The organism is Ligilactobacillus sp. MP3, from assembly GCF_024436335.1.
Lineage (GTDB): Bacteria > Bacillota > Bacilli > Lactobacillales > Lactobacillaceae > Ligilactobacillus > Ligilactobacillus salivarius.
On record NZ_JANFQI010000004.1, the window covers coordinates 1 to 171507 of the forward strand.

General features: G+C 32.8%; 179 protein-coding genes and 6 pseudogenes. 119 read left to right on the forward strand and 66 right to left on the reverse strand.

All coding sequences use genetic code 11. The annotated features are described in order from the left end of the window. Nucleotides 1-168: 168 nt before the first annotated feature. The 8 genes and pseudogenes from NOU10_RS03910 to NOU10_RS03945 form a co-directional block, all read right to left on the reverse strand. Entirely contained in the window at nt 169-873 is a 705-nt protein-coding gene (locus tag NOU10_RS03910; RefSeq protein WP_255906063.1) for a Crp/Fnr family transcriptional regulator, read from the reverse strand. 144 nt (nt 874-1017) lie between these two features. Continuing rightward, nucleotides 1018-1590 carry a Dps family protein gene (locus NOU10_RS03915; protein ID WP_255906064.1) on the reverse strand — a complete coding sequence of 191 codons (573 nt, stop codon included), beginning with the start codon at nt 1588-1590 and terminating at the stop codon, nt 1018-1020. A 164-nt stretch (nt 1591-1754) separates the two neighbouring features. Continuing rightward, a pseudogene (locus NOU10_RS03920) lies at nt 1755-2228 on the reverse strand (IS6-like element IS1216 family transposase); the annotation flags it as partial. A gap of 202 nt (nt 2229-2430) precedes the next feature. Then, nucleotides 2431-3126, reverse strand: a complete 696-nt coding sequence (locus tag NOU10_RS03925; RefSeq protein ID WP_255906065.1) for an FAD-dependent oxidoreductase — start codon at nt 3124-3126, stop codon at nt 2431-2433. A gap of 148 nt (nt 3127-3274) precedes the next feature. After that, nucleotides 3275-3610, reverse strand: coding sequence for a YjcQ family protein (locus NOU10_RS03930; RefSeq protein WP_167370873.1), 336 nt, complete (start codon nt 3608-3610; stop codon nt 3275-3277). Between the two features lie 53 nt (nt 3611-3663). Beyond that, nucleotides 3664-4476 (reverse strand): SPFH domain-containing protein, encoded by an 813-nt coding sequence (locus NOU10_RS03935; protein WP_003706971.1) that lies wholly within the window; start codon nt 4474-4476, stop codon nt 3664-3666. Between the two features lie 15 nt (nt 4477-4491). Next, on the reverse strand, nt 4492-4851 hold the full coding sequence (locus tag NOU10_RS03940; RefSeq protein WP_255906066.1) for a hypothetical protein: 360 nt from the start codon (nt 4849-4851) through the stop codon (nt 4492-4494). A gap of 128 nt (nt 4852-4979) precedes the next feature. After that, entirely contained in the window at nt 4980-9602 is a 4623-nt protein-coding gene (locus NOU10_RS03945; RefSeq protein WP_255906067.1) for a S8 family serine peptidase, read from the reverse strand. Nucleotides 9603-9873: 271 nt separating this feature from the next. Here NOU10_RS03945 and NOU10_RS03950 point away from each other — a divergent pair, with 271 nt between their 5' ends. After that, complete coding sequence (locus tag NOU10_RS03950; protein WP_003699254.1) at nt 9874-10149, forward strand: HU family DNA-binding protein; 276 nt, start codon at nt 9874-9876, stop codon at nt 10147-10149. A 63-nt stretch (nt 10150-10212) separates the two neighbouring features. Here NOU10_RS03950 and NOU10_RS03955 read toward each other — a convergent pair whose 3' ends face one another. The 3 genes from NOU10_RS03955 to NOU10_RS03965 form a co-directional block, all read right to left on the reverse strand. Next, nucleotides 10213-11166: a hypothetical protein gene (locus NOU10_RS03955; RefSeq protein ID WP_255906068.1), complete on the reverse strand. Its 954-nt coding sequence runs from the start codon at nt 11164-11166 to the stop codon at nt 10213-10215. 72 nt (nt 11167-11238) lie between these two features. Further along, nucleotides 11239-11673 (reverse strand): N-acetyltransferase, encoded by a 435-nt coding sequence (locus NOU10_RS03960; protein ID WP_087251419.1) that lies wholly within the window; start codon nt 11671-11673, stop codon nt 11239-11241. A gap of 187 nt (nt 11674-11860) precedes the next feature. Next, nucleotides 11861-12703 carry a DegV family protein gene (locus NOU10_RS03965; RefSeq protein WP_255906069.1) on the reverse strand — a complete coding sequence of 281 codons (843 nt, stop codon included), beginning with the start codon at nt 12701-12703 and terminating at the stop codon, nt 11861-11863. A gap of 148 nt (nt 12704-12851) precedes the next feature. Between NOU10_RS03965 and NOU10_RS03970 the strand changes: the two genes are divergently transcribed. The 4 genes from NOU10_RS03970 to NOU10_RS03985 all read left to right on the forward strand — a co-directional run bounded on the left by NOU10_RS03970 (nt 12852) and on the right by NOU10_RS03985 (nt 17150). Beyond that, nucleotides 12852-13361, forward strand: a complete 510-nt coding sequence (locus tag NOU10_RS03970; protein ID WP_255906070.1) for a DUF1836 domain-containing protein — start codon at nt 12852-12854, stop codon at nt 13359-13361. A gap of 95 nt (nt 13362-13456) precedes the next feature. Beyond that, nucleotides 13457-14224, forward strand: coding sequence for an epoxyqueuosine reductase QueH (locus NOU10_RS03975; protein ID WP_255906071.1), 768 nt, complete (start codon nt 13457-13459; stop codon nt 14222-14224). A gap of 388 nt (nt 14225-14612) precedes the next feature. Then, entirely contained in the window at nt 14613-15716 is a 1104-nt protein-coding gene (gene ald, locus NOU10_RS03980) for an alanine dehydrogenase (protein WP_255906072.1), read from the forward strand. A 39-nt stretch (nt 15717-15755) separates the two neighbouring features. Then, the gene (locus NOU10_RS03985) at nt 15756-17150 is read left to right on the forward strand and encodes an APC family permease (protein ID WP_255906073.1); all 1395 of its coding nucleotides are present in this window, start codon (nt 15756-15758) and stop codon (nt 17148-17150) included. 768 nt (nt 17151-17918) lie between these two features. Here NOU10_RS03985 and NOU10_RS03990 read toward each other — a convergent pair. Together NOU10_RS03990 and NOU10_RS03995 are read right to left on the reverse strand one after the other, a co-directional pair. Next, the gene (locus NOU10_RS03990; protein ID WP_017552090.1) at nt 17919-18449 is read right to left on the reverse strand and encodes a PadR family transcriptional regulator; all 531 of its coding nucleotides are present in this window, start codon (nt 18447-18449) and stop codon (nt 17919-17921) included. Between the two features lie 48 nt (nt 18450-18497). After that, a complete protein-coding gene (locus tag NOU10_RS03995) occupies nt 18498-19343 on the reverse strand; it encodes a sialate O-acetylesterase (RefSeq protein WP_370687295.1) in 846 nt (281 codons plus the stop codon). A gap of 747 nt (nt 19344-20090) precedes the next feature. Here NOU10_RS03995 and NOU10_RS04000 point away from each other — a divergent pair. Further along, nucleotides 20091-20306, forward strand: a complete 216-nt coding sequence (locus tag NOU10_RS04000) for a hypothetical protein (RefSeq protein ID WP_255906075.1) — start codon at nt 20091-20093, stop codon at nt 20304-20306. 49 nt (nt 20307-20355) lie between these two features. Next, nucleotides 20356-21204, forward strand: a pseudogene (locus NOU10_RS04005) (IS3 family transposase); the annotation flags it as partial. Between the two features lie 180 nt (nt 21205-21384). Here NOU10_RS04005 and NOU10_RS04010 read toward each other — a convergent pair. From NOU10_RS04010 to iolG (NOU10_RS04025), 4 genes are all read right to left on the reverse strand, one after another. Then, nucleotides 21385-22806, reverse strand: a complete 1422-nt coding sequence (locus tag NOU10_RS04010) for a sugar porter family MFS transporter (protein ID WP_255906076.1) — start codon at nt 22804-22806, stop codon at nt 21385-21387. 67 nt (nt 22807-22873) lie between these two features. Beyond that, entirely contained in the window at nt 22874-23908 is a 1035-nt protein-coding gene (locus tag NOU10_RS04015) for a Gfo/Idh/MocA family protein (RefSeq protein ID WP_095758929.1), read from the reverse strand. Between the two features lie 24 nt (nt 23909-23932). Next, nucleotides 23933-24826: a myo-inosose-2 dehydratase gene (gene iolE / locus NOU10_RS04020; RefSeq protein WP_255906077.1), complete on the reverse strand. Its 894-nt coding sequence runs from the start codon at nt 24824-24826 to the stop codon at nt 23933-23935. A 12-nt stretch (nt 24827-24838) separates the two neighbouring features. Continuing rightward, a complete protein-coding gene (gene iolG, locus NOU10_RS04025; RefSeq protein ID WP_255906078.1) occupies nt 24839-25858 on the reverse strand; it encodes an inositol 2-dehydrogenase in 1020 nt (339 codons plus the stop codon). 362 nt (nt 25859-26220) lie between these two features. Between iolG (NOU10_RS04025) and NOU10_RS04030 the strand changes: the two genes are divergently transcribed. The 4 genes from NOU10_RS04030 (at nt 26221) to NOU10_RS04045 (ending at nt 30183) form a co-directional block, all read left to right on the forward strand. Then, nucleotides 26221-27651 (forward strand): sugar porter family MFS transporter, encoded by a 1431-nt coding sequence (locus tag NOU10_RS04030; RefSeq protein ID WP_255906079.1) that lies wholly within the window; start codon nt 26221-26223, stop codon nt 27649-27651. Nucleotides 27652-27680: 29 nt separating this feature from the next. Continuing rightward, entirely contained in the window at nt 27681-28703 is a 1023-nt protein-coding gene (gene iolG, locus NOU10_RS04035) for an inositol 2-dehydrogenase (RefSeq protein WP_095758937.1), read from the forward strand. A 16-nt stretch (nt 28704-28719) separates the two neighbouring features. Further along, complete coding sequence (locus NOU10_RS04040; RefSeq protein ID WP_095758936.1) at nt 28720-29184, forward strand: heme-binding protein; 465 nt, start codon at nt 28720-28722, stop codon at nt 29182-29184. Nucleotides 29185-29334: 150 nt separating this feature from the next. Then, a complete protein-coding gene (locus NOU10_RS04045) occupies nt 29335-30183 on the forward strand; it encodes an aldo/keto reductase (protein ID WP_305119799.1) in 849 nt (282 codons plus the stop codon). A 129-nt stretch (nt 30184-30312) separates the two neighbouring features. Here NOU10_RS04045 and NOU10_RS04050 read toward each other — a convergent pair whose 3' ends face one another. From NOU10_RS04050 to NOU10_RS04060, 3 genes are all read right to left on the reverse strand, one after another. Then, nucleotides 30313-31626 carry a Cys-Gln thioester bond-forming surface protein gene (locus NOU10_RS04050; RefSeq protein WP_255906080.1) on the reverse strand — a complete coding sequence of 438 codons (1314 nt, stop codon included), beginning with the start codon at nt 31624-31626 and terminating at the stop codon, nt 30313-30315. 112 nt (nt 31627-31738) lie between these two features. Further along, nucleotides 31739-32476, reverse strand: a complete 738-nt coding sequence (locus NOU10_RS04055) for a LytTR family DNA-binding domain-containing protein (protein ID WP_003702855.1) — start codon at nt 32474-32476, stop codon at nt 31739-31741. Next, nucleotides 32473-33744: a GHKL domain-containing protein gene (locus NOU10_RS04060; RefSeq protein WP_255906081.1), complete on the reverse strand. Its 1272-nt coding sequence runs from the start codon at nt 33742-33744 to the stop codon at nt 32473-32475. Before NOU10_RS04060 ends, NOU10_RS04055 begins: the two co-directional genes overlap by 4 nt. A 257-nt stretch (nt 33745-34001) precedes the next feature. On the opposite strand from NOU10_RS04060, the gene NOU10_RS04065 reads away from it, so the two are divergent. Further along, nucleotides 34002-36536, forward strand: coding sequence for a M1 family metallopeptidase (locus NOU10_RS04065; protein WP_255906082.1), 2535 nt, complete (start codon nt 34002-34004; stop codon nt 36534-36536). 231 nt (nt 36537-36767) lie between these two features. Further along, entirely contained in the window at nt 36768-37478 is a 711-nt protein-coding gene (locus tag NOU10_RS04070; RefSeq protein ID WP_255906083.1) for a CPBP family intramembrane glutamic endopeptidase, read from the forward strand. Nucleotides 37479-37665: 187 nt separating this feature from the next. Here NOU10_RS04070 and NOU10_RS04075 read toward each other — a convergent pair whose 3' ends face one another. The 3 genes from NOU10_RS04075 to NOU10_RS04085 form a co-directional block, all read right to left on the reverse strand. Then, a complete protein-coding gene (locus NOU10_RS04075) occupies nt 37666-38007 on the reverse strand; it encodes a hypothetical protein (protein WP_241478740.1) in 342 nt (113 codons plus the stop codon). A 325-nt stretch (nt 38008-38332) separates the two neighbouring features. Continuing rightward, nucleotides 38333-38668, reverse strand: coding sequence for a DUF5388 domain-containing protein (locus tag NOU10_RS04080; RefSeq protein ID WP_003699335.1), 336 nt, complete (start codon nt 38666-38668; stop codon nt 38333-38335). Beyond that, complete coding sequence (locus NOU10_RS04085; RefSeq protein WP_003699336.1) at nt 38668-39480, reverse strand: ParA family protein; 813 nt, start codon at nt 39478-39480, stop codon at nt 38668-38670. Before NOU10_RS04085 ends, NOU10_RS04080 begins: the two co-directional genes overlap by 1 nt. Nucleotides 39481-39846: 366 nt before the next feature. On the opposite strand from NOU10_RS04085, the gene NOU10_RS04090 reads away from it, so the two are divergent. The 5 genes and pseudogenes from NOU10_RS04090 to NOU10_RS04110 all read left to right on the forward strand — a co-directional run bounded on the left by NOU10_RS04090 (nt 39847) and on the right by NOU10_RS04110 (nt 43225). Next, nucleotides 39847-39945 carry a CAT RNA binding domain-containing protein gene (locus NOU10_RS04090; RefSeq protein WP_255906085.1) on the forward strand — a complete coding sequence of 33 codons (99 nt, stop codon included), beginning with the start codon at nt 39847-39849 and terminating at the stop codon, nt 39943-39945. 132 nt (nt 39946-40077) lie between these two features. Further along, complete coding sequence (locus NOU10_RS09470) at nt 40078-40650, forward strand: PRD domain-containing protein (RefSeq protein WP_255906188.1); 573 nt, start codon at nt 40078-40080, stop codon at nt 40648-40650. Between the two features lie 83 nt (nt 40651-40733). Then, complete coding sequence (locus tag NOU10_RS04100; RefSeq protein WP_255906087.1) at nt 40734-41951, forward strand: transposase; 1218 nt, start codon at nt 40734-40736, stop codon at nt 41949-41951. Between the two features lie 214 nt (nt 41952-42165). Continuing rightward, nucleotides 42166-42303 (forward strand): hypothetical protein, encoded by a 138-nt coding sequence (locus NOU10_RS09410; RefSeq protein ID WP_242510491.1) that lies wholly within the window; start codon nt 42166-42168, stop codon nt 42301-42303. 43 nt (nt 42304-42346) lie between these two features. Next, a pseudogene (locus NOU10_RS04110) lies at nt 42347-43225 on the forward strand (family 1 glycosylhydrolase). Nucleotides 43226-43275: 50 nt separating this feature from the next. On the opposite strand, the gene NOU10_RS04115 reads toward NOU10_RS04110, so the two are convergent. The 4 genes from NOU10_RS04115 to NOU10_RS04130 all read right to left on the reverse strand — a co-directional run bounded on the left by NOU10_RS04115 (nt 43276) and on the right by NOU10_RS04130 (nt 48100). Next, nucleotides 43276-44268: a replication initiator protein A gene (locus NOU10_RS04115; RefSeq protein WP_255906088.1), complete on the reverse strand. Its 993-nt coding sequence runs from the start codon at nt 44266-44268 to the stop codon at nt 43276-43278. 285 nt (nt 44269-44553) lie between these two features. After that, the gene (locus NOU10_RS04120) at nt 44554-45318 is read right to left on the reverse strand and encodes a replication initiation protein (protein WP_255906089.1); all 765 of its coding nucleotides are present in this window, start codon (nt 45316-45318) and stop codon (nt 44554-44556) included. 1167 nt (nt 45319-46485) lie between these two features. After that, entirely contained in the window at nt 46486-47631 is a 1146-nt protein-coding gene (locus NOU10_RS04125) for a site-specific integrase (protein ID WP_255906090.1), read from the reverse strand. A 145-nt stretch (nt 47632-47776) separates the two neighbouring features. After that, complete coding sequence (locus tag NOU10_RS04130) at nt 47777-48100, reverse strand: hypothetical protein (RefSeq protein ID WP_255906091.1); 324 nt, start codon at nt 48098-48100, stop codon at nt 47777-47779. 91 nt (nt 48101-48191) lie between these two features. Between NOU10_RS04130 and NOU10_RS04135 the strand changes: the two genes are divergently transcribed. Next, nucleotides 48192-48368, forward strand: a complete 177-nt coding sequence (locus NOU10_RS04135; protein WP_158227577.1) for a hypothetical protein — start codon at nt 48192-48194, stop codon at nt 48366-48368. Here NOU10_RS04135 and NOU10_RS04140 read toward each other — a convergent pair. The 5 genes from NOU10_RS04140 to NOU10_RS04160 form a co-directional block, all read right to left on the reverse strand. Beyond that, complete coding sequence (locus NOU10_RS04140; protein WP_255906092.1) at nt 48365-49360, reverse strand: hypothetical protein; 996 nt, start codon at nt 49358-49360, stop codon at nt 48365-48367. The genes NOU10_RS04135 and NOU10_RS04140 overlap by 4 nt on opposite strands. Nucleotides 49361-49994: 634 nt before the next feature. Then, on the reverse strand, nt 49995-50747 hold the full coding sequence (locus NOU10_RS04145; RefSeq protein ID WP_255906093.1) for a DUF4393 domain-containing protein: 753 nt from the start codon (nt 50745-50747) through the stop codon (nt 49995-49997). 173 nt (nt 50748-50920) lie between these two features. Next, the gene (locus NOU10_RS04150) at nt 50921-51523 is read right to left on the reverse strand and encodes a hypothetical protein (RefSeq protein WP_255906094.1); all 603 of its coding nucleotides are present in this window, start codon (nt 51521-51523) and stop codon (nt 50921-50923) included. Between the two features lie 32 nt (nt 51524-51555). Continuing rightward, nucleotides 51556-51981, reverse strand: a complete 426-nt coding sequence (locus NOU10_RS04155; protein ID WP_255906095.1) for an ImmA/IrrE family metallo-endopeptidase — start codon at nt 51979-51981, stop codon at nt 51556-51558. An 11-nt stretch (nt 51982-51992) separates the two neighbouring features. Beyond that, nucleotides 51993-52388, reverse strand: a complete 396-nt coding sequence (locus tag NOU10_RS04160) for a helix-turn-helix domain-containing protein (protein WP_255906096.1) — start codon at nt 52386-52388, stop codon at nt 51993-51995. 270 nt (nt 52389-52658) lie between these two features. Here NOU10_RS04160 and NOU10_RS04165 point away from each other — a divergent pair, with 270 nt between their 5' ends. The 3 genes from NOU10_RS04165 (at nt 52659) to NOU10_RS04175 (ending at nt 53544) form a co-directional block, all read left to right on the forward strand. Beyond that, nucleotides 52659-52850 carry a hypothetical protein gene (locus tag NOU10_RS04165; protein ID WP_034983028.1) on the forward strand — a complete coding sequence of 64 codons (192 nt, stop codon included), beginning with the start codon at nt 52659-52661 and terminating at the stop codon, nt 52848-52850. Between the two features lie 9 nt (nt 52851-52859). Next, on the forward strand, nt 52860-53126 hold the full coding sequence (locus NOU10_RS04170) for an AlpA family transcriptional regulator (RefSeq protein ID WP_255906097.1): 267 nt from the start codon (nt 52860-52862) through the stop codon (nt 53124-53126). 238 nt (nt 53127-53364) lie between these two features. Further along, entirely contained in the window at nt 53365-53544 is a 180-nt protein-coding gene (locus NOU10_RS04175; RefSeq protein WP_255906098.1) for a hypothetical protein, read from the forward strand. A gap of 37 nt (nt 53545-53581) precedes the next feature. Here NOU10_RS04175 and NOU10_RS04180 read toward each other — a convergent pair whose 3' ends face one another. Then, nucleotides 53582-54253: a hypothetical protein gene (locus tag NOU10_RS04180; RefSeq protein ID WP_081540625.1), complete on the reverse strand. Its 672-nt coding sequence runs from the start codon at nt 54251-54253 to the stop codon at nt 53582-53584. Between the two features lie 106 nt (nt 54254-54359). Here NOU10_RS04180 and NOU10_RS04185 point away from each other — a divergent pair, with 106 nt between their 5' ends. From NOU10_RS04185 to NOU10_RS04290, 22 genes are all read left to right on the forward strand, one after another. Continuing rightward, nucleotides 54360-54551 (forward strand): helix-turn-helix transcriptional regulator, encoded by a 192-nt coding sequence (locus tag NOU10_RS04185; protein ID WP_324249132.1) that lies wholly within the window; start codon nt 54360-54362, stop codon nt 54549-54551. Between the two features lie 128 nt (nt 54552-54679). Further along, complete coding sequence (locus NOU10_RS04190) at nt 54680-54844, forward strand: hydrogenase maturation nickel metallochaperone HypA (protein ID WP_255906099.1); 165 nt, start codon at nt 54680-54682, stop codon at nt 54842-54844. Between the two features lie 13 nt (nt 54845-54857). Beyond that, nucleotides 54858-55079, forward strand: a complete 222-nt coding sequence (locus NOU10_RS04195) for a hypothetical protein (protein ID WP_255906100.1) — start codon at nt 54858-54860, stop codon at nt 55077-55079. Further along, the gene (locus NOU10_RS04200) at nt 55079-55558 is read left to right on the forward strand and encodes a siphovirus Gp157 family protein (RefSeq protein WP_255906101.1); all 480 of its coding nucleotides are present in this window, start codon (nt 55079-55081) and stop codon (nt 55556-55558) included. Before NOU10_RS04195 ends, NOU10_RS04200 begins: the two co-directional genes overlap by 1 nt. Beyond that, nucleotides 55558-56925, forward strand: coding sequence for a DEAD/DEAH box helicase family protein (locus NOU10_RS04205; RefSeq protein WP_255906102.1), 1368 nt, complete (start codon nt 55558-55560; stop codon nt 56923-56925). Before NOU10_RS04200 ends, NOU10_RS04205 begins: the two co-directional genes overlap by 1 nt. Beyond that, nucleotides 56922-57704, forward strand: coding sequence for an AAA family ATPase (locus NOU10_RS04210; RefSeq protein ID WP_255906103.1), 783 nt, complete (start codon nt 56922-56924; stop codon nt 57702-57704). Before NOU10_RS04205 ends, NOU10_RS04210 begins: the two co-directional genes overlap by 4 nt. After that, nucleotides 57704-58207 carry a DUF669 domain-containing protein gene (locus NOU10_RS04215; protein WP_118272613.1) on the forward strand — a complete coding sequence of 168 codons (504 nt, stop codon included), beginning with the start codon at nt 57704-57706 and terminating at the stop codon, nt 58205-58207. The genes NOU10_RS04210 and NOU10_RS04215 overlap by 1 nt, the downstream gene beginning before the upstream one ends. Before the next feature lie 65 nt (nt 58208-58272). Then, nucleotides 58273-59052, forward strand: coding sequence for a bifunctional DNA primase/polymerase (locus tag NOU10_RS04220; protein WP_255906104.1), 780 nt, complete (start codon nt 58273-58275; stop codon nt 59050-59052). A gap of 2 nt (nt 59053-59054) precedes the next feature. After that, a complete protein-coding gene (locus tag NOU10_RS04225; protein WP_255906105.1) occupies nt 59055-60311 on the forward strand; it encodes a VapE domain-containing protein in 1257 nt (418 codons plus the stop codon). A gap of 394 nt (nt 60312-60705) precedes the next feature. Next, entirely contained in the window at nt 60706-61020 is a 315-nt protein-coding gene (locus NOU10_RS04230) for a VRR-NUC domain-containing protein (RefSeq protein WP_255906106.1), read from the forward strand. Nucleotides 61021-61060: 40 nt separating this feature from the next. Next, complete coding sequence (locus NOU10_RS04235) at nt 61061-61366, forward strand: hypothetical protein (protein ID WP_255906107.1); 306 nt, start codon at nt 61061-61063, stop codon at nt 61364-61366. Between the two features lie 357 nt (nt 61367-61723). Continuing rightward, a complete protein-coding gene (locus NOU10_RS04240) occupies nt 61724-61858 on the forward strand; it encodes a hypothetical protein (protein ID WP_117641846.1) in 135 nt (44 codons plus the stop codon). A gap of 10 nt (nt 61859-61868) precedes the next feature. Beyond that, nucleotides 61869-62129, forward strand: coding sequence for a hypothetical protein (locus NOU10_RS04245; RefSeq protein ID WP_255906108.1), 261 nt, complete (start codon nt 61869-61871; stop codon nt 62127-62129). Nucleotides 62130-62195: 66 nt separating this feature from the next. Then, nucleotides 62196-62645, forward strand: coding sequence for a transcriptional regulator (locus NOU10_RS04250; protein WP_255906109.1), 450 nt, complete (start codon nt 62196-62198; stop codon nt 62643-62645). A gap of 224 nt (nt 62646-62869) precedes the next feature. Further along, nucleotides 62870-63868: a hypothetical protein gene (locus NOU10_RS04255; protein ID WP_255906110.1), complete on the forward strand. Its 999-nt coding sequence runs from the start codon at nt 62870-62872 to the stop codon at nt 63866-63868. A gap of 2 nt (nt 63869-63870) precedes the next feature. After that, nucleotides 63871-64425, forward strand: coding sequence for a hypothetical protein (locus NOU10_RS04260; protein WP_160944205.1), 555 nt, complete (start codon nt 63871-63873; stop codon nt 64423-64425). 202 nt (nt 64426-64627) lie between these two features. Continuing rightward, nucleotides 64628-65197 carry a terminase small subunit gene (locus tag NOU10_RS04265; protein ID WP_255906111.1) on the forward strand — a complete coding sequence of 190 codons (570 nt, stop codon included), beginning with the start codon at nt 64628-64630 and terminating at the stop codon, nt 65195-65197. Next, entirely contained in the window at nt 65178-66476 is a 1299-nt protein-coding gene (locus tag NOU10_RS04270) for a PBSX family phage terminase large subunit (protein ID WP_255906112.1), read from the forward strand. Before NOU10_RS04265 ends, NOU10_RS04270 begins: the two co-directional genes overlap by 20 nt. Nucleotides 66477-66478: 2 nt before the next feature. Next, complete coding sequence (locus NOU10_RS04275) at nt 66479-67900, forward strand: phage portal protein (protein WP_255906113.1); 1422 nt, start codon at nt 66479-66481, stop codon at nt 67898-67900. After that, complete coding sequence (locus tag NOU10_RS04280) at nt 67866-69440, forward strand: DUF6883 domain-containing protein (RefSeq protein ID WP_255906115.1); 1575 nt, start codon at nt 67866-67868, stop codon at nt 69438-69440. The genes NOU10_RS04275 and NOU10_RS04280 overlap by 35 nt, the downstream gene beginning before the upstream one ends. Then, nucleotides 69412-69609, forward strand: coding sequence for a hypothetical protein (locus NOU10_RS04285; RefSeq protein ID WP_081540643.1), 198 nt, complete (start codon nt 69412-69414; stop codon nt 69607-69609). Before NOU10_RS04280 ends, NOU10_RS04285 begins: the two co-directional genes overlap by 29 nt. 63 nt (nt 69610-69672) lie before the next feature. Then, nucleotides 69673-69903 carry a hypothetical protein gene (locus NOU10_RS04290; protein ID WP_081540644.1) on the forward strand — a complete coding sequence of 77 codons (231 nt, stop codon included), beginning with the start codon at nt 69673-69675 and terminating at the stop codon, nt 69901-69903. Here NOU10_RS04290 and NOU10_RS04295 read toward each other — a convergent pair. After that, the gene (locus NOU10_RS04295) at nt 69859-70413 is read right to left on the reverse strand and encodes a hypothetical protein (RefSeq protein ID WP_081540645.1); all 555 of its coding nucleotides are present in this window, start codon (nt 70411-70413) and stop codon (nt 69859-69861) included. The two genes, NOU10_RS04290 and NOU10_RS04295, sit on opposite strands and share 45 nt — an antisense overlap. 208 nt (nt 70414-70621) lie before the next feature. Here NOU10_RS04295 and NOU10_RS04300 point away from each other — a divergent pair, with 208 nt between their 5' ends. From NOU10_RS04300 to NOU10_RS04405, 22 genes are all read left to right on the forward strand, one after another. Continuing rightward, nucleotides 70622-71230 (forward strand): DUF4355 domain-containing protein, encoded by a 609-nt coding sequence (locus NOU10_RS04300; RefSeq protein WP_081540646.1) that lies wholly within the window; start codon nt 70622-70624, stop codon nt 71228-71230. A 12-nt stretch (nt 71231-71242) separates the two neighbouring features. Further along, the gene (locus NOU10_RS04305) at nt 71243-72196 is read left to right on the forward strand and encodes a N4-gp56 family major capsid protein (protein WP_255906116.1); all 954 of its coding nucleotides are present in this window, start codon (nt 71243-71245) and stop codon (nt 72194-72196) included. A gap of 3 nt (nt 72197-72199) precedes the next feature. After that, on the forward strand, nt 72200-72394 hold the full coding sequence (locus tag NOU10_RS04310; RefSeq protein ID WP_081540647.1) for a hypothetical protein: 195 nt from the start codon (nt 72200-72202) through the stop codon (nt 72392-72394). After that, nucleotides 72387-72902 carry a hypothetical protein gene (locus NOU10_RS04315; RefSeq protein ID WP_178847191.1) on the forward strand — a complete coding sequence of 172 codons (516 nt, stop codon included), beginning with the start codon at nt 72387-72389 and terminating at the stop codon, nt 72900-72902. Before NOU10_RS04310 ends, NOU10_RS04315 begins: the two co-directional genes overlap by 8 nt. Then, complete coding sequence (locus NOU10_RS04320; protein WP_178847195.1) at nt 72892-73239, forward strand: hypothetical protein; 348 nt, start codon at nt 72892-72894, stop codon at nt 73237-73239. The genes NOU10_RS04315 and NOU10_RS04320 overlap by 11 nt, the downstream gene beginning before the upstream one ends. Nucleotides 73240-73250: 11 nt before the next feature. Then, complete coding sequence (locus NOU10_RS04325; RefSeq protein WP_178847198.1) at nt 73251-73688, forward strand: hypothetical protein; 438 nt, start codon at nt 73251-73253, stop codon at nt 73686-73688. After that, entirely contained in the window at nt 73685-74059 is a 375-nt protein-coding gene (locus NOU10_RS04330) for a hypothetical protein (RefSeq protein ID WP_255906117.1), read from the forward strand. The genes NOU10_RS04325 and NOU10_RS04330 overlap by 4 nt, the downstream gene beginning before the upstream one ends. Next, nucleotides 74046-74510: a hypothetical protein gene (locus tag NOU10_RS04335; protein WP_255906118.1), complete on the forward strand. Its 465-nt coding sequence runs from the start codon at nt 74046-74048 to the stop codon at nt 74508-74510. The genes NOU10_RS04330 and NOU10_RS04335 overlap by 14 nt, the downstream gene beginning before the upstream one ends. A 3-nt stretch (nt 74511-74513) precedes the next feature. After that, entirely contained in the window at nt 74514-75545 is a 1032-nt protein-coding gene (locus tag NOU10_RS04340) for a DUF3383 family protein (protein WP_255906119.1), read from the forward strand. A gap of 13 nt (nt 75546-75558) precedes the next feature. Then, nucleotides 75559-75960 (forward strand): hypothetical protein, encoded by a 402-nt coding sequence (locus NOU10_RS04345; protein ID WP_003708090.1) that lies wholly within the window; start codon nt 75559-75561, stop codon nt 75958-75960. Nucleotides 75961-76028: 68 nt separating this feature from the next. After that, nucleotides 76029-76358, forward strand: a complete 330-nt coding sequence (locus tag NOU10_RS04350) for a hypothetical protein (protein ID WP_255906120.1) — start codon at nt 76029-76031, stop codon at nt 76356-76358. A 176-nt stretch (nt 76359-76534) separates the two neighbouring features. After that, a complete protein-coding gene (locus NOU10_RS04355; RefSeq protein ID WP_255906122.1) occupies nt 76535-81361 on the forward strand; it encodes a hypothetical protein in 4827 nt (1608 codons plus the stop codon). Between the two features lie 17 nt (nt 81362-81378). Continuing rightward, on the forward strand, nt 81379-81945 hold the full coding sequence (locus NOU10_RS04360; protein ID WP_081540655.1) for a LysM peptidoglycan-binding domain-containing protein: 567 nt from the start codon (nt 81379-81381) through the stop codon (nt 81943-81945). Then, complete coding sequence (locus tag NOU10_RS04365; protein ID WP_081540656.1) at nt 81945-82271, forward strand: hypothetical protein; 327 nt, start codon at nt 81945-81947, stop codon at nt 82269-82271. The genes NOU10_RS04360 and NOU10_RS04365 overlap by 1 nt, the downstream gene beginning before the upstream one ends. A gap of 2 nt (nt 82272-82273) precedes the next feature. Beyond that, a complete protein-coding gene (locus NOU10_RS04370) occupies nt 82274-83137 on the forward strand; it encodes a hypothetical protein (RefSeq protein ID WP_081540657.1) in 864 nt (287 codons plus the stop codon). Continuing rightward, complete coding sequence (locus NOU10_RS04375) at nt 83137-83484, forward strand: hypothetical protein (protein ID WP_034998111.1); 348 nt, start codon at nt 83137-83139, stop codon at nt 83482-83484. The genes NOU10_RS04370 and NOU10_RS04375 overlap by 1 nt, the downstream gene beginning before the upstream one ends. Beyond that, nucleotides 83481-83825, forward strand: a complete 345-nt coding sequence (locus NOU10_RS04380; RefSeq protein WP_081540658.1) for a hypothetical protein — start codon at nt 83481-83483, stop codon at nt 83823-83825. The genes NOU10_RS04375 and NOU10_RS04380 overlap by 4 nt, the downstream gene beginning before the upstream one ends. Beyond that, a complete protein-coding gene (locus NOU10_RS04385) occupies nt 83822-84952 on the forward strand; it encodes a baseplate J/gp47 family protein (protein WP_255906124.1) in 1131 nt (376 codons plus the stop codon). Before NOU10_RS04380 ends, NOU10_RS04385 begins: the two co-directional genes overlap by 4 nt. Then, nucleotides 84952-85521, forward strand: a complete 570-nt coding sequence (locus NOU10_RS04390) for a hypothetical protein (RefSeq protein WP_255906125.1) — start codon at nt 84952-84954, stop codon at nt 85519-85521. The genes NOU10_RS04385 and NOU10_RS04390 overlap by 1 nt, the downstream gene beginning before the upstream one ends. Further along, nucleotides 85514-87529 (forward strand): hypothetical protein, encoded by a 2016-nt coding sequence (locus NOU10_RS04395; RefSeq protein ID WP_255906126.1) that lies wholly within the window; start codon nt 85514-85516, stop codon nt 87527-87529. Before NOU10_RS04390 ends, NOU10_RS04395 begins: the two co-directional genes overlap by 8 nt. A gap of 18 nt (nt 87530-87547) precedes the next feature. Further along, nucleotides 87548-87958, forward strand: a complete 411-nt coding sequence (locus tag NOU10_RS04400) for a phage holin family protein (protein WP_225355847.1) — start codon at nt 87548-87550, stop codon at nt 87956-87958. Between the two features lie 2 nt (nt 87959-87960). Then, entirely contained in the window at nt 87961-88890 is a 930-nt protein-coding gene (locus tag NOU10_RS04405; protein WP_255906127.1) for a GH25 family lysozyme, read from the forward strand. Nucleotides 88891-89856: 966 nt separating this feature from the next. On the opposite strand, the gene NOU10_RS04410 is transcribed toward NOU10_RS04405, so the two are convergent. The 4 genes from NOU10_RS04410 to NOU10_RS04425 all read right to left on the reverse strand — a co-directional run bounded on the left by NOU10_RS04410 (nt 89857) and on the right by NOU10_RS04425 (nt 94781). Next, nucleotides 89857-90024, reverse strand: a complete 168-nt coding sequence (locus NOU10_RS04410) for a hypothetical protein (protein ID WP_253005814.1) — start codon at nt 90022-90024, stop codon at nt 89857-89859. 739 nt (nt 90025-90763) lie between these two features. Further along, nucleotides 90764-91054 (reverse strand): transposase, encoded by a 291-nt coding sequence (locus NOU10_RS04415; RefSeq protein WP_253005815.1) that lies wholly within the window; start codon nt 91052-91054, stop codon nt 90764-90766. Between the two features lie 114 nt (nt 91055-91168). Then, nucleotides 91169-92131 (reverse strand): DUF805 domain-containing protein, encoded by a 963-nt coding sequence (locus NOU10_RS04420; RefSeq protein ID WP_253005816.1) that lies wholly within the window; start codon nt 92129-92131, stop codon nt 91169-91171. A 715-nt stretch (nt 92132-92846) separates the two neighbouring features. Beyond that, entirely contained in the window at nt 92847-94781 is a 1935-nt protein-coding gene (locus tag NOU10_RS04425; RefSeq protein WP_255906128.1) for a translation factor GTPase family protein, read from the reverse strand. Nucleotides 94782-94967: 186 nt separating this feature from the next. Here NOU10_RS04425 and rpsN point away from each other — a divergent pair, with 186 nt between their 5' ends. Together rpsN and NOU10_RS04435 are read left to right on the forward strand one after the other, a co-directional pair. Next, nucleotides 94968-95237 (forward strand): 30S ribosomal protein S14, encoded by a 270-nt coding sequence (gene rpsN / locus NOU10_RS04430; RefSeq protein ID WP_011476677.1) that lies wholly within the window; start codon nt 94968-94970, stop codon nt 95235-95237. A gap of 19 nt (nt 95238-95256) precedes the next feature. Next, on the forward strand, nt 95257-95364 hold the full coding sequence (locus tag NOU10_RS04435; protein WP_255906129.1) for a putative metal homeostasis protein: 108 nt from the start codon (nt 95257-95259) through the stop codon (nt 95362-95364). 54 nt (nt 95365-95418) lie between these two features. Here the strand turns inward: NOU10_RS04435 and yjeM are convergent, their stop codons facing one another. The 5 genes from yjeM to NOU10_RS04460 all read right to left on the reverse strand — a co-directional run bounded on the left by yjeM (nt 95419) and on the right by NOU10_RS04460 (nt 100199). Continuing rightward, on the reverse strand, nt 95419-96906 hold the full coding sequence (gene yjeM / locus NOU10_RS04440; protein ID WP_255906130.1) for a glutamate/gamma-aminobutyrate family transporter YjeM: 1488 nt from the start codon (nt 96904-96906) through the stop codon (nt 95419-95421). Between the two features lie 172 nt (nt 96907-97078). Next, nucleotides 97079-97696, reverse strand: a complete 618-nt coding sequence (locus tag NOU10_RS04445; RefSeq protein ID WP_255906131.1) for an NAD-dependent epimerase/dehydratase family protein — start codon at nt 97694-97696, stop codon at nt 97079-97081. Between the two features lie 51 nt (nt 97697-97747). Beyond that, complete coding sequence (locus NOU10_RS04450) at nt 97748-98572, reverse strand: MurR/RpiR family transcriptional regulator (RefSeq protein WP_081537300.1); 825 nt, start codon at nt 98570-98572, stop codon at nt 97748-97750. 45 nt (nt 98573-98617) lie between these two features. After that, nucleotides 98618-99307, reverse strand: coding sequence for an N-acetylmannosamine-6-phosphate 2-epimerase (locus NOU10_RS04455; protein WP_255906189.1), 690 nt, complete (start codon nt 99305-99307; stop codon nt 98618-98620). 19 nt (nt 99308-99326) lie between these two features. Continuing rightward, complete coding sequence (locus tag NOU10_RS04460) at nt 99327-100199, reverse strand: N-acetylneuraminate lyase (protein ID WP_305119801.1); 873 nt, start codon at nt 100197-100199, stop codon at nt 99327-99329. 229 nt (nt 100200-100428) lie between these two features. Between NOU10_RS04460 and NOU10_RS04465 the strand changes: the two genes are divergently transcribed. Continuing rightward, nucleotides 100429-101292 carry an ROK family protein gene (locus NOU10_RS04465; RefSeq protein ID WP_255906132.1) on the forward strand — a complete coding sequence of 288 codons (864 nt, stop codon included), beginning with the start codon at nt 100429-100431 and terminating at the stop codon, nt 101290-101292. Between the two features lie 84 nt (nt 101293-101376). Next, on the forward strand, nt 101377-101814 hold the full coding sequence (gene ndk, locus NOU10_RS04470; RefSeq protein WP_255906134.1) for a nucleoside-diphosphate kinase: 438 nt from the start codon (nt 101377-101379) through the stop codon (nt 101812-101814). 72 nt (nt 101815-101886) lie between these two features. Here the strand turns inward: ndk and NOU10_RS04475 are convergent, their stop codons facing one another. Continuing rightward, entirely contained in the window at nt 101887-102336 is a 450-nt protein-coding gene (locus NOU10_RS04475) for a YhcH/YjgK/YiaL family protein (protein WP_003707012.1), read from the reverse strand. 390 nt (nt 102337-102726) lie between these two features. Between NOU10_RS04475 and NOU10_RS04480 the strand changes: the two genes are divergently transcribed. From NOU10_RS04480 to NOU10_RS04535, 12 genes are all read left to right on the forward strand, one after another. Continuing rightward, the gene (locus NOU10_RS04480) at nt 102727-103842 is read left to right on the forward strand and encodes a Gfo/Idh/MocA family protein (protein WP_011476671.1); all 1116 of its coding nucleotides are present in this window, start codon (nt 102727-102729) and stop codon (nt 103840-103842) included. A 91-nt stretch (nt 103843-103933) separates the two neighbouring features. Beyond that, nucleotides 103934-105370, forward strand: a complete 1437-nt coding sequence (locus NOU10_RS04485; protein ID WP_255906136.1) for an MFS transporter — start codon at nt 103934-103936, stop codon at nt 105368-105370. A 149-nt stretch (nt 105371-105519) separates the two neighbouring features. Continuing rightward, nucleotides 105520-105765: a sialidase family protein gene (locus NOU10_RS04490; RefSeq protein ID WP_255906137.1), complete on the forward strand. Its 246-nt coding sequence runs from the start codon at nt 105520-105522 to the stop codon at nt 105763-105765. Nucleotides 105766-105822: 57 nt separating this feature from the next. Continuing rightward, nucleotides 105823-106068, forward strand: coding sequence for a hypothetical protein (locus NOU10_RS04495; RefSeq protein ID WP_255906138.1), 246 nt, complete (start codon nt 105823-105825; stop codon nt 106066-106068). A 413-nt stretch (nt 106069-106481) separates the two neighbouring features. Beyond that, nucleotides 106482-107147: an L-serine ammonia-lyase, iron-sulfur-dependent subunit beta gene (gene sdaAB, locus NOU10_RS04500; protein ID WP_255906139.1), complete on the forward strand. Its 666-nt coding sequence runs from the start codon at nt 106482-106484 to the stop codon at nt 107145-107147. Nucleotides 107148-107159: 12 nt separating this feature from the next. Continuing rightward, nucleotides 107160-108041 (forward strand): L-serine ammonia-lyase, iron-sulfur-dependent, subunit alpha, encoded by an 882-nt coding sequence (gene sdaAA, locus NOU10_RS04505; RefSeq protein ID WP_003703459.1) that lies wholly within the window; start codon nt 107160-107162, stop codon nt 108039-108041. A 16-nt stretch (nt 108042-108057) separates the two neighbouring features. Further along, complete coding sequence (locus tag NOU10_RS04510) at nt 108058-108372, forward strand: metal-sulfur cluster assembly factor (RefSeq protein WP_255906140.1); 315 nt, start codon at nt 108058-108060, stop codon at nt 108370-108372. Nucleotides 108373-108398: 26 nt separating this feature from the next. After that, a complete protein-coding gene (locus tag NOU10_RS04515) occupies nt 108399-108890 on the forward strand; it encodes a DUF1440 domain-containing protein (RefSeq protein WP_003707023.1) in 492 nt (163 codons plus the stop codon). A gap of 116 nt (nt 108891-109006) precedes the next feature. Beyond that, the gene (locus NOU10_RS04520) at nt 109007-109792 is read left to right on the forward strand and encodes a carbon-nitrogen family hydrolase (RefSeq protein ID WP_255906141.1); all 786 of its coding nucleotides are present in this window, start codon (nt 109007-109009) and stop codon (nt 109790-109792) included. A 17-nt stretch (nt 109793-109809) separates the two neighbouring features. Continuing rightward, nucleotides 109810-110988 (forward strand): pyridoxal phosphate-dependent aminotransferase, encoded by a 1179-nt coding sequence (locus NOU10_RS04525; protein WP_250201113.1) that lies wholly within the window; start codon nt 109810-109812, stop codon nt 110986-110988. Nucleotides 110989-111154: 166 nt separating this feature from the next. Further along, nucleotides 111155-111421 carry a hypothetical protein gene (locus NOU10_RS04530; protein ID WP_255906143.1) on the forward strand — a complete coding sequence of 89 codons (267 nt, stop codon included), beginning with the start codon at nt 111155-111157 and terminating at the stop codon, nt 111419-111421. A 20-nt stretch (nt 111422-111441) separates the two neighbouring features. After that, the gene (locus tag NOU10_RS04535) at nt 111442-111783 is read left to right on the forward strand and encodes a hypothetical protein (protein ID WP_161017666.1); all 342 of its coding nucleotides are present in this window, start codon (nt 111442-111444) and stop codon (nt 111781-111783) included. A gap of 182 nt (nt 111784-111965) precedes the next feature. On the opposite strand, the gene NOU10_RS04540 is transcribed toward NOU10_RS04535, so the two are convergent. Together NOU10_RS04540 and NOU10_RS04545 are read right to left on the reverse strand one after the other, a co-directional pair. Next, nucleotides 111966-112634 carry a hypothetical protein gene (locus NOU10_RS04540; RefSeq protein WP_255906144.1) on the reverse strand — a complete coding sequence of 223 codons (669 nt, stop codon included), beginning with the start codon at nt 112632-112634 and terminating at the stop codon, nt 111966-111968. A 364-nt stretch (nt 112635-112998) separates the two neighbouring features. Continuing rightward, a complete protein-coding gene (locus tag NOU10_RS04545) occupies nt 112999-113823 on the reverse strand; it encodes a site-specific integrase (RefSeq protein WP_160996537.1) in 825 nt (274 codons plus the stop codon). A gap of 344 nt (nt 113824-114167) precedes the next feature. Between NOU10_RS04545 and NOU10_RS04550 the strand changes: the two genes are divergently transcribed. Then, nucleotides 114168-116138: a fructose-1,6-bisphosphatase gene (locus tag NOU10_RS04550; protein WP_081535606.1), complete on the forward strand. Its 1971-nt coding sequence runs from the start codon at nt 114168-114170 to the stop codon at nt 116136-116138. 125 nt (nt 116139-116263) lie between these two features. On the opposite strand, the gene NOU10_RS04555 is transcribed toward NOU10_RS04550, so the two are convergent. Both NOU10_RS04555 and NOU10_RS04560 read right to left on the reverse strand, forming a co-directional pair. Continuing rightward, entirely contained in the window at nt 116264-117169 is a 906-nt protein-coding gene (locus NOU10_RS04555; RefSeq protein WP_255906145.1) for an LPXTG cell wall anchor domain-containing protein, read from the reverse strand. A 238-nt stretch (nt 117170-117407) separates the two neighbouring features. Beyond that, on the reverse strand, nt 117408-117866 hold the full coding sequence (locus tag NOU10_RS04560) for a YSIRK-type signal peptide-containing protein (RefSeq protein WP_255906146.1): 459 nt from the start codon (nt 117864-117866) through the stop codon (nt 117408-117410). Between the two features lie 791 nt (nt 117867-118657). Here NOU10_RS04560 and adhE point away from each other — a divergent pair. From adhE to NOU10_RS04640, 15 genes and pseudogenes are all read left to right on the forward strand, one after another. Then, entirely contained in the window at nt 118658-121315 is a 2658-nt protein-coding gene (adhE, locus tag NOU10_RS04565; protein WP_255906147.1) for a bifunctional acetaldehyde-CoA/alcohol dehydrogenase, read from the forward strand. A 104-nt stretch (nt 121316-121419) separates the two neighbouring features. Beyond that, nucleotides 121420-122316, forward strand: a complete 897-nt coding sequence (locus NOU10_RS04570) for a nitronate monooxygenase family protein (RefSeq protein ID WP_081537285.1) — start codon at nt 121420-121422, stop codon at nt 122314-122316. A gap of 100 nt (nt 122317-122416) precedes the next feature. Further along, nucleotides 122417-122901: pseudogene (locus NOU10_RS09475) on the forward strand (phage minor capsid protein). A gap of 129 nt (nt 122902-123030) precedes the next feature. After that, nucleotides 123031-123336, forward strand: a complete 306-nt coding sequence (locus NOU10_RS04585; protein ID WP_255906150.1) for a hypothetical protein — start codon at nt 123031-123033, stop codon at nt 123334-123336. Continuing rightward, nucleotides 123336-123587 carry a hypothetical protein gene (locus NOU10_RS04590; protein WP_255906152.1) on the forward strand — a complete coding sequence of 84 codons (252 nt, stop codon included), beginning with the start codon at nt 123336-123338 and terminating at the stop codon, nt 123585-123587. Before NOU10_RS04585 ends, NOU10_RS04590 begins: the two co-directional genes overlap by 1 nt. Beyond that, nucleotides 123577-123825, forward strand: coding sequence for a hypothetical protein (locus NOU10_RS04595; RefSeq protein ID WP_255906153.1), 249 nt, complete (start codon nt 123577-123579; stop codon nt 123823-123825). The genes NOU10_RS04590 and NOU10_RS04595 overlap by 11 nt, the downstream gene beginning before the upstream one ends. Before the next feature lie 184 nt (nt 123826-124009). After that, a pseudogene (locus NOU10_RS04600) lies at nt 124010-124162 on the forward strand (phage scaffolding protein); the annotation flags it as partial. A 427-nt stretch (nt 124163-124589) separates the two neighbouring features. Next, complete coding sequence (locus tag NOU10_RS04605) at nt 124590-124952, forward strand: transglycosylase (RefSeq protein WP_255906154.1); 363 nt, start codon at nt 124590-124592, stop codon at nt 124950-124952. Nucleotides 124953-125253: 301 nt separating this feature from the next. After that, nucleotides 125254-126057 carry an SDR family oxidoreductase gene (locus tag NOU10_RS04610; RefSeq protein ID WP_255906156.1) on the forward strand — a complete coding sequence of 268 codons (804 nt, stop codon included), beginning with the start codon at nt 125254-125256 and terminating at the stop codon, nt 126055-126057. A 15-nt stretch (nt 126058-126072) separates the two neighbouring features. Beyond that, on the forward strand, nt 126073-127932 hold the full coding sequence (locus tag NOU10_RS04615; protein ID WP_255906158.1) for an HTH domain-containing protein: 1860 nt from the start codon (nt 126073-126075) through the stop codon (nt 127930-127932). Beyond that, the gene (locus NOU10_RS04620) at nt 127933-128430 is read left to right on the forward strand and encodes a transcriptional regulator GutM (protein WP_255906159.1); all 498 of its coding nucleotides are present in this window, start codon (nt 127933-127935) and stop codon (nt 128428-128430) included. It begins immediately after the preceding gene. Nucleotides 128431-128441: 11 nt separating this feature from the next. Beyond that, nucleotides 128442-128984 carry a PTS glucitol/sorbitol transporter subunit IIC gene (locus tag NOU10_RS04625; protein WP_003699442.1) on the forward strand — a complete coding sequence of 181 codons (543 nt, stop codon included), beginning with the start codon at nt 128442-128444 and terminating at the stop codon, nt 128982-128984. A gap of 16 nt (nt 128985-129000) precedes the next feature. Then, nucleotides 129001-130026, forward strand: a complete 1026-nt coding sequence (locus tag NOU10_RS04630) for a PTS glucitol/sorbitol transporter subunit IIB (RefSeq protein ID WP_003699444.1) — start codon at nt 129001-129003, stop codon at nt 130024-130026. Nucleotides 130027-130063: 37 nt separating this feature from the next. Further along, nucleotides 130064-130444: a PTS glucitol/sorbitol transporter subunit IIA gene (locus tag NOU10_RS04635; RefSeq protein WP_003699445.1), complete on the forward strand. Its 381-nt coding sequence runs from the start codon at nt 130064-130066 to the stop codon at nt 130442-130444. Between the two features lie 66 nt (nt 130445-130510). Then, nucleotides 130511-131191, forward strand: a complete 681-nt coding sequence (locus tag NOU10_RS04640) for a fructose-6-phosphate aldolase (protein ID WP_255906161.1) — start codon at nt 130511-130513, stop codon at nt 131189-131191. 60 nt (nt 131192-131251) lie between these two features. On the opposite strand, the gene NOU10_RS04645 is transcribed toward NOU10_RS04640, so the two are convergent. Beyond that, complete coding sequence (locus NOU10_RS04645) at nt 131252-132247, reverse strand: D-2-hydroxyacid dehydrogenase (RefSeq protein ID WP_081537282.1); 996 nt, start codon at nt 132245-132247, stop codon at nt 131252-131254. A 205-nt stretch (nt 132248-132452) separates the two neighbouring features. On the opposite strand from NOU10_RS04645, the gene NOU10_RS04650 reads away from it, so the two are divergent. From NOU10_RS04650 to pflA, 12 genes are all read left to right on the forward strand, one after another. Beyond that, nucleotides 132453-133502 carry a PTS sugar transporter subunit IIC gene (locus NOU10_RS04650; RefSeq protein ID WP_014573619.1) on the forward strand — a complete coding sequence of 350 codons (1050 nt, stop codon included), beginning with the start codon at nt 132453-132455 and terminating at the stop codon, nt 133500-133502. Nucleotides 133503-134341: 839 nt separating this feature from the next. Then, nucleotides 134342-134614 (forward strand): helix-turn-helix transcriptional regulator, encoded by a 273-nt coding sequence (locus tag NOU10_RS04655; RefSeq protein WP_250201101.1) that lies wholly within the window; start codon nt 134342-134344, stop codon nt 134612-134614. A 194-nt stretch (nt 134615-134808) separates the two neighbouring features. Continuing rightward, entirely contained in the window at nt 134809-135966 is a 1158-nt protein-coding gene (locus NOU10_RS04660; protein ID WP_255906191.1) for a chloride channel protein, read from the forward strand. Between the two features lie 457 nt (nt 135967-136423). Further along, nucleotides 136424-138058 (forward strand): peptide ABC transporter substrate-binding protein, encoded by a 1635-nt coding sequence (locus tag NOU10_RS04665; protein ID WP_255906163.1) that lies wholly within the window; start codon nt 136424-136426, stop codon nt 138056-138058. A 261-nt stretch (nt 138059-138319) separates the two neighbouring features. Continuing rightward, nucleotides 138320-139099 (forward strand): Fe-S cluster assembly ATPase SufC, encoded by a 780-nt coding sequence (gene sufC / locus NOU10_RS04670; RefSeq protein ID WP_003702968.1) that lies wholly within the window; start codon nt 138320-138322, stop codon nt 139097-139099. A 12-nt stretch (nt 139100-139111) separates the two neighbouring features. Beyond that, nucleotides 139112-140362 (forward strand): Fe-S cluster assembly protein SufD, encoded by a 1251-nt coding sequence (gene sufD / locus NOU10_RS04675; RefSeq protein WP_255906164.1) that lies wholly within the window; start codon nt 139112-139114, stop codon nt 140360-140362. Continuing rightward, nucleotides 140349-141575, forward strand: a complete 1227-nt coding sequence (locus NOU10_RS04680; RefSeq protein WP_255906192.1) for an aminotransferase class V-fold PLP-dependent enzyme — start codon at nt 140349-140351, stop codon at nt 141573-141575. Before sufD ends, NOU10_RS04680 begins: the two co-directional genes overlap by 14 nt. Next, a complete protein-coding gene (gene sufU, locus NOU10_RS04685; protein ID WP_255906165.1) occupies nt 141572-142021 on the forward strand; it encodes a Fe-S cluster assembly sulfur transfer protein SufU in 450 nt (149 codons plus the stop codon). Before NOU10_RS04680 ends, sufU begins: the two co-directional genes overlap by 4 nt. Beyond that, nucleotides 142014-143417: a Fe-S cluster assembly protein SufB gene (gene sufB, locus NOU10_RS04690; RefSeq protein WP_003702990.1), complete on the forward strand. Its 1404-nt coding sequence runs from the start codon at nt 142014-142016 to the stop codon at nt 143415-143417. The genes sufU and sufB overlap by 8 nt, the downstream gene beginning before the upstream one ends. A 192-nt stretch (nt 143418-143609) precedes the next feature. After that, nucleotides 143610-144194, forward strand: coding sequence for a VIT1/CCC1 transporter family protein (locus NOU10_RS04695; protein WP_255906166.1), 585 nt, complete (start codon nt 143610-143612; stop codon nt 144192-144194). Between the two features lie 318 nt (nt 144195-144512). Further along, nucleotides 144513-146780, forward strand: coding sequence for a formate C-acetyltransferase (gene pflB / locus NOU10_RS04700; protein ID WP_255906167.1), 2268 nt, complete (start codon nt 144513-144515; stop codon nt 146778-146780). Nucleotides 146781-146806: 26 nt separating this feature from the next. Continuing rightward, nucleotides 146807-147643, forward strand: coding sequence for a pyruvate formate-lyase-activating protein (gene pflA / locus NOU10_RS04705; protein WP_003703006.1), 837 nt, complete (start codon nt 146807-146809; stop codon nt 147641-147643). A gap of 91 nt (nt 147644-147734) precedes the next feature. Here pflA and NOU10_RS04710 read toward each other — a convergent pair whose 3' ends face one another. From NOU10_RS04710 to rpiA, 5 genes are all read right to left on the reverse strand, one after another. Then, entirely contained in the window at nt 147735-148613 is an 879-nt protein-coding gene (locus tag NOU10_RS04710; RefSeq protein WP_255906168.1) for a patatin family protein, read from the reverse strand. 258 nt (nt 148614-148871) lie between these two features. Continuing rightward, complete coding sequence (locus NOU10_RS04715; RefSeq protein ID WP_003699490.1) at nt 148872-149174, reverse strand: hypothetical protein; 303 nt, start codon at nt 149172-149174, stop codon at nt 148872-148874. Between the two features lie 517 nt (nt 149175-149691). Beyond that, entirely contained in the window at nt 149692-150216 is a 525-nt protein-coding gene (locus NOU10_RS04720) for a hypothetical protein (protein ID WP_255906169.1), read from the reverse strand. Between the two features lie 69 nt (nt 150217-150285). Beyond that, nucleotides 150286-150933 carry a ribulose-phosphate 3-epimerase gene (gene rpe / locus NOU10_RS04725; protein ID WP_255906170.1) on the reverse strand — a complete coding sequence of 216 codons (648 nt, stop codon included), beginning with the start codon at nt 150931-150933 and terminating at the stop codon, nt 150286-150288. 16 nt (nt 150934-150949) lie between these two features. After that, nucleotides 150950-151633, reverse strand: a complete 684-nt coding sequence (rpiA, locus tag NOU10_RS04730) for a ribose-5-phosphate isomerase RpiA (protein ID WP_003706781.1) — start codon at nt 151631-151633, stop codon at nt 150950-150952. 236 nt (nt 151634-151869) lie between these two features. On the opposite strand from rpiA, the gene NOU10_RS04735 reads away from it, so the two are divergent. The 5 genes from NOU10_RS04735 (at nt 151870) to NOU10_RS04755 (ending at nt 156084) form a co-directional block, all read left to right on the forward strand. Then, nucleotides 151870-152745, forward strand: coding sequence for an ABC transporter ATP-binding protein (locus tag NOU10_RS04735; protein ID WP_250201197.1), 876 nt, complete (start codon nt 151870-151872; stop codon nt 152743-152745). Nucleotides 152746-152747: 2 nt separating this feature from the next. Then, a complete protein-coding gene (locus tag NOU10_RS04740) occupies nt 152748-153488 on the forward strand; it encodes an ABC transporter permease (RefSeq protein WP_255906171.1) in 741 nt (246 codons plus the stop codon). A gap of 8 nt (nt 153489-153496) precedes the next feature. Further along, nucleotides 153497-154606, forward strand: coding sequence for a sensor histidine kinase (locus tag NOU10_RS04745; RefSeq protein ID WP_204770826.1), 1110 nt, complete (start codon nt 153497-153499; stop codon nt 154604-154606). Between the two features lie 2 nt (nt 154607-154608). Continuing rightward, nucleotides 154609-155214, forward strand: a complete 606-nt coding sequence (locus tag NOU10_RS04750) for a response regulator transcription factor (RefSeq protein ID WP_223657178.1) — start codon at nt 154609-154611, stop codon at nt 155212-155214. A gap of 72 nt (nt 155215-155286) precedes the next feature. Then, nucleotides 155287-156084 (forward strand): tyrosine-protein phosphatase, encoded by a 798-nt coding sequence (locus tag NOU10_RS04755; RefSeq protein WP_255906173.1) that lies wholly within the window; start codon nt 155287-155289, stop codon nt 156082-156084. A 121-nt stretch (nt 156085-156205) separates the two neighbouring features. Here NOU10_RS04755 and bsh read toward each other — a convergent pair whose 3' ends face one another. The 4 genes from bsh to NOU10_RS04775 all read right to left on the reverse strand — a co-directional run bounded on the left by bsh (nt 156206) and on the right by NOU10_RS04775 (nt 158083). Then, nucleotides 156206-157180: a choloylglycine hydrolase gene (bsh, locus tag NOU10_RS04760; protein ID WP_255906174.1), complete on the reverse strand. Its 975-nt coding sequence runs from the start codon at nt 157178-157180 to the stop codon at nt 156206-156208. Nucleotides 157181-157272: 92 nt separating this feature from the next. After that, entirely contained in the window at nt 157273-157497 is a 225-nt protein-coding gene (locus NOU10_RS04765) for a hypothetical protein (RefSeq protein ID WP_003706766.1), read from the reverse strand. 45 nt (nt 157498-157542) lie between these two features. After that, on the reverse strand, nt 157543-157776 hold the full coding sequence (locus NOU10_RS04770) for a hypothetical protein (protein ID WP_255906175.1): 234 nt from the start codon (nt 157774-157776) through the stop codon (nt 157543-157545). A 49-nt stretch (nt 157777-157825) separates the two neighbouring features. Beyond that, nucleotides 157826-158083, reverse strand: a complete 258-nt coding sequence (locus NOU10_RS04775) for a hypothetical protein (protein WP_255906177.1) — start codon at nt 158081-158083, stop codon at nt 157826-157828. A gap of 380 nt (nt 158084-158463) precedes the next feature. On the opposite strand from NOU10_RS04775, the gene xerS reads away from it, so the two are divergent. Next, nucleotides 158464-159561, forward strand: coding sequence for a tyrosine recombinase XerS (xerS, locus tag NOU10_RS04780; protein ID WP_250201188.1), 1098 nt, complete (start codon nt 158464-158466; stop codon nt 159559-159561). A 49-nt stretch (nt 159562-159610) separates the two neighbouring features. Here xerS and aroD read toward each other — a convergent pair whose 3' ends face one another. The 5 genes from aroD to NOU10_RS04805 are packed head-to-tail and all read right to left on the reverse strand — an operon-like array spanning nt 159611 to nt 164704. Continuing rightward, nucleotides 159611-160369, reverse strand: a complete 759-nt coding sequence (gene aroD, locus NOU10_RS04785) for a type I 3-dehydroquinate dehydratase (RefSeq protein WP_255906178.1) — start codon at nt 160367-160369, stop codon at nt 159611-159613. A 12-nt stretch (nt 160370-160381) separates the two neighbouring features. After that, nucleotides 160382-161257: a shikimate dehydrogenase gene (locus NOU10_RS04790; RefSeq protein ID WP_255906179.1), complete on the reverse strand. Its 876-nt coding sequence runs from the start codon at nt 161255-161257 to the stop codon at nt 160382-160384. Between the two features lie 20 nt (nt 161258-161277). Next, complete coding sequence (locus NOU10_RS04795) at nt 161278-162993, reverse strand: FAD-dependent oxidoreductase (protein WP_255906180.1); 1716 nt, start codon at nt 162991-162993, stop codon at nt 161278-161280. 18 nt (nt 162994-163011) lie between these two features. After that, nucleotides 163012-163839 (reverse strand): SDR family NAD(P)-dependent oxidoreductase, encoded by an 828-nt coding sequence (locus NOU10_RS04800; protein ID WP_255906181.1) that lies wholly within the window; start codon nt 163837-163839, stop codon nt 163012-163014. Nucleotides 163840-163867: 28 nt separating this feature from the next. After that, a complete protein-coding gene (locus NOU10_RS04805) occupies nt 163868-164704 on the reverse strand; it encodes a sugar phosphate isomerase/epimerase (RefSeq protein ID WP_255906182.1) in 837 nt (278 codons plus the stop codon). Nucleotides 164705-164863: 159 nt separating this feature from the next. Here NOU10_RS04805 and NOU10_RS04810 point away from each other — a divergent pair, with 159 nt between their 5' ends. After that, on the forward strand, nt 164864-165760 hold the full coding sequence (locus NOU10_RS04810; protein WP_255906183.1) for a LysR family transcriptional regulator: 897 nt from the start codon (nt 164864-164866) through the stop codon (nt 165758-165760). Between the two features lie 51 nt (nt 165761-165811). Here the strand turns inward: NOU10_RS04810 and NOU10_RS04815 are convergent, their stop codons facing one another. Further along, nucleotides 165812-167032, reverse strand: a complete 1221-nt coding sequence (locus tag NOU10_RS04815; RefSeq protein ID WP_255906184.1) for an MFS transporter — start codon at nt 167030-167032, stop codon at nt 165812-165814. 313 nt (nt 167033-167345) lie between these two features. Here NOU10_RS04815 and NOU10_RS04820 point away from each other — a divergent pair, with 313 nt between their 5' ends. After that, nucleotides 167346-168545: an MFS transporter gene (locus NOU10_RS04820; protein ID WP_255906185.1), complete on the forward strand. Its 1200-nt coding sequence runs from the start codon at nt 167346-167348 to the stop codon at nt 168543-168545. Nucleotides 168546-168789: 244 nt separating this feature from the next. On the opposite strand, the gene NOU10_RS04825 is transcribed toward NOU10_RS04820, so the two are convergent. Beyond that, on the reverse strand, nt 168790-170694 hold the full coding sequence (locus NOU10_RS04825) for a heavy metal translocating P-type ATPase (protein WP_255906186.1): 1905 nt from the start codon (nt 170692-170694) through the stop codon (nt 168790-168792). A gap of 197 nt (nt 170695-170891) precedes the next feature. Then, nucleotides 170892-171125 (reverse strand): heavy-metal-associated domain-containing protein, encoded by a 234-nt coding sequence (locus tag NOU10_RS04830; RefSeq protein WP_003706757.1) that lies wholly within the window; start codon nt 171123-171125, stop codon nt 170892-170894. A 209-nt stretch (nt 171126-171334) separates the two neighbouring features. Here NOU10_RS04830 and NOU10_RS04835 point away from each other — a divergent pair. Beyond that, nucleotides 171335-171487: pseudogene (locus tag NOU10_RS04835) on the forward strand (IS6 family transposase); the annotation flags it as partial. Nucleotides 171488-171507 lie beyond the last annotated feature (20 nt).

Below are 171507 nucleotides of genomic sequence, written 5' to 3' on the forward strand. Positions count from 1 at the left end.
ACGAGTCCTAGGCTTAGGCTATCCATCCCCTCACTAAAGTAAGGTGATTTCCGCCAAATCGTCATTAAAAAAACTAAAAACGGACAGATGGAAGCAAAAGCACTGAGTTCTGTCCCGTTGTTAATGAAGAGCGACAGAATACCAACGTGTAGAAAAAAGTGTGTCCGATTATTCGCTGTAAAGCAATAAATCATCTAAATCCAGAATCTTGATCCTTTTCCCAGACAGCTGTTGAATCAATCCCTCGTCCTCCAATTCTCCAAATTTGCGACTGATGGTCTCAGGTGTCGTTCCTAAATAGGAAGCAATGTCCTTTTTTCCCATCGGCAGGGTGATGGTGGGAGAGTTGCCCATTTCAGGTTCCACATTTTCTGCCAAAAACAAAACTAAACGGGTAATGACACTCTCCAAGGCTACTTGTGTCGTTTGACGTTCTGAACTTTCTAACCGTTTAGACATTTCCGCCAATAGTTTTAAAGAAATAGCTGGGTATTGTTCCAAAAAATCTTGGACATCTTTTTGCTGAATCATACAGACAACGGTATCTCGGATTGCTTCGGCATATTCCTCGTGTACTGCATCCGGGTTGAACAAGGTCCATTCTCCGGTGAAATCACCAGGGTTCAAGATCCGCACTAGCTGCTCTTTGCCAGAGTCTGCTAATCGATAAATACGGATTTTCCCACGATTGATAATATATAAAGTATCCTCTTTTTCTTGTGAACGAAACAGAAACTCTCCTTTTTTATACTGTTTCGTGTGGGCTTTTTCAGCAATGTAATTCATCGCGCTATCCTCTAAGTGATTGAATATTGGAACCAAGCGGATACAGGCTGCGTGGTCGCCAATTTCATGATGGGTATGTTTAGTCAATTCATTCTCCCCCTTTATTTATTTTATTTATATTCGCTGCTTTTATTATATAAGTCTCTTACTACAAAAAAATTGATGTACATCAAAAAAATGGAAAAAGGACTGGAAAGAATTCCAATCCCTAAATCAGCTTCTACTTTTACCTTAATCTTCATCCTCATTAAGAGCGTCATCATCTTCTAATGCTTCTTTACCAATGAACGCTTGCAGCATCCAAATGTTCTTGTCTAAGTCATTTTTAAAAGCAATCAATGTATCTTCTAAAGCATCGTCACCCTCGTCTTGAGCTAAACGAATCGCGCGAATAGTTAGGTCACGAGTGCTTCTGAAGTCCTCGATAATATTTTCAACCATGTCTTCTGCTTTAGAGTATTTATTAACTGCATCTTCCGAAAGTATCGAATATTTTTCAAATTCAACCGTTGTCGAAGCAGGTTTATGCCCAGAAGTAATTAGACGCTCCGCAAGTTTGTCGAACCATTTTTCATTTTCGTTATACAACTCTTCAAATTTTTCATGCAACGTAAAGAAATTGGCTCCTTTTACATACCAGTGATATTGGTGCAGTTTCACATGTAATGTATGCATGTTGCCTAAAAGATGATCCGCAATGGCCGCTGCATTAATTTTCGTATGATGAACATGTTCCTTGTGTTCTTGTTCTTCTTGCAATCTTTCTTGGGGTGTTCTTTCTTGAGTAGCTTTATTTTCAGTCATGATTTGATTTATTCCTCCTATAATTTTGGTTTGTTTAAAATAGCTTTCTTTGATTCCTCCTTTTTCTTTACTGAATTTAGTATAGGATAGATTTCCGTTAAAAAAATTGACGCTCATCAAGAAAAGTATTTCTTAATAGAAGCCAGGCTTCTCTATTAAATTCAACTGTGATGTTCTGTCCCTTGATAAAAGCCGTATTCTTTTAGTTTCTTAAAGGCACTTGTAATAGAGGGGGCTTTATCTGTGACTACAACCTTCGGTTCATCAAACTGCTTCACTAACCGCTTAAGAAAAGCATAGGCTGCTTGTGTGTCCCGTTTTTTACGTAACCAAATATCCAAGGTTAAACCATCTGCATCGATGGCTCGATACAAATAATGCCATTTTCCTTTAATTTTGATGTACGTTTCATCCATTTTCCATGAATAAAAGGATTTTTTATTTTTCTTTTTCCAAATTTGATAGAGTAGTTTGCCATATTCTTGCACCCAACGATAAATCGTCGTATGAGAAACGTTAATGCCACGATCATATAAGATTTCTTGAACTTCACGATAGCTAAGGTTATAACGAAGATAGTAGCCCACGGCTACAATAATCACATCCTGCTGAAATTGCTTTCCTTTAAAATGATTCATCGTCATTCCTCCTGCTATCTTTTTCTATTATTCTACCTTATTTGATAGTAGATTTAAAACTTTGCAACAGAACCTTTCATTGTAATTTTGGTTGTTGCTATTTTTCCAATATTATTTAAATTACCAATTTCTAAAAAAATATAGAAAAAATCTCTAAGTATACACATTGTATATTTAGAGATTTTTGCGTATCTATATAATTTTAGTATCCGTATAAGATATCATGTTTAATATTTTCTTCATCAATTCCCTTGTCTTGTAAAGATTGACTTACTGCTTCAACAATCTTTTCTGAAGAAGATACATAATATAACGCATCATTAGCTAGTTCGCTTGTCAACTTTGTTAATTCTCTATCTACATCATTTTCATCGTGAACAAAAATAAATTCTGCATTTGGTAATGATTTCTTAAATTCAGCAAAGTCTTCTTTGTAGAAATAATAATCCAAAGATGAATATACAAATTTAATCGTACGTTCACTCTTGTCTTTAGCTAGTTTTTCAAGTAATGCTCTAATAGGTGTAACACCTACCCCACCAGCAAAAAACACTAATGCTTGGTTTTCATCTTCAGGAAGTGTAAATTGACCTAATGGCCCTTTAACTTCTACTTCTTCACCTGGTTGTACAGTTAAAAGATTTTGTTTAAAGTTACTGATTTCTTTACCTGTTCTTGTACCTAGCAAGATTACATCATCTTCAGGTAAGGAAGCAAATGATAATGCACGTAACTTTTTCTTTTCTGTAATTTCTTTAGTAGGTAAGCCTAGTCTCATGTATTGACCTGCCACCCAATTCATATCATTAGGTTTTTTAATCTTTATTTCATAGTAGTCTTTTTCCAAATTTTCGATTGAAATTAATTCTGTCTTGTAGCTTGGTAATTCTTCTGCCATGATATCATCTTCTTTCCATAGAGTTATGTACAACATTATTTTATTTAACTTTTAACATTTTATCAAATATATTGCCTCAATACTATTGATCTCATCGTTTTTCTCGTTCATAAAAAGAGCATACTATCGACTTGCTCAGGTTGATATATTATAATCCAGGAATATCACTAATAATAACAGCAATTCCCTTAACTGACTTCTTGACTTTATCAATAGTACTATTTTCATGTAAAAATGAAATTCCTTTAGGACTGATCATAATATCAGATTCTAAATGTTTTCCAAGCATATCTTCGTAATATGCTTTATTAAGAATTAATCCTTCATCATTTAAAGTATCAAAAATATACTCAAAGTATCTTTGATTAATATGAAGGTATTCAGGTGTTAGTTTTTGCATATCGACTACCTCATCTTGTCTTAAACAATTATACAAATACATTAAAACCCGATATACAATCACATAATAATCATTTTTCGCCATACTCTTTACCTTCCTTATATAATCCAATCTTATCTATACCATGGTGAATTATACTATTTTTTCATTTCTAACATTTTTTCAATCACAGGAATATTACCTAAATCAGAAATTTCTTCTTTTGACATAACTACTAAATTAGTATCTGATTGAGCTAGCTTAGTAAATGCTACAATACTCTGATCTTTAAAGTAATTATCTGATACTGACTCCAGTGCCTCCTGAATTTTTTTAATTCGGTAACTTTCAGCATCTGCACGTTTTTTTGTAGCTTCTGCTTCAGCTTGAGCAGTCTCAACTAATGCTTGATTCTTTGCATCTGTTGTTAATTTAATGTTTCTAGCCTCACCCTCAGCTTTCGCAATTACTGCTACTCTTTCCCTATCAGCTGTCAATTGTTTATCCATTGCTTTTTGTATTTCAACAGAAGGGGTCAACTCATCAATATTAACGCGATCTACGTTAATACCATAGATATTGGTCAAATCACCAATTGCACTAGCTAATTCGGCATTAATCTTTGAAGTAGATCCTAACGCTGCATTCAAATCCATTCGACCAATGATATCACGTAAATGTCCTCTAACTAATTGTGCCATTGACTCAACTGAATCAGTATTTTCATAAGTATACTTTTTTGCATCTGTCACATGATAATTTAAAGTTACACTAGCTTCAATCTCCGCATTATCTTGAGTTATTACTGAATATTTTTCTAATCTTAATGGATGCATTGCTAATTCTACTGATTGAATTCGTTGAATAAAAGGAATATAAAAGTGTAACCCAGCTTCAACACTTCGGCTATATTTTCCTAACGTTTCTACTAACCCTTGACAATTTTGTCGAACAATTTTTATTCCTAACATGATACTACCTCTTCTCTATGTTGTAAGCGGTCTTAAAGTTATTATATTGCCTACTGCTTCAATTACGATGTAGTCAATATTTTCATTTACTGATTGATTTCCTTCAATCAAATACCGATAATAAATACCTTTAATACTAACTAATCCATTGACTTGATCAATTTCTTGACCAGCTACTTTATGACCTAAAAAATTTCTTTGCTCAAGTGAACCCTGTTCTACTTGCTTAGATGGATCTTTTAAAGTTACCGATACAATTTCTTGCAAAGTTGCATTGACACTTTTATTTTCAAGCTGTGCTCTTTTTTCTAATTTTTGTTTCAAATCTTTTGATAACCTAAACAAAAATGAAGTCATTTTCTCATCTTGTGTCATTCCGCCACCTTCTTTCTTGATATCATTATGATATCACTTTTTATATCAATTAACCATAATTTCAACTCAAACCAAAAAAGTGCCATTGAGATTCACTCATATCTCAAATGACACTTTGTTATTACTTATTAATCTTTTTTAACACGTCTTAAGCCTAATGCACCTAAGAATCCTGCGATTGAGGCTAAGACTGCACCTAGAACAGAAGTAGATTTACTGTTATTTTCACCAGTTTGTGGTAATACTTTTACCGGTTCTGTAGCTTTTTTGCCCACTTTAGCTACAGATTTATTTGAAACAGTCTTAGTTACTACTGTTTGTTCTACTTTATTATTTGTAACTTCATTAACTCGTACTTTATTATTTGTAACTTCATTAACTTGTACTTTATTATTGTCTTGTTCTTTATCTGCAAGAACATTTAGTAGCAATACTACATTACCATATTCATTAACTACTCGATAATTCTTAGCAGCTTCAACTCCAGCAGTAGTATTTACCCAGTTACCAGTATTATCTTTTACTTGCAATGTATTAGTACTGTAATCCACTAGGACTTTTGTTGCCCCATCTTTATCAGTTGTTACAGTCTTGACTGCATCACTAGCTGGTTGATAGTGAACATAGAACTTCCTAGTTACAGTATTACCTGTCAAGTCAACTACACTCAATGTATATACGTGTGTTGTTTCGCCAGTTGCATCAGCTAAGTTAAATGTCTTGCTAAACTTATATGCTGGATATGGATTAGTTACTGTGCTTCCATCTTGATGTGCTTCAGTAACAAAGTTCACACCAGAATTGTGGAATTCACGATAATCATTATCTCCATTGAAGAAGAAACGATATCCGTCCAAATTATCAGTAGCTTCTCCAGATACACTAAAGTCTTTATTATTAGTGTAGACTTGGTAATCACCATTGCTATCTAATTGTAAATTAGCCACATTATTTAAGCTAAGTGTTGGAAGAACTGTATCTAAGATTAACTCCATTGTACCTCTAGTTGTTGAACCATCATCTTTTGTATAGATGTAAGCAACAGGTCTTTGTGAAGTTGGTGCTGTATGGAATTGGAAACTAAATGTTCCATCACTATTTAAGTTAACCTTATTTACAGGATCATCTTCATTGTAACTATCTCCCAATACCACCAATGATTTGACATTTGGATCAACCTTACCTGTTAAAGTAAATACTTGTGTTGATGGGTTATATACTCCATCTTTCACAGCTTGTGCGCCTACCCAGTTGTAATCATTATCTTTCAAGTAGTCAAAGTGAATATTAGGGTTGGCATCTGCACGTGTTGTTAGATCCTTTAGACTGTGTCCTGGCAAATCTCCTGGATTACCAATTGTAGCAGAATCAGCTTTTTCTTGAACAACATTTGTTCCTAGTTGTTCCACATTTGTAAAGGCTGGTGCTGGCGTAGGATTCTCTGGATCTGTATCAACACCCAAATAAACACCATTTGCAGAAGTTCTTTGAACATCATTAAATGTTGGTCCTGCAACTTCTGTCCATCCTAATAATACCGTTCTACCACTCTTGTTAGTTACTTTTACGTGGAAAGTTGCTAATCCATCTTTTACATCTGCTTTATATACTGCGCCTGTGAAGTAGTCGCGTGCATAAACTTCAACATTATCCCCCTTAGTAACCGCTGCTTGTACGACTACATTATCCTTGTTGTTGCTTACGACTGTATCTAAAACAATACCAAAGTTTTTCTTAACAGTATTATTTACTTGCCATGCAAAAACAGCCTTTGGAGTTGCTGTATTCAATTTATATACTACATTCTTACCAGCTGCATCTGATGTGAAGACAACCGCAGTATCACTTGTACTTACAGGAACCACAAAATTACCACTGTTATCAACTTGAACTAATGCACCATTGTAATAGAAATCAGATGTTGCATTCCCACGTAAGTTATAAGTTGAAGTTGCTGCTTGATAATCTGGAGAACTTTGATCGAGTTCTAATCCGTTAGTTGCATTCCAAACAGATACTTTAGTTGTTGCATCATTATTTCCATTTACCAGTAAGGTTACTGTTGAAGTATTATCAGCTACATCGCTAACTGCAACTGATAAAGCATTCTTAGCTGCAGTTAGTGCTGCTAAAGTATCACTATCTAATACGGCTTTAAATGTTCCTGATGTTTTAGCTGCATTTAAGAATTTCGAATTCTTGCCATCATTTAACTTATAGCCAAATGTTTTATCATTGACTTTAACTACTGCATAAGAATAATCTGTAAAGCCAGATCCTGTATCTTTATAATCAAAGCTTAAAGTATGTGTCGTAGCATCATACTTAACATTTGATAATACTGGAGCTGTTGTGTCGATAACTACTGGATAATCAGCTGTTTGAACCTTATTTGCACCATCATTATACAAAGTAGCAACATAACGATATGTATATTCACCATCTGCTGCATTTACCATTTCACCAGTCTTATCATCGTATACTTTTCCATCCCAAGCCAAAGTATTTGGATTATTACGCATTGAAACTGATAAAGTTACGTCTTTATTAACTCCACTTTCATAGTAAGACTTATCCAGACCTTGTTCATCTGCAACTACACGAACAACTTTTCCACTCTTATCTAATACTTCAACTTTAAGATCCTTTAGATTTTGTTTAACAAAGGCATATGGTTTTAATAAGTCACTCTTACCATCAGCATTTGGTGAGAATGCAACTTTTCCATCTTGGTATAATTTAGCAACTTGTTGCCAATTATAATTACCTTCAAGATTTACTAAAGCCTTTAAGGAATCTTCATCAGCTACCCCTCTTGGATAGTTATCTTCATTAACAAAGTAGTTACCACCATAGACTGTGCCTTCTTGATTAGCAGCTTTGTCAAATACATCTTCACTTGTCATATCACCATAATATGCAAGATATGGAACTACTAGTTGATTTTGACCATCATTTCCTACAAATCTCAACCAACCTTCAACTAATTGATTTTTTTTCAAACCTGTTAAAGATAATGTGAAATTATAAGTTGCGCTTTGTCCAGCTTTAACGGTTACTGTCTTATCTCCATAGACATGTGCTCCTGCTAGATAAACATCGTGGAAAGTTCCTGTATCAGCATCGCGCACTTCAGTTAATCCACCACCAAAATCATCAAAAGTATATGTTTGATCTTTATCGGATAAGTTCTTAAATGTTAGTGCAAATCGAGTTGAATCTCCAACTTTTCTCAAAGATACAGAACTTGTGCCGTCTGCTGCCACAACATATACTGGAGATTCTGTTGCAGCACCTGCATCAATTTCACCAGCACCTTGACGTCTAGGAGAAACTGGAGTGTCATATCCTTGTTGCGTCATTGGTTTAGCTGTATTCATGATTAAAGCTTTAGTAGCTTGAACTAAATCTGCTCCACTTAAGTTAGTAGTAGCTTTTAATCTTTGCATTACTAAAGCTGCAACCCCAGCATTAAATGGACCAGCCATAGAAGTTCCACTCATAGTATTATAACGATTATCGTTCCCTGTTGAAGTTACACTAACCCCAGGAGCTGATACATCTGGTTTTAAAGTGAAATCTTGTAATGGACCCCAAGAAGAGAAGCCTGCCATGTCATCACCAGCACCTACAACCGAGTTTTCAGCTGCAACTGTCATTGCATTGCGCGATGCACCTGGATTAGCTACCGTACTACTAGAGAATGGTTCAAAGTTTCCGTCTGCTCCACCTGGTTCATAAGGAACTTCTTCACCAGTAACACTTGCCGAATTACCATTGTTAGAAGCTGAAATGGAGACGAATACACCATGTTGAGTTGCATATTCAACTGCTTTTTGCTCTACATCATTCAAATTAGCAGCTGCGACGCCTTGACCTAAGGACATTTGAATTACATTAGCACCTAATTTAACTGCGTCATAAATTGCTTGAGCAATATCATCAGTATTTTCATCAGCAAATTGATCATTAAATACTCGCATCATCATTAACTGTGTTTCAGGTGCTACCCCTACTGCATAGCGTTCATTGCCATTTGGTTGGCCGTCAGCACCAATGATACCAGCAACGTGTTGACCGTGTTCTGATGCACCTGGGCCATCATCTTTAACCCAGTTGTTGTCACGACTCGCATAATTATATACGAATGGGAATTTCTCTGAAGCATATTTCCCGTAGCCTAGCTCGCTAATCTTCTTGTCAGCATCTTCCTTAGAAATTGCTGGAGATTCAGGAGCTTTAGAGAAATCTTTATGGTTTGTATCAGCACCAGAATCAATCACAGCAACTACCATACCTTGACCTTTATAACCATTATCCCATGCGGCTTGAACATTTCCTTTGACATGGTCTTGATAAGTCGTTGGTGGTACTGTTTCTTGATTTGTATCAGCAGTAGACTTTACTTGTTGAGCAGTCGTAGCTTGATTTTGACTAGCTACTGAGTCAACATTACTCGTTGCTACTTCTTTTACGGTATCAGTTTGAACATTAGAAACATTGTTAGAACTATTACTATTGGTTGTAACAGTTGTTTGAGCTGTCGCATTATCCTGTACACTCGAACCTGATGCCTGAGTAGCTTCTGTTTTTACACTTTCACTACCATTAACGGTATCGGCTTGAGCGTTAGAAACTGGACTTGTCACTAAAAATGTAACTCCAGAAATAGTAATAATCGCTGACACCACCCACTTAGATTTAGCTTTATAAAGCTTGTAGCGGCGTTTTTCACCTAGCAACTTTTCCATGCACTTCATCTCCTTCTTCTAAAAGTTGCTTTTATATTAACATGTTTTTAATCTTCAAACAATCATTTTTTAATAATTTATTCATGTATTTGTGATGAATATTTTGTATATTTTCTAATTAACAAGTTCTATTTAATTTTTCTTGTTTTAATGCTATAATTCTTTTAATTTTTTTATAAAGCCCTTGCAAAAACACATTTGAATATAGTACAATTGCAGAAGATTAAGGTTTTATAGCCCTAATACCTATATTTATTGGGAGTGATTATTAATGAACAAGAACGAATTAGTAGAAGCTATCGCAGAAAAGATGGGTACAACTAAGAAAGAAGCAGAAGCAGCTGTTTCAGCATTCACAGAAACAGTTAAAGAAGCTTTAGTAGATGGTAAGAAAGTACAAATCATCGGCTTTGGTAACTTCGAAGTACGTGAACGTGCAGCTCGCAAGGGTCGTAACCCACAAACAGGTAAGGAAATCGAAATTCCAGCATCTAAAGTTCCTGCATTTAAACCAGGTAAAGGCTTGAAAGATGCTGTTAACAAATAATTATTAACAGATTAAAAGACCCTAACTTGCAATTGAGTTAGGGTCTTCTTGTGTCTCTTTCTCTTATCTTTTGTACCAAACTTCAAGTAAATCTTTAGAAGTAAATTCTAAATGAGTATGATTTCCTTGTAACAACAAATCTTCAACTAATTTTTTATCAAAACTGATATAACCTTCCCATTGGCCTTTATCAGTTATTTCAACATAAATTTCCAATAATTTCTTATCAAAATCAGCATGATTCAATAACCAACTTAATGCACGACGTTTTCGATAACGTTCTTTAGCATTAATTAAGCGATGTTCATAACTTTCATAAGCATCTTTAACTTTTAGATAGCCCAAACTATTGTTATCATCCAGAATTTTCTTTGTCTCTCTGTCAATTATTACGTATTTTCTGTTTTCACTATCTGATAATTCTTCTGATCTTATGGCAACATACTTTTCTAATTTATTATCTAAAACATCTTCCACTTTTATATCTTGATAATTATCTATTGCCGGTATATCTTCCACAACAGTATCTAATTCATCTCCATTTTCTTCTCGCCATAACTTATATTGATCCAGATACCATTGTTCATTCTCATTATATTCTTGTTTTTTATTAGATAGTATATATCCTACCAATTGATTTTCGTTTTCAGGAATAGCTTGATATTGATATGTTTTATCCAGTCTTTGAAATTTCTTTGGCCATGTAATTAAAGATGCAATATCTCCATTATTTTTGTTTCCTAAAACGTTAATGTCTGGTCTTGCTTCAAAATTTAATTGCGTACCTGATGTTAGCCTTCCAAGTTTAGCCAGATTTTTCCCATATCCCAACCAATAATATTTAGCGATTAATTCTCCAGTATCCGCTAAACATACATTTTTTAACAATACAGTTGGATATATGTATTCTAAGCTACTTGATTTTCTTTCACGAACAGTTACATCTGCTTTAATAAAAGTTGCAGTAAAATTATATTGAGTTAAATTCTTTAATTTTTTCATATTTACTGTACTCATAATTTATCCCCCATTTTTCAGTGCTAATAATAATATACGCAATTCAAAAATTTTCTCGCTAAAATTTAGAATTTATTCGACTTTATTTTTATTCCAAATCATCGTAAATTCAATTTCCCCTGTATGTTCATCATTCTGCTTAGAAACAATAGTAAACCCATTTTCACGATAAAATCTTAATGCACGTTCATTCTTTTGATACACATTTAATGACAATGTACTGTGCAATTGTTTTACATATTCCAAAAGTTGCCTACCAATACCTTGAGAACGATACGCTTTATCAACAAAAATCCCTGCAATATATTCATCCATCAGTCCAATAAATCCCTTTATTTCTCCATTTAAATCATAAACAAAGATATCAGCTTTCAATAATTGTTTTTCCACTTCTTCAAAATTAGCTTTCCAATACTCTTTAGCAATGAAAGAATGGGCATCTTCATTTCCCGCAAGCCATAACTGCATAACTATCTGAGTGTCTGATATTTGAAATTCTCTTATCATTTTACTCTCTCCTATAAATAGCTTTCTTATTCATTTATTGTATCCAAAACTAAACGATAAAATTAATGTAGCATTACTCTTACGTATCCTTTTTTATAATATTATAGAAAAGCTTTATTTTACAGAATTTTCCAAATAAAAATCCCCACCCAAAAGGATGAGGAATTCTTATTAATAAATTTTATTTTTAACCATCATTCACAGCACAGCCAACCATTAAACCACCTTTTTCTGCATAAAAGCTACATAGTACTGTACAAATTCCAATTTCTATCTGACAATCAGGATACTTGGATTGGATTAAATCTTTCAAAGCTAATGCACCTTTTTCATTGTTTGCGTGATCAATTACCACTTTTTTACTATTAAGATTATGCTTAACTAATATATCTACCAAAGATTGATATGCTCGTTTAGCTCCACGTGCTTTTCCTAATTGTTCAATCTTTCCTTCTTCATTTGCCCAACCTAGCACATTAATTTTTAAGACTCCTGCAAGTTTCGCAACAGTTTTATTTATTCGACCATTATTTGCTAAATTCGTTAATGATTGTAAGCTAAAGAAGATCTTCAAATGATCGATATAACATTGAACTTGTGTTACTACTTCAAAAAAATCTACCCCTTCATTCAGTAATTCACTAGCTTTAACAGCTGCCATACGTTCTGCTGGACCTGCTGCTTTTGTATCAAAGACGTGTATTTTTCTATTTGGATCTTCCTCTAGAATCATTTTTTTAGCTGTTTGCGCAGTATTATACGAACCCGAAAGCGCACTTGAAATTGTAAAAATATATACTTCATCAGCATCCCCTATTGCTGCCAAGTAACTTTCAACACTAGGACAAGAAGATTTTATTTCTGTTGAACTGTTTTCGATAAACTTATCGAATTCTGCTTGATCAAAATCAGCACCATCTAAAAATACTTTATCCCCACAAACTAAAGTTAAACCTACGCTCTGATATTCAATATCATTCAATGTAGTTACGTTTAAATTTGCTGCTGAATCTGTAATTATTTTCTTCATACTTTATTACCTACTTAATTTATAGAATTCTCATTAAGCTTACAAAATATGAAAAACATTGTCAACGGTTTTTGAAAAACTGATGATAAGTTTTTTATTGATAAATTATATTTTTGCCTATATACTGAGGATAGCGAGGTATTAATTTATGAATAGAGAATTTAAAATAAGCCAAAGTATCCAAAATTTTAAACTACCACGATATGACGATTTACCTGAAGTTGAATTATATTTAGATCAAACTGCAGCGTACATCAGTGAAAGGCTTGAAATCTTAGGAGACGTAAAACTAACTAATTCAATGATTAGTAATTATGTTAAACACAAGTTAATTCGCCGTCCCGTTAAAAAGCGTTACGCAGCTGATCAAATTGCAGAATTATTCTTTATAGCTGTTGCTAAAAATGTAATGCAACTTAGCGATTTAAAAGCAGCAATCGAACTACAAAGACGAACATACTCAACTAAAGTTGCCTATAATTATTTTGTAGAAGAATTGGAAAATATTCTTCCGTATGTCTTTGGTTTGAAAACTGAATTAGATGAAATAGGCAATGAGCATACCGAATATCAGCGTATGTTACATAATATTATTATGGCTGTCAGTTATAAAGCTTACATTGATAAATACTATTCTGATTTGCGTCAAGAAAATTAGTCCAACTACCAAAATCACTTATTTTTAGGGTTTAAATATCGCTTATCGACTGGTATTATAGTATTTGAGTTCGTTATAGAATCGAGATGAGTCAATTGATAGATGTAGAAGAAATTCTTGCTAAAATGAATAAAAATCAAAAGATCAATTACGATAAGGTCATGCAAAAAATGGTTAAGAAATGGGAAGAAGCTGACACTCGCCCACGTATTCTTTTACACAGTTGTTGTGCACCATGTAGTACATACACGCTTGAGTACTTAACAAAATTTGCTGATGCTACTGTTTACTATGCTAATTCTAACATTCATCCACGTGCTGAATATCAACGTAGAAAATATGTTCAACAAAAATTCATTCATTATTTCAATGAAAACACTGGAAATAATGTTAAGTTCATATCTGCCCCTTATGAACCACAAGAATATTTTGAGAAAGTTCGTGGACTAGAAAAAGAAGTCGAAGGTGGCGCACGTTGTCGTGTATGTTATGACTATCGCCTAGATAAAGTGGCTCAAAAAGCTGTAGAGTTAGGTTTTGATTACTTTGGAAGTGCATTGACAATCAGTCCACACAAAAATTCCCAAGTTATTAACCAAGTTGGCTTAGAGGTACAAAGTTTATATACTACTCACTATCTACCTAGTGATTTCAAGAAAAATGGTGGTTATCAACGTTCAGTTGAAATGTGTCATGAATATGATGTTTATCGCCAATGCTACTGTGGTTGTGTCTTTGCTGCTAAAGCTCAGGGTGTTAATTTAAGTAAAATTAGACGTGAAGCACTAGAATTTTTAGAAGGTAAAGATGCAGATAAGGAATTTCCTGAAATAACTTTTAAAATTAATGGTGAAACTATTTAATTATTAAAAAGAACTGAGATTATTAAATTCAGTCCTTTTTTATTTTTCCCAATTTCAATAACCTAATATAAATTTTCTATAAATTACTTGATATATCTACTCTCACATCAACCAGTCTAATCATTTATTAATTATACACTTAATGTATAATTAATCATTTCTAACAATCGTTCTAATGTTGTTTTATAAATAACAATATAAGATCAACTTTGTGAAAAAACTCCCAAAAAACGCTAATTAAAGGGATATTAGATTTCACAAACTTTTGATTTTAGGGTTGATATTTATCTTTTTACGTGTTATTCTTGCATTAGGTTGAAAGCGCTGTCAACAAATTATTAGAAATTATTTGAATATTTATTCATTATTTGGAAAGGAGTATCTTATTATGTTAATCGGTGTACCTAAAGAAATCAAGAAGCAAGAAGAACGTGTTGGTGCTACTCCAAGTGCTGTAGCAAGCTTAATTCATGCAGGTCATTCTGTAATTGTTGAAAAAGGAGCTGGCGTTGGCTCTGGTTTCCCAGATGAAGAATATATCGCTGCTGGTGCAACAATGGGTTCAGCAGAAGAAGCATGGGATACAGAAATGGTCATCAAAGTTAAAGAACCTTTGGAAAGTGAATACCAATACTTCAAACCAGGTCAAATCATCTATACTTATCTTCATCTGGCCGCAGATAAACCATTAACAGAAGCCTTAATTAAAAAGAAGGTTACAGGGGTAGCATACGAAACAATGGTTGGTAGAGGTGGCGGTTTACCACTTCTCTTCCCTATGAGTGAAATTGCTGGTCGTATGTCAATTCAAGTTGGATCTCATTTCTTAGAACAAGTACATGGCGGTAAAGGCATTCTATTAAGTGGTGTTTCCGGTGTACATCGCGGTAAAGTTACTATAATCGGTGGTGGTACTGTAGGTTTCAACGCTGCTAAAATTGCTGTTGGTATGGGAGCACAAGTTACAATTCTTGATATTAACGCTCAACGTTTGGCTAAAATTGATAATATCTTTGATGGAAAGATTCAAACTTTAATGTCAAATACTGCTAACATCAAGAAAGCTGTTGAAGAAGCTGATTTAGTAATCGGTGCGGTTCTAATTCCTGGCGCTAAAGCACCAAAATTAGTTACAGAAGAAATGATTAAGAATATGAAACCAGGTTCTGTTATCGTTGATATTCCTATCGACCAAGGTGGTATCTTCGAAACAACAGTGAGAGCAACTACTCATGAAGATCCAATCTATGTAACACATGACGTTATTCATTATACAGTTGCTAATATGCCTGGTGCTGTTCCAAAGACAGCTACAGAAGCACTTTCTAGTGCAACAGTACGCTATGCTATTGAAATTGCTAATAAAGGTATTGATAAAGCTGCTGCTGACGATAACACAATATTTACAGGAATTAATACACATCAAGGTAACCTTACTTCTAAAGCTGTTGCAGATAGTTTAGACCTTCCATTCACACCTTATAAAGGTTAATATTTGCTCCTTTAGCTTGGAAAGGAGGCGACCTAATCTATGAAAAATAAAATTGACGTTAATAAAGTATTAAAAAACGCCAGCATTAAGTCGGAAGACGAACGTTCTTTAGGTCTTTTTGATCTTTCCATTCTGGGAATCGGTGCGATGATTGGAACTGGAATTTTGGTTTTAACTGGCATTGTAGCCGCTACTACTGCTGGTCCGGCAGTTATCTTTTCTTTCTTAGTAGCTGCTGTTGCTAGTGGTTTGATTGGGCTATGTTATTCTGAACTTTCAACTTCAATCCCTAACTCTGGAAGTGCCTACATTTATGCCTGGGTTACCATTGGGCAAGTTATGGCTTTCTTTGCTGGCTGGACACTATTAGGAGTTTATATTACTACAACAGCTACAGTTGCAAATGGATGGACAGGTTATGTCCACTCATTCTTAGCAGAATTTGGTGTACATCTACCTAAAGCTTTTCTAGCTGCACCATCAGCAGGTGGTATTATGAACTTACCAGCGATTATCATGATTCTATTCATCACCCTAGTGTTAACAAAAGGAACTAGTGAAAGTAAGCTACTTAATAACATTTTAGTTATTATTAAACTAACTGTAATTTTCCTATTCATTATTGTTAGTGTTAAACACATACGTCCAACTCACTGGCATCCTTTCTTCCCATATGGTGGTAGTGGTATCATGGTTGGAGCATCAACTGTTTTCTTCACCTTTCTTGGTTTTGATGCTCTCGCTACTTCTGCAGAAGATGCTAAAAATGTTCAACATAATCTGCCTCGTGCTATCATCATTTCACTTGTAGTTTCAACTGCCTTGTATGTAGCAGTTAGTCTAGTAATGACCGGGGTTGTTTCTTACAAGGAACTCAATGTTGCTGAAGCCATGGCTTTTGTACTTTTAGAAAAGGGCCACACTTTAACTGCCCAAATTGTTTCTGCCGGTGCTATTTTAGGCATCATGGCCGTAGTACTTGCCTTTGTTTATGCAGGAGCTAATATTACAATGTCCATGAGTCGTGGTGGTTTCTTACCTAAGCAGCTAGCTCACTTAAATTCTAAGAGTCACAGTCCTAACCGTGCGCTATGGTTAAATGGACTTTTAGCAGCTATTCTTGCTGGATTTATGGATATGAGAAACTTAGCTTTAATTGCTAATGTTGGTTCTCTGGCTGTCTTCAGTCTAATCTCTTTAATCGTAATTTTATTACGTAAACAACAGCCAGATTTACCACGACCATTTAAGGTTCCGTTTGGAAATAGCCTACCAATCCTATCAATCGTTGTGTGTGTTGTTTTAATGATAAACATCACCCTACCAGCTTGGATTAGTTACTTTATCTGGCTTGGAATAGGTTTACTCTTCTATCTTGGTTATTCCGTTCGTCATGTTGACGTTAATCAAGAGCATGCCGGAGAAGCTGAATAGGTTAATATAAAAAATCCGTTCAATGAACAAACATTCATTGGACGGATTTTATTTTACTAAATTATACTTTTCTTGGTTCTTTATCAAAAAAGATTGATTCTCATTTCTAAGAATCAGTCTTTAATCCATCTTATAACGACATTTGAATCAAACTAAATACCAATAAGCCTAAACTAAATAAACCCAAAATAATATAGAAGATACAGCCTACACATCCTACCAAATCTTTCATACTTACTAATCCCACCTATTGTCTAGTATCTTTTGAAATCTTAGTTATCGCTACATAAGCTAAAACAGCTTCAATGATGATAAAAGCTAGTAAAATTTTGTTGCAAAGTTTCAAACTGATTTAATTCCCATATTTCTACCGAAGCTTTCAGCCAGAATGCCGAGTAGCCTTTTTATTTCTCTGCAGTCCAAAAAAGAAGAAGATTTATTCTTTACATCCTAGGAAACATAGCAGTATACGATGGTTTTTTTAGAAGAGCGTCGTCCGTTGGAGCAGATCAATAAATATCATATAATATTCTTTTCGCTCTGATAAAAATCCGTTTTCTCGAATGGACGCTCTAATATCCTCATGACATCTTCCCTTTTGATATTTAAAAAAGCTATATACCAACTATCCCTTTTCCCTTCATTCTCTTTAGAAAGATAGATGCTGTCCATTTGCTTTCAATTTCTTTGATAACGATAGACCTCAGCAAAACAAATCCTCCTCAAGCTTCATAATATCTAGATGTCTTCTTTCTAGGGTGTGTTCGGTTATTTAGATGTGCTTTCACTAGTAGTATCCTTTAATAATTCTTCAAACCATTGCACGTTTACGACATGATGAGAACGGGAATTTTCCAACATCTTTTTAAAATAAGTAGGGATAGCTTCATTATGTTGAAGTGTTTGATCTAATAAAAAAATTTTCTTTTTCGTTTGTTCAATTTGTATTTTTATTAGCTTTATAAATTCCTCTTTTTTATATTCGTTAGCAAATAACATCGCTGCATAAAAAGAGAAATTGATATAATCGGTCTTAGATCCATACTTTACCATTAATCTTTCGAATTCTTTGTTTCCTCGTTCTGTAATGATATAATTATGCTTTTCTCTTGTGTCATCCAGTTGATCAATTTTTTTAATATATTGCTTTTCTTCTAATTGTTGCAGATTATAATAGAAGGATCCTTTTGTATAGTTTACGATATATTTATAGTGACGATCCTCCATTAAAGCTAATAATTCGTACCCATAGGAACCCGGTTTTTGCTTTAATAGACCTAAAATTAGTAGTGGAATCAAAAAAATGCCCTCCTCACACCTCGAACTCATATACTATTATGCTACACCTTACCCCTTAGAGATTTGTTTCAGATGTGTTTCAAATTGAGAATAGGAAATTTTGCCTAACGCCAATTCCAGACTTGCCATATATATCTTTTCCATTTGGGTATGTGGTCGTTCATTATGAAGCTTGGTCCATTCATTTTCATTATTTAATGGTTTTAATATATGCTGCCTATTAGAGAAAGCTGCAAAATATCGTAAGCCAAATTTTCTTTGTGAAATTGCATCGATATGAATACCATCAGGATTAGATGTTAAACCTTCTGCTGTGACAAAATAACAATTATCTTGTTCGAAAGCAAATTTTTGTAATTCTTGATTGATGAAATTATATTCTATACAATTTTTCCCGAACCCCTCTTTACCTAGAAAATCTCCTAAGCCACCAATAATAATCGGTATATTGGGGGCATTTAATTCCTCTCTAAAAGCCTTCATAATTGAAAGTAATTTTTGGTAATAGACTTTATACTTCCCATTCATACTATCGCTTTCTCCTTGGTGCCAAAGAATTCCTGTTAATTCACTATTCTCCATAGCAAATTTTGCTTCTGTTATAGCATGTCTAAAAAGAGCCTGATCTACATGCCACTCATCCAGCGTACTGCCACCTTCCGCACAAGGAATTAAGCCAATCGTCTCTTCTGGATTTTCATGACACCATGCATCTGCAAAGGAACCAGCTAGACTGATTCCAGAAACAGGGCGATCATAATTAATAGGTTCCGTCATCATTTGCCATCTTCCATTACGCAACATTTTAATTTTTTCATTATAAATGGGAGGTACATCCTGGATGAACCCTCGCCCTGCCATATTAGATTGTCCTATCATTAAAAATGATTTCATCATTTTCTTCATCCTTTCTTTCTATTGGCTATTTACGAAGAAATACTTCCAAGCTTCAATAAATATTGTGGAGATACTCAGTTAATTGACTGCTTCGTTCAATTTTCTTGAGTTATAAAAATGATCATAGTCTAATTAGACGAATATCATATAAACATTATAGTATAGTCTAATTAGATTTATTGTCAACAATATTTTTTGACGAGCTTTTTGCGATGTTAACAATTTTTCTTTCAATGCAAATAGAATACCACCAGAAATATAATATTGTCAGATAAATATATGTCCATTTTCACTATAAAATCAATTTTGCACGCTTAAAAAATGTACTGTTATCAGATAATTGTTGAAAAAATATAGAAATGTATCTAAAAAAGGGCGCACGAATCTGAAGTGCCTTACAATTGTTAGACAAAGTCTAGCGATTGTGAGGTGCTTTTTTCGTATGACTAAATATACTCAAAAATTCAAATTAGATCTTATTCAGGAATATCTAGATACTGACTGTTCACAACGATGGTTAGAAAATAAGTATTCTTTACCAAAGGATACCTAAAAAAAATGGTGGACTGTATACAACTTAAAAGGACCCGAAGGACTGAATTTACGACATTTCAAACGTAAATTTACTGTTGATTTTAAACTTCGTGTGATAAACTACTACCTAAATAATGATGTTTCAATGTCCAAAGTGGCGGCTTCCCATAATCTTTTGTGTTCACAGATATCATCTGGTTGAAGTTGTTTATGGAAGGTGGATCTGAGGCTTTGAAACCCAAGAAGAAAGGTAGGCCAAGTAAGATGTCAAAAATGACAAAGAAGGATGCACGTAAAATTTTAAAAAAGGAAAGTGATGAAATTGCGGCATTAAAGAGTGAATTACGTCAAGTCAAAATGGAGCGTGATATCTTAAAAAAATCGTTAACCCTGTTCGGATCCTCAAAGCCAAGGAAAAAACAATAATTGTGAATCAGATCAGGGTGGACCAACAAAACTTGCCAAAAAGGTAAGATATGGGATTGGTGAGCTTCTAAAAACTATTGACTTGAAGCGACCAACCTATTACGACGAACGCAAACGTATTATTAATAAAAATGATAAGTATGCTGATGTTAAGGTGGTAATCAAGGAAATAGCGGAAAAAGGTAAATGGAGAGGTTCTTACACATACGGCTATCGCCGTATAATACCACTTCTTGAGAAAGCTGGATATCACATGGCTGAAGCTACTTTACGTCGCTTAATGAACGAATTAGGTGTACAACCATCTATGTATAATCGCCGTAAAAATAATCACTATTCTTCTTATAAAGGTACAGTTGGTAAGGTAGCTGATAACTTGTTGAACCAAACATTTGATGCTACATCTCCTTTTACTGTTCTTCATACGGATATTTCACAAGTACGTTTAGGTGATTCGACCTGGGCTTACATGTCAGTCATTTTAGATCAAGCTACCAAAGAAGTTTTAGCCGCTTCTGTTAGCCAAAGCTCAAATAAACTGTTGATTATGGATACATTAAGTCAGCTTGGGGATAACCTCCCCAATAACTTTAATCCAATTATCCATTCTGACCAAGGATGGCACTACCAATTAGACTATTATCGTGAAAAGATTGATTCATTAGGTTTAATTCAAAGTATGTCCCGCAAGGGAAATTGCCTAGATAACGCTCCAATGGAAAGTTTTTTCCATCTTTTTAAAGTTGAATCACAGCCTGAAATAAAGAAGTGTAAGAATATTTCTCAGTTCACACAGTTCTTTAACAAGTATGTCAATTGGTACAATAATGACCGAATTTCCAATAAAACAAAAAACATGAGTCCGGTTGATTACCGAACCCATGTCTTAGCTGCTTAAAAATATTTTATTTTTGTCTAACTTTTTTGTTGCACTTCAAGACAACTCCTTTTTTGATGGGTTTGGTTATTTTTATCATAACAGGAGTTTATTTCCTTGACTATATAAAAATGGCTAACTCACTATTTTGTGAATTAGCCATTTTTTTATTTAGGACAGAGTTTTTTCCCATCCTCATTACTATTTAATCTTTGACTCTCCTTTAAATGAATGATCATACTTAGCTCTAAAATATGTTTCTATTTCTTCAAGTTCTACACCTTTAGTCTCTGGGACACGAACTGAAACAAACCAAGCACCAAACAAGCAGAATGCTGCAAACAAGTAGAATACATTTGCTAAGCCTATACTTGCTAATAATACTGGGAATAACAATCCAACGATGAAGTTAGCAAACCATAGTGTGAAAATTGTAATACCTGTACCTAATCCACGATATCTACTTGGGAAAATTTCTGAATTTATAAGCCAAGTAACAGGTCCAATTGTTCCTTGATCTATAACAATATAGATTAAAATTAATATCATAATTGTAACTGGCGTCCAGCTTGCATTTGCTGCAAATGTTTTGATAAGTCCTACCGCAATTAATGAAATTCCACAGAATATTAAACCTAATAATTCAAGTGGTTTTCTACCTAACTTATCAACTGTATACATACCTATAATCGCACCTAAACATGAGAATATACCATTTGCTACGTTCGCAATCAAAGCTGCATTAGCACCAAAACCACTTGATTGTAAAACTTGAGTTCCATAATACATAATTGAATTAATACCTGCAAATTGTTGAATTATGCCTAACATACCACCTGTAATAACAATCTGAATAATCCAGTCTTTCTTAAAATCCTTAAATGATGCTTGCTCTTCTGCTGCTGCTAAATCAATCTTTGCTTTTTTCTCTATTTCTTTTGCTTCAGCTTCAGCCTGAGCTTTAGTTCTAATTTTTTGTAAAACTTGTAAAACTTCACCAAACTTTCCTTTAGTTGCATACCATCTAGGACTTTCTGGCATGGCATACATTCCAAACCATAGTACTATACCAGGTATGGTTGCTAAAGAAACCATTACACGCCAAATTCCTGCATTAGATCCGAACAAGCTTCCTAAAATAGCATTTACTACGAATACTAAAAATTGACCAAAAACGATCAAAAATTGGTTCATACTTACCATTTTCCCACGTTCAGATGCTGGTGCAATTTCAGCTAAATAAACTGGAACTACAGCAGAGGCTGCACCTACAGCTAATCCTAAAATGAAACGACAAGCAATCAAAAAGCCTGTATTTGGAGCAAATCCACATCCTAAAGCAAATACTGTAAATAAGGTTCCTAACCATATCAACAATTTTTTCCTACCTATTTTATCACTTAAAGGACTTCCAAAAACAGCTCCAAATGCTGCGCCTAAAGTCAGCCCACTTGAAACAACCCCCTGAGCAAAAGGAGATAAATTTAATTGACTTGGCTTAGCCATAAAACCTAATGAACCGTTTACAACGGCTGTATTGTATCCGAATAACAAAGATCCCATACCTGTTATCCATGAAACTAATGTTAAATATTTACGATGACTATTATCTTTATTCTTCATATTAACTCCACTCCATTACATAAAAATGGTAACTCATTTACTCCATGCGAGTTACCATTTAATTTAATTAATCTTTATAGAATTCTGGACGTTCTGGGAAATCTAAATCTTGTTTTTCTCCATCATTTTCTAGAGATACTAAGGCTGCATCTGCAGTAACAGCAGCAATATATCCATCCCAAGCAGAAGGACCTTCTGGTGAATTTCCTTGCGATACATGATCTATGAAATCACGGAATTCAATATCATAAGCACTTTCAAAACGTGCTTTCCAATCTGTTAAAATCTTTGTACTGTATTGTGCATCTAATCGAGTAGCTACTTGAGGTACTGTTGGTAACTCTAAGACACCTTCTTCACCGATGACATCACACTTGATATCATATCCATATTGACAACGTACAAATACTTGAAGATAGATATTAATACCCTTTTTAGTTTCCATCATCACAATTTGTGGATCTTTAATATCTTTATTTTGTACATGACGCGTTTGTAGTGGTGAAAATACTCTAATGTTCTTATAATCATCACTTATTAACCAATGGTTTAGATCGATTTCATGAATTGCAGTTTCTATGATAGAACGTGTAGAATCATACTCTTCAGGTTGTGTTTGATTGTAATGACGTTCATCAATCATTAGTGGTTGGCCAATCACACCATCATCAATCATTTTCTTCATTTGAACATATTCAGGAGCATAATGACGCATAAATCCTACTTGTAACATACGTCTACCTTGCTTCTTTTCTTCCTCAATAATATCCATACATTGTTTAGCATCTAATGCAAGTGGTTTTTCACAAAATGTGAATTTTCCTTCCTTCAAAGCTGCCATTACGACTTCATAATGTGCTTCATTACTTGCTGTACATACGACTACATCTACATCTGGATCTTTTACTAAATCATGATAATCTGAGTAATCCTTTGCTTCTAATCCTAAATCATCTAATGCTTTTTGTGCTTTTCCTGGAACAATATCACATACAGCTGTTACATCTACATTTGCTATTGTCTTAGTTAAACGATGTAGATGATCTCTACCAATAAATCCTATACCTACAATACCTACTTTAGTAATCTTTGCTTCTGACATAATCAATAATCCTCCTAATATTAACTAATTTAATAAGTTTTCATCGATATATTTACGAGCCTTCAAAGCCATTTCCAAAGGATTAGCCTTATCTGGATCTTGTTCTGCTTCAATTACAATCCAACCTTTATATCCATTATCTACAAGTTTCTTATAAACAGGAACAAAATCTAAATCTCCATCTCCTGGAACAGTAAACATACCATTTAAAAATGCTCCTTGGAATGTTAAACCTTTTTCACGAGAATCACGTTCTTTATCTTTACGAACATCTTTAAAATGTACATGTACTATGCGGTCAATGTAGCTATCTAATAGATCCATATAGTCTCCATCTGAAACATAAATGTGGCCTGTATCATATAATAAGCCTACTAAATTAGGATCAGTGTTTGCCATCAATCTATCTACTTCTTCTTTCGTTTGAATACCTGTTCCCATATGATGGTGATATGCAACTTTGATATCATATTTAGTAGCAATCTCACCATAGTGATTTAATCCTTCACAAACCTTATCCCATTCAGCATCCGTAAAATGTGGTTTTTCTGTAAAAATATTCTTATCATCCATTTGTTGAATAGAATATGTTTGTTCTGATACAACAGCAACATGTGCTCCAACTGCTTTTAAGAATTGACAATGTTTTTCAAATGCTTCACTAGCTTTTTCAATCCCATCTCTTATAATAAAGCTACTGAACCATTGACCTGCTATATGAAGATTTCTTAATCTTAACTCATAATTTAACTTGTCAGGTCCTGGGAAAAATCCTCCTACTTCTGTACCTTCAAAACCAGCTACTACAATGTCACTCAATAATTGCTGTAAGTTATTATCTTTTCCTATGGATGGAATATCATCGTTTCTCCAACCAATTGGTGCTATTCCCCATGTAATACCATTTTTATCTGCCATAATAAATTCCTCCTATAAATCTTCTATTTTAACTGGCTTCTTATCTCTTAAAGATTTTGCTGCAGCTTCTGCTAACTTGATAGCTTTGATGCCATCCTCATACGATCCTAAAACTCTATCTCCTATTTCTTTTCCTTCTACCAACGATATAAATTGTTCGATTTCACTCTTATAAGCATCCATATATCTTTGTAAGAAAAAGAACATCGGCTTATCACTTTGAACATCTTCAGATGAATAGTACTCTGTTGTTGTATCGTTAACATTATTAGCCTTAGCCATGCCTTTAGAACCAAACAATTCTATACGTTGATCATACCCATAAACAGCTTGTCTACTGTTATCTATAACGCCTATCATTCCATTATCATACGTAAGTGTTACGATAGCTGTATCGATATCACCAACATCTGCTATAGCAGGATCTATCAAATTAGCACCAGTTGCATATACTTCTGTAATTTCATGATCAGGAATGAATCTAGCCATATCAAAGTCATGAATCATCATATCCATGAATAATCCGCCTGAATGCTTGACATAATCTATAGATGGTGGTTCAGGATCTCGTGAAGTTATCTTAAGTACTTGTGGTTCACCAATATTTCCTAGCTGACGATGTTCAACAATTCTATAAAAATTTTTGTCAAACCGTCTATTAAAACCTACGCCCATAATAATATTAGACTTTTTCACATCTTCATATGAATTCAATATTTCATTCATATCAAAGCCTAGTGGTTTTTCACAGAAAATATTTTTTCCAGCTTTAGCAGCCGCAGAAACCATAGCCGGATGTAAATCAGTAGGTGTACAAATCAATACAGCGTCAACTGAACTATCACTTAATACTTCCTCATAATCAGTAATGACTGTATATCCTTCATACTTTTTTTTCCAAGAATCATCAGCAGCTATATCACATAGGTACTTTATGTTTACGCTATCATTAGACTTTAAATTCTTGAAGTGTATACTTCCGATTCTCCCTACTCCGATAATCGCTACATTAATTTTTTTATCCAAACTCATTCCCACCTCTCAAACTAAAATTAAATATGGCCATACTTGTGCAAGTGTTAACAAAACTTTTAAAATATATAAAAACGAAAATAGTTAACATTTTCACAATGAGTTGCAAACGCTTTACACCTAATATGATATTCTTATATCCAAAAATGTCAACACTTTTCGAAATATATTTTCAAAAAAAAAAAAAAACTAAATTAACTTGATTTAATTTGTTAACAGTGTAATAATCTAGTTGTCATTTTGATTATTACATCAAGGTAGTGACAAATTAAAGTTTGTGAAAATGATAATTATTTTCATAAAAATATATACCTAATTTAATTATTGGTATGTCTTTTTTATGGAATGGGAGGTTGTTTGTAATGATTGCACAAGGAAAGGACCGACATAAATCTGTTGAATATCTCGAAAGTCATAAAATTAACAGTAATCTTAATCGTATAGGTTTCATTTCCTCAATTGGGGGATTGTTGTTCGGTATTGATACGGGTGTCATTAATGGATCTCTTTCTTATATGAGTGCTCCTAGCCAATTAAATCTTTCTTCCTCTGAAGAAGGTTTAGTTACTAGTGGTATAACTTTAGGCGCTGCTGTTGGTGCACTAATTATTGGAAAGTTGTCAGACAGATATGGTAGAAAAAAGATGCTGTTTTGGCTATCATTTGTTTTTTTCTTCTGTACTCTATTTTGTTCTATTGCACCTAATGCTATTTTCCTAATTATTTTTCGTTTTCTATTAGGACTAGCTGTCGGTGGTGCTTCTGTTCTAGTACCTACTTTTCTGTCAGAGATTTCTCCTGCCGAGACTAGAGGAAGAATGGTTACAAGAAATGAATTGATGATCGTAAGTGGACAATTAATAGCTTTTATTTTTAATGCGATCCTTGGCGCTTCCTTCGACAATGTTGGGCATATTTGGCGTTACATGTTAGGTTTTGGTATGGTACCAGCTGCTTTCTTATTCTTAGGAATGATGGCGGTTCCAGAGTCACCACGTTGGCTAATTATGCATCATCGAAATGATGAAGCATTGTCTGTGTTACGTAGTGTTAGAGATTCAGATAGTAAATGTCAAACTGAATTTAGGGAAATAGAGACATCTATTGAGAAAAACAATAATATTAAAAAAATGTCTTTCAAAGATTTGAATATTCCTTGGGTTCGTAAGTTAGTTCTAATAGGTATTGGTGTTGGTGTTATGCAACAAATAATAGGAATTAACATAATGATGTACTACGGAACTTCAATATTGATGGTTGCAGGGTTTGGCCATGAAGCAGCTCTTGTAGCTAATATTGGCAACGGTGTCATTTCTGTATTAGCAACAATTGTAGGTATGAAATTGATGATTCATAACGGTCGCCGTAAACTATTATTGTCTGGAATTACTGGTACTTCTATTTCATTAATTTTAATGTCTTTAGTTACTAAGTATATGATTGGTTCTAGTTTAATGCCTTATACTGTTATATTACTTACAATGACTTTTTTAGGCTTCTTCCAAGGATGTATTTCCCCTATTGTCTGGTTACTTCTCTCTGAGATTTTTCCACAAGAGCTACGTGGAATGGCAATGGGATTTGCAACATTTTTCTTATGGGGTTCTAACTTTTTGGTAGGTTACTTCTTCCCAATTCTCGTAGATAAGTTAGGTATTTCATCTACTTTTGCTATTTTCGTTATTTGTAATATTATTTCTTTTGTTTTTGCTTATAAATTTGCTCCCGAGACCATGAATAAATCACTTGAAGAGATTCAAGAAAGTTTTAAAAATGGTAAAGAGAGCAAATAAAAAATTATTATTTTAAAGGATGTGTTTTTATGAAACGTGTTAATGCTGGTATTATAGGGTTAGGTAGAGCTGGATTTATGCATTTGCAAAATCTTCTGACAATTCCAGAAATAAATATTTTACAAGTATCTGATGTATTTATCGATAATATTTCCGATAAACTTAATGATTTAGGTATAACTAATCAAACTAAAGATTATCATGATTTACTTAATAACCCAGATATAGATACAATCTTCGTTTTCACTTCAACTGATACTCACGAAGAAATTGTTACCGCTTGCGCCAATGCTGGAAAGAATATTTTCTGTGAAAAACCTCTTAGTATGAGCTTAGATGAAGAAGCTAGTTTAGACGTATTACGAGCAGTTAAAAAAGCTAATGTTAAATTACAAGTTGGTTTTAATCGTAGAATGGATCCTCAATTTAGAAATATTTACGAAAATGTTAGGAATGGTGCTATTGGTGATCCGCAAGTTGTTAAAATCACTTCTCGTGATCCCGATTTATTGCCACATGATTTAATTAAGCGTATTGGTGGATTATTATTTGATTTCACTATGCATGATTTTGACATGGCAAGGTATATGATGAATAGTAACATTACTGAAGTCTATGCTAAAGGTGGTACATTAATCGATCCTACATTAAAAGAAATTAACGATATCGATACATTAGCCTTGGTATTACAATTCGAAAATGGGGCATATGGCTTAATTGATAATAGTAGACGAGCCGTATATGGTTACGATCAACGTGTAGAAGTTTTTGGATCCGAAGGTATGTTAAAGGCTGAAAATGTCAATAACAGCACCGTAGAATTATATAATAAAAATCACGAATCTTTGAAGAAACCTCTACCTATGTTTGTTCAAAGATATCATGATGCTTACATTAATGAAATGAAAATGTTTGTAGATTCTCTTTTAAACGATAAGCCTGTTGTTGCTTCCGGAAAAGATGTAATTATGGCTCAACGTGCAGCTATTGCAGCACAAAAATCCATTGAAACAGGATTACCTCAAAAAGTAGATACTAATTTTTCACTTTAGTTTAGGAGGTCCTCGTATGTTATCTGAATCTGAGGTTTTATCACAAGAAATTGAGTCCACCCTACCATACTTTAATCTATCTTTAGTAGATAAACTTGTCAATGAAATTAAAAAAAGTACATCTTCTGAAAATTTTGAAAATATTTGTATATTAATCTCATTAAATAGAAGAAAAGTTTATTTTAGATCTGGAAAAAATACATCTTCTGAAAATAATATGTGGATTAATAAGAAATTAAATACAGTAGAAGCTTTTGATCACTCTACTTTTTATAAAAAGGCTGTGTATGCAGGTAATGAAGCCAAATTTTATCAAGATACTGGGTTTTCTCCTAAAGAATTTACTATTGGCGGTGGTGGTTTTCCAATTTTCGTTAAGGATGTTGGTATCGTTGGTTCACTAATTATTTCAGGATTAACTGATTTTGAAGATCATCAACTAGCTTACGATTCTCTTATATCTCTAAAAAAAGAACTTTGATTTATTAATATCATAAAACATCTTATAAGCACTGGTTTTCCCTACTAGTATTTGTAAGGTGTTTTTCTTTCCCCTCAAAGCATATCATTTGATACTTACTAATAGTAAGGTATATAATAAAAGCGATTACTTATTTATGGAGGTATTAAAATGGCATTAACAGACACATATAAATTAAATAATGGTGTAGAGATCCCTGTTGTCGGTTTCGGTACATGGCAAACTCCAGATGGCGAGGTTACTCGTGAATCTGTAAAAACTGCACTTGAAGTTGGTTATCGTCATATTGACACAGCGGCAGCTTATGGCAATGAGGTCAGCGTTGGTCAAGGCATCAAAGAAAGTGGCATTAACCGTCATGATATTTTCTTGACAACTAAACTTTGGAATGATTCTCACGGTTATGAAGCTACTAAAAAAGCCATTGATTTAAGTTTACAAAAATTAGATACTGATTATTTAGATCTATACTTAATTCATTGGCCAAACCCAGTAGCAGTTCGTGAACATTGGGCAGAGTTAAATGCTGAAAGTTGGCAAGCTATGGAAGAAGCAGTCAAAGCTGGCAAAATTCGTGCAATTGGTATTTCCAATTTCCGTAGACATCACCTAGAGGAATTATTGAAGACTGCTAATATCGTTCCTGCAGTTAACCAAAACTACTTAAATCCTAGTGATCTCCAACCAGATGTACTAGCTGCTAATAAAGAACACGATATTTTAAATGAAGCTTATAGTCCTTTAGGTACTGGTGATTTATTGCGTAATGAATTAGTTGCTGAAATTGCTGCAGCTCACAATCATAGCGTACCTCAAGTTCTGCTTCGCTGGTCATTGCAACATGGTTTCCTTCCTCTTCCAAAATCTGTTCATGCTGAATATATTAAATCTAATACTGACATTTTTGATTTTGAATTAACTGATGATGAAATGAAGAAATTAGATGGATTACGTGGAGTTACTCATTTAGCAACTGATCCAGATACTGCAACATTCTAATAATTAACTTATGCCGATTAGTTCATATAGTTCTAATCGGTATTTTTTATCAAAAAAAGTTTGAGACTTTTACATCTCAAACTTTCGTATGAATAAATTATATATTTTATTTTTTTGAAACTATTAGCTTTATTTGTATTTTCTTTCAAATATCCCAAGCGAACCAGCAAGAACTATACACCCTAGTATGCTTAGCCATAAGACTTCGTTATGTTTCTCACCTGTCTGCGGTAAATCTTTTTTCTTATCTACTTTGACCGATGAATTAACTTTCTTACTTACTAATTCTTTCTTTGATGAACTTGAACTTGTCTCAACAGGAATCACCTTTTCACTATTAGTAGAACTCGAACTACTTGTAGATGTCGCAACAGATGGTACACTACTAATTTCTGAAGAAGATGAGCTGCTTTGTTCGCTTGAGACTTTGGAGGTTTGCTCACTACTTGAGCTACTACTTACACTAGAAGTTGAACTTACATTAGAACTTTCCACAGAACTTGAGCTACTTGAACTTGGAATACTAGACGAGGAACTTGATTCTTGTTGTTCACTTGAGCTACTTGCACTGGATGAAGTACTTTCAGCTTTTGTTACTGAGCTTGAACTACTTGAGCTAACAGTTGAAGTTTCAGTCTGGGGTACACTACTAGAAACCGAACTGCTTGAACTTACTGAAGAAGAACTCGAAGTACTTTCAGCCTTAGTTACTGAACTTGAAGAACTTGAGCTCGAAGAACTAGATACACTTGAACTTGAAGATTCAATGCTTGATGAGGAACTAGAACTTAAAGGTTTCGAACTCGAGCTACTTGAAATTGAACTACTTGAACTAAATTGTGGGTGTTCAGGTAATTGACCAAAACTTGTCCCTAGCAAGTCTTGATATGTACTGTCATCTTTTACATATATATTTAAGTTTAGATTTACTGGTACTGGATTGACGCTTTGTATCAATTCGTTATATACCATTCTTTCTTCTTGTGTTAATTCATTTTCATTTACATTATATGAATCACTATAATGCCAAATTGCAAGTTGAGTAAGTCTTCTGAAAGCACCGTCGGATAGTTTTCCTTGCAACTTAGTAGCATTCAATGGATAACCATTGTATATGATTCTTTTAATAATATCTGGTAACTGCTCCCTATCTACCAGTGGATTATCTAATGCCATCAATCGTTCCGGCGTTGCATCAAATCTGTTATATACTGCTGAGTAAGGTAACTTCTTTGATTCATTTATACAATAAGCAACATCAACTTTTCCTGTACTTAAATTTTGTACATAAATTGGCATTCCGTACGAATCCTGTGATTGCCCCACATAAGCGATATAGCGATCAATATTATCAGCCGAAACATTGCTATTTCCAAAATGAAAATTAATTACAAAACCTAATAAAAATACTAAACTAACAACAATTTTCCGCATAACCTTCATTATAAAAACATATCCTCCTTTCCTTAAAAACTGTTGTTAGTATAGCCAAAATATTATGATTTTTTAGAAATTTGCACTGAATGGTACTAAATTTACACCAAATGGTAATTTTTTACATTTCCACAAATCCTTCTTTAAGTATATTTTTTAATGGAACTACATTTTTTCGAGAAACTAAACAATAAGTCTTTTCGCTAAAATATAGTTTCTTTTCCTTACTATCAAATCTCTTGATATTATTTACATTTGCGACAAATGATCTATGTACTCTCATAAAACTATCGCTCTTAGTTTCTATGCTTTTTAAATTTCCTTTAACTACAAAATGTTGAGATTTTGTATAAACTGAAAGTTTCCTTTTTGTTAAGTCAGTGATTGTTTCAAAAAAATATATATCAGATACCGGTATTCTAAAAATTTCAGAATTACTTTCTAATTCAATAAATTCAGTTTCTTCATTTAAGTTTTGTCTTTCTTTTATCAATTGAAAATCTGTAACCAAACTCTGTTTAATTTCATCATTTGTTTGGATTTTATCAATAAAGTCTAGCGCCGCTACTCTGTACTCATATGTTTTTCTCATAAATTCTGAATGCGTAGTAATAAAAATAATTGTACCTAAATTATCAACTTCTCTAATTCTTTGAGAAGCTTCAAAACCACCATATCTAGAATTTTTTAATTCAATATCCAGCAAATAAATATTATTTTCATCTGGCTGAGTAATATGTTGCAATAATTTATCTGATTCTTTAAAAGTTTGAATCACTAAGTTTGGTTGAATACTCTCTAAAATCAACTTTAAGCGTAAAATTTGAAGTGAATCATCCTCTAAAATAAATATTTTCATCTTTTTTCTTCCTTATTTAAAACTAACTCCTGAGTAAATGTATAGTCACTACTACTTGTTTTTAAGGATACATTGGGATAATGACCGATCAACCTTTTAACAGTCGCTAATCCTTGCCCTCTATTTCCACTCTTAGTTGTATAATTTTCTTTGAACAGTGGGGCTATCTCTACTCTTTCTACTTTAGTACTATTCTCAATAATTACTCTTTCAATATCAGCATCTTTAATATATGCCACTAATAATCGTGGTTCCTTACTTTCCAACGCCGCTTCAATTGCATTATCCAACAATATAGATAGTATTCTAACTGCATCTAGCAATCTTGTGTATTGAACCGTAACATCATCATTTATTTCAATTTCCAATTCAATTCCTTCATGAGCTGCATAACTAAATTTATTATAAAGAATACTTTTAATTGCTGAAGTTTTTACATGTTTCAGTTTACCCAAATCATAGTAAGCTGCGTTAATCTTTTCTTTACTTGGTTCCATAATTTTAGTATATGTTTCTTCTATCAACTCTAAATTTCCACTTTTTATTGCTTGATCCATACTAAGTAAAATATTCAAATAATCATGTCTGAATCTTCTAAGACCTTGATACATTTCTTCAATCTTGTTCGCATAATTTTCAATATTCTGTAATTCAAAATCTTTTAGTTCATCAAGTTCTCGTTTAGTTTCCAATAAGGCAATCGCTCTTATATATCCCCAAAATAAAATCAATCCTATCACATAAACGCTTATCCACCAACTATTGTAATTATCATTAAATGTTGATCCATAAATTAAATAGATTGCTAAAAATGCAATAGCCACTAATTCCATTTTTCTCTTTTTACTTGAATCCGACATTGATAAAATTTCCAAACTATCTTTAAACCAATAGATAATTCCTATCTGCATTAAAAAAATTATACTTTGACAAACCAAAGTTCCTAAAAAATTATCATAATTGAACCAATTATACATCCTACTTCCATAAAAATTCAGAACTACTTGTAAAATCCATGTCGTGACAAACGAATACATCACAAAAATTATGTATCTTAACCAACTGTCTCTTCCATTATCTTGATGATAGGTAATTAATACTCCTCCAATAATCATAATTAAATTGCTAATTTTAATCGGTATACAAATAACCATTAACAAAATAAATACTACTATATGCAAAAAATCAAACTTCACTTTACTCGAATAAGATAATGTGATTACTTCTATTATCAAAGTTGAAAGCATTCCAAAAACATAAATTCCCATATAAATCACCTTGTATAAATATTAATTGGCTATTATATTTTAAGCAAAATTTTAAAAATTTACAAATCACTATATTAGCTACTTTGTGTTAATACATATATATAATGTCAAATTCATAATGTTTATACATTATATATTATGTATAATGCTAAATGTACAATATATTAACATTATATGTTTTTTTAATTGTATTAATAGATTTTTCTCATTTAAAAGCGTATGATTAACTTATCTAATAAATGAAAGGTGGTCAAGCAATGGGACAAGTATCACATTTGTATGATTTATTCCAACCAAAGCATTATCAAATTTATCTAGATATCAATCGTGAAAAGAAAACATTTACGGGAGTTACTAAGATTTCTGGGAATGCTTCTCAAAAAGAAATTGCTTTACATCAAAAATTCCTCAATATTCTTGATGTAAAGGTTAATGGTAATTCTACCGATTTTAAATTCGATGATAATTCTGAAACCGTCTCTTTTAATGTTCCTAATACTGGAGATCTTGATTTAGAAGTATCATATTCTGCTAAGCTTACTGATTCTATGATGGGAATCTATCCTTCTTACTATGAAGTTGATGGTGTAAAAAAACAACTTATCGGTACGCAATTTGAAACTACATTTGCGCGTCAAGCATTTCCTTCTATTGACGAACCAGTTGCTAAAGCTACTTTCGATCTTGCTATAAAGTTTGACGAGCATGAAGGTGAAACTGTCCTTAGCAACATGCCAGAAGTTAAGACAGAAAATGGTGTTCATTACTTTGACACTACTGTGAGAATGTCAACTTACCTTGTAGCCTTTGCCTTTGGTGAATTACAAAGCAAACTTACTGAAACTAAATCTGGTGTTAAAATCGGTGTATTTTCAACTAAGGCTCATGCCAAAAAAGAACTAGATTTTGCTTTAGATATTGCTAAACGTTCAATTGAATTTTACGAAGATTATTATCAAACTCCATATCCACTCCCTCACTCCTGGCAACTAGCCTTACCTGACTTTTCAGCCGGAGCCATGGAAAATTGGGGCTTGGTAACTTATCGTGAAGCTTATCTATTATTAAATCCTGATAACACATCTTTAGATACAAAGCGTATTGTTGCAACTGTTATTGCTCATGAACTTGCTCATCAATGGTTCGGTGATTTAGTAACTATGAAATGGTGGGATGATCTATGGTTAAATGAAAGTTTCGCCAATATGATGGAATATGTTGCTATCGATGCACTACAACCTGACTGGAATATCTGGGAATTATTCCAAACATCTGAAGCACCTCAAGCTTTACAACGTGATGCAACTGATGGCGTTCAATCCGTTCACGTTGAAGTTAGGGATCCTGCTGAAATCGATTCTCTATTTGATCCAGCTATTGTTTATGCAAAAGGTTCTCGTTTATTAGTAATGGTTCGTGCTTTAATTGGCGATGAAGCTTTACGTTCTGGACTAAAAGCTTACTTTAAGTCACACAAATACAATAATGCTGTTGGTTCTGACTTATGGAAAGCACTTGGTAAAGCTTCAAATCTTGATATTGGCTCTATTATGAACTCATGGCTAGAACAACCTGGTTATCCAGTTCTTAATGTCAATGTTAAAAATGGTCATTTAGTAGTTAAACAAAATCAATTCTTTATTGGTGAAGGTAAAGATGTAGATCGTTTATGGCAAGTTCCTCTACATGCAGACTTTGCTCAAGCTCCTAAGCTACTTACGCAAAAGGAATTAGACTTAGGTGACTATCAAGAATTGAGAAAAGCAGCCGATAAACCTCTACGTTTCAATGTAGGAAATACTTCTCATGTTGTAGTTAATTACGCTCCTGAACTATTAGAAGATATTTTAGTTAACTCACAAAATCTAACACATATTGATAAATTACAATTATTGCAAGATTTACGTCTCCTTGCTGATAGTGGTTTAGCTTCTTATTCTAAGGTTATTCCATTATTAAAAGAATTTTCAAATAGTGATTCAGCTATTGTTAATGAGACTTTATATAGCATTGTTAATAATTTGAAATTCTTTGTTACTCCAGATTCCACTGATGAAGCAAACTTAAAGAAATTTGTTAATACTTTAAGTGCTGACCAAGTTCAACGTTTATCTTGGTTACCAAAGGATACTGATAGCAATGACGATCAACTAGTTCGTCCTCTTGTTTTGAGTGCCGCTTTATATGCCGAAAATTCTTCTGTAGAATCTAAAGCCCATGAAATCTTTACTCAAAATCAAGATAATTTATTAAGCTTATCTTCTGATATTCGTGCTCTTGTATTACAAAATGAAGTTAAAAATTACAACTCTCCTCAATTATTTGCATCTTTACTCGAAGATTACCGTAAAACTAGTGATAGTTCATATAAAAAAGACATTTTGTTTGCATTGACCTCAACAAAAGATACTAACCAAGTTCAACAAATTGTATCTCATTTCGAAGATGCAGATACTATCAAACCTCAAGATTTACGTACTTGGTACTTTAGAACTCTTTCAAACAATCTAGGCGAACAAGTTGCTTGGGATTGGATTCGTAACGACTGGAAATGGCTTGAAGATACAGTCGGTGGCGATATGGAATTTACATCTTATATCACAGTTACTGCACGTGCATTGCATACAGAACAACGATTAGCTGAATTTAAAGAATTCTTTGAACCTAAACTCAATACTCCAGGATTAACACGTGAAATCATCATGGATACTAAAGTTATAGAAAGTCGTGTTGCTATGATTGAACGTGATAAAAGTAGTGTAAATGACGCCATTTCAACTATTATTAAATAGCAATATCTCTTAAAAGAATTAAAATCAGCAAATTAAGCTGATTTTAATTCTTTTTTATTGTTTGTGTTAATGTTAAAAATATAATGTAATAACATTATTTATATTCATAATGTTATTATTTAATATATAATTTACCACAACTTACTGTTGTATAATTAGATAATACTAGACTTTATAAGAAAAATATGTTTTCCTATTATTAAATATATTGTTAAGGGAATGTATAGGGATATGAGTTTAAAAACATTTAAGGTACCAGTTGTACTGGTATTACTTTATGGTATTTTAATAGTTGGAACAGGTACATTAGTTCATTTTTTAGGGATTAAATCTGAACTATATTCTACATTTATAACTGTTCTATTAAATTTTGCAATTTGTGGAATTATATGGTTTATAAATAAAAAATTTATTGGGATAAAAATAAACTTTAAAATAGATTTTTCTTTTTTTAAAAGACATAAGATTACAGCTGTTGCAATAATATTAATTACTATTTTTATGATCGTAACTAATATCAATCATCTGTTTATAGCATTATTAGTATCTTTACAAGCAGGGATTGTTGAAGAAGTTGTTTATCGAGGAGTAATTAGTAACTATATCTATACTCGTTTACGCCTAAAAAGTGAACGTAAGCAAATATGGATTAGCTCTATTACTTCAGGTACTTTATTTGGATTGTTGCATTTTATAAATTTATTTAGACAAGAATTCTTACCGACTTTAAGCCAAGTCATAGTGGCAGCAGGAATAGGTATGCTATTCGCAGTAATATATTTAATATATAAGAACTTATTTGCCACAATAATAATACATTTTCTCAATGATTTTTGGATTATTATTAGTACTGGAACTGCGACGCAACATGCTCAACCGCTGATATATATAACAGTATTAGGAATACTGGCAAAAATAATCATAAGTAGAAAAATTAACTAATATGAATTAAATAATTTACAATAATAGACCTCCCTAAAAAACAACATTTCTACATTTTTAGGGAGGTCATATTTTTTACTTTTCCAATCCTCATCCTTAAAGATAACACGTGAGTCAATCTCTTCTTTTGTGTTAATGTTAGTATATTGTGTTATCAACATAATATACTAACATTTAATATATATATTTACTTTTTATATTTAATATATATATCTAAGAATATAAAAATCGGTCCTAAAAAAATAAATAACATACTCATAATCATGCTTTTTGCTACACTATATAGCCATTCTGACATATTATCATGCGACATTGTATCTACACTCGTATATTCATATGGATTCGTGTAGACTCCATTTGAAGTCCATTTTCTATCTTTATGATTTTGCGCAAGATCCTGATGATGTAAATCTAACGCTTTTTGCTTATAAGAAACTACTGGTTCACCATCGGATATAAACCAACTTTGATGTTTCAATCTAAAGAATGGGAGAATAGCTGTGGTAATAAAAAAATACATATGTTGCATTTCAAATGTATACTTCATCGGGTGAAAAGTGATGTCCTCTTTATAAATAAATATTAGAGTTAGACAAATTATACCCACTAGCAAATACCTTATTAACTTTAATATCAACCATACATTTTTCACCGTTACTTTCCCTCCATTCAAGATTATCTTTTAACGCCACATGTTAATAATTTTCTTTATTATACACTTTATATAAATGTTGTCTACATAATATTATCCTATTAACATTATATAAATATATTATTTATTATATATAATATATTTACATTTAACACTATACACAAAAACAGAGGATAATATAGAACTATCCTCTGTTTCGCCATTATTTTTTACTTAGTGATGTAAGATAATCTTTTTGTTCCAAAATATTCAAGATACGATTAAACCTCTGTCTGTCACTATCGCTTAACTTTTCAATTCTTTCACTCAATAGATTCCCTACAACTTCTTTTTGGGTTGATCCAATCCCTATATTATTTAAAGCTGTTATTTGATTTCTAATATGATTATCTACACGAACATTAGCAGGAAAGGTTACTGTATTTTCATCAGTAACTACATCGCCACGTTCAACCTGATTTTCAACTTTTACTGGTCCACTATGAACTAATTTGTTTTGTCCACTTTTTTTAGAATGATTAAGTAATCCACCAGCCATTATTCTTCACCTAACCTTTCTAAAATTTCATTAGCAACTCCCTTGAAAGCTGCATGTGTTTTCTTATCCCATGAATCACTTGGATTATCAGTAATCCCTGTCATATCCATTCTCTTAACACGTTCCATTTGCATAATTTTCGCATTAAAGATATTTTCATCACCAAATTCTTCTGAAGCTGCGTCTAAAATTTCTTTATCTACGCTAGCACTTCTTTTTGATAAGAAAGGCAAAATTCCTAAGATATCAACTTTAGAATCATATGCATCAACAATACTATTTTGTAAATACTCAATCAAAACTTCTGCACCTTGCAACGAACGTTCTTGAGTTTGAAGAACTACAATAATTTGATCACATGCATAGAAAGCTGTATCGTTTGGTAATGAAATTGTTGGTGGAACATCTATGAAGATAAAGTCGTATTTATCACGTAATGAATCAACTTTCTTTTTGAAGAAACCAATACGTTCTTTTTCATCCATAAAGTTTCTTTCCAAAAAACGACTATACATACTAAAGTCAACAGCGTTTGGAATAAGGTATAAGTTGTCTTCAATTTCAATAGTTATTGAATCTAAACTTTCTTCTCTATTCAAAGCGGTCATTAATGATGATTCAATAGTTGCAACTTTATCTTTATTTTGATACTTAGTTTTTAAAAATAGGGCAGTAATATTAGCCTGAGGGTCAAAGTCTATAACTAGACACTTTTTACCCATTTTTGCTAAGTTGTAACTTACTAATGCAGTAGCGCTAGTTTTTCCAACGCCACCTTTAAAATTTAAAAATGATAATACTGTGGCAGTCATTTTTTAACCTACCTTTCTACATTTACACATTTATACATTTGCACATTATCTATAGTTAGTTTACCACAATCTCCTACAATGTGTTAATTCTTTTTGTTTAATTATAACATTGTGTTAATATATTAATATAATGTTAATTTGTTATATTAATGTTTTATGTATTTATATTATATATAATGTATTTAATAAATGTTATATGTTACAAAAAAACGGCTGTTAATTTTGTTACCTTATGTTATATTCTTCTTGTGTAAGTTTGGATAGTTATTGCGCTTGGGTAAGCTAAACCAATATACATCTTTTTTGTTGTAGTCTCTACAAAGATGTATATTGGTTTTTTTATTACTATTCAGAAAGGAGGCTACTATGAAAATTTTTAAAGTTATTATTAATAATATTGTCATTACTCTCGATCAAAATAATCAAGAAATCATTTTGATGGGTAGAGGATTAGGTTTCAAATAACGATCTGGAAATAATATCGATGAAAATTTAATTGAAAAACGTTTTTCTCTTAGTTCATCAGATAATGAGGAATCTTCAGTCTCTCAATTATTATCCAATATTTCTTTAGATGATATTAGAGTTGCCACCCAGATTTTAAATTATGCCGAAGATATTTTTAATACCAAAGTTAGTGACTCAAAAGTTATTGCTCTTAGTGACCATATCCATAGTACATTAGAACGATATAATTCTGGTGTTGAATTAAAAAATAATTTACTTTGGGAAATTAAAAGATTCTATTCTAAAGAATTCACGGTTGGTAAAGAAGCACTAGATATTATTAATCAACAATTTGGAATTAAACTCCCTGAAGGTGAGGCAGGTTTTATTACAATGCATATTGTAGAAGCACAAATGAATCAGACTATTGACGATTTAGATGGATTGACACAATTTATCCAAAAAGTAATCCAGATTTTAAAATACGCTTGCCATCAGGAAATTGATGAACATTCCGCTTATTACTATCGCTTCGCAACTCACTTGCGTTACCTGACCCAAAGAATTTTTTCTAATCAAATATCGATTGAAAAGTCTGATTCATCTATGCTCGAGATCATCAAACTTCAATATCCAGATGCTTATCAAGCTGCTGAAAAAGTTCTAAATTTTATACAAAATGAATACAATTGCAGACTCGCAAGTGACGAATTAATCTATTGATATAAAGGGCTATCCCTCCTTTTTAGTATATTTCACTAAATATTTATATTATAATAATTAGTGAAGGAAGTGAGGTGAACCTAATGGAAATGCAAGTTACAATCAAGACTAAACTAAAGATTTCTAACTCTGAGACAGCTTTGAGTTTTTCTAAAACAATGGAACAATACCGTCAAGCATGTAATTATGTATCTGAATACATTTTTAATCATAATTTTAATATGAAACAAAGTAGATTAAATAAAGAACTATATTCTAAGTTACGCAATCTATTTAGTCTTAAATCGCAAATGGCTCAATCTGTAATTAGAACTGTTATTGCACGCTATAAAACTGTCAAAACTCAAATGGCACGTAGACCTTATAAATATCAAGACCAGAATACTGGTGAGTGGTACCGTGAAGTACGTGATTTGACTTGGTTACATAAACCAATTTCTTTTAATCGTCCACAAGTTGACCTTCAACGTAACCGTGATTGGTCTTATTTAAGTAGCAGTCAATTATCCATTAACACCCTTGATGGTCGTGTCAAAGTTGATCCTATTTGTCGTGGATTCAATCAGTACCTTGACGGTACTTGGAAATTTGGCTTAGCTAAATTACTTAAATCTAGTGGCAAGTGGTATTTACATATTTCAGCCACTAAAGAAGTCACTGATTTTGATAAACAAACTGTAAAACACGTTGTCGGAATTGACCGTGGTTTACGCTTTTTAGCTACTAGTTATGATGAACAAGGTAAGACTGCCTTTTTTGACGGACAAGCAATTATGCGTAAACGTGCTAAATATCAAAAACTTCGTGCCACCTTACAAGCTAAAGGAACTAAGTCAGCTAAAAGACATTTAAAGAAATTATCTGGACGAGAGAACCGTTGGATAAGTGATGTTAATCATTGCTTGTCTAAGACACTTGTTCAAAAATATGGTGCTAATACTTTGTTTGTATTAGAAAACCTTAACGGTGTTTCTTTTGAACGTACTGACTTACCTAAAGCTTTGCGTAATCAAAATAAATCATGGGCTTTTTATCAATTAGACCAATTTCTAACTTATAAAGCACACTTACACAATAGTGAAGTTGTTGAAGTTTCTGCTAAATATACATCTCAACGTTGTCCTAAGTGTGGAGTTATCAAAAAAGATAATCGCAATCATGAAAAACATGAATATCATTGTAATAATTGTGGTTATCGTTCTAATGATGACCGTATTGGAGCTATGAATATCCAATTGCTTGGAACTCAGTATATTAGTGGACAAGAACAACCTAAATTTGAATTAATAACTAATGCGTAAACGTGTTAGTTAAGTGGGTGCTGTCAACCACCCAATGATGTAGCCACGTATAGTGTGGGAGCAACGAAGTTGCGTTATTACCACTGACCGTAAGGTCGTGAGTTACAAGCCTTAGTCTTTAGACTGGGGCAGTTGACGTTGGAATGGATACAGAAGGAAAACACTTTAAACCCTTAGTAAAAAAGGAGATAGAGTTACAGTAGGTCAAAGATTATTGAATTTTGATCTTGAAGAAATTAAAAAAGAAGGGTATTCAGTTATCACACCTGTTGTTGTAACTAATTCAGCTCAATATAAAGATGTTGTTACCGTTAGTGATAATGGAAAAAATTTATTATCAGTTTTAGTTTAAATGAGGTGTCATCAATGAAAGAATTTCCAAAAAACTTTTTAATATGATTCTGCATCTTCCTTATTTAGCAGCAGGTCTAACTTTTAAGGAACATGAAGACAAACTCCATGTTAGTTATCAAGCCGCTCATCACCAATTAATCGCAAGTGCTAAAGCTGTACTATTAGGTCATAAAATTGATTCTTCAAATCAAATAGGTAGTATGTTAGCTGCAGGATGTATTTATCCTAACACTTGCAATCCTATTGATGCATGGGACAGTCTGACTGAACAACGTAAAAATTACTTTTTCTCTGATATCCAAGTTCATGGGGCTTATCCTAACTATGCTCTAAAATATTTTGAAAAGATAAATTTTGAATTATCCAAAGATACTGATGATCTAACAATATTAAAGCAAGGTACAGTAGACTTTGTATCGTTTTCTTACTACAATAGCCGAGTTATTGGAAAGGCTGATTAAGATCAAACAGCTGGAAACCTATTTGTTTCTTTAAAGAATCCATACTTAAAAACAAGTGAGTGGGGCTGGCAAATAGATCCACTTGGTTTTCGTATTACTTTAAATGAACTCTACGATCGTTACCAAAAACCATTATTCGTTGTAGAAAATGGTCTTGGTGCAAAAGATACTTTATCAGCTAAAAATAAAGTCAACGATACTTACAGAATTAATTATCTTCGCGATCATATCCAAGCATTGAAAGCCGCAGTCACTGAAGATGGGGTTGAAGTATTAGGATATACAAGTTAGGGTTGTATAGATTTAATCAGTGCTAGTTCCGGCGAAATATCCAAACGCTATGGCTTAATTTATGTTAATTTAGCTGAAGATGGTTCAGGTGATTATCAGCGTTTTGCTAAAGATTCAGCTAAATGGTACGCTAAAGTTATTAATTCTAATGGGCAAAATCTGGATTAATTTAATCTAAAAACTACTTGTAAGAATCTGTATTATTACAGGTTCTTTTTTTAGAAACTCAACAGTAGGTTTAATTCTATTTCATCATCTTCCGTTAATTCATAGTTGTCTATTAAATACTGTTTTACTGCATTTGCCATAAAATTGCGTAAGTAAACGTAAATAAACTTAGCCTTATTCTGTATTTTTTCTTTACCCTTATAAACTATTTCCGCAATTTGAAGCAAAGCAGATTCTAATCCTCTTTTCAATAAATCATTGGATTCAAAACGAGTTGCTTCTTGACTGACAGGATTATATAACCATCTAGCATCAGATAATAATTTCTTTGTTACTTGACTTTTAGCTTTAAAAATAGTGTCACTAAACCATTTCAATTTTGTATATGAATTATTTGCTAATACTTTCAATCTAGAAACTACAGGAAGACTAAAAGTATCTTTAAGTCTTGTAACAATTGAATCTAAAGATAACTCATTTAATATATCTTTTTCGGATTTTTTAGGTGTGACTAGAGTGTTACTCTGATTTTGTGGTACTGATTCATTTGATTCTCTTGATAATAATAATTTAGTTTGATTATTATTAGATTGATTTATAGGCAATTTTTGCGACTTCGTACTAGCAGAATTTGCAGGAACGGATTTAATAGGCTTTTCAAAGTCAAAATTAGCCCAAGGCAAAACAAGATCTGTTTCAGCTGGAGTTGTTTCTGGTGTATTTACATAGATTTTAAAATTCTTAAGACCATGACGAATAACACTTATTAGACCACAGTCAATAAGTTGAGAGCGTAAAGTAGAGATTTTTCTTACAGACATACGAAGGATTTTTGCAGCTTCGTCATTAGAAAAATAGATAAAAATGCCTTCTGAATCTGTAAAAGTATCATTACCAGTTTGAGAATGAAAAGTAGATACTTCTTTTCTTTGAGAATATAGTGAATATAAAACCATAGCATCACAACTTAATTTTTGATACTTAGGATTATTGAATAAATCAGTGTTTATTGGTAAAAATGCACGAGATGTAAGACTTTTCATTGTGTAAACTTCCTTCCATAAAAAATATTTGAAGTACACACAAGACTAAAAATGATGAAAAAAAGACATAATAATGCTATAATTAAAAACATAGATAGCGAAAAATGAGTCCAAAAAACTCAAGTTAATTTTGGTGGTGCTTAATTAACTTTTATAAAGAGCTATCGTAAGTTTGATATTAATTATTTGTTCTTAGTCTTGGTGGTACTTGACTGAGATTTTACTGTATGCTGGTCACATACAGTTTTTAGGCTCCTTACTTTGGTCGGTAGGGGGCTTTTTTATTTAGTCATCTAATAATGAAATTTGACGTGGTTCGTCAAGATTTCTTAAAATACGTTCTCCAATATTAAAACGGTAAGCTATGATTCGATGAGCTTTACCTTTTTCATCTTGTACAGGTGTAATTTCAAAAACAGTAAAATACTCCTGTAGGATTTTACTAACTTTTGTTAAAATTAATCTATTGATATCCGTTGGTCGATAAGATTTAGGAATAGAGAAAAGTTCTTTAAAATCCTTTAATACAACATCAAAGACTTTATTTTCGTGTTCTCTAGCTAAACGAAAAGCTGTTTTCGCATATTTAGATTTGATAGAAGTAAATTCTTCAATGTCAAAGTTAGTTACGAATCCTTTGGCTAAATCATTAACGATATAGCGAAAATCTTCGTTAACAGCAACAGTTAGAGTTTGTTGATCCCCATCTATTTGAAAAGTTGGGAATAGGGTAAACTTAATGATTTGTTGTTGATTATGGATTCGAACATTTAAAGAGGCTAGTTTTGTTGTCATATTATCAAGAGACTTGATTAATTCTTTGTTTGAAGTCTTCTGAAAACTTGCTAATTCACGAATTTGAGTAAAAGATAATTTGGTCTTTCTTTCACTAGTTTCTTTAACCTGACTTAGGATAGCGAAGAAAATATTCTGTTCACTTTCATTCATAAAACCAATAGGAATACGATTTAATTCATTATCATAACGAACTTCCTTGGTATTAGGGAAGGCTGTTACAATTTCTTGTTGGACAACAGGTTCTTTAGACATACAAACACCTCACAATACACAAGATGTAACTAAGAATTATCATAGAAACATCTATAAATTATCATTATGTTTATTATAATCATATAGAATTAATAATTACAATATAATTGAATGAATTTATAGACCATTTTTACACAGCGAAAAAATAGATATACATTACAGACTATTTTTACACCTCGACATAAACAAATCCCGGTCTTATGCACTTTTTACATAGATAAAGCTTGTAATTATGCGAATTACAAGAAATATAATAACAGTGAGAAAAGAGCACTTTAGTATATAATCGATAATTTTATTAAAATTGAAGAATCTTGATATGTCAAGGCTTACACGCGCAATTTAAGGCATTTTTTGCAACAATATAATGTTCGAAGTGTAAGAATAGTCTACAAATTTTTGGAAGTGTAAAAATAGTCTTTTAAAATAAAAGAAAAAGGGGAATAAGATATTTTTCCACTCCGAAATTGCCATATTGACCACTTCGAAGTGTAAGAATAGTCTAAATAGAGATAAAAAAAGAAGTTAGAATGTAAGGAAATACAAGAAAAAGGGACAGAATCTATTCGGAGTGTAAAAATAGTCTTTTTTATACAGACTATTTTTACACCTCGAGCACAATTAAATTTTCGAAGTGTAAAAATAGTATCAAAACACATAACATTATACATTGTGGTAATGTTATGTGTTTTTTACATTATATATATTTATAATGTTTGTGACTTGGAAATTTATTTTTATAGACTACCCTTACACTCTGAAACTTATTACATATAATAGGAAGAGATATGTTAATTTGAATTAAAGAGGGGATAGTATGACAGCTGAAAGTATTATTTCGATGTTGAAAGAAATATCAGATAATGGAAATAAGAAATATCCTGTCACTGATTTTTGGTGGAGTATTTATTTTTAGAATAACTTTTTTTGATAAAATTCCTAATGATGTAGCAAATAAACTTATTGATCTTAATTTACCGGATAAAGTAATTGCATTACTAAGTTGTACTAATGGATTAAATTTATAATGTGGAATTTCAGAACATCTCACATTATTCCATAAATACTAATTTAACAATGTTTTTACTGCATTTGAAATGTTTAACTGCTAATATATATTTCTCGAAATATCAAAAAAGTATGCATTAAGTATACACACTTTTATAGTTAGAAATTAACAAAAGAAGTATATTGGCTGGCATTTTCTTTACGTTGTTCATCAGTAATTGAAGTATAGACATCTAGCGTAATTTCAACTTTAGAATGTCCTAATTGTGCTTGAAGTTGTTTAACTGACATTCCACCTTGTGCTGCTAAAGTTGCATAAGTGTGTCGTAATCCATGAACTGTTATGTGAGGTAAGTTACTACCTTTTATAATTCTGTTCATTGGGTTAATGATAGCGGTGGGGGTGATATAACCGTTATCTTTATTAGAAAAAATAAGCTGATTAGATGATAAAGCATTGAACCCTTTTTGTAGTAGTTCTTTCTTTTGTCTCAGTCTCCATTCACGCAAAATGGATAATGTTTTTTTATCAATAAAAACAATTCTATTACTATTCTTAGTTTTTGGAGTTGAAACTTCAACTTTAGGTGTTGATATTAAAGTTTTGTTAATGGTAATTTGTGACTTATCAAAGTCAATATCATTCCATGTTAAAGCTAAAGCCTCATTTTTTCGCATACCAGAAAACGCCAGTAATCTGAAAAGTACATAGAATTTATATTTTTCATGTTTCTCAGCATATTCAAGAAACTTTCTTAGTTCATCTCTGGTATAATAATTTCTAGAATGTTCTAAAGTATCAAATTGTCTGCTAGCTTTAGGAATAATGACTGATGACGTGGGATCATCTGTTACTATCTTCAATTGCTTAGCATATTTGAAAATTCTAGTTATTAAATTAAATAATACTTTATAATACTTTAAAGGAATAGAGTACCAATAATTAATCAAGTCTTGACATTCAATAGTTGTGATTTGATTAATTTTTTTATTGCCTAAGATAGGTAATATTCTAGATTTGTATTGTAATTCAACAATATGGAAAGAAGATTCTTTAACAGTTAATTTATAATTGGCTATCCAACGTTCATACACTTCACCAAAAGTTATATTCTCGTTGTCTAAAAAGTTAGGATTATTTATTTTTTTCTCAACTTCATCAGCTGCTAATTTAGCCTCTTTCTTTGTGTAGAAACCACCCTTAGTCTTATACTTACGTTTACCAGTTACTGTATCAGTACCAACTAAAATCTGATAACGCCACAACAAACCTTTCTTTGTTTTGTATTTTCTAAATGTTGCCATAATATTTACCTCCAAAATTAAATTGAAAGTAAAAAGAAGATGTTAGCAACACACAGCTTTTAATGACTTCAGTGTATTGGTCAAAATAAATGTATGTTCTTTTTTGATTCTAGTAAAACCCGTCGAATTCGACGGGTTTAAAATACTAATGAAAAGAAACTATGGCGCTGATAATTGCAGCTACAGCAGAAATACCACCAATGATAATTGTTCCCCAGAAAAATCGTCTATTTTCTTTTTGTTGGTTTTGTTGGTATTCTCTTTCTTTATACAGAGCATTTTCAATTATTATGGGGATATTTTTTTCAAGATTATCAATTTTGTTATCTAATATATTAAATTTGCTATCAATTTTACTACTCAGTTCACTAAATTTAGTGTCAATCTTATTATCTAATTGAATTAACTTATTTTGAGTTTCTAGTTGTGAAATTTTTAATTCATCATGAGTTACAAATTTTTTATTCATATTTTCGCCACCTCCATCAGATGAGATTCCATCTTTATTATACAAAATATAGTGAATTATTGTATAATAAAGGCAAAAAGCAGGTGATGGTATGGTTACACTTTATTTAACAGAAGAAGAATATCAAATTTTATCTGACTTGCTAGATAATGAGTGGGATAGATTAGATTATTTAGCATGTGATGATAATGGGAATTATTATGATAATGATTATCCTGATGATGCCAAGCGTGCTAACGTTATTCAGAAAATTTGGAATAGACACTAGCCATTATCTGTATTTTCTTCAACTAGGATACTAGAACTATAATAATCGTTATATAAATCTGAAATACCATCTAATAGCAAATCACATAATTCTTTTTGTGTTTTGCCTGTATTATGGTGATCTACTGCATTTCTAACCATAAATAAGATATTAAAAAATGTTTCTTGTCGTGATGAAATCGATATAGGTGGTTGTCTGAATTGTATAATGTAGTTATGGGCTGTTGGATTTTTCGGTAGCCCTTTTAATGTTTTGTAACCTTTATCATTATAATTTTTTAAAACAAGAAACATCAAATGTTCTAGACAACTACCTAAACCAGCTGCACATAAAAACCATTTTTCATGTTCATAAGCATACAAACATTGATTAAATTCATCTGTAAATTGACTACTATTTATAGTATTAAGCATCTTATCAAAATGATATCTATCTATGAAAAATTGTTTATTTGTTTCAGGAAAACTTGTAATAACTGTTGGTTCAGATAGATTTTTTAGTGTACTCTCATATTCTTTGTCTACCCACTGTTTAGATAAAGAAGAAGTAAAACTATCTATACTAGCGTCATCATAAAATCTACCAAATTTAGATAAAATACTAGAATGAATTACCTTGTTAGCATCTACATGGATGTGTTTTTCTGACATAATCCAAGATAAACACTGTGGTGCAGAATACAATTTAGCATAAGTATAATTATTAGTTTCATCATATAAATCAATATAGAATAATTGATTTTTAGTTTCATTAACTGCAGCAAAAAATAAATAATAATCACTGGTGAATATATTATCAACTTCATTGTAAGAAAAAGTATCATTATAGGATTTTATAACGTACAAACTAACATGTTTATTTTCAGTCCATGAAAATTTAGACAAGTCCTTGTTTTTTGTTTCATAAAAAGTAATTCTTTTTAAATAGTAATCATGTAGTGAAGTAATAAATTTTTCTGAATAATCAGAATCTACAAGTTTAAATTCTTTCAATCAAATCACGTCCTTTCAACGATAAATTTTGTACTGGGCGCCGTCGCACGCAGGGGGAATACCTTTTTTTATATTTAGTAGGACTAAGCGTTAAAAGTTTGTTATAGCACGATGTACTGTTTAATTTAAGTTATTTATTAAGTAGAAAAGGTAGTGGGAAAATGAAAAAAATCATTATTTCCTTAATACAGGTATTATTTGGTTTTATTACTGTCTTTGCAATAGTTAGCATTCTATTAAGTTGGTCACATATTTCACAAAAAATTATTTTTCTTCTGGTGCTTTTTTTATTTCGGATAAGTCCGCAATATCAGACAAATTATCTATTTGCATTTCGACTGGAATTTCGTTTCCTACCTCAGAATTAGTTAACTTAAGCGACTTAAGTTGTTCAGATTTCGCTCGAAAATCATTTTCGAGCTTTTTTAATTCTAATCATTCCTTTCTAACGTTTTTCTCAAACATATTAGTACAACATATTTCTAAAAGTCTATATGTTATACTTACATTGAGGTGAGTATCATGTTGCAAATTAATAAAGATAAGAATAATGAAATCAAAAGCATAGACGCTATTTCAAATGGAATAGGGCGTACAGTGCTTAATAACGAACAAGTATTAGCAATTAAGCTAATTATTCAAGACACGCTTTCAAAAAAGCTTGACCAAAAGTAGTTAAACTAATGTATCCTTTTTCTAATTCAGAATTGTTAGGTACACCAGAGGTTCGAAGAAACTCTTCAATATTTTGGTACTCTGAATTATATTCATCAGATACTAGCCATGCATCTTTGTGGACTTCGATAACCCCTAAACTAGATAAGACGTCTGTTGATTGTTCAAATCCTAAAAACACATTATCGAGAGTGTCGAATACAATCTTGGTAACTGGATGTTGGCTACCATCACCATTCTTCACGATTAGTTTTCCTGTCAAAATACTGTTATACTTTGCATCGTGTATTTTCTTTAAGAAAAGGGCATCTTTGGGGCTTAGTTGGGAAAGTACCGTTGAAAATCTTATTGATATATCTACATTCTTTGTGTTGTTGAGGCTGTTAGCAATAAGGTTGGAAAAAATTTCTTGCATGCCTTCGTCATTCAAGCTGTATTTTGCATCTTCAATAGTTTTAACAGCTATTGGCAGCTTAGTTGAGTCTCTGTTTTCGTCCGGGATAGCAGAGACTTTTTCTTTTGTCCTCTTGGCAAATTGTTCAACTTTCTCATCGGACACAATTTTTATCATTCTAAAAGGTGTTCCTAAAATGTGTACTATGTCTCCGATCATATTGCCTAATTCTTTCGAGGGCGGTCCTAGTAGGCTCTCTTTAGCAGAGTCTGGTAAAGCTTCCCACATAGGTGAGAATTGATTTGGGTCAAAGCTCATTCTAACTCACTCCTTTAAATAATAACTACACCAACAATTTTAAAATCATCATTTTTTTGTAACGCTACTAAGTTCTGTTAAATGTATTTTTAAAACCCGTCGAAATCGGCGGGTTTAGAATGTAGGCAATATTTTAAATTTTACACATAGGATAGCTAAACTCTTATATGTAGTTATCTCTTAAATTTCTTGCCACAACTCATACATACAAAATCAGTTTTCCTTGATTGTTTGCCTGCAAATCCAGCAAGTGTTCCAATACCACCAGTTAAAATAGCACCACCAACAGCTTTACCAACAGAAAAACCTTTTCTATGAACACCAAGAGCTTGTACATCTTTGCTATGACATCTAGGACAAGTCATATGGTTTTTGAGTTTTTTAAGCTCTTCTTTTTGAAGCTTGTATTCATTTCTCTTCATTTTTGCATCAAGTTTTTGCTCTCTATCGATAGCTTTAGCTTGTACTGCTTGTTGTTTTACTACTCTTTGAGCTTCTTTTTGACGTTCTCTTTTTTCTTTATATTCTTTAAGCTCTTTTCTAGCACGTTCAACATCATCTGGACCTTTATAAAATTTAGGGTTCATACCTACATAAAGCCAGATGATAATACCGACAATCAAGCCTAAGTGTGGTATGTTAATTGAAATCATATTTATAAGACCTATAACAAGTGCAGTAATCACACCATATAGAAAGCCAGTTACACCGTCACCTTTCCAGTATTTAGGCTCTTTTGACTTATTGTTAGGTTGATTATTCTTTTGGTTATCCATACAAGCATCTTCTTTCTAAATATATTCCATTTTTATACGCTCACAAATCTAGCTAGTTCTTCTGGCAAACCATAAGATTTAACAAAATCATATTTATTGAATGATTCAGTTATATCTAAATTGCTCAATAATAAGTAAAATGCAAATCTATTTGCTTCTGCTTCAATCTTTGGTATATCGTATCCAGACATGAAAGCTCTGTAAAATGTTGTAGAATTATTAGTGTGTTCTACAACGTGACCTAGCTCGTGAGCTAAAACAAATTTTCTCGTGTATTCTGGTAATGAATACAGAATACCTATCGTTGTTTCTCCGTCACTTGTAACTTTCATTGCTAGGGTGGATAGTGGTAATAAGTCTGTGTTACAGACAGATACACCCAACTCTTTTAATATCTGCTCTGGGTCACAAGTACCATATAGTTCAATTAATGAATTGACGTCATTTTTTAGTGTCACGTAATCACCGCCTAATTCATATCTTTCTTCTTTTTAGCTTTCTTTCTATTGATGGTCATTAATAAATTCAGAGCTGATAAAGTAGCTTCTTTATCTTCATCGCTCATAGGTTCTCCGTAAAAATTGATAGAACCTTCGTCATTTAATCCTTTCATCATTTTTTCAGCTTCAATACCTATATCTATTTTCTCTTGTGGCGATAAGTCGTACTTATCGTCAGACCTACCAAGTAAGTAATCCGTAGATACTCCAAAATAATCAGCAACTTTTGCCAAATCTTTAGCTTTTGGATCACTTGTTTTCCAACGATAGAAAAGATTTTTACTAAAGTTTAAATCTTCAGCGACTTGTTGGAGTGATTTATCATGTTGCTTGGCAAGTTTTTTTATTATTTCAAATGTTGTCATAGCAATCTTTCCTTGTCTAAATACAATAAAATTATACGAAACGTAAATTAATTTGTTGACTTTTTATACGAAATGTAATAATATTATCTTGTAAGTTAATTTGATAGAAAAAAAGCAAGAAAAGCCAATAGAAAAAAACGTGATAGATAGGCTTTAGATGCTTATTTATTACGCTTACAGTTTACATGTTCGTATAAAAATAGTCAATACTTTTATACGAAATTTCTATCAATTCTACTTACACAATTCAAAAGTAGGAGGTGCAGAGAGGTGCCAGAAACATTAAGTGGTAGAGAAAAAATCATCAAATATTTAACTGATAATGATATTTCCATTCATTCTTTATCAGTTATGTACGGGGTGAATAAACAAGATATGTCTGATTATTTATCAGGACGTAAAAAGAACCCAAAAGCTAATCAGATTATTTTAAAGATTATTTCTGACTTAAAAATAAGATAGGTGGTTTATATGATTGTAACAGCTACTTATGAACATAAGCTTTCAGATGCTGATATTGAAAGAATTGCTGAGAGAGTGGTTAGGAAGCTTGAAAGAAATAGTAACAAACAGAAGTTGTTAAATATAACGGAAGCAGCTAAGCACTGTGGCGTATCTCCAACGACGTTTTATAGATGGAGAAAAAGGAATAAAAATCTTCAAGCTATTGAACTAACAGCTGGTGGGGTTGTTCAGTTCAGAGCTGAAGATTTAGACAAGTTTTTAGAAAGAAAATAATAAAGTAAAAAAAGAAGATGTTAGAAAAAAATATAAAAGGAGTGGAATATGGAACCAATACTAGCAGTGATTGTAGCGTGTATAGCTTATGTAATAATTTTTGTTTTAGTTAGTTGGATTAAGGATATTTTTACATGGAGGAAATAGATATGTGGTGCATTTATGGAATCCTGGCGTGCATAGCGTACGCAGGGTGTGTTGATTTGTATAGATATTTGAAAAGAAAGGATAAGGAGAAATGAAAACCTATATATTGCTTGATAATTTAGAATATGTTTTAAAACAGATAAAAGATAAACGTGATGAGGATTTAGTTACACACCCTGAAAATGAAATTATTTGGAAATGGGCTACTAATAATTTTGAAAACAAAATAGCAATGGAGAAAGAAAAATTAAAGAGGGTATATAAAAAATAAAAGAAGCACTATTGGTAGTACTTCTTAAAAAGCATTATTAATTATCATCTAGCGGAATTGGTGCAGAAACATCGTGTTCAAAATCGTAACTATCCCAGTTATCGTTAGGATCCCAAGCAATATATTTATGTTGCATAAGATCAATAATATTTCCTAGTTTATCAATAGCCTCATTTAAACTTTGAGTTTTAATTTCAGGACTTATAAGGTTACTACCATAAAATGAATGGATGAATGTATCTTCTCCATTACTGTTATCAAAATCAGTCCAAGTTTTAATAAAACGATTTTTAAAATCACTTACAAATTTATCTAAATCGATTCCGGATAAAGAATGTGGATAACTAAGAATATAGATATCTTTAATATCAAAAGGTAGATCGGTTGCATCATCTTTAATAATGATTGTCATCTTAGGAAGGCTAAGTCTTAATCCTAATTCAAACATAACATTGGGATTTAGTGTAGAAATATCAACAATTACAATATCAGCATTAAATATTTTTTTAATAATTGTTCTTGTGATATTAGCTACACCAGTTGAATCACTCACTAAGCCATTGCATAAGAAAGAATAAGAACTATTTTCGATATTTTCTATTTTTGTAGATAATTTTTTCTCTATGTATTCGAAGTGCTTGGGATTGTAACCATCTTTAGGGTCAATAGGACGAATAAAACTAACGGTGACTTCTTTTTTAGAATCCATAATATACCTTCTTTCGAAAAAAATTGCAAATAAACATTTTTAGGCTGCTTATTTGCTAATTAAATAATAACACTATATATAGTATTAATCAAGGGAGGTGGACTATATGTTGTGGTATAAGATTCAAAAAGAATTAAACAGACAAGAAATGTCAATTTATAAATTAGCTAAAATCACAGGCATTAAAGATACGACTTTGCACAACTATAAAAAAGGTTCCGAACCTTCATTTAAAAATATGTGCAAGATAGCAGACGCTTTAGACGTTAGCTTAGATTATTTTAGAAAGGATGATTAAGATGATCGAATTAACAACAGCTGCTTATTTTACGTTGATTGGACTATCAGTTCTTGCAGGCTATGCACTGCACGGAATTGTTATAGCGATTAAAAAAGGTGAGTTTTTTGATTAAGGAGGATTGGAAAATGGAAGATGAACCAAGATTAGAGTATGACACTGGTGGGCGTTGGCAATGTGATGACTGTGAGTTAGTCTTTGAGGTTTACGGAATGCAAGATGTAGATGACGTTAAACGTTGCCCAGTTTGTGGGAGTTACAGTATTTGGATAATTGAAGAAATGGACATTTAAAGGAGGTGAGATTGTGGCAGAACAAAAAAATTCAGTGGCGGCAACCACTGAACGACAAAAAAATATTAACAACATTAATCTTAACACATTATTCAACTTCATGAAATCACTAGATAGTGATGTTGAAAAATTTCTAGTAATAAAAGCTTTCTATCAGCTCAATTATTTTGACTTAGAAATTAACGAAAGAAACGTATTAGAAAAACTATTAAAACCAATAGGAGGAACCAAGTAATGAACTTGTTTGAATTAAATCAAGCATATAGAGATTTAGAAGAACGTGATGATTTAGATCCAGAAATGCTAGTTGATACCTTAGATTCAATAAATGATGCTAGAGAAATTAAATTAGACAATATTGCTTACTGGATTGAGAAGAACAAAATGCAACTAGATTGGTTGTCTGAAAAACTCAAGGATCTAAGAGCAAAGCAAACATCGCTCAACAACTTAAATCGATCCTTGCAAGACTACATGACACGAGCATTAGATGATGCTGGTATCAAAGAGTTGCAAACCGAAAACCACATTTTAAAGCCTAGAAATTATAAGGCATCAGTTATTGTAGATAGTCTAGATAATTTACCAGAAGAATTTAAACAAACTAAAACAGAAATTACTGCTGATAAGAAAGAACTATATAAGGTTTTAAAGAATGGTCAAGAAGTGCCAGGTGTTCATCTTAAACCAAACAGAGGAACAGTGATTAAGTAATGTTCAAGTTGAGAGATTATCAATTGGAATCAATTAATAACATATATGATTCCGTCAAAAAAGGACATCACTCCATAATCGTTCAGTCACCACCTAGAACAGGTAAAACTGTGATTATGTCCGAGATTGCCAGACGTGCTACTAAAAAAGGTAATCGAGTGATGTTCGTTGTTCATAGAAAAGAGATTGTAGACCAAGTTATCAAGACTTTTGAAGCTAATGAAGTTGATATGTCTTTAACTCAAATAGGTATGGTTCAAACATTTACTAGACGTGTAGATAAGCTTTCAGAGCCTACTATCATTTTCGTAGACGAGGCTCATCACGTTCTAGCTAGAAGTTATCGTAGAATACTTGAAACGTTCCCAGACGCTTTAAAATTATTATTCACGGCTACACCAGTAAGACTAAATGGAGAAGGGTTTGAAGATGTAGCAGATGACTTAATCATTGGTAAACCTATCTCATGGTTAATAGATAACAAGTTTCTAGCTCCAGTGGACTACTATGCACCAGTTGCTTTAGATACTTCAAAACTAAAAACTAAGCGTACTGGTGATTATGATGAACAATCTATTAAAGACGCTTTTAAGCCTAAGATTTACGGTAGAACAGTTGATCAGTATCTTAAGTTGGCTAAAGGTAAGCAAGCAATAGCTTACACATACAATGTTGAATCAGCTGAGAGATTAGCTAAACAATTCTACCAACAAGGTATTTTGGCCAAAGCAGTATCTGGTACTACTCCAAAAGTAGAACGAGACCAGATTATCAAAGACTATCGAGCTGGAAAGGTAAGAATAGTTACGAACGCTGAACTATTTACTGAAGGCCTAGATTTACCAAACGTTGACTGTGTAATCATGCTGAGACCTACCAAATCATTATCCTTGTATCTACAATTTGCAATGCGATCAATGAATCCAAGAGCAGGCAAAACTGCAATTATCATTGATCAAGTTGGGAATGTTCAAAGATTTGGTTTACCTACTCAAGATAGATACTGGAGCTTAGAAGGAACTAAAAAGCAAAAAGAAAGTAATAGACCTAAGATTCAACCAGTTTCAACGTGTCCTAGTTGTTTTGCAGCATTCTACAGGAACGGTAATACATGTCCGTTTTGTGGGGCTGACTTAGTTGAAGAAAGAGAAATTGAAGTCGTCGATAAAGCAGAGTTAAAAAAAGTTGTAGCACGTAGGAAAGAAATTTTTAAAAAGATTATAAATGATAAAGTCGCTAATAACGTAGTAGACAAGAAACCTTCAGATTTAAAGAATTACGCTGAAGTTAAAGCTTATGCAGAGTTGAAAGGTTACAAGCCAGGGTGGGCTTACTTTTATGCTAAACAGCGTGGCTTTATCAAATGAAAGGACTGATTAAAGTGTCGATTTTACCACCACTTAATAGACAGAAAAAGGTTAGAAGAATTCCTAGAAACTTCTTCATTTTTGGAGATACCATGTCAGGTAAATCTTATCTAGCTGAGAGATTTCCAGTACCACTATTTTTAAACACTGACGGTAATTCGGAAATGATTCCAGCTCAAGACATTCAATTATTAAACGTTAGAGATGCTCAAGGAAAACTAAAACGTTCAGTAATTGACCAGTTAGATGAGATTATCTTAGAACTTAAAACTAGGAATCCTGGTTATAAAACAATTGTAATTGATGTAATTGATGATTTAACAGTTATGATTGAACAAGCTATTTGTTATGAAAATAACGTTCAAAGTTTAGCTGATATTCCATATGGGAAAGGCTATTCAGCATTTAACAGTGTACTACAAAGCTTTGTGGTAGAGCTTAAATCGCTACCTATGAATGTTGTTTATATCTCAAGAGTTGCAAAAGAAGGAGACAGTGATGTTGAAGTACCTAGTCTGAAAACTAAGTACTACAACATTGTTAATGGTAACTGTGATTTAGTTATCCAAACTAAACGCAGAGGAAAGAACTACATCAGACGAGTTACTGATAGACGCACACATTACGTACGTGAAGAAATTGATGACAAGGATATTTTAAGAATCCTAGATAACGTTGTAGGAGTATTTGACAAACCTGTTAAGACTCCAATTAAAGAACAAAAGAAAATTGTAGACAAAATCGAAACAGAAAAAGAAATAAAGGAAGGTAAAGAATAATGGGATTAAGAGACGCAGCAGCAAAGGCTTTAGAAGGATTTGACACAAAGAAAGGTAATGTAAATGGTTTTGAAGGACTACCTTCAGGAGATTATGTCGTAATGATTGATAACATCAAGAACCAAGACACTCCATGGGGTTCTGAACAATTGTCAATCAGAGTTCAAGTTTTAGACGGTGAACATGCTGGCCAAAAAGAATTTGTTAATTTGAGTTTAGACGAAACTACTGCTAAAGGTAATCCTAATCCAATGCTTGGAAGAAACATTAAGTTGATTGCTAAATTAGCATCTAATTCAGGAATTGAACTTCAAGATGAAGATTGGGAAGATATTGAAACTTTAGCTAATGCATTGGCTTTAGCTGAAGGTAGAACTGTTTTAATGCACTTAACAGTTAGCGAAAACAAGAAGAATCCACAATATCCATATCGTAATTATGATTTTGAAGAAGCAGAAGAACCAGATGAAATTGTTATTGATGATGACGACGTTCCATTCTAAAGACTACTTAGAGCAGTAACTCTAGACTACCGAACGGGTGAGATGCCCGTTAGAAAGGATTTGCTATGAAGAATTTAGTAAATGTAGCACTGGCATATCAAGCTAAAGGAATGAGTGTGCTACCACTTTTAAATAAAAAGCCATTGATTAAATTTGCCGATAGACCAGCTTTAACAGCAGATGAAATCAAGAAATTGTGGAGAAAATATCCAACTGCAAGTATAGCTTTAAAAACTGATAAATTCTTTGTAGTGGATATTGATAGACACGAGAATGGAGCAGATGGTTTTAATTCGTTTGACCAACTGCCTAAAGATTGGTTTCCAGAAACACTATCTCAAACCACTAAACATGGTGGTAAGCAGTTATTTTATCTTAAAAGAGACGAGATGACACTACATCAGATGATAGGTTGGCAACCTGGAATTGATATTAAAGCACATCCTAATAATTATGTAGTAGTTGCACCTAGTGATGGTTATTCGTGGGAGAACAAGAATCCAATTGTCAAAGCTCCATTAGATTTGATTAGAACTATTAATCAATCTAGAGCTACTAAGGGTCATCCTAATAGAGTTAGTGAAGATTTAAATTTAACTAGAGAACGTAATTCAACTACAGATGTATTAGAAACAATAGCAAGTGGTCTAGGTGATCAAGGTCAAAGAAATAAAGCTTTGGCTGCCTTATGTGGAGCATTATTTTTTAGATCAGTTAAACCACGATTAGCTTATAAATTAGTGAATATAGCAAATGAAAATTCAAATGATCCTTTGCCACAAAAGGAGCTAGATAGGACGTTTGAATCAATCTTAAATAGAGAAATTAAGAATGGAGGCGGATAAAAATGAGTGTTGATGATGCAATTAAAAAAGCAGAAAACAGAGACTCAACAAATGTTGTAAAGATGCCGATTCCGTTCACAATGACGCAAAGTGGAACTATCAAAACTAACTCGTTGCGTAATATAGGATTAATTTTAGAACAAGATGAGATTCTTAAAGGAACATTTGCATATAACGAATTTTCGTTTGCTGATGAAGTTATAAAAAATATTCCACAGCTACACATAAAATGTGGATATGTTGAGGATAACTATATCTCAAGTATTCTTAGATATATTGAAGATAAGTATGGAGTTTTGTTTACTGAAAAGTTACTGCATATGGCAGTTAGTAATGATGCTCAAAGTAACTCATACAACCCGGTTAAAAAGTACTTAGAAGAAGCTGAAAAAGAATGGGATGGAGAACAAAGGATAGCCTTGCTATTACCTGAGTTTTTAGGAGTTGAAATCAGTGAAGTAACAACACTGCAAACCAAGATATTTTTCGTTGGAGCTGTGGCTAAAGTTTTTAATCCTAATTCCAAGTTTGACTATGTGTTGGATTTAGTTGGTGGTCAAGGTGTAGGTAAGACCACTTTTCTAAAGAAAATTTCAAATGGTTGGTATACAGACCAGTTTACAGATTTTAAAGACAAAGATAGTTATATGAATATGCAAAGAGCTTTAATTGTCAATGATGATGAAATGACAGCTACTAACAATTCAGATTTTGAAACTTTAAAGAAATTCATTTCATCTGAGGAATTGGAATACAGACCGCCTTATGGTAGAAGTGCAGTTAGACGTCCTAAGAATTTTGTCATTGCCAGAACAACAAATGAATCTACTTATCTGAAAGACAAAACTGGGGAGCGTAGATTTATGCCAAACATGTCCAATAAACGCAGACAAATTAAAAGTCCTATCACAGATTTAACACCAGAGATCATCAAGCAATTCTGGGGTGAATGTGTCCACTACTACAAGGAAGGCTTTAATTTTATGTTATCAGATGAAGAGAATGAACTGCTTGAAGAAAATAGGAAGTCATTCATGTACATTGATGAAGCTGAAACTCAAATAGAAGAATTATTAGAAGGCTGGCCAGGAACTTTCATAACATCATCTCAAATAGCTAAGGAGCTTGGAGAAGAGAACTTAATCAAGAATCGAAAGTTGGCCAAAAAGATTAAATACATTATGGATAATCATAGAGAATGGGAGCCAACTAAAAAACGGATTGGCGGGGTTTCAAAAAGAGGATACAAAAAAGTGTAGTTACTGTGGTCAGAACGTGGTCACTGTGGTCACTATGTGGTCATTAATATCAGAGTTAGTGACCACGCTAAAACGTTGATATATCAATGATATATCACTACTGTGGTCACTAATACCTATATATTGTATATAAAGTATATAAATATATAGGTATAGGGAAGAGGAGGAGGGTTAAAAAACTGTCCTGGAGTTTTTTAAAAGTTTAAAGTTAGTGACCACACTTAAAAATAGCTATGAATGTTGGTATGACAACATTTATAAGACTTTTTGAAGTGACTACGTAGTGACCACGCTTAAAATAAATCTTGATTTAATAAGCTTTTGAAGTGGTCACTAGAAAATAAAGTAGTGACTACGTTTAAAATTTAGTGACTACACTAGAAAGGATTTTACATTGACTTTAGAACAAAAAATTCAAAACGATATTATGGTTGCAGTTGCTAGGCATGGATGTACTGTGTTTAGAAGTAACGCTGGAACTGTACAAACAAAATTTGGAACAGTAATTAAATTAGCACCTAAAGGCTGGCCAGATATCACAGGATTTAGACACAGGGATGGAAAGATGATTTTGATTGAGGTGAAGAATGAAACAGGAAAACTTAGAGAAGATCAGATAAAATTTCAAAAATTCATTAAAGATAAACCTGTGTTATATGGAGTGTGCAGAAGTGTTGAAGATGCAATTGAGTTAGTTGAAAATGATTAAATTTCGCAGTGTAATAATAGTCTGAAATGGGGTATATGGGATGAATGAAAACTTTTTAAATATACTTAAGGAATTGGACAAGAAATATCCAAATGTTTATGGTCGAGATTTGAGAATTGATGCTATTGATCGTAAAGATCATTATGATGACGAAGACGAATTTGATGAAACACTTTTAGATGAATTAAGAATTTACTACAAACGACAAACTATATCTATTGAAAGATATTATGAAAATAACTGGGAAATCAAAGATGAAGATTATATTAAATTTGAAGATTTTAGAGAAATTGGAAAGATTTTAAGTATTGTTATGAAGCATATAAGCAGAATTGAGTTAGATTGATTTGCCACGATTTTAAGAATCGAATCAGGCTTAGTATCTGTCGCAGGATGCTAAGTCATAGGTGGTAAATATGCGAGAAAGCTACAAACAAAATTTAATTTGAAAGGAGTGAATCACCTCCCTTTTATAATTGCTTATTATCGTAGTGACTAAGCAAATTTACTACCGAAAACAGACTTTCTTTTAAATACAAAAGTTGCAGTTACAAATAAATTTGGAAGGAGTTAATCCTCCGTGCATTATATTCTTCGTGGTAACTGTAACACCGCCTTGCATCCACATGATTTGAGATGGTCACACGTTTTGAGGGCGTGGCAAGGTTTTAGCTAGCTATAAATATGAGAAAGGATTGATTGGATGAAATTATATTTAGTTGAATACATTGTTGATAGTGTTGTTAAAAACATGATTGTCAGAGCTAAAAATCATGATGCAGCAGAAACACAAGTCAAGGTATCTGTTATAGCAAACATTTATGATGATAATTTTTAGGAGAAATACTATGGGAAAAGTTTATTTTAATGTTAAGGATATTTTTGGAAATAATCATAAAGAAGTAGAGGTTATCAGAATTTATAAGAATACAGCGTCAATTCTAGATGTGAATACAAATTTAACTTGGATAGTTAGAAAACGTGAATTAGGACTAGAAGAAACAAACCCCAACAATAAGTATCCAGGACATTTTGATTATCGAAAAACTAAACGCCAATGGACAGGTAAAGAACAGCAATTAGTCGATATGGTTAGAAGCTATAACTAATAAAAAAGCACGCTCCCTTGGAAACATGCATAATACATAAACTAAAATAATTATACCACAGGGAGAGTGCTTAGCTTGGAAGAATTAATGATACCCGGAATGAAAAACATTGACTATGATAAAACAGCTGATAATGTGGCAAGGTTTCTAACTGACAAACGTTACTATCCAAGACTATATAAGATATATCAACAGGCAAGTCCAGAGTTTATACAAAATCCAAGTTTAAGTGGTATGCCTGGTGGAAGTATAGGAAACAGTAATGAAGAAAAATTAGTAAAATATTTGTATGCTAAATCAATAGTTGATGGAGTTGCAGATACATACGATAAAGGGTCAGTAGAGTTGAAAGTAGTACTAGATAATACACTAGGGAAAATATCAGCAGTTGAAGCAATGATGAGACTACATTTTGAAAAAACTAGATATTATCAAATAAGAAAAATGGCATTAAATGAGTTTGCAGATGGTTTAGAGATGAAAATTAATTGCCCTGATTTACATATTTATGTTTAATAAGGTATGTTAAAAATCGGAAAACAAAGGGATGAGCAACGAACCACAAGGGGTAACTTTCCATGCTATTATGGTATTGTAGCAAAGGTATATGATATATCTTTTGCTCGAAATAACATTAAGCTATAACCAATACTTATTTTTAAGAGCAGGTGTTTAATTATATTGAACACTTGTTTTTTTTATTGATATAATAATGGAAAAATAAGTATTGGAGCAAAATAATGAAATTTAATTTTTATAATGTATTTATTACAAAACGTGTTAAAGATGGTAAGAGTGAAAAATATGAATTAACAGATCGATCTTTTATAAAATTAGTTGAACATGTTGAGAATCAAACGGCAAAGCATAAAACTCAGAAGATCTCTGGAAAATATTATTCTATGCCTCGTTTTACGTCAATTAGTAATTCAGAGTGTATATTTTGGATTGGTAAATTTCTTGATGAAAAACCTTTTGAGTCTTCGATAGGTACAAATGAGATTAAACAAATTGAAGGAGATGCATATCAACCAGTTATTTGTTTTTATGATGAAACAAATAAAATGTTAATGGTACAAAGTTCTGTGATAGGACCCAGAGATGGTAAAATAGAAGACTTTTTTGCGAATTACTTAAAAGATGATGAAAATTATGGCATTAAATTAATTCGTCAAAAATCTCAAATAGGTTTAGATATGATTAATGACCAAACTGAAGTTACAAATGTTAGATTGGAATTAAAAGTTAGGGATTTAGATGTAAGAAAGTTATTTTCAAAAAATGGAAAGGATAATAGTGATAATTTATTAGGTAGTGCCATTAAGAAGAGTGTAGAACTTGCACAAAATAGCGATATACCTGTTATTGAGATTTCACTAAAAAAAGGAAGATATAAAGGAAAATTAAATCACAATATTATTTCGTTAATTCAATTAATGAATAATGATGATGTTTCATTACTGAATGGAAAAGTGGATGTAAAATTTCCTAATGGTGAGAAAAAGAGAATAGACCTTAAGGAGAGTCAATACTTAACTTTCGAAAAAGATTTTGGTGATTTCACTGGTTACGACGTCTTGATGAATGGATTAAAAGAATTAAACGAAAATAGAGAGATACCAAATGAAGCAAAGTCTTATCTTAACAAGCACTTATTAAATGATTATTATCATTGTAATGATAATATTGAATTTCTTCAAATACCAAGGTGTGGATATTGTGAACAGAAAGGAGAATGATTATGCATTTTGATTTTATAGAAAAATTAGATTATTTTTTACGAAAAATAATGATTAAAGCAACAATTATTATTTCAATAGTAATTTTAAGTGTTTTATTTTATTTTAATAATGACGCTTTAATAATTTTTGTTAAGTATCTAAATAGAGGAAGTAATTCTATAAATACAATGGCTAGTATTTTTACAGGTATTTACTTTTCTTTATGTACTCTAATGCTTTCATTGCCAGCTTTTTCTAGAATTAGACAGTTGGGAAAGAAAAACTATCATTCTTTATTAAAAATATTATTCTTTGGATTGCTGTGGTCTTTGTCATATAGTTTATGGCAAATAGTTATATCTTTTAGTAATAATGAATTTCTATTAATTATTAATTTTTTGTTAATGTTGGGCTTTATTTTAAGTGTTTTACAATCTACTTTATATTTTTCAATAATATTGGGTCAAGATTTAATAAATTCATACGAAGCTAGTGATGAAATGTCGCGAGATATACAAACAATTAAACGAATGCTAGAAGAAATAGAACGTAAAGAAGAAATTAAAAGAAGATAATTTTAGTCAGCTTAATAGCTGGCTTTTTATTTTGGAGAAAATTATGAAAGATAGTATAGATTTCGGAAAGGTACAGACTTATGAAGAACTGAGGATGTTACGTGAGTTAGAAAAACATTACAAGAAACATCCAGTCAAACGTAAGCGTAAGTACAGTAGAGATATCAGCAAAATCAAATTAAAAGGTGGTGGGTGATATGAAGTGAAGAAACGAAAACTAACACCTAAACAACAGTTATTCGCTGATGAATATATAAAGTCTGGTAATGCTTATCAATCAGCTATTAGAGCTGGATATTCACACAAGTATGCTAATAATAATATTTCAAAATTGTTGGGAAATGTTGGGATAAAATCCTATATTGACGCTAAATTAGCTGAAATTGAGTCACATAAAATTGCAGATGCCAAAGAAATATTAGAGTATTTTACAGCAGTTTTACGTGGGGAAACTCGTGAAGTGGTGGTAGTAGCTACACCAGCTGGAGCTGAAGAAGTAGAAAGAGCACCAGATGAAAAAACAAAGCTGACTGCAGCTAAAGAGTTGTTAAAAAGGTTTCCAATGTCTGATGAGATTGCTAAAGAACAGTTGCGAAAAATTAAAGCTGAGGCTGATTTGGCAGAAGCTAAGGCTAAACTAGCTGATTATGAAGTTAAGATCAGACAAGAGGAATTTAGTGATAATGAAGATGAGAATAGAACAGATGATTTAACTGGTGCAGTTCAACAAGGAATGGAGGGAATTTTTGATAATGCCGAAATTGAAACCTAATTTTAAATTTAGCTTTAAACCATTATCAAAGAAACAACTCCAAGTTTTATTTTGGTGGCAACATCCAGAATATGCTGATAAATTTGCGATTATAGCGGATGGTTCTGTTCGAGCTGGAAAGACAGTTATCATGTCAACATCTTATGTTCGTTGGGCTATGATGAATTTTAATAATGTTAACTTTGGTATGGCAGGCAAAACGATTGGTTCGTTAAGACGAAATGTAATTAGAGATTTAAAACGAATTCTTATCTCTGAACATTATCACGTTAACGATAATCAGTCGGATAATATGTTGACTATCTCTAAAAATGGTCATACTAACTTTTTCTTCTTATTTGGCGGAACGAATGAGGCTAGTCAAGACTTAGTCCAAGGTATTACAGCAGGTGGTTTCTTTTTTGACGAAGTGGCACTTATGCCACAATCTTTTGTTTCTCAAGCTACTTCACGTTTGTCAGTTGAAGGGTCTAAAGCATGGTTTAACTGTAACCCAGAATCACCTTATCATTGGTTCAAATTAGAATGGATAGACAAACTCACTGATAAGAATGCAATCAGAGTTCACTTTTTGATGAAAGATAATCCAAGCTTATCTCAGAATACGATAAATCGTTATGAGAGTATGTATTCTGGAGTGTTTTATCAACGATATATCTTAGGTGAATGGTCAGTCGCAGATGGGGTTGTCTATGATAATTTTGACAGAGAGACAATGGTGGTAGATTTACCAGCAGACATAGTTTTTGAAAAATATTGGATAAGTATTGACTATGGTACTCAAAATCCAACAGTCTTTAAGCTATGGTCTTTGTATAAAGGTATTTGGTACAACATTGATGAGTATTACTACAGTGGACGAGCAAAAGGTCATCAAAAGACTGATGAGCAGTATGCAGATGACTTAGAAGAGTTCTTTTACAAAAATTCATTGAGTAGAAATAGTGTTAAAGTGATTGTCGATCCATCAGCAGCTTCATTTAAAAAGTCGCTTAGGAATCGAGGCTTTGAAGTAGTTAATGCTAACAATAATGTTTTAGATGGAATTCGCTTTATGATGTCGCAGATGAATCAAGGCAAAGTAAAGTGGACAGAAAAAAGCAAGAACACCATTAAAGAATTCAACTCATATGTTTGGGATCCTAAAGCAGCTAATCGGGGTGAAGATGTGGTTGTTAAAGAACACGATCACTGTTTAGATGCTGACCGTTATTTTTGTATGAAAGTCCTATATCGTAGAAAGAGAAAGACAGTTAATTTGTATAAGGAGGGGATTTAATTTTGAAAGAATATCTTAATGATAGATGTATTGTTGATGAAGATGGTGTGTTTTATTATGATAGCGAAAAAGATATAACACCAAGTGATTTACGACGTTTCATCTATAAAAATGAAGTTTTATCGGAAAAATACGCAAAATATCGACGCTACTATAAAGCTCAACATGATAAGATACAGAAATTAGAACCTAAACCAAATGGAAAGCCTGATAATCGATTAATTATGAACTATCCTAAAAAATTAGTTGATACATTTACAGGCTTTGCAGTTGGTAAACCAGTACAAATTACATTACAAGAAGATTTAGCCAACAAAACATTGTCAGAATTTAATTTATCTCGCAAGATGGATAGTGTTTTTGCTAAAGTTTGGAAAGAGTCCTCCATTTATGGTAGGGCTTATTTTTATGTTTACAGTTCCGACAAAGAAATCTATGTAACTGATGCAACTCCACTAGATACATTTGTTATTTATGACAATACAGTTGCTAAAAAAGCTTTATATTCTGTTAGATACAGTAAAGTTGGTATGGCTCAAAGGTACAGAGTAACACTTTATTCTGACGAATATATTTGGAATTTTGACACTAAAGATAATCTCAATTCTTTAGGACAAAGAATTAATAATCCATTTGAAACAATTCCAATTATTGAAGTTGTAGAAAATGATGAGAGATTGGGTGTAATTGAAAATGTCATTACCTTAATTGATGAAATGGATAAAGCACTTAGTGAAAAATCTAATGACGTTGATTATTTTGCTGATGCTTATATGAAAGTTTTAGGAGCGTTGTTAACTAAGGAACAACTAGAAAAGTTAAGGGATACTAGAATTATCAATCTTAAATCAAAGGAAAGTGAAGACGATACTCCAGAAAACTTAGATGTTGACTTCCTAAGTAAACCTAACGCTGATACTACTCAAGAAAATTTGATTAATCGAATTGATGATAAACTTTACCAGATGTCAATGATTGTTAATTTGAATGATGAAGATTTTGGTAATTCTACTGGTGTTGCATTGGAAATGAAGTACAAGCCAATGTTAAATTTAGCCACATTAAAATCACGTTTATTTAACGAGTCAATCAAAGATATGTATCGTGTAGTCTTTGCTTCAGATCTATTAAATGGCATAGATAGGGAGACTTGGCAATTCTTAGATATTAATTATCAATACGATTTACCACATGATAGTTTAACGGAAGCTCAAACAGCTCAAGCATTATCAAGTTTAGGTATCTCAACTGAAACATGGCTTAAAGTCTTGTCAGTAGTCAATGACCCAAGGCAAGAAAAAGAGAATATGGATAAAGAAAAGCAAGCTCAAATGGAAAGTAACCTTGATTTTCTCAAGCAAAATAATGCAGTAACGGACGGTGATTCTAATGATAACAGTCAAGGAAGAGAAACAAAGGATTGATTATCTTCTCAAACGAGATAACGTTACTGATGAAGAACTTGAGAAAATTTACAACGAAGGGGTTAATCAGTTAAGAGCAATCGTTGATAAGAGTTTTAATACTTATGCGGTTGATGGAGTGCTTGTTCCTAATAATCTTGCAAGAAAAGTTACTAAAAAAGATATGGTCTTACTTAAAGAACAGTACGACAAGCTACCAGATGATCTAGAATTGCCAGAAAAGCAGAGGTTGGACTATTACCTTACGATTAGTCAAATGTCGCTAGTAAAGCTGATTACAGCTACTTTAGGTATAGCTTTAATTAGAATAACTCATAAAGCTATGAAAGTGATCAGACAAAATAATAAAACTGCTGTTGATGAAGAATATTATTATCAAAAGAAAAATTTAAAATCTCCTAAAAAAAGCAAGATTAATCAAATAGCCAAAGATAATTATGTATTTTCTAATCAACAAGATAATAATTTTGTCTCATGGACAGAACGTTTATGGTTAGACCATGATCAATTGTTAAATCGAATTGATAACAGCTTAAATTCTATGCTTAGACAAGGTATGAGAGCTCAAGATATAGCTGAAAAATTATTTCCTGGCAACGCTAAAAGCATGAGGAATGATAACATACCTAAAGCTTTGATAGACGCTACTGTGTCAGCTAAAAGATTAGCACGAACAGAAGCTGCAGCTCGTGAAGATGAGTTAACAGACATCTTCTTTAAAGAAAACAAAATAAAGTATTTTGACTGGGTAACAGAGCCTGGAGCTTGTAAGAAATGTTTAGTCATTGGAGCTTTAGGACCATACAAGGTTGATGATGAAGCTAGTCCAAGAATTCCAGGAAGTTCACATCCTAATTGCCGTTGTAGAAGAGTGCCAGCAGAAATAATTGATGATTACGATAAAATCGATTTAATTAAAAAAGCGTTAGCTGCTGGTGCTATATCATCAACTATCAAGCATGATGAAGAAAATACTCGAGATGCTGATGAAGAAGATAAGAATATTCCAGTAGATGATAATTATTATAAGTATAAAGAAATCTTAGGAAGTGACATGCCTTCTAAAGAGAATTATAATAGACTTGTAGAGGAAGGTGGAAAATACTTAGATAATTTGGTAGTTGATTATATGCGACGTTTAAGACTAAAAGAACATCCAGAATTAAAATTACCAAACTTAGATAATATGGTATTTCCAGAACCTAAATTTACTAAATATTTGTTTAGTCCTGGACACGAAAAAGGATGGGCTAAAGGTAAAAATATAACAGATAAATTAGGATATTCTATTGATAATTATAAGGATTATATTCAAGAACTAGAAAGATTGGCATCTCTTTATCCTGCAAAGGAAAAGAATGATATAGGATATGGAGTTAGATATGAGCAACAGTTTATGATGTATAATGATAGTGGAGAGCCTATTAATATTATAGTTGGTTGGATAATTCCTAAAGAAGATTTAAGTGCAATAAGGTATACTAGTTCGTACATCAAAGAGGTGAGTCGTAATGAAAAAGATAAAACCACAAGAATATGATTTAGTTTTATTAAAAAATGGAAAAAAAGTAGGTTTAATTGATCAGTTAGACGAGACTCATTTTTGGGCGGATTATGGGATAGAAACTGAAGAAGAAGAAAGACTATTTTGGGAAGCTCCACCAGTATCTGTAGATGATATAGAAAAGGTGCTTTATAGACCTGAATAAAAGAGCTTTGCTATTAGACATAAGCACTCATAATGGGTGCTTTTCTTTTTGGAGGTAGAGATTATGAAGAAGTTAAATGAAACCGAAGAAAAAGAAAGACTAGCAGAATATGGTGCTAGTCTGATGATCTTAGTCATTATTTGGATAGGATTGCTTATCTTTACTCATGGTCTGATATGGTCTTTTGCGAAATTCTTATTAACAGTCGTGTTAATCTATGGTATTCGAGACTTTTTTGTTGATTATACGTTATTGGTAACGAGATATAAGAAAGTCGATAAATTCAAGAAATAGTTTCTTGAAGATTGGAAGAAATAGACTTAATATCCACCAAAAAAGTTGAAAAAACTTGCTTTTAGTACTTTTTTCATCAAAACCGAGATATTTTAATAGTTTCAACGGTAAGGTAACAATTGTCCTTATAAAATATCCAATTGATTTAGTCTCTTGAAATTCTAAAGTAAAGTAATCTTCAAGATTATCTAAAATTGCAAGTTGTTCTACCAAAATAAACTCATTTTTACTTGGAAAGCTGAGTAAAATATTAGCGTTGTCGTATTTTATATTACCAAAAGCAATAACTTCAGGAATATTTTTTGTGAGATTTTGTTCACCATATACTTCTTTATAGAGTTTGACAAAAATAGCGTTACTTGGTCTAGATGCATTGTCATTTTGAACCCAGTCTCGAAACTGCTGATTTAGCTTTTTAATATTTTGGTAGTTAGTTTTTCTAGTGTTGTAATCAATGTAACAGAATAAAAGAATAACAATTATTAAGACAGAGTAGAAATATAGTAACATAATGTTTCTCCAATCGTTTTAGTTACATTATACCAATCGTTAGTCGGTTAAATTAGCGTTTTTTAGAAATGTAAAATTACTTATTTGAATAATTATATCAAGACATTCTTTTTGGGATGTCTTTTTGTTTTGCCTAAAACATGCTGATGGCGTTAAAAGCTGCAAGGAATAATAGTCAAACAAGACTTTAAAAAGGAGGCTATCCAATATGGATAACGAAAATGAAGCAGTAGAAGCACAAGAAAACTCAACAGAACAAGAAACAAAGACCTTTACTCAAGAAGAGGTTGATTCGATTGTCAATAACCGTTTGTCTCGTCAAGAAAGTAAATTACGTCAAGAAATGCGTGGAGAGTTGGAGTCTGAAATTCGTAAAGAAATTCAACAAGAACAAGATGAAGCTAATAAGCTAAAGCGTATGAATGAAGAACAACGTCGTAAATACGAATATGAGAAAAAAGACAAAGAATTAGCTGAATTACGTGCCAAAGTTGTTCGTAACGAAATGGAACGTACAGCAACTGATATCTTGAGTGAAAAAGGAATTTCTGCTAATTCTGATGTTCTAAGTTTTGTAGTGGCTGATACTGCTGAACAAACTAAAGCAAACATTGAGAAGTTTGTGAAACTAGTTGATGAAAAAGCACGAGAAAATCGAAAGAATGATTTTGCCAATTCAACACCTAAAAACGGTGGAAGTGGAGAAAATGCACTCGATAAAGATTCATTCTCTAAGATGTCATATAGTGAAAGATTACATCTAAAAGATACTCAACCAGAAGTTTATGAAAACTTAATTAAACAAATGATTAAATAGGAGGAATGCTAAATGCCAGATAGAATCACATATTCTGACCAAGTTTTAGATCCACAAGTTATTGCAGATATGGTTTCTGCTAAGTTAACTGCTGGATTAAAGTTTACACCACTTGCACAAATCGACAATACCTTAGAAGGAAAGCCAGGTTCAACAGTAGAGTTTCCAAGTTGGAACTATATTGGGGACGCTGTGGATTTACAAGAAGGAGTTGCGATTGAAACTAAGGACCTTACCTATGGTTCTAAAGCAGCAACGATTAAAGAATTTGGTACTGCTGTTGCTATTACTGACCAAGCTATGTTGACTGGATATGGAGATCCATGGGGAGAAGCTACTAATCAATTAGCACTTGCCATGAACAACAAACTTGATAATGATATCCTAGCCACTTTAAAGGAAGCTCCACAAAAGAAAACTGTTGATTTAACTTTAGATGGAATTCAAGAAGCATTAGATGTTTACAATGATGAAGAAGATGATGCAACTATTGTTTTGATTCTTTCTCCAACAGCTGCAGGTAAATTACGTTTACAAGCTGGTAAAGACTGGTTACGTGGTACACAACTAGGAGCTGAAGTGGTATCTAAAGGTGTATATGGCGAAGTATTAGGGGTTCAAATTATTCGTTCCAAGAAACTAAAAGCTAATGAAGCTATTCTAGTTAAGACTAATACTAACGACGGAAAACCAGCTGTAAAACTTATGGTAAAACGTGGAGTTAATATTGAGGCTAAACGTGATCCAGATATGCGTGAAACAAAATTATATGCTAATGCATTTAAAGCACCATATTTATTTGACCCTACAAAAGTTATTAATATTACCTTTAACGGAGTAACAGGACCAGATGCAACTACTGGTGCTCCTACTGATGCAAAAGTAGACAATGCAGTTACAAACGTTAAAGAAGATAACCGTATTGGGAAAGGTAAGAAGAAAGCAACAGATCCAAAGGAAGTCTAGCCTATGTTTGAAGTAATTAAAGCATTTACTGATGCAAATCTTAATTCAGTTGATGAGACAGGTAAAAAGCATGTTTATTGGGAAGGAGATATTTATCCTTATAAACAATATGCCGGTGCTCAAACTAAATTGAGATTAAAAGAATTGTTAGACGGTGGATATATCCAAGAAGTGAAGGAGGCTGGTGAAAATGGCTGATGAAGTAGTAGAAACTTCTAGTACAAGTTCTTCTTTAAGTGAGAGTCTAAGTACATCTAGTTCATTAAATGAATCATTAAGTACGAGTTCTAGCTTAACTGAAAGTATGAGTATGTCTGATTCTAAAAATGAATCGTTAGCTGAAAGTACGTCGATTGTAAATTCGCAAACAGAACCAATTTTTAATGAAGTAGTAGAGGATCCAGAACCACCACACAAAGACTTATATGGTGACGTTCAAGGTGTTGTCATGTACAAGTTCTTTGGAGAATGGAAGAAGGCAAGGTGGCAACCACCATATCCTAACCCTATAACTCTAGAGCCTTATATCTGGAAAAAAGGTGATGAGATGTGGAGGGTTGCTAATCACTATCGTGTGCCACTAGATTGGTTATTAATATGCAATCGAATTAGTTATGGTAGACGTGACAAAGTTGCAGTTGGTCGTGCCATTACGCCTACTTACACACCAAATAATGCAGATTGGTATATCAAGTATGGATATTAATGCAGTAGTTGAAGCAGTTCGAAAACGATTAAGTTTATTGCCTAATTTAAAAAGTACTGTTGAGAGTTTGAACAATGAGATTGCACAAATTTTAGTAAAAGATGCTGTGAATCAAGCAATCACAGATGGTTTTACAGAACTTAACATTGAGATGGGAGCAGTTTATTTAGCTGCTCATTTTTGTAATGTTATTAGTGCTACTAACACCAATATTTCTAAACAACAGGCTTCTGTTCTAACGATTGAATACTTTGATAGAGCTGGTGTAGATGATTATTTACTTGAATATAACAGATTGAAGAGTTCTTTAAGTTCTAATTCAATACAATTCTTATAAGGTGATCCTAAGTGGAAATCAAAATAACGACATCAGTCGAAGGAGATTCTGGTTTAGACAGAATGATTAGTAACCTTAAATTACTAGACAATACAGCTGTAGAAGCTGGGTTATTTGGTGGTTTTGAGGCTAAAAAAGCTATGTGGCAAGAATATGGGACTAGCCGTGGCATTCCATCACGTCCGTTTCTTAGAAATACTCTATACGAAAACGAGGCTAGATTCGCTAATTATGTTGCACCTTTTATTATTGATGTTATGAATGGTGGCTCAGCAGAGATGGTTTATAGTACTTTAGGACCATTTATGGTAATGAGTATTCAACGAACAATAGCAGCTGGAGGATTTGCACCTTTATCACCAGTCACAATTGCAAGAAAAGGACATTCTAAGCCTTTAATTGAAACAGGATCTATGTATGGTTCTATTGAATGGAGGGTATCTAGATGAGTTTTTATATTGATATGACTAGTGTGCTAGATACTTTCAAAACAGAAATTAAAGTTATTTCTAAAAGTTCTAGTGGAGATTGGATAGATGGTCAGTGGGTAGAAGACGAAGAGCAATCAGAGCAAGTATTGTTTGAGCCTTTTGTCCCTAATGATCGTGATAACTTCTATTCTTTGGTAAGTATGTTGAGAGATACCGGACATATCTCTCAATACAACGCTATTTGGATATCAGCTCATGATTATCCAATACAAACAATCGTTGAGCATAAGGATAAAAGGTATCGAGTAGTTAATATCCAAGACTTAACAGATTATTCAAATGTAACGCTATATTACCTACAAAGTGAGGATAGCAATGATGGAAACTAATTTTGATTATGTAGTTTTGTATAAGACTTTTAGTAGAATTTTCAAGGATAAGTTAGGTTTGATAATGATTGAATTAAATGGAAACGGAAAGCAACCCGAATCACCTTTTATAGCTTTTGATATTATCAGTCCACGTATACCTAATAATTATCTAGAAGATGATACTGTATTTGAATCTGTAGTGTCTTTTACTGCATATGCTAAGAGTAAACTACAAGCATTAAATTTAAGCAATCAAATGAGATTGTTGTTAAGAAGTACTGCTTCAACTAAAAGATTTTTTGAAAACAACATTACTTTAGTTGAAATAATGGCTACTCAACCAAGGTATGTTGAAGAAACTAACAATTATGCTTATATGTATGGATTTGATGTAAGACTTAGACTAAAAGAAACTTATATTGATGAAGACAAAGGCACAATTGAATCTATAGATTATAAGGAGAAATAAAAAATGGGTAAAAATTTATCTGACGTAATAGTCAAATTAAATGTAGAACAACCTTCAGTTCCTGTTAATATGGGAAATTTAGCTATTTTCGTTAAAGGTGAAAGTCCAAAGATGGAATCTTTTGGGTCCTATGATGATGTAGTTTCAAATTACTCAGAAAATGATGCAATTAATCAAATTGCTAGTGGTTATTTTGCACAAGCTGACCATGGGGATAAATTATTTGTAATCACATACAATGTTTTAGATAGTGTTGCTGAAACTTACTATAGTGCTGGTTGGGAATTTGCTACAGTAGTTGGAGCTGATGGAACAAATCCTGATACTGAAGTTGCTACATTATCTAACTATATCAGTGGTAAAGATGAACGTTTTGCGATTGTGGCATATCCAGCAACAGAAAAAACTGTTTCCAAAGCAGAAGAAATTCGCAGTAATTTAGGTAATGCTCGTCGTACGATTGTTTTTGCAAATGGTGAAGATCAATCTAAGGCTTTTTATGGTCTAGGTGCTTTAATTGGAGCAGTAGCTAATGAATTAGTTGGTTCTGTGACATGGAAATTTAGAAAAGTTGGTGGAGTAAAACCAGCAACACTAACTGTAACTCAAATTCAAAAATTGCATGATGCTAACATCTTTACTTATGTAACTAAAGCCGGTATTAACCAAACTTCTGAAGGTAAGACTGTTGGTGGAGAATATATAGACGCTTTACATGGGGATGACTGGGTTAAGGCATCAATCGAAACTGAATTACAAAAGTTACTCTCATCTTCTAAGAAATTATCCTTTGATGCTGTAGGAATTGCACAAATTGACGCTACAGTAACACAAGTATTAAGCCAAGCAACTAATAACGGTATTATTCTAGAGAATGCAGAAACAGGTATGGGGAAATTTGCAGTAACAACTGTACCTCGTGAAGAATCTCCAGCTAGTGATATTTCTAGTCGCCAATACACAGGATTATCATTCAGTTATACTCGTGCTGGTGCTATTCATTCTGTTGTTGTATCTGGACAAATTAACTTATAGGAGTGTGAAATAAATGGCAGATCCAATTAAAGTATATAATGCTAAAGATGTTCATTTATCAGTTGATGGACGTATTATTCAAGGTTTCCAAGATGGGGATATGTTTAATGTGACGATTAAGGAAGACCGAGTTCAAACATCTGTTGATGCTCAAGGTGTTCCATCTATTGCTATTAATAACAATCGTTTAGGACAAATTACTGTTAACTTATCTGGTAACTCAGCTGACCACAAGCGATTAAATGCTTTGGCAAATTCAAATAAGATCTTTTCAATTGTGGCTACAACACCTTATGAAAAGATTACTGGTGACCAAGCAATTATTGCTAAGCCAGCTGATGCAGCTTTTGGTAAGGAAACACCAAAACGAACATACACAATCGAAGTATTAGACTTACACGTAGAAGTTTTATAATTTATTAGCGACTAAGGGTTCGACTCCTTTAGTCGTTTTTTAGTCTATAAATTTAGGAGGAAAATAATATGACTGAAACAAAGAAAACAACAAAGAAAGTAGCACCACAAACAATTGATCGTTTGTCAGGTAATGAAGTATTTAAATACACAGATAAAAATGGTTATGAGTATGAATACACTCTACAATTCCCTGGTGTTGTGAAAACTTGGGAAATGATTGATAATGCGACAATGGAAAACGGACAATTAGCAAAGTCTATTTTAGCTAATGAATACATTGAGAATGTTGTTGTTGAACCAGCTGGATTAACATTAGATGATTTTGATAACCGTCCAGGATTAAATGAGTTATACAACGCTATTGACTTATTTCTTGGAAAGAAGATGTCAGACTAAACCAGAGTGGAAGATAAAACAAAGAGTTGAAGATGAGATGTGGTATTGGTTCCCTATAATGATGGGAATTTCTACCAGAGAAGAGATGAATACTGCCACTTATGAGCAGATTCAAATACTCAATGAAGTAGCCAAGCAGAAACAAGAATTACTAAATCTAGGGAGGGATAATGTAGATGTCTAATGAAACAACAATCAAAGCCAAAATTCAGGTTAGTGGTTTATCTGAGCTTGAGAAAGCTAAATCTTTAATTGAAAGTTTAGGACATTCTGAAATCTCTGTTGGTGGATTAAGTAAACTTGTTTCTGAACTTAATAAAGTAATTGAGACTGCTAAGAAAGCTGAAAATGCGATTAAGGGATTAAGTGAGATAAAGAGTAGTCATGCAACTAATGCTTTAACAGAAGGTTTGAATAAAGCTAGTGAACAAGCAACTAAACTTGAAAGCAAATTAAAAGAAGCAAGTAATGTTAATACTGGAAATGTAGGTAATAAAATTTCAGAAGGAATTACCAAAGCTTCTGAATCTGCTAATAAGTTAAAAACTAGCTTAAAAGAAGCAACTACTGTAAATGGTTCAAGTGTTGGTTTAAAGATTAGCGAAGGGTTATTAAAAGCTAATGCTAGTTCTACAAAAATTAGAGAGTCAATTAGACAATCTAACCAAGCTGAACAAGAATTGGCTTCATCTGCACAACGTGTTGCATCAGCTGAAAAAGAAGCAGCATCTGCTGTTCAACAGGGAACAAGAGCTAGAAAAGAAGCAGTTCAATCTGAACGAAGAATGTCTCAAGAAGCTAAAAAAGAATCATCTTACTTAGGTGGGGGTTCTTCTAGTAAACAACCTGGGAAAATTCGTTCAGCATTACGAGAAGCTTTTGGAATGTATACTTTAGGCCAACTTGGAGCTAATGCTGTTATGGCAGCAGGAGAAGGGATTGGTAATCTCTTTAAAGGTGGTCTGAGTTATATTAGTGAACAACAATCATCTAATGTCGCTTGGTCTTCTAATGCAAGATCAGTTAATCAATTGTTAGGTAGGAAGATGTCTACTAAACAAGCTAATAGTTTTGCTAAAGGCATGGTTAACGATTTAACGAATTTAGCCACAACTGCTGGTAACGATTATAAGATGGTATCAGATGCAGCCTTGGCTTTCTATGCAACAGGAGCTGGTGTTTCAACTGCTGGTAATAAGAAAAAGACTCTCCAACTTACTAAAGATATGCTTAATCTTCAAGATGCTGGCGGGATGAATGACGAAGAAATGGGGAGATTTATCCAATCTGTAGCTAAGACTTTGGATCAAGATAAAATTACTGGCGAACGAATGAGTCAATTGAAAGGCTTTAACGCAAATATTGAAGATTATTTGCAAAAAGCATATAAAAAACGGACCGGTAAAAAAGGAACAACTAAAGATTTTACTGGTGATGACTTAGTAGAAGCACTCCATATGATGGGGATGGCTCCTGGTGTTTCTGATGCATCTAAACGTATGAACCAGAGTTTAGCTGGGGTAAAACGTTCTGCTGAAAAAGGCTTAGTTCGTATGACTGGTGAACTTGAAAGAAAAATTGGTGAAGGATTAAATAAAGCTTTTGGTGGAGATGGTAAGTTATTCTCTCGTATTTCAAATTGGTTTAACGACCCTAAGAAAAATAAAGCTTTTGTCAATCGTGTAGCTGATGGAACTATGGGTGTCGTTACGACTGCTGGAAAAGTAGGGAAAGAAGCTTATAAGGTAGGAAAAGATGTTTATGATATAGCTAAACCATATGTCTCAACATTTATAACTAGCTTTGCTGATGAGATGAAAGATATTGGCAAAGGTATTTCTACAGCTTATGACACATTAAAAGGCTGGGGGAAGAAATTTACCGATTTACTACCTAAGGGAGCTAAAGGCAAACTAGATGATATAGGTCAAACATTCTCATCAATGGCTGGTAAAGCAACCGCCTTTTTAGTTGCAGCAAGAGGTTTATCTAAAATACCAATTGTTGGAAAAGGTGTAGAATCTGCAATCAAGCCATTGTTGAGCCTAACTTCTAAGATACCAGTAGTTGGTAAAGGTCTAACTGGAATTATCAGTAAAATTACTGGTATTAAACCACAACGTGAGATGTCTGCTGCCAATACCATGCAAAGTGCAGCTAATACTATGATGTCTGCTGCTAATAAAATGAATAGCGGTTCACCAAATGGAGATTATCCAGGTGGTGTCAGTGGTAGAACTAATAAAGGCGGTCGTAACCGTCCGGGATTTCCAATTTATGATGCAGATGGTAATGTAATAGACTTTTTAGATGGCGAAGGTGGAACGTTCTATAAAGATTCTAAAGGACGTACTAAGCGTCCATTTAAAGGTAAAGGAGCTTTCAGCGGAGAGTTTAATCCTTATCTAAATTGGGAATATAAGCCAGGAGATAAATTAAGCACTCGAATGGGTCGTTACCATAACGGAAGAACCGTTGTAGCTACTCCACGTTCTAATAAATTGATTGCTCGCGGACAAGAGATATTAGATTATACTCAAAATACTAGAGTTGGTCGAAATGGTCTATCAGGTCGTTTTAATACAATTAAAGGTAATACTTTAATTAAACTTGGAACGATTGGTAGTACAGTAGCTAGTTCTGGTGTTGGACGTGGATTTAGTTTTGTTGGCAGAGGAATTAGATCTGGTACTAGAGCAGTTGGTAAGTATGGAATGCCTGGTATGAATGCTTTATTCACAGGTCTAGATGTTATGTCAGTATTAGGATCAACTAAATCTGGTTCACTTGCTAGACATAAAGGTGTTGGTGGAGCTTTAGGTTCAGGAATTGGATCTACAATTGGAATGACTGCTGGTGGAGCTTTAGGCTCAGCCTTAGGACCAGTTGGAACTGCTGTTGGGTCAATGGTTGGTGGTATGGCTGGTGGATGGCTTGGAGATAAAGTTGGTAGTTTGATTGGTGGCAAATTTGGTGGCTCAAAAGGCGGAAAGAAACCTAAACCATCATGGAATCAACGTCAGCAATCTAAAGCTGAGGCACAATATGCTAAGGATAATTTTATATCAGGTTACAACGATATTTATAAGCAAACCGGACAGAAACCAGGACTTTCTGGAAAGAAAGCTTATAGTATGTTGAATGCAGCATCCAAATCAAACTCCAAAGCACGTACTGCTGCTATGCACTATCAAGATGCTATGAATGCTGGAGATACAGCAGCAATGGCTAAGTATCAAAAGCAAATGCAAAAGCAAATTAAGAAACAAGATGCATCTGATGTAAAAAGTGCTACAAGTAAGGTTAATTCGGTACGTAAAAAAGCAGATAAAGCCTACAACAAAGCATACAAGGACGCTAAAAAATCTTTAGATTCTAGTGCGATTGGATTATCTGAAAAGCAAAAGCGAAAAGCTGCTAGAAAGATGGCCAAAGGTGATAAAGAGTACCAAAAAGCAGAAAAAGCAGCATCAAAAGCTGCTAAAAAGCGTAAATCTGCAATTAAAAAGTACGAGAAGGAAACTGGAGAAAAATATAAGAGTTCTAAAAGTAGTAAAAAGTCTGGTAGAGGCTTAAAGAAATTATCCAAAGCTACTAAGAAAGTAAAGGGAAAGACTGCTACTGTTAAGGCAAAAACTAAGGGCGAAAAGGACGTAAAAAAACTTTCAAAATCTGCCAAAAAAGTTAAAAATAAAAATGCAAAAGTAACAGCTAAAGTTAAAGGAGACAAAAAAGTTTCCAAGTTATCTAAGAGTATGAAAAAAGTCAAAGGTAACAAAAAAGCTAAAGTTACTGCAAAAGTAAAAGGCGATAAGAAAGTGTCTAAACTTTCTAAGAATATGAAGAAAGTTAAGAACAAAAAAGCTAAAGTTAAAGTAACTACTTCTGGCGATAAAAAAGTAACTAAGCTTTCTAAGAACATGAAAAAGGTTAAGAATAAGAAAGCTAAAGTAAAGGTTACTACAACAGGTAGCAATAAGGTTAAGAAACTTTCTAAAGATTTAAAGAAAGTCAAAAATAAAAAGGCTAAAGTATCTGCCTCAGTTTCAGGTAGTGGAAAAGTTAAGAGTTTATCTAGGTCAATTAAAAAAGTTAAGAACAAAAAAGCAAGAGTAACAGCCAGTGCTAGTGGGGCAGGTAAAGTAAAAAGCTTAGGTAACTCTATTAGACAAGTTAAAAATAAAAAAGCTAGTGTATCTGCTAAGGCTAGTGGGACAGGTAAAGTAAAATCACTATCTTCAGCGATTAATGCTGTTAAGAATAAAACAGTCTCAGTTACGGCTAAAGTAGTTGGGACAGGTAAAGTAAAAGCTTTAACAAGTGCGATTAATGCTGTTAAAGGCAAAAGTGTTAATGTTAGTGCTAAAGTATCTGGTACAGGTTCTGTAAGATCTTTAGCAGCTGCTATCTCAGCAGTACGTAGCAAACACGTTACTATTACAGCAACAGTTTCTAAGTCTGGGCATTTAGCCACAGGGACTCCAGGAGCTGCATCTAGTTTTGGTGTGCCAGCTTTGGCCACAGGAACTCCTGCAGCAACAACTAATCAATGGTCTTCAAATGGAGGAACTAAAAAGGGTGTCTATTTGGTTAATGACGCTCCTGGGGCTGATTATGTGGAAGCATTTAAGACTAAAGGTGGTTTAATAGGTCTATTTCCTAAACAACGAAATATACTTGTACCACTTGAGGAAGGTACACAAGTTTTGAATGCTAAGGAGACTAAGAAGAAGTTTCCACGACTTGAAAAAGGTACTAAAAAATTTGCTATGCCTATTAAATTCCCTAAACTTGCAAAGGGAACTCCTAATGCTGCTAAGGAATTTAAAACAGATATTTCAAATAGTAATTCTTCTGTACATTCAACTAACCATAACACATTTAATATTAATATCAGCGTGAATACAGGTAATACTAATACATCACCAACAAATCTAGCTAATACAATTGCTAATGCTATTGGAGAGAAACTGAGACAACAATTCCCAGCAACTGAGATTTAGAAAGGAGGCGGATCGTAATGGCCACATTATCTGACGGAAAAAAGAAAGTAGTAATTTTTGCTGAATCTGAAGAAGAAAGCATTGAGAATACAGTAGCACAATATCCTGTACAATCAGGGAACTTGGTTACTGATCATACACAACGTGCCTCAATAGGTTGGACTGTTGAAGGTAAAATATATGGTAAAAACCATAACGAGATTAACAACAGCTGGCAACAGTTAATTTCATGGCAATATAACGGAAATCGTATATTTTGGAGTGGTGCCATTACTCATGGTGATGTGATTTTAACCAATATTACTAAGACATATGATGAAGGTGGCTTCAAGAATGCTATAAAAGTAGTTCTTGAATTCAAGGAAGCACATATTGTTTCAACAAGTTTTGTTAAAGTTCAACACGTCGGACCAGTAAAGCCAACTCCACCTCCAAGCCCACCACAAACATGGGTTACAGTTAGACCTGGTAATACATACTGGGGATGGTGGAGACAATATGGAACACCAATTCAAACGCTTAGGAATTGGAACCACTGGCCAGATAGATTTATTCCAGTTGGTGCGAGAGCGAGGGTTAAATAATGTCTAAAAGATATAGATATGATTTGAACTTAGAGAATTTACCAATGATGTTCGATACAGACTTTGGTAATTACAACTGCACAATGCAGATTAATTATAATGATGTTGGTGATTTCTATACTGTAGATTTATTTGATGTAAATAATAACCCTGTAATTTTAGGTGAGAAATTAGTTTATAGTAAAAGGTTATGGAGTGACTATACTAACCCTGATTTACCAATAGTAGATTTAGTTCCATTAGATGAATCAGGACGAACAACAGTGTGCAACAAAGAAACTTTTGGTAAAACAGTATTTTTATATATAGATACGGTGGTGGATTAGCAATGGCTTATGACTATGGTTTTGAGATTATGGTAAAAGTCTATACAAGAAATAGTACGTTAACTTATCAATACAATAAACACGCTGATAAGTCGACTGAAATCCATTTTACTGTTCCATTCTCAACTGAAACAGAAAAGCAAATTACAGAAATAGTACTGTACAATATTAATCCTGGTCACTTTAATAGTATAAAGCGTGGGGATAAAGTAGAGTTATTTGCTGGATATCATGATGATAATGGGTTATTGATGAGTGGAACTATTTTCAGAACATCAACTCCAACATTGGAAGATGCAGATACTGCATATACTCTAAGAGTTTTAGAAGGGCCAGATTATACAACTTTACCTAAACTTAATGTAACCTTTGCTAAAGGGACTTATGCAGAAACAATCGTTAGAGAAGTTGCTAGAAGGGCTAATATGCAATTAAATATTATGAATACTAACTTTAACAAACGATATGATGAAGAATATACCGCTGAAGGTCATCCGTTAGAGATACTTTCACAAATAGCTGAAGATACAAAGACCAGTTTATTTTACTTACGAGGTAAATTGACCTGGGCTTTTATTTTTAATGGACGTAATGCTGAAACTTTCAATTTAAATGTTAACACCGGTTTAATTGGTAGTCCTGTTGTTGAAAGTCGAGATGATGACTGGCAAGATTGGGATGATGATGATGGTTTAGGTCGTTGGAGTTTTTCTTGTGAAAGCATACTAAATTTTCATCTAACTACTTTTTCAAGAGTTGAAGTCCATAGTAAATACTTGAATCATGGAATGTATGTGATTAATGGAGAGCATACTTTTGATGGAGAAGAAGCGAGAACTAAATTTGAAGGGATTGAAAATATGTAATGCCAGTTAGAAATAATGATACGATTTTTATCAAAGAATTAATTAGTAACATAAATGCTAATCTACATGTTGCTCAACTAGCACGAGTTGTTTTTATCAACGAAGATAAAACTAGAGTAAATGTTCAGCCTTTGGTACGAAATTATAGTGGAAGTAAAAGAGCGTTACTTATGAATGTCCCTGTCGGAAAATCTGCTCAACAATTTATTCGAATTGGTAGTGTTGTAGGAGTAATTTTTCTAGATAGGTCAATGGAGAATTGGGATAAAACAAATAGTGATTTTGCTTTAACATCTAAGCGAATGCATGATTTGAATGATGCATTGATATGGGAGGTGTTTACATGATTGATTTAAAGTTAGATACATCTGGGGACTTAGAGTTTGATAGAGATTTAGCCTTAGTGTCTGATATAGATGAGATTAAACAAGAGTTAGAAATTATTTTAAAAACTAATCAAGGTGAGTTCTTTGGAGATACAACTATGGGGCTAAATCAAAGTGAAATTTTTGTTAAAAATCCAGATTTAGTTTTAATTGCTAACTATGTCATGCAAGCACTACAACAGCAAGAAAATGTAATTAATGCAGAGGTTACAAGTATTGAGTTAAAAAATAGACAGCTATTTGTGAAATTCAATGTGACGTTAAATGTTGGAGAAACAATTAGTTCGGAGGTGGTTTTGTGATTGATAGTAATGGCTTTTCAAGACCGACATATGCAGAGTTAGTTACACAACTTAGTTATAAGTGGCGTGAATTATTTGGAGATAATGCACAAACTAATTCTAAATCAGTTGGTGGGATTTTAATTAGGATCTTAGCATATATTCTAGATAAACTATATAAACTAGCAGAGGTTGTCTATAATTCGCAATTTGTTGATTCTGCTGAGGGAACTACTTTAGATCAACTTGCTTCTAACGCTGGTATCTCAAGATTGCCGGCTCAAGTTGCAATTGGAACTATCAAAATATGGGGACAAGCTGGATATGTAGTACCAACAGGAACATTATTTAAAACTAGTGATGAACTGATGTATGTTACAACTGAAGATATTGTTTTAGAAGATATCTCTAAGAAGACATTAGATATTGATGGATATGGTACGATTCAAGCTGTTAGTGGAAATCTTGGTATAGGAACAAGTCGCTTGTTATATGCTAATGAATTAGGAATGAAATATAACAAAGATGGAACTTTTACATTATCTCAAGTAACTCCAGTTGAAACCATCATGTATGCTACTCTAGAAGAAGTATACGGTGGTGCTGACATAGAAAGTGATGAATCACTTAGAAAACGTATTGCTTTATCTAACGCTTCTGTTCCAGCTAGTCCTTATAATGGAGTTTTAGCTGGAATTAGTAAAGTTTCTGGAGTGAAGTCAGTTAAGATTATAGCTAACGATACTATGCAAGATGATAGTACTAATAATACTCCAGCTAAATCTCTCCATATTTATGTAGATGGTGGATATAAAGAAGATATAGCAGGAATTAGCCATGAAATAGCCTTTGATTATCCTGAAAATAAAAAAGTATATGTCAAGATACATATAGAAAAGGGAGATATGTATCCTAACGACGGTAATGCAAGAATAAAAGAAATTGTTCAAACTTATATATCAAGCGTTGGTATGGGAAACGTACTACACTACACCAAATTGTATCAGAGAATATATTCGGAAATTTCAGGAATAGTAGTGGCTGATATTAAAGTAGGTTTCTCTCTCGAAAACGTAAAAGCAGAAGATATTCAATTAAAAAACTTTGAAACTGCAGAATTAGCTGATAATGGGTTGGTGATAGAGTAATGGATATTTTAAAAGAATTTATATCACGAATGCCTGGGTCAGTTGATGCTATCTATAATCCTAATATAAATAAGCTAGTTACTTTTTTTGCAGAGTATCTATCCAATATTCAAGGTCTATTTAAACAAATTGAATATTATAGAAATATAGATAATGCTAGTGGAAATTTACTTGATAAAATTGGTGAAAAAGTTGGTGAAGTTCGAGGAAAAGCTGATGATGAGTTTTATAGAGTAATGCTAAAATCTAAAATTGCTAGTAGAAAAGGAGATGCAACAGTTAATGGAATTTTGACTATCATCAAAAATTCATTAGGTGTTGACGTCAGAAATATTAAGGTGTTGCCATTAGAAAACGAACCACAAGCAATAATTATTAAAGATATTCCTTTAGAATTTGCCAATGATCCATGGAAACAACAATATTTATTGAAGAGAATCGAAAGTACTGCAGCAGCTGGAATTAGAGTCCAAGAAATAAGGTTTATTGATAATTCTAGTGGAGAAGTAAAAATTGTGGCTGGTACACAAAGTTCAATTATCATAACAGAGGAGGATAAGAATGGCTAATAAATTTACAACCAAAGTAACAAATGAAGGTGTAACGTTGTTACAAGAGGCTAGCCAACAAGACAAGAAAGTTGAATTTATTAATGCTATTGCTTCATCTACTGCTTATAGTGAGAGTCAATTAATTTCAGAAACATATGATGATATCAATAGTAGAGCCTCTAAAAATCAAACAGGTACGATCAATAATATTACCATAGGTAAAAATATAACTAGGATGGAATTAGTGTTTGATGGTCATGATGTTAAATCTGACTATACACTTAATTCCATTTTTTTAATTGCCAAACTAAAAGATAGTCAAGATCTAAAATTATTTGCAGTAATCAAAGCTAATCAACCACAATATATGAATTCGTATGATGGTAGTGGTTCTACTAACTTGCAAATTAATTTAGGTATCAAATTTAGTAACAATGATAGAGTGACCTTACAAGTTGACACTGCTGCTATAGCAACTCTAGGAGATTTATCCAACTTAAGAAATGAAACTCAAACCAAGTTAGATAAAGAAACTTCTAGGGCTACAGAAAAGGAAACGAGTTTACAAAAAGACTTAGAAATTGAGAAGAATAGAGCAAATCAATCAGAAATAGAGCTTCAAAATAAAATAGATTCTGAGGTTAGCAGAGCTCAAAAAACAGAAAAAGATCTAACAGCTAGTTTGAGTGCTGAAAAGAATCGAGCTATACAGGCTGAGAATGATTTATCTGGGATAATTACTACTGAACAAAATCGAGCTATGAGTCGTGAAAATTATATTGATGTCAAAATAGATAAAGAAAAAGACAGGGCTACAAGTAAAGAAAATGAAATAGCGAATAATATTCAATCTGCAGCTAATGATGCTAGAACCAACGCTAAAAATGATGCTATTACCGCTATCAAAAGTGATAATCAATGGCAATCAATGGGAAATATAATTACCAACTCTCCTTTTCTACAAAATTCTGATGGTTTTGCTCAAGAAGTTGTTAAGACAGCTATACCAATGGTTAGTGGCGGGGGAGTAAACTTAGTACGTAATAGTGGAAACCCGCAAAATACAGATGGTTGGCAGCATACCAATGGTTCACATGCTATTTTAAGGGTTACTAAGCACCCATATTGGAAAAATAACCAAGAAAATCTATTCTTATTAACTAACAGATCAACTAATGGTGGTGAAGCTGTATTTAATAGTGACCTAATCAAAGTTGACCGAAACACTGACTACACATTAAGCTATTGGGCTTTTAAAGATGATTATGTGCCGAATTCAGATACATGGTTCTTCGGTAGGAAAAATGGGGAAACATCAAATTTTACCGTCATAAAACAACTGATAAAAGAGCGTAGATATTCTGGCGGTCATGCTGAGTATGTTAGCGTCACTTTCAACACAGAAGAGTGTGATGAAGGATATATCAGATTTGATAATAATGGAAACAGTGGTAGTAATCAAAGTGGTTTATATATAGCCAATATTAAACTAGAGAAAGGCACCGTAGCTACACCGTGGAGTCCTGCTCCAGAAGACCTAGCAACCAAATTACAACTTAATCAGGTTATCTATACAATAAATAACACTATAAGTAACCCTAACTTGCTAAAGAATAGTACATTGATAGATGAACATGGAAATCCATTAATTCATAAAAATACTGCTATCACAAGTTCTAGAACCATGAATATGATATATTTGTACGACGCTTCAAGATTAAATGTTAGTAAAAAATATACTATTAGTATAGATTACAAGGTTATATCCACAAATGGAAAATCTGGGACAAGTTCTTTAGATCTAAGAAGAATTGATGATAATAAAGGGCAATTAGGGAGTGATAAATATATAGACCTAGGATCTGTAAGAGATTGGACGAGATTTAGTACAACATTCACTTTGACAGAAGATCTCTCTCCTTATGTAGTAACATTAGGAACAGATACAAAAGAATTTATAGGAGAAGTTTGGTATAAAAATATTAAATTGGAAGAGGGCGAAGTAGCCACTCCATATAATCCATAATATAAGGACGTGATAATTTTGATAAGATTGTTAGAGCCACCTAGACCATTTCATCAAATTATTTTTGATAATTTGCATGGAATGTATGATAACCCACTAATTTGGTTGTTTATATGGCTTATTATTGCAGATATAGCAACAGGATTTGTTAAGTCAATTGTTGCAAAAAGTACAAGTAGCACAAAAGGAATTAATGGACTAATCAAACATGGATTAGTCCTTTTTGTTGGTCTTTCTGTCTATCCAATCATTACTGCAAGTGGTTTTGCAAGTGCAGCAGATTCATTTATTGTTTTCTGTAATCTATTTTATGCAGTGTCATTTATTGAAAATTGGGGACAGATAGGCTTGCCATTGCCGGAATGGTTAAAGAAATACATCTATAAATTGTCAGATGAATATAAGATAAAACATGAGGAGGACAAATAGTTATGGTTATGTACACAGTAGACGTTTACTCAGGTTCAGACGATAGTATCGTTCGTGATCCACACGCTCAAGGGGTTATTGTTAAAGCTACTCAAGGCACAGGATACGTTAATCCTAAATGCAATCACCAATGGGATCTAGCAGGAGAACTTGGTAAAAAGCGTGGCTTGTATCATTACGCTGGAGGCGGTAATCCAGTAGCAGAAGCACAATACTTTATCAATAATATCAAAAACTATGTAGGTCAAGCCATGCTAGTGATTGACTGGGAAGGTTACCAAAATTCAGCATGGGGAAATGCTAACTGGGTTCGCCAGTTTGTAGACGAAGTACACCGCTTAACTGGTGTTTGGTGTGTGATTTATGTACAAGAATCTGCATTAAATCAAGTAGCCAACTGTGCCAAAGATTGTGCTGTTTGGGTTGCCAAGTATGCATCAATGAACTGGAACTCTTGGACTGTGCCAAACATGAACGTTTCTAGTGGTGCTTTTGGTTCAATTGCTGGTTGGCAGTATACAGGCGGTGATATGGATCGTTCAATCTGGTATCTGGATGCAAGTGCTTGGGATAAATTTGCTAAGCCTGGAACAAAGCCACAAACTGAGACACCCAAACCAGTTCCAGCTCCTAGCCAAAACAACGCTAAATATGACTCTTGGACTGACGATTTAGGGGTTAAGTGGTTTAAGGAAAGTGGCAAGTTAACTATCACTGTTGATGAAGGTATCATATTACGTTGGGGAGCAACAACCAATTCATCTAAAATTGGTGTTCTTCCAAAAGGTTCTGTTGTTAAATATGACGCATTCTGTCATTCTGGTGGATACGTATGGATTAGACAACCTCGTGGAAACGGACAATACGGTTACTTGCCAATTGGAGAAAGTTCTGGTGGTAAGCGTACAAGTACTTGGGGTAAATTTGAATAGGTACACATTATATGTAATAGTAGATATTGATTTACGAATCAAAGTAACATATAATCAAGAACGTAACTTTTGTTACAAATAAAATTCGGAGCTCCGAAATACATATCGATTTGCACGAAAATCAGTAAGTATTTCCCGGATTGGAAAGGGGAGACAATAATAGTGCACCACACAGTCTTAGATGTGTTGTATGCCTATGCTCCTACAGCTTTAGTACTTTCGCAGTGCTTAAAGATATTTGTAGAGTCTCACTTTTCTAAAAAAGATTAGTGAATTAGGCTACAGCAACTAGAATTTTTTAGCAAAAAAGGGAGTCGTGCCTCCCTAATACATAATAATTTTTTCTTGCTTTTACACATTTTTTTTAGTATTATATAGTTGCTAAAAGAAATAGTTGTTGATGTCTAATTCAATGTATTTTCAATTATCGTTGCCCCATTCGCAACGATTTTTTTATTATTCTTAGAAAACATAAGACACCTTGTTTCTACTATAATGTATGGTAGTGGCAAGGTGTCTTTTTTTGCTAACATTCCTTCTTAAACTTTCTTAGTATGCAAAAAGTATGCACTTTTTAAGTGATTATTTAATATAACATTGATATATAGGTGTTTGTATTGAAATGTCATAAATGGATTGAATTTATTCGAAGATGAGTTCCAAGGTATGGAATTAGGCGGCCCTGTTTGTAAAATTTATTCTGGACAGGAAATCCTAAACAGATATCAAGAATCAATAGATAAAGACTTAATTCCTATACTACTTTTCCGTGATTATGGTGAAATGTGTATCAATATTAAACGCTATAAACAAAAAAAGATTATTTAACTTACCCAGGCACGGAAATGGATAAGTGTTTTAAATGTACTTTTCTAAAATGGTTAGAGATGTTTATTGTAGCGAATGGCAATGCTTTTTGGGATGGAATTTTTAATAAACAGTCTAAAAGTTTATTGAACTTTTGGGCTATTTATTTTTCTTCTTTTTCTGATAGTAAGATAAAGGAATTTCTATTAGGGCAGATATTACCGCAACAATAAAAATCCAGGCGTGTCCGGTTTTTAAATAGTATGATGTAGAAAGGGTAGTTACTACTAGGATGCCAGCAATTGTTTTAATCCAAAAATATGTCATGTAACTGCCTCCTTTTAAATAACAAACTAAAATTAATTTTTAACTATCTATATTATAACAAGAAGTTAAATATGAAAAAGTAAACAAAAAAGTTTATAATGGCAATGAAAGCTTATATTAAGAGTCAAAAGAAGAAAGGATATGAGCAGGTAGTAAGTATGGTACTTCTGGATTCATGATCGATGTAGATAACTTCGATAAATGGATGGGAGAGCCTGTTCTTCGCAAAAAGTATGAGGATACTCACGGAATTACTGATAAGAAAGAAAAGGAAGAGGAAACATAAGATGCAAGCACAAATTCAAATGGATTTACAAAAAGATCTAGTTAAACAAGTGGTTGACGCAATGGATGAGAGAAATAAAAAGAAAAAAGGATTCTTTGGGAAAATATTTGGTGGAAAGTAGAATCTAAATGTAGGAATGAGATATCTTTAAACTATCACAAAAGATAAACAATAACATTGTGTTAATGAATTACCATAATATAAATAAAATATAATGTATAATATGCCGATAAAGAGGATAAAAAAACTATTGATTTCTAGCTCTTAAAAAATAATTCGACTCCAAAATTCTGAATAATTCAAAATTTGGAGTCGAATTTTTATATTTTCTATATATTTAGCACTAAACTGAGCTATCATTTTACTAAATTCATACTCATTAAAACTAATCCTATATCGTTTTCAACGGATTTTTGTCCTCTAAGATTGTTCTTCGCACACCAAAATCCCTCTTCATACGACAAAAAAAACAGGTTCTACATCATACTTACGACGACGATAAATTGCCTGTCCTTCATCACTAGAGAGGTTTTCTTTTATTTTTTCTTTATAATAATTCCAAGTTTGATTAACTTGAATTTGTCGTTGACGCCCACTAGGCGTTTTAGCTAGTTTATCTAACTTTGATGATAGTTGAATTTTGTTAGCTTGATATATCTTTAAATTTCTCTTAAACCCATACTTATCTTTCCGTGTATTATAACGATTAAAGCTAAGTTTTATAATTTGTATCTGGCAACTCATTTTGTGAGTTTTATTCATATTATAACTTGAACTTATGCTTAAAGTACGTTTAACAGGCATATTTGCATACAAAAATAGGTATTAGCTCATCAGAACCAATACCTGTATGGTTATTTATCTTGTTATATTTGTAGCGGTAATAGCAGGAACAGTTCTTGTGTTTCCCATTACAGTTTTATAATCTATTGTTCCAACACTGGTTCCTTGAATGTTTACCCAATCACCTTCTAAAATACGGTTATTATTATTACTCTTTAACATTCTTACAATAACTGCTTGGTCTGGGTCATCATTTAAGTCTACGAGTAACGCTTTAGAACTCTCTACAACCTGTACTACACTACCAGAAACTTGAATATGCTCACTCATATGACTTTGGGGATTACGAGCTAATTCATCATAAGTTATAGGATGATAATCTTCTACTACGCTAGATGAACTAGAATTTTCAGAAGAACTACTACTTTCATGTTTATTTTCATCTTTTTTACTTGAAGAACTACTTTTCTTTTTATGGCGACTGCTATTATTCTTATGCTTTGAACTGTGTTTATTCGCAGCAAAAGAACTATTGTTATTTTCACTGTTATTATCAGTATCTGTTGCGCCAATAGCACCAAATAATAAAGCTAATACTAATAAAGAACCAATAAATGATCTATTCGATTGCATAAGAAACTTGCCCAAATTAGATTGTGTATCTTCTATGTACTTATTGTTTTCTTTTTTAGAGGGTTTTGTTGTGAAAAATAAAAGTATTATAAGTCCTACACAATAAGGAATAAAAGATAGGAAAGTAAACCAACCGCTATATCCAACGTCTCTAAGTCTTCTCGCCGTTGCTGACAAATAAGCAAGTAAGAGAATTAGAAGCACACTTAAAATAATAAAATTAACAAACCATGCTTCTGGAAGAATAGCCAATACTAAAAAATCAAAAATTAATATTATTCCTAAGCCTAATATTCCCCACCAGTAATCAGATCTACTCATTCTTTTGCCATATCTATAAATATCCTTGAACATTAAAATAGTAGAGTTACTCAAATTAGCCCGTTTACCATCAGCTTTTTTCATATACTCTCCTCCAATTTTTTAATATACCTCAAAATTATACCTTAATTTTTCGTGGGGGAGGCAAAATGTTAGATAATTAACTAGAGTTTTAATTTATATTAATATAATCTTAATTAAAATTTAAAAATATAGTAGATTGGGAAAAAGTGTTAATATCACGTTTTTTCTAGTTGGTCAGTATCTATGAAAGTATTGTCGTTATCAATGATGATTATTTATTTTATTACTATTTAAATGAAATAAAGAATACATTTAACAAAAAAATCAAAAATTACAAAGTACAGAATGTAACAAATATTGAATGCTAAATACGCGGAGCTAAGAAGACAATTAAAAACAGCTCACAATTATGAGAGTTTACGGAAATTACCTAAGGATTCTAATCTTGTACATAAAAAAATAAAGGTGAAATAGATGGGCGACCGATATAGATGACAGAGCAAAACCTTACTATTTTTAATAGTTTTTTCTTCAATATACGAAATATATTGATATTTAAGATCAATAGTTAAATTAGGGTCTGTAATTCCAAGTAAAAGTATATCCATAGAGATGGTGTCCTTTTTTTAATTAGATTGACGTGTGGGCTCTCTCTTTTATTTTGACGCAAAATAAAGAAAATAAAAGAAGGACCGTAATGTAAAAAATTCTACATTATCAGTCCTAAATATTATACAACCAATATATTAACCTTTTCATCTGACTTCGCTTTTTGCTAATTCATCCCATTCCAAAAATACTCGCAATGCATAGTTGTAGGTACATCTTTCCAGTCAACTGTATATCCAGCTCCATGAGCACAGAAAACAGATTGTGGAGTATTTTCTAAATCTGATACAGGATCATAATTTTGTTGAGATACTATATCTGTCGAATTATGACAAGGATAATAACCAGCAATTTCCAATTCTAGTGTGCCATTCCCATGAGTATATGCGCGTACATTGGTGGCATAATTGTACATTTCTGAAACAGGAGCAATTCCAGTTAGTATCCCCTCAACTTGTTGTTCATCCAAGGTACCATGCATTCGTTGAATATCATTGATTGCACGACCAATTTGAGTACGATCAACTTTTAGTCTGAAACGATACCAAGGTTCTAAGAGTTGGCAATTATTATTTTCTCTGAGCATCATTAAACCTTGTCGAACTGCACGACTACATGCTTGACGAAAATCTCCACCAACTGTATGTACATTGCTAGCTTTCCCGCCTAAAAGGGTAATTTTTACATCAGTAAGAGGGGAACCGGTTAATACTCCTAAATGTTCTTTAGCTTTGAGATTAGATATAATTTGATGTTGCCAATTTTTGTCTAATACTTCTAGACTACATTGATTTTCGAATTGTAGTCCACTACCTCTTTCTCCTGGTTCTAGTAGTAAATGTACTTCTGAATAATGACGAAGTGGTTCGAAGTGTCCAACCCCTTCAATAGAATTAGTGATAGTTTCTTTATATAAAATATTTCCTTTAGTAAAAGTGACGTTTAAATTATATCGATCAAGGAGTATTTGTTCTAAGATCTCTAACTGAATTTCTCCCATAATTTGTACACTAATTTCTTGAAGATGTTCAGACCAAGTAACATGTAATTTAGGATCTTCATCTTCTAATTCATGAAGAGCTTTTAAGCAAGTTTGAATATCATTACCATTAGGATCAAGAGCATAACTTAGAACAGGGGTAATAGTTGGAATAGTATCTGCTTGATTTTCTCCGATACTTAGCCCTGGATAGGTATTGATTAATCCAGGAATGGTGCAAACTTGACCAGCGCTAACAGTTGGATAGGTTGAAAATTTCTCTCCATTATATACTCTAATTTGACTAATCTTTTGTTCAGGTAATATTTCTTCTCGAGGTTTTAGTGAGCCACCTAGAATACGAAGCCAAGTTAGACGTTCACCTTTATCATTATGTGAGATTTTAAATATCTTTGCTTGGAAATTGTCTGGATAATGCGGCTCTTGTGTCCAATGATTGAATCCTTGCAAAAATTCATCAATACCATCTAATTTTAAAGCAGAACCAAAATAGCATGGGAAAATAACCCTATCAGAGATTAAGGATAGGATTTTTTCATCAGGGATGGTATTGGTTTGTAAATAGTCTTCAAATAATGATTCATCGCACATTGCAATATCTTCAAGCATATTATCGGAAGAAAAATCAATAATTGATTCATCTAATTCACTTTTCAATTGAGATAAAATCTGTGAGGCCATATTAGTATTGATATCAATTTTATTAACAAAAAGAAATGCAGGAACATGATAATGATTTAGCAAATTCCAAAGAGATCTAGTGTGACTAGTAATCCCATCAGTAGCAGAAATAACTAATATAGCATAGTCAAGAACACTTAAAACTTGTTCTGTTTGAGTAACAAAATCAACGTGTCCTGGAGTATCTAAGATAGTCAGTGAAAGATCATTATATTCTAAATTAGCTTGATGCGAAAAAATAGTAATGCCACGTTTCTTCTCTAGTTGGTCGGTATCTAGGAAAGTATTACCGTTATCAACGCGACCCAAATTGCGTAGATTCCCAGTTTGATACAGTAACGCTTCGGAAAGAGTAGTTTTTCCTGCATCAACATTGGCAATAATTCCAGTAACAATATGTTTCAATGAATTAATAGGCAATTAAAAAAATGCCATTCTCCTTTCTAATCTTAGAGTAGTTAATAAGATAATTGTAGAAAATTGAAAAAAAGTAGTCAAATTATACAACTTTACTTTGAATATGATTAATTTTTATTGACTTTTTAAATCGTAATTGATATCATTTAAAAAGTAATGATTACTATTTAAATGAAATGAGGAATACATTTGGCAAAAAAATCAAAAATTGCAAAGTACAGAAAACAGCAAATGTTAGTCGCTAAATATGCAGAGATAAGAAAACAGTTGAAAGTAAATCATGATTATGAGAGCTTGCGAAAATTACCTAAAGATTCTAACCCTATACGATTAAAAAATAGAGATGAAATTGATGGTCGTCCACGTGCATATATGCGTAAGTTTAAAATGTCACGTATTAATTTTAGAGAGTTGGCACATCAAGGAAAAATACCAGGTGTCCACAAAGCAAGTTGGTAGTTAAAGAGAGGTGAATATAATGGAAAAGACAGATTTAGCAAGTGATTATCGTCGTTTGCGAAGCAGTAATCGTAAGACTAAGAAACGTGCGCTTAAAATAATTAAAGCACATAAAAAAAATAAATAAGAAAAAGCCTTAGTTAGTCCGATAAATCATCGCAACTAACTAGGGCTTTAAAATTTAATTTTTATTCTTATTTTTCTTTGTTGCTCGAGTATAAATTCCTAGAGCTAGAGAACCAAAGAAAATTGGTCCAATAACAGTCCAAAATCCGGTTACCCAATCACCTTGTATAAATGGATCAACGCAAGTGAAAATAATACCAAATAAGATGATTAAGAAACATACATAGGTAATAATTTTTGTCCAAGTATGATTTTTATAAGCAATAAATGGTTGCTTAAATCCTTTTTTCTTAAATATAGGGAAGGCACCAACTAAGAATAAGTAAGGAAACGAAGTTGATACGTTAGACATATCAGTTAAAATCGTGTAGAAACTCTTAGCCTGGCCACCGCCAAATGAAATTAAAAATATCAAGATACATACAAGTAGAGCTTGCATCCACATTGCAAATTCCGGAATGCCGTGCTTGTTAAGTTTAGTCATTTTTTCTGGCCATAAGTGTTTAGATCCTAAGATAAATGATTTAATTGGAGAATAAATCAAAATAAAGAATGAACCAACATAAGCTAAAAACATTCCTAAACCAACAAAACGGATAAAAATATTTCCGATTAAATTACTTACACTTGCAGATAATCCTAAGCTATATCCGAGGTAGATACCAAGATGTTGCATCATTATATAAGTGATATTTCCTAGGTTAACAGAGTCACTAGAAAGAACATCTTTCCAATTTACACTGACACCCCATAAAAGAATCATGAAGGAATAAGCAACTGCAATTAATATTGAAGAAATCAATAAACCTCTAGGAAAAGTTTTCTCAGGCTCCTCAATACTATCAATCATTCCACCTAAAGATTCCATACCAGCATAAGCAAAAATAGCATATACAACAAAAGATAGAGTAGAAACCGGGTTAGTAAAAGCAGGGTTAGGTGATTTAACAAATGCAGATGCTGTAATTGGTTGTTCGAAGTGTCCATGAGTAGCAAACAAAGAAATGAAAGTAGCAATTAAAAATACAAAAATCATTCCAGTTACGAAAGCCCCGCCAATACTAGAAACCTTGGAAATAACATCTGCACCACGACTTGCAAAGAAAGTAACGAAAATAATCCAAAGAATAGCTAAAATTCCAACTACTTGGGTGGCACTGAAAGGACCAAAAGCCCAAGTTTGTGTCATATCTTTACCAAATAATAAGGCAGAGAAGGGGATAAATACTTTTGATGAAATATTTATTAACCAAACGATCCAACTAGAAAGCCAGATGAAAGTTCCGATAAATGCAAGCTTTTCACCAATAGTATTACTTAACCAAGCATAAATACCACCGTGCTCATCTTTAAAAGTTGAGCCATATTCTGCAAGCATCATGGATACTGGCAGAAAGAAAAAGATGGCTGCAAAAATATACCAGATAATACTAGCATATCCCATTTGCAAAAAAGCAACTGGCATGTTAGCAAAACCAAAAATACTTGAAAAAATCATCATGATTAAGCTAAATAAGCCTATTTTTTTGTTTTTATCATTCATAAAAAATCTCCTTTAAAAATGATAAAGACTATTTTAGCATATAATGATTAAAACAAAGTTGGGTAATTAAGAAAAAGATGATTAATTTAATAATCGATTGATTTAATATCTTCTGTAAATATATTTAAATTATAATGATAAAAAATTAAATTATGATTAAATTTAATTGCTTTTAAATTCTATAAGTAAGACTACTATGTTTTCCTTCTATTATATAATGTATTTCTTTAGCAAATCTTTCTCTACTAATTGGACGAAATTTTCTTAGGAAACTAAATAGTTTGAATTTTAATAAAAAGTCTAATATTACAGCAGGATAATAGTTGCTTCTTCTAAATCTAGAATAAACTAATCCAGGATAGACTGATATTGCACGATTACCTAGTTTTCTACTAGCATAATTTTCAACAGTTCTTTTAGCTTGTAAATAATTATTTAAAAAGAATGGAGCTGAATTGGCAGAGATGAACAAAAATTTATTATCAGAATCAACGATATTATCAATAATTAACTTAGCAGGTTGAATGCTGCTATTTTCATAAGTCTGATTTTTTGACTTATTAGGGAAAAGAATTCCTATACAATCAATAACCCAATCAGAAGTTTGAAGTAAATAATGCCAATTAGTGTCATGAGCTAAGTCAAAAGAGTGGTAGGTGATACCAGTAATGGAATTAGGACGTTTACCATTACGTGAAATAGAGTGGAGATCTAGTGATTTATCTTTAGATAGTTCGGACAATATCCCTTGACCGACTAATCCAGTTCCACCAACGACGGTAATTTTCATAGCGATGCCTTCTTTCAAAAAACACCAACTGAGAAACCCCAATTGGTGTTGTTATTTAGATAATTTTCGATCCATGATTAATTCAACGGTCTTATTCATAGTAGAACTATATTCAGATTTTTCCATCAGTTCCATTGTAATAATATCGATAACATAAACGATCGCTAGCTGAGAATTAATAAAGCGAGTATTATCAACAAAATTACTGTTTTTAACAACTACACTCCAAGTAGAGAGTTCGATAAGTGGACTTTGATAAAATCCAGTAATGCTGATAATTTTTGTTCCTTTTTGTTTTGCTAAAGAACAAGCAACATTTACATCATCAGTATTACCAGATTGACTAATGGCGATGATAACATCATCAGAGTTTACAATAGTACTATCTATAAACATCATATGGCTATCAACTGTACAAAAAGCAGCAATTCCCATACGAATTAGACGTTGAGTAAACTCTTGTGCAGTGTACCCAGAACTTCCTAAGCCATAAACGTAGACACGACGAGCTTTAGTAATAGCACGGACAATATTATGAATAGTATCAGTATCTAGTTGCTTCCAAGTTCCTTGAAGTACTTTTTGATAAAATTCATAGACTTTATCTCCCATAGAGTTATTTTCAGAGGAAACAGGTACTTCAGGAGAACTAGCAGCAGATACGGCAAGTTTTAATTTAAAATCATGAAAATCAGAACATTCCATTCTACGCACAAAACGAGTGATAGTAGCATTACTAACACCCGCTTTTTTAGCTAATTTAGTAATATTCATAGATTGTACTTCTTGAGGATTTTGAAGAACTTTCAAAGCTACTTTACGTTCTTGGCGAGAAAGTGTGGAGAAAATTGCTTCTATATTATTAAGCAAATTCATCAACATCACCCCTGATATAATTTATCTCAAGTATAGCACAAATTTTTACTTAATTGCGTCCATAAATTTATTTGCAATTTCTAGTGGACGAGTAATTGCACCACCAACTACCAGTGCATGTACACCTAATTCTAAAACACGTTTAGCTTTCTGAGGTAAATCAATTTTACCTTCAGCAATAACTGGATGCTCAGCAATTTTTAGTACATCTTTTAAGTATGCAAAATCATTATCAGCAATATTCATGCCTTTAGTAGTAGGAGTATATCCATGCATAGTTGTGCCAATAATATCAAAACCAAGTCTATTAGCTTCTTTAACATCACTGAGATCACCAGTATCAGCCATGAGAAGAGTATTAGGAAATTCATCTCTAAATTGTGGAATAATTTCTTCCAATTTTTCTCCATTAGGACGCACTTGTCCAGTTACTTGACAAGCGACAACTTCAACTCCAGTAGCGGCAACTTGACGCATTTCTTTAAGAGTCGGAGTAATATATACATCGGAATCGGGATAGTCTTTTTTTATAATCCCAATGATTGGAAGACCTGTTTCATCTTGAATAGCTTGGATGTCAACGACAGAATTAGCTCTAATTGCAGGGGCACCAGCCATTTTAGCAGCACGTGCCATACGTGCCATGATAAAAGAGCTATGTAAAGGTTCACCTTCCAGTGCTTGACAAGAAATAATTAATTTACCGTGAACTTGATCAAGAAAGGTATTTTCCATAATCTTCACCCAATTTCTACTATTTTTTGAAATATTTTTCATAGATTTTTTGAGCACCAGCTTCCATTTCAGGGGTTGGTTTACTCATAGGTTCTTTGCAGTAGCCTGCATGAACTCCAAGTTTTTCAAATACTAACTTGATTGTTGGATATAAATCATTATTTAAAAGATCTGTAATATAATCATTACTTAATGTTTGAAGTTCACGAGCTTTTTTAATATCTCCAGCTTTAAAAGCTGCAATTTCTTCTTTAACTCGAGGAGCGTTTAAGTTAAATGTTGAGCCAATTGCACCATCAACATCTAGTGCAAGGGCAGGTAATAACATTTCATCAAAACCAGAAAGAATTAATTTATCTGGGAAACGATTACGAACACGTTCTAAAAGATAGAAATCAGCGTTAGTATACTTAATACCTACAATTTTTGGATTTTCAAACAATTCAGCGAATTGATCTAGAGATAATGCAACACCTGTCAAAGCAGGAATAGAGTAAATAATGAGTTTGTTGTCTACACCTTCAAGGATTGAATTATAATAATTCTTAATTTGTTCAAATGAGAAATTATAGTAGAAAGGTGTAACGGCAGAAATCATAGGATAACCTAAGTCAGTTACATATTTAGCTAGTTTTTTTGCTTCATTTAAGTTTAAAGAACCTACTTGAGCAATAAGATGTGCTTTACCAGCAGTTTCTTCATAAGCAACTTTGAAGATATTTTTCTTTTCTTCTGTACTGAGCATGAAAGATTCACCAGTACTGCCGCCTACATAAAGACCATCAATATGATTTACATCAATATTGTAACGAACCATTTCACGAACTCCATCTAAATTAACAGAACCGTCTTCGTTAAATGCTGTCATAAGAGCAGAATAAAGTTTTTTCATAATCTATTACCTCACAATTCATTTTTGATAACGCTTTAACTACCTTCGCTTATACTATACAATACGAAAAAAAATATTTCAACAATGATTTTAGATAATAATTATCATAATGACCTTCAAACGCTATTAAATAAACTTGATAATCATTTTTATAAAATTAATTTGAGAAAAAAAGTATCTTATGCTATATTGAAAGCGGTTAAATTAATTTAAGAAAGAAGGAAGTATAATGACAAAATATTACTTAAGTTTTGACGTAGGTGGTACTACCATTAAATATGGATTGATTGATTCTGAATTAAATATTATTGAGAGTAATAGCTGTCTGACTTTGAAAAATATAGACAATCATATTTTGAAGAGTTTAAAAAAAATCACTGAGGAAATGATGGAAGCTTATACATTACTAGGAATTGGAGTCAGTACAGCTGGAATTGTTGGTAAAAAAGGTGAAATCCAATATGCTGGTCCAACAATTCCAGGATATATAGGAACACCTATAAAGAAAGAGTTAGAAAAATTATCAGGGTTACCAGTATCAGTAGTTAATGATGTGGATGCTGCTTTATTAGGAGAGCGTTTGGCTGGTAATGCAAGAGGTAGTGATAATGTTTACTGTATAGCACTAGGTACAGGCATAGGAGGAGCATATTTTTACGAAGGGAAACTATTTTCTGGTGCTCATGCTAGTGCTAACTCTATTGGTTATACTCTTTATGATAAAAATACAAAAACAGATTATCAAAAACGAGCAGCAACTTTAAGTTTAGAAGCTTATCTAAAAAATTTTGATACATCTGTGATTGATGCTTTTGAAAAAGCTAAAGATGGTGACGAAAAATTTAAAAAGATTATTGAAGATTGGGGTGATGAAGTAGCACGTGGTGTAGCAGAAATCATCTTGTTATTTGATCCTGAACTTATTTTATTAGGTGGAGCAGTTGCTAAACAAGATGAGTATCTAGTTGATTTAGTAAGGAGGCATCTTAAAGATTATGTTCCTGAAGGATTAATACAAACGCAAATTAAGGTTAGTCATTTAGCAAATAAAGCACAACTTTTAGGTGGAATTGCTGAGCTAGTAGATATATAAATAAAAAAATTTGTTGAGTGTTCATTAGTGTTAGATTATACTTATAGGTAATGATAGGTAAATTTAACGAGAAGAGAAAGAGAAGTGACAAATTTGGCAGAAGAAAGAACACTTATCTTAGTTAAACCAGATGGAGTTTCAAGTCGTCATGTAGGTGAAATTATCACTAGAATTGAGCGCAAGGGATATGAAATTGAAGCTTTAAAGGTTGTATCAGCTACAGAGGATCAATTAAAACAACATTACAATGATAAGGTTGACAAACCATATTTTCCAGATATGTTATCTTACATGCAATCAGGTCCAATTGTGGGGATAGTTGCGGCAGGTACAAATATTACTAAAGCAATGCATCGAATGGCTGGTAATACAAATCCAGGAGAAGCTGAATTTGGAACTATCCGTGGAGATTATGGGCGAGAATGGCCTTATAAACATATCCAAAACGTAGTGCATACATCAGATAGTGTAGAAAGTGCGCAACGTGAAATTAAAATATGGTTTCCAGAATTTGAGATTTAGAAATAAATAAAAATGAAAGCTAAGAATTACATTAATCTAACGTGATTCTTAGCTTTCTTTATTTTACAGATATTATATTTTTACTTTTAAAACAACTTTACGGACTAAATTATCATCATATCGAACTTTGGGCTGATGTAAGTCTTCTGGGAAAGTTACAAGACAATTTCCGGGGTAAAGTTTCACTAATTGTTCTACTTCACCCTGAAAAAATGCAATATCTTTTTCTTCATCGTAATCTTGAATTACCTGAACAGAATCATAGCTACTAATAGCCATTTGCTCAATTCCAGCAACAGTAAGATGAATATCAATATAATTTTCATGATTTTCAAACATCTTTCCGGGAACGCCATCTGCGACATATTCAATACAACTACCATTAACATTATTATCATCAATATCAAATGAACCAACTTTAACCGAATCTAAATTTAGATTTTGAAGAAACTGACAAGCCTTGTCCATATTATTTGATAAAGATGAATATCTATCTAAATCTTTAATATTTGCAATAATCATAATATTTCACCTCTGTTTAGATTTTCATTGCAAATTGAATATAGCACAATCATTCATTTTGTGTAAACGCTAACTTTATTGATGGATATAGATTTAGCTAATATAGCAATGATATTTGTAGGAAAAAATATTAATTTACAAAATTCATCATATAGAATTAAATAGATTGTAAAAACCGAACTTTTAAAAGTAAAAATCTTATTTTATAAATAATTAGTGAATTATATAATAAATATCAAAAAAATATTAAAATTATTTATTCATTGATATTAAGGCTTTAAATACAATTTATGAAAATTATTATCTTAATTCACTATTTACAAAATAATTACCATAATATATAATGATTGTTGTAAGAAAGCGATAACATTAAAGAAAAGAGGAATATCTATGACGAATGATGTAGTTAGATATGGTGTTGTTGGGACAGGATATTTTGGTGCAGAACTTGCTAGAGCTATGAGAGATAATGATGGTGCAAAGATTGTAGCAGTATTTGATCCTGAAAATGGAGAAACTATAGCTGACGAATTAAAATGTGAAGCAGTTGATAATTTGGATAGTTTAGTAACGAGAGATGATATTGATTGTGTAATTGTTGCCACACCAAATTATTTACATAAAGAACCTGTTATTAAGGCAGCACAAAATCATAAAAATGTATTTTGTGAAAAGCCTATTGCATTAAATTATCAAGATTGTGTCGATATGGTGAATGCTTGTAAAGAAGCTGGTGTAATTTTCATGGCTGGACACATTATGAATTTCTTTAATGGTGTTCATCATGCAAAAGAACTAATAAATGAAGGAGCCATTGGAGATATATTATTTGTTAAATCTGTAAGAAATGGCTGGGAAGAACCGCAACCAAGTATATCATGGAAAAAAATTCGTGAAAAATCAGGTGGGCATCTTTACCATCATATTCATGAGCTGGATTGTGTGCAATTTATTATGGGTGGATTACCAACTACTGTAACTATGTCAGCATCTGATGTTGCACATAATGGAGAACAATTTGGTGATGAAGATGACTTAATTATGATGAATTTAGAGTTTCCAGGAAATAGGTATGCTCATTTAGAATGGGGTTCAGCATTTCGTTGGGGAGAACATTATGTACTTATCGAGGGTACAAAAGGTGCAATTATGCTAAATATGTACGATACAGGTGGAACTTTAAGGGTAAATGGTAAGGATACTCATTTCTTAGTACATGAATCTCAAGAAGAAGATGATGATAGAACTAGAATTTATCATAGTACAGAGATGGATGGTGCAATTCAATACGGACATCCGGGTAAATTAACTCCAATGTGGTTACATTCGCTAATTGTTAAAGAGATGAAATTCTTAAACGATGTGCTTCACGGCATGGAAGTTCCAGATGAATATAAAAAATTATTAGATGGAACAGCAGCCGAAGAAGCGATTGCAACGGCCGACGCAGCTACATTATCTAATGTAGAAGATAGAAAAGTAAAGATTTCTGAAATCACTAAATAGTTTTTAATGTAATTTCTTAGGAGAATTAGTTCTTATTATAGTTAAGAAATTAATTCTCTTATTTTTATAACATTCAGAGGAGGATTTAGATATGCAAAATAAGGGACCTGTAGCAACAGCTAAAGGGCTGACGACTGTACAAGTTAATGCTAGGCCATTTGGTATGCAAGATAAGTTCGGTTACATGTTGGGTGATATAGGTAATGATGCTATTTTAGGACTTGTTAATAGTTTTTTGATGATTTATTACACTAATGTTTTGGGTATTGCTGGTAGTGTAGTAGGTATTTTGTTTTTAGTATCTAGATGTATTGATGCCTTTTCCGATTTAGCGGTTGGAAGAATGATTGATGTAGCTGAATTAACACCTAAAGGAAGATTTTTGCCGTGGATTAATAGGATGAAATGGCCATTTTGTGCATTTTCATTATTACTATTTGCTCCATTTGTGAGTTCTTGGGGATTAACTGCAAAGATAGCTTATGTATTTGTAACGTACCTGGCTTGGGGAATATTATTATCATGTATTAACATCCCATTTGGATCAATGGCTTCGGCAATCAGTGATAATCCAGATGATAGAGCTTCTCTATCAACGTTTAGAGCTGTAGGTGCAGCTGTAGGGATGTCTGCTACTGGATTTTTAATTCCAATGTTCATTTATACAAAACATCCAGATGGAACAAAGACTTTATCTGGAATGAGATTTTTTGTAATCGCTATCGTATGCGTTGCTATAGCATTTACTGTATATAATATTATTTATCATATCTTAGTAGAACGTGTTCAAGTTAAGAAAAAAGAAAAAGTAACAGTTAGTCATTTACTAAAAGGATTATTTACAGACCGTTCGATATTAGTATTGATTATTGTTGATTTCTTCGTTGTTTTGACACAGATTTTATTTGGAACAACTACGACATATCTATTTAATGATTACTTCCACAATTCAGCAGCGATGTCCGTTGCGATGTTATTTAATTGGGGAACAGTAATTATTGTATCTGGACCAACGATTCATTTTGTTAAAAAATATGGTAAAAAAGAAGTTGCCATGTTTACTCTACCACTATCATCAATAGTATTCCTAATACTCTTCTTCATGCATACACATAATGCTTGGTTGTATGTAGTACTAATGTTCTTTGGAACTATTGGATATTCTGTATTTAATGTAATGGTGTGGGCTTTAATTACAGATGTTATTGACGCTCATCAATATAATACAGGATTGCGTGAAGATGGTACTGTTTACGGACTGAATAGTTTTGCTCGAAAAGTAGCCCAAGCTGTTGCTGGTGGAATAGGTGGCTTTATGTTAACTCTTATTGGCTATCAATCTTCTAATACTGGTGGTGCAATCCAATCTGCAGTTGTTGAAAATAGAATTTATGCCTTAACTAATTTACTTCCAGGTATTTTATTTGGAATAGCAACACTTATTTTGATTTTTGGGTATCCTTTGGATAAGAAAACTACAGATAAAATTGCTGCTGATTTACGTGAAAAACGTAAAGAGAATATGTAATTGAAAGGAGGTTGGAAATGAAAGTTAAGTATAAATTGGTTGCTTTTGCAGTAATAGGACTAGGAATAGGACATTTAGCATGAGTAATGTAAGTGGAAATGAAGTGAACAAAGCAAATATTCCAAATGAAAATGTAAATTAAGGTGAAAATGGATATTTTTTATAAAAATTCATTATTCAAGATAACTCCTACTAATTTTGTCGGATATACAGAAAGTGCCGATAATGGACAGACTTGGAGTTCCCCTAAATTGTTACCTACATTTATGGGATTATATCACAATGGAACATATTTAAGTCCGGGACAAGGACTATATACAGATAATGGTAGAATAATTTTCTCATCATACGCTAATAAAGCGATGGTATTTATTGTGAGTGATGACGATGGGTAAACATGGAAAAGCGTACAGGCCACATTACCATTTGCTAATGCTACAGCAGAAGCTCAAATGGTGGAATTAAAGCCAGGAATAGTAAGGACATATATGAGAACAAGTACTGGTAAAATTGGATATATCACAAGTAAGGATAATGGCAATACATGGGATAGCGTAAAATATCTTGATATTGTGCATAATACATCATATGGTACTCAGTTATCAGTTATTAAGTACTCGCAAAAAATTGATGGTCATGAGGCGATTATAATGAGTACGCCAAATTCCACTACTGGTAGAAGAAATGGGCAAATATAGGTTGGATTAATAGACGTAGTAACTAATGAGGTAAATTGGAAGTATTGCTATAGTGTTGATAAATCTAACTATGGATATTCTTATTCTGCATTAGCTGAAACGGCAGATCACAAAATAGCTTTGTTGTACGAAAAATATGATTCATGGTCAAGAAATGAATTACATTTAAGGAATGTCTTAAAATTTGATACCTTTGAAATCAAAGATTTAGTAAATGATTCAACACGTGTTTGATGATAATTTTGTATGGTAAACTAAAATAAATATATAAATAAGGCTAGACTTTTGGATTAAATACCAATGGTTATAGCCTTATTTATATCGTAATTTTTATGAAAACTAACCAAAAGTTTTGTTAAAAATCTGTGCTATAATAATGTAGACAAATATCCTAGTGAAAGCAGGTACTCGGTTTGAGTAATTTATATAGAAGTGTTTTTGATATTATTGGACCAATAATGATAGGTCCTTCAAGTTCTCATACTGCTGGTGCGGTTGCAATTGGAAGGGCAGCTAATGATTTATTTGGCGGAATTCCTGAAAGAGTAATCGTACATTACTATGGTTCATTTGCTAAGACGCATCGTGGTCATGGAACAGATTATGCGATTACGGCAGGAGTTCTAGGCTTTGATGCATCAGATCCTAGGGTTCCCAATTCTAGACAAATTGCTAGAGAACAAGGAATAGATATTAGGTTTGTAGAAGAGAGCGGTGAAAGTCCTATTCATCATCCTAATACTGCAGTTTTAGATTTGATTGGTGGAGGAGATAAAAGGGTGCAAATTTCAGGTTGTTCCATTGGTGGAGGAACCATAGAGATTCGTAATATTAGACTTCATGGAATAGATATTAAACCAACCGGACCACTATCAATTATACTTTACGTAACCACCAATACAGAAAGGGATAACGGAATATCACTTATTGAGGACTTGAATAGGTTAGCTCCATTTGATAAGAAACAAGTTTTAAAAAATAATGAATATACAATATATGAATTTGATTTGAAACAACAATTACAAGAAGGAATAAGAGGATTTTTTGTTAATAAATATGAAAATATCATCTGTCTATAAGAGGAATTTAAAATGTATGCAAGTATAGAAGAATTAGTTAGCGATGCTACAATTAAAAACTTACCAATATCTGAATTAGTTATTCAAGCTGAGTGTAACGATATGAACGTTTCCAGAAATGATGTATGGAGAAAAATGAAACATAATTTAGACACTATGAGATTAGCAGTTAGTCGGGGTGCCCATGGAATTGGAGTACACTCTAAAACAGGATTAACAGGTGGTGATGCTGTAAAAATAAAAGATTATCGAAAATCTCACAAAACATTATCTGGAGATATGATAATGTCAGCAGTACAATCAGCCATTGCTACAAATGAAGTTAATGCAGCGATGGGAGTTATATGTGCAACTCCAACAGCAGGATCTTCAGGTACTCTTCCAGGAGTGTTATTTACTCTTGAAAAGAGGTTGGGATTAGATGAAGAACAAATGGTGAGATTTTTATTTACTGCTGGTGGATTTGGAATGGTTATTGCTAACAATGCTTGCATTGCAGGTGCCACAGGTGGTTGCCAAGCTGAAGTAGGTAGTGCTTCTGGAATGGGAGCAGCTGCGGCTGTAGAAGTAGCAGGCGGGACTCCTAAACAGAGTGCTAATGCAATGGCGATTGCAATTAGTAATTTATTAGGTTTGGTATGTGATCCTATTGCAGGTTTAGTAGAAGTGCCTTGTATTAATCGTAATGCTATTGGTTCTAGCAATGCTTTGATATCTGCAGACATGGCACTGGCTGGTTGCGAAAGTATGATTCCAGCAGATGAAGTAATTAGTGCGATGGACAAGGTCGGTAAAAATATGCCAGAGTCACTACGAGAAACTGGAATTGGTGGTTTGGCAGGAACTCCAACTGGACAAGAAATTAGAATGCGTATTTTTGGTAAAAATCTATAGGAAAGGACCAAGTCGTATGAGAAGTAATAAAGAGGTCAGAGATGATATAATAGAGAAGCTAACAACAGTGGTTGATCCCGAATTGAATATAGATATTGTTAACTTAGGATTAATTTACAACGTTGACTTAGATGAAGATGGAATCTGTTTGGTGGAAATGACATTGACTACAATGGGTTGCCCACTTACTAACATTTTGGCAGATATGGTTACAAGAGCTTTAAAAGATATCCCAGAAATAAAGAACGTGGATGTTGAATTTGTATGGGAACCAATGTGGACGACAGATCGTTTGAGTCGATATGCTAAGCTAGCTTTAGGGATACATTAGTAGTAATTCAAAGAGGAGTGATTTTTTTGAACAAAAGTCTAAAAAATGTTTTAATTGCTGGAACTGCATCAGGGATTATTTCTGGTTTAGTTAAATTAGGTTGGGAAAATATTATGCCACCTAGAACTCCAGAACGCGATGAAGTTAATCCTCCACAAACTTTCTTACAACAATTGGGAGTACCGGCAGAGATAACACAATCAACTTATAAATATTCTGGTCATAGAATGCCATGGGCTAGTTTTCTAATTCACTTCGGATTTTCAGTAACTTTTGCAACAACATATGCATTAGCATTGGAAAAGAAAATGAATTGGTTAACTAAGAAACAAGGAATTCCTTTTGGTATAGCTATGTGGATTGCCTTTCATTTGGTTATTATGCCAGCTATGAAGACTATTCCAAGTGCTAAACGTCAACCTTTAGAAGAACACTTATCAGAAGTGTTGGGTCATATTTTCTGGATGTATACTAATCATGAAGTGGCTAAAGAAATTTTAGATAGATTAAACAAATAGTGGAAGTAAGGATTAAGATATGTAAATCTTGATCCTTATTTTTTATTAGTATTTTTTGTTTAAAAATGATAGAGTATAATTAAATTATCATAATTACTTGAATAAGAGGTGATCGCATGACATTAAGAATTGCATTGGCACAAATTCCTGTTGAACACGGGAAACCTGAAGAAAATTACAAAAAGGTTGCTCAATATTTAAGCAAGGCAGCACAAGCTAAGGCGGATGTAGTTGTCTTACCAGAATTGTGGAATACAGGTTATGACCTAGCAAGGTTAGAAGAAATTGCAGATGTTGAAGGCCAGCGAACTAAGGAATTTTTACAAGCTAAAGCACAAGAATATAAGATTGACATTGTTGGTGGATCAGTTGCGATTAAAGAGAATGAACAGTTTTACAATACAACTTATATTGTTGATAAACAAGGCAAGCTCATTAGTGAATATCGTAAAGTACATTTGTTTAGATTGATGGATGAAGATAAATATTTAGCTGCTGGTGAGCAAAAAAATGTCTTTGAATTAGCTGGTGTGAAGAGTGCCTCGTTCATCTGTTATGACATCCGATTCCCAGAATGGTTGCGGACAGTTGCTAAGGAAAAATTGAGTGTAATCTATGTTGTGGCTCAATGGCCTCAAACTAGAATTGAACAATGGAAAGCCTTGTTAGTTGCAAGAGCGATTGAAAATCAAGCTTATGTTGTTGCAGTTAATCGAGTGGGCGATAATCCTGATAATAAATTTAATGGTCATTCACTGATAATTAATCCTTTAGGTGAAGTTTTAAGTGATAGTGGCGATCAAGAAACATTGACAGTTTATGATTTAGATACATCTGAAATGGAAAAATTCACGCAACAAATTCATGTATTTGAAGATCGTAGACCAGAATTATACGACTAAGAAGGTGAGGAAAGACGATGAAATTTGAAAAATCTGAAATTCTAAAAAATCTACCAAAGCAATTCTTTGCTAATTTGGTAATCAAAGTTAACAAAAAAATTGCAGAAGGAGTAGATGTTATCAATCTGGGACAAGGTAATCCTGATAAACAAACTCCTGAATATATCGTTAAGAGCACACAAAAATGGGTAGCTAGCCCGCAAAGTCACAAGTACTCATTGTTTCGTGGACAACCAGATTTTAAACAAGCTATAGCAGATTTTTATCAAGAAAAGTATCAAACTACATTTGATCCAGAAAAAGAAGTTGCAGTTCTTGGTGGCTCTAAAACGGGCTTAGTCGAACTACCACTGGCTTTGATGAATCCTGGCGATGTATTTTTATTACCAGATCCTGGTTATCCAGATTATTGGTCTGGAGCTACACTTGGACAGGTAACTTTTGAGAAAGTTCCACTTTTGAAGGAGAATAATTTCTTACCAGATTTGAAATCTATTCCTGAAGAACTTGCCAAAAAAGCTAAATTTTTCTATATTAACTATCCTAATAATCCGACAGGTGCGACTGCAACCCGAGAATTTTACGAAGAATTAGTTGCTTGGGCAAAGAAATATGAAGTAGGTATCATCAGCGATTTCGCTTATGGTGCAATTGGTTTTGATGGAGAGCAGCCACTAAGTTTTATGGAGATTCCGGGAGCTAAGGATGTTGGTATCGAATTTTATACCTTCTCTAAGACTTTTAACATGGCAGGCTGGCGAGTTGCTTTTGCGGTAGGAAATGCTGATATCATTGATGCTTTAAATCTTATCCAAGATCATTTATTTGTAAGTATCTTTCCAGCTCTACAATATGCAGGGATTGATGCTTTGAAAGCTCCAGAACGCGATGCTGAGATCAATAAGATTGTAGATCGTTACGAAACTAGAAGAAATGCGTTCATCCAAGCTGCTGAAAAAATCGGATGGAAAGCTTTTGTACCTAAGGGAACGTTCTACGCTTGGATGGAAGTACCAAAGGGATATAGTAGTGAAGAATTTGCAGATCTGCTTTTAAATGAAGCTGGAGTAGCAGTAGCTCCTGGGAATGGTTTTGGCGAATATGGAGAAGGTTATGTACGAATTGGTTTGTTAATTGAACCAGAACGTTTGGAAGAAGCAGTCGATAGAATCGCAAAGCTTAATTTGTTTAAATAGTTGGGAATAGTGGCAAGACAGCGATGTTTTTGTCGCTATTTTTTTAACGTACATGGATATGTTGTTAACCAAATAAGCAGAAAAGAGTGTTAATTAAGAAAATATAAAATTGAATTTAATTAAAATAGTATAATAATGGCAAAAATAGAGAATAAGTGGTGGAATGATGGATTATTTAGTTATTAAGGCAATTATTTGGATATTCTTTATACTATCAGCAATTTTGGAAGTTAATTATAAGAAAAAATATGGTGAATTAGATAAACGAGCTAGAAAACAAGCAACATTAGGAATATTTCTAATAGTAACTACAATATTTGATGAAGGCTATGAAAATAAAATACTATATATGATAGTATCAATAGCATTGTTGGTATATATAATCTTAGTGATGTATAGATTAGTTATGGCTATTAAGGATAGGAAAAAATAATAAGAAAGGTGATAAAGCAAATGAAAGCAATCTATAGAGGTAGAAAAGTAGATGTTTGGCAAGTGAGTAGAGATAATATCCAGCCTGATTGGGTAAAATATGCTTTTGAGCATAATGGATTACGATGGCTGCATGGTAGTGGTAATAAAGTCAGAATTTATTGGCCGGCAGTTACTAGGGCAAAAAAAGGAATAATACGAACTATTTTGAATGGTATTTCAGCTTCTCTTGTTAGTATAAATGGTGGCAGCGCGGCGATGTATGATATTGGCTTTGAGGGAGATGTTATCGATTTTACCAATTCTAAGGTTGTTACAGCCGAAAAGTTTGCTAAGAAGTATCGGGTAGTGTCTGAAGAGTAAACAGCATATTATTTGAAGTTAGCCCCAAAAATTAATATGAGAAATAAAGTTACAAATTTTGAAAAAAGTTAAATATAAAGATAGGACCAATTAGAAAATTTATGCAAATAATTGATTTTTCTAAATCAAAACGATAATTTTGCATAAATTAAAAAATTGGTCCTATTGCTATATTAGATATTTTATTTTTTATCCCAATTTTTTAAACTCAATCCTGTCCATATAGTGATACCAATATATAGAACTAGAAAAGAGACCAACACTATAATACGTTCTAGTCGCTTAGGAATAAGTCGGGGAATAGGAAGTTTAAATAGTGGCTGATGATAAAGAGGGACAGCCCCTAACTGTGGTAGAACAGAATTTTTATTTTCTTTATTAATAGTTTGTTTCTGAACTTTTTTAACAGGTTTAGATGACTGTGAAGTAGTATTAACTAATTCAGGAGTAGTTTTTTCCTCTTTAAGTTGGTTTATGTTTGTTGGTATAGGTTTAATAGTTGGCTCAACATTTTGATTATTTGTAATAACAGTATTTGAAGTATTTGCACTTACAGTTTTCTTTATGGTATAGGAATCTGCCAATTTGTTAGCATCTGCAGAAAATAAAAAGTCGTAAAATTCTTGTCCTGTTTTTTCGCCACCAACCCAAGCGCTAACCAACTTACCATTCTTTAAACGCATAGTTGTAGGGTTTATAGTAATCTCAAGGTTGAATGTAAATTTAACAGGAAATAGTAAGTATGCAGGTTTTCTGTTATTAATGTTAATAAACTTAGGTGGACTTATGAGAGTTTCTATACTAACAATGCGAGGTATGATTTTATTAGGAGCGTTAGTTGTTTTTGTCATTATGTTAGTTAAAGAAATTATGCAAAATAGGAAATATAATTAATTGTAAATAGGGTTGGAATTTAGAATATTCCAACCCTATTTATAAAGTATTCTATTCTTTTAATGAAAAATGAAACCTAATAAGTATAGTCAACTCACCCCAGTCTAAAGACATGGGGCTTGTGAGTGTTCAAACCTTTCGGCTCTACTAACACACTCTTCCGTGGTTAAACTTTCAAATGTTTATTTTAGTTTACCGTATTTCATAATAATCATTCCTTACTTAAATATCATTATTAGTATGATTATGATTATATACGTATTTCACAGTAAAAGAGAAAAATGTATTAAATGCATGAAATTATGTATTAAGCGATAATTATTATTGTAGAGTAGTGTTTGCTTCATGAACGTATTCATTAAAATCAATATTCAACAAATTTTGACGATAATATACTAGCGATTTAATAGATAGATGAAGATGATTCAAAAGCTCAATTTCAGACTTATCTTTATTAGTAAGGAGATAATTATAGATATAGCTTTGTCTTAATTTTGAAGGAGCTAGTGTCATATTCAAAATTTCTTCATCAGGTCTAACTCTCATTAATAATGAATTTAACGAATTCAATGGTTTTTCAGGATCGTTTTTTAGTGAGAATACGAAATAATTATCAGGTTTTACTTCAATATTATCTAGCAAAATTCCAGTATTTTCTGTATTAAAGTTTCGAAGTTGTCCGAAAGTAATATTAAGTAATCCCTTTGGTTCGATGTTTTGAGAGATTAAAAAAAGTTCAAGTTTAGCATCATCAGAAAGTTCCGCAATTTTGAAAATTTCAGGTAGATATTGTTGCCAACCAAGTGTAATATTAGTGTATTTATTGACTTTGTAAGTTTTTAAATCGATTAAAGGATATTCATCAATCAAATGATTACTATAGAGAAAAGTAAAATACTTTTTCAAGTGAAAATAGTATTTATTAGCAGTATTAGCAACAATATGATGTTGTTCTTGAATATTTACAAGATAGTTAGTGATATCTTGAGGTCGGACAAGACGAATATCATTACCATGTTCTGATTGACTATAAAAATAGTTATAGAAACTATTGACGGTATAATCGTACAACATTACGGTACTTTCGCGGTAATGTTTAACATCTTTAGCCCAAGATAGAAATTTTTCACGATAAGGATACTCCATATATAACACCTCACTAAAAATTACGTTGCAACTATAACTATTGAAATTATATCACATATAAAGATACCCTCAAAAGTGTTATAGAGAATCTTTTGAGGGTATTTTGTATAATTAACTTAAATATTGAGTAAAGAGATGCATATAGTTCGGTAAATGCTAGATAAGTTTATTTTTTTAAAATTTTACATTTAATTAAGTGTTAGTTATGGTTAATTTACATATAAATAAGGTTTAATATTTATAAATAAGTGTTTGTAATTAAATAATTAAAATGTATTGACAAAAACCTTTTTAAGGCGTAATGTAAAACCATATTGATGACCATAATATAGGGGTTGATGGCGATGAATTTTGATGATAATGAAGAATTAGTAAATAAGCAGGTTGACATGAATGCTTATTCGCATAACTTATTAAAAGAAAAATATCCTACGAAACAAGATGTGATTACTGAAATTATGAACTTAGAAGCAATTTTGCATCTTCCAAAGGGAACTGAACACTTTGTAAGTGATTTGCATGGGGAGTATACAGCATTTGATCACGTTTTAAGAAATGGTTCTGGGAGTATTAAACAGAAAATTCAAGATTACTTTTCAGATAGAATGACAGAACAAACGATGCAAGATTTTGCTTTGCTAATCTACTATCCTGAAGATGAATTGGCTCTAGTAAAGAAAAAATTACGTACAGAAAATGAGCTACAACAATGGTACTTAGATAACATTTCCCACTTATTAGAATTTTTAGAATTATCAGGAAGCAAGTATACGCGCTCAAAGGTTCGTAAAGCACTAAATCCTAATTTTGTATACATAACAGAAGAATTATTATATAACGATCCACAAGAATTTAATAAGAGAAGTTATATTAATCAACTTTTGAAGAATATTTTGAAATTAGATCAAGCAGATAAATTTATTATTGCTACCTGTTACACAATTCAAAGATTAGTAGTAGATCACTTACATGTTCTAGGCGATGTTTACGATAGGGGAGAAGAACCAGACAAAATTATGGATAGATTGATGAATTATCATTCTGTCGATATGCAATGGGGAAATCATGATTTACTATGGCTAGGTGCAATGGCAGGCTCAAAACTATGTATGTTGAATTTATTGAGAATTTGTGCAAGATATAATAATTTAAATATTATAGAAGATGCATATGGCATTAATCTACGTCACCTATCAAGATTTGCTGAAGAGCAATATGAAGATAATCCTCAGTTTAGACCTAAGTTGACCAATGGTGATGGATATAGATTTAACGGCGAAAAGTTACAAATTACACAGATTCACCAAGCTGTTGCGATGATGCAATTTAAGCTTGAAGGGAAAGTTATAGCTAGAAGACCAGAATTGGAAATGGATGATCGAGATTTACTTAATAAGATAGATTACAAGAAAAATGTAATTAGTTTAAATGGTAAAGAATATCCGTTACAAAATACTTGTTTCAACACTGTAGACCCTAAAAATCCTAGTGAATTAACAGATGAAGAAAATGCGATTGTAGATGAATTATTAATTTCCATTCAACATTCTACAAAATTAAAACGTCATCTAGATTTTATGATGAATAAAGGTAGCATGTATCGTACATATAATGGCAATCTCTTATTCCATGGATGTATTCCTGCAGATGAAGAAGGAAATTTCTGTAGCTTGAAGATTGGTAGTAAAGAATATTCTGGCAAAAAATTGTTTGATTTTTCTGAAAAAATGATTCGAAAAGCTTACTCTAAGCCAAATGTAAAAGATGATTTTGCCACTGATTTTATGTGGTATTTATGGCAAGGAGCTCTTTCCCCACTGTTTGGTAAGAAATCTATGACTACTTTTGAACGTTATTTTATTGCAGATAAAGCTTGTCATGAAGAAGTAAAGAATCCATATTATAAATTAAGGGAAAATAAGGATTTCTGCATTAAAATTTTACAAGAATTTGGATTTGCTGGCGATGATACTAATCATATTATCAATGGTCACACTCCAGTTAAAAGGGGACACAATGCAATCTGCGCAGAGGGTTATATGTTGGTAATTGATGGAGGATACTCCAAAGCCTATCAGCCAACAACAGGGATCGCTGGATATACATTATTGTATAATTCATATGGCTTGCAACTAGTTTCGCATCAACCATTTACTTCAAAACAAGATGCTATTAGAAGCGGGAAAGATATCGTTTCAACGGTTCGAGTGGTAAAGCATGAATTACAACGAAAATCAGTTGCGGATACTGATATTGGTGAAAATATTAAAGAAAAAATTAGAGTTTTGTATAATTTATTGAGAAATTATGATTAGATAGAACATCATCTCAGAACTAATTTGAGATGATGTTTTTTAAGGTAGTAAAAAGCAACTGAGGAAAAAGGGTACAAAAAAAGACGCTTTCTAGGCGTCTTTTTTGTATCTAATCAATTAAAAGATTAATCCTTTTTTCGTTTCTTTAAACCAAGGCCAGTTGCTAATGAAAGTATTAAGAGACCGATAGTAGCTAAACTATTATGTTCTTCACCAGTTTGTGGAAGTTTCTTAGATTTTGTAACTGGTTGGGAAGGAATAACTTGATGACTACCATCTGGATTGACCTGGTCACTATAAATATTGTTTTCCCCAATAGCAAATGAAGAGTCAAGAGAATTTCGAGCCGGATTTTCTACTGGCATACCAATATTACGGCTCTTGGTAATTGTCTGAATTGATCCATCATAATTTGCTTTATCGCCATCTGCATTAGTTGTTGTTGCTGTTACTGTAGCTGTAAAAGTATTTTGACTACCACTAATATTTTTGATGTAATGACCATAAAGAAGAACGAATCTTTTACCTAATTCGGACTTTGTGCGATTATATTCAATGATAATAGGTTTTCCGGCAGCTTCTTGACTGATGGATATCCCTTCCATCGAACCTAAAGTATTAAACATACCTAAATCGTCACCAACATTAGAACCGGTAACCACGCCATTAGAACGGCTAGAATCAAAGACAAATCCATCTGGAACATCAACCTTAATTGTTCCAGTAAAGTTATCGCCATCGTTTACCCCATCATTAGGCATCCCAATTCCTACCATATATGTCTGGTTAGGAAGTAAGTTGTTACTTTGATTATGATCAAAAGTAATCGTTACATCATTGATTAGGGGTTGTGAACCAATTGTGTAAGTGATATCGCCGACCTGTTGATTATTTCGAGCTATTGTTAGTTTGAATACTTGACCGGGTTTTAATAGAGCCCAGTCACGTAACTGTGGTAATAAATTAACATTAAATGAAATATTTCCGTTGATAAATAAAAGTAGTATTGAAGAGAGGTTTGCTCGAAACAAAAGCAGGATTATTTACGGGAGTAAGTTTTGTCTCTGCAGAGAAGAGATCTCCATTAGCATTGTTTGTGGCTGTAAAAATGTAGGGTACTTCAATTGTGAAAGTGTCTCCACTAGTAGCGTCAGTAGTAATATTAACGACACGTTGTCCTTGAGCTTGACCATGAGGAAGTGTTACTTGATTAGTGTTGTTATCACTGATTGAAGCACTAGTATTACTTGGATTAGCTTGTAGCTTTGATTAAACCTTACTATTATTAACTTTTATTGTAGTATCGGTAGCTATGTTATTTTTGATAGCATTGGTGTTGCTACTTTGAGTATTAGCAGTATTGTTTTCTGTTCCACTTGTAGTAGTCGGCGTGTATATATTTATAACAGTTTCAGTGTTATTGGAAGTAGAAGATGTCTGGACTGTATTCTTTGGAGTAGTATTAGTTAAACTGACTTTGTTGGCAGTATTAGTACTACTCAAAGTATTAGTTGTGTGATTTTCAGATGCATTAGTAGTGGTTAATGTAGAAGGGTCTGTACTCGTATCAACTCCACTAGTTGTATCAGCTAAGGCTTGGGGTGTAAAGAAAAAGACAGTCCCAAGAGCAACTGAAATAAGTCCGACTTTAAGTCTTCTAAGTGCATAGCGAGGTGCATGTGGAGTATTAGCAATTCGCTTGCCATAATGATTGTCTTTGCTAAGCATAGTCAATCTTTCCTTTCTAAAAGCATTAAGGAATGCTCAAGGTTGAATAAGATTCAAAAATCTAGAGATTGTCAGAAATAAGATTTAATTAACACATTTTTGAGTAGCTAGAAAACGTAATAAGTATAAAAATATAAGGTTAAATCTGACTTCTAGTTATGTGAATAATATAACTTGACGTCTTTGCGACAAATTACGATAATTTCATTCAATTTCTATACATTCCTACCCCTTTAGAATATAGTAAAATAAATATTTTTTCGAGGAGATAAAACTAAATAATAGAGAAGATAATTTCTTGAAATAGTTGTTATAAGTAGCATTGACACACTTGAGAATCTGATGTTGTTGTTTTTAAACTAAATGGAATTAATGGCGATTAATGAGATTTGTAAAAAAACAGTGTTATTTTAACTATAATTATGAACTTAACGTTTAATCAACATTAAGTTATTTTTTTGTTGATAAAATTCTCGGAATATATTGTAAAAGTGTACCATATGAGATATGATATAAATTATAATAGAAAACGTTTACAAAAAATATTTTTTAAGTTTTTTATTATGCTTTATTTTGTATTTTTGATCGATTGATATAAGTGACTTATTTAACAAAATCTGAGAAAAAATAAAATAAATTCAAAAATAGTATTGATTTATTGTGGATATGATGTTATTTTATAAGTGTAATATTTGTGAATTAATTCACGATAACACAATTATATTTGTATCGTTTATTAATGGTTAAATATTAACTTATAGTTTATTTAGCTATAGTAGGAGGCTAAAGTAATGGTTAACAAGACAAACAACAAAGAAGAAGATGCTCGTGTATACACTGATGGTTTAGTAGAAAAAGCATTAAAAGCTGAACAAGAATATTCTACTTTCTCACAAGAACAAGTAGATAAGATTGTTGCAGCTGCTGCTTTAGCTGGTTCAGAAGCTGCTTTGATTTTAGCTCATGAAGCAGTAGATGAAACTGGACGTGGGGTTGTAGAAGATAAAGATACAAAGAATCGTTTTGCAACTGAAAACGTTTATAATGCTATTAAGAATGATAAAACAGTTGGTGTAATCGAAGAAGATAAGATTAAAGGTGAAGTAAAAATTGCAGCTCCACTTGGTGTTTTAGCAGGTATTGTACCTACAACAAACCCAACTTCAACAGCAATGTTTAAGTCACTATTAGCATTGAAAACTAGAAATGCAATTGTATTTGCTTTCCACCCACAAGCACAAAAATGTTCGGCACATGCAGCAAAAATTATTTACGACGCAGCTGTAAAAGCTGGTGCTCCAAAGAATATTATTCAATGGATTGAGGAACCAAGTCTAGAAAAGACAACAGCTCTTATTCAAAATCGAAAGATTGCTTCTATCTTAGCTACTGGTGGTCCAGGAATGGTTAATGCAGCATTGAAGTCAGGTAACCCATCAATGGGTGTAGGTGCTGGTAACGGTGCTATCTACGTTGATCATACAGCACATCTTGACAGAGCTGTTGAAGATTTACTTCTATCTAAGAGATTTGATAACGGTATGATTTGTGCTACTGAAAATTCTGCAGTTGTTGAAGCTCCTATCTATGATGAATGGCTAAAGAAGATGGAAGAAAAGGGAGCATATATTGTTCCTAAGAAAGACTATAAGAAGATTGAAGATTTCGTATTTAATGATAGACATGGTGTAAACGGCCCAGTTGCTGGTAAACCAGCTCGCTGGATTGCTGAACAAGCTGGTGTAGAACTTCCAGAAGGTAAAGATGTAATGTTATTTGAACTTTCTGCTAAGAACATCGGTGAAAAGCTATCATCTGAAAAACTTTCTCCATTATTGTCAGTATATAAAGCAAAAGATCGTGAAGATGGTATTAAGACCGTTGCTGCATTATTAGATTATCAAGGTGCAGGCCATAATGCTGCTATCCAAATTGGTTCTCAATCCGATCCATTTGTAAAAGAATTTGGTGATAGAACTAAAGCAGCTCGTATCTTGGTAAATCAACCTGATTCCATTGGTGGTATTGGTGATATTTACACAGATGGCTTACGTGCAAGTTTGACACTTGGAACAGGATCATGGGGGAAGAATTCATTGTCACATAATTTATCAACATCAGACCTATTAAATGTTAAGACAGTTGCTAAGAGACGTAACAGACCTCAATGGGTTCGTTTACCAGAAAAGATCTACTACGAAAAGAATGCTATCAGCTATCTACAAGATGAAACTGAAGATATCAACCGTGCATTCATCGTAGCTGACCCAGGAATGGTTAAGTTTGGATTTGTAGACAAAGTTTACGATCAATTAGCAGCAAGAGAAAATGAAGTTAAGACAGCTCTTTATGGAACTGTAAGACCTGACCCAATGTTAGGACAAACAATTGAAATTGCTCAACAAATGGCACAATTTGAACCAGATACAGTTATTGCTATTGGTGGTGGTTCTGCATTGGATGCTACGAAGATTGCTCGTTATATCTATGAATACTCCTTAGATCAAGAACCTGGATTCTTAGATAGCTACGAAAAAGTTAGTGAAGTATTTAAAGAATTACAACAAAAATTCGTTGATATCCGTAAGAGAATTGTTAAATTCCATCACGCTAAGAAGACAAGAATGTTTGCAATTCCAACAACATCTGGTACAGGTTCTGAAGTAACACCATATGCTGTTATTACAGATGATAATACACACGTTAAGTATCCATTAACAGACTATGAATTGACACCACAAGTAGCAATTGTAGACCCAGAATTTGTAATGACTGTTCCTAAGAGAACTGTAGCTCTATCTGGATTAGATAGTTTGTCACATGCTCTTGAATCATATGTATCAGTCATGGCATCTGATTTCACACGCCCATGGTCAATGCAAGCTATTAAGTTAGTATTTGAAAACTTGGAAGCTTCATATAAGTATGATCCAAAACATCCTACATTAGAAGGTGAAAAAGCTCGCGAAAATATGCACTATGCTGCAACATTAGCAGGTATGGCATTTGCTAATGCATTCTTGGGTATTAACCACTCAATCGCTCACAAGACTGGTGGGGAATTTGGATTGCCTCATGGTTTGGCAATTTCCATTGCTATGCAACACGTAATTAAATTTAACGGTGCTTCTGGTCGTGTAAAACGTACACCATTCCCACGTTATGAAGTATATCGTGCTCAAAAAGACTATGCAGATATTGCTCGTGCATTAGGCTTGAAAGGTAACTCAGATGCTGAATTAGTAGATGCATTATGCAACAAGATTAACGATTTAATGAAGAAATTAGATGTTGAACCTAAGTTATCTGCAAATGGTGTAACTAAAGAACAATTTGAAAAAGCTCTTGATAAGATGGTTGATCGTGTTTACGATGATCAATGCACAACTGCAAATCCTCGTCAACCATACTTGGAAGAAATTCGTCAATTGTTGATCGATCAATTCTAATTATTTAGTAAATTGTAATTACCATTAATATCAATTGGGATATCTTATAACTATATGGTTGTAAGATATCCTTTTTATATTTTAAATAATTGAGGTGAGAAATCATGAATCGAATTACAGAAATGTTAGGAATTAAATATCCAATTATTCAAGGAGCGATGCAAGATGTAGCCAAAGCCGGATTGGTGGCAGCTGTTTCTAATGCTGGCGGGCTAGGTGTGTTAGCTTCAGGTCAAGATACACCTGAACAGGTACGCGAAGAAATTCGAAAGGTAAAAGAATTAACTGATAAGCCATTTGCTGTTAACTTGATGTTTTTAAATAAGAAAGTTCCAGAAATCGTTGATGTTGTCATTGAAGAAGGAGTAAAAATTGTAACAACTGGTGCTGGTACACCTAAATTGTACATGCCTAAACTAAAGGAAGCAGGAATAAAAGTAATGCCTGTAATTCCAAATGTAAAAATTGCTAAAAAGATGGAAGAGTTAGGTGTAGATGCTGTTATCGCTGAAGGCATGGAGAGTGGAGGTCATATTGGAACTATGACATCACAAACACTCTGGCCTCAAGTTGTTGATGCTGTAAAAATTCCGGTTATTGCAGCTGGGGGAATTGCTGATAATCGTGGAGTGAAAGCAGCGATGGCGATGGGAGCTGAAGGTGTACAATGTGGTACAATTTTCTCAATTTCTAAGGAAAGTCCCGTTGGTGACAATTGGAAGAAAGTGATTATTGAATCAAAGGACACTTCTATTGGTGTAATTGGTACAAAAATGGGAGTAGCTAGCCGAACAGTTGTAAATAAGAAAGCTAAAGAGCTATATGGGTTAGAAGACAAAATGACTGATAAGTTAAAATTCAATCAATTATTAGATGAGGCATATCGGAAAGCTGTTTATCAAGATGATGTAGAAGATGGAATAATATTTGCTGGTTCAGTCGCTGGAATGATTCATGAGAGCAAGAGTGCTGCAGAAATTATTTCTGATTTAATGAGGTAGTGGGTAAGCTAAAAACAATATTGAAATTGAAGAATTGTTAAGGATAAATTTTGTCCTTAACAATTTTTTTATAGAGATTATTTGTTACAAGAATAGTTTAATGTCTAGCTACCCTAACAGCCGTGAAGCGTGTGCTTATATTCAAGGCAAGGTAGTCAATATAGTTCCAACTAATGATCCTAATTATAATGACAAGTATGATTCAATTTACAATCATGGTTATGGTGAACCTGCTGGAACATTGGGAATTAACTGCAGGTACAAATCATTTCCATTTACTCCAGATGTCAGTGTAAATAACATGACCCAGTATAATCCTAAAGAAGCAATTAGAAATGGTAATTTACAAAAAAGCAACGTTATTATGAACGCTCAACTAGAGATGCTAAGAAACGTTTGAAAGTTGCTGAAGAATTAGAAGACGAGCAGATGATAGCTCGCACCAAAACACTAATTGCAGCACGTCAAAAGAAATTAAGAGAGTACATCAAGGAAACTAATAAGATGTATGGTAATAAACATGATATTTTGACTAGGGATTATGCTAGGGAGCAAATTATTTCTAAAAATAAGCCAATAATTTAGCAATTTAGACGTGATGTAAGATCTACTACGAATAGAAGGAAGGTTAATGATAAATCTTCTAGACCAATAAGCAAACCAGAGCTCAATAAAATAACTAAGGCCTTTAGAAAAGCTAGCGGTCAAATCCTCATGGGACAAGAAATAGATGCTAGATTAGAAAGGGAAAGAGCAGAAGCATCAAATATTAATGACGTTATAATGCTTTCTTCTAAAGCTGGTCGAGTAGCTATTCATGAAGAATTGATTCATGCTAAGCAAATGAAGGTTAATGGAAATCCTGTAGACAAAAAAGATGCTTGTTTAAGAGAAATTCAAGCTGGAAATATTTTACTTAAGAATGCAACTAAGTGGAATTTGACAGAGAAAGAGATTGAAGATACAAAGACATTAATAGAAATATATACAAATAAACTTAATAAGTTGGAGGAAGATTGATGAAAGCTGTAGATGTTTTTTATTTAGAAAACAAAGATATTTCAAGTGTTGTTGTGCCAGGAGTAAGTAAATTCAAAATTGGAGATAAGATAGCTGATAAAAATGGTACAGTATATGAAGTATATAGTTTTGAACATATATGCCGTTGTCGTTCTTTTAAAGAGATAACTGGTTTAGTAGTTCATGGTAAATTTGAAGGTGATATTGTGAATTTAGTAGATGAACCTAAAGGGGTAACAAATGAAAATTAGTATTGAAACTAACTTATATGATATTTTAGATAAATTTCAATGTAAATGGGTTAATGTACAATTAAAAGAAGGTAAATCAGTAAAAGTGTTTCTCTTGGATATAGATTTTCTTGAAGATAATGATGTTGGAGACGCTATTGTGTATAACACAACTGGCAGTTTAGACTGTGGAGATGCTATTTATCTAAAAGATATGAATGAAATTGAATTATATAAGGATGGTAAATCAAGAGAATAACATTCCGACCTGAGTAAGTCGTTAAACTGCTTTTTTTGTATGCAATCAATCAGCGTGGAGCGTTCCACGTAAAATAAAAACGATAGGAGAGATTGACATGAAACGTGAAGATTTGAAGGATTTAGGTTTGACTGATGAACGTGACGGCTTGAAATCACAACTTGGTGAATGAGATAAGCAATTAGATAGCTTACAAAAGTCATCTAGAGATGTTGATGATTTAAACGAACAAATCAAGCAATTACAATCTGATAATAAGAAAGATAATGAAGAATGGCAAAATAAATTAGCTACTCAAACTAAGAATTTTAAAATCGAAACAGCATTACGTGAAGCAGAATTGGAAACATTGGTCGAAGTAATGTCCGCTAAGGCTAAAGAAGATAGACCAGTCTCACCAAGAGAAGCATTAAGACGCTTACGGGGAAAGTAAAATATGGTATAATAATCATATGAGAAAGTCCCGGAGATAAGATATGAAGAAAATGTATAACTGGTTAAAAAAAGACGACCATTTTTGGTTAATGTTAGTTATTTTAGTAACGCTATCTATAATTATTGGCACGATGTTCTTCTGGGACTGGCTGTGGAAGCATATTTATATTTGGATTTTTCTTTATATTAGCCTAAGTATAATAGGTAATGTGAGACCATATTGGCGAAGATGAGTAAACTATATTTTTAGATTATTAAAAGTCAACTGAAAAAATGAAGTGCCTTACAATCGCTAGACTTTGTCTAACAATTGTAAGGCACTTCAAATAGTGTTATTTAATAATAAGTTGAGTGAGAAAATAAAATCTAGTAGAAAAAAGTTAATTGATTATACAGTTAAATTTTCTACTATTTTATCAGGAGTAACGCCTATTATCAAAGATATAGGAGCTGCTGCAGTTGACGGAGCTCAAAAAGCTAGTGATTTACAAAATGCTTATGTTAAGACTTTTAATTTGCTAACTACTGGTGGCGAAAAGGCTGCAGAGGCTACTAAAAATGTAGCTAAAATGCAGGAAGAAGGCAAAGAAATGTCTGTACAGTATGGTGTCAGTCAACAAAAGATTGCTGACGGTGGTTATTCATCTTCACAAGCACTCGGTTCAATGAAAACAATGCTACAGCCAGTGTAGCGTCAAGTGAAGATTTTAATGACGTTGTACATAATTCTACTGCGGCATTAGAAGTTTTTGGAGAAAGTAGATATAACAAAGAAGATGGCGACAAATACTAAATATATTAATGAAGTATTTCATTTAAATAAATTCATACACAGTGTTGATTTGAATTTATATTATCTATATAATTTTATTTAAATATTTAATTCGTGTAATATTTTTCTCAGATTTTAGAAATTCTTTGTATTAATTGTTGTAACCGTTAACACTAAAATAAGAATTGTAATAAAGATATAAAGTTATTGGAGGAATTCTTATGAGTGAGAACTGGTTGAACTTAAATGAAAAGGTGTACATTGTAACAGGTGGTTCTTCTGGTATTGGGGAAGCAATTGTAAAAGAATTATTAAATGACGGCGCATATGTATATGATGCAGATTTGCAACCAGCTAAGGAAGAACATGATCATTTAACATTTGTAGAGACAGATGTAACAAATAAAGAACAAGTTGATGCATTAGTTGCTAGAGTTGTTGAAGAATATGGACATATTGATGGGGTTGTAAATAATGCAGGTATTAACTTGCCTAGGTTATTAGTAGATGCTAAGGAAAGTAATAGTAAATATGAATTAACTGAAAATGATTTTGACAAGATGTTCAATGTCAATGTAAAGAGTGTATTTTTAATGTCACAAGCTGTTGCTCGTCAATTAGTAAAACAAAAATCAGGTGTAATTGTTAATATGGCTTCTGAAGCTGGTTTGGAAGGTTCACAAGGACAAAGCATCTATTCAGGAACTAAAGCAGCGATTGTAGGTTTAACACGTTCATGGGCAAAAGAATTAGGTGAATTCAATGTTCGTGTAGTAGGTGTAGCTCCTGGAATTATGGAAGCAACAGGTTTAAGAACACTAGCTTATGAAGAAGCTTTAGCATATACAAGACACAAAACGGTTGAAGATATCCGTGCAGGATACAAGAGTAAGAGTACTACACCATTAGGAAGAAGTGGTAAATTATCAGAAGTTGCTGATTTAGTTGCCTACTACTTATCAGACAGATCAAGTTATATAACAGGTGTTACAACAAACGTTGCCGGAGGAAAATCTCGCGGATAGAAAGTGGGATAGGTTATGAATGTATTAAACTATCAATTGTTTAAGATTCTTACGACAAATGATTCGATTACAGTAGATAGGTTAGTTAGTGAGTTACAGGTATCTAAGAAAACTTTACAAAAGTATATAACGAGTTTGAATGAAGAATTAGGCGAAATAGCTGAGATTCAAGAAAAAAATCAAAAATATTATTTGAAAGTCGAAGATTATGCTAGATTAGCTAAATTTCAGACGCATTATTTAAAGACAACTTTGGATTTCAATAATCCTTTAAAACGTCAAGCATACATATTATTGATGCTGATTAAATCTAAAGGATATATGTTACTTGATGATTTATCTGAATATTTGATGGTAAGTAAAGGTACAATCAATCGTGATATTAAAGAAATAAAACTTCTATTAAAAGATTACGATACTACTATTCGATCGGTAAGTAACAACGGGGTAATGTTAGAAAGTAAGGCAGATTGTCAGATTGCTTTCATTCTGCGTAACTTTGTTTGTGACTACTATGATTTGGGTGAGAAACTAGCAATTGAAGAAAAGCAGGAAATAACCAAATTAGTTAGAAAGTACGATAAAAGTAAAACAGTACGTAATTTAATAATAAGACATTTGAAAATACTTAACTTCTTACATGAGCATGGTAGAAAAATTTCAACGACGCCAGATTGTTATTATGAATTGACTAGTTCTGAAGTAAATGACGAAATTCTATCTATATTAAAGAAGTATTTACATTCAAAGGAAATAACAGAAGCAGAAAAAAGTTTCCTATTGATACCGCTGAATATCAACTATAGTAATAGAAATACTGAACGAATAAATAAACGCTTGATGTGGATAGATGAGTTGTTCGCAGAAATTTTTAGTCAAGTTAAGGAAAATATCAGTCTAGATATTGATTACAATCGAGTCTTTGAACAGATAAAGTATCATTCAATTTTCATGATAAATAGAAGTGCCACATATATGAGAAATGATGATCTATTCAGTCAAGAAATTGTTGAAAAATATCCAGTGGCAGTAGATTTGGCTATTATGACAGTTAATTTATTAGAAAGTAAACTGCATATTAAGATTTCAGATAAAGAATTGGGTTATTTAGCACTTTATTATCAAATGGAAATAGAAGATGAAAAAAGAGGGAATCCTCAATATCATAAAGTTGCGATTGTTGGTGAAGTAAGTAAAAGTATTCAAAATTTGATTATTAGTAGATTAAATGAAACTTTCCAAGGAACAACCGAAGCAGATGTTTTCAAGAGTAGTGAAAGTTTCAAGAAATCATCTGAACGTTACTTGATTGTATTTTCAACTTTACCACTTGAAAGTAAAGATGTTACAACTCCAATTGTTAGAATTCAGAGTATCTTTAAGAATGACGAATTAGTTAGCAAAGTAACTCTATCGCAAGTTATGGCGGGAATTAGTAGCCAACAAGTAAAATTTAGAATTCAAAGATTTGAAGAAAGAATTTCCTATTTGAAAGCTGTGGAGAATTTAATTGATACAGAAATTTCAACAGGTGAATTATTACCAGGATTTAAGCTAGATTGGAAGAAAAGAGAAGAAAAAATGAGTAATGTCTTCCAAAATGGGATTGCAATTCCGCATATGGTTGATAAATCTAATCATTCTAGAATATTATTGACGGTTGGTATCTTATCAAAAGCTGTAAAATATCAAGGAAAAGAAGTAAGAATCATTTTCTTAATAGGTATACCGCAAAATCTAAACTCTAAATTGAGTAAGATTCTGTCTCACGTATACGACTTAATCTTTATGATTTCAGGATATGATGAAATTTATAATAATTTGTTGGAATATGACATGGATTTACCATTAACACAGATAACGGAGGGAATATAGATGATTATTTTAATAGGATTGATTGTTGTAGGAGCATTTCTCTTACAAGGCTTGTTTGGAATCTTTCAAATTAAAAATTTTTCCAGAAATTATCGTGAACTAAGATTACTAGGACCTTATCGCATTCTGATTGGTAAAAATCCTAAACGTTTCTTTTCAGGTTCATTGATGTTGATAGCGATAGATAATGATGGAAATATAAAAGAAGCCCGTTTAATGCAAGGGGTTACAGTGTTTGCTAAATTTAGAACATTGAAGAAATTCGAAGGGAAAAATATCGCGGTTTTAGCTGCAGATTATCAAGAGTTAAAGAGACTGAATAAATTGACTAGACAATGTTTATTGAATGCTTACAAAACTTTTGTTGATTTTAAGACACAAAAATTGTCAGCAAGTGCTTACGATACAAGTGTAAATGTATTCAACATGCCATTATTTACGAGGATTGGTCTAATGGCAAACAATTTGAAGGCAAATATGTCAAAGAAATTTAATTAGGAGATGATCTCATGGATATAGTTGTAAATCTTGCATCAGGTTTTATGAACCTCTTTGAAACAGGTGGAAAAACATTCATTGGTTGGATGAAGACAATCGTACCAGTTGTATTGCTATTATTGGTTTTAATGAATACAATTATTGCATTCTTAGGTGAAGAAAAGATGGATAAGATTGCTAGAGGAGCATCTAAAAACATCTTTACACGTTATCTAATTTTGCCATTCTTATCAGCATTTATGTTAGGTAATCCAATGTCCTTTACAATGGCTCGTTTCTTACCTGAATACTACAAGCCAAGTTACTACGCTGCACAAGCTCAATTCTGTCATACAAGTAATGGGGTATTCCCTCATATCAATCCAGGTGAATTGTTTGTATGGATGGGTATCGCACAAGGTGTACAAAAATTAGGTTTGAATAGCATGGACTTAGCTATTAGATACTTATTAGTAGGTTTAGTTATGAACTTCATTGGTGGTTGGGTAACTGACTTTACAACTGCTTATGTATGTCGCACAACTGGAATTAAGTTATCTAAGACAGTGGATTAATTGGAGGTAATGAACTATGAGTAAATGGAACAGTATTAAAATCGTAAAAGGCTCAGGTGGTTGGGGTGGCCCAATCGTTGTAACACCAACAGAAGAAAAACATAAAGTAGTTTACGTAACAGGTGGTAACAGACCAGATATTGTTGATACAATTGTTGAATTAACAGGTATGGAAGCTATTGATGGTTTTAAGACAGCAATTCCTGATGAAGAAATCGCATTAGCAATCGTTGACTGTGGTGGTACTTTACGTTGTGGTATTTACCCAAGTAAAAATATTTTGACAGTAAATGTTCTTCCAACAGGTAAGAGTGGTCCGTTAGCTAAATACATTACTCCAGAATTATATGTATCTGCTGTAACTCCAAAACAAATTTCATTAGTAAATGCTGAAGACGCAGAAGCAATTGTTAAGCAACAAAATGAAAAGGCTACCAAAGAAGAAACTGCAGCTGATAAAGAAGACGGAATAGATACTTCTAAGACGTTGACACAACAAGGTCATGGTGGCGGATTTATCGCTAAGATTGGTATTGGTGTAGGTAAAGTTGTTGCTACATTTAACCAAGCTGCTAAGGAATCAGTACAAACAGTTTTGAATACAATTATTCCATTTATGGCATTCGTTGCTTTGCTAATCGGTATTATCATGGGTTCCGGTATTGGTAACTGGTTCGCTAAAATCATGGTACCTCTTGCAGGGAACGTTTGGGGCTTGATGATTTTAGGTTTCATTTGTTCATTGCCATTCTTATCACCATTGCTTGGACCAGGTGCTGTAATTGCCCAAGTTATCGGTACTCTAATTGGTGTTGAAATTGGTAAAGGTCATATTCCTCCACAATATGCATTACCAGCATTGTTCGCTATCAATACTCAAAATGCTTGTGACTTCATTCCTGTTGGTTTAGGTCTTGAAGAAGCTAAGCCAGAAACAGTTGAAGTTGGGGTTACATCTGTATTGTACTCACGTTTCTTAAACGGTTTACCTCGAGTATTTGTAGCATGGTTAGCTAGTTTTGGATTATATTCAGGAAAATAAAAGTAAAAAATGAATTGATGATGAGGTGTGATTTATTATGTTCTTACAAAAGAAAAAGACTAAACTTTACGAAACAGAAGTTATAGAAATTGGTGAAGAAGCTAAGAATTTCAAGGAAATTAAAATGGTTATCTTATTTGGTGAAGGTGCTCCAGATGCACTTAGACCATCCTGCTACATCATTAAAGTAAACGAATTATCTGGCGAAATAAAGGCAGGCATGACTTTACAAATTGATGATGAAAAATATAAAATAACAGCAGTAGGTAACGAAGTTCAAACTAACTTGAAGAACTTAGGTCATATAGCTATTAACTTCACAGGGGATAAAACTGCTACATTACCAGGATCAATGTATGTAGAAGAAAAGGAATACCCTGAAATTAATGAAGGTACAAAAATTGCTATTATAAAATAAATTAGGAAAGCATAGGGAGCGTTGAGGTTTCTCTATGCTTTTCTAGCATGAAAGGACAAAATAGATATGGAATTTTTATTAGATACAGTTGATTTGAAAAAGATTAAATATTACTGTGATAAATTAAATGTTAAAGGAGTAACTTCTAATCCAACGATTCTAAAAAAAGATAGAGTAGGCGATGATTTATTCGTACATCTAAAAAAAATAAAGGAAATTATTGGAGATGAAAGAGAACTCCACGTACAAGTTGTAGCACCTTCTGTATCTGGAATGATAGATGAAGCTTACAAAATTGTAGATGAAGTAGGCAAGGATGTATATATTAAAGTTCCAACTACTTTAGATGGGTTAGAAGTCATGAAAAAACTAAAGGCTGAAGGAATTAGAGTAACAGCAACTGCAATTTATACGGAATTTCAAGGTTATCAAGCAATTAATGTTGGTGCTGACTACTTGGCTCCTTACTATAATAGAATGTTAAATCAAAATATTGATTCAGCTGAGGTTATTAGAAATCTAGCTAAAAGGATTAACTTAGATAATAGTAATACTAAAATTTTAGCTGCAAGTTTCCATAATGTAGCACAAGTAAATGAAGCATTAAGCAATGGTGCTCAAGCTGTAACAGTTGGTCCTGATATTGTGACATCTGCTTTTAAGATGCCATCTATTTCTCAAGCTGTGGCAGATTTTAGAAATGACTGGGAAAGTCTATATGGTGACAAAAATATAAATAACTTATAGTAAGTATAATAAAAAACCTCTGAGATAGATTCTCAGAGGTTTTTATCAGGAATAAACTAATTAGTTTACACGTGTTGAAGCATCGCCAGTTTCCAATACTTCCAAAGTAGCATTTAAACCACCTTCAACTAAGTTTCTAACAGCTTCATCAGTGTAGTATGCTACGTGTGGTGAGTAGATAATCTTATCAGATTCAAGTACTTTCTTGAATGTTTCGTCTTCAATATCTTTTCCAGTTAGGTCAATAGGAACTAATGGACCTTCGTGTTCGTAAACATCAAGACCAGCTCCAGCTAAAAGACCATCGTCTAAAGCTTTCAATAAATCTTCTGTATCAATTAAAGCACCACGAGCCATGTTAACTAATACAGCGTCAGATTTGAATTTCTTGAACATTTCGTAGTTAAACATGTGATGGTTTTCCTTGAAAGCAGGCATATGTAAAGAAATAATGTCTGCATCGCGGATAGCATCTTCTACGGAATCACGATATTCTAAGATACCGTCTAATTTGTCACTAGGATATAGATCATAGCCAACAACTTTAGCACCAAAACCATGGAAGATTTTAGCTACATGGTAACCAATACGACCAGTTCCGATAACAGCAACTGTCATATCGCCGATAACACGACCTCTGATTTCAGGTTCCCATGAGAAATTATGTTCTTTAACACGTTTTTCAATTAATGGGAATTTACGTACTAAGTTCAATGCTGTAGTTACAGTGTATTCAGCAATTGATTCCGGAGAGTAGCTAGGCACGTTAGTAATAATAATGCCATTTTCTTTAGCAGCATCTAAATTGTACATATCATAACCAGCACTACGTTGTGCGATTTGTTTGATACCAAATTCTTTCAATTTAGGATATAAATCGTCAGTAACTTCCGCTACTTGCATTAAAGTTAGACCGTCAAAACCCTTAACTTCATCAATAGTATCGGATGTAAGGATGTCACTAGTCATATCAATGTTAACGTTGTGTTCTTTTGCCCAGTTTTCAGCCATTGGACGTTCTTCATCACGAACACCAAACATTTTGATTGAAACCATTAAAAATTCCTCCTCATATAAATGATAACCTTTACAATATATATTATATCATTATTATAACAGAATGCTTAAATATAAAGGTTAAATTTAATTAATTTTTTACACTTTCTTCTAATGAAGTAAAGAAACTAAAGAAAAATATATTTACATTGCTCACAACGTCACTTATAATATATGTATATTTTACATAAAGAAGGTGACGAATTTGGAAACAACAAAGATTACACCCAAAGTTTTCATTGATCGTGTTTTAGGCGGTACTGCCATCGGGATTATAGTTGGTTTAATTCCTAATGCTGTTCTTGCTGCTATCCTTAAAATGTTCGGCACTAATCCTTTTGCCGTGCATCTAGGACAAGCAGCAATTATTTTCCAATTAGGAACACCTTTAATTATTGGTACATTGATTGCCCAAAAGTTTGGCTTTGATGGCATGAAGATGACCGTAGTTGGTGGAGCCGCATTTGTAGGTTCTGGCGTAATTAAATACTTCCCAGCGTTAAATAAAACTGGTGCCTATGTAGGTGCTGGAACAGGTGATATTATTAACACTATGTTAACAGCATCGATTGCAGTTGGATTAATTCTGTTGATAGGCGATAAATTTGGATCAGTAGCAATTGTTTTAACACCAATTGTAGTAGGAACAGGTGCTGGCTTAATTGGATTCTATATGTATCCATATGTTACAGCGATAACTTCCGCAATTGGTAATGTGATTAACACATTTACAGAATTACAACCAGTTTTAATGTGTATTTTAATTGCCTGCTCTTTTGCAGTGTTAATTATCTCTCCAATTTCAACAGTAGCGATTGCGATGGCTATCCAAGTTAACGGTTTAGCTGCTGGTGCTGCTGCAATGGGAGTTGCTGCAACAACACTTGTACTTGTAGTAAACTCATGGAAAGTTAACAAGCCAGGGGTAACAATCGCGATAGCCTTAGGTGCGATGAAGATGATGATGCCTAACTTATTTAGACGTCCAATTATCTTAGTACCATGTTTCTTTACAGCAATAATTTCTGCAGTTCCTGTAGCTTTGATGTCAATTTCTGGTTCTCCTGCTTCCGGTGGTTTTGGTTTAGTAGGTTTAGTAGGACCATTAGCATCAATCGAAAAAGGCTTAGGCGTTGTCGCAGCATTGCTAGCATGGTTAGTTATTCCAGTTATTGCGTCACTTGTCGGTCAATTCTTATTTGAAAAAGTATTTAAGTTATATGACCGCAAAGATGTTTTTGAATTTTTAGGTTAGAAAATATTAGAGTTGAATAATTGATGAAGACACTAGAGAAATCTGGTGTCTTTTTTAACAGTAAAATATTAAATTTTTAGATATAAACACAGGAGAAATTCTAAAATTTATGCAAATAAAGCGATGCCAAAATTTATTTTGCATAAATTAGGAAATTGGTCCTATGTCGAAATCGCCAAAATTAACCTAACAGTTTATAGTTTAATGACCTAAGCTTTGTTAGTATATAAGTATACCGATGAAGCTAGTGGATAAGGTGTGACAAGCCGCCTAGCCATACATCTCTTAATAACTACTATGACGAAATATACGGATACGTTTATTTTTTCTAATTTCCACTTGGGTAGTACTAATTGGGAGCAACGAAAAAAAGTTGTGTAGAGAGAAGCAAGGGGATTCATATCTGAAACTAAGACACTTACCGTCAGGGATTCATAATATGCCATCTTCAGTTAATTAAGGCTGATTACCTTAGGAACCAAAAGAAGAATATCAATTAAGAATTCGTGTCGTGAAGTTGTAGCGATGCAACTATAACTGACGAGTAAGGTTTGAGTAGCCAAAATCGACAATCTTACATTAACTGGAACATTGCACATGTTTGGTGAAAATTGGATAGGAAAAGGTCTATGCCCTGAACTTGAAATGCGGACTAGGTCATGGAAGTTGCTAGCCATGATGTGCTAGTTTGATTCAGTAGTCTAATAAGTCCAGATACAAGAGTATCCCACGTAAACCAATACGCGTCGGTTTACATAATTTTTAGTCAATGCAAATTTTGCGTTGGCTATTTTTGGTATAAGTGTTAGAGGTATGTATAATTAAATTGAGGTGATTACATGAAGCCAATGTATATTTCGATAAATTCAGAAAAAACTGGTGCTAACCTAAAAAGTTTATTCAAAAACAATGGGTACAGTGTACGTGATATTCAATCAGTTATGGGATTTGAGAATCCACAATCCATTTATAAGTGGTTAACTGGTAGATCATTACCTAGTTTGGATAACTTAGTCATTCTCAGTAAGGTTTTACATACTACAATCGAAGACATCCTCGTTGTTGACGGGGATGTTGTTTTTTTATTTTTTATAAGAAATAATTTACGATAATTAAGAATTTAATACATACTCTACAATAGTTCTAGCCTAGAAGCATTTAATATGGTAATCTTTTAAAAGATAATATAGGTAAAGAGACTTAAATTTAAAATTGAAATAAAAATTTCTTGAAAATTGTATCAAGTGGGTGATTGTTGGTAAGGATGTTTGAAAGAAAAAAAGTTTTTTTAGTTTTGTTAGGTTTAATGTATAGTAGTGTGCTTGCTTTGATTTCCTATGCATTTATTATGACTGAAAAGATACTAAGTTATATTTTGTGGGAATCAGTTTCTCAATGGTTGCATGTAAATTTTGTGTATTCGTTACTAGTATTAACCATTTTATGTAGTGTGGTTATTTTTTTAAAGATTAAATGGGGTAATTTACCTAAGACTAGTCATGAATTATTACACGAATTTAAAGCTAAAGGAACAGCATCATATAGAAAGACATGGCATAGTTTATTGTTAGCTTTAGTGATTTTAATTTCAGGAGCTGGAGTTGGTCCTGAGGCTCCTTTATTGGGAGCAGTTATTGCTTACTCTATTTGGCAGGCAGATAAACTTAGATATTTAGAAGCAAATTGGAACCAGTTGGAAAAATCTAATCCTATAAAGTGGATAAAGTATATTTTTCATCCTAGTCATTATTTGTTATCTTATTCAATTAATCAAAAGAAGATTGGAAAAACTTGGCGAAACTTATTAATTGCGAATGGCTTACTTGCTTTTTGGTTAATGATGAGATTAACTGATCAGCCATCATTTGTGACTAAGTTAGGAAAAACTAATTGGTCTATGGTAGATTTATTAGTATTTTTACCTCTTTGTTTGTATGGATTTGTTTTTGGTAAAAGCTATAGTTGGTTAAAAAAAGTAATTTTTATAAATTTAGATCATTTGAAGATCTCTTTACCATTTAAAATTTGTATAGGTGCAATGGTTATTTTCTTAATGAAACTATTTGTTCCAACGTTACTATTTTCGGGTCAACATAGTTTACATACTGTTGCTAAACTCGGTATGAGTACACCTGTTGTAATGTTATTTATTTTATCTCTTATAAAGTTATTGTTCTTAGATTTATGTTTATGGACAGGATGGACTGGAGGGGACATTTTTCCAGTAACATTTGCAGCTTTTCTACAAGGATTTGGAATGGCACAACTTTTTCCACAAATAGATAGTTTATTTGTTGTCTTAGTTGTTAGTGTATCTATAGCTATCACTCTCCTTAAAAAAGAATGGTTAGCAGGTATCTTTATAAGTTTATTTTTCCCAATTACTCTTTTCCCAGTTTCGTTACTTGTAATTGGATTGACAATTCTGGGGAGAAAAATAAGAATGAGATTTAGTAGGATATAACTATTTATCAATTATTAAAAATGTAGACATTCGCGTTGTTAACGGGAATGTTATTTTTTACTAAAAGAATATTTTGCAAGTATGATTAAATTTTATTGACAAAAGTATAGTAAAGTTATATGATTTGGTTAATGAAATGAGAGGAGTGTGAATATTATGTCAAAATTTATTAATACACAATGTTGTTGTTTAGTAACATGTTGTCCAGTAGGCAACATGGATTTTGGCATGCAGAAAATTAGACTCACACTTCCAAGATTGGATTAATCCGTATATATTTATTATCGGTACCGATGCAAATTAATCTAATCAGTTAGTTTATAGAAGATGAAGATAACTGAACTGGACTTGCGATTCTAATTTTTTGGAGTTGCAAGTCCTTTTTTATTTATCTGGAAGGATGATGTGTTCTTTATAAAAAATATGTCTTATTTAATACATAGAGGGGAAAATGAAGATGAAAAAAATTAAAGCAATTATTACAGGAATATTTATAAGCTTAACAGCTGTTTTATTAGTTGCATGTGGAAAATCTACTAGTGAAAATTCTAAACAAGTTTTAAATTTAAGTACAACTGGACCATTAGATACTATTGATATTTCTAAGTCTACTGGTTATGGTCAAACAGGAAATGTTTTTGAAAGCTTTTATCGACTAGGTAAAGATGGTAAGGTAACCCCTGGACTAGCTAAGAGTGGTCAGGTTTCACAAGATGGCAAAATATGGACTTTTACTTTGAGAGATGCAAAGTGGAGTAACGGTGATAAGATTACTGCTCAAGATTTTGTATATTCTTGGAAAAGAACAATTGATCCTAAGACAGCTTCACCATACGCTTATTTGTTCTATGATGTAAAGAATGCCCAAGCTATCAATGAAGGTAAGATGTCAGCTGACAAGTTAGGAATAAAGGCTGAAGGTGATAACAAGGTTGTTATTACATTAGATAGACCTATATCATATTTTAAAGTCTTAATGACATATCCATTATTTGGACCACAAAATGAAAAAGTAGTACAAAAGTATGGTAAGAAATATGGAACTAATTCTAAATACATGGTATATTCAGGACCATTTAAAGTTAAAGATTGGAATGGTACTTCGGATAAATGGTCATTTGTAAAGAATAATCAATATTGGGATAAAAAAGTAGTAAAACTACAAAAGATTAACTATCAAGTAGTTAAAAATACCAATACAGGTTATCAATTATTCCAACAGGGCAAGTTGGATTTAACACCATTATCTAGTGAGCAAGTTAAGAATCTACATAACAAGCCAGAATTCAAGCAATACTCTTATTCTTACGTTGCATATTTAGACTATAACTTTAATGATTCTAATGAAGTAAATCGTAAGGCACTAAATAATAAGAATATTAGATTAGCTTTATCATTGGCGATCGACAGAAAGACACTTACAAAGAAAGTTTTCGGCGATGGATCTAATGTACCAACTGGTTTTGTAGCATCTGATTTAGCTAATAATCCGAAAACAGGTAAAGATTTCGCTGCAGAACAAAAAGTAGATAATACAGTTGACTATAATGAAAAATTAGCTAAAGAATATTGGAAGAAAGGGTTACAAGAAATTGGTGAAAAGAATTTGAATTTCACAATTCTAGCTTCTAATGAAATGGCTAATAATGATGCTTTAACTCAATATCTACAATCACAATATACAAAGGTATTGCCAGGAATTAAGGTTTCTGTACAAAACATTCCTGGAAATAGTGCATTATCTAAAGCTCGCAAAGGTAACTATGATATTTATGTATCAGGTTGGGGTGGAGACTTCAAAGATCCAATCACATTCATGCAGATTCCAGTTACAGGAACTTCGTACAATTATGGAAAATATTCTAATAAAGAATATGATGCTTTAATTGAAAAAGCGCAAAATGAAGATGCCAATGATGCTAATAAGCGTTGGGAAGATTTAGTAAAAGCAGCTCGAATCTTTAATGCTGATCAAGGTGTAACGCCTCTATATCAACAAACAACATCTTATATGCAAAATACAAAAGTGAAGGGTATTATTCAAAATACTGCAGGCACACAATGGAATTACAAATACGCTTATATTAAATAGGTAAAAACTCGTCTAGAATGGTTTCTAGGCGAGTTTTTAAGTTGTGCTAAATAATTTGTATAAGAGTATTGATTATGTTGTATGTAAGCGTTATTCTATATTTGTAAACTTATTATAAAGATTATTACTTAATTACAAATAAATTTAAGGGAATATATTGTAAAAATACTTAAATCCAATCGTTAAGTTAGGTAATTTGTCTTATAATGTTATTGATAAGAAAATTCCAGGAAAGGTAACTATTTTATAGTGGTGATTTAAATGTCAGTATTAGAAGTTAAAGATTTACATGTAACTGTTGAAGGAAAGGAAATTTTAAAGGGCGTTAATTTAAAGATGTCGACTGGTGAAATTCATGCAATTATGGGTCCGAATGGTACTGGGAAATCAACACTTTCTTCAACTATTATGGGAGATCCTGCTTACAAGATTACAAAGGGAGATATTTTATTGAATGGTAAAAGTATCATTGATTTACCAGTTGATGAACGTGCTAGAATGGGACTATTTTTGGCAATGCAATATCCACAAGAAATTCCAGGAGTAACTAATGCAGAATTTGTTAAGAGTGCAATTAATGCTCGTCGTCCTAAAGATGATCCAATTCCTTTAATGGACTTCATCAAACGTTTGGATGAAACTTTAGAAACATTGGATATGTCTGAAGAAATGGCTGACAGATATTTGAACGAAGGCTTTTCTGGTGGTGAAAAGAAACGTAATGAAATTATGCAGATGATGATGATCAGACCCGAATTCGCAATATTAGATGAAATTGACTCTGGACTAGATATTGATGCACTTAAAGTCGTTTCTCGTGGTGTCAACCAAATGCGTGGCGATAATTTTGGATCTTTGATTATTACTCACTATCAAAGACTCTTGAACTACATCGTTCCAGATTATGTACATGTTATGATGGATGGCCAACTTGTCAAAACTGGTGGCCCAGATTTGGCAATTCGTTTGGAAAAAGAAGGATACGCAAAACTTCGTGATGAACTTGGTCTAGATATTAAATTAGTTGATGAAAATGCTTAGGGGGCTTGTACAATGAAACAATTATCCATAGATGAATTGATTGAACTTCGAAAAGAGCCCGAATGGTTTAGAGCTAAGCGAAATGAAGCTAAACAATTAATTGAAACTACTAAATTTCCTAGTTTCCAAAAAATTAAGTATCATGACTGGGATATAAATGTTGATGGGACGAGTGTAATTGATGATCAACCTAAATTTGATACTAACGCTGATGTCTATCAATATGCTAGTAATAAGGCACAAATTAAGTTACCATCAGAATTTCTTGATAAGGGTGTAATTGTCGAAGACTTTGAAGATGCTTTGATTAATCATGAAGACATTATGAAGAAATACTTTATGGAAAAAGGATTAAAAATGGACGATAATCGCCTGTTAGCAGAACATGTAGCAAATCTTCAAAGTGGAGTTTTAGTTTATGTACCTAAAAATGTAGACTTAGAAACACCATTAACATGCGAATATATTCAAAATTCACGAGTTGAGGAAGATTATATTCATCATGTACTAATTGTTACAGAAGCAAATAGTTCACTATCTTATGTAGAACGTTTAAAAACAGATGGTGATAAGAGTAATACAGCTAATATTGTAGTTGAAGTTATTGCTGGTGATGGGAGTCACATTCACTTTGCTAGTATCGATAATTTAAGTAAGAATACAACTGCCTATATGAATCGTCGCGGATACTTACAAAGAGATTCCAAGATTGACTGGGCAATGGGTATGATGAATTCTGGTTTAACAATCGGTGATTTTGATTCTGATTTAGTTGGCGATGGCTCTCATGCTGAATTAAAAGTCGTAGGTATTTCAACAAGTGATCAAATTCAAGGAATTGATACACGAGTTACAAATATTGGAAAGAATACAATCGGTCACATCTTACAACATGGTGTTGCTTTAGATGCATCCGAATTAACTTTCAACGGCATCGGACATGTAATGAAGAGAAGTAAAGGCTCTGATGCACAACAAGAAAGTCGTATTTTAATGTTATCTCCACAAGCTAGAGGGGATGCTAATCCAATTTTGCTAATTGATGATAATGATGTTACTGCAGGACATGCGGCAAGTATTGGTCGTGTAAATCCTGAACAATTATATTACTTAATGAGTCGTGGCTTACAAAAACGTTTAGCTGAAAAATTAGTAATTAGAGGTTTCCTAGCTCCTGTTTTAGATGAAATACCTTTGAAAGAAATTCGCAATGAGTTTAGTGAATTGATTGAAAGAAAGGTAAGTTATGATGAAGAAAACTAGTGATTTAAGAAAAGATTTTCCTCTTTTAGAAACTAAAATGAACAATCAGCCTTTAACTTACTTAGATAGTGCAGCTACTTCGCAAAAGCCTAAGCAAGTAATTGACGAAATTGCTGACTACTATAATAAATACAATAGTAATATTCATCGTGGTGTCTACAATTTAGCAGTCGAAACAACTGATAAATATGAAAATGTAAGACATAAAGTGGCAAATTTTATTAATGCTTATCGCGATGAGGAAGTACTTTTTACCAAGGGAACAACTCAAAGTTTGAACTGGATAGCACAAGGTTATGTTAGATATAACTTACATGAAGGCGATGAAATTGTTACCACCTATATGGAGCATCACAGTAACATTGTTCCATGGCAAGCAATTGCACAAGAAAAGAATCTAAAGGTAAAGTATGTAACTTTAACTAAAGAAGGCAAACTTGATTTAGACGATTTAAAGCAAAAGGTTACTGATAAAACAAAGATTGTAGCAGTTACTCATGTTTCTAACGTTTTAGGAACAATTAATCCAATTAAAGAAATTGCAGCTATTGTTCATCAAAGTAATGCAATTTTAGTAGTTGATGGTGCTCAATCTGTACCACATTTGTCGGTAGACATGCAAGATTTAGAGGCAGACTTCTATGTATTTTCGGGACATAAGATGTTAGGGCCTACTGGAATTGGTGTTCTATGGGGAAAGTATGAACTCTTAGAAAAAATGCATCCTTTAGAATATGGTGGAGAAATGATTGACAGTGTAACAACTGAAAAATCAACATTCAAAGAGATTCCTTGGAACTTTGAAGGTGGAACTCAAAATATTGAAGGTGTACTAGGTCTTGGTGCTGCGATTGATTATTTGGAAGAAATCGGAATGGAAAATGTGGCTCGAAACGATGAGGACTTACAAAAGTATGCACTTGAAAAGTTAGCTAATATTAAGACTATTGAAATTTATGGTCCCAAAGATCCTGATCAAAGATGTGGAGTAGTATCCTTTAATTTGAAAGGTATTCATCCCCACGATGTAGCAACTTTTTTAGATGCTGATGGAATTGCAGTTAGAGCTGGTCACCATTGTGCACAACCACTTATGGATTGGTTAGGTGTGAGTGCTACTTTGAGAGCAAGTTTCTATTTTTATAATACTTATGAAGAAATCGACAAATTAGTAGATTCTCTAAAGAAAGTAGAGGAATTTTTCCAAATATGAGTAATTTAAATAATTTATATCGACAAGCAATTTTAGAAGAGGCTAACCATCCACGACATAAAGGTAAATTAGAAAATAAAAGTGTTGAAGTTGAATTGAGAAATCCAACTTGTGGCGATGTTATTACCTTAACTGCATTAATTGAGGATAATAAGATAAAGGATATTGCTTTTGATGGCTATGGTTGCACAATTTCTCAATCATCCGCAAGTATTATGACAAATGAAGTATTAAATAAAGACTTCGATACAATAAAAAACATGGTATTGTCATTTTCCGATATGATTACAAAAGAAGTAAAACCTGATAGAAAAGTTTTAGGTGAGGCAATAATTTTAGAAGGGGTTAAACAATTTCCCGCTCGAATTAAATGCGCAATGTTATCATGGAAGGCAGTTTATCAACTTATTGAGAAGTATGAAGGAAAGGGTGAAAAGAATGATTAGTGAAGATATAAAAGACATTGGTGGCCAATATAAATATGGCTTTAAAGATGATATTGAACCAATTTATACAACTGGTGAAGGTCTTAGTGAAGAAGTTGTAAGAAATATTTCTAAAGCTAAAAATGAACCTGAATGGATGTTGGATATTAGATTGGCTGCTTATGAAAAGTACAAGACTTTGAAGATGGCTAATTTTGGACCAGATTTGTCAGAATTGGATTTAGATCATATTAATTATTTTAGACGTGATACTGATACAGTAGCTAGAAAGTGGGAAGATGTGCCACAAGAAATTAAAGATACATTTGATCGTTTGGGTGTACCAGAAGCTGAACGTAAATATTTAGCTGGTTCTTCTGCTCAATATGAATCAGAAGTTGTTTACCATAATATGAAAGAAGACTTTGCCAAAAAAGGTATCATATTTATGGATACAGATTCTGCAGTTCAAGAATATCCAGAATTAGTAAAGAAATATTTTGGAAAGTTAATTCCAGCAGATGATAATAAAATGGCAGCTCTTAATACAGCTGTTTGGTCTGGGGGAACATTTATTTATGTACCTAAGGGAGTAAAGGTTGAAACACCTATTCAAAGTTACTTCCGAATTAATGCCGGAAATTCAGGGCAATTTGAAAGAACACTAATCATTGTCGATGAAGGTGCTAGTGTTAACTATGTAGAAGGTTGTACAGCTCCTAATTATTCACAAGATTCCTTGCATGCAGCAGTTGTTGAAGTAAATGTTTTAAAGGATGCTTATTGCCGTTATACAACAATCCAAAATTGGTCTAATAATGTGTATAGTTTGGAAACAAAACGTGCCAGAGCTTTGGAAAATGCTACTATGGAATGGGTAGATGGGAATCTTGGTTCCAAGGTAACTATGAAATATCCAAGTATCTATTTAGATGGCGAAGGGGCACACGGAAATATGTTATCCATTGCATTTGCAGGTAAAGGTATTGACTCTGACACTGGCGCAAGAATGATTCATAATGCTAAGAATACATATTCATCAACTGTATCAAAATCTCTCTGCAAAGATGGAGGAATTGCTGACTATCGTGGGTATGTAAGGTTTAATAGAGATAGTGATGGTTCGTTTGCACACGTTGAATGTGACACTATCATTATGGATGATGAGTCTTCAAGTGATACAATTCCATTTAATGAAGTATTAAATAGTAATGTTTCAATGGAACATGAAGCTAAAGTTTCTAAAATTTCTGAAGATCAGCTTTACTATTTGATGAGTAGAGGTATTTCTGAAGAAAAGGCTACTGAAATGATTATTATGGGATTTGTTGAACCATTTACTAAAGAACTACCAATGGAATATGCAGTCGAATTGAATAGATTGATTGAGTATCAAATGGATGGTAGTGTAGGTTAATTATAAAAAAGCATACTTTTTAAGTATGCTTTTTATATTATTGTGAAACATGTATATAATTATAAATTTTGCTAAATTAGTACTAATTACTCATATGATGTATAATTTAATCGTGACGAAAGCGGTTTACATATATTTAACAGTATATATAAAAAATGATATTTTTGCGAAATTCGTGAGGAAGTGTACAAAGTGAAAGTTATACATGTACTAAGAGTAAAAACTAATTTTTTCTGGGATAGTTTGAATGTTATCAGAGCTAGTATTTTAGGTGCCAATGATGGAATTATTTCAGTATCTGGAATCGTGTTAGGTGCTGCAGGGGCTAATCTTGATAGTAAGACCCTTTTAATCAGTGGCTTGTCTGGCATGCTAGCTGGAGCTTGTTCAATGGCCGGTGGAGAATGGATATCTGTAAGTACCCAAAGAGATATTCAAGAAAAAACAATGGAAAGACAAAGACAGTTGGGAAATGAAGACTGTGAAAATTGTCCGATAAAATTGCAAAAGAACGATATCTTAATGCCGTTTCATGCTGCAGCTAGTTCTTTCTGCTCATTTATAATTGGAGCAATGATTCCATTATTGACGATGATCCTAGCAAGACCAGAACATCGCGTGGTATTTACATTAATTGCGATGATTGCCTCATTATCAATTAATGCAGTAGTTTGTACACACAACTCCGAGGTTTCAACTAGCAAAATAATTTTACGAAATGTTATAACCGGATTGTTAACGACGTTAGTTACCTTTATTTTAGGGGCGTCAGTATAAATACTTTTAAAGGTTTAAAGGTCCTATACCTAAATTTTATTGGGTATAGGGCCTTTTTTGTAATTTTAAGAAATTCTAAAATAAAATTAATGAAATTTATATTTTGATACATAAATCACATTTTTAAAGTTTATAAACTGTTATCAAAAATATTGTCATATTAACATTTCTAATGATTAAAATAAATGATAGCGTTTATAATATTTTTTGAAAATAAAAAACATTGTGAACAATTTTTCATTGAATTTAATTCAACTAAGGTGTAGTATTAACAGTGAAGAAAACGTTTTCTTAAAAATCACAAAGGAGGCTTTGAGTATGGTTGAAAAAACTCAAATGCAAAATGTTGATGTAAAAGATGCTTGGGAAGGATTTAGAGGAAAAGAATGGAAGGAAGAAATTGATATTCGTGAATTTATTCAAGATAATTTCACTCCTTATGATGGTGATCAATCTTTCCTTGAAGGACCAACTGAAGCTACAACAAAATTAAATGATAAATTAGTTGATTTAAAATTAAAAGAACGTGCAAATGGTGGACCTCTTGAAGCTGATACAAAAGTAGTATCAACAATTACATCTCATAAACCAGGTTACTTAGATAAATCATTAGAAAAAATTGTTGGTTTGCAAACCGATAAACCAATGAAACGTGCACTTATGCCATATGGTGGTATTAGGATGGCCAAAGGTGCTTTGGAAGCTTATGGATTTAAGATTGATCCAGAAACAGATTTTGTATTTGAAAATTTAACTAAGACACATAACCAAGGTGTATTTGATGCATATACGAGTGAAATTATGAAAGCTCGTCATAACAAGATTATTACAGGATTACCAGATGCATATGCTCGTGGTCGTTTAATTGGTGATTTCCCACGTGTTGCATTGTATGGTATTGATCGTTTAATCGAAGAAAAGAAAAAAGATTTGGAAAATTGTGGCGATGGTGAGATGACTAACGACATAATCCAAATGCGTGAAGAGATTTCTGACCAAATCAAAGCCTTAAATGATATGAAGATTATGGCTGAGTCTTATGGCTATGACATTTCCAAACCAGCTACAACAGCTAAAGAAGCAATTCAATGGTTATACTTTGGATATTTAGCATCTATTAAACAACAAAATGGTGCTGCTATGTCTATTGGTCGTATCGATTCATTTATCGATATTTACATTGAACGTGATATGAAGCGTGGTATTTTAACTGAAAAAGAAGCACAAGAATTAATTGACCAATTCACAATGAAATTGAGAATGGTATGCTTCATTCGTACACCAGCTTACAACTCACTATTCTCAGGTAACCCTATCTGGGCAACATTATCAATTGCTGGTATGGGCTTAGATGGACGTCACCATGTAACTAAGACATCATATCGTTTCTTAAACACATTGCATAATATGGGTGCCGCACCAGAACCAAATATCACATTACTTTGGTCTGATCGCTTACCTGAATCATTTAAGCACTATGCTGCAAGTGTATCTATTGCAAGTTCTACAATTCAATACGAAAACGATGACTTAATGATGAAGACATGGGGAACAGACTACTATGGCATTGCTTGCTGTGTATCTGCACAACCAATTGCAAATGGTATGCAATTCTTCGGAGCTCGTGCAAATCTAGCTAAGGCTGTATTGTATGCTATCAATGGTGGTAAGGATGAACTTACAAAACAACAAGTAGGTCCTGCATACGAACCAATTAGCTCAGAATACATTGACTACGATGAATTCATGAAGAAATTCGATGACATGATGGAATGGATTGCTGATATTTATGTAAATGCTTTGAACACAATTCATTACATGCATGACAAGTATTACTATGAATCAGCACAAATGGCATTGAAAGATACATTAGTAGATCGTAGCTTTGCTACAGGTATTTCTGGATTGTCTGTTGCTGCTGACTCAATTTCAGCTATCAAGTACGGACATGTTAAAGTAATTCGTGACGAAGATGGTATTGCTGTTGACTTTAAAGCAGATCATGACTTCCCTCGTTATGGTAACGATGATGATCGTGTTGACGATATTGCTGCATGGCTTGTTAAGGAACTATTTACTAAGATGAGCAAGCATCATCTATATCGTGGAGCTAAGTTAACAACATCCGTTCTTACAATTACTTCAAATGTTGTTTATGGTAAGAACACAGGTACTACTCCAAATGGTCGTCAAAAGGGTGAACCATTTGCACCAGGTGCTAACCCAGCATACGGAGCAGATACAACAGGTGCTTTAGCATCATTATTATCTGTTGCTAAATTACCATACAAGTATGCTACAGATGGTATTTCTAATACATTTGCTGTAACACCAACAACATTGGGTCATGATGAAAAGATGCAAGAAGATACATTAGTAAACATGATCGGAGGCTATATGAGAAAAGATGGTCATCATTTGAATATTAATGTATTCAATAGAGATACTTTATTAGATGCTCAAGCACATCCAGAGAAGTATCCAACTTTAACAATTCGTGTTTCAGGTTACTGTGTATACTTTGCTGATTTAACTAAAGAACAACAAGATGACGTTATTGCAAGAACCTTCCATGCTTCAATGTAATATTTAGAAGAGAGTAGGTGGAGAGAATGAGTGCTAATCCTTTATTGAATCCAGTTCCAACTAAAGACGGTCATGTCGTAGGGTATGTACATTCTTTGGAAACTTTTGGGGCTGTTGATGGACCAGGTATACGTTTTGTCGCTTTTATGCAAGGTTGCCATATGAGGTGTAAGTTCTGTCACAATCCGGACACTTGGAAAACAAGGGTAGGTTCACAAATGACGACTGAAGAAGTTCTAAATAAGGCACTTCCTTATCGTAGCTTTTGGGGTGACAAAGGTGGAATAACTTTATCAGGTGGTGAAATTCTATTGCAAATAGATTTTGCACTAGAGTTATTCAAGATGTGCAAGGAAGAAGGTATTAGCACTTGTTTGGACACTTGTGGACAGCCATTTACAAGAAGAGAACCTTGGTTTAGTAAGTTCAATGAGTTAATGGACTATACCGACATTCTATTAGTTGATATCAAGCATATTAATTCGGACGAACATAAGAGATTAACCGGATTCCCAAATGATAATATTTTGGATATGTGCGAATATCTTTCTAGCATAGGGAAACCTGTTTGGATTCGTCATGTCCTTATCCCAGGCATCACGGATAATGATGAATACTTGAAACAATTGGGCGAGTATGTTAAGGAAAATCTTCATAATGTTGAAAAATTTGAAGTATTACCTTATCATACAATGGGCGTTCATAAGTATCAGGAAATGGGCATCAGATATCGTCTTGAAGGTGTTGAGCCTCCTACGCCAGAAAGAGTAAAAAATGCTGAAAAACTGCTAGAAGTAGATAGATATCAAGGATATAAAGATTGGTATCCAGGCATTAATACTTTGGATCAACAACCAAGCTAGTTGAATTGGCAAATACAAATATAAAATAAAAACATGGTATCGCTTAGTTTTTACTAGGTAGATATCATGTTTTTTGCTTTTAAAATGTATTTTAGTCATATAGAGGTTCACTTTTTTGAAGATAGTTAAGCATTGCTTCAAGATTACTTTCAGCATCATTTTTACCTATATTATAGAGTTCAGTCATCTTTTTAATATTGTGTTCAAGTCTACCAACTTTAACTGGATCTTTAGGTGCTAGACAGAAAATTTCTTCATTCTGTTCAAGTTTATTTAAAACTTCAACAGAATGGTTATACATTTCAGGACGTCTGATAGCCGTTTTAACGAATTCTGGGTATTCCTTGAAACTATTACTGTAGAGGCGTTTTAAAGCAAAACTAGTAGGCTTTTTGCGATAATCACGCGGACGAGTACGAACAACTACAATTTTTTGAAAACCCATTTTTTGAGCGATATCAAAAGGGACAGAGTTAGCAATACCACCATCTAGACAAAGTCCTTTAGAAGTATTATGTGGCTTTGAGATGAAAGGCATAGATGAAGAAGCTTCTAAAGCATCAATTAAGTCTTGGCCAGGTTGGGGATTACGTAGCGTCACAGCTTTTCCGCTTTCTAGAGAAGTAGCTACAACAATAAAATCAGTTTCAGACTTTAAATAAGCTTTATTATCGAAATTATGCCAATCTAATCCATGATCATCAAATAAGAAATCTAAGTTAATAATACTTTCATGCTTAAAAGGGCGTGCTAAAGAGATATAGTCATGATCTTTACGGTATTTAACATTTACATTATAAGTTCTTTGATATTGTTTTGAAACGAAATTAGCACCATTTAGGGACCCTGCAGAAACTCCAATAACACAATCAAATTGAATATCATGTTCCAAAAAGGTATCTAGAACGCCAGAAGTATAGAGGCCACGCATTGCACCACCTTCTAAAACTAGAGCTGCATTGTAATACATGTAACCATTCCCTTCGAAAAATAACTAGAATTAATATAAACCTAAAAAGTAGATATAGCAAGAATACAAAGGAATAATAAGAGAATTTAAATATTTAATTAGTCAAAAACAATGCAACTGTAAAATATTTAACAAAAAAAACAACCTCTATCATTAAAATAGAGGTTGTTAACAGACAAATCTTTAATCAATTAAGAATACTTAAGTATATCCAAGATAAGTATTAAAATAACAACTTAATTTAATACTTATAATCGCTTATTCGACGGTTTTCATATATGATAATGCGTCGATACCCCTTAATGGTAAATAACTAGAGCTAATATTGGATTCATCAATATTAAGAACATAGTCTTCTTGAATGTTTGTAACTAAGTGAGACAAATTGTTAATTTGTTCAGATTCAAAGCGGTTAAAGGATAAATTACGCTTTTTCTTCATAGCATCTTCTAATGCACGGGAAATTGAAATATTTAAGTAATGTCCAGTTTCACTGTTAGAAATACGCCATTCAATCTTATTTTCGTCATTGTTTAACTTGCTAATAATAATTTTATTCATATATAATTACCACCTTAATAAATGTAAATGCTTTCCTTAACTTACAAATATAACTTTACTCTCATTTACGAATAAAAGCAAGGGTAAAAACAAAAATATAAGTAAATAATTGTTTTTACTTATTTAAAAAGTTGAATATCCATATAATATAAGGATTGGTATGTTAATATAATTGTTTTGATAAAGGATTATTGAATGGAATCAGTTATATAAATTAATGGTATACAAATTTGTCTTTAAAAACAACAGATCGTAGACAGATTATTAAAATCAAAATTAGGAAATTAATTTCCAATAAAATAAAAAGTTATTTTAACTTTCTGAAAAAATATGATTTTTGATAAACATCAAAATTAATCAATAAAGCTATAATGAGATTATATTACACTGTTTGGTTTTCTCTCTATCGATCTTTATGAAAAACGTACATTTTTTAGAAAGATGAATTAAGAATTAATCATGACAAAAAAAACCCTAATCTTTATAGTAAATTGGAAACTTTAAAGTGTATCTATTATTAAACAGTGTTAGAAGATCTTTGATCTAAGAATTTTTTATACTTTTCAACATACCATAGGTAATATGAACGATTATTTTCTTGATAAAATTTTTTATTCTCTAGCATAATGTATCCCAACAACTCATTTTTACCTTTTGTAGTGTTGGGTATAGGCAAAGCATCTTTACCATTTTTATGGGAAACTAATTTAACTTTTGTTGGACGTTCTAATTTATAATCTATTTTATGTCCTAATTTCTCATAGCTAGCAACTCTTGCATTAAAACTAATAACATCCCCAACAATTAGTTTTCCCAACTCAGTAAAGCCTCTTGCGTAGTTGAACCACAGATGATCTGTAACTAGATTGTTATTTATCTTAACATTTTTGAACATAATTGTTGGAGCTAATTTATCTCTATCTAATCCACGCCTATATGTAACTTTGTAACCACACCTTGCATATTCAGCTGTAAAATTATACCGTTTTTGACTTCCTAATTGAAGTAATTTTTCCCGAACATTCGAATCATGTATAGTCATTTTTCCCCACGCTTTCATCAATATATAAAAATAGAAGATACCACTAATCACAGTAGTATCTTCTATATATTAATTACGTAATTTATTTATTCTTTCAGCATGAGTTTCATTACCTGAATTAAAAACATATGACCCGGCAACTGCAACTGTTGCGCCAGCTTCTCGACATAACTTAACAGTTTCTTCGTTAATTCCACCATCAACTTCTATATCAAAATTAAGATTTCGTTCTTCTTTTATTTGATGTAGTTGGCGAATCTTTTCTAATGTTTCTGGTATGAATTTTTGTCCACCAAATCCAGGATTAACTGTCATAACAAGTACTTGATCAACAATTGATAGAACACTTTCAATTGCATTAACTGGTGTTCCTGGATTAATTACTACTTCAGCTTTAGCATTGTTTTTCTTGATTAAATCTAATGCACGATGAATGTGTGGTGTAGCTTCATAATGAACACCTACAATGTCTGCACCGGCTTTTATGAAGTCTTCTACCCAATTTTCAGGGTTATTCACCATCAAATGAACGTCAAAAACCATTTTGCTTTGTAGTCTTAATGCTTTAACTACATTAGCACCAAAAGATAGATTAGGAACAAAATTTCCATCCATAATATCAATATGGAGATATTCAGCACCGGCATCTTCTACTTTTTGTACATCAGCACCTAGATTTAACACATCAGCGCTAAGAATAGAAGGAGCTATTTTCATATAAATTCACCTCGAATTATCTGGCTTCAAGAACCTCAGGGCCATCTTGACGCCCAACAATAACAGTATTTACGATGTCTAAGAATAATCCGTGTTCGACAACTCCTACTTGATTAATTAGGTAATCTCCAAGTTCTTTAGGATTTTCAATTTTACCTAAGTGAAGATCGATAATATAGTTATCAGAGTCTGTATGAAGTAAGCTACCATCTTCATTTTTTCTAAATTCCGGATTTAATCCTTTTTCTTCAAAACGTTTAAAGACAGTACCACTACCATAAGGGATAACTTCAACTGGTAATGGAAATTGTCCTAGATCATCGACCATTTTACTTTCATCGACAATCCACATATTCTTATTAGATTTAGTTGCAACAATCTTTTCGTATAGTAAAGCTGCACCGCCACCTTTAATTCCTTGGAAGTCAGAAGAAATTTCGTCAGCACCATCGATTGTTAAATCAATATGATCAACTTCATCAATATCTTTGATAACAATACCCAAAGACTTAGCTTGTTCAGCTGTTCTAATGGAAGTTGTAACACCAACAATGTCTAGACCTTCTTCGTTTACACGTTTTCCAAGTGCATCAACCATGTATTTAACAGTTGAACCTGTTCCTAGACCGACAATCATGCCATCTTTAATCCATTCAACTGCCTTTGTACCTACTAATTGCTTTAATTCATCTTGGTTCATTAATTATACCCCTTTCAAACATCGCATACCTAAATTATACAACAATTAGTATAGTTCCAGCACCATGAATAGTAAGTATTTTCAAAATTACTCTAATTATTTACTTAATAGTATTAATTCCATGCATCTTAATAGTTCTTATGACAATTGTCATGAAGAGTAATGACTTTCAATTCTATTAACCTTAACTGATTTTGTCTATATTGAAGATGTAATACAGGGAAGGATGATAAATTATGACCACCGCACTTGAAGTAAAAAATATCAATAAAAAATATAAAAATAAAGTTGTTTTAAATGATATTAATTTTTCAATTCAATCTGGAGAAATTGTTGCCTTAATCGGTAAAAATGGTGCTGGAAAATCTACTTTGATCAATATTATTACGAAGTTAATTCAACAAGATAGTGGACAAAGTAAGATTTTTGAGAAAGAAAAATTTGATAGAAATTTAATTGGAGTAATGATGCAGGAAAATATCTCCTTAGATCGAATAACAGTGAAAGAAATAATCAAATTAACTAGAACATATTATCGTAATCCTATGTCTTATCAAGCGATATTAGCTTTATCAGAGTTACAAAATTATACAAACCACCCTATGGATAAATTATCTGGAGGTCAAAAAAGAAAGCTACAGTTCGCTCTTACTTTGGCAGGAAATCCAGATCTAATTTTCTTAGACGAACCTACTGTAGGAATGGATGCGGAAAGTCGCACTAAATTTTGGAAACATATCGATGAGTTAAAGAAACAAGGGAAAACATTTTTAATTACTAGTCATTATTTAGAAGAATTAGAAAAAGTTGCTAATAGATTTATTTTTCTGCATAATCAAAAGATTATTTTTGATGGTAGTTTAACTGAGATGGGAAAACAGTTAAAAAAGGTTCAAGTAACCTTCAATAGTGAGTTGATAGAAGATATTTTTAATAAATTACCAGCTGTACTTAGAGTAAGTGAATTGAACCACCATTATACACTTATTACAAGTGATGTTAATAGCTTAATAACTCAGTTAGTCCCCTATTTATCAGCAATTGATAATTTAGAAATTAGACAACAAAACTTAGATACATTAATGGACTCTTTAATTAGAAACGAGGAATAATCATGACTAATTTTTTATATCAACTTGAAATTGATTTTAAACGCATAATCCTAAGAAACCCAGCATTCTTCATGTTTGATTTAGCAATGCCTTTAACGTTCTATTTACTTTTTACAAAAGCCTTACCACAATATAGTAATACAATGCAATGGAAGGTAGATTATTTAGTAAGTATGGCGATTTACGGAATTCTACTTGGATCTATTATGACAGTCGCACATACACTAAGTTCCGATATAGACCGTAAATTTACACTATTTATAGATTTAAGCCCTTTTCCTAAATTTATGTATTATATTGAAATGGTCATTATTTTTGAAGTATTAAACTTACTTTGTCTTGTAGGAATTGGTTTAGCCGGTATTTTAGTTAATAATCTCACATTACCGACAAAGGTCTGGATACTTTTATTAATTCTAATTCCTATTATGAGCTTGCCTCTCGTTTTATTAGGCATTTTGATTTCATCATTTAAAGATAGTAATGTTATCAATGCTTTAGCCAACATTTTAGTTTTTCCTATGGCAATTTGTAGTGGCTTATGGTGGCCACTTAGTGTACTTCCACAATGGTTACAAAAAATTGGTAAAATAACACCAACATACTACATTTCGAATTTATCTAATAACATTTTACATGGAAATAGCATCAACTATAATTCGCTTGTAGGTTTAATAATTTGGTTTGTTGTGTTAGTCTTAGCTCTAGGAATTAGTTATATATTTACTTCAAAAAAGGATTGAAAAAACTGATGAAGAAGTTTTTAAAAAAGCACGTATTATTTCCAAGTTACGTCGGACTAGCCCCTTATTTCTGGTTACTATGGTTATTTCCAGCAGTAAGTGTGTTACTTACATTGCCCACTATTATGCGTAATATAACGTTAATTTTACTAATTATTTTTGTCAAAGTTTATAGAGATTGTTTTTTAGCCAGAGATAAAGGAGTAGTTATTAATATTTTTTGTCAATTAATTTTGGCAGCTACACTCTCTTTCTTTGCAAGATATCCATTTTTATATATTTATACAGGTTTTATTATTGGAACTTTTAGTATTAATATGAAAAACGCAAAATTAGTGATTGTTCCTTATTATATTTTATCTACGATAAGTTTATATCTAGCTTATCCATTACCTAGTATGGCAGTGGGAGATGTACCAGCAGCTATTATCAATTATTTATTCATTTTTGGAACAATTCCAGCTTCAAATTCTTTGTCAAAGAGTTATCGTTTAGGAAAACAAAATAATCGTTTAGAATTAATAGCTAGACATAGTGAACGTGACAGAATAGCTCAACAATTACATGATAATTTGGGGCAATCTTTTTCTATGTTAGCCCTAAAAGCTGAATTAGCTGAAAAGTTATTAGAGAAAGATCCAGTATTGGCTAAACAACAATTAAAAGACATTGCATCGGCCTCCCGTCAAAATTTAGACTTGGTTAGAGAAATTGTAGCAGATATGAAACACTCTACAATACTACAAACTTTGGATATACAACAATCTAATCTAGATAAATCTGGTATAATGCTACATACAAAAAACGAAGAGATTACAGTAGATTGGAATAAGGATATTCAAAATACAATAAGTCAAATTATTACTGAGTTGGTTACTAATGCTATTCGTTACAGTCATGGGAATCTCTTTAGTGTTACTTTTAGTCAGAAGAAAAATCAATATTTAATAACTGTGCATGATAATGGGATTGGTTTTGATAAAAATATATCTTATAAAAATTCATTTGGTTTATCTGGGATAAAAAAGAGAATTGATTATCTAGATGGTAATGTTAGTTTTGATAATGATAATGGTGCTAAAATAGATATAAGTATTCCTATTGTAAAGGGTGATTGAGAATGGTCAGTATATTTTTGGCTGAAGATCAGCAAATGTTAAATAGTGCTTTGGCGATGTTACTTGACTTAGAAGATGATTTTTCAGTAGTCGGAACTGAAACAGATGGTCAGGCAGCATTGGAAAAAGTTATTATGCTAAAGCCAGATGTTGCTATTCTGGATATTGAAATGCCAGGACTTTCTGGGCTAGAAATTGCCAAGCAACTTCGCCTAATGAAATTGGATATAAAAATCATAATTTTAACTACATTTGCACGTAGCAAATATTTCAAAGACGCCCTTGCAGCAAGGGTTAATGGATATTTATTAAAAGATAGTCCAAGCAATTCTTTGGTTAATGCAATAAAGACAATAATGAATGGTGATACAGTATTTGATCCTAAACTTGTTACTAGTGTTTTGAATACTGTTGATAATCCCCTAACAGATCGCGAGCAAGAAATTCTGGCAGCTTTAAAAACTTGTGCTTCAACTAAAGAATTGGCACAAAAATTTTTCTTGTCTGAAGGTACTATTAGAAATTATATCTCCTCTATTCTCAGTAAGACAGGAACACGTTCGCGTTTAGAAGCTGTAAATTTAGCTGAAAAACGAAACTGGATCTAATAACTTATGTTTGGTAATAGGCTTATTTTTTGTTAAAATCATATTTAAAGCCACACTCCATGGAGGGATTATATGGAACAAAAACCACTATTACTAGATATAAAACATGGATTTAATTTTCGTGATTTAGGCAGCTATAAAACATTAGATGGACGTAAGATTAAAAAGCATAAAATTCTGCGTTCTGCTAATTTGGCATATTTATCTGAACGAGACGTTAACTATTTAGATAACTATGGTCTTAGATACGACGTAGATTTCCGTTCAATATCTGAAAAGGAAGTTGAACCTGATCGAATTAGCAATAATGTTCATTATCATTTTAATCCAGTTTTTTCAGAGGATGAGACTCGTAGTACTAAGAAAGATCAAGAGACTAGATATAAGACCTACAGCAAGATTAAAAATGCTGGTTTTGAGGATATGTTGAAAGCCTATAAAGATATTGTACTTACAGATGGGGCTAAAAAAGCATATCGCCAATTCTTCGATTTATTGTTAGCTAATGATAAAGAAAATGAAGCCCTATTGTTTCATTGTACAGCTGGTAAAGATAGAACTGGTATGGGAGCTGTTTATTTGTTAACTGCTCTTGGCATAGATGATAGAACTATTCATCAAGATTACTTGGCATCCAATATCTATACAGAAACAGTTCGTGCTAAAAAAATAGCTGATGTAAGTGGAATGGGACCTATAATGTCTGAAAATATCAAGGCACTATTTGAAGTTAATGAAGCTTATTTAAATCATGCTTTGCAGTTGATGAAAGATAACTTTGGTGGGATAAATAATTATTTGCATACAGAATTGAAGTTGAATGAACAAGAAGTTTTAGATTTAAGAAAGATATATTTGACAGACAAGTAAAGACTTAATGGCTGAATTAAATTCAGCTTTTTTTGTTTTAAAACACTTATAGTTGCAATGTAATTTTATATTTATCACAATAAATAAAACTGGTACCTTACTATGATACCAGTTATTTTGCTTAATTCAACTTATTTATTACTTGTTTTCTTTCAAATGGATATACGACTAACTTATTACCATTCTTATCTTTATTTAAAGTAACAGACACTATTTGTCTATTTTCATAGGTTGTATAATATAACGTTTTGTTGTCCAAATCATAGCAATTCGAATATACAGTATATTCTTCTTTTCCTGATTCTGTCTTATTAACGCCCTTTATCTGTTCTACTGTCCCTAGTATATGGAAAAACTGAGTAATATCTTCTTCTACGGTCGTCCCTTTACTTGAATTTAACTTGCTAAAAGCAGCTCTCACAAAACGAGATTCGGGAGATACATCGCCTGGTAAGCCAATACCACCAAAACCGGTACCGTCTACCTTTAAATCCACGCTATCTGAGAATGTATTTTGTGGTGTACTGATAGATAAGTTGCGATATTTATTCAGATTGTACATCTGATAATTAAATTCCGGATTATTAGTCAATACTCCGATTGGATTATCATAAATATGTACGCCAGATTTAGTTACTTCTACTACAATGGATTTTTCTCTATCTGCAATTAACCAATGTAACCCTGCTAAAGGTAATTGTTCGCTAAAACTAAGATTAATGAGATTTATTCTTTCAACTAAATTTCTTGCTTCATTAACATCGCTACACTGTCCCAGAATCCATGGAATAAACTCGAACGGCGTAATATTATCTTTATCATTCTCTAAAGCATCGCTATAATATGCATTTCCAGGAAAATTCAATCCTGCCATTCCTAGTCCATCCTCATTAATAGCATCAAAATACAGTGGATAATCATTAGCGACAATTCCAACACCTATTAATGATTTATGATTCTTTATAGCTTTTTCCTTTCTAAATTTAAACTCATATTCAGCCGGAGTAATGATTACCTCCTCACCATATGAAAAATCTAAATCTAAGTTTCTTCCAAAATAATTACTATTACCATTTAAAGTAATTGCTGTACACATTTTTATCACTTCCTATAAGAGTATCAATGTCCTTTTTAAACTAATAATTGCTAGTAGTTTTTGATTGTAAAAAGCAGTTTAACAGCTATTATCTACTCTTCATCTACTAAATTCACAATATCACCTTCAAACTTTCCATGGACTACTAGACCAGTTATATCTTTGAAAGTACGACATATATGTTCAAAACTATGTACTTCATACACTGTACCATTTTTATCCATTATTTTATCTCCAATTTTAAATTTTTTTGTTCTTGGTACAACAACACTTGAAACATCTTCACTTTCTAAATAAAAAACATCTATAGCTTTCACTAGTATCTCTCCAATCTCTTGAGACCACTTAAATCTAGATCAATATTACTCCTCACTCTTATATAATTCAATTTCATCTATATCACTAAATGAAATATCATTACCATAAGATTTACTACCAGTATAATTATAAACTATAATATTATAGCCAAATGCTTCATGATCTACATCCACAATATATAAATTTATTCTTTTACCATTCTTTAAAGTAACTACACACCATTTCCAATTAAAAGCTTTTATAACATCCCAAAGTTTAGTTGCATTATTTATTTTCATTAATTCTCAACTCCTCCGGTAAAGTTGAAATTGCATGACAGCTTTTTAATTAATTTTTGTCAGGATCTAGTTCAATACTGTCAATATCATCAAAAGCAATCCCATTACCATAAGAATTACTATCTGTAGTGTTATAAACGATAGCTTTTAACTCTGGTTCATCTTCTTCATCATTTCTCTGGAACTCATCATCAACATCAACAATATATAAATTTAATACTCGTCCATCTTTCATACGAACGATAGTCCATGATCTTTCAAAATTATCCAAAACATCATCAAGACTAATTTGAGTTGTAATTTTCATTTTTGAACATCTCCTTCGTTCACAGAAATAACATTATGATTAAATTCACCTTTATACAGGTACATTACTATACTCTACTTATATTTTATTATACTATTTTCTTTATTAATAAGATTATTTTCGTACAGTAGTTTAATTCAAAAAAGATTACTTTATCTCACATGTAATTTGTCTACATTCCCCTCTTTTTATTGTAATACATCTGTATGCCTTAATTAAAAGTCTTACTTCTACTCTTAAGTAAGACTTATTTCATTACCATTTACCACTTAACATATATATTTACATTATGAATTAACACAAAGTACAAGTTATATTTAACACGAAACTTAAATTTCATGGTATAATACTATTATCAAATGAATGTTCGGAGGATAAATATGCAAAAAGAAGTTGCTAATAAAAAAATCGATGAGTTATTACATGAACTCCCTTATTTTATGAATGATTTTGTTATTGTAAAAACCGCTGATGAATATTCTCCTAATACTATTCTTGAATACTTGAAGAATTTCCATCAATTTTTGATTTGGTTGATTGAAAATCATTATGTTAACGAAAATAAAACTAGTGACATCGCCCCAGAATCGCTTGATAAGCTTACAGTTCGTACTGCTACTGAATACAAATCTTATCTTTTACGCCGAAAAAAGCAAAATAAAAAAGCTCTTGATAAAAATGGTCATAAAGAAGAATCTACTGAGACTCTATCTAAAGTAACTATTCAGCGCAATATCACTGCTTTAAAGGTGATATTTAAGTTCTTAAGCAGAAGTGCTAATAACTCTCAAGAGAAACCATTTTTAACACACGACGTTATGCAAAGTATTGATAATGTGGCTGATAAGCAAACGCTACAAGCTAGAGCTGATGCCTTAGAAGAAAAGTTATTTTTGGATGATGAAACTGATGAATATCTACAATATATCAAAGAAGTTTATCCTCAGTCATTATCTACTCAAGCTAAGAAATTCTACAATCGCGATGTTGAAAGAGATTTAGCTATCAATGCTTTAATGTTAGGATCCGGTCTCCGTTTATCTGAAGTTGTTAATATCAATATTGAAGATTTAGATTTCGAAAACAATCGAGTTGCTGTTCTTAGAAAAGGAAATAAAAAAGACTCTGTCAGAATTGCCGCCTTTGCAATGGAATATCTAGCTAATTATCGTGATATCCGTGCTAGTCGTTATCGTGCAGACAAATATGAAAAAGCATTCTTCTTAGCAATCAGTCGAGGTGGCTCTAAGCGTATTACTGGATCGGCTATTGAAAAAATGGTCTCCAAATACTCTAAAGGCTTTAAAGTCAGAGTTACCCCTCATAAGTTAAGGCATACTCTGGCTACTAGATTATATAAACAAACCAATAACCTCGTTTTAACTGCACAGCAATTGGGACATAGTTCTACTGCTACAACTACACTTTACACGCATATTGACAATGACGAAACTACAGATGCATTAAATTCTTTATAATACATCTAAAAAAGAAGTTGAACCAAAAGTTGATTCAACTTCTTTTTGTTTAGTCAAGCTTTAATGTATCTAAGATTCCTTTTAAGTTAGTACTTTCAATTTGTCCTGGTGCAGAAGCATCGCCTACTGTACCAAATGTTAAGCAAGAACCAAAGACTTCACCACTTATTCTGGTTACTTTACCTAAGTCTCCCATCGCCATTGTAATTAATGGACAATTTAATTTGTACTTCATGTTATCTGTGGCTAACAATAGATTTAGGACATCACGTGCACTATTAGGCATTACTGCAATCTTAGCAATATCAGCACCGTAAGTCTTCATCAAAGTTAGTCGTCTTTCTAATTCAGAAGTTGCAGGAGTCTTATCGAAGTCATGATTACTCATGATAATATAGATATTATTTTCATGAGCTTCAGCAATAATTTCCTTTAGCTTACTTGTTTTTCTGAACAATTCTAAGTCCAACAAATCTGTTGCCTTTTCTTTAATCAATACGCGACAAATATCAAAATATTCTTCTTCTGATAATTTTTTAACTCCACCTTCGAAATGAGTTCTAAATGTAGTTAATAAAGGCATTTCACTCATAACTTGGCGTAGTTTTTTGGCTGTTTCAACCAACTTTTCAGCATCTTCAACTTGATCAAAGAAATCTATTCTCCATTCAATTAAATCAGCGTTATTGCTAGACATAATTGTTTCAGCTTGTTTTATGATATCATCACTTGATTTTCCGGTAATTGGAACAGCTATTTTAGGACGGCCCGTACCGAATTCAACATTTCTTACTTTGACTATCCTCATCAAATTCACCGCCTAGTTATCTTCGCTAAATAATAATTCTCTGATGTAGTCTACAGGCATATCTTCACCTGTCCATAACTTGAATGCCTCTGCACCTTGTTCTAACATCATACCTAAGCCATTAAGAACATGATCTACGCCAGCTTCTTTAGCAACTTTCATTAATTTGGTTTCTCTAGGTGCATAAACTGTATCGAAAACAATCATATCTTTGTGGAACCAACTAGGATCTTCAACTAATGTCATGTCTTCTAATGGTTTCATACCTACACCTGTAGCATCGCAATAGATATAACTTGAAGCAATTTCCTTCTTAAAGTCTTCTTTATCTTCTAGATGATGTAATGTTGCTTTACAATCTGTTTCACGATTGATGATTTCAACGTTCTTTTCAGCTTGTGCCCATTGAGCATCTTCTAAATTGAAGATAGAAATTTCCTTTACTCCATCAAGTGCTGCTTGAATTGCGATTGGAGTACCAGCACCACCAGCACCTGCTAATGTCATCTTCTTACCACGAATGTCTAAGCCTTCATCAGCTAAAGACTTCATGAAACCTGTTCCGTCAGTTGTATATCCAGTTAATACACCATTATCGTTTACAACTGTATTTACAGCACCTGCCATTTTAGCTGCTGGATCTAATTTATCCAAATAAGGAATAATCTTTTGCTTATTTGGCATAGATACGTTAGATCCACGCATATCTAAAGTTCTAATTGCATCTACAGCTTTTTCTAGTTTATCATTATCAATTTCAAATGCTAAATATGCATAGTTTAAACCTAATTTAGCAAAAGCATTGTTATGCATTGTTGGTGACATAGAATGTCTAATAGGATATGCCATCAAACCAATTAATAAAGTATGTCCATCGATACGTTCCATTTTAATTATCCCCTTTAAAGTTAATTTTCACTTATTTCAGCTGCTTCTTTTCCTGCTACAAATCCGGAAGAAATACCCCATGAGTTCATCATACTTGGCATAGAATCGTGTCCATTTGCTCCACCGATTACTTCACCTGCAGCAACTACATTAGCTAATTTATTACCATTTTCAAATTGTAGATGTAGATCTGCATCTGTTACAAATCCACCTAATGTGGTTGCAAAACGATCACGTTGTTCAATGATGTAAAATTCATCGCCTTCATATTCATGTAAGAATTTACTATCTCGGCCAAATTCTTCATCTTTTCCTTGTTTAGCATAGTCATTGTATTTTTGAACAGTTTCACTTAAACCAGCTACATCAATACCTGCTTTTTGTGCAACCTCTTGTAAACTACCCTTCACAAGAATTGGATTACTCTTTCCGTCCTTTGCAAAGTAATCAGCGATTTCACTTTCACTAAAGTCATGTAAGACTAACAACTTATAGAATTCATCCCATGTTCGCTTATCCATTACTAAGAATGCTACTCTGTCTTTTTGTTTTAAGACTGCATCTCTTAATTCAGCATATACATCAGATTCATTAACGATTCGTTTACCATCTGTATTAACATAAATTGCTCCCATATCAGTAGCAAGTTTAGATGCATATGTTGTTAACTTAGCAATTCCTGGTTCGGTTTCCACCCCATGAGGATATACTTTATACCAGCCTAAGTTTCTTGTCTTCAATTGTAATGGAGCTAAGAATTGATAAGCATCGCCAGTTGATGTCATTGGACCATAATAGTATAAACCTTGACTTTCTGGTCCACGCATCTTTGTATTAGCACCATAACCACCGGAAGCTAGAACTACTGCCGAAGCAAAAATCTTGGTTGTTTTATGCTTTCCTTCAGTCACAATACCTGTAATCTTATCACCGTCAGTTATAACTTCTTCTACTCGGCTATCAAGTAAGATTTGACCACCTTTTTCTTCAAAAGCTTTAGCAACTTTAGTGATAAATTCATAACTACTTGATGTTGGTAATTCAACTTGACGTTCAACTGAATGTTCTGGTGTTTGAGTTTGAGCTTTTCGATATTCTAAACCAGCAAACTCAGAGATAAAATCAATTGCATCACCAATGTTATTTGCCATTAAATTAGTTAACTCAGGAACATTAGTATCTTTTGATTCACGTCTAACATCATCTGCTAATTTTTCTGGTGTATCATTATCCGCTTCATCACCAAAAATATTCTTAGCAACTTTAGAACCTGTTGCAGTTACATTAGAACCATTTAGGATTGTAGCTCCACCTAAGTAACCATTTTTTTCTACTAAAATTACTTTCTTTCCTAATTTTAAGGCACGGCATCCAGCAACTAAGCCAGCTTCTCCACCACCGATAACAACAACATCTGTATGCAATTCTTCGGTTACATGAGGAATATCTTTTTTCTTAGAATCAATCTTTACTTCTGCTTCTTCCACCGCATCTTTAGCTGATTTCAAAATTGCATCACTCATGACAGTAGCGCCACTAATTGCATCAATATCAAAACTTTGATTATCAAGAATATCATCTCTTAATTTTGAGAAAACTTGATTAAAGATACCTTTTGTTTCAGAATGTTTCTTTACATCAACATTTACAATTTCTTGATTTTCAACTCCAATTTCCAAATCAATTGGTCCGTTATGCCCTTGAGCTTGAGCAGTAATTACTTTCTTTTCAGTCATATTTTTCACTCCACTAAATTACTTCTTGTGGTGGTCAATTGCATATTGACGACGTCCACCTGGCTTTGGAATCATATCTTGCATCATAATACCGATACCACCATCAACATTGATTTCATCACCATTTGTATAATCTGAACGATCACTTGCTAAGAATAGTACAGTATTAGAAATATCCTTTAATTCACCAATACGCTTGCTTGCTACTAAACGACTACGTCCATCTTCAACTTCTTTATCTTTGTAGAAGTCTTTTGATAATGGAGTCTTAACTAAGCAAGGAAGTACACAGTTACTACGTACACCAAATTGTCCCCATTCAGCTGCTATTTGTTTAGAAATCATGTTTACAGCAGCTTTAGTTGTACTATATGCACCAGAGTATGTTTCTGGGAAATGAGAAGCAACTGTTGAAATATGAACCATTGTACCTTTCTTTTGCTTAATCATTTGACGACCAAATCGTTGAGAAGTTAAGAAATAACCATTAATATTAATATTAATTTGTTGTTTCCATTCATCAAATGTTAAATCTTCTAATAGTGAGAAACGAAGAATTGCTGCTGTGTTAACCAATACGTCAACACGACCAAATTTATCAACAACCTTCTTTACAGCTTCATCTACATCATGTTCATCTGTAGAATTACATACAACTGCAAGTGTTTCTACTTTAAATTCATCAGCTAGTTCTTTACTTAATTTTTCAACACGTTCTTCAGCGATATCCATCAATACTAATTTAGCGCCTTGTTCAGCAAAGTCATGAGAAAACTTTGTTCCCATACCACCAGCAGCACCTGTAATTACAACAACTTTATCTCTTAATCCTAACCATTCAGTCATAAATATTAACCTCTTTTCCTCAATTCAATTAGTTTAAAATTTCTGGCCAAGCTTCTTTCAAAACTTTTTCTGTATTCTTATAAGTATAATCAGCTACCCAATCAATACCTTTGGACATATAGTTATCAGAAATAACTTCAACCCCAACAACTTTTGGATCGATACCAGCTTCCTTGATCATCTTTAAGAATGCTACTGTGTCAGCTTGTCCCACACCTGGAGCTAAACGATCATGCATTGATTCGTCTCTCAAGATTGAATCTGCATATGGTCTTTCATAAGCATCATCAATTTGGATAGAAATAACTTTCTTAGCTTGTTCTTTTGTCAATAAATCATAAGGTTGGTTAGCACGAACCCAGTGCCATGTATCCAATAGCATCATTGCGTTATCACAATCAGCTTTTTGCAATACTTTCCATGTCTTATCTAAGTTTGGTAAACCACTATATGGCATTGGTTCAAGGGCAATAATTAAATCTCCGGCTCTATCACATAACTCTCTAAGTTTTTGTGCAGTATAGTCTACAGGATAATCTTCCATTAAACCTGTATTAATATGCTTTACACCAAATAGTTCACACATATGGAAACACATTTGTTCCTTATACTTTTGTTCATATGAGCGAGGTTCTTCGCACCATTGAACGATGTATTCTACTTCTGTACAAGTGATATTGTATTTATTTAAAATATCTATAATATCTTTATCTGTAAGCCCTTCATTTAAAGCATCTACATATGTTTCGGCTCTTAAACCGATGCCATCATAGCCAGCTTCAGCAGCAGCTTTACAACGTTGTTCAAATGTACACTTGTCTCCCAATGTCCAAGAACTTATAGTAATAGGATTTTTCTTACTCATAATAAAACCCTCCTCAGAGTTTGTGATTTCTTTAATTAATTTTTACACTTTTAATATATATCAATAATTTCTATACGTCTAATTGATATTTTTTCTATAATTGATATAATATTTCTATACGTTGCAATCGTTATCAAAAAATTGAAAAGAGGGCCTTTTATGAATTTACAACAATTACAATATCTTCATGTCTTAGCTCAGACTGAGAATTATACACAGGCTGCTGAAATGTTACATATTACACAACCTTCTTTAAGTTACGCCATTAGTTCCTTAGAGAGTCAAGTTAATATCAAATTATTCGAAAAATCTGGTCGAAACATTAAGTTAACTCGTAGTGGGAAAATCTTTGTTGAAGAAAGCTTAGCTGCTATTGAATCACTCAATCGTGCTATTGAAAGAGCCAAGAAATCCGAAAATAACAAAGAAGTTATTAAAATTTCAATGCTACGTTCTATTAGTTCTCACTGGTTACCAGCTACTATTCGAAAATTTTTAGATGATATTCCTGAAGAAAAACAGCCTTCCTTCGAATTTGAAAGTGGTATTGGTTTTTCACACTCAATCTTAGACGAATTAAGAGAAGAAAAAGTAGACGTTGCATTCTGTTCAAAGATTGATAACTTGGATGATGTTGATTATTTCCCTGTATATGAACAAAAATTAAAATTCATAACTCCACTTGATCATCCTCTAGCTAATAAAGCCAAAATTAATTTGAAAGACACTTTAGAATTTAAATATATTACTTATTCTTCTAATACTGGTTTACGTGCGGAAACTGAACAACTATTTTCAATTTGCGGTGGCACCCCTGATAGTGTCTTCGAAGTTGACGAAGATGAAACTGTAGCTGGTATGGTTGCAGCTAACTTTGGTGTAGGAATTGTCCCAGAAATGCCAATTCTTAGAACATTAGATGTTAAACAAATCCCAATTGAATTCCCTAAGTGGCATCGCTTCATCTACATGGCCACTCTTAAGCGTCATTACCAATCTCCAGCTGCTTTAGATTTCATCAATTTTATTAAACAAAATTCCGATGCTGGAAAATAATAAAAATCACTAGAACTGAATTTCAATTAATTCATTCTAGTGATTCTTTTTTTAGATGAATTTATACTTGAAGCAACGTACTGCTAAAATTATCATTACGATTATCCCTAACACTGAGACAGCTACATCTAAAACAAATACATGAACTAAACTGGCTGCTGTATCATCTAGGATAAAGGTAGACACAATCGGACCCACAAAATATGTTAAAGCAGCCGCAAAACTATAGTATCCTGTAACTCTCCCTTTTTCTCGTGGAAAATAACGAGATAGAATTGTTAGACCAACTTGCCATATACCACCTGCTGCAAAGAAACCAATTGCGATACTTGTCAAACGTGCAATTGTTGGAGTTGGATGAACAACCATCACAGCTAACATCGCTGCAGCAACAATTGAATATGCCAACAATACTTTAAATGGATGTACTTTTCTAACTACAGTCGATGTGATAAATACCGAAATTAGAGAAGAAATAGCATACCATGAAATCAACGTTTTAGAAAAAACTGGTGTTGATCCGATAACTTTTTCTGCAAATACTGGTGCATATTGTGAGTACATATAAAATATAAATGATAAAGTAAATCCCAATATTACCATTCCTACCCCATCAATCAAAACAGAAGGCTTGTTTGTAGAAGTTTCCAAGATTTCTGTTTGTTCACTAACTGTTTCTTTAACTATTGTCTCATTTTTACCAAAATTAGTTACACTCACTTTTAATAGAAGTAATCCTAGCATCACTGCCATAGCTGGAATAATGATGTATGCACTGTGTACAGCTGCAATTACTAACGGTAAGATTGTTTGCGATAATGACATTGAAGCTTTTACTAAGGCATTCATACTAGCAGGTTTCTCTGAAAATTTCTCTGTTAATAAAGGATAGCTACCAGAATCATTAAATGAATTGGCATTGCCTAAAAATAAACTACAAATTGAAGCCATCCAAATATTTCTACTTATTAATAAACCTATCAAAAATATGATGTTGGAAATTGTTCCGATAATTATCGTATTTTTTCTACCAAACTTATCTGAAAACCAACCCGCTAATAACACAGTAATCAAATGTCCTAAACCTAACATAGAAATAACAATTGAAATTCCTTTTAGATCTGTATGCCATAATTCCATGAACCAACTATGGAATTGAGAAACCAGAATGATTGATGATCCCCAGACGAAATAATTAAAGTATACATAGAAGGCTAATACTGATCTTTTAGCTTTAGGTTGATTTTTCTTACATACAATAGGGAATTCCATTCCGTTCCCCTCCTAACTTGTTATCTTTTTCACATTTATTATACGTTAATTTTATCTATTATTTTTGAAAAATTCCAATAGACTTTATTTATTTTAATTTTCGATTTTGTCTATATGTATAATTATTTTATATTTTATATGCTATAAAATTAATATTGGTTACGATTACTAAAACATTTATAAATAATTAGATCCTATAGAATATTTATATGATTAACTTAAAATATATCAATTAGACAATACTCAATAGATGACTTATATTAAAAATGTAAATAGATTGATAAAAAAATCACAATTAGGTGGGTGGAAAGTCATGAAAAAACAAAATTATTCTGGCGTCGCTGCCAGTGTTTATATCAACTTTGCTTTAGTTGGTATGGCAACAATCATCATTTCACAATACAGTTCCTATTTCCAAAAGGCGTGGAATACTGACGTTAAAGGTATCTCAACTGTGCTTTCAGTTGTTGGTATCGGCCGTATCTTAACAATCTTATTTGCCGGTGTTATTTCGGATAAAATTGGCCGTAAAAAAACCATGATTATCGCAATCACTTCCGATATTATTTTCTTATTAGGTGCTGCATTTGCTCACAACCTCTTTATGGCTTGTGTTGCTGCTTTATTCTTTGGTGTTACTAACTCCTTTGGTGATTCAGCTTGTTACCCAGCTCTAACAGATGCTTTCCCAGAAAAATCAGCTACAATGAATTCATTGGTTAAAGCTGCGATGTCATTATGTCAATTCTTGTTCCCATTCTGGGTAGCTTCTGTTTCAAATGCTAGATTAACTGCAATTATTTTAGCTGTCGCATTATTCTTAGATATTTTACTTGTTATATGGGCACCATTTGCTCCTCATGATGAAAGCAAAAAGGCTGAACCAAAGGCTGAAGTTAAGCAAGAAACAACAACTGTTTCATCAGCTAACCAACCAAAAATGGCAATTGATGGTTCCTTAATCATCGCTCTAGGTTTTACAATTTGCTTCACTTTCTACGTATTCTCACAATATATTCCAAACTTTGGAATCAACGTATTAGGTGTTGCACCTGCAACTGCTAAAACTCTATTATCTTGGTACGCAATGTCATCTATGATTTCTGTTTTTGTGACTGCTATTGTTGTTACAAAAGTTAAGCGTTTAACTTTAATCTTACTTTACTCAACATTATCAGCACTTGGTTTATTATTGATGGTACTTTCACCATCTCTAATGACTGCACGTATCGGTAGTATCGCAGTTGGTTTCTTCGGTGCTGGTGGTATCTGGCAAGTTGGTCTATCTGTATTAACAAGTTACTTCCCTACTGGTCATGGTAAGTTGACAAGTTACTATAGTTTCATGGCTTCCTTGACTTACTTCTTAGGACCTTTGTTATCAAGTTTCGTAATTAGTGATACTGCAGCAAGTGTACTAAGTGTGTTCTGGATCACAGCCGTTGACACTATCATCACAGTTGTTGTGACACTTCTACTTATTCAACGTAGTCGTAAATTTGATGTTAAATAATTAAGTTATTAATAACAAAGTTGAAAAATAAAGTACCTTATAATTGTTAAACAGAAAATAACAATTATAAGGTACTTTTTAGGTAAATCTGCATAGAAATAAGATTTCATATACCCTTATCAACTAAGTTTAGATATAATTATCCTTTAAGTTTCTGATCCCATTAAAGACTTTTCCCAATACGCAAAAAACTATTTTTTGAATAAGGGACAATCAGTACCTATGTTCATCCTCTAATTTATTCTTAAGATATTTTTACTTTTTCTGCAGGTGTTGATACTTCTTTTTGTTCTTTTCGACCTTTCAACTTATACTTCATTAATCTCATACCATTGAAAATTACCACCAAGATACTACCTTCATGAACCAACATTCCGATAGACATATTCATCCATTCGCTGAAGAAGACGCTGGTCAACAAGACCAACACTACTCCAATTGAAATCACGATATTTTGTTTCATATTATTTGCGGTGGCTTTTACTAATCCTAATGCGTGAGGCAAGTTGCTGAAGTTCGAGTTCATTAAAACGACATCGGATGTTTCAATCGCTACGTCCGTTCCGCTTCCCATTGCGATTCCAATGTCTGCTAAAGCTAAGGACGGACTATCGTTAACGCCATCTCCAACAAAGGCTACAATTTGACCACGTTGTTGTAGTTTTCCAATATAAGCCGCTTTGTCTTCCGGCAACATGTGGCCGTGAGCTTCGGTCAAACCAAGTTCGCCGGCGACCACATCAACGGTTCCTTGGTTATCTCCTGAAAGAACGACTAGATTTTTCACGCCCAAGTCTTTTAATTCTTGCAAATTAGCTTTCACACCCGGACGGACTTGATCGCGAATGCCCATCAGTACTTTTAATTCACCGTCGACCGCTGTCAAAACGAGAGAGTTCCCTTGTTGTTCAAACCGTTTGACATCTTTTTGCACTTTTTTGCTGAGAGTAACATTTTCTTTTTCCATCAAGGCCACATTCCCAACAGCCACTCTATGTCCAGCTACACTTGAAACGATTCCGCTGCCTTTCACGACTTCAGTTTCTTCAACAGGATAAAAATTTGTTTCTCCAATTTGGTTTAAGACCGCTTTTGCTAATGGATGATCTGATTCCCGTTCCACACTGGCCAGATAGCTAAGCGTTTCAGCAGAATCTTTTTTATACAGTTCAGTCGCTGCAACGGTTGGGTTTCCGACAGTTAAAGTACCTGTCTTATCAAATACAATTGTATCCACATTGCTGAAGTCTTGAATGACTTCACTCCCTTTTAAAAGAACACCGTTACGAGCACCATTCCCGATACCGGCAACGTTTGAGACAGGCACTCCGATAACTAATGCGCCTGGGCAACCTAGAACCAAGATGGTGATTGCTAACTCAATATTTTGACTGAACGCCCATACAACAATTGCCAGGACCAAGACAGCTGGTGTGTAGTATTTAGAAAAGCGATCAATGAACCGTTCCGCTTCGGATTTAGAATCTTGTGCTTCTTCCACGAGTTCAATAATTTTTCCAAATGTGGTGTCCTCACCAACTCGATCAGCTCTAATTTGAATCGTTCCGTTTTCTAAAATGGTTCCTGCAAAAACTTCTGCATCAGCTTGCTTGTTGACCGGAACAGCTTCCCCTGTAATGCTAGCTTCATTGATATGCCCTTCGCCCGTAAGGACTGTGCCATCCACTGGAACTTTCGCACCCGTTTTAACGAGCAAGATATCCCCTTCATCTACATCATCCACTTCTACTTCTTCAAATTTGCCATTATCCATTTGTTTCAAGGCGCTTTCGGGTGCCATTTCAGTCAATTCTTTGATAGCAGATCGCGTTTGGTTCAATGTTCGTTGTTCCAAGTAGTGTCCGAATAAGAATAAGAACGTGACAATAGCCGATTCTTCATAATTTTGAATAAAAAGCGCACCAATCGCTGCAATACTGACTAAGACATCAATACTGATGACTTTGACTTTCATTGCTTGAAATGCTTGAATGGCAATTGGCGTAATCCCAAAGACAGAGGCGATGATCAAAGACCACTCTGAAAGTCCTACGTTTTCTAAAACAAAGTGACTGAAGAAACCGAGTGCGATTAACAATCCACTGATGACGGTGATAACATTTTTCTTGCTTAATATATATTGTTGCATGCTTTTTCCCTCCAAATTTAATTTCTCTTTTATTGATAAATACAGTATAAGATAATTGCCTAAGTAATTAATTGACTGACATCAAGTTTAGAAAGTTCTCTTTTATCGTTTCTAAGCACCTCGAATCGGATTGCAACAAAAAAAGCAATCCTGAAAAAATAGCTTTTCTTCCAGAATTGCCTAGTTCATTTAATCTGTTAAGCGGCCTTAACTTTTGTTTTAAGGACCGGATAGCCTACTTTTTCGATAGCTTTTTGAATCTCTTCAATCGAAGTGACAGCTGGATCAAAATTGGTTTTGACTTTGCTGGAGTTGAATAATACTTTAATGCTGTCTTTATCAACACCGTTAACTGATTTTACGGCACCTTCAATTTTTTGCATACAACTTGGACAAGATAACGTTTCTAATTGCAATATAGCTTTTTCCATAATTCCTATCTCCTTTATGTGTTTTTATTTTATCGGCAGCAGATTAATGAATACTGCCTTTTCCTCTTTACAACTGTAATATAGCTCACTTTTAGCAAACAAAAATTGACGCATATCAAGTTTTGCACTTCTTTTGGTTCTGTTGCAAAGTTTTAAATCTACTATCAAATAAAGTAGAATAATAGAAAAAGATAGCAAGAGGAATGACGATGAATCATTTTAAAGGAAAGCAATTTCAGCAGGATGTGATTATTGTAACCGTGGGCTACCATCTTCGTTATAACCTTAGCTATCGTGAAGTTCAAGAAATCTTATATGATCGTGGCATTAACGTTTCTCATATGACGATTTATCGTTGGGTGTAAGAATATGGCAAACTACT

Bases quoted from the DNA above. Each gene is read 5' to 3' on its own strand.
- NOU10_RS04455 (WP_255906189.1), bottom strand. From the start codon at position 99,307: ATGGAAAATACCTTTCTTGATCAAGTTCACGGTAAATTAATTATTTCT.
- iolG (WP_095758937.1), top strand. From the start codon at position 27,681: ATGAAACGTGTTAATGCTGGTATTATAGGGTTAGGTAGAGCTGGATTT.
- NOU10_RS04570 (WP_081537285.1), top strand. From the start codon at position 121,420: ATGAATCGAATTACAGAAATGTTAGGAATTAAATATCCAATTATTCAA.
- NOU10_RS04805 (WP_255906182.1), bottom strand. From the start codon at position 164,704: ATGAGTAAGAAAAATCCTATTACTATAAGTTCTTGGACATTGGGAGAC.
- NOU10_RS04640 (WP_255906161.1), top strand. From the start codon at position 130,511: ATGGAATTTTTATTAGATACAGTTGATTTGAAAAAGATTAAATATTAC.
- NOU10_RS04055 (WP_003702855.1), bottom strand. From the start codon at position 32,476: ATGAAAATATTTATTTTAGAGGATGATTCACTTCAAATTTTACGCTTA.
- NOU10_RS04200 (WP_255906101.1), top strand. From the start codon at position 55,079: ATGAACTTGTTTGAATTAAATCAAGCATATAGAGATTTAGAAGAACGT.
- NOU10_RS04630 (WP_003699444.1), top strand. From the start codon at position 129,001: ATGAGTAAATGGAACAGTATTAAAATCGTAAAAGGCTCAGGTGGTTGG.
- NOU10_RS04060 (WP_255906081.1), bottom strand. From the start codon at position 33,744: ATGGGAATTTATGTTTTTGGAATGCTTTCAACTTTGATAATAGAAGTA.
- NOU10_RS04740 (WP_255906171.1), top strand. From the start codon at position 152,748: ATGACTAATTTTTTATATCAACTTGAAATTGATTTTAAACGCATAATC.
- NOU10_RS04810 (WP_255906183.1), top strand. From the start codon at position 164,864: ATGAATTTACAACAATTACAATATCTTCATGTCTTAGCTCAGACTGAG.
- NOU10_RS04445 (WP_255906131.1), bottom strand. From the start codon at position 97,696: ATGAAAATTACCGTCGTTGGTGGAACTGGATTAGTCGGTCAAGGGATA.
- rpe (WP_255906170.1), bottom strand. From the start codon at position 150,933: ATGAAAATAGCTCCTTCTATTCTTAGCGCTGATGTGTTAAATCTAGGT.
- NOU10_RS04415 (WP_253005815.1), bottom strand. From the start codon at position 91,054: ATGAGTTGCCAGATACAAATTATAAAACTTAGCTTTAATCGTTATAAT.
- NOU10_RS04225 (WP_255906105.1), top strand. From the start codon at position 59,055: ATGAGTGTTGATGATGCAATTAAAAAAGCAGAAAACAGAGACTCAACA.
- NOU10_RS04120 (WP_255906089.1), bottom strand. From the start codon at position 45,318: ATGTCTAAAGAACCTGTTGTCCAACAAGAAATTGTAACAGCCTTCCCT.
- NOU10_RS04590 (WP_255906152.1), top strand. From the start codon at position 123,336: ATGAAAGCTGTAGATGTTTTTTATTTAGAAAACAAAGATATTTCAAGT.
- NOU10_RS04190 (WP_255906099.1), top strand. From the start codon at position 54,680: ATGGAAGATGAACCAAGATTAGAGTATGACACTGGTGGGCGTTGGCAA.
- NOU10_RS04495 (WP_255906138.1), top strand. From the start codon at position 105,823: ATGGTGGAATTAAAGCCAGGAATAGTAAGGACATATATGAGAACAAGT.
- NOU10_RS03930 (WP_167370873.1), bottom strand. From the start codon at position 3,610: ATGGCGAAAAATGATTATTATGTGATTGTATATCGGGTTTTAATGTAT.
- NOU10_RS04335 (WP_255906118.1), top strand. From the start codon at position 74,046: ATGATGGAAACTAATTTTGATTATGTAGTTTTGTATAAGACTTTTAGT.
- NOU10_RS04665 (WP_255906163.1), top strand. From the start codon at position 136,424: ATGAAAAAAATTAAAGCAATTATTACAGGAATATTTATAAGCTTAACA.
- NOU10_RS04125 (WP_255906090.1), bottom strand. From the start codon at position 47,631: ATGGCAACATTTAGAAAATACAAAACAAAGAAAGGTTTGTTGTGGCGT.
- sdaAA (WP_003703459.1), top strand. From the start codon at position 107,160: ATGTATGCAAGTATAGAAGAATTAGTTAGCGATGCTACAATTAAAAAC.
- yjeM (WP_255906130.1), bottom strand. From the start codon at position 96,906: ATGAATGATAAAAACAAAAAAATAGGCTTATTTAGCTTAATCATGATG.
- NOU10_RS04830 (WP_003706757.1), bottom strand. From the start codon at position 171,125: ATGGAAAAAGCTATATTGCAATTAGAAACGTTATCTTGTCCAAGTTGT.
- NOU10_RS04485 (WP_255906136.1), top strand. From the start codon at position 103,934: ATGCAAAATAAGGGACCTGTAGCAACAGCTAAAGGGCTGACGACTGTA.
- NOU10_RS04215 (WP_118272613.1), top strand. From the start codon at position 57,704: ATGGGATTAAGAGACGCAGCAGCAAAGGCTTTAGAAGGATTTGACACA.
- NOU10_RS04015 (WP_095758929.1), bottom strand. From the start codon at position 23,908: ATGTCAGAAGCAAAGATTACTAAAGTAGGTATTGTAGGTATAGGATTT.
- iolE (WP_255906077.1), bottom strand. From the start codon at position 24,826: ATGGCAGATAAAAATGGTATTACATGGGGAATAGCACCAATTGGTTGG.
- bsh (WP_255906174.1), bottom strand. From the start codon at position 157,180: ATGTGTACAGCAATTACTTTAAATGGTAATAGTAATTATTTTGGAAGA.
- NOU10_RS04365 (WP_081540656.1), top strand. From the start codon at position 81,945: ATGTCTAAAAGATATAGATATGATTTGAACTTAGAGAATTTACCAATG.
- NOU10_RS04480 (WP_011476671.1), top strand. From the start codon at position 102,727: ATGACGAATGATGTAGTTAGATATGGTGTTGTTGGGACAGGATATTTT.
- NOU10_RS04080 (WP_003699335.1), bottom strand. From the start codon at position 38,668: ATGGCTGGTGGATTACTTAATCATTCTAAAAAAAGTGGACAAAACAAA.
- NOU10_RS04065 (WP_255906082.1), top strand. From the start codon at position 34,002: ATGGGACAAGTATCACATTTGTATGATTTATTCCAACCAAAGCATTAT.
- NOU10_RS04645 (WP_081537282.1), bottom strand. From the start codon at position 132,247: ATGGTTTCAATCAAAATGTTTGGTGTTCGTGATGAAGAACGTCCAATG.
- NOU10_RS04355 (WP_255906122.1), top strand. From the start codon at position 76,535: ATGTCTAATGAAACAACAATCAAAGCCAAAATTCAGGTTAGTGGTTTA.
- NOU10_RS04145 (WP_255906093.1), bottom strand. From the start codon at position 50,747: ATGAGCTTTGACCCAAATCAATTCTCACCTATGTGGGAAGCTTTACCA.
- NOU10_RS04660 (WP_255906191.1), top strand. From the start codon at position 134,809: ATGTATAGTAGTGTGCTTGCTTTGATTTCCTATGCATTTATTATGACT.
- NOU10_RS04610 (WP_255906156.1), top strand. From the start codon at position 125,254: ATGAGTGAGAACTGGTTGAACTTAAATGAAAAGGTGTACATTGTAACA.
- NOU10_RS03935 (WP_003706971.1), bottom strand. From the start codon at position 4,476: ATGTTAGGAATAAAAATTGTTCGACAAAATTGTCAAGGGTTAGTAGAA.
- NOU10_RS04345 (WP_003708090.1), top strand. From the start codon at position 75,559: ATGGCAGATCCAATTAAAGTATATAATGCTAAAGATGTTCATTTATCA.
- NOU10_RS04205 (WP_255906102.1), top strand. From the start codon at position 55,558: ATGTTCAAGTTGAGAGATTATCAATTGGAATCAATTAATAACATATAT.
- pflA (WP_003703006.1), top strand. From the start codon at position 146,807: ATGAGTGCTAATCCTTTATTGAATCCAGTTCCAACTAAAGACGGTCAT.
- NOU10_RS04085 (WP_003699336.1), bottom strand. From the start codon at position 39,480: ATGACTGCCACAGTATTATCATTTTTAAATTTTAAAGGTGGCGTTGGA.
- ald (WP_255906072.1), top strand. From the start codon at position 14,613: ATGTTAATCGGTGTACCTAAAGAAATCAAGAAGCAAGAAGAACGTGTT.
- NOU10_RS04530 (WP_255906143.1), top strand. From the start codon at position 111,155: ATGGATTATTTAGTTATTAAGGCAATTATTTGGATATTCTTTATACTA.
- NOU10_RS04350 (WP_255906120.1), top strand. From the start codon at position 76,029: ATGACTGAAACAAAGAAAACAACAAAGAAAGTAGCACCACAAACAATT.
- NOU10_RS04280 (WP_255906115.1), top strand. From the start codon at position 67,866: ATGATAACAGTCAAGGAAGAGAAACAAAGGATTGATTATCTTCTCAAA.
- NOU10_RS04710 (WP_255906168.1), bottom strand. From the start codon at position 148,613: ATGTATTACAATGCAGCTCTAGTTTTAGAAGGTGGTGCAATGCGTGGC.
- NOU10_RS04585 (WP_255906150.1), top strand. From the start codon at position 123,031: ATGGGACAAGAAATAGATGCTAGATTAGAAAGGGAAAGAGCAGAAGCA.
- NOU10_RS04800 (WP_255906181.1), bottom strand. From the start codon at position 163,839: ATGACTGAATGGTTAGGATTAAGAGATAAAGTTGTTGTAATTACAGGT.
- NOU10_RS03925 (WP_255906065.1), bottom strand. From the start codon at position 3,126: ATGGCAGAAGAATTACCAAGCTACAAGACAGAATTAATTTCAATCGAA.
- NOU10_RS04815 (WP_255906184.1), bottom strand. From the start codon at position 167,032: ATGGAATTCCCTATTGTATGTAAGAAAAATCAACCTAAAGCTAAAAGA.
- NOU10_RS04395 (WP_255906126.1), top strand. From the start codon at position 85,514: ATGGCTAATAAATTTACAACCAAAGTAACAAATGAAGGTGTAACGTTG.
- NOU10_RS04000 (WP_255906075.1), top strand. From the start codon at position 20,091: ATGGAAGGTGGATCTGAGGCTTTGAAACCCAAGAAGAAAGGTAGGCCA.
- NOU10_RS04310 (WP_081540647.1), top strand. From the start codon at position 72,200: ATGTTTGAAGTAATTAAAGCATTTACTGATGCAAATCTTAATTCAGTT.
- NOU10_RS04175 (WP_255906098.1), top strand. From the start codon at position 53,365: ATGAAAACCTATATATTGCTTGATAATTTAGAATATGTTTTAAAACAG.
- NOU10_RS04545 (WP_160996537.1), bottom strand. From the start codon at position 113,823: ATGGAGTATCCTTATCGTGAAAAATTTCTATCTTGGGCTAAAGATGTT.
- NOU10_RS04300 (WP_081540646.1), top strand. From the start codon at position 70,622: ATGGATAACGAAAATGAAGCAGTAGAAGCACAAGAAAACTCAACAGAA.
- NOU10_RS04045 (WP_305119799.1), top strand. From the start codon at position 29,335: ATGGCATTAACAGACACATATAAATTAAATAATGGTGTAGAGATCCCT.
- NOU10_RS03940 (WP_255906066.1), bottom strand. From the start codon at position 4,851: ATGACACAAGATGAGAAAATGACTTCATTTTTGTTTAGGTTATCAAAA.
- sufD (WP_255906164.1), top strand. From the start codon at position 139,112: ATGAAACAATTATCCATAGATGAATTGATTGAACTTCGAAAAGAGCCC.
- NOU10_RS04010 (WP_255906076.1), bottom strand. From the start codon at position 22,806: ATGAAGAATAAAGATAATAGTCATCGTAAATATTTAACATTAGTTTCA.
- NOU10_RS04180 (WP_081540625.1), bottom strand. From the start codon at position 54,253: ATGGATTCTAAAAAAGAAGTCACCGTTAGTTTTATTCGTCCTATTGAC.
- NOU10_RS04160 (WP_255906096.1), bottom strand. From the start codon at position 52,388: ATGACAACATTTGAAATAATAAAAAAACTTGCCAAGCAACATGATAAA.
- NOU10_RS04030 (WP_255906079.1), top strand. From the start codon at position 26,221: ATGATTGCACAAGGAAAGGACCGACATAAATCTGTTGAATATCTCGAA.
- NOU10_RS04655 (WP_250201101.1), top strand. From the start codon at position 134,342: ATGAAGCCAATGTATATTTCGATAAATTCAGAAAAAACTGGTGCTAAC.
- NOU10_RS04465 (WP_255906132.1), top strand. From the start codon at position 100,429: ATGACAAAATATTACTTAAGTTTTGACGTAGGTGGTACTACCATTAAA.
- NOU10_RS04390 (WP_255906125.1), top strand. From the start codon at position 84,952: ATGGATATTTTAAAAGAATTTATATCACGAATGCCTGGGTCAGTTGAT.
- NOU10_RS04795 (WP_255906180.1), bottom strand. From the start codon at position 162,993: ATGACTGAAAAGAAAGTAATTACTGCTCAAGCTCAAGGGCATAACGGA.
- NOU10_RS04535 (WP_161017666.1), top strand. From the start codon at position 111,442: ATGAAAGCAATCTATAGAGGTAGAAAAGTAGATGTTTGGCAAGTGAGT.
- NOU10_RS04745 (WP_204770826.1), top strand. From the start codon at position 153,497: ATGAAGAAGTTTTTAAAAAAGCACGTATTATTTCCAAGTTACGTCGGA.
- NOU10_RS04715 (WP_003699490.1), bottom strand. From the start codon at position 149,174: ATGAATAAAATTATTATTAGCAAGTTAAACAATGACGAAAATAAGATT.
- iolG (WP_255906078.1), bottom strand. From the start codon at position 25,858: ATGAGTTTGGATAAAAAAATTAATGTAGCGATTATCGGAGTAGGGAGA.
- NOU10_RS04435 (WP_255906129.1), top strand. From the start codon at position 95,257: ATGGAAAAGACAGATTTAGCAAGTGATTATCGTCGTTTGCGAAGCAGT.
- NOU10_RS04315 (WP_178847191.1), top strand. From the start codon at position 72,387: ATGGCTGATGAAGTAGTAGAAACTTCTAGTACAAGTTCTTCTTTAAGT.
- NOU10_RS03945 (WP_255906067.1), bottom strand. From the start codon at position 9,602: ATGGAAAAGTTGCTAGGTGAAAAACGCCGCTACAAGCTTTATAAAGCT.
- NOU10_RS04490 (WP_255906137.1), top strand. From the start codon at position 105,520: ATGGATATTTTTTATAAAAATTCATTATTCAAGATAACTCCTACTAAT.
- NOU10_RS04540 (WP_255906144.1), bottom strand. From the start codon at position 112,634: ATGACAAAAACAACTAACGCTCCTAATAAAATCATACCTCGCATTGTT.
- NOU10_RS03960 (WP_087251419.1), bottom strand. From the start codon at position 11,673: ATGATAAGAGAATTTCAAATATCAGACACTCAGATAGTTATGCAGTTA.
- xerS (WP_250201188.1), top strand. From the start codon at position 158,464: ATGCAAAAAGAAGTTGCTAATAAAAAAATCGATGAGTTATTACATGAA.
- NOU10_RS04820 (WP_255906185.1), top strand. From the start codon at position 167,346: ATGAAAAAACAAAATTATTCTGGCGTCGCTGCCAGTGTTTATATCAAC.
- NOU10_RS04340 (WP_255906119.1), top strand. From the start codon at position 74,514: ATGGGTAAAAATTTATCTGACGTAATAGTCAAATTAAATGTAGAACAA.
- NOU10_RS04050 (WP_255906080.1), bottom strand. From the start codon at position 31,626: ATGAAGGTTATGCGGAAAATTGTTGTTAGTTTAGTATTTTTATTAGGT.
- NOU10_RS04115 (WP_255906088.1), bottom strand. From the start codon at position 44,268: ATGAAAAGTCTTACATCTCGTGCATTTTTACCAATAAACACTGATTTA.
- NOU10_RS04255 (WP_255906110.1), top strand. From the start codon at position 62,870: ATGAAATTTAATTTTTATAATGTATTTATTACAAAACGTGTTAAAGAT.
- NOU10_RS04295 (WP_081540645.1), bottom strand. From the start codon at position 70,413: ATGTTACTATATTTCTACTCTGTCTTAATAATTGTTATTCTTTTATTC.
- NOU10_RS04330 (WP_255906117.1), top strand. From the start codon at position 73,685: ATGAGTTTTTATATTGATATGACTAGTGTGCTAGATACTTTCAAAACA.
- NOU10_RS04270 (WP_255906112.1), top strand. From the start codon at position 65,178: ATGCCGAAATTGAAACCTAATTTTAAATTTAGCTTTAAACCATTATCA.
- NOU10_RS04320 (WP_178847195.1), top strand. From the start codon at position 72,892: ATGGATATTAATGCAGTAGTTGAAGCAGTTCGAAAACGATTAAGTTTA.
- NOU10_RS04775 (WP_255906177.1), bottom strand. From the start codon at position 158,083: ATGAAAATTACAACTCAAATTAGTCTTGATGATGTTTTGGATAATTTT.
- NOU10_RS04305 (WP_255906116.1), top strand. From the start codon at position 71,243: ATGCCAGATAGAATCACATATTCTGACCAAGTTTTAGATCCACAAGTT.
- NOU10_RS04625 (WP_003699442.1), top strand. From the start codon at position 128,442: ATGGATATAGTTGTAAATCTTGCATCAGGTTTTATGAACCTCTTTGAA.
- NOU10_RS04450 (WP_081537300.1), bottom strand. From the start codon at position 98,572: ATGAATTTGCTTAATAATATAGAAGCAATTTTCTCCACACTTTCTCGC.
- NOU10_RS04170 (WP_255906097.1), top strand. From the start codon at position 52,860: ATGATTGTAACAGCTACTTATGAACATAAGCTTTCAGATGCTGATATT.
- NOU10_RS03950 (WP_003699254.1), top strand. From the start codon at position 9,874: ATGAACAAGAACGAATTAGTAGAAGCTATCGCAGAAAAGATGGGTACA.
- NOU10_RS04130 (WP_255906091.1), bottom strand. From the start codon at position 48,100: ATGAATAAAAAATTTGTAACTCATGATGAATTAAAAATTTCACAACTA.
- NOU10_RS04635 (WP_003699445.1), top strand. From the start codon at position 130,064: ATGTTCTTACAAAAGAAAAAGACTAAACTTTACGAAACAGAAGTTATA.
- NOU10_RS04525 (WP_250201113.1), top strand. From the start codon at position 109,810: ATGAAATTTGAAAAATCTGAAATTCTAAAAAATCTACCAAAGCAATTC.
- NOU10_RS04755 (WP_255906173.1), top strand. From the start codon at position 155,287: ATGGAACAAAAACCACTATTACTAGATATAAAACATGGATTTAATTTT.
- NOU10_RS04460 (WP_305119801.1), bottom strand. From the start codon at position 100,199: ATGAAAAAACTTTATTCTGCTCTTATGACAGCATTTAACGAAGACGGT.
- NOU10_RS04040 (WP_095758936.1), top strand. From the start codon at position 28,720: ATGTTATCTGAATCTGAGGTTTTATCACAAGAAATTGAGTCCACCCTA.
- NOU10_RS04185 (WP_324249132.1), top strand. From the start codon at position 54,360: ATGTTGTGGTATAAGATTCAAAAAGAATTAAACAGACAAGAAATGTCA.
- NOU10_RS04405 (WP_255906127.1), top strand. From the start codon at position 87,961: ATGGTTATGTACACAGTAGACGTTTACTCAGGTTCAGACGATAGTATC.
- NOU10_RS03970 (WP_255906070.1), top strand. From the start codon at position 12,852: ATGAATAGAGAATTTAAAATAAGCCAAAGTATCCAAAATTTTAAACTA.
- NOU10_RS04070 (WP_255906083.1), top strand. From the start codon at position 36,768: ATGAGTTTAAAAACATTTAAGGTACCAGTTGTACTGGTATTACTTTAT.
- NOU10_RS04135 (WP_158227577.1), top strand. From the start codon at position 48,192: ATGGTTACACTTTATTTAACAGAAGAAGAATATCAAATTTTATCTGAC.
- NOU10_RS04595 (WP_255906153.1), top strand. From the start codon at position 123,577: ATGAAAATTAGTATTGAAACTAACTTATATGATATTTTAGATAAATTT.
- NOU10_RS04290 (WP_081540644.1), top strand. From the start codon at position 69,673: ATGAAGAAGTTAAATGAAACCGAAGAAAAAGAAAGACTAGCAGAATAT.
- NOU10_RS04615 (WP_255906158.1), top strand. From the start codon at position 126,073: ATGAATGTATTAAACTATCAATTGTTTAAGATTCTTACGACAAATGAT.
- sufB (WP_003702990.1), top strand. From the start codon at position 142,014: ATGATTAGTGAAGATATAAAAGACATTGGTGGCCAATATAAATATGGC.
- NOU10_RS04680 (WP_255906192.1), top strand. From the start codon at position 140,349: ATGAAGAAAACTAGTGATTTAAGAAAAGATTTTCCTCTTTTAGAAACT.
- NOU10_RS04220 (WP_255906104.1), top strand. From the start codon at position 58,273: ATGAAGAATTTAGTAAATGTAGCACTGGCATATCAAGCTAAAGGAATG.
- NOU10_RS04770 (WP_255906175.1), bottom strand. From the start codon at position 157,776: ATGAAAATAAATAATGCAACTAAACTTTGGGATGTTATAAAAGCTTTT.
- NOU10_RS04375 (WP_034998111.1), top strand. From the start codon at position 83,137: ATGCCAGTTAGAAATAATGATACGATTTTTATCAAAGAATTAATTAGT.
- NOU10_RS04210 (WP_255906103.1), top strand. From the start codon at position 56,922: ATGAAAGGACTGATTAAAGTGTCGATTTTACCACCACTTAATAGACAG.
- adhE (WP_255906147.1), top strand. From the start codon at position 118,658: ATGGTTAACAAGACAAACAACAAAGAAGAAGATGCTCGTGTATACACT.
- sufC (WP_003702968.1), top strand. From the start codon at position 138,320: ATGTCAGTATTAGAAGTTAAAGATTTACATGTAACTGTTGAAGGAAAG.
- NOU10_RS03955 (WP_255906068.1), bottom strand. From the start codon at position 11,166: ATGAGTACAGTAAATATGAAAAAATTAAAGAATTTAACTCAATATAAT.
- NOU10_RS04550 (WP_081535606.1), top strand. From the start codon at position 114,168: ATGAATTTTGATGATAATGAAGAATTAGTAAATAAGCAGGTTGACATG.
- NOU10_RS04240 (WP_117641846.1), top strand. From the start codon at position 61,724: ATGAAATTATATTTAGTTGAATACATTGTTGATAGTGTTGTTAAAAAC.
- NOU10_RS04090 (WP_255906085.1), top strand. From the start codon at position 39,847: ATGAAAATTTTTAAAGTTATTATTAATAATATTGTCATTACTCTCGAT.
- NOU10_RS04260 (WP_160944205.1), top strand. From the start codon at position 63,871: ATGCATTTTGATTTTATAGAAAAATTAGATTATTTTTTACGAAAAATA.
- NOU10_RS03995 (WP_370687295.1), bottom strand. From the start codon at position 19,343: ATGAAATCATTTTTAATGATAGGACAATCTAATATGGCAGGGCGAGGG.
- NOU10_RS04285 (WP_081540643.1), top strand. From the start codon at position 69,412: ATGAAAAAGATAAAACCACAAGAATATGATTTAGTTTTATTAAAAAAT.
- NOU10_RS04380 (WP_081540658.1), top strand. From the start codon at position 83,481: ATGATTGATTTAAAGTTAGATACATCTGGGGACTTAGAGTTTGATAGA.
- NOU10_RS04235 (WP_255906107.1), top strand. From the start codon at position 61,061: ATGAATGAAAACTTTTTAAATATACTTAAGGAATTGGACAAGAAATAT.
- NOU10_RS04420 (WP_253005816.1), bottom strand. From the start codon at position 92,131: ATGAAAAAAGCTGATGGTAAACGGGCTAATTTGAGTAACTCTACTATT.
- NOU10_RS03985 (WP_255906073.1), top strand. From the start codon at position 15,756: ATGAAAAATAAAATTGACGTTAATAAAGTATTAAAAAACGCCAGCATT.
- aroD (WP_255906178.1), bottom strand. From the start codon at position 160,369: ATGAGGATAGTCAAAGTAAGAAATGTTGAATTCGGTACGGGCCGTCCT.
- NOU10_RS04370 (WP_081540657.1), top strand. From the start codon at position 82,274: ATGGCTTATGACTATGGTTTTGAGATTATGGTAAAAGTCTATACAAGA.
- NOU10_RS04750 (WP_223657178.1), top strand. From the start codon at position 154,609: ATGGTCAGTATATTTTTGGCTGAAGATCAGCAAATGTTAAATAGTGCT.
- NOU10_RS04560 (WP_255906146.1), bottom strand. From the start codon at position 117,866: ATGCTTAGCAAAGACAATCATTATGGCAAGCGAATTGCTAATACTCCA.
- NOU10_RS04475 (WP_003707012.1), bottom strand. From the start codon at position 102,336: ATGATTATTGCAAATATTAAAGATTTAGATAGATATTCATCTTTATCA.
- NOU10_RS04075 (WP_241478740.1), bottom strand. From the start codon at position 38,007: ATGCAACATATGTATTTTTTTATTACCACAGCTATTCTCCCATTCTTT.
- rpiA (WP_003706781.1), bottom strand. From the start codon at position 151,633: ATGAACCAAGATGAATTAAAGCAATTAGTAGGTACAAAGGCAGTTGAA.
- NOU10_RS04150 (WP_255906094.1), bottom strand. From the start codon at position 51,523: ATGGATAACCAAAAGAATAATCAACCTAACAATAAGTCAAAAGAGCCT.
- pflB (WP_255906167.1), top strand. From the start codon at position 144,513: ATGGTTGAAAAAACTCAAATGCAAAATGTTGATGTAAAAGATGCTTGG.
- NOU10_RS04410 (WP_253005814.1), bottom strand. From the start codon at position 90,024: ATGACATATTTTTGGATTAAAACAATTGCTGGCATCCTAGTAGTAACT.
- NOU10_RS04510 (WP_255906140.1), top strand. From the start codon at position 108,058: ATGAGAAGTAATAAAGAGGTCAGAGATGATATAATAGAGAAGCTAACA.
- NOU10_RS04790 (WP_255906179.1), bottom strand. From the start codon at position 161,257: ATGGAACGTATCGATGGACATACTTTATTAATTGGTTTGATGGCATAT.
- NOU10_RS03965 (WP_255906069.1), bottom strand. From the start codon at position 12,703: ATGAAGAAAATAATTACAGATTCAGCAGCAAATTTAAACGTAACTACA.
- NOU10_RS04735 (WP_250201197.1), top strand. From the start codon at position 151,870: ATGACCACCGCACTTGAAGTAAAAAATATCAATAAAAAATATAAAAAT.
- NOU10_RS04620 (WP_255906159.1), top strand. From the start codon at position 127,933: ATGATTATTTTAATAGGATTGATTGTTGTAGGAGCATTTCTCTTACAA.
- NOU10_RS04520 (WP_255906141.1), top strand. From the start codon at position 109,007: ATGACATTAAGAATTGCATTGGCACAAATTCCTGTTGAACACGGGAAA.
- NOU10_RS04100 (WP_255906087.1), top strand. From the start codon at position 40,734: ATGGAAATGCAAGTTACAATCAAGACTAAACTAAAGATTTCTAACTCT.
- NOU10_RS04245 (WP_255906108.1), top strand. From the start codon at position 61,869: ATGGGAAAAGTTTATTTTAATGTTAAGGATATTTTTGGAAATAATCAT.
- NOU10_RS04360 (WP_081540655.1), top strand. From the start codon at position 81,379: ATGGCCACATTATCTGACGGAAAAAAGAAAGTAGTAATTTTTGCTGAA.
- NOU10_RS04720 (WP_255906169.1), bottom strand. From the start codon at position 150,216: ATGACTATACATGATTCGAATGTTCGGGAAAAATTACTTCAATTAGGA.
- sufU (WP_255906165.1), top strand. From the start codon at position 141,572: ATGAGTAATTTAAATAATTTATATCGACAAGCAATTTTAGAAGAGGCT.
- NOU10_RS04825 (WP_255906186.1), bottom strand. From the start codon at position 170,694: ATGCAACAATATATATTAAGCAAGAAAAATGTTATCACCGTCATCAGT.
- NOU10_RS03915 (WP_255906064.1), bottom strand. From the start codon at position 1,590: ATGACTGAAAATAAAGCTACTCAAGAAAGAACACCCCAAGAAAGATTG.